The following is a 228,401-nucleotide window of genomic DNA, read 5'->3' on the forward strand; positions in this document are numbered from 1 at the left end:
TCGCGGTACTGCGCATCAAACATCGCCGGGGCACGCAGTTGCAGCAAACGAATACCGCTTTTCAGCGCGGCCTGGATACCGCGCAGCAACTCAGGCCCGCTCAGGCCTTCCGGGGTGATCAGATACCGTTCGGGTAAGCGCGCTGCCGCAACAATCGACCGATTAGCGGCAGGAAATTCATAGTCACCCAACTGCCGAGGGCTGACCCAGGCCAGCGGCTGACCTTCGGCACCATGGGGCTCGCCGGTAAACGCCGAGACTTCCCAGACATCCAGCAGCACCTGCTTGTCCGGGTAATCGTGACGCACCTGAATCAGCGGCCGCGCGGCGCTGGGGCGAATGCCCAGTTCCTCTTCCAGCTCACGGGCCAGGGCCGCCTGTACTGTCTCGCTGACCTCGACCTTGCCACCGGGAAACTCCCAAAGGCCGCCCTGGTGCTTATCCTCGGGCCGTTTGGCGAGCAGAATCTGCCCATCCACACCGCGAATAACCGCAGCGGCTACATGAATACGCTTCACGCCAGATGTTCCTCCTGAGCAGCCTGGTACCAGCGCTGAAACGCCGGCCACTGATAGATCGTCTCGACATAGGCGGCAGCCTCTGCCGGCAGCGCCACCTGATAACTGCGCAGACGCGCCGCAACCGGGGCAAAGAACGCATCGGCCAGGGTTGGCTGGCCAAACAGGAAGGCGCCTTCCTGACCAAAACGCTGTCGGCACTCGGCCCACAAGGCGCAGATACGCTGGATATCGGCCACGGCATCGGCCGGTATCTCAGCCAGTGCCTGGTTACGTTTGAGGTCCATTGGCAGATGGCTGCGCAGCGCGACAAAGCCGCTGTGCATCTCGGCACAGGCACTGCGCGCCAGCGCGCGGGCAGTCCGGGCTTGCGGCCATAGCTGAGCAGCGGGGAAACATTCGGCTAGGTATTCGCCAATCGCCAGAGAATCCCAGATGGCGCCATCGTCGCTAATCAGCAACGGCACCTTACCGGTCGGCGAGTGCTGCAGAATCCGCGCGCGGGTATCGGGGCGGTTCAGGGTAATCAGCTGCTCGACATAGGGCGCGCCGGTCAGCTCCAGGGCCAGTGCCGCACGCAGCGACCAGGACGAATAGGTTTTGTCGCCGATAACCAGAGTAAGTGACATGGGTTGCGCTCGATGCGGGAAGGTCGAAGGACCTTAAAAGGCGACTCCCGCAATAGCAAATTCCCGTTGTTTATGGGGGCATAAACAACGGGAATGCGGGCAGTCAAACAGCAGGTAAGTGACGGATCAGGTGCGGTATTCGGCGTTGATCTTCACGTACTCGTGGGACAGGTCGGTGGTCCAGATGGTCTCGCTACAGCCACCGCGGCCCAGCTCGATGCGGATGGTGATCTCTTCCTTGGCCATTACCGCAGCGCCCTGCTCTTCGGTGTAGCTGGCGGCGCGGCAACCACGGCTGGCGATGCACACCTCACCGAGGAATACGTCGATCAGGCTGACATCCAGTTGCGCCACGCCAGCGCGGCCCACGGCGGCGAGAATGCGCCCCCAGTTCGGGTCGGAGGCAAACAGCGCAGTCTTGATCAGCGGAGAATGGGCTACCGCGTAGCCAACATCCAGGCATTCCTGATGGGTCGCGCCGCCGTTGACCTGGACGGTGACGAACTTGGTGGCGCCCTCACCGTCGCGCACGATGGCCTGGGCCACCTCCATGAAGACACCGAACACGGCCTCCTTGAGCTTGGCGAACAGGTCGCCGCTGGCCTGGGTAATTTCCGGCAGAGCGGCCCTGCCCGTGGCGATCAGCATGCAGCAGTCGTTGGTCGAGGTGTCGCCGTCGATGGTGATGCGGTTAAACGACTTGTTTGCCGCGTCACGCACCAGGTCCTGCAGCACGCTGCGCGCAACCTTGGCGTCAGTGGCGATATAGCCGAGCATGGTCGCCATGTTCGGGCGGATCATCCCGGCGCCCTTGCTGATGCCGGTCACGGTGACGGTGACGCCATCGTGAACAAACTGTCGACTGGCGCCCTTAGGCAGGGTGTCAGTGGTCATGATGCCGGTGGCTGCCTCGGCCCAATGGTTCTCGGACAAGTCGTCGAGAGCAGCCTGCAGCGCGCTTTCGATCTTCTCGACCGGCAGCGGCTCGCCAATCACCCCGGTCGAGAACGGCAGCACAGCGCCCTCATCCACGCCGGTCAACTGAGCCAGGGCGGCACAGGTGCGCATGGCATTCGCTAGGCCCGGCTCACCGGTGCCGGCGTTGGCGTTACCGGTGTTGGTCAGCAGGTAACGCACGCTGCCTTGCACGCGCTTCTTGGCCAGAATAACCGGTGCGGCGCAAAACGCATTGAGGGTGAACACACCCGCTACGCTGGAGCCTTCGGCACATCGCATCACTACCACATCCTTGCGCCCTGGGCGTTTGATGCCCGCCGAAGCGATGCCCAGTTCGAAACCTGGAACCGGGTGCAGGGTAGACAACGGGCCAAGACCAACAGCCATAGGGAACGCTCCTTGAGGTGGTAGGACTGATTGCGATGGTAAAACGCCGCGAGCGGTCAAACCGTTCGCGGCGTTAATCAAGCTGGGCCAAGCATCACCAACGTCACTGTCGGCTCAACCCGCTCTACACGGTGGGGTTAATTAACCTGGCCGTGGCAGTGCTTGTACTTCTTGCCGGAACCACAAGGGCACGGCTCGTTGCGGCCGATCTTCGGCTCGGTGCGCACTGGCGCAACGGCAACCGCCAGATCACCCTCTTCTTCAGTGGCTTGCGGCAGCAGCGCCGAGGCTTCGGCATGCTGGAACTGCATGCGCTCGGCCATGGCTTCGGCTTCACGACGCAGACGCGCTTCTTCCTCAGCCGGATCTTCACGACGCACCTGCACATGCGAGAGCACGCGGATGGTGTCGCGCTTGATCGAATCCAGCAGTTCCTGGAACAGGGTGAAGGACTCGCGCTTGTATTCCTGCTTGGGGTTCTTCTGCGCATAGCCGCGCAGGTGAATACCGTGACGCAGGTGATCCATGGTCGACAGGTGATCTTTCCACAGGTCGTCGAGGACACGCAGGAGAATTTGCTTCTCGAAGGTGCGCAGGGCTTCAGCGCTGGCTTCGGTTTCTTTCTCGTTATAGGCGCTGACCAGCTCTTCAAGAATGCGCGCACGCAGGGTCTCTTCGTACAGCTTGTGGTCATCATCAAGCCACTGCTGAATCGGCAGACGCAGGTTGAAACCGCTGTACAGCGCCTCTTCCAGGCCGGCGATATCCCACTGCTCAGGCAGCGACTGCGGCGCGATATGCTGGTTGATGGTGTGATCCAGCACTTCCTGGCGGAACTCGGCAATGGTTTCGCCGACGTTGTCGGCAGCCAGCAGCGTGTTGCGCATGTGATAGATCACTTTGCGCTGCTCGTTGGCCACGTCGTCGAATTCCAGCAGTTGCTTACGCATGTCGAAGTTACGACCTTCAACCTTGCGCTGGGCCTTTTCGATGGCGTTGCTGACCATGCGGTGCTCGATGGCTTCACCGGACTGCATGCCCAGGGCCTTCATAAAGTTCTTCACCCGATCCGAAGCAAAGATGCGCATCAGGCTGTCTTCCAGCGACAGGTAGAACCGGCTGGAACCCGGGTCACCCTGACGACCGGCACGACCACGCAGCTGGTTATCGATACGACGCGACTCATGACGCTCGGAGGCGATCACATGCAAGCCGCCCGACTCGATGACCTGCTGATGACGCTTCTGCCAATCGGCTTTGATCTGCGCAATCTGCTCAGGTGTGGCGTTCTCCAGGTTGGCAACTTCAACTTCCCAGTTGCCGCCCAGCAGGATGTCGGTACCACGACCGGCCATGTTGGTGGCAATGGTCAGCGCGCCCGGACGACCGGCCTGGGCAATAATTTCCGCTTCTTTCTCGTGGAATTTGGCGTTGAGCACCTTGTGCTCGATGCCTTCCTGATTAAGCAGCCGAGACATGTGCTCGGAAGTTTCGATGGTGGCCGTACCGACCAGCACCGGACGACCCAGCGCCATGCTTTCCTTGATGTCGGTGACGATGGCGGCGTACTTCTCTTCCGCAGTCAGGTAGACCAGGTCGTTAAAGTCCTTACGCGCCAACGCACGGTTGGTCGGGATCACGATCACCGCCAAGCCGTAAATCTGGTGGAACTCGAACGCTTCGGTATCCGCGGTACCGGTCATACCGGACAGCTTGTTGTACAGGCGGAAGTAGTTCTGGAAGGTGGTCGAGGCCAGAGTCTGGCTCTCGGCCTGGATCGGCAGGCCTTCTTTGGCCTCGATCGCCTGGTGCAGGCCTTCGGACAAACGACGACCGGGCATGGTGCGGCCGGTGTGTTCGTCGATCAGCAGCACCTGATTGTTCTGCACGATGTATTCAACGTTGCGGTTGAACAGCTTGTGCGCACGCAGGCCCGAATAGACATGGGTCAGCAGGCCCAGGTTATGCGCCGAATACAGGCTCTCGCCCTCAGCCAGCAGGCCGACTTCGGTAAGCATCTCTTCAACATACTGGTGGCCTGCTTCGTTCAGCTCGACCTGGCGCGCCTTCTCGTCGACCTTGTAATGGCCTTCCTGCGTGACCACACCCTCTTCTTCCTCAACATGCAGCCTGAGGCGCGGAATCAGCTTGTTGATCTCGGTATAGAGGCGCGAACTGTCTTCGGCCTGGCCGGAAATGATCAGTGGGGTGCGCGCTTCGTCGATCAAAATGGAGTCAACTTCGTCGATCACGGCGAAATTCAGCTCGCGCTGGAATTTTTCTTCCAGGCTGAAGGCCATGTTGTCGCGCAGGTAATCGAAACCGAATTCGTTGTTGGTGCCGTAGGTAATATCGGCAGCGTAGGCTTCGCGCTTCTCTTCCGGCGGCATAAAGGGGGTCACGATACCCACGCTCATACCGAGGAATTCATACAGCGGACGCATCCAGTTGGCGTCGCGGCGGGCCAGGTAATCGTTGACCGTGACCACGTGCACACCCTTGCCGGCCAGTGCATTGAGGTACACCGCCAGGGTCGCTACCAGGGTCTTACCCTCACCGGTGCGCATCTCGGCGATCTTGCCTTCGTGCAAGGTCATGCCGCCAATTAACTGCACGTCGAAGTGGCGCATACCCATCACCCGCTTACCGGCTTCGCGGGCGACCGCAAAGGCTTCGGCGAGCAGCTGATCGAGGGTTTCGCCTTTGGCAAGGCGGGCTTTGAACTCCCCCGTCTTGGCTCGCAGTTGCTCATCGGAAAGGGCAAGCATCTGCTCCTCGAAGCCGTTGACGGCTTGTACCGCCTTGAGCATGCGTTTGACTTCACGCTCGTTCTTGCTTCCAAAGAGTTTCTTCAACAAAGGCGCAAACATATCGACAGGATCTTCCAGGCGTATGGATTGAGGGTGGCTGAACAGCGACCCATGCAGCCTTTATGGCTGCGTGCGAAGCGGGCATTCTACCCGGAAACGCAAACGAGGAAAGCGGCGTTATTCGACGTCGTTAACCCGGGCTATGTAGCTGGCCGGATTGACCAGCCAGCCATTCTTAGTAACTTCGAAGTGCACGTGGTAACCACTGGCACGGCCGCTGCGGCCAACCTTGGCAATCGTCTGCCCGCGCTGAACCAGATCACCAATCTGCACCTGATTGCTTTTATTGTGCGCGTACAGGGTTGTGTACCCATCGGCATGGCTGATTTCAACAACATTGCCATAACCCGACCTCTTCCCCGCAAAACTCACCACGCCAGCCGCAACCGCTACCACATCACTACCTGGCTTGGCGGCAAAGTCCACCCCTTTGTGCTGAGTATTGCGCCCGGTGAGCGGGTGCACGCGACGACCGAATGGCGAAGACATATAGCCATGACGCACCGGCATGCCAGATAAGTATTCGGCCTCGTTGAGCTGGCGCTCGCCGATCAGTTGCTCCAGCACTTCAAGCAGCTGTTCGCGACTATCTAGGCGTAAACTCAGGCGATCAAGTTCGTCCATAAAAGGCGGTGGCGCATACGCTGCATCGCCCAAGGCATCCTCCGCACCGCCCTGCCCCACGTTAAGCGAGAAGTCGAATTCATTGGCATCCAGGTCCGCCAGCTCGGTCAAGCGCGCACCCAGGGCATCCAAACGAGTGAGACGCGCCTGCAGCTCGGCCACATGCACAGCGAAGGCATCCAACTGCCGCTGCGCGTCACGGCGCACTTCGCCGACCTCGGCACGCTGCTGATCAATCGCCTGATTGAGCTGGGTGTCGTCATGCACCTCAACCGTCGCAGGTGCCCACCAGGCACCAACAGCTACGCCACTAAGCAGCGCCGCACCGAGCGCCAGCAGCAACGCCAGCAATAACCAGCGCAGATCCAGACTGAGTGAACGTGCAGCACCGTGGTGCCGACTGAGTAATATGATGTGCACGGCCTTCCCCTAGTGGTGAAGCGTCAGTCGGCAGCAGTGATTCTGCTACCATGGAGACCTCACTTTTTCAGGCGTCCTGCCATGACTTTTCGTCCTTTGCCGGCCCGGGCTCCCGCGGCGCTGTTGCGCGAAGCGAAACCCCTAAAGGCACTGTTCAATCAAGCGCAACGCATTGATCGCCTGCAGCACCTCTTGGAAAGCCAGCTGCAACCTGCTGCTCGCGAACACTGCCATGTAGCCTCATGGCGCGAGGGTTGCCTGCTGTTAATCATCACCGATGGCCACTGGGCCACGCGCCTGCGCTATCAACAAAAACGCTTGTTGAAACAACTGCAGGCTCTTGAAGAGTTCGCGACCTTAACGAAGATCCTGTTCAAGGTGCAACCTCCGACTGCCGAAAGGCGTGCGCCGGGTCGCACAATTTGCCTATCCAGCAGCGCTGCCGAAAACATCCAGTCCACCGCTGAAGGCATCAGCGACCCCAAGCTACGCGCAGCCCTAGAGCGCCTCGCCAAGCACGGCAAGCCCACTGAGTAAGCGCATGGATAACCGCTAAAATTCAGGCAAAAAAGAGGCCACCCGAAGGTGGCCTCGAAAACAAAGTAAGGAGAGTGTTGCGTTACACGGCCGCAACCGGGCGCATGTAAGAGATTGGCGCGGTGTTGGGGTCGTCAAACGTGACCACTTCCCAAGCATCAGGCTGCTCAATCAGAGTGCGCAGCAGGCGATTGTTCAGCGCGTGCCCCGATTTGAAGCCTTTGAACTCGCCAATCAGGCTGTTACCCAGCAGGTAGAGGTCGCCAATCGCATCGAGAATCTTGTGCTTAACGAATTCGTCCTCGTAACGCAGGCCGTCTTCGTTCAACACGCGGAATTCGTCTACCACGATGGCGTTATCTACGCTGCCGCCGAGCGCCAGGTTCTGTGAACGCAGGAACTCGATATCACGCATAAAACCAAAGGTACGCGCGCGACTGACTTCTTTCACAAACGAGGTGCTGGAGAAGTCAACGCTGGCTGACTGGGTGCGATTGCGGAACACCGGATGATCGAAATCGATCTCGAAGGTCACCTTGAACCCTTCGAAAGGCACGAAGGTGGCGCGCTTGTCGCCCTCTTCAACAGTGACTTCGCGAAGGATACGGATGAACTGCTTGTGGGCGTCCTGCTCTTGCAAACCAGCAGATTGAATCAGGAATACAAAGGGACCCGCACTGCCATCCATGATCGGTACTTCGGACGCGGAGAGCTCGACGTAGGCGTTATCGATGCCCAGGCCAGCCATGGCCGAAAGCAGGTGCTCTACCGTATCCACCTTGACATCACCATTGACCAATGTGGTCGACATGGTGGTTTCACCAACATTGCCTGCACGCGCAGGAATTTCCACGACAGGGTCCAAGTCGGTACGACGGAACACGATACCGGTGTCCACGGGTGCCGGCTTCAGGGTCAGGTATACCTTTTCCCCGGAATGCAGGCCGACGCCAGTGGCGCGGATAATGTTCTTCAGGGTGCGTTGTCTGATCATGGCTTTGGCCGCTATAGCGCTAGTTGCGAATTGTTTTCAACAATGGCCGGCGATGATAGCAGAACCGGCCTTTGCTGAACACCAATCACCCCAATGCTCCTGATACATTTCATCAATCGGCCTGACGACGCAGGAACGCCGGGATGTCCAGGTAATCCAGGTCATCCTGTGGGTTCAGCTTGGCCGCAGTGGCAGCGCCGCCGTGGCTTTGACGCTGAACGGTAGGACGCTCGTAGTCCTTGTAGTTAACGCTCTGCTCGGCACGCGTCGGGGCTGCGGCGTTGCTGCCAGTGCTGGCAGAAACTTGCACAGTGTTGTCGATAACCTTGACCGGCTTCTCGATACGCGCACCCAGACCCGTGGCAACTACAGTCACGTGCAGCTCGTCGCGCATGTCCGGATCGATCACGGTGCCGACCTTGACGGTGGCGTGCTCAGAAGCGAACTGCTCGATGATGTTACCCACGTCGGAGTACTCACCCAGGGACAGGTCAGGGCCGGCGGTGATGTTCACCAGGATGCCGCGCGCGCCTTGCAGGTTGACGTCTTCCAGCAGCGGGTTGCGGATCGCGGCTTCAGTGGCTTCACGCGCACGGTTCGGACCGCTGGCGCAGCCAGTGCCCATCATCGCCATGCCCATTTCGCTCATCACGGTTTTCACGTCAGCGAAGTCGACGTTGATCATGCCAGGACGTTTGATGATGTCGGAGATACCGCGCACGGCACCGGCCAGTACATCATCAGCCTTGGCGAAAGCCGACAGCAGGCTGGCGTCTTTACCGAGGATGGTCAGCAGTTTTTCGTTCGGGATGGTGATCAGCGAGTCGACGCTTTCCGACAGTGCGCGGATACCTTCTTCGGCGATCAGCATGCGCTTCTTGCCTTCGAACGGGAACGGACGGGTCACCACCGCAACGGTGAGAATGCCCATTTCTTTGGCCACTTGAGCGATGACTGGGGCTGCACCGGTGCCGGTACCGCCGCCCATGCCAGTGGTGATAAAGACCATGTCGGTGCCTTGCAGCACTTCAGCGATACGCTCGCGGTCTTCCATCGCTGCCTGACGACCGACTTCTGGGTTGGCGCCAGCGCCGAGACCCTTGGTCACCGCAGTGCCCAACTGCAGCACGGTACGCGCGCCGATGTTTTTCAGGGCTTGAGCATCCGTGTTGGCGCAGATGAACTCAACGCCTTCAATGTTGTTTTTCGCCATGTGATTGACAGCATTACCGCCGCCGCCGCCCACGCCGATGACCTTGATAACTGCACTAGCTGGAGCGCTGTCTACGAGTTCAAACATTTTCCCTCTCCTTTACTTTCTAGTTATAACGCCTACTGCAAAATCAGAAATTGCCCTGGACCCAGCGTTTCAGCCGTTCCAGCACAGGTTGTTTGGGTTCATCGCTGTAGCTGCCAAGCGCAGACATGGAGATGCCATCGGCCTGCTTTTGCAGCCCGTACAGCAGCAGGCCTACGCCTGTGGAATAGATGGGGTTACGCACTACGTCGGCCAATCCTTTGACACCTTGCGGTACGCCCAGGCGCACCGGCATATGGAAAATCTCTTCGGCCAGCTCGACGGCTCCTTCCATCTTCGCTGTACCGCCGGTCAGCACGATCCCAGCCGGGATCAAGTCTTCATAACCGCTGCGACGTAGTTCAGCCTGAATCAGGGTAAACAGCTCGTCATAACGCGGCTCCACCACTTCAGCCAGGGACTGGCGCGAGAGGTCACGGGGTGGACGATCGCCGACGCTGGGCACCTTGATGGTTTCGCCCGCACCAGCCAGCTTGGCCAGCGCGCAAGCATACCGAATCTTGATCTCCTCGGCATACTGGGTCGGTGTACGCAGGGCCATGGCAATGTCGTTGGTGACTTGGTCGCCAGCAATCGGGATCACCGCGGTGTGGCGAATTGCACCTTCAGTGAAGATGCAGATGTCGGTGGTGCCGCCACCGATGTCGACCAGGCATACGCCCAGCTCTTTCTCATCGTCGGTCAGCACCGCGTACGCCGAGGCCAGTTGCTCAAGAATGATGTCGTCCACTTCCAGACCGCAGCGGCGTACACACTTCTCGATGTTCTGTGCGGCATTCACGGCACAGGTGACCACGTGCACTTTGGCTTCCAGACGCACGCCGGACATGCCCAACGGCTCACGCACGCCTTCCTGGTTATCGATCACGTAGTCCTGCGGCAGGGTGTGCAACACGCGCTGATCCGCCGGGATGGCCACGGCCTGGGCGGCATCGAGTACGCGCTCCAGATCCGCGGGGCTGACTTCGCGATCACGAATGGCAACGATGCCATGGCTGTTGAGACTGCGGATATGGTTGCCGGCCACGCCGACAAAGGCTGAGTGAATGCGGCAGCCAGCCATCAGCTGGGCTTCTTCTACGGCGCGCTGGATCGACTGCACGGTGGATTCTATATTCACCACCACGCCCTTCTTCAAACCGCGTGACGGATGGGTGCCGATGCCGACGATTTCCAGTTGGCCGTCCGCATTCACTTCACCGACCAGCGCCACCACCTTGGAGGTACCGATATCGAGGCCGACGATCATCTTGCCGCTCTGCACGTTTGCCATGGCTTTCATCTTCTCCTGATTCACTGCACGACAGCGGTTTCAGCCGCTGCGGGCGCTACCGGCTCACGCCATGCCACGGCAAGACCGTTGGCATAGCGCAGATCGATCCGCGCAATATTCGCTTGTTGCTCTTTCAAGGCCTTGTCGTAAATGGCCGTGAAGCGCCGCATTTTTTCCACCAGGTGGTCACGCCCCAGCAGCAGTTCAATGCCCTGCCCAGTGGAGAGGAACCAGCTGCCGCGTTCACGCAGCTCTAATCGCGCCACGGAAAAACCCATGGGCCGCAGCATCTGACTGAGTACCTGGTATTGCTGCATCACCTGCTGCTGGGCACGACGCGGGCCATACAACTGCGGCAAGTGCTGGTAATTACTGACTTCCTGCGGGGCAAAGGCTTCGCCTTGGTTGTTCAACAGCGCCTCATCACCCCAGCGGGCGATCGGCAATTGTTCTTCCAGACGCACCACCAACTGATCCGGCCATATGCGGCGCACCTGAGCGCTGGCAATCCACGGCATCAGCTCCAGCTCGCGGCGCAGGCTGAGCAGGTCGACACTGAAAAAGCTCGCACTGGCATAAGGCGCAATGCGCTCCTGCACCGCCTGCTGGTTGACGTAGCTGAGGTCGCCCTCAACGCTGATCCGCGCAATCGGCTGATCGGCATAGGGCAACGCACGCAACGACAACTCATAGGTGCCGTAGCCCAACGCAAGCAGCAACAGCGGCCAGGTCAGGCGCTTCAGCCAGCTGCCCATGCCAGTTAAACGGGCTTTCGGCAGGCTCAAGCGCAGGCTGATCGGCTCCTTGGCCACCAAACGGCTGGCGCCGCGCTGCGCAGGCTTACCGCGCACGGGGGCGCGGTTCGAGCCTGGCTGGTGACGCAAGGTGGCCGTCATGACTTAACCCCGCGCCTCAAGGCTGTCGGCCAGAATCGCCAACACCAGTTGTTGAAAATCCAGACCCGCAGCACGGGCTGCCATTGGCACCAGGCTGTGGTCAGTCATGCCCGGAACGGTGTTGACTTCCAACAGCCAGAATTTGCCGTCGGCGTCTTGCATCACGTCAGCACGTGCCCAGCCCTGCGTACCGACCGCTTCACAGGCACGCGCAGTGAGGTCCTTCAGCTCGGCTTCTTTTTCAGCCGAGAGGCCACACGGGATGCGGTACTGAGTGTCATTGGCCAAGTACTTGGCGTCGTAGTCGTAGAAGCTGTGCGGCGTGCCCAGGGCAATCGGCGGCAACACCTTACCGCGCAGCATGGCGATGGTGAATTCCGGACCGGCGATCATCTGCTCGACCAGCACCTGCGAGTCGTAGCGGCTGGCATCTTTCCAGGCAGCGATCAGCGCATCGACATCATTGACCTTGGCCATGCCAATGCTCGAACCCTCATGGGCCGGCTTGACGAACAGCGGAAAGCCCAGCTCGGCCGCCGCCGCATGGCAGTCGGCTTCGCAGGCCAGCGCCGCGTGTGCCGGCGTCGGCAGGCCAAGGCTCAGCCACACACGCTTGGTGCGCAGCTTGTCCATAGCCAGAGCCGAAGCCAGGATGCCGCTGCCGGTGTAAGGAATTCCGGCACACTCAAGCAAGCCCTGCATCGAACCGTCTTCGCCACCACGTCCATGCAGCACGATAAAGGCCCGGTCGATTTTCTCGGCAGTCAGGCGCTGCAGCAGGTCATCGCCTGCGTCGATGCCGAACGCATCCACACCGGCAGCCAGCAGCGCTTGCAGCACGGCATTACCGGATTTCAGAGAGACTTCACGCTCGGCGCTCTTGCCGCCGAACAGCACGGCCACGCGCCCGAAGGCGCTGACCGGAAATTGTGATTGCAGACTGGCAGCACTCATTTCGACTTACCTTCGGCCGCTGCGAACAGCGGACTTTGCAACAGTTGCGGAGCCAGGCCGCCGATATCGCCGGCACCTTGGCAAAGAAGAATGTCGCCCGCGCGCAGCAGCGGCTTGACGATGGGCGCGAGATCCACACCGCGCTCGATATAGATCGGGTCGAGCTGGCCGCGCTGGCGGATGCTGTGGCACAGGTTGCGGCTATCCGCCCCCGGAATCGGTGCTTCACCGGCCGGGTAGACTTCCATCAGCAACAACACCTGAGCATCACCGAGTACTTGAACGAAATCGTCGTACAGGTCGCGGGTACGGCTGAAACGGTGCGGCTGGTAAACCATCACCAGGCGGCGCTCCGGCCAACCACCGCGTACGGCCTTGATAACCGCCGCGACTTCGCGCGGGTGGTGGCCGTAATCGTCGACCAACATCACGCTGCCGCCGTCCACCGGCAGCTCGCCGTAGACCTGGAAGCGTCGACCTACACCCTGAAACTGCGACAGGCCCTGGACGATGGCTTCATCACTGATGCCTTCGTCGCTGGCGATGGCGATGGTAGCCAGGGCGTTCAGCACGTTGTGGTTGCCCGGCATGTTCACTGACACGTCCAGCGGCTCGCGGTCGCGGCGCAGCACGGTAAAGAAGGTCTGCATGCCCTGCTGACGCACGTTGATCGCACGCACGTCGGCATCTTCATCAAAGCCGTAGGTCACGGTCGGACGAGCTACCTGCGGCAGAATTTCGCGCACGATCGGGTCATCCACGCACATCACCGCCAGACCGTAGAACGGCAGGTTGTGGAGGAACTCGATGAAAGTTTTCTTCAACTTGTTGAAGTCACCGCCATAGGTGCTCATGTGGTCCATGTCGATATTGGTGACCACCGAGACCATCGGCTGCAGGTGAAGGAAGCTGGCGTCACTCTCATCGGCTTCGGCGATCAGGTAACGGCTGCTGCCCAGCTGCGCGTTAGTGCCGGCGGCATTCAGCCGGCCACCAATCACGAACGTCGGGTCCAGGCCGCCTGCGGCGAACACCGAGGCCAGCAGGCTGGTGGTGGTGGTCTTGCCATGAGTGCCGGCAACAGCAATACCGTGGCGATAGCGCATCAGCTCGGCGAGCATCTCAGCGCGTGGCACCACGGGGATGCGACGCTCAAGGGCCGTTGCCACTTCCGGGTTGCTGGTATTGACCGCGCTAGAGACCACCAGCACGTCAGCTTGCTCGGCATTTTCGGCGCGGTGGCCAATAAATATCTGTGCACCGAAGGTTTCCAGACGCTCGGTCACGGCAGACGCCTTGAGATCGGAACCGGACACTTCATAACCCAGGTTGAGCAGCACTTCGGCGATACCGCACATGCCGGCACCACCGATGCCGACGAAGTGGATACGGCGAATGCGGCGCATGCGGCGGATTTCCGAACGTGCAGCGGCGGGAGACTTAGCCACGGGCCACCTCCAGGCAGATATCGACAACGGTGCAGGTTGCATCGGGCTTGGCCAGACGACGAGCCGTCTGCGCCATTTGAGTGAGTTGTTCGGGGTGCATCAAAACCTCGGTCAGCTGCGCGGCCAGCTTGGCGGCGTCAGTGGAACGTTGTGGCAGAAGTACGGCAGCGCCGGCACTGGCCAGATAATCGGCATTACGGGTCTGGTGATCATCGATCGCGTGCGGCAGCGGCAGCAGGAAGGCTGGCAGACCCGCGGCGGCCAGCTCGCTGACGGTCAGCGCGCCGGATCGGCACACCACCAGATCGGCCCAGGCATAGGCCCGCGCCATGTCCTTGATAAACGGCGCGACCTGCGCTTCGACGTCAACCGCGCGATAGCGTTCAGCAGTAATTGCATCATGTTGCTTGCCGGCCTGATGGAACACTTCAGGGCGCAGCTCAGCGGCTACCAGCGCCAGGGCTTCGGGCAGTAATTTATTCAACGGTTCGGCGCCCAGGCTGCCGCCAAGCACCAGCAAACGCGGCTGGCGGTTGCGCAGCGAATCACGCGGGGTTTCCAGAAACAGCTCTTCACGCACCGGATTACCGGTAGTGCGGCGCTTGTCGCTGTTACCAAAGGTATTCGGGAAGGCTTCGCAGACGCGGCTGGCGAACGGCACCAGGCTGCGGTTAGCGGTACCGGCGACAGCATTCTGCTCGTGGATGATCAGCGGCGCGCCGCTCATGCGCGCGGCCAGGCCGCCAGGACCGGTGACATAACCGCCCATGCCCAGCACACAGACCGGCTGCAGTTCACGCATCACCTTGCGTGCCTGGAACAGCGCCTTGATCAGCTGGAACGGTGCTTTCAGCAGCGACAGCTTGCCCTTGCCACGCAAGCCAGTGACGTCGATCAGGTGCAGCGGCAGACCGGCCGCCGGCACCAATTCATTCTCGATACCACGCGGCGTACCCAACCAATGCACGCTGTAACCACGCGCCTTGAACTCGCGGGCGCAGGCCAGCGCTGGGAATACGTGCCCGCCAGTGCCGCCGGCCATGATCAGCACATTACCGCGCATGCTGAACCTCCTCGGCGGACTGGCCTTCGAAGAAATCTGACTCTTTAAAGTCAACGTCTTCATTGCCCAACTGGGTACGACGCTCCCACTCGATACGCAGCAGCAGCGCCAGGCTGACGCAGCAGATCACCAGCGAGCTGCCGCCGTAGCTGAGGAATGGCAGAGTCAGGCCCTTGGTCGGCAGCAGGCCAACGTTCACGCCGATATTGATCAGCACCTGACCGATCCACAGGAACGCCAAACCGTAGGCCACATAGGCCGAGAAAAACTGCTTGGCCTTCTCCGCCCATAGGCCGATATACAGGGCGCGCACGCTGACGAAAACGAACAGGGCGACGGTGATCAGTGCGCCAACCATGCCCAGCTCTTCGGCCAGTACGGCAAACACGAAGTCGGTATGTGCTTCCGGCAGGTAGAACTGTTTCTGCACGCTGTTGCCCAGACCGACGCCGAACCATTCACCACGGCCGAAGGCGATCAGCGCCTGGCTCAGCTGGTAACCGGCACCGTACTGATCAGCCCAGGGGTCGACGAAGTTGGTCAGACGCTCCAGGCGATAGGCCTGGCTGGTCATCACCAGCACGCCAAGGCCAAGAACGCAGGCCGCCAGCGGAATAAAGCGCAGCAGGTTGACCCCACCGAGGAACAGCATGGCGATGGCCGCGCCAACCAGTACCACGGTGGCGCCGAAGTCTGGCTCGGCCAGTAGCAGTGCGGCAATCGGGCCCAGCACCAGCATCGGCTTGATAAAGCCGGTGAGCTTCTCGCGCACTTCTTCCTGGCGACGCACCAGGTAGGCGGCGATAAACATCACGCTAAACAGCTTGGCCAACTCGGACGGCTGCAGGTTGAACACGCCCAGGCCGATCCAGCGCTTAGCACCGTTGACCTCACGACCAATGCCCGGCAGCAGTACCAGAATCAGCAACACCACCGCCGCCAGCAGCAGCATGCCGCTGTAACGCTGCCACAGCGCCATCGGCACCAGCAGGGTCACCAGCGCAGCGCCCAGGCCAATGGCCAGATAAATCAGGTGGCGAATCATGTGATAGAGCGGGTTGCCCGATTGCACTGCCGCCACTTCCGAAGAGGCCGAGGCGATCATCACCAAACCCAAGCCGAGCAGCGCCAGGCAACCGGCCAGCAGCGGGAAGTCGATATCGATACCGCGACGGGTATGCAGCGGCGAAGGCGCGGCGAGCAGGCGGGCCAGCATCATTGCAAAGCCTCCACTGCCTGGGCGAACAGACGCCCGCGCTCTTCAAAATTCTTGAACATGTCCAGGCTGGCGCAGGCCGGCGACAGCAGTACGGCATCGCCCTGTTCAGCCAGTTCGGCGGAGCGCTGTACGGCCTCTTCCAGGGTCTTGACCCGGATCAGCGGTGCGGCGTCGCCCAGCGCCTCAGCCAGCAGCTCGGCATCGCGACCGAGTAGCACCACGGCGCGGCAGAACTTACCGACCGGAGCTTTCAGGGCTGAGAAATCCGCGCCCTTGCCATCGCCACCGGCGATCAGCACCAGCTTACCGCTGATATCCGCGCCCAGGCCTTCGATGGCCGCCAGCGCGGCACCGACGTTGGTAGCCTTGGAATCATCGTAGTAGCTCACGGCATTACCCTCGCCAACCCACTGGCAGCGATGCGGCAGGCCAGCGAACTGCTTGAGGGTTGCCAACATCGGCTCGAACGGCAGGCCCACGGCATGGCCAAGGGCCAAGGCCGCCAGGGCGTTGGATTGGTTATGCGCACCACGGATTTTCAGCTCACGCACCGGCAGCAAGCTGTCGAACTGGTAAGCCAGGGACTTCTCGCCGTTTTCTTCCAGCAGGCCGAAACGCTTGAAGTCCGGCTTGCCCAAGCCGAAGTACCAGCATGGCAGTTGATCGGCCACCAGCGGACGCGACAAGGCGTCATCGCGGTTCACCACCACCTGACGCGCGCCACGGAAGATTCGGTGCTTGGCCAGGTGATAAGCCGGCAGATCGGCGTAGCGATCCATATGGTCTTCGCTGATGTTCAGGCAGGTTGCCACTTCAGCGTTGAGCTGGTCGGTGGTTTCCAGCTGGAAGCTCGACAGCTCCATGACATACAGCTCGATCTCATCATTCAGCAGGTCCAGCGCCGGCGTACCCAGATTACCGCCGACGGCGACCTTCTTGCCGGCCGCTGCGGCCATTTCGCCAACCAGTGTGGTCACGGTGCTTTTCGCGTTGGACCCGGTAATCGCCACGATCGGGGCCTTGGCATAACGAGCGAACAGGTCGATATCACCCGACAGCTTGACCCCGCGCGCAGCAGCCGCCTGCAGCGCCGGGGTGGCGATGGCCAGGCCCGGACTGACCAGCAGCTCGCTGGCGCGGCAGAGGAATTCCACATCCAGTTCGCCACAACGCACTTCCACCTGCGGGAACTGCTCACGCAAGGTGGCGAGCTCCGGCGGATTGGCACGGGTGTCGACCACAGCAAACGGCAGACCCTGGCGTGCGAGGAAACGCACCAGGGACATGCCGCTCTTGCCGAGGCCGACAACGATGCGGAAGTGGTCAGAAGCGATCAGGGTCATGCTGTTATAAGTCCTCAATCCTCAACGCAGTTTCAGGGTGGCAAGGCCGATCAGCACCAGAATCACGGTGATGATCCAGAAGCGCACAATCACGCGCGGCTCAGGCCAGCCTTTCAGTTCAAAGTGGTGATGGATCGGCGCCATGCGGAACACGCGCTTGCCGGTCAGCTTGAAGCTGGCGACCTGGATGATCACCGACAGGGTTTCCACTACGAAGATGCCGCCCATGATGAACAGCACCACTTCCTGACGAACAATCACCGCGATGGTGCCCAGGGCCGCGCCCAGCGCCAGCGCACCGACATCGCCCATAAACACTTGCGCCGGGTAGGTGTTGAACCAGAGGAAACCGAGGCCAGCACCCACCAAGGCGGCGCAGAAGACAATCAGCTCCCCCGCACCCGGCACGTAGGGGATAAACAGATACTCAGCGAACTTCACGTTGCCCGACAGGTAGCAGAAGATTCCCAGGGCGCCGCCGACCATTACGGTCGGCAGAATGGCCAGGCCATCGAGGCCGTCAGTCAGGTTGACCGCATTGCTCGAGCCGACGATCACGAAGTAGGTCAGCACCACGAAGCCCAGGCCCAGCTCCAGGCTGAAGTCCTTGAGCATCGGCAGAATCAGGGTGGTTTCCACCGGGCTCTGCGCGGTCATATAAAGGAAGAACGCAGCACCGAGGCCGAACACCGACTGCCAGAAGTATTTCCAGCGGCTCGGCAGCCCTTTGGAGTTCCTCTCGATCACCTTGCGGTAGTCATCCACCCAGCCGATGGCGCCGAACAGCAGGGTTACGGCCAGCACCACCCAGACGTAGCGGTTGGACAGGTCAGCCCAGAGCAGGGTGCTGACGGCGATGGCCGAGAGAATCAGCGCGCCACCCATGGTTGGAGTGCCTTTCTTCGACAGGTGCGACTGCGGGCCGTCGTTACGTACCGACTGGCCGATCTGACGAATCTGCAGGGTGCGGATCATCCACGGGCCCAGCCACAACGACAGGGCCAGGGCGGTAAGCACGCCGAGGATGCCGCGCAGTGTCAGGTACTGAAACACTGCGAAACCCTTGTGGAACTGTTGCAGGTACTCCGCCAGCAGCAGCAGCATTAGTGAATCTCCCCGGATGTGCCACACAGCGCCGCGACGACGTTTTCCATCGCGGCGCTGCGTGAACCTTTAATTAGAAGGGTGGTGTCGCCCTGCTCGCCTTGCAGCGCAGCAATCAGGCTGGCCTGGTCGGCAAAATGCCGACCCTGTGTGCCGAATTCTTCAATGGCATACGCCATCAGCGGGCCAACGGCATACACAGCATCAACCTTACCGAGCGCATAGCTGCCGACCTGGCGATGGCCCTGCTCGGCCCACGCGCCCAGCTCGCCGATATCGCCCAGCACCAGCACACGGCGGCCAGGAAAACCGGCCAGGATATCGATGGCTGCGCAGACGGATGTCGGATTGGCGTTGTAGCTGTCGTCGATCACCCGCAGGCCGTTCGGCGCAATCTGCGCAACGGCGCGGCCTTTGACCGGTTGCAGACTTTCCAGCCCGGCCTTGATCGCCGCAGGGACCAGGCCCAGCGCCTGGGCAGCCGCAGCAGCAGCCAGGGCATTAGCGACGTTGTGTTCGCCGAGCAAGTTGAGCTGAATACGTGCCTGGCCGCAGGCGCAATGCAGGGTAAAGGCTGAGCAGCCACGGGCGTCGCGGGCCAGTTCGCTGGCATAAACGTCAGCCGCCGGATTAACCAGGGCGAAACTGCTGACGCGGCGACCTTTGGCGCGCTGCTGCCAGATGGCAAAGGCCCGATCATCAAGGTTGAGCACGGCCACACCGCTTTCGCTCAGGCCTTCGAGTATCTCGCCCTTGGCTTCAACAATTTTCTCAGGGCCGCCGAATTCGCCGACATGCGCAGTCCCGGCATTATTCAGCACGGCCACTTGCGGCAGGGTCAGGCCAACGGTGTAGGCAATCTCGCCGACATGGTTGGCGCCCAGCTCGATCACCCCTGCAACATGCTCAGGTGCCAGCTCCAGCAGGGTCAGCGGTGCGCCAAGGTCGTTATTCAGGTTGCCACGGGTGGCAAGCACCGGACCTTGAAGGCCCTCGCGCAGGATGCTGGCGAGCATTTCCTTGACGGTGGTCTTGCCGCTGGAGCCGGTAATCGCCACCACAGGCGCGTTGAACGCCTGACGATTGAGCGCACCCAACTGACCCAGGGCCAGACGGGTATCGGCGACCAGCAGTTGCGGTAGCGGCGCATCCGCCACTTCACGCTCGACCAGTGCCGCCACAGCACCTTTGCTGGCGACTTCAGCCAGGTAGTCATGACCATCAAAGCGCGGACCGGCCAGGGCGACGAATAGCTGGCCCGGCTGAATCGCCCGGCTGTCGCTGCTAACTGCGCTGAATGCCACATCGGGGCCGATCACCCGCGCGCTCAATGGACCAGCCACGTCGCTCAACCGCAGCGCCTTAAGCATGCGCCACCTCCCATGCGGCCAAAGCGTTGGCCGCTTCGACCAGGTCGGAGAATGGCTGACGCACGCCGTTGATTTCCTGATAGTCCTCATGCCCCTTACCGGCCAGCACCAGTACATCATCGGCAGACGCGCTGGCGATTAGCTGAGCAATCGCCTGACCACGGCCATGGACGAACTGCACGGCCTCAGGTGTGACGAAACCTGCTCGAATGTCACTGAAAATCTTTGCCGGCGCTTCGGTGCGGGGATTGTCATCGGTGACCAGCACTGCATCGGCTAGACGCTCAACCACCGCGGCCATCAGCGGGCGCTTACCGTTGTCACGGTCGCCACCACAGCCGAACAGGCAAAGCAGGCGGCCTTTAACATGCGGACGCAGGGCTTCGAGAACTTTTTCCAAAGCATCCGGAGTGTGTGCGTAGTCCACCACCACCAGCGGCTGCTTGCCGCCCCCCAAACGCTGCATACGACCGATAGGGCCTTTCAGCTGCGGCAGCACCTGGAGAATTTCGTCCAGTGGGTAATCCAGCCCCAGCAGCGTGCCGACCACTGCCAGCAGGTTGCTCAGATTGAAGCGCCCGAGCAGCGAGCTGCGCAGGCTACCTTCGCCGCGCGGGGTGACCAGCGTGGCGCGCACGCCCTGCTCGTCAAACTGCGCATCGCGGCAATACAGGTAGGCTTCTGCATCGCTCAGGCTGTAGCTGATCAGGCGCGACTCGTGCTCGGCAGCTGCCAGCTCACGGCCAAAGGCATCGTCCAGATTGAGCACCCGGCAACGCAGGCCCGACCAGGTAAACAACGCGGCTTTCGCCTCGGCGTAGGCTTGCATCGAGCCGTGATAGTCCAGGTGATCACGGGACAGGTTGGTCAGCACCGCCACATCAAATGCCAGCGCGGCAACGCGGCCCTGGTGCAGGCCGTGGGACGACACTTCCATCGCCACCGCGCGCGCGCCGGCGTTTTTCATGTCCGCCAATGTCGCCTGCACGCCGATCGGATCCGGCGTGGTATGACGGCCCTGTTCAAGCGCGCCATAAAAGCCATTGCCGAGCGTGCCGACGATGCCGCAGCGCTCGCCCAGCAGGTCCAGAGCTTGTGCCAACAACTGGCTGACGCTGGTCTTGCCGTTGGTGCCCGTAATACCGATCAAATGCAGGCCACGGCTTGGCTCGCCATAGAAGCGCCCAGCAATCGCCGACAGCTGATTGGCCAGGCCCTTGAGCGCGACCAATTCAGCGCTGTGCGCGGTCATCACCGCGGCACCTTCGGCTTCATAAGCCACGGCGGCGGCGCCACGGGCAACCGCATCAGCGATATGCACGCGCCCATCCTGCTGGGTGCCGGGCACGGCCAGAAACAGGTCACCCGGACGCACCTTGCGGCTGTCCAGGGTCAATTCACGAATCAGTGTCGAGCTGGCGGCTTGCGGCAGTAACTGATTAAGGGGCATGGGCATCAGATACGCCCTCCTTTAACGGGTGCGGCAGCGGCGGTTTCGACCTTCACGGCTTCAGGTGCTGGCAGATTATCCGGGGCGACATTCATCAAGCGCAGTGCGCCAGCCATGACCTTGCCGAACACTGGAGCAGAAACCAGGCCACCGTAGTAGCCCCCTTCGCTCGGCTCGTCGATCATGATCACGGCGGCGATACGCGGGTTATCGATTGGCGCAACGCCGGCGAAGAATGAGCGATACGCCTTATCGACATAGCCCTTGCTGCCGGTTGCGGCTTTACGTGCGGTGCCACTTTTGCCGCCGACGTGGTAGCCCGGCACCTTGGCCCGCGCGCCGCCGCCGCCCGGTTCTTCAACCACGGACTGGAGCATGCCGAGCACGGTCTTGGCGATCTGCTCGTCAATGACTTGGGTAGTAACCGGCTGGCGATCCAGGCGCACCATCGACAGGTTTACGTTCTTGCCGTCGTTGCCCAGCACCGAGTAGGCGTGCGCCAGTTGCACGGCGGTCACCGAGAGGCCATAGCCGTAAGCCAGAGTAGCGGTCTCGGCCTGTTTCCAGACGCGGTAGTTGGGCAGGTTGCCAACGCGCTCGCCGGGGAAGCTCAGACCCGTGTCCTGGCCCAGGCCGACTTGCTGCATCACGGCGTAAATCGGCTCGGCGCCGATATCGAAGGCCACCTTGCTGATGCCGACGTTGCTCGACTTCATCAGAATCTGGGTGAGGTTAAGCACGCCGCCGCGCGACACGTCACGAATGGTGTAACGACCGATACGCAGGCTGCCGGGGGCGGTGTCTACGGTCATTTCCGGGGTCCAGCGACCCGAGCCGAGGGCGGCAGCGATGGAGAACGGCTTAACGGTCGAACCCGGCTCAAACACGTCGATCATCGCGCGGTTGCGCATAGCAGCCGGCTGCAGGTTACGGCGATTGTTCGGGTTGTAGGTCGGCTGATTGACCATGGCCAGCACTTCACCGGTCTGCACATCGAGCAGCACCAGGCTGCCGGCTTTGGCACCGAACTCGGTCACGGCGTTGCGCAGCTCGCGGTGTGCGAGGTATTGCAGGCGCAGGTCAATCGACAATGCCAAGGTCTTACCGGCCTTGGCATTCTGAGCTACCTGGACGTCTTTGATCAGCCGCCCGCGGCGATCCTTGAGCACCTGGCGCTTACCGGGCACGCCAGCCAGCCAATCCTCGAAGGCCAGTTCCATGCCTTCACGGCCACGGTCATCAATGTCGGTAAAGCCCACCACATGGGCAGCCACCTCACCTGCTGGGTAGAAGCGGCGGAACTCTTCAATGCCATACACGCCCGGCACTTTCAGATCGAGAATTCGCTGACCCTGCTCAGGCGTCAGCCCGCGCACCAGGTACATGAACTCGCGCTCGTGTGCAGCCGCCAGGCGTGCGGAAAATGTCTTGGGGTCCTGTCCCAAAGCAGCCGCCAAGGCATCCCACTTGGCCTTACCGCTCTGCAGTTCCTTGCCATTGGCCCACAGGGTGGTCACCGGGGTACTGACAGCCAAGGGCTCGCCATTACGGTCGGTAATCAAACCGCGATGCGCCGGAATCGGGATATGCCGCACGCTGCGCGCGTCACCATGGGCCTGCAGAAAGCTCTGATCGAATACTTGCAGGTCGACAATACGCCAGGCAATCGCGCCCACCATCAGTGCCAGCAGCAGCAGCACCAGACGGAAACGCCAAGGGTAGAGTGCACCTTCAAGGCCCATCATGGCGCCACCATCCGCACTTCGGCGGCATCAGGGATACGCATGCTTAGGCGCTCAGTGGCCAGGGCTTCGATACGGTTGTGCGCGGTCCAGGTGCTTTGCTCGAGGATCAAGCGCCCCCATTCAGCCTGCGCTTTGTCGCGCACACTGAGCTCGGCATACAGTTCATTAAGCAGCTGACGGTTCCAGTGCGCGCTGTAGGAAACGCCCACCGCAGATACCAGCACAGCCACAAACAACAGCAGCATCAGCAGACTGCCGCCGGGCAATGGCTTGGCGAATAGCGCGCTCATCGCACTTTCTCTGCAATGCGCATCACCGCACTGCGCGAACGCGGGTTGGCTGCGAGCTCGGCTTCGGAGGCAAATACCGGTTTACCAATCAGCTTCAAGCGTGGTTCGAAGGCTTTCGGGATGATCGGCAGATCGCGCGGCAGCTTGTCCATCTCACCCTTGGCATGCTTGCGCATAAAGAGTTTGACGATGCGGTCTTCCAGCGAGTGGAAGCTGATCACCACCAGGCGGCCGCCCACTTCGAGGTTCTCCAGAGCGGCTTCAAGGCCGCTTTCCAGATCGCCCAATTCATTGTTGATGTAGATGCGCAGGCCCTGGAAGGCGCGAGTTGCCGGATTCTTGCCCTTTTCCCAGGCCGGATTGGCGACGGTCAGCACCTGAGCCAGGTCGGCGGTGCGGGTAAACGGCTGCTCAGCGCGGCGCAACACCACGGCACGGGCCATACGCTTGGCGAAGCGCTCTTCGCCGTACTCTTTGAAGACCCGCGCGATTTCTTCTTCGGCGGCGCTGGCAATAAAGTCGGCGGCGCTAACGCCCGCATCCGGGTTCATGCGCATATCCAGCGGGCCGTCATTCATAAAGCTGAAGCCGCGCTCGGCGTCATCCAGCTGCGGCGACGACACACCGAGATCAAGCAGAATGCCGCTGACTTTGCCTGCCAGAGCGCGCTGTACCAATTCGTCACCCAGCTCGGCAAAGCTGCGCTGCACAACGACAAAGCGGCCGTCTTCGGCCGCCAGCGCATTCCCTGTCGCGATTGCCAGGGGATCCTTGTCAAACCCCAGCAAGCGACCGTCTGGCCCGAGCTTTTCCAAAATCAGCCGGCTATGCCCGCCACGCCCGAAGGTGCCATCCAGGTAGCAACCGTTCGCGCGCACAGCCAGCCCTTCGACAGCCTCGTCGAGTAGCACGGTGATGTGGCGGAAATTGCTGGTCATGGTCACAGGATCAGGTCACGTAGGTCGTCAGACAAAGCACCCGGTTGCTTGATCGCGGCCAGATCGGCATCGGCCACAGCATTCCAGGCATCTTCATCCCACAGTTGGAATTTATTGAGTTGGCCGACCAGCATCGCGCGCTTGTCCAGCTTGGCGTACTCGCGCAGACGTGGCGGAACCAGGAAACGACCACTGGCATCCAGCTCAAGGTCAACAGCGTTACCGATCAGCAAACGCTGCAGGCGGCGGTTTTCTTCACGGAAGGAGGCGAGCTCGCGGAGCTTGGCTTCAATCAGCTCCCACTCGGACAGTGGATAGACACACAGGCAGGGGTCTATGGCATCGATCGTGACGATAAGCTGGCCGGCGCAACGCGACACAAGCTCGTCCCGATACCGACTTGGCATCGCGAGTCGCCCTTTGGCGTCGAGACTGATGGCGTTTGCTCCGCGAAACACGATCGCGTTTCCCCTTTTTATTAGCTATCCGTGCCTAAGAAACCCACTTTGTGCCACTTCTTACCACTCGCGCACACTATAGGAACGCACGCCCCCACCGTCAAGGCACGCTTGGCGGGAAAAATCCTTATAGAACGGCGATTTAGCGAACTTTGAGAGGGGCAAAACGGAGAAATAACGCGAAGAAATGAATATAAAAATGAGCATATGCAGCGCGTTGAACTACGAAGTTAAAGTAGTTTATTAAGAGTAAGATTTTTTCGGTCTTAGAAAGGGGGCGAAACAGTGAGGCGAATGAATGAGTGAGGTGGAGAGTCGATCTGTAAGCCGGGTTCTGTCGAGGACAGTCATTCCTCTACGACGTACATCACTGCACGCCTTTAGCAACCTACCCGGTTCCAGCGCGGGCCACGCCAATGGAACCCTATTTGGTCTTGCTCCGAGTGGGGTTTGCCTAGCCACGAACTGTTACCAGTCGCGCGGTGCGCTCTTACCGCACCTTTTCACCCTTACCGGCACCGAAGCGCTTAGGCGGTTATTTTCTGTGGCACTTTCCGTAGGCTCACGCCTCCCAGGCGTTACCTGGCACTCCGCCCTATGGAGCCCGGACTTTCCTCCCCCGCATTACGCAGAACGCAACACGGCAGCGACTGTCCGATCGACTCTCCGTAGGCAAGGTTAACGGCCCGCGCCCTATAGAACAAGGTTTAAACGTCTTTCTGCTGTTCCAGCGCCACCTGATAGAGCAGGTTCTTGCGCACTCCGGTAATCTCTGCCGCCAGCGCTGCCGCGCGTTTCAGCGGCATTTCCGCCAACAGCAGATTCAACACACGCATGGCTTCGGCACTGACAGCCTCGTCGCCTTCCGGTGCCTGCCAACCCGCGACCAGCACCACACATTCGCCGCGCTGTTGATTACTGTCGGCAGCCACCCAAGCGGCCAGCTCAGCCAACGGCATGCCCTTGAGCGTCTCGAAAGTCTTGGTCAACTCACGCGCCAGCAACGCCAGGCGCTCATCGCCAAACACCGACTGCATATCCTGCAGGCATTCGAGAATGCGATGCGGCGCCTCATAGAAGATCAGCGTGCGCGGCTCTTCCTTTACCTGCTCCAAGCGCGCGCGTCGCCCTGCCGCCTTGGCGGGCAGAAAACCTTCGAAAATAAAACGATCCGACGGCAAGCCCGCAGCCGACAGCGCGGCAATCAGCGCGCAGGCACCTGGCACTGGAACCACGGCAATGCCAGCAGCGCGCGCCTGGCGCACTAGGTGATACCCAGGATCGGAAATCAGCGGCGTACCGGCATCGGAGATCAGCGCCACATCGTCACCCGCCAACAGCCGCGCGAGAAAACGTCCGCCCTGATCGCGCTCGTTATGCTCATGGCAGGCCACCAGGGGCGTACCGATGCCAAAATGCTGCATCAGGCGTGCGGAATGACGGGTGTCTTCGGCAGCAATCAGAGCCACGCTGCGCAGGATAGTGAGCGCGCGCGTGCTGATGTCATCCAGGTTGCCAATGGGTGTAGCAACCACATAAAGACTGCCTAAAGGCGAATTCGCAGCAGCGGAAGTGGTCACAGCACAGGCCTCATAAATCAGCAAAGCGCGCATTGTAGCCCGTTTCCAACCTTCGACATCGCGTCACCCGGCGGGCTTGGGTACAATTCGACGCTCAATTTGATCAAGTATCAGGAACGCTTACATGATCGCCTGCCTGCGCCCCATCTCTATTCTCTGCCTTGCCGGCCTGCTCGCCGCCTGCGCCAGCCAGCCCTCATCGAACCTGGGCGAGCTGCCGCGCACGCCGCAAGCCAACATTGAACAGCTGCTGCAACAAGCAGCCGAAAGCCCCACCGAGCAAGCCGCGGCACTGCGTTTGTCGGCGGCAGACCTGTCCTATAAGCAGAAGGATTTAGCCCGCGCCAGCAGCATTCTGGAGCAAGTGCAACTGGAAAGCCTGAAGCCCGCCCAGCAGATCTACGCCAGCACCCTGCGCGCAGAACTGGACATGAGCCGCAACAAACCCAAGGCTGCCCTGCGCGCCCTCAGCCACCCGAGCATGGAACGACTCGGCGAGCTACCGGTTGAACAACAGGTACGTAGCCAGCTGGTACGCGCGAACGCCCTGCAGGCCACCGGGCAAACCCTGGCAGCAGCGCGCGAGCGCGCCTATATCGCGCCACTGCTCAGTGGTGCCAGTGCCACAGACAACCAGGAAACCATCTGGGCACTGGTTTCCAGCCTGCCACAAGGCGAACTGCAAGCCAGCGGCGATGCTGACCTCGACGGCTGGCTGGAGCTGGCCCGTGCATCCAAGAGCGCTGGCACCCTGGAGCAGCAGCAAAGCGCTATTGATGCCTGGGTTGCAGCCAATCCGCAGCACCCTGCCGCGCAGCAACTGCCGCAGGCGCTGGTCGAGCTGAAAAAGCTGGCCAGCCAACCGCTGACCGAGATCGCCTTGCTGCTGCCACAAGATGGTCAACTGGCCAGCGTGGCTCGCGCTCTGCGCGACGGCTTCCTGGCAGCCCACTATCAAGCGCAGCAAGCCGGGCAGAACCCACCGAACATTCAAATTTTTGACAGCTCGCGCATCGGCTCCATGGACGCTTTCTACACCCAGGCCCAAGCCAGTGGCGTGCAGCTAGTGATCGGTCCGCTGGAGAAAAACCTGGTCAGCCAGCTAAGCAGCCGTGAACAGTTGCCCATCACAACTCTCGCGTTGAATTACAGCGAAGGCAGCCAGGAAGGCCCTGCACAACTGTTCCAATTCGGCCTAGCAGCCGAGGACGAAGCCCGCGAAGTCGCCCGCCGCGCCTGGGCAGACGGCATGCGCCGCGCAGTAGCGCTGGTACCCAACGGTGAATGGGGTGACCGCGTACTCGCCGCTTTCCGCCAGAGCTGGCAAGCCCAGGGCGGTACATTGATTGCCGCCGAACACGTTGATCAACCGGTTGAACTAGCCCGACAGATCGCCGACCTGTTCCAACTTCGCGAAAGTGAAGCGCGCAGCAAGCGCCTGCAGAGCACACTGGGCACTTCGGTGGCCGCGGCTCCGTCACGCCGCCGTGATGTCGACTTCATCTTCCTCGCTGCCACGCCGCAGCAGGCTCAGCAGATCAAACCTACGCTGGCCTTCCAGTACGCTGGTGATGTGCCGGTGTATGCCACGTCGCACTTGTTTACCGGCACCTACAACCAGGCGCAGTACATCGACCTCAACGGCATCATGTTCTGCGAAACCCCATGGCTACTCAATGTCAACGATCCGCTGCGCCAACAAGCCAGTACACAGTGGCCTCAAGCTGGTGGCAGCCTCGGTCGCCTGTACGCCATGGGCGCCGACGCCTACCTGCTGGCACCACGCCTCAATCAGCTAAAAGCCCTGCCCGATACCCGCCTCCAAGGCCTGTCCGGCAATCTGAGCCTGAATCCGAGCCAGCGCATCGAGCGGCAATTGCCCTGGGCCGAGTTCCGTGACGGCCAGGTTCAACCGCTTCCCGACAGCATCAATTGAGCGAGCGCACCAGCACGAAACAACGCGGAGACGCTGCCGAGGCACAAGCCCGGCAGTATCTTGAACAACATGGTTTGCGCCTGCTTGCACAGAACTGGCGCTGCCGTGTCGGCGAGCTCGATCTGGTCATGCTCGACGCCGATACAGTAGTATTCGTAGAAGTTCGCTATCGGCGCCATAGCGCCTGGGGCGGCGCGGCCGAGAGCGTGGATGCACGTAAACGTGAGAAACTCATCCGCGCCGCTCAGCACTTTCTGCAACAAGAAGCACGCTGGGCCAAGTACCCATGCCGTTTTGATGTGATAGCCATAACCGCCGACAGCCAAGCCCCCGCGCAACTGGACTGGATTCAAAACGCCTTTGATACCTGAACAGAAGCCACACTGAAGGTTAGACCCCTAATGGACATGCAAGCCCGTATTCGCCACCTGTTCCAAGCCAGCATTGAAACCAAGCAGCAGGCCATGGAAGTGCTCATCCCCTTTATCGAGCAGGGCAGCCAGGCCATGGTTCAGGCACTGCTGAGCGAAGGCAAGATCCTTTCCTGCGGTAACGGCGGCTCAGCCGGCGACGCCCAGCACTTCTCCTCGGAACTGCTCAACCGCTTCGAGCGTGAACGTCCGAGCCTGCCGGCCATCGCACTGACCACTGACAGCTCGACCATCACCTCGATCGCCAACGATTACAGCTACAACGAGGTGTTCTCCAAGCAGATTCGTGCCCTCGGTCAGCCTGGCGACGTGCTCCTGGCAATTTCCACCAGCGGCAACTCCGCCAACGTGATCCAGGCCATCCAAGCTGCTCACGACCGCGAGATGACCGTGGTGGCCCTCACTGGTCGCGATGGCGGCGGCATGGCGTCACTGTTGCTGCCGGAAGACGTGGAAATCCGCGTACCTTCAAAAGTCACCGCACGCATTCAGGAAGTCCACTTGCTGGCCATCCACTGCCTGTGCGACCTGATCGACAGCCAACTGTTTGGGAGTGAAGAATGACCCGCTCACCATTAATCCTCGCCGCGTTGGCGCTGACCCTTGCGCTGGCCGGCTGCGGCAACCGCAGTGTCGGCAACAAGATCGACGACCAGTTCATCCCCTCGGAAGTCAGCTCCAGTGTGGCCCGCGCGCACATCGATCTGACCAGCCCGACCTCACACATCATCGTCACCAGCTACAACGGTGTGGTACTCCTGGCTGGCCAGACACCGCGCAACGAGCTCAAAGGCATGGCTGAACAAGCAGCTCGCCGAGTCAGCAATGTGAAAAAGGTGCACAACGAACTGCAAGTCCTGCAGCCCACTTCACTGCTGGTACGTAGCAATGACTCATTACTGACCAGTCGCATCAAAACCCAAATGCTGGCGGACAGCGCCGTGCCAGGCACACGCATCAAGGTGATCACCGAAAATGGCATCGTCTACATGCTCGGTCTGGTCTCGCAGGCGGAAGCCAGTCACGCCACCAATCTGGTACAGAGCGTCTCTGGGGTGCAGAAAGTCGTAAAGCTGTTCGAGTACACCAACTGATCGTTCTACAGCCGAACTGAATAGCAGCAATAAAAAAGGCGATCCTCGGATCGCCTTTTTATGTTTACTTAACCACTTTAAGACTGGGCCTGCCGCTGGGGCGTGGCGGCTCATCATCCGGAGGGCTTTGCTCATCCGGATCGTCGATCTCGCCACCCTCAAGCATCGATGACTCGGCATCAAACACCATGCCCTGACCATTCTCCCGCGCATAAATCGCCAGTACCGCAGCCGCAGGGATATACAGGCTTTGCGGCACGCCGGAAAAACGCCCCTCAAAGCTAACGGCCTCATTGTCCATGTGCAAATTGCGCACGGCGGTCGGCGAGACATTCAGGACTATCTGACCATCGCTGGCAAAGCCAGTAGGCACTTGCACACCGGCAAATTCGGCATTGACCAGCAAATGCGGGGTGCAGTCGTTGTCCACGATCCACTCATAGAGGGCACGAACCAGATAAGGACGACTCGACTTCATCACTACCTCCTCGGGTTAACGCACATCACGTTCGACAGGCGACAGACTGGCCTGGAACGCTTCACGAGCAAACTGACGATCCATGTAGTCCAGCAAAGGCTTGGCCGGCTTTGGCAACTCTATCCCCAGAATCGGCAAACGCCAAAGAATCGGCAGCAGACAGCAGTCCACCAGACTCAATTCATCACTGAGGAAATACGCCTTATCGGCAAACAACGGCGACACCCCTGTCAGGCTCTCACGCAGCTCCTTGCGCGCCAGGGCACGGGCCGGCTCTTTGCTGCGCGAATCGAGGATCAGGTCCACTTGCGCGCACCAGTCACGCTGAATGCGATGGATCAACAGACGGCTATTGGCACGCGCAACCGGGTACACCGGCAACAACGGTGGATGCGGGTAGCGCTCATCCAGGTATTCCATTACCACAGTCGACTCATACAGCGCCAAATCGCGGTCCACCAAGGTCGGCAGGCTGGCATAAGGGTTAACCTCAAGCAGCTTGGCCGGATAACGACCTTTTTCGACACTGATGATCTCGGCGCTTACACCCTTCTCGGCGAGCACAATACGTACGCGGTGGGAATAGTGGTCGGCGGGGTCGGAGTAACAGGCCAACCGATTGGTCACGCCCATGGCGGTCCTCCTCGCTTATAAAGTTATGTGAAGCAGAAAGACCTGCGCGCCCAAAGGGGCGCGCAGGTCAACAGCGGAGATGCAACGGATTAATGTATGTCCTTCCAGTACTCGCGCTTGAGCAAATAGGCGAATACGAAGAAGAAGGCAAGATACAGCAGCACGTAGGTGCCGATGCGCTGGCTTTTCAGTTTGACCGGGTTAGCCGAGTAAGCGAGGAAGGTCACCAAGTTCTGGATCTTCTCGTCGAACTCCTCCGGACTCAACGCACCCGTTTTCGGCTCGATGGTCAGCTGGTCGCAGGCTTCATGAGTAATCGGCGTGCCAGTCAGTGGATCGAACATCTTCTTGCCGTCTTCGACCACTTGAACCTGCTTGCAACCGATGTACTGGCGACCCTGCAGGCCCACCAGCACGTTCGGCATACCGACGTTCGGGAACACCTTGTTGTTAGCACCCAGCGGACGCGCAGGATCTTCATAGAACGTGCGCAGGTAGGTGTACAACCAGTCATTACCACGCACACGCGCAACCAGAGTCAGATCCGGCGGAGCAGCACCAAACCAGGCTTTAGCATCGGCCGGCTTCATCCCGATATTCATGTGCTCGCCAATCTTCGCGCCAGTAAACACCAGGTTACTCAGCATGACTTCATGGGGAATCCCCAAGTCATTGGCCACCCGCTCATAGCGCTGGTATTGCGCGGAGTGGCAACCCATGCAGTAGTTCGCGAAGGTGCGCGCCCCATCTTGCATGGCGGCTTTGTCGGTCAGATCAATCTCTACCTTGTCCAGTGGATACTCAACACCACCAGCACCCAGAGCCAGGGCAGGCATTGCAGCAATTACGAGTGCAGCAAATAGCTTTTTCATCAGCCAGTCACCCTTTCCGGAACCGGTTTGGTCTTCTCGAGTTTGGTATAGAACGGCATCAGGATGAAGTACGCGAAGTACAGGAAGGTACACACCTGCGACAGCAACGTACGGCCTGGTGTCGGCGCCAGTACACCCAGCACACCCAGAATCACGAAAGACACACAGAAGATCAGCAACCAGACTTTGCTCATCCAACCCTTGTAGCGCATCGACTTAACCGGGCTACGATCCAGCCATGGCAGCACAAACAGCACTGCAATAGCCGCACCCATGGCAATTACACCCAGCAGTTTGTCTGGCACCGCACGCAGAATCGCGTAGAACGGAGTGAAATACCAAACAGGAGCAATGTGCGCAGGCGTCTTGAATGGGTTAGCGGCTTCGAAGTTCGGCTTCTCGAGGAAATAACCACCCATTTCCGGGAAGAAGAAGATCACGAAGCAGAAGATAAACAGGAACACCACAACACCGACGATATCTTTCACGGTGTAGTAAGGATGGAAGGCGATGCCGTCGAGCGGAATGCCGTTCTCGTCTTTCTTCTTCTTGATATCAACGCCGTCTGGGTTGTTCGAACCAACTTCGTGCAACGCCAGAATGTGCAGCACCACCAGACCGAGAATCACAATCGGCAGGGCCACCACGTGCAGGGCGAAGAAGCGGTTCAGCGTGATCCCGGAAATCAGGTAGTCACCGCGAATCCACTGAGTCAGGTCCGCACCGATCACTGGGATGGCACCGAACAGCGAGATGATTACCTGGGCACCCCAGTAGGACATCTGGCCCCACGGCAGCAGGTAGCCCATAAAGGCTTCTGCCATCAGCATCAGATAGATCAGCATGCCGAAGATCCACACCAACTCACGCGGTTTCTGATAGGAACCGTAGAGCAGGCCGCGGAACATGTGCAGGTACACCACCACGAAAAACGCTGAAGCACCGGTGGAGTGCAGGTAGCGCAAGATCCAGCCGTACTCCACGTCACGCATGATGTACTCGACCGAGGCAAATGCCTGTTCAGCCGAAGGCGTGTAACTCATGGTCAGCCAGACACCTGTAACGATCTGGTTAACCAGCACCAGCAGTGCCAGGGAGCCGAAAAAGTAGAAGAAGTTGAAGTTCTTTGGCGCGTAATACTTGGAGAGATGGTCTTCCCACATTTTGGTCGCGGGAAAGCGCGCATCGACCCATTCCATGAATTTGCTCATCATGCTTTCTCCTGATCCACACCGATGATGATCACATCATCCGACTCATACGTGTGCGGCGGCACCGGCAGGTTCAGGGGCGCAGGCTGAGCCTTGTACACGCGGCCAGCCAGGTCATAGCGCGAACCGTGGCAGGGGCAGAAGTAACCACCAACCCAGTCAGCACCCAGATCAGCAGGTGCAACTTCCGGACGGAAAGACGGTGCACAACCCAGATGGGTGCACAGACCTACCAGCAACAGCACTTCCGGCTTGATCGAACGGGTTTTGGGGTCGACATAACTTGGCTGCTCAGATGCCTTGGAATCGAAGTCAGCCAGCTGGCCCTCGATTTTCACCAAGTTACTGAGGATTTCCTCGGTACGGCGCACGATAAACACCGGCTGCCCCCGCCATTCAGCAACCATCTGCTGGCCAGGCTCAATTTTGCTGACGTTCACCTTCACGGGTGCTCCGGCAGCTTTAGCCTTGGCGCTTGGGAACCAGGACCCTACGAACGGGACCGCGGCACCCACCGCTCCTGCAGCGCCCACCACAGAGGTGGCCGCTACTAGAAAGCGACGCCGGCCTGCATTCACGCCGTCATTGCTCATTCAGTCGTCTCCCATCAGCTTTATGGCCTGTTGGTCAGGCCTATACTAGGTAAAAATCGAGTCGCGCAAAAAATTTGCCAAATGGTAAAGAAAAGCCCCTCTACTGACAAGGTAATTACCCAGCCAGAGCGGACTCAACCCCTTACAAATCACGGCGTGCACGGATGCGGCATGATGCCGCAGAGCAAATAATCGCCCACAAAAAACGCCCAGCTCCGAAAGGAAACTGGGCGTTTTCGTGAACGCAGGTAGCGAATTAACGCTTGGAGTACTGCGGACGCTTACGCGCTTTACGCAGACCAACCTTCTTACGCTCAACTTCACGGGCGTCGCGAGTCACGAAGCCAGCTTTACGCAGTGCAGGACGCAGAGCTTCGTCGTAGTCCATCAGGGCGCGAGTGATGCCGTGGCGGATCGCGCCAGCCTGACCACTTACACCGCCACCGATTACGGTAACGAAGATATCGAACTTCTCGGTCATCTCAACCAGTTCCAGCGGCTGACGAACTACCATGCGGGCAGTTTCGCGACCGAAGAAACCATCAAGAGTGCGATTGTTGATGGAGATTTTGCCAGTGCCCGCACGCAGGAAAACGCGAGCGGTTGCAGTCTTGCGACGGCCAGTGCCGTAATTTTGAGTCGCCGACATAATGAACTATTCCGTTAAAACTTCAGTTCTTGGGGCTGCTGAGCAGTGTGGGGGTGAGCAGCGCCCGCATACACTTTCAGCTTACGATACATGTCGCGACCCAGCGGGTTCTTCGGCAGCATGCCTTTAACCGCGGTCTCGATCACGCGCTCAGGGGCCTTAGCGATCAGCTTCTCGAAGTTGATCGACTTAATGCCGCCCGGGAAACCGGAGTGGGAGTAGTACATCTTGTCAGTGGTCTTGGCACCGGTAACGCGAATCTGCTCAGCGTTGATGATGACGATGTAGTCACCAGTATCAACGTGCGGAGTGTATTCAGGCTTGTGCTTGCCACGCAGACGGCTTGCAACTTCGGTAGCCAGACGACCCAGGGTCTGACCTGCAGCGTCGACGACAAACCAGTCGCGCTTAACTGTTTCCGGTTTAGCAGTAAAAGTTTTCATTCTTTATAGCCTCAGGGGCCGCCCTGATAAATAAGACGGCGGATCTTACTGAATAGTGCGTACTTTGACAAGTCAAAGGCAGCCGAAAACAGGCGCTATCGGGGGCTCGGGTCAGCGCGTCCGTAATACGGCAAGATTCTTCGGCAGGCGGCGCATCACTTCCACTGCAGAAAGAGGTGCGCAATTATGCAGATTGCGCGGAGAATTTCAACACGATTATGCCGACCCGCTTTTCTCAAGGAGCTAGCAATGGATTACCGTCAACTCGGCCGCACCGATCTCAAGGTCAGCAGCCTGTGCCTGGGCACCATGACCTGGGGCGAACAGAACAGCTCTAGCGAGGGCTTCGCCCAGATCGAACGCGCCAAGGCCTACGGGGTAAATTTCATCGATACCGCCGAGATGTACCCGGTACCGCCACGCGCCGAAACCTACAGCAAGACCGAACAAATCATCGGTGACTACTTCAAACAGCGTGGCGATCGTGCCGACTGGGTGCTGGCCAGCAAGATCGCCGGCCCTGGCAATGGCATCGGCTATATCCGCGACGGTCAGCTCAAACACAACCGCGCGCATATCGCCCAAGCGCTGGATGCCAGCCTAAAACGCCTGCAAACTGACTGGATCGATCTGTACCAACTGCACTGGCCGGAACGCCCGACCAATTTCTTCGGTCAGCTTGGTTATCGCCACCAGGACAGCGAATACACGCCACTGGAGGAAACCCTCGAAGCGCTGGATGAACAGGTCAAGGCCGGCAAGATACGCCATATCGGCCTGTCCAATGAAACACCCTGGGGCACCATGAAGTTCCTGCAGCTGGCCGAACAACGTGGCTGGCCGCGCAGCGTGTCGATCCAGAACCCCTACAACCTGCTCAACCGCAGCTTCGAAGTGGGCCTGGCAGAAATCGCCATCCGCGAACAATGTGGCCTGCTCGCTTACTCGCCCCTGGCCTTCGGCATGCTCTCCGGCAAGTACGCTGACGGCGCGCGTCCGACCAATGCGCGGATCAGCCTGTTTAGCCGCTTTACCCGCTACACCAACCCGGAGTCGGAAAGCGCCTGCGCACGCTATGTCGCTCTGGCGCGCGAGCATGGCCTGGATCCAGCCCAGATGGCTTTGGCCTTTGTCACCGCGCAACCCTTCGTCACCAGCAATATCATTGGTGCGACCAGCCTGGAGCAACTGGACAGCAACCTGACCAGCAGTGAACTGAAGCTCTCTGCCGAGGTGCTAACTGCTATCGAAGCGATTCACAAAGCCCAACCCAACCCAGCCCCCTAATCAGTGCGCGAGACATAAAAAAGCCCGGCAATAGCCGGGCTTTTTTATTCAGCATTCGATCACAGCGAACGGGCGATGATCTCTTTCATGATCTCGTTGGTACCCGCATAGATGCGCTGCACCCGCGCATCGGCCCAGGCGCGCGCCACCGGGTATTCCCACATATAGCCGTAGCCGCCGTGTAGCTGCACGCACTCATCGAGCACCTTGCACTGCAGGTCGGTACCCCAGTACTTGAGCATGGCCGCAGTCGGCACATCCAGCTTGCCCTGCAGATGCAGCTCCAGGCAGCGGTCGACAAACACCCGACCGATCTGAATTTCCGTGGCCATTTCTGCCAGTTTGAAACGAGTGTTCTGAAAATCACCAATCGGCTTGCCGAAGGCCTTGCGCTCGCGGGTGTACTCCAGAGTCCACTGCAGCGCCGCCTCGGCCGAGGACAAGGCGCCGACACCGACGGTCAGACGCTCCTGCGGCAGCTCTTGCATTAAATAGGCGAAGCCCATGCCGGCTTGGCCCAGCAGATTTTCCTTCGGTACGCGTACATCCTGGAAGAACAGCTCGGAGGTGTCCTGGGCCTTCATGCCGACCTTCTCCAGGCGCTTGCCTTTGGAGAAGCCCGGTGTATTAGCCTCGACCAGGAACAGGCTAGTGCCCTTGGCGCCAGCCTTCGGATCGGTCTTGGCCACCACGATTACCAAATCAGCCAGAAAACCGTTTGTGATAAAGGTCTTCGAGCCATTGATCACATACTCATCACCATCCAGCACGGCAGTGGTTTTCACGCCTTGCAGATCGGAGCCCGCACCGGGCTCGGTCATTGCGATGGCGGTAACCATCTCTCCAGACACCAGTTTTGGCAGGTAATGCTGTTTCTGCGCCTCGGTGCCGTAATGCAGGATGTAGGGCGCGACGATGTCCGAATGCAGGGAGAAACCGATGCCGGTCAGACCCAGGCGGCCGACTTCCTCAATCACCACGGTGCTGTAGAGAAAATCCGCGGCCATGCCACCGTACTCTTCCGGGATATGCGAGCAGAGTATTCCCGCCTCCCCCGCCTTGTTCCACAGCGCGCGGTCGATATGCCCATCCTTTTCCCATTGATGGTGGAAAGGCACGGCTTCCTGCTCAAGGAACTTGCGCACGCTGTCGCGAAACTGTTCGTGTTCGGAGCTGAAAATCGTTCTAGGGATCATGGCAACACCTGCTTGATAGAGCGGTTTTAAAGTGGCCTCGACTTTAGCCAAGCAAACGCTTGGTCACACTGGACACAAGCGCCAAAAAATAAGACGATCCAGCCAGCTCATGACCACTTAGCCTTAATAAGAACAATATATATGCCGAATCCGTCACCAGCGCCGCTGCACCGCGTCAGCATTCTTGCAACCGAGGGTGTGTTTGCCTCGACCCTGATGCAGGCCAAAGACTTCTTCCACATGGCCAGCCTGCGCTACGGCAAACAGCAGGGCCGAGGCCTGACGCCGACCTTTGAAATCCATCTAGTCAGCCCGGACGGCAAGCCCGTGCGCAGTTTCAGTGATGTGCTGATCCCGGTCGACGGCGCACTGGCAGATGCCGATGTGATCATCCTGCCAGCCTTCTGGGATGACTTCGACGCCCTGTGCCAGCGCCACCCGCAAGTGCTCAGCTGGCTGAAACAGCGCCATGCCGCCGGCAGCGCAATCTGCGGCGAAGCCACCGGGGTGTTCTGGATGGCCCAGGCCGGCCTACTCGACGGTAAGGAAGCGACCACCTATTGGCGCTTCTTCAACGAGTTTGCCGAACGCTTCCCCAAGGTGCTGCTCAATCAGGAAAAACACCTGTCGGACGCTGACAACCTGTATTGCGCCGGCGGTGTGACCTCCGCCTGTGACCTGTATATCTACTTGATCGAACGCTTCTGCGGCGCCAGCGTGGCCCAGGGTGTGGCCCGCGACATTCTTTATGAAGTGCAACGCAACTACGCCCCCGGCCGCATCGGCTTTGGCGGGCAGAAGCTGCACCACGACATGACCATCCTGCAGATCCAGCAATGGCTGGAGGATCACTTCGCCGACAAGTTTCGCTTCGAAGATGTCGCCCGCGAGCACGGCATGAGCATCCGTAACTTTATGCGCCGGTTCCAGACCGCTACCGGCGATAAGCCGCTGCACTACCTGCAACGCCTGCGTATCGAAACCGCCAAGGGGCTACTCAGCGCCACCCGCAAAAGCATCAAGACCATAAGCTATGAAGTGGGTTACGACGATGCCAGCTTCTTCGCCCGTTTGTTCCGTCAGCACACGGAACTGTCACCCAACCAGTACCGCCGACAGTTCCAGCACAAGGACAGCCATGCTTAAGATCGGCACAGCAGCAGGCCCGACGCACTGAAAACCCGCGCAACTCATCCTTGGATGGGTGGGGCGCGGGCGGCAGCACTCTATGATCGGCGCATACCTACAACAATCAGGTCATCGCCATGCGCCGCACACTTATCGCCTTACTTGCCGCCTGCAGCTTCAGCGCTGTCGCCGCTGACAACTGGAAACCCTTCCCCTACGACCAAAGCGCCTACGACTACTCAGGCGACAAACTGCGCCAGGCCTGGCCGCAACTGACACGCGGCTTTGGCGCCAACTACCCCTTCCCCGACGCTGACTGGGTGGTGACTATGGCCACCACGCACCCTCAGGCGCTGGAAAAAACCGTGCTGGCCAACACCGGCTTCACTGGTAAGCCGGAAGAAGCCGAGGTTTACGCGGCCAAGCTGCAGGATGTCTGGCGGTTGATGTTCCGTGGTGATTTCGCCGAGGCCAAGCAACAGGGCCTGGCCTTGGGTGTTGGCGGGCAGATCCCGGCGATGTTTGCCCAGGTGGTGTATGCCATGTTCCTGGTGCCCGACCAGGCCGAGAAACACAAACTGCTGGAAGAAGTGATCACTTACACAGACCAGGCCGGCGAGCTGGTTCAGGCCGATACAGTGGCGCAATTCGGCCGGGTGTACGCCAAGGCGCGCCTGGGTGAAGAGCTGTCAGTGCCAGTGGTACTCAAGCGCGGCTACACCTCGCAGATTCCTGACGAACTCAAGGCCCTGCTGGCCAAGCACCCGCAACAACCCTTTGCTCTGGCGCTGTATGGCGGCTATGAAGCTGGGGTAATCCGCAAGGTTGGCAAGATGGTCGGACGCATGACCTATGGCGTCAGCGCTGACAACATGGAGAAATACTTCAGCCGCAGCTTCAAGGCCCAGGACAATCTGCCCATCGGCCACTACGAATACGCCAATGCCCTGACCTATGTGTACGGTGACGACGAGCAGGACAAGGCACTGCAACACCTCAAGCGCGCAGTAGCGATCAAGCCGATCAACGCCATGGAAGCCCTGGAAGTGGCTCACTCACAGAAAATGCTCGCCCAATACGAGCAGAAGCTGGCGCAAAACTAAGCCCCACCGAAACGCAAAAAGGCTGCCTCATGGCAGCCTTTTTTGATTTTTGCATCGGCAACTTATTGCTTGGCCCGCTCCAGGGGCTCCAACTGCGCCCACAACGCCTGCGCTTCTTCCGTCAGCATCGAATAGCTGCGGATATCACCATTACGCTGCGCCTGCATCGCCTCTTCCAACTTGGCACTGTATTGCTTGCGTAGTTTCTTGGCGGGATCGCTTTTAAACAAACCGAACATGCTGTGTGCCTCTGTCGACAAAGAGCCCCGGATAGGTGCCTGCCCAGCTTAATTCAGCCACGCGCCATGGTTGAGGCGCAGATGTAACAAGCCGCTAAAAGCACCGTCAGCCAAAGGCGTGGTCACGAACTCTCTGCAACGCCAGCGACATCTTCGCGGCGGGCACCCGCTGCAGGGTGCACAGCAGCTCATGGGAAATCTCGGCAATGCCATGGCGCTCACGCAGCAACGCCGCCATAAAGCAGGTCAGATTGGCCGCCATTTCCGCATCGGCCAGCGCCCGGTGCGCCTTGCCAGTATCGGGTAGACCAATCCACTGGTTGAGATTGCCCAGCTTGTGGCTCGGCGCCATCGGTAATAGACGACGCGACAGCAACAAAGAACAGGCAAACGGCTGCACGCGGCGACGGCGAATCAGTGCCAACTCGGCGTCCCAGAACTTCTGATCGAAGCTGGCGTTATGCGCCAGCAACGGACGATCACCGACAAACTCGGCCACTTCCTGCATCACCTGCGCGGCAGGCGGTGCGGTGCGCAACATGGCGTTGCTGATGCCGGTGAGCTGCTCGATAAACGGCGGCACCCAGGCGCCGCTGTTCATCAGGCTCTGGTAGCGGGCGACGATCTGCCCACCCTCGACGATTACCACACCGATTTCGGTGGCACGCGCATGCTGGGCCGGCGACATGCCAGTGGTTTCAAAGTCGAGTACGGCAATGGAGTCGGCAAGCATTGCTCAGTTTCTCAGCAGCAGTGCGCCGTCGATCGGCACGTAGCGACTGGCCGCACGCACCAGCGATTGCGCGGTCAAACCTGGCACGCCATAGGCCACCGCGTTGACGCCATAACTGCCGCGAATCTTGTCCAGCAGCAGATCGAAGTCGCCATCGCCTGAGGCCAGCACCACTTCATCGACGCGCGGCGCAGCATCCATGATGTCGATGGTGATACCGACATCCCAATCGCCTTTGGCCGAGCCGTCACTGCGCTGGATAAAGGGTTTGAGTTTTACGGTAAAGCCGAGGTTGCGCAGGATCTGCTGAAACTGCTGCTGCTTCTGATCGCCTCGGTCGATAGCGTAGGCATAAGCTTCGACAATCTGCCCATGCTGACTGATATCGGCCCACAGCGCGGCGTAGTTGAAATGGCAACCATAGGCCTGGCGCACGGTGTAATAGAGGTTCTGTACATCGGCGAATACGGCGATCTTCTTCACCGGTAATCCTCATGGCAGGGCAATAAGCGCCAGGCAGTATGCCAGAAGCAAGGCACTAGCAAAGCCGGCATAAATTGGAGCGCCAGGGGCAATCGGCTAGAGTGGCGACTCTCAGACTCAACACGCGCCCACCATGAATATGACCTCCGCTCTGCGCGACTCCTGGTATTTCTTCAGCCTTAACCTGGTGGCGATTGCCCGCCTGTGCCTGCCGTTGATCGTGCTCGAAGGCTTGTTGCTGCAGCAGGTCACCAGCCTGGTGGCCGCCGAATCCGCCACCCTCTGGCGCCTGCTCGCCGGTTTGCTGTTCTACCCGTTATATAGCGCCGCGCTGATTCTATTCCTCGACGCACGCAGCCAAGGCCAGCAGCCCCGCGCCCTCGACCTGCTGGCCGCCAGCCTGCGCTTGTGGCCAAGTTTCGCTCTGCTGGCAGGCATCAATACCTTGGCGATTCTGCTCGGCGCTTCGCTGTTCGTGCTGCCGGGAGTCTGGCTGATGGTCAAACTGGCGTTTGCCGAGTACCTGCTGGTGTTGCGCGGTCTGAGCCCGATGAAGGCACTGCACGAGAGCTTCCAAATGAGCAGCGGTTACTTCTGGCCCATGCTCGGTTGCATCCTGATTGTCATGCTGCCGCTGTGGCTGCTCGACGGCTGGAGTCACTCCAACGAGGTCTTGGCCGACAACGCCCTGGCCAGTCTGCTGCTCGACTGCGCAAGTCGCTTTTTACAACTATTCTCAAGCGTCGTGCTGTTTCGTCTATTTATGCTGCGCAGCGCCCAGCCCGAAGTCGAGTGAACGCCAGCGACACTCAAGGAGGACAGAGCCATGGCTGACGCCAACCCGAGCATCCTTTCGCATATTTCCATCGGCACCAATCAATTCGACAAGGCCACCGCCTTCTACGATCAGGTGCTCGCCACCCTCGGCTGCAAGCGCGTACTTGCCCACCCTGGCGCAGTCGCCTATGGCCGCGAATACCCGGAGTTCTGGGTGCAGACGCCGATCAACGGCAAACCGGCAAGCATCGGCAATGGCAGCCACTTCGGCTTTGTCGCATCGAACAAGGCCGCCGTGCACGATTTCTACCAGGCAGCCCTGGAAGCTGGGGCCAGCGACGAAGGCGCCCCCGGCCCTCGCGCAGAATATGGCGAGCCCTATTACGGCTGCTTTGTCCGCGATCTGGATGGCCACAAGATCGAAGCAGCGTTCTGGGATCTGGAAATGATCTACGAAGTCTATATCGAGCCACACGAGCATTGATGGCTAAGGCTGTTGCAGCTCAAGGCGCGGTGGACTGATAACGCTGCGCCGCCTTGGCGATCCAGCCTTCAGCCTGCATCTGCGCCAGCGCTTCGCTTACCTGCTGATACTGCGCCTGCAAGCCGCGCTGGCGGGAGAAGCCAATGTACAAATCGGTGCGTGCCTCGGGCTGAAACGCCGCTTTGGCTATATGGCCATTCCAGCGCGCATCGCGCAATTCATAGTCGACCTGACAATCGGTGCCGATCACCGTTTGCAAGCGGCCACGCACCAGCATTTCCAGTAACTGCCCTTCAGTATTGACCGCGGTTTTGCGCAGTTGCGGATCTGAATCAAACGGCTCGAAGTACGCCGACTCCAGCACATGACCAATCGTCAGGTTGGCCAGCTGGCTGTAGCTCTGCAGCGCCTTGGCCAGCGCCGGTGCAGCATAGAAACGCGGCGCACAAGCGTAGTAAGGCTGTGCGAGGTAATGGATATAGCCCTCACGCTCCGGGGTTTTCGCCAACCCCGTCATCAAGTCCGCCTTGCCGTTCTGCAGCGCCGCCAAGCCGCGCGCCCAGGGCGCACGCTGGACATCGAAGCGCAACCCGGTGCGTTGAGTGAGTTGCTCGAGCACATCAATGTCCAGCCCCGTTAACGGGCCATCACCTTCCTGCATACGGAACGGTGGCCAGATATCGGTCATGACCCGCAACGCAGGCGGCTCCTCTGCGTACAGCGGCGCGCCGAGCAACAGCAGTAAAACGGGCCATGCGCGGCGCATCAGGACCGTCCTGCACGCTGCGGCTTCAAGCCGGACAGGCGCGGCAGCAGCACCCGTTCGAACAGCCGTGGGAAAAACCGCGCCAGCACCCGCGCGCGCCAGTCGACATTGGACAACACCAGCAGCCGACGACGCTTCAAGGCGCCTTGGTAGATCGCCTCAGCGACATCCTGCGGCGAAGCCACCGAGCCCATGGCCAACGGTGGTTGCGCCGCCACCGAGCCGTCACCGACCAAGGCATTTTTGCGCAAATCAGTGGCGGTAAAGCCAGGGCATACCAGCATCACATTGACCCCGGAGCCCTTCAGCTCATAGCGCAGGGTTTCAAACAGACCATGCAGGGCATGCTTGCTGGAGTTATAGGCACTGCGATAAAGCAGCGGCGCAAAGCCTGAGAGAGAGCTGAGCACGATGATCTGCCCGCCACGGGCGATCAAACTGGGCAAAGCAGCCTTGGTGCAGTGCAGCGCGCCAAAATAGTTGACCGCCATAATCCGCTGAAACACCGCCAGTTCGGTGTCGGCAAAACTGCTGCGGTGGGTAATGCCGGCGTTGTTGACCAGCACATCGATACCGCCAAAGCGTTCGACGGTCAGCGCCAGCGCCCGCTCAACTGCCGCGGCATCGGCCACATCGCAGAGTACGCCCAGAGCCTCGGCGTTGTGGTGATCGGCAAGGTGTTGCACCAGGCTGTCGAGCGCCTGCTGCTGCAGATCAAAGATCACCAGCCGTGCGCCGGCCTGTGCCAAGCGCATGGCCAGCGCGCGGCCAATACCGGCACAGCCGCCCGTAATCACCACAACTTTGCGGTCGAATACCTTGTTGGCGAACACCTTGCGGTACATAACCTGTCTCCAACCCAGTGACTGCAAAAGCGGTTACTACAACCTGTTATGGCTGCCATCGCAACAAGGCGGTATCTGGGTGTGCTTGCAGCCACAGAAGTACAGAGTGGCGTCCTCGTCTGCGTGGAACTTCAACGGGGTAAAACCGCTGCCTTTATGCTTGCCGTCGCAGAACGGCTGTGCGGCGCTGAGCCCGCAGCGGCACCAGAAGTAGTCGTTGCCGGCGGTGACCGCAACCGCATAGGGGCTGCGCTGGGCAATCGTTGGGTGAGTCATGTGACCTCCTGAAGCACCCGAGCGGGGCGCTGCAACATCGGCAGCATCGGCCATCTCCGGTATGCTCCCACAGCATAGTTCACCTGCCGGCGATCCTGTTTATGCCCCTGCCCCGATTCCTGCGCCTTCTCCTGCTCAGCCTGGCCAGCCTGTGCTGCGTGCTGGCGGCACTGATCTACAGCCTGACCTGGCACCCAGCCGCCCGCGAAGCCGCCCCAGTGAGCTGCCAGACCAACGCGCCGCAACTGCAACCCGGCCAGGCTCTGAAAGTGATGACCTGGAATATCCAATACCTGGCCGGCAAGCGCTATGTGTTCTGGTACGACCTGGTCGATGGCAACGGCCCCGACCAGCGCCCTAGTGCGCAAGACTTGGCGTTTACCCTGGATGAAGTCGCCCGCATTCTGCGTGACGAGCAGCCCGATATCGTCCTGCTGCAAGAACTGCACAACGGTACCAAAGCCACGGACTATCAGAACCAGCTCGCACTGTTGCACGAGCGTTTAAGTGACCTGTATCCGTGCAGCAGCCAGGCCTATTACTGGAAAGCCGCCTTTGTGCCGCACCCGCAGATTCTCGGCAGCGTCGGCATGCAGCTGGGCACCCTCAGCCGCTTCCAGATATCCCACGCCGAACGCCTGCAACTGCCGCTGATGCCCGCCAACCTGATAAGCCGCCAATTCAACCTCAAGCGTGCCTTGCTGGTCAGTCACCTACCCGTGCGTGGCGGTGGCGAACTGGTCGCCATCAACACCCATCTGGATGCCTTCGCCCAAGGAAATGAAACCATGCAGCGCCAAGTGGCCATGACCCGCAGCCTGCTCGACCAGCTCCAGGCCGACGTCAAACCCTGGGTAATCGGCGGCGACTTCAACCTGTTGCCTACCGGCCAGTACCAGCGCCTGCCTGAGAACCAGCGCAGCTGGTACAGCCCCACCAGTGAGCTACAGCAACTGGCTGAGCGCTACCCGATGGTGCCGAGCCTGGAGCAGGCCAGCGGCTCAGAACAGACGCGCTGGTACACCCATTACCCCAACGATCCGGCAGTGACTGGCCCGGATCGTACCCTCGACTACCTGTTCCACAGCCCACAGCTGACGCTACTCGACAGCCAGGTACGCCAACACGACAGTTTAGGCATTTCTGACCACCTGCCGGTGCTCGCCCGCCTGCTGCTGCCGACGCTGGACTAAGCTTTTTCAGCAAGTCACTGGACAAAACTGCTGGCAGTTAGCCATGCTCGGGTTGTGTGACATTTTTATAACGAAAAGACGGCAGATAGCCGCAGTACGTACCCATTTGATGCCACGATTTCTCTGCCTCGCGCTGGCTGTAGCCTTGCACTGCAGCGCCAGCCTCGCCGCTTCTGCCGCCGATGATTCGCGACCATTGGTGCACGTGGGGTATTACGAGTTTCCACCTTATTCCTACACGGACAGCCAAGGGCGCGCCAAAGGCGCCATATTGCAGTTGAGCAAACGCCTGCTGGAACATGCGGGCTATCGCACCACACTGCGCTCCTACCCCAGCGCACGGCTGTACAACGCTATTCAGGATGGCAGCGTACAGGTCTGGCCGGGCGCACCGGGCAAACTGGAATTGCGCGAGCACACCCTGGAAACCCAAACCCTGTTGGGGGAGATCGTGCTCAACCTGTATTTCCGCCGTGACACCCTGATGCCGCGCCTGCCTGACGACCTCAAGGGTCGCGGCGTGATCATGATCAGTGGTTACACCTACTGGCAGACGGTCAACGAAATGCTCAACGACCCGCAACTGGCCGTAGAGCAACACCGCACCGGCACTCACACCGCCGCATTGGAAATGCTCCAGCGCCGCCGCGGCGACTTCCTTCTCGATTACCAAACCCCGGTGGAGCAGGCGCGCAAACGCCTGGGCATGTCCGAGCTGCCGTATGTGGAACTGCAGCGCATCCCGCTGAAGCTGATTGTGTCCAATAAAGCCCCCGGCGCCGAAGCCCTGCGCGATGCGCTGGATCGGGCCTATGCCGAGCTTCAGGCGGCCGGCGAAGACCTGCGCCTGCCCTGAAGCCTACTTGCGCGGCTTGGCCCGCGCGGTGGGTTCGGCGATCAGCGGATCATCCGGCCAGTAGTGTTTTGGATAGCGCCCCTTGAGGTCTTTCTTCACCTCGGCATAGGTGCTGCGCCAGAAGTTGGCCAGGTCCTGAGTCACCTGCACTGGCCGCCTCGCCGGCGACAGCAGGTGCAACTTGACCACCTGGCGACCGCCGGCAATGCGTGGCGTATCGGCCAGACCGAACAGCTCCTGTAAACGCACCGCCAACACCGGCGGCTGCTCGCTGTAATCCAGACTGATGCGCGAACCAGACGGCACCTGCACGCTGCGTGGCGCCAACTCATCCAGACGCTGCGGCAGCGGCCAGGGCAGCAGATTCAGCAACAGGCTGGGCAAATCCAGATTGGCGAAGTGACTGAGCCGGGTGACGTTATCCAGATAGGGCTGTAGCCAACTCTCCAGCGTCGCCAGCAAGGCAGCATCACTGACATCGGGCCATTCGCTGGCGTCTTTGCTGGCCAGATCCAGCGTGCGCAGCAACGCCACCCGCGCCTGCCATTGGCGCAGCTCCGGCGTCCAGGGCAACAGCGCCAGGCCCTTGCGCCGCACAAGGCCGAGCATGGCGCGACTGCGCTGTTGCGCATCAAGCCCGGTCAGCGGCTCACGCGACAACACCAGCTCACCGACCTTGCGCTGGCGTTCGGCGCGCAGGGCGCCTTCGCGTTCATCCCAATCCAGCACGTCCAGGTTGCAGACCTGCTCAGCCAGCACCCCCTCGAATAGCTTTGGATCCAGCTCAGCGGCCAGGTAGATGCGCTCTTCACGCTGCCCCTGGCGGCTGCCCAGGTCCGCTACCACCAGCCAGCTGTGTTTCATCAAGCCATCGACCTCGGCAAACAGTGCCGCCCGACCGTTGGCCAAACGGTATTCCGCGCCGCCGTCACGCCGCTGCTGAGCGATGCGATCCGGGTAGGCAAACGCCAGCAACGCGCCCAGCCAGCGCGGATGCTCGGGATCGCTGACTGCCTGCGGGCTGGGCCGGCGCTTGAGGTACCCCTGAAACTGCCGGGCCAGTTGCCGGGCGCGCTGCACCCCGCCCTGACTGCCGCGCGCGCCGCGTGACTCACCCGCCAGCAAGGCCAATCGGCTGTGCAGATCAGCGCCCGCGCCACGCAGAATGTCGCGTTCGCCGAGCAACGCAGCCAGATCGCAGGCCAATGGGCCAAGGCCCAACTCCTGACCGCGCAGCAGCAGATGGGCGATACGTGGATGAGTCGGCAGCTCAGCCATGGCCTGACCGTGAGCGGTCAATTTGCCTTGAGCATCCACCGCGCCCAGCCGCTCCAATAGCTCCAAAGCCTGGGCATAGGCCGCCGCCGGCGGCGGATCAAGCCAGACCAGTTCGGCCGGCTGCACGCCCCAGCGCACCAGCTGCAAGGCCAGGCCGGCGAGGTCGGCCTGGAGCATCTCCGCCGTGCCGTATGCAGCCAATCGCTCATGCTGCGCCTGCGACCACAGCCGATAACAGACGCCCGGTTGCAAGCGCCCAGCCCGCCCGCTGCGCTGAGTGGCCGAGGCGCGGGAAATACGCTGGGTGTCCAGGCGGGTCATGCCGCTGTTCGGGTCAAAACACGGTACCCGCGCCAGGCCGGCATCGATTACCACCCGCACGCCATCGATGGTCAGGCTGGTTTCGGCGATATTGGTCGCCAGCACCACCTTGCGCAGGCCAAGTGGTGAAGGCTCGATGGCAGCGCGCTGGGCGCTAAGATCCAGTTCGCCATGCAGCGGGCAGAGCAGAATGTCGCGACGTCCGGCCAGGGACTCTGCCAGTTGTTCATTGACCCGGCGAATCTCCGCCTGCCCCGGCAGAAACACCAGCAGGCTGCCCGGTTCATCGGCCAGCGCTTGCAGGATGGTCTGCAGCACTTTCGGCTCGACCCACTCGCCCGCCTGCCAGGGCGCGCCCCAGCGTATATCCACAGGGAACATCCGCCCTTCGCTGCGCAGCACCGGCGCATCGCCGAGCAGGCCCGCCAACCGCTCACCTTCAAGGGTTGCCGACATCAGCAGCACCTTCAGCGGCAGTTCGCCGGAGTCCGCACCACGAAACATCGCTCGACCATTCAGGCACAGCGCCAGCGCCAGGTCCGCATCCAGACTGCGCTCATGAAATTCATCGAAGATCACCAGGCCGACGCCTTCCAGCGCCGGGTCGTCCTGCAGCCGCCGCGCCAGAATGCCTTCAGTGACCACTTCGATACGGGTGCGCGGGCCTACCTTGCTGTCCAGGCGGATGCGATAACCGACGGTTTCCCCCACCGCCTCACCCAGCTCACTGGCCAGGCGCTCGGCCGCAGCGCGCGCCGCCAACCGCCGAGGCTCAAGCATGATGATGGTCTGCCCGGCCAGCCAGGGCTGGGTCAGCAGCGCCAGCGGCACGCGGGTGGTCTTGCCGGCACCGGGCGGCGCTTCGAGCACCGCTTCGTCACGCAGGGCAAGGGCCTGACACAGCTCAGGCAGCAGCACATCGATTGGCAGGGAATTCATGCGGGCTCCATTCAAGGCGCGGGATTATAACGGCGAACCTGTAGAGCATTGGCGCTGTCTGAGTGTTAGGTATGGCTGCGCGAAATAGCGCTGGCAGCGCCTGACGCAGCGGCATTGCAATACAGGCATTGGTATAGTTGCGCCACTTTTTCCATGGAGATGTTCAATGCGCACCCAAACCCGCGTTATCGGTGGCCTTATCGTCGCCGCGTTGCTCACCCAACTGACCGCCTGCGGCACCCTGTTCTTCCCGGATCGCCGCGGCCAAATCGAAGGCCGCATCGACCCCATGGTGGCTGGGCTTAACGCTATCGGCATCCTGTTCTATGTGATCCCAGGACTGATCGCCTTTGGTATCGACTTCGCCACCGGCGCGATCTACCTACCGGGCGGCCTGACCTCGCAAGTTGACCCGCAAGACCTGCAGAATGTGGTGGATGCTGACGGCAAGGTCGATCCGATCAAGCTCAAGGCACTGATCGAAGTGCAAACGGGCCACAGCCTGCCGCTCGATGACCCGCGCCTGATTCAGCACAGCGGCAGTGCCGAGCAACTGGCAGCCTATGGTCTGCGCCCAGCAGCCTAAGCCCGGCACCAGCAAGCCCAAACTAAAAGCCCGTTTTCCGACGGGCTTTTGTTATTTAGCGCTAACCTTGGCAGAACTCGCCCCATTCTGGATAGCCCGTGAACATACAGCCGCAACACGCCCGCCTGATGCGCCTGGCGACCTTCGCCGCACTGGCGGCGGCACTTACGCTGGCACTGGCCAAAGCCATTGCCTGGTGGCTCAGCGGCTCGGTCAGCCTGCTGGCGGGGCTGACCGACTCGCTGCTTGATGGCGCCGCCTCGCTGCTCAACCTGATCGCCGTGCACTACGCCCTGCGCCCGGCCGATGAGGATCACCGCTACGGTCACGGCAAAGCCGAGGCTCTGGCTGGACTGGGCCAGGCACTGTTTATCGGCGCCAGCGCGATCTTAGTCGGCAGTCACGCCATCGATCGCCTGCTCAATCCCGAACCGATTGGTGCACCGGCCCTGGGCATCGCGGTGATGCTGCTGTCGCTGGCAATCACCATCGCCCTGCTGATGTTTCAGAACCATGTGGTGAAACTGACCGGCTCCACCGCGATTCGCGCCGATTCGCTGCACTACCGCTCGGACCTGTTACTCAACAGCAGCATCCTCCTGGCATTGCTGCTGGCCAGTTACGGCTGGCCGCAGCTGGACGCCATCTTCGGTATCGGCATTGCGCTGTATATCTTCTGGAGCGCCATCAGCATCGTCCGCGAAGCCGCCACCGTCCTGATGGATCAGGAGCTCGACCCGCAGATCAGCGCACAGATGCACAGCCTGGCCTGCGCCGTGCCCGGCGTGCTGGGCGTGCATGACTTGCGCACGCGGCTCTCCGGCACCCACTGGTTTGTGCAGCTGCATGTGGAGCTGCCGGGCGAGTTGAGCCTGCAGCATGCCCACGGCCTATGCGATCAGGTTGAAGCGGCGATCCGCAGCGAGTTCCCCCGTGCCGAGGTACTGGTACACGCCGACCCGAGCAATGCGGCACCGCCAGCAACGGCCTCTTGAAGGTAGCGAGCAGCTAACAGGAGTCGCCTGACACCAGATTTAGCGTCGCGTAGCCGAAGACAGCGGGCACAAAAAAGGGGAAGGCCTGCAGGCCTTCCCCTTTTTTGCGTGTCCGTCATTGTGGCGATGGTAACGCCTTTTCTTCGCCTACCTGGTTGGGCAGTGCGAACCCGGGTGCCGTGACGATCCGGTTGGATCGGCGGCGACCGCTCACCTGATTGGGCGAGGCGGCTGGACGTGTCGTCCGGGCATTGAAGTTGAGATAAAGCTTACGCCTGCCGACGCAGTGAAAGATTGCGAACATTGCTGAAATACCCAGCACTTGCGCAATTAATCACCACAAGCGCATCATTCTGCACAACAAAATAACGAAAGCAGGATAAAGATGAACAGACTTGATCGTTACGACCTGAATATCCTCGCTGAATTGCAGCGCGACGCCACCCTGTCCAACCAGGACCTGGCCGAACGCATCGGCCTGTCGCCCTCCCCTTGCTCGCGGCGGGTCAAACAGCTCGAAGACGATGGTTATATCCTCGGCCAGGTCGCCCTGCTCGACCGTAAACAGCTCGGCTTGACGCTGACCGCCTACGTGCTGATCGGCATGGACAAGCACACCCCGGAACGCTTTGAGCATTTTCAGGAAGAAATCCGCAAATGCCCGCAAGTGCTGGAATGCTGCCTGGTGACAGGGATGGACGCGGACTACCAACTCAAGGTAGTGGTACCGGATATGGATCATTACCAGAAACTGCTACTGGGTACCCTGACCCGCATCGAGGGTGTTTCCAGCGTACGCTCCAGCTTTGTGCTGCAGCAGATTCTCTCCAGCACTCAGCTGCCGTTACAGCACCTGCGCGGCTGATCGCCGCACCTTGGCAGTGGTCGGCTGGCAGAGCCGCCGATGGTGCGTATAATCGCGGCCTCTGTGCGATGGCCTTCCTTTCATGCGCCTCGCATAGCGCTGGTCGGCACCCAGCCGAGCACCTGCAGGTTCACGAGGCCCGAATGGAAACCGAACAGTTCGAATCCCTGATGATGTACGCCCTAGTCGGCGGGCTGATGGTGTTTATGTTCTTCATCATCTGGGACCTGGCAAAAACCTCCAAAGCCGGCCGTTTGGGCACCGCCATCCTGTTCCTCGGCCTGGGCCTGTGTCTGTTTGCCTTCCTTGCCAAACCGGTCATCACTTACATCATCGAAGCGAGTCGCGGCATCCACGGCTAGAAAGCTGCCCCGCGCCGACCACTGCACACCAAGCCGCAGCAAACTGCTCTAGAATGCACCTTTCCGCCTTCTCTCAGGAGCATTAATGTCCCCTACCGACCGGGTGATGCAGAGCTATGGCCGCTGCTGCGCCAGCCCAGATTTTTTCGACAGCTTTTACCGGCACTTCCTCGCCAGCTCACCCGAGGTGCGCGAGAAGTTCGCCAATACCGAGATGAACGGACAAAAGCTCCTGCTGCGTCAGGGCATTCTCAACCTGGTGATGCATGCGCGCGGCATGCCTGACACCAAGCTGCGCGCCCTAGGCTGCAGCCACTCCCGCGCCGCCATGGACATCCGCCCAGAGCTGTATGTGCTGTGGCAGCAAGCGCTGCTACAAACCATCGGCGAGCATGATCAGCAGTACTGCAACGAAACCCGCAACGCCTGGAATGAGGTGTTGGATAAAGGCATCGCCGTTATCAAAGCCGGCTACTGATCAATCCAGCTGGGCCGGCACTTCGCGCCACTGCCCCGGCTGCAAATCATCCAGGCTGAACGGGCCGATACGCACGCGCACCAGGCGCAGCGTTGGCAGCCCAACAGCGGCGGTCATACGGCGTACCTGACGGTTGCGCCCCTCACGAATCACCAGCTCAAGCCAGGCCGTCGGGATGCTTTTGCGAAAGCGCACCGGCGGGTTGCGCTCCCACAGCTGCGGCTCATCCAGTAACCGTGCTTCGGCCGGCAGGGTTGGGCCGTCATTCAACTGCACGCCGTCACGCAGCTGCTGCAATTGCACGTCGCTTGGTTCGCCCTCCACCTGCACCCAATAGGTTTTCGCCAGCTTGTGCTTGGGATCGGCGATTCGGGCCTGCAGGCCGCCGTCATTGGTCAGCAGCAACAGACCTTCGCTATCACGGTCCAGCCGACCGGCCGGGTAGACGCCGGGCACATCGACAAAATCCTTGAGGGTGGCACGGCCCTGGTCATCATTGAACTGGGTCAGCACGTCAAAGGGTTTGTTCAGCACCAGCAAACGCGGCTCAGCGGGTGGCGCCTTGGCCACGCGGCGCACCGCAGGTTTACCGCTGTGCGGACGAGAGGACGCTGGGCGAGGTGGGCGCGACATAGGTGATCCAGCAACAGGTTACGAGGCGGCCAGTGTAACCGAGGCCACGGTTGGACTATCAGTCTGAGTGATCCGCGCAGCCTGCAACGGCGTAGCGGGCTATGCTGGCAAAGTTGTGTTTCCTGTCCCGAGGCCATTGTTATGAGTTCGTCCGAATCCATCGTCGACACCTTTACCGGTTGGGCTGCCAAAGCACCCGGCGCGCCCCTCGAACTGCACAGTTATGACCCCGGCCCACTGGGCGCTGAAGAAGTGGAGGTGGCGGTGGAATACTGCGGCATTTGCCACTCCGACCAGTCGATGATCGACAACGAGTGGGGCAATGCGCGCTACCCCTTTATCCCTGGCCATGAAGTAGTCGGCACCGTGGTGCGCCTCGGCCCACAGGCCCGCGGCCTCAAGCTCGGCCAGCGCGTCGGTATCGGCTGGTACAAGGGCAGCTGCATGCATTGCAGCTCCTGTATGGAAGGCTCGCACCAGCTGTGCGGCACAGTAAAACCGACGATTGTCGGCAGCAACGGCGGTTTCGCTGACCGCCTGCGCAGCCATTGGGCCTGGGCCGTAGCACTGCCCAACGGCCTTGACCCGGCGCTGGTCGGCCCACTGTTCTGCGCCGGCTCCACGGTGTTCAGCCCACTGCTGGACTTCAACGTGAAGCCCACCGATAAGGTTGGCGTGGTCGGTATCGGCGGCCTCGGTCACCTGGCGCTGGGTTTCCTCAATGCCTGGGGCTGCGAAGTCACCGCCTTCACGTCTTCACTGAGCAAACAGGAAGAAGCCAAACGCCTGGGCGCACACAAGGTGGTGGCCTCGACCGACAGCGCCGCGCTGAAAGCGATTGCCGGCAGCCTGGATTTCCTGCTGGTCACTGCCAGTGCCGACCTGGACTGGAGCGCTATGATCGGCACCCTGCGTGGTAAAGGCCGGTTGCACTTTGTCGGCATCGTACCCAGCGCGATCCCGGTGCATGTGTTCAACCTGATTCCCAAGCAGAAGAGCCTGTCTGGCTCACCGGTTGGCTCACCGGCCAACATGGCGAAAATGCTCGAGTTCTGCGCGCGCCATCAAATCCTGCCGCAGGTCGAGCACTTCCCCATGAGCAAGGTCAACGACGCCATTGACCACCTGCGTGCCGGCAAAGCGCGCTACCGCGTGGTGCTGGACGCCAGCAAGTGACAGCAGGGGCAAATCAGCTGCATGATTTGCCCCTTTTTCACCGCCGCTGAGCCACACATGCCGCACCCGATCGAAACACCCCGCGCCACCGACTTCCCCCGCTTGCTTGAAGTGTGGGAAGCAGCCGTACGCGCTACCCATGACTTCCTCGAAGAGCACGATATTCAGCTGCTCAAACCCTTACTGATCGAGCAGTACTTCCCCCTGGTTCAGCTCAGTTGCATACGTGGCGACGATGGCACGATCGCTGGTTTTCTCGGCTATGCCGAAGGCAAGGTCGAGATGCTGTTCGTTGACCCATTGCACCACGGTATGGGCATCGGCAAGGCTCTGCTCAACGACTCAGTGGTACGCCTCGGCGCTAGCCAGGTCGACGTCAATGAGCAGAACCCCAAGGCGCTGGGTTTCTACCTAAGCCAGGGCTTTGCAGTCGAAGGCCAATCACCGCTGGATGGCGGCGGGCGGCCTTTCCCGATTCTGCACCTGCGCCTCGCTTGATGCGTTAGCGGAACGGCGGCTCATCAAAGCTGCGCAGCTTGCGCGAATGCAGCGAGTTGAGCTGGCTGCGCATCAGTTCCAGCGCAGTGATGCCGATATGCAGGTGCTGGGTGACCGCGCGCTCATAGAAGGCACCAGCCGCACCCGGCAGTTTGATCTCGCTGTGCAGCGGCTTGTCGGACACGCACAGCAGCGTGCCGTAGGGCACGCGCAGGCGATAACCTTGCGCGGCGATGGTGCCGCTTTCCATGTCCACGGCCACCGCGCGGGACAGGTTGATCAACGGCCGCTCCTGGGCCCAGCGCAGTTCCCAGTTGCGGTCGTCGTAGGTAAGCACGGTGCCGGTACGCAGGCGCTTCTTCAGCTCATCTCCCTCTTCACCGGTCACCAGCTTGGCCGCTTCCTGCAACGCCTGCTGCACCTCGGCCAGGGCCGGCAGCGGAATGTTTGGCGGCAGCACGCGGTCGAGAATGCCGTCGCGGCGCATATAGGCGTGGGCCAGCACGTAGTCGCCGATGGTCTGCGACTGACGCAGGCCGCCGCAGTGGCCGATCATCAGCCAGCAGTGCGGACGCAGCACAGCCAGGTGATCGGTGATGTTCTTGGCGTTGGATGGGCCGACACCGATGTTGACCAGGGTAATGCCGTGGCCGTCCTCGGCCTGCAGGTGGTAGGCCGGCATCTGGTAACGGTGCCAAATGACGTTCTCGATAATCGCCTGCATCTCACCTTCGGCCATGCCGCGCTCGATCACCACGTTGCCCGGCAGCACCATGCGGTTGAAGCGCGACTCACCGACCAACATGTCCAGACCATGGCGAATAAATTGGTCGACGTAGCGGTGGTAGTTGGTCAGCAGAATCCACGGCTGCACATGCCGCCAGTCGCTACCGGTGTAATGCACCAGACGGCGCAGGGAGAAATCCACCCGCGCGGCGTCGAACAGCGCCAGCGGCAGCGGGTCGGTGTTTTCCCAATCGTACAGGCCATCGGCTGTACCATCGGTGGCGGCGGACAGATCGGTACTGGGGAACACCCGCGCCAACTCGGCGGCGGTTACCCCCGAGCCTGCCAGCTCATCGCCCTGCTCGACCACGTACGGATAAGGAATGTTCTGCTGGCTGATGCCCACTTCCACGCGCACGGTGAAGTCGTTCATCAGCGGACGCAGCTGCTCCAGCAGGTATTTACGAAACGCTGCCGGGTGGGTGACAGTGATGCTGTAGGTACCCGGCACCTGCACCTTGGCGTAGGCACGCACCGTGGTCGGCACTTCCCCCTGACACAGGTAGACCAGACGCAACTCGGGGTAGCGGAACTGGCACTGCTGAGCGGCATCCGGTTTGACGCGCTCTTTCAGGTAGCGCTTGAGCGCCTGACTCAAGCCCGTGGTCGCCTGCAGGTGCAAGGCGGCCAGACGATCCACTGCTTCTTCAGCGGTGTTGGCGACAATAAAGTCATCGGAACAAGGGTTCACAAGGCACCTTCCTGGCTGATCGGAATGGCTCTATCTTGCCCTGATCCGCCGCGCTTGCGATAGCGCGACGTTGCCCGCGCAGGCTACTTGAGTAGCGCCTGCAGATCCTCAGGCACAGCCTGCGGGGTCAGCGGGCCGACGCGTCGTGTGCCCGGATTTCCCAGGGGAAACAGCCCCAGCAGCGAACCCAGGCTACCAGGTATGCGCAGCAGTTGTGCCAGGCCCTCGGCCCAATCACGCTGGCGCCAGGCCCAAGCGAGCATCCATAAATGGCTGCGAAAGTGTTCGCTGAAATAACGCTGACCGAGAATATGCGCCCGCTCCAGATGGCGCAGCTCGGCAGTGGGATCAGTGCCGCGCTGAGCGCGGGCCAGTTGGTACTCCTGCCAGAAGGCTTGTTCACGGGTCATGGCAACGCTCCTCTATTCAGCTGCGTTACCAGTCTGCAAGTGTGGGGCGGCACCCAGGTCAAGCATCCGTTGCTAATCTTCTGTCAGCCAATTGACTAAGGAATACTCATGCCGCGCGCGCTGCTCACCCTTGTGCTTTGTCTGTTACCCAGTTTTCTGCTGGCCGATAACCTAGACGGCCATTACTTGACGACGCTGGACGGCCAGCCAGCCGAAATGCACCTGCGCAGCCAGGGCCAGCAGGTCACGGGGGAATATGTGGAAGGTGGCAGGCTGCACCTGCAGATCAGCGGCACCTTTGACGGGCAACTGCTCCGGGCTCAGATCAGTGATGCGCAATCTGGCCAGTTGATCGCCAATATGAACGCCACTTACGCCAATGGCATGCTCAACGCCCATATTGCCGCACGCAACCCGACGACCGGGGCCACTCTGGAGCGCAAGGCGCTGTTCCACCGGCAGAACCTTAACGCTGCAGCGGCAGCGCCAAGCAGTAGTCCAAGTAGCAGCGCCACACGCGATCCGGCGCTGATCGGCACCTGGGTACACGAGAAGATCATCAACAGCGGCGGTGCCAATTTCGCTTCAATGACCACCCAGATGATTCTGCAACTGAGTGATGACGGCAGCGTTTCGCAGTGGACGCGCAGTGTGGCAGGTGGCGCTGATTGGAACTACGACAGCCCTGGCGAGCTGCAATACAGCGGCCGCTGGCAGAGCAACAACGGCTTGTTGGAAGTGCAGATGCAGGGTCGCAGTGACTATCAGCCTGCCGCCTACTATCGCTTCAGTGACCAGTACCTGGTCACTGAGAGCAACACCGGCAAGCTGATCTGGCAGCGCCGCCAGTAGTCAATCAGGCCGGCTGATGCAGACGCGTGTTGAACAGCGGCCCACGGCTATAAGCGGACAGTGCCTTGGCAGCGGCCAGCACACCCAGATCAACCAGTGGCTCGATCAGGATCACGCTCATATAGGCCAGACCAAAACTGCCCACGGCCGCCAGGTTCTCACCGGAGAAACCGTTGCCATAGAACGCCCAGAAGCCGACCCAGGCGACGATGCCACCCTGATAGGCGGTCGACAGCGCCAACGCCTGTTTGTAGGAGAGGTCTACATAGGCGGTGCCCGGCGCGATAATGCGCTTGGCCAGCACACTGATCGCCCACAGCGGCACCAGCAGCGTGGTGACGTTCATGCCGTACTGCGGCAGGTCAAACTGAGCAAACAGCAGCCCCTGCAACAGCAGGCCAGCGGCAAGACCTACAGCCGTGGCACCAGCGCCGAACAGCAGCAGCAGGGTCGAACCGAGGATCAGGTGCACCTCGGAAACCCCGACCGCATGGTGCGGAAAGACCTCGAAGAAGCAGAACACCAAGGCGGTGGTCAGCAGGCTACGCAGCGCCAGGGCGGCAGCGCCACCGTTGCTGCGTACGCTGTCGAGGGCAAGTTTGGCCGTAAGGCCAAAGGCACCTGCGGCGGTTGCATAACTGAGGAAGAGTTTGGCGCCAGTAACGACTTCGGGTTCGATGTGCATAGCGATTCCTGTACCGCGCCCACCGCGCGATGATCCGGATTGAGGGGATGGGCATAAGCGCCCGACTTCGATGGCAGGTCTCCTGGCTCACGGCGTGATACTCCACCCGCCTTCCCAACCTTGCGGTCAGTGGCATCTGGGCGTCGCTCGCCGTTTACAGTTGCGGGGGCAGCCATGGCTTCGGCACCGGTTGTGGTGCTTTCCATGTTCCCTTTTCATCCAGTCGCATCACACGGGCTGGAACCATCGGCGGCCACCTTACCCGGCGGCCGCGGGAAATGACAGAGCCGGGCGTTTACCGCGCAGGTAAACCAACGGACTGAGTAGCGCCTGACGCCGTATGGAGCAAGCAGGTGAAGACACCACTGGCGTTGGCGCACAGCAGCCCCTGAGCATCGTGCAGCGTGGCCTGTACCGCGACATTTCGCCCTTCGCGCTGCTGCACGCGGGCTTCGGTTCGCAGCGGCAAGGCCGCAAGACCAATCGGGCGCAGGTAATTCACCTGCAGGCTGGCGGTCACGTAGACCTCTTCGGCACAGGCTTGCGAATACACCGCCAACCCCAACGCCGCATCGAACAGCGTGGCGGTGTAACCACCATGCACACCGCCGAGTGGATTGAAGTGCACGGCCGGCGGCTGACTGCTGAAACTCGCCACCCCGGCTGCGGCCTGCAGCTGAGCGATACCGTAGTCCGCACCGATATCACCGGCCAGCCAGGCCTTTAATTGTTCAAAGAGACTGCTGTGCATGCTCAGGCCTCAGATCAGGTGCGGCGTACTGCGCGCCACCAGCGCCTCGACATTCACCCCACGCGGCAGAGTGCCGTAGACCCGGCCGCCCTGCCCGCCCAAACGGCTGGCTATAAAGGCATCGCTTACCACCGAATTGCCGGCTTCCAGCAGCAGCTTGGCCTGCAGCGCCAGGGCCACGTCTTCGGTCAACTGACGGGCGCGGTACTGGATATCGCCGGTGTCGCGGAAGTCTGCCTGCAGCTTGGCGATATGCGCCTTGAGGCGTGCATCACCATGACCATCGCCGAGCTCATGGAACAGTGCATCGAGCACGCCGGGCTCCTTGGACAGTGCACGCAGCACGTCCAGGCACTGCACGTTACCTGAGCCTTCCCAGGTCGAGTTGACCGGTGCTTCACGGTACAGGCGCGGCAAGATGGTGTCCTCGACATACCCGGCGCCGCCCATGCATTCGGCGGCCTCGTTGATCATGGCGGGCGCACGTTTGCAGATCCAGTACTTGCCCACGGCGGTGACCAGGCGGGCGAACTTATCTTCCTGCTCGTCATGCGGATTATCCAGCGCCTTACCCATGCGCATAGTCAGCGCCAGAGCCGCTTCGCTTTCCAGGGCCAGGTCGGCCAGTACGTTCTGCATCAGCGGCTGTTCGCTGAGTACACGACCACCCACCTGGCGATGAGCGCAGTGGTGTGCGGCCTGGGTCAGGGCCTGACGCATCAGGGCGCTGGAGCCGATCATGCAGTCGAAGCGGGTCAGCGCGACCATCTCGATAATGGTCGGCACGCCACGGCCCTCCTCGCCGACCATCCAGGCCAGGGCGCCGCGAAACTCCACTTCACTGGAGGCGTTCGACCAGTTGCCCAGCTTGTTTTTCAGGCGCTGGATATAGAACTCGTTGCGCGTGCCGTCCGGGCGATGGCGCGGCAGCAGAAAGCAGGTCAAGCCCTTGGTGGTGTACGCCAGGGTCAGGAAGGCATCGCACATCGGCGCCGAGCAGAACCACTTGTGGCCGACCAGTTCATAAGCTTGACCGGGACCACCCAAACCCACCGGGTAGGCACGGGTGGTGTTGGCGCGCACATCGGTGCCGCCCTGCTTCTCAGTCATGGCCATGCCGATGGTCGCGCCGGTTTTCTGCTCGATCGGCAGATTGCGCGGGTCGTACTGGGTGGAGAGGATTTTCGGCAGCCACTTCTCGGCCACATCGGCCTGCAGCTTGAGCGCCGGCACGCTGGCGAAGGTCATGGTCAGTGGGCAACCACTGCCGGCTTCGGCCTGGCTGTGCAGGTAGCTCATGGCGGCGCGCGCCACCTGAGCGCCGGCGCGCGGATCAGTCCAGGGCATGGACGGCAGACCATGCTCGATGGCCGCACTCATCAGCTGGTGATAAGCCGGGTGAAACTCCACCAGATCGGCGCGATGGCCATAGCGGTCGTGGCTTTTGAACACCGGCTTGTTTTCATTGGCGAGAAAGCCTGCGGCCATCAACTCACCGCCGGCCAGGCCGCCATACACATCAAGGCGCTGCTCGGCCCAACCGCCGCCGAAGCGTTTGCTCCACTCCTGCAGCGGCAGGTCAACGCGGTACAGGTTGGCGCCGTCCAACGGAGGCACCTGATTGAACACTTCATGGGTTTCGGCATGTTGGCTGGCATTCATGGCTGAGGCTCCTCTGCGGGCAATGGGGCGCCCACGGCGCGTAGACAAAAGGTGACCAGGGCCTGGCTGACTTCAGCCAGGCTGGGGGCGGGATAACCGGCTTCGCGGGCGGCGCGCGCGGGCGGCGATAACGGGCCGACCAGGGCTTCGGCAATGGCGCCGACCAGGCAGGCAGCAACCAGGTTGATTTGCTGCACGCGGAATACGCCGAGCGCGGCGCCTTCCTGCAGCAATTCGATGAATAGCTCGGCATAAGCTTCGCGGTAGAACAGGCGCTGCTCGTCAACTTCCGGATCAACCGGCTCAGCAATCAGGGCGAAGGCCAAGCGGCGGCTTTCCCAAGCCCTCGCCGCAAAGCGCTCCAACCCCGCGCCCAGGCGTTGCTCCGGACGACCGGTTCCGCGCATGGTGGCGGCCAACGCATCGACTTCACGCTGGCTGGCCACGGCAAACACCTCGGCCGCCAGGCTGCCCTTGCTGCTGAAGTGGCGGTAGAGGCTGCCAGTGGCGATACCGACATCCTCGGCCAGGGCCTGCATGGTCAGCGCGGCAAAGCCGCCTTCGGCCACCCGCGCCAAGGCGGCGCTGATGATGCGCTCACGCAGCGCCTGGTCACGGTCGATACGCAGTGCAGTGGTGCGATAAGCCATGGTCTGAATCCCGATTCACTATTGCTCAAGTGAATCAGGATTCAGAGTTTGGCTAAAGGGCGATTCCGGGCACAACAGCGGGCATATTGGCCAGCTGTTGGCGCTTACAACTCATGCGATCAGGACTCGCGGCAGAGCACCCAGTCGTGCAATAGATTGCGCAGCTGTTCGAACTTAACTGGCTTGGCCAGGTAGTCGCTCATGCCTGCAGCAAGACAGCGCTCACGGTCGCCGCTGTGGCTGTGGGCGGTGATCGCCAACACCGGCAGCAACTGACAACCCGGCAGATTACGCAGCGCCCGGCAGGTGGCAAAACCGTCCATCACCGGCATCTGGCAGTCCAGCAGCACAGCGTCGATGGTCTCGCTACGCAAGAGCTCAAGGGCTTCAGCGCCATTGTCGGCCGTGCGCACCTGATACCCCAGCTTGAGCAGCATGCCGCGGGTTACCAGCTGATTGATCGCGTTGTCTTCGACGATTAATACCGTGCACTGCTCAGGCGCGCGCAGCGCCGGGCCGGTGGCGCGCAGCACGACGGCGGCTGGGGAGGTCATTTGCACCGGCAAGGCCAACGGCAGCTCCAGGCGGAAACAGCTGCCCTGACCGGGCTGTGATTCATGACTGAGATCACCGCCGAGCAGATCGACGAGCTGCCGGCAGATCGCCAGACCAATGCCCAGGCCGCCGTACTCGCGGGTCATCGAACCATCCAGTTGCTGAAAGCGCTGATACAGCTTGCCGTCCGCCGGTACGGCAAAGCCCACACCGGTATCAATCACCTCGATACGCAGCGGCAGAATATCGCTGGCCGAACCGCCACGGCTGACTCGCACCCGCACTTCGCCATGCAGGGTGAACTTGATGGCGTTATCCAGCAGGCAGTTGAGGCTTTGCACCAGCTTGTTAGCGTCGCCTTCGAGGGTGTCCGACAGGCTGTCGTCCAGTTCCAGAATAAAACGCAGGCCTTTTTCCTCGGCGCGCGGCGCGTACTGCGCACGCAAGCCGTCGAACAGGCCGCGCAGGCTGAACGGCTCGCGCCGTGGATACAGGCGGCCCGCTTGCAGTTCGGTGAGGGCGAGAATGTCATTGACCATGCGCATCATGTCGCGGGCCGAACTGGCGGCGGTGCGCTGGTAATGCGCCAGCTCACCGTCGATCTCGAGCATCTGCATCAGTTCCAGCGAACCAATCACCCCATTCATCGGTGTGCGCAGTTCGTGGGTGACGGTGGCGAGGAATTCATCCTTGAGGCGGTTGCTGTTGGCCAGCTCCTGGTTGAAGGCTTCCAGCTTGAGCCCGGCCTCTTGGAGGATGCGCGTGCGTTCTTCCTTCATCGCGTTGATGCGGTCGGCCAGGGCCAGCGAGAGCAGGCCAACTTCCAGCGCCGAGCCAATCTGACTGGCGTACATGGTTAGGAACATATTCGGCAGGTAGCCCAGCACCATCAGCGTGTTGACCATCCCACCGGCGAGAAAGGCCGTCCAGGCGATAATGAAATAGCGCGCCACACGCATGCCGCGCATCCAGGCGAGGATGCCGGCACTGAAGATCACCACGGTAAAGCCCAGCGCCAGGTAGGTGGCCAAACGCAATGACAGGGCATAACTGGCCGTCAGTGCCAGGGTCATCACCAGCACACCAGACCCCATCATCAGCAATAAGGCGCGGTCGACCCAAGGACTGTGCTCGGCGGTATGCAGGAAGCTGCGGGCGAACTGACACCCAAACAACGCAGCCGCACCAATCAGAAACGGCGTGGCAGCGTTCGCCCACCACGGGCTGTTGGGCCAGAAATACTCGATGGCCGCGCCGTTAACCGACAGCTGATAAAAGCCGAACGAGGCGATATAGAGGATGTAATACAGGTAGCTGGTGTCGCGCACGCTGAGGAAGATAAACAGGTTGTAGATCAGCATCACCAGCAGCACGCCGTAGATGATGCCCAACACATAGATGCGCGCCGGTTGCTCTTCCAGGTAGGCGTTGGGCGCCCAGAGGGTCAGTGGCGCCTGGATCGAGCCCTGGCTTTCCAGGCGCAAGTAAACACTTTGCCGTTGCCCCGGTGGCAACCTCAGTTCAAACACATAGTTGTGCTGCTTGATCTCGCGACTGGAGAACGGCAAGGCATCGCCGGTGTGCTGGCTCAGTTGATAGCGTCCCTGTGCATCGGGCAGGTACAGCTGCACATGATCAAGCGGCGGATAGGCCAGCTCCAGCAACCAGGGCTGGTCGCCATTCGCCTGCTGCGGGCGGTATTCCAGGTCCAAGCGCAGCCAGAACACCGAACGCGAATAGCCAGCATTCAGTACACCCTTGTCATGCTGACGGAAGCTGGCCTGCAGGGCTGGAGAGGTGATGTCCTCGATGCTGGCATCGCCGCGTACATCCTCGAAAACCGACATGGCCGTGCCGAGCGGCAGGCTGCGGGTGTTTTCGTCAAAAACCAATGCCCCGGCCAACCCTGGCACCAGCATGAAGAAGCAGAGAAGGATGTAGTGCATGCAGCTCAGCCAGAGTAGGCCAACAGCGCCACGGCGCGCCGTTGGAAGCGGTGTAATTGAATGCTGGCACTCTAACATAGGCCTTTACACCAGAACCCCAGGAAAAACCTGAATGACCTGGAGTTTTTTGACCGTTCATTGGCCCGCGTCACAACTCTTCCCGAGCCTGCGACAGATCGTCCGCAGGACGGGCTTTCCTGCCGCAACAGGGTCTGCAAGCCGCCGTTTGGTGGTAAGCTCGCGCACCATGAAAACGCCTACTTCTCGCCCCGTAGTGCTGTGCCTGTCCGGTCACGACCCCAGTGGTGGTGCTGGCCTGCAAGCCGACATCGAAGCCCTGCTCGCCCAAGGCTGTCACGCCGCTCCTACCGTGACCGCGCTGACCGTGCAGGACACCGTCAATGTTTCTGACTTCCGCGTGCTCGACCGCGACTGGGTCTTGGCCCAGGCCAATGCGGTGATCAATGACCTGCCGGTCGAAGCCGTTAAGCTCGGCATGCTCGGCTCGGTCGAGATGGTCGAGACCGTGCTGCACATCATGCAGCGCTTACCCGGCATTCCGCTGGTCTGCGACCCGGTGCTGCGTGCCGGTGGTGGTGGCGCACTGGGCAAGGACGAAGTCGGTTATGCCATGCGCGAGCGCCTGCTGCCCGTTGCCACCATAGCCACGCCGAACCTACCGGAAGCACGCATCCTGGCCGAGCTGCCCGAGGGTACGGCCGATGAGTGCGCCGAGAAGCTGCTGCCCTTCATCCAACACCTGCTGATCACCGGCGGTCATGGCGATGAGCATGAAGTGCACAACCGCCTGTACAGCCGTGATGGCAGCCGCCACACCTTTACCTGCCAGCGCCTACCCGGCAGCTACCATGGCTCCGGCTGCACCCTGGCCAGCACCCTGGCCGGTCGCCTGGCACTGGGTCAGGAGCTGGTCAGCGCCGTGCAATTTGCCCTCGACTACACCTGGCGCACCCTGCGCGATGCCGAACAACCTGGCCACGGCCAGTTTATTCCGCGCCGCCTGCCACTCGATCTTTCTTGATGAACGGCTGCTGTATGGAGCGCACCCCATGAAACTGCGTGGCCTGTATGCCATCACCGATAGCGAATTACTCAAGGGCAAGCTGCTGCCCTACGTCGAGGCGGCACTCAAGGGTGGCGCGACGCTGCTGCAGTACCGCGACAAATCCAGCGATGAAGCGCGGCGCCTACGCGAAGCCGAAGCCCTGCGCGAGCTGTGCAACCGCTATGGTGCAGCACTGATCATCAATGACGACGCCGAACTGGCGGCGCGCCTCGGCGTGGGCTTACACCTGGGGCAAGGCGATGGCTCGCTGTCCGTCGCCCGCGCCCTGCTCGGGCGCAAAGCAATTATTGGCGGCACCTGCCACGCCCAGCTGGAACTGGCCGAAGCCGCCGCCAAAGAAGGCGCCAGCTACGTCGCCTTCGGCCGCTTCTTCAATTCCAACACCAAGCCTGGCGCACCGGCGGCTGATGCCGAGCTGCTGACGGCGGCGAAAGCCAAGATCAACCTGCCGATTGTCGCCATCGGCGGCGTGACCCTGGACAACGCCCCTGAGCTGATTGCCCACGGCGCCAGCATGGTGGCCGTGGTGCACGGCCTGTTCGGGGCCGACTCGGCTGCTGAAGTCGAGCGTCGCGCACGCGCCTTTGGTGCCCTTTTTTAAGACAGCAAGGACGTACATGGCCAATCATTACGCTTTGATTGACTTGGAAAATATCCAGCCAGCATCTCTACAAAAGCTGAAAAAAGAAGGCTACCGAATAAAGGTTTTTGTTGGTGCAACTCAAAGCAAAATTGCCATTGATCTGGCAGCAGAGTTGCAGTCCTTTGGAAATGATGCGGAATACATACGAATAGAGGGCAGCGGTAACAACGCACTCGACTTCCATATTGCTTTCTATATGGGCCGTATCTCAGCCAACGATCCCGAAAGTCGTTTCGTCGTGCTGTCCAAAGACACTGGCTACGACCCCCTGCTTAAGCACATGCGTGGCTGTGGCATTCCGGCTAATCGCAGTGGTGTGACAGTAGCGATAAAAGCGGCACCCGCCACTAAAGCTCCGACGACAGTGAGCTCGAAAAAATCGCCACAACAGATGTCCTTGGCAGAACGTGTAGAACATGCGCACCAGCATCTAAATCGGGCAGGGAAAGCAAAACCGGCAAAAATCAAAACACTTGGTTCTGCAATGCAGTCTCTTTTTCAGAAGAAGCTGGATGACGCCGCAATTACCAACCTGATTAAAGAGCTGATCAGGCAAGGTGTTGTGATCGAGAATCAAGGATCGGTTTCTTATAAGCTAACCAAATCAAAGTAAGGTCATGACAATGTCCCGTTCCGAAACCCTCTTCGCCAACGCGCAAAAGCACATCCCCGGTGGCGTCAACTCGCCGGTGCGCGCCTTCAAAAGCGTCGGTGGCACGCCGCTGTTCTTCAAGCATGCTGAAGGCGCCTACGTCACTGATGAAGACGATAAGCGCTACGTCGACTACGTCGGCTCCTGGGGCCCGATGATCCTCGGCCACAGCCACCCGGAAGTCCTCGACGCAGTTCGCAACCAGTTGCAACACGGCCTGTCCTACGGCGCACCGACCGCCATGGAAACCGAGATGGCGGACCTGGTGTGCAGCCTGGTGCCGTCGATGGAAATGGTGCGCATGGTCAGCTCCGGCACCGAGGCGACCATGAGCGCCATCCGCCTGGCCCGTGGCTACACCGGCCGCGACAACATCATCAAATTCGAAGGCTGCTATCACGGCCACTCCGACAGCCTGCTGGTGAAAGCCGGCTCCGGCCTACTGACCCAGGGCGTGCCAAGCTCGGCCGGCGTGCCGGCGGACTTCGCCAAACACACCCTGACCCTGCCCTTCAACGACCTGGCAGCGGTCGAGCAGATGCTCAGCGAAGTCGGTTCGAGCGTTGCCTGCATCATCGTCGAGCCGGTAGCCGGCAACATGAACTGCGTGCCGCCTGCACCGGGTTACCTGCAGGGTCTGCGCGAACAGTGCGACAAATACGGCGTGGTGCTGATCTTCGACGAAGTGATGACCGGTTTCCGCGTCGCCCTCGGTGGTGCCCAGGCTTATTACGGCGTCACCCCGGACCTGACCACCTTCGGCAAGATCATCGGCGGCGGTATGCCGGTCGGCTGTTTCGGCGGCAAGCGCGAGATCATGCATTGCATCGCCCCGCTCGGCCCGGTGTACCAGGCCGGTACTCTGTCGGGTAACCCACTGGCCATGGCCGCAGGCCTGACTACTTTGCGCCTGATCAAACGCCCGGGCTTCCACGCCGAGCTGACTGACTACACCAGCCGCATGCTCCAGGGCCTGCAGGACCGCGCCGATGCGGCCGGCATCCCGTTTGTCACCACCCAAGCGGGCGGCATGTTCGGCCTGTATTTCAGCGGCGCTGACGACATCGTCACCTTTGACGATGTAATGGCCAGCGATGCCGAGCGCTTCAAGCGCTTCTTCCACCTGATGCTGGCAGGGGGCGTGTACCTGGCGCCGAGCGCTTTCGAGGCCGGCTTCACCTCCATCGCCCACGGCGATGCCGAGTTGAAGATCACCCTGGACGCCGCCGAGCGCGCCTTTGCCGAGCTGAAGAACGCCTGATGCAGTACAGCACGGCACTCTCCGATGGCGTGCTGGCTCTGGCCTGCCTGGCCTGCGCAATCGCCATCGGCAAAGCACGCAAGCACTATGGTGAAGCCGATCAGCCCGCACTGTTTTGCGCCCTACTAGGGTTTCTCTTGCCGGCCGCTGCAGCGACCGTTGGCGTGGTTCGCTTCGGCATCGACCCCAGCGCGCAGGCCGCGCACCTGTGGTTAAGCCAAGCCAGCAGCTTTCTCGGTCTGCCGCTGCTTGGCGCCGCCGCGCTGGCTTTGGGGCGTGGCTGGGAATGGAGTCGCGCCAACTGGGGGCGCATACTGCTCGGGCTGTGCGCCTTCTTCGAGCTGTTCCGGCAGATGAACCAGCTGGAGGATTATCGCCTGCTGCTCAATCTGGCAACCTTGCTGCTGATTCTCTACGCCGGTGCTGTGCAGTGGCCCAGACGTGCCCCCCTGGCTTCGGCGATTGCGGTGGTCGGGTTGTTTCTGCTGGCCGGCTTGGCCGTCGGCACCGAGGGCTTTATCGGTTCTTTACGCCGTCTCGACCTGTTCCACGCCCTGCTGACGCCGGCCTACCCACTGCTGGCCTGGCTACTGTTGAGCCTGCCTGGCAACGCAAAAAATGGCCGCACGGAAGAAAACCCGGTAAAGACTTTGTAAGAACGCCGCTGCTTATTTCATAATGTGATGGCTGCCGCGTTACGGCGGCCAGGCAGATCGCCTGTTGTGCATCCCGAGGTAAACGGATTTTCATGAAACGCACCGGCCGCACCCTGTCTCTGGGCTGCCTGTTGCTCCTGCTGCCACTGCTTGCCTCGGCGAGCGGCAATTCCTTGCTGATCCCCGCGCTTGGCAGCTGCTCACTCAACACCGCCCCCGAAGAACTACCCGCTGCTGTCGAAGCCTGCGAGCAAGCTGCGCTCAATGGCGATCTGCAGGCGGAGTTTGAACTGGGCGAGTTCTATTACGACGGCAAGCGTGTCGAACGTGATCTCAGCCAGGCGCTGAAATGGTTCGAGCAGGCATCACTGCAAGGCCATGCGCAATCGCAGTACCGCCTGGGCATGATGTTTTTCCGCGGCGAAGGCGTACAAGCTAACGCCGTGCAGGCCTATATCGTGCTGAAAATGGCGGCAGTGAATGGTTCGGACGAAGCCATGGACAGCGCCGACCTGATTGCCGCGCAGATGCCCCGTGATGAGCTGGAGATCGCTAGCCAGGTGCTCGGGCAAATCTTCCGCAACTACCTGCTGGAATTGCAGAACGCCGACACCCTTACCTCACCGTTCGCCCCGCTGCCCTGATTCAACCCATCTAACACGCTTAGACACTGTTTAAGATCTCGCGAGCTAGAGTCATGCAAGGCAAAAACAGACGAGGAAGCGGAGTGTACTTTTGTACATGAGCATTCTGAGGCTGTTTTTAACGCAGCAGGGCCGACGCGCAGCAGATCGTATGTCGACTGCTTACTTGTCCGGCATCGGCATAGGGAACGGCATCACATTGCCGCCGCCCTTGGCTTCGCTGATCTTCGGCGTGCCCAGGCGCTCGACTTCGTCGATGCGGATGATCGCGTGCATGGGGATAAAGCTGCGCACCACGCCATCGAACTGCGCCTTAAGCTTTTCCTCGCTGGGGTCGACGACCACCTGGGTGCGCTCGCCGAAGACGAACTCCTCCACTTCCAGAAAGCCCCACAGATCGCTTTGAAAGATCTGCTTGGCGTACATCTCGTACACCTGACCCTGGTTGAGGAAAATCACCTTGTAGATGGGTTCGCGCTTGCTCATGGCTATGCAGTTCGTACCGATGGATTAATTGAAAGGGCGCGGATCATAGCATAGCCGCCTAGCAGCCAACGCTAGGAACCCTGGCACTAGCTCCCTATAATGCGCGGTTCTTCGAATCACCCTTTTTGAGCGCGCATGACCAAGAAGCTTTATATCGAAACCCACGGTTGCCAGATGAACGAGTACGACAGCTCGCGCATGATTGACCTGTTGGGCGAACATCAAGCCCTGGAAGTCACCGAGAAGGCCGCAGACGCTGACATCATCCTGCTCAACACCTGCTCGATCCGTGAAAAAGCCCAGGACAAGGTGTTCTCGCAACTCGGCCGCTGGCAAAAACTGAAAATTGCCAACCCCGACCTGGTGATCGGCGTCGGCGGCTGTGTGGCCAGCCAGGAAGGCGCGGCGATTCGTGATCGCGCGCCCTACGTCGACGTGGTCTTCGGCCCGCAGACCCTGCACCGACTGCCGGAAATGATCGACGCCGCGCGTACCACCAAGATCGCCCAGGTCGACATCAGCTTCCCCGAGATCGAAAAATTCGACCGCCTGCCCGAACCACGTGTCGACGGCCCCAGCGCCTACGTGTCGGTGATGGAAGGCTGCAGCAAGTACTGCACCTTCTGCGTGGTGCCCTACACCCGTGGCGAAGAAGTCAGCCGCCCCATGGCCGACGTGCTCGGTGAGATCATCCACCTGGCCGAACACGGCGTGCGTGAGATCACCCTGCTCGGGCAGAACGTCAACGGCTACCGTGGCGCAACCCAGAATGGGCAGATTGCTGACTTCGCCGAGCTGCTCTATGCCGTAGCGGCCATCGACGGTATCGACCGCATTCGCTACACCACCAGCCATCCGCTGGAGTTCTCCGACGCGCTGATCCAGGCCCACGCCGAAATTCCCGAACTGGTGAAGTACCTGCACCTGCCGGTGCAATCGGGCTCCGACCGCATTCTCGCGGCGATGAAGCGCAACCACACCGCACTGGAATACAAGTCGCGCATCCGCAAGCTGCGCGCCGCCGTGCCGGACATTCTGATCAGCTCGGACTTCATCGTCGGTTTCCCCGGTGAAACCGAGAAGGACTTCGAGCAGACCATGAAGCTGGTCGAGGATGTCGGTTTCGACTTCTGCTACTCCTTCGTCTACAGCGCGCGTCCTGGCACCCCGGCGGCGGACCTGCCCGATGACACCACGCTGGAGCTGAAAAAACAGCGCCTGGCACTGCTGCAACACCGCATCACCCAGCAAGGCTTCGAAAACAGCCGACGCATGGCGGGCACCGTGCAGCGCATCCTGGTCAACGATTACTCGAAGAAGGATCCTGGCATGCTCCAGGGCCGCACCGAGAGCAATCGGGTGGTCAACTTCCGCAGCGACAACCCGCGCCTGATCGGCCAGTTTGTCGACGTGTATATCGACGAAGCCATGCCCAACTCGCTGCGCGGCACTTTGCTCAGCGAAACCGTCTGCAACTAAAGCCGCAGCGGCCCGAGCTTCCCCCTCGCGGCCGCTAGCGCTATTCTTCGTTTCACTACCCCAGCCGACTGGCGGCCATCACACGACCTTGAACGCACCCATAGAACCACTCCGCTTTATCCTTGAACCCTTTGAGGCTCGCCGCTTCGCTAACCTGTGCGGCCAATTTGATGAGCACTTGCGCCTGATCGAACAGCGCCTGGGTATCGAATTGCGCAACCGCGGCAACCAGTTCGAACTGGTCGGCACCGCTGGCCAGACCCGCGCAGCCGAACAGCTGCTGCGCCGCCTGTACCGCGAAGCCGAAAACACCGAACTGTCGCCCGAGCTGGTGCACCTGTTTCTGCAGGAGTCCGGCATCGAGGAAATGAGCAACCCGACCGTCGAAGCCAGCGTCGCCCTGCGCACCCGCAAGGGCATGATTCGCCCGCGCGGGGCCAATCAGCAGCGCTACGTCAAAGCCATCCTCGACCACGACATTAACTTCGGCATCGGTCCAGCAGGCACGGGTAAAACCTACCTGGCGGTGGCCTGCGCCGTGGACGCCCTGGAGCGCGAGCAAATTCGCCGCATCCTGCTGGTACGCCCGGCGGTAGAAGCTGGCGAGAAGCTCGGTTTCCTCCCCGGCGACCTGTCGCAGAAGATCGACCCCTACCTGCGCCCGCTGTACGACGCGCTTTACGAGATGCTCGGCTTCGAACAGGTGGCCAAGCTGATCGAGAAACAGGTGATCGAAGTCGCGCCACTGGCCTACATGCGCGGCCGCACCCTGAACAACAGCTTTATCATCCTCGACGAAAGCCAGAACACCACGCTGGAACAGATGAAGATGTTCCTTACTCGCATCGGTTTCGGCTCCACCGCAGTGATCACCGGCGACATCACCCAGGTCGACCTGCCGCGCGGTACCAAAAGTGGCCTAACCCACGTCATCGACGTGTTGCGTGACGTTCCGGGCATCAGCTTTACCCACTTCAAGCCTAAGGACGTGGTGCGTCACCCGCTGGTGCAGCGCATCGTCGAAGCCTACGAGCGCTACGACAACCGCATACACGGCAAGATGGATAACGAGCAGGATGAGCGCAATGCTTGAGCTTGACCTGCAGATCGCCAGCGACGCCACCGCCCTGCCGAGCGAGGCGCAGTTTCGCGCCTGGTGCGAGATAGCCCTGCGCCAGCGCAGCGCCGACTCCGAGCTGACCATTCGCCTGGTCGATGAAGCAGAGGGTCGCGAGCTCAATCACACATGGCGTCATAAAGATTACGCCACCAACGTACTATCCTTCCCTGCCGATGTGCCGGACGAGATGCTGGATATACCGCTGCTCGGTGATCTGGTGATCTGCGTGCCGGTGGTTGAGCGCGAAGCCCAGGAACAAGCTAAAACCAGCGAAGCGCATTGGGCGCACCTAGTGATCCACGGTTGCCTGCACCTGCTCGGCTATGACCACATCGACGATGAGGAAGCCGAAGAGATGGAAGCGCTGGAACGAGAATTGCTGGCTGAGTTGGGTCACCCCGACCCTTACGCCGACCACGAATAAATACCCCTCTACGCAAACCCAACTGAAATTACAAAAGGTTCCTGAGTAACCACCATGAGCGAAGACCGATCGAGCAACGAGCAGAAGTCCTGGTTTAACAGACTGACCCAGGCTTTTGCTCATGAGCCGAAAAACCGCAAGGAATTGCTGGAAGTGCTGCGCGAAGCGCATCAGAACAAGCTGCTCGACAGCGAAGCACTGGCCATCGTTGAAGGTGCAATTCAGGTCGCCGACCTGCAGGTTCGCGACATTATGGTGCCGCGCTCACAAATGATGAGCATCAAGGCCAACCAGACGCCCAAGGAATTCCTGCCCTCGATCATCGAAGCCGCGCACTCGCGTTATCCCGTGGTGGGCGAGAGCCTCGACGATGTGGTTGGCATCCTCCTGGCCAAAGACCTGCTGCCGTTGATCCTCTCGGGCGAACAGCCCAACTTCAATATCAAGGACCTGCTGCGCCCGGCCACCTTCGTGCCCGAGTCCAAGCGCCTTAATGTGCTGCTGCGCGAATTCCGCGCCAACCACAACCACATGGCCGTGGTCATCGATGAGTACGGCGGCGTTGCCGGCCTGGTGACCATCGAGGACGTGCTGGAGCAGATCGTCGGCGATATCGAAGACGAGCACGACGTGGAAGAAGACAGCTACGTCAAACCGCTGCCCTCCGGCGACTTCCTGGTCAAGGCGCTGACGCCGATTGAAAGCTTCAACGAAGCCTTCGATACCGAATTCTCCGATGACGAATTCGATACCGTCGGCGGCCTGGTGATGAGCGCATTCGGCCATCTGCCCAAGCGTAACGAAGTCACCCAGATCGGCGAATTCCGCTTCCGCGTACTCAACGCTGACAGCCGCCGCATCCATCTGCTGCGTTTGAGCCCGGTTAGTAATTGACTCATAACCGGCCACCTTCATGGGTGGCCGGTTCGCAACACTTCCCCCGCCTGCCCTCCCGCTTTACCCTTGCGCCACCTCAATCCAAGGACCTGCATGCAATGCACTGGATAACCCGACCTGGCTGGCCCGGCAACCTGATCGCGCTGCTCGCTGGCGCTATCACGCCCCTGGCGCTGGCGCCTTATGACCTGTGGCCGCTGGCCATCCTCTCCATCGCCCTGTTCTACCTGGGCCTGCGTGACCTCACGCCGCGCCAGGCGGTGCTGCGCGGCTGGAGTTATGGCTTTGGCATGTTCGCCGCCGGCACCAGCTGGGTGTACGTAAGCATCCACGATTACGGCGCGGCCTCGCCGCCCCTGGCGGTATTTCTAACTCTGCTGTTTGTCGGCGGCCTCGGTCTGCTGTTCGCCCTTAGCGCCTGGGTCTGGACGCGCTGGCTGCGCCGGGTCGAAGCGCCGCTGGCCGATGCCTTGGCCTTCGCTGCCCTGTGGCTGGCGCAGGAAGCTTTCCGCAGCTGGTTTCTCACTGGCTTCCCCTGGCTGTATGCCGGTTACAGCCAGCTGGATGGCCCACTGACCGGCCTAGCCCCGGTGGGGGGCGTGTGGCTGCTGTCGTTTGCCTTGGCGCTAAGCGCCGCGCTGCTGGTAAATCTGGCGCAACTGCGCACGCGCAAGGCGTTTCTCGCCATCGGCGTTGTGCTGTTAGTCGCCCCGTGGATCGCCGGCCTTGCCCTCAAGGGCCACGCCTGGACACAGCCACTGGGCGAGCCGCTGAGCGTGTCGGCCATGCAGGGCAATATCGAACAGAACATGAAGTGGGACCCCGAGCAGCTCAACGCGCAGCTCGCGCTTTACCGCGACATGACCTTCAGCGCCAAACCGACCGACCTGATCGTCTGGCCGGAAACCGCCATCCCGGTGCTCAAGGACCGCGCTCAGGGCTACCTGGGCATGATCAATCGCTTCGCCAATGAGCGAAATGCCGCGCTGATTACCGGCGTGCCGATTCGCCAGAGCATCGAGCGCGGCGAACAGCGCTACTACAACGGCATCAGCGTGGTCGGCCAGGGCAGCGGCGATTACCTCAAGCAGAAGCTGGTGCCGTTTGGTGAATACGTACCGCTGCAGGAAGTGCTGCGCGGGCTGATCGCCTTCTTCGACCTGCCGATGTCCGACTTCGCCCGTGGCTCCGCCGAGCAGAGCCTGCTGCAGGCCAAGGGCCATGCGATTGCTGCGTTTATCTGCTACGAAGTGGTCTACCCGGAATTTTCCGCCGGCCTTGCCGCGCAGAGCGACCTGCTGCTGACCATCAGCAACGACACCTGGTTTGGTCGCTCCATCGGCCCGCTGCAACATCTGCAGATGGCGCAGATGCGTGCTCTGGAAGCCGGCCGCTGGATGATCCGCGCGACCAACAACGGCGTCACCGCGCTGATCGACCCGCAAGGCCAGATCACCACACAACTGCCGCAGTTCGAACAGGCGGTGCTCTACGGCCAGGTGCAACCGATGCAGGGGCTCACGCCTTATCTGTACTGGCGCGGCTGGCCCATGCTGATCATCTGCCTGCTGTTATTCGCCTGGGCGTTGCTGGCCAGCCGTATGGCCAAGACTCTTTAACGACGAAAAAAGCGGTAGAACTCGCGCAGCTCAGCCTGCGCGTCGCCGATGCTGACCGGGGTGAAGCGCAGTGGATGGTGCGCTGGACATTGCGCCAAGCGGCCCTGATCGAGCGGATGCAACCAACCGAGCAACGGGTAACCGCCCATGCTCTGGTGGTCGGCCTGCAGGATAATCGGCTGGCCATCCGGCGGCACCTGAATCGCCCCCCGGCCAACACCCAATGACCACTGCCGCACAGGCGGCTGCACCGCCTCGCCGAGCAGCCGTGCGCCCATGCGATCGGAGTGCGGGCTGAGTTGCCAGGTCTGGGCGAAAAAGCCCTGCAACTGGTCTTCCTCGAAACTCGCTGCATCGCCACCGGTAATTACCCGCAGTAAAGGTTTGCAGGCGTAATCCGGCAGATAGGGCCAGGGCACGCTGGCGCTGCGGGTGAAATGCGCAGGCCGACAAGCCAGCAGATCCCCGGCCTGCACCGCCTGCCCCAGCCCTTCGCGTAGCTGCACGCTGACGCTGCCCAACACCGCTGCGGCGATAAAGCCGCCGGCCACCGCCAGATAGGCGCGCAGGCCACTGCGGGCAAAGCCCAGACGCAGCAGCTGCCCTTTGCGCAGCGGCAGGCGCGCCCACAAGGGCTGCGGCTGATCATCCAGGCTCAACGGCACCTGGGCGCCGCACACCGCCACCCAGGTGTCGACCTCGGCCTGCAACTCGACGCCGCCTAGGGCGATTTCCAGCAGCGGCGTGCCCCAGGGATTGTTCAGCAGATGATTGGCCCAGGCCGCACCGTGCCAATCCAGAGGCCCGGCGGGCGATACGCCCAGGTGTTGCCAGCCGCGCCGCCCGGCATCCTGCAGCAGGCTCTGCGGCCCTGGCTTGAGCACCCTTAGGCCGCTCATAGCTGACCGCCTTCGCGGATAAAGTCACGCTCATCAATGTTGCGAAAACGCACCCGGTCACCCAACGTCAGCGGGCATGGCGGCGTGCGCGCGGCGTCGAACAACGACCAGGGGCAACGGCCGATCAGGTGCCAGCCGCCGGGCGAGCGGTGTGGATAGATCGCCGTTTGCCGCTCGGCAATCGCCAGGCTACCGGCCGGCACAGCAATGCGCGGGGTGGCGCGGCGCGGCAAGGCCAGGCGCGCGTCCAGCTCACCGAGGTAGGCAAACCCCGGAGCAAAACCAATCGCGCCAACGCGGTACTCGGTCGCCGCATGCAGTTCGATCACCTGGGCGACACTGAGCTGACACAGACGCGCGACCTCGGCGAGGTCTTCACCGTTATACCAAATGGGGATTTCATGCAGCCGCCCGGCCTGCGCGACAAAGGGCTCGGCAAGCCAGCGCTCCAATAGCGGTTTGAGCCGCTCGGCCAGCTCCAGGTGATCGGCGCTCATCAGGTCGTAGTGCAGTAGCAGGCTGGTCCAACCCGGCACCAGATCGATAAGCACTTCACCCAACTCGCCACGGATACGCTCGGCCAACAGGGCGATCCGTTGCGGCAGCTGCGCATCCGGCTGCTCGGCCAGCACCAGCAGCAGGGCTTCGGCACCGGCCGGTTCGAGGCGGATCATAGGGCGTCCAGGCTGGCCCGCAAACGCCGCAATACGGCCAGGGAGTCGGCGTTATCGCCATGCACGCACAGGCTGTCGGCGCGCAGCTGCAGCGGCTTGCCATCGATATCGGCAAACGGCTCACCCTGAGCAATCGCCAGGGCCTGCTGGAAAATCCGCTGCGGATCATGGTGTACCGCGCCGCTCAAACGCCTCGGCGCCAACTGCCCATCAGCCAGGTAAGCACGGTCGGCAAAGGCCTCGAACATCAGCGGCACATCGGCGGCATCAGCCAGGCGCAGCTCACGGCTGTTGTCAGCCAGCGCCAGCACCATCAGCGGCAAGCCCTTGCGGTAACTGGCACAGGCCTCAAGCACCGCATTGAACAGCGCATCGTCACGCACCAGATCGTTGTACAACGCGCCATGCGGTTTGACGTAGGCCAACTGGGTGCCGGCTGCGCGGCAGAAGGCATCCAGAGCGCCGAGCTGATACAGCACCAGCGCGGTGACCTCCTCTGGCGAACAGGCGATATGCCGCCGGCCGAAACCGAGCAGATCAGGATAGGCCGGGTGCGCACCAATGCTCACCCCATGCTGCACCGCCAGGGCGACGGTGCGTTGCATGGTCAGCGGGTCGGACGCATGAAAGCCGCACGCCAGGTTGGCCTGATCAACCAGCGGCATGGCATGCACGTCATCGCCCATGCGCCACACGCCGAAGCTTTCACCCATGTCGCAGTTCAGCAGAATTTTTTTCATGCCGACAAGCTTAGTGGTGCATTACCGCTGCGGGAAGCCTGGCCGCGTTAATACACGTCGCGGCGATAGCGCCCCTCTTCGCGCAGGGCCGTGACAGCGGATTCGCCGAGCAACTCATGCAACACCGCATCCACCCCAGCCGCCATACCGTCGAGGCTGCCGCAGACATAAATCGCCGCACCGTCATCTAGCCACTCGCGCACTGAGTCGGCGGACTCGCGCAGGCGATCCTGCACGTAGACCTTGGCGGCCTGATCACGCGAGAAAGCCAGGTCCAAACGCGCCAACTCACCGGTCGCCAGCCAGCCCTGCAGCTCAGCCTGGCAGTAGAAGTCATGCGCCGCATTACGCTCGCCGAACAGCAGCCAGTTTTGCCGATGCCCGGCGATGACCCGCGCCTTGAGCAGGCTGCGCAGCCCGGCCAGGCCGGTGCCGTTGCCGATCAGGATCAGCGGTCGATCATCTTCGGGGGCATGGAAGGCGCTGTTACGCCGTACCCGCGCCAGCAACTGACCCTGCAGCGCCGCGCCTTCCGTCAACCAACCGGAGCCAAGCCCGAGCGAGCCATCGCGATGCCGCTCCTGGCGGACGATCAGCTCCAGCTCGCCGTCGCTGGGCAAGGAGGCGATCGAGTATTCGCGCGCAGCGAGCGGCACCAGCGCATCCAGCATGGCCTGGGCGTGCAAGCCGACCAAGTGGGTGAACTGCTCGGGGAGCTGCTTGCCGCGCAGCGCCTGCTGCAGCGACTGCGTCAGGCCATCGAGGCTGACTGTCTGGTTGCCGTCCAGCGCATGGGCCTGCAACCAGGCCTGCACGGTGGCATCGCTATGGCGCGGCGGTACGTCGAGAATATCGCCGGCACTCCAGTCGACCGACTGTTCAGCACGCAGTGCCAGCAGGTATGTCGGCGCGCCCTGACTACCCGGATTAAGCAGCTCGCGACGCGTGAGTGTCCACAGGCAGGGCGGCGTTTCAGCTTGAGGCAGCGGCTGGGCGCCTGTCAGCTCACCGAGTTGGCGTTGCCAGTGGGCCAAGGCTGTCGCATCGGCAGCGTCGACCTGCACCGGCTCGAACAAACTGCGCGCCCCCTGCTGAGTCAGCCAGCCGTGGACCCGCTGGGCAAAGCCACAGAAGTGCTGATACTGGCGATCTCCCAGGGCGAGCATGGCATACCGCAGATTAGGCAGATGCAACGCCTGCCCCAGCAGCCTGCGCTCGAAGCCGCGCGCGCTGTCCGGCGCCTCGCCATCGCCAAAGGTGCTGAGCACAAACAGCGCGTTGTGCGCCTGACGCAGCATCTGTTCGTTGAGTTTGGCCAAGGGCTGCACGCTGACGGCAAGGCCAGCGGACTGCAACTGGCCGGCGGTTTGCCAGGCCAGCTGTTCGGCAAAACCGCTCTGACTGGCAAAGCCAATCAGCCAACCCTCGCCCAGCCCCGCGCTCGGTTGCAACGCACCACGCGCCTTGAGCATGGCGCGTTTTTTACGCCGACGATCCAAGTAGAGCAACCAGCCGGTGATGGCGAACAACGGCATCGCCAGGCTGGCAAGCATCATCAGAATGCGTCCAGTCAGGCCGAAATAGCTGCCCACATGCAAGGCATACACACTGGTCAGCAGTTGATCGCCAAAGCTCTGTTGCTCGTAGCGCGTGTGCTTTCCTGCCTCGCCGCTTAAAGGGTCAAGCGCCAGTTGGTTGAAAGCACGTTCATGCGGTGCATCATCACGCAGGTAGAACACAGTCACGGGTTGCCCAGCCACTGGCGGCAAGCGCAGGTTGTAGCTGCTCAACTGACTACCGGCCTCACGCTGCAGGCCTTCCCAGACCGCGCGGTAGTTCACTATCGGCAACTCACCGGCCGGTGGCGGGCCGCGCTTGCCTCCGCGCTGCTGACCACCAGGCTCAGCGCTAAGTAACGTGGTTGCACCTTCGCGGTACCAGTCATATGACCAATACAGCCCTGTCAGCGCCGCCAGCAGGTATAGCGCCAGGCACCAGGTGCCGGCAACCGCGTGCAGATCCCAGTTGAAGCTGCGGCCCTTGCGCGCCCAATCCAGAGTTAGCCAGGCGCGCCAGCTACCCGCCTGACGCGGCCACCGCAGGTAAAGCCCCGAAAGGCAGAAGAACACCAGTATCAACGTGCTGGCTGCGGTGATCTGCTTGCCGTATTCCCCCATGGCGAGGAAGCGGTGCAGCCTCAGCATCAAGTCGAAGAACCCTTGCCCGCGAGGCTCAGCTAGTAATTCACCGCGGTAACCATTGAAGTAACGCGACGGCCCACGACGCTCGCCAGGCGGCGGTGCGAAAAACACCCGCGCAGCCCGGTCACCCTCTACCTCCAACCACAGGCCGACCACCCGCTGCTGGCTGGCCGCTTCGAGTTTAGGCACCAGCTCGGCGGGCGACAGCGTGCCACTGTCACGCACCTCGACCTTCAGCACATCGGGGTTGAGTGCACGCATCAGCTCATCCTGAAACGAGTAGGCCGCACCCGTAACACCCATCAAGGCCAACACCAAGCCGGCTGTGATACCGAACAGCCAATGCAGCTGGAACAGAATTTTCTTTAACACGGGAAACTCGATCACCGGCGTTGAACACAGGCAGTCGCACTACAAACCGGCAACGGCCAAAGGAGAAGCAATTCTATTTAATAATTTGTTTCAATAACCAGCCATGTGCCGACCTTTACCGACTCTTTACCCAAGGTGAACGCTCACACAAACGGCCCTAAAGCCGTGATTCGTTGAACGACACGGACGATTCAAGCCTGCGTGAAGCCGAGCAGCTCACTCGGCACGGCGCCGGCCGCGATCGCCGTTCACTAAGCGCAGCCATCCGACATAGCGGACTGCAACAGTTAGCGGTCAGCGAACGCACAAAAACCCTGCACATACTCGAGCAGGGTTTTCTCAATTGGCTCGCAGGCAGGCTGGCTTACGCAGCCTGCCTACCGCTTGGCGTGGTTAGAAGCGGTATGTGGCCGACAGCACTGCCGAACGCGCAGCACCGTACTCGATGGCCGAAGAGCGTGCGGTGGTGGTGCCGGCACCCACAGTGGTGCCCACTTGCGTTCTCACGCTCTCAACATATTCCTTATCAAACAGGTTGTTGAGATTGAGTTGCAGATCAAGTTCCTTGTTGACCTTGTAACCGACCATGGCGTTGTGCAGCCAATAGGCATCCAGCTTTACGCCATCATTGGAAGCGGTAAGGTTACGCTCGCTGACATAGCGGGCACCGTAACCGACGCGCCAGCCAGCTGGCAGATCATAAGTCGTCCACAGATTGAGCGAACGAGGCGGAGTGTTGGCCAACGCCTGACCTTCGCGGGCAATACCTGCCGCCGTGTTGGCCGCTTCAAGGGTCTCGCTGTCCAGGAAGGTGTAGTTGGCGTAGACATTCCACTGATCAGTGACACGTCCGGTTGCGCCCAGCTCAAAGCCCTGAACGCGCTGCTTGCCTGCCAGCTGGGTACTGCCATCAACCATGGTTTCGCGGGCATTGCTCTTCTCTACCCGGAACAGCGCTGCATCCAGGCCCAGACGACTATCGAGGAACTCCCACTTGGTGCCCAACTCCCAGGTTTTGTTCTTCTCAGGCTCAAGATCCTGAGTCGCCGCAGACAGGCCAGCACCGCTGGTCGCCAGGTTCTCGGCGGATGGGTTGAAGGAGTCGCCATAGGCAACGTAGATACGCCCATTCTCTGCCGGCTTATAGGTCAGCCCCGCACGCTTGCTCAGATGCTCATCGCTTGAGTTGAAAGACGTCCGGGCATTGGTCGCCAGGGTGTGATCATCGGCATCGCCATCCACCCAGTCATAACGCAGGCCGAGACTCAAATCCCAGTAGTCGTTCAGTGCGATGGTGTCGAACGCGTACAGCGCGCGGTCGAGCAGGCGCGTCTCGGTATTCGCGCTATCAGCCTTATTGGTCGGACCATTCCAACGACCAGGCGGGTTACTCAGGTCATAACCGCTGTCCGGAAACGCCAAGTTATAGGCGTAGGTAGTACGGTCATAGGTCTCACGTGATAGCTCGACACCGCTGACCAGCGTGTGGGCCAGGCCAAAGGTCTCGAAGTTGGCAGTCAGGTTGGTCTGATTGATCAGCATTTTGCTGGTGACATCACGACCATAGGCCTGCGGACCTGCGGGCAGATATTTGCCAGCCGCCAGAACTGGACCAACACCAGACGATGAACGACGACGATCAAGGTTGACATGGGACGCCGAGATGACTGTATCGCGGTGGATTTCCGAGTAACGGGTCAGGTTCTGCAAGCGCAGGCTGTCGTTGATGTCATGCTCAAGCTTGACCGTGAATGCATCGCTCTCGATTTCTTCCTTGTCCAGATTGCGCCAGCCAAAGAAGCTTTCACGGTCCACGCCTGCCAGGCGCTTGCCATTGATTGCCGGCACGCCGTAATCAGGCAGGTTGTCGTCCGTTTGGTGGAAGTAACTCAGGGTCAAACGCGTCGAATCGCTCAGACCCAACAGCAGCGACGGTGCGATGCCCCAGCGCTGACGATCGACATAGTCGCGGCCTGGCACATCGTTCTCATGGGCCATCAGGTTAAGGCGCATGGCGCTGCCGGTACCCACGCCATCCAGGGTCTGGTTGGAGTCCAGGGTCAGGCGGTGATAGTTGTCGGTGCCCAGGCTGGCGCCAATTTCAGTGAAGTCACGCTGGAGCGGCTGTTTGCTGACCTGGTTGATGCTGCCGCCAGTGGTACCGGAACCACCGAATACCGAGTTGGGGCCCTTGATGACTTCAACGGCTTCGATATTGAAGGTATCGGTACGGTTGTTCTGCGAGCTGTCACGCAGGCCGTCGATCTGCATGTTGGCGTTGGCACTGAAGCCACGGATGTTGATGCTGTCGCCCGAGCCACCACCGCCCTCACCGGCGTTGAAGGTGATGCCGGAAACGTTGGCCAGCACTTCTTTCATGCTCAGGGCTTTCTGCTCTTTAAGCAGCGCCTGCGGTACCACGGTGATGGTCTGCGGGGTATCGAGTAGCGGTACAGCGTACTTGGCCGACGCCGAGCTTTCGGTCTTGTAGTCTTCGGTTTGCTCACCTTTGACCGTTACGCTGCCCAGCTCAACCGGTGTCTTGGCTTTTTGCGGCGCTTGCTCAGCGGCCAGGCCTGCGCCCGCCCAAGAGGCGATGACCAGACCAATGGCCGAAGCCAGAACACGACGCTGCGGCAGGCTGCCGGCTTTTTTACCCATACCCATGAGAACCACCCCCAGATAAAAACGAGGCGTGATTCTAATTGATAACTATTATCAAGCAATAGGCATTTACACCTTAATTCGCATTTAGTTCCATTCCTGTAGCTTTTTATCCAACAGGCACTCGCGTCCAATACTGGCCAGATCACGACAGCCCGTCAGCGCCATCGCCACTTCCAATTCAGCGCGCAACAGCTGTACCACATGCGCCACACCGCTCGCCCCGGCGGCTGCCAGGCCATACACATAGGGTCGCCCGACCAGCACAGCATCAGCGCCCAAGGCCAACGCCTTGAATACATCCGTACCGCGGCGAATACCGCCATCGAGCAGCAGCGGCACCCGCCCCTGCACCGCAGCAGCGATTTCCGCCAGCACCTCGATGGTGGCGGGCTGGCCGTCCAAAGTCCGTCCGCCATGATTGGAGACAATGATGCCGTCGACGCCTTCGGCCACTGCACGCCGCGCATCCTCGGCAGTCATCACGCCCTTGAGCAGGATCGGCAGACGCGTCAATGAACGCAGCCATTGCACATCCGCCCAGCCAGGCGCTGCCGCAAGCAACGCACCACCGAGCAGCAAACCACCGCTGGGCGGCGCGCACTCATGCAATGGCTGCATACCGCGCAGATTGACGGCTTCAATCCCCCCCGGCAAAGAAAAGCCCGCGCGCTGTTCACGGTTGCGCATACCGTTGACCGGCGCATCCACCGTCAACACCAGCGCCTGATAACCCGCCGCTTCGGCGCGCCTGACTAGCGCTTCGGTAAAGGTTCGATCCGGTTGGATATACAGCTGAAACCACAGCGGGTTATGGGCATGCTCGGCCACGGCTTCGAGGGACACACTGGCCTGGGTGCTCAGCACCATGCCGGCCTGCACAGCAGACGCAGCCAGCACCGTTGCCAGCTCACCCTGGGCATGCGCCAACTGCTGATACGCCACCGGCGCGAGGAAAATCGGGTGAGTAAAGGTCTGACCGAACAACTGCAGATGGGTATTACCACCACTGAGATCAGCCAACACCCGCGTACGCAGACAAATACGCTGAAACGCCGCCTGATTTTCCGCCAGGGTCAGTTCATCAGCCGCGCCGCCCGCGATATAGGCCCAGGCCTGGGCGCTCATGCGCTCGCGGGCCAGGGGTTCATAGTCCGCCACGGCAGCAACACTTGGCGGAATCTGCGTCAGTTTTGGTAACGGCATGCCGGTCATGTATTGGCCCACTGGCGCAGCAGGTTGTGATAAACCCCGGTCAACCGCGCCAGCTCAGCACTCTCTGGCACTTCAAGGGTCAGCGCCTGTACCGCCCGATCCAGCTCCAGCAACAGGCCGCGCTGAGTGTCATCACGTACCAGGCTCTGAATCCAGAAAAACGCCGCATAACGCGTGCCACGGGTTACCGGATTGACGCGGTGCAGGCTGCTGCCGGGATACAGCACCAGATGCCCAGCCGGCAACTTGACGCTGTGGCTGCCGTAGCTGTCCTCGACCACCAGCTCACCCCCCTCGTACTCATCCGGATCACTGAAAAACAGCGTGGCCGACAGATCACTGCGCACTCGATGCGGCGTGCCCGGCACACTGAAAATCGCGTTGTCGATATGATTGCCGTAGGTGCCGCCGCCGGTGTAACGGTTGAAGCGCGGTGGCAACACCTTCAGCGGCAAGGCCGCCGAAACAAACTGCGGATGGTTGCCCAGACGCTGCACGATAAAGTCGCCAATCTGCACCACCAGCGGATCATCCTGCGCCAGTTGCTGATTGGCCTTGGCTTTGGCCGCCTGATAGCCCGCCGTCAGCCGACCATCCTGCCAGCTGGCCTGCTCAAAGGCCTGACGGCACTCACGCACCTGTTCGGGCGTCAGCACATCGGCAATGCTCAACATCATGATTCGCTCTCCTCACCGGCCGCCCTGAGCGACCGCCACCAAACAGTTGCAAATGATTCTAAATAGCTAGCGCGCACTATGACAGCGCCACACACCTAGGCAGTTGATCCAGCCCAATAAAAAGCGCTCAGCCTCCACCTCAATGCGCCAGCCAACCGCTGCAGCGGAAAAATAAAACGCCCCGAATACCATCGGTATTCGGGGCGCTTGTTTGCTGCCTGGTGTGACTTAAAAACGGAAATCAGTGCTCAAGGTTAGGGTGCGTGGATCACCCAACAAAGCACGGCGACCTTGCCAGTTGGCTGAGGCGACATATTCCTCATCCGTCAGGTTATCGATGTTCAGACGCACATCCACATTGGCATTCACTTCATAAGAAGCCATCGCTGCAAAGGTGGTGTAACTCGGCACGCGACCAAAGCGGCCATTGGCGACCATACGCTCGGCATCATCCGGACGCCCCAGGTACGACGAGCCGACATGCTGCGCGCCCAGACCGAAGGTCAGCCCGACCGGCAGGCGGTAGGTCGTCCACAGGTTGCCGGAGACTTTTGGCGTAAAGGCCAGCTCGTCGCCATTGGTACGCAGTTCAGTGCCGTAATCCCCAGCATTCGCGCGACGACGTACGTCATCCAGGTAAGCGCTGTGCTTACGTTCGCTGTCCATAAAGACGATGCCGCCAAACACGCTCCAGTTATCGGTGAGTTTGCCCGAAGCGCTCAACTCCAGCCCTTTGACGGCCTGCTCACCATACCCTTTGAGCGTGGCGCTGCCGGTCTGGCCAACATCAAGCCCGGTGATGGCCACATTTTTCTTCACGGTGTAGAACAACGCCGCCGCGGTCGAGAGGCGCTTGTCGAAGAAATCCCACTTGGTGCCGATTTCATAGTTGTGCGCACGCACCGGGTCGGCCCCCTTGATCAGCGCGGGCAGCCCCTGGTCGGCTCGCGAGATATCGGAGTTCGACAGGTAGGAGCCTGGCGGCTGAGTGGAAACGCCATACGCGGTGTAGAGGCTGCCATTCGGCAGTGGCTTGTACACCAGGCCCAGCTTGCCGCCCAGGCTCAACTCGGTGTCATTGAAACCATCGCCCGGCGTAGCGGCACCGCTGCTCAGGTTACGGCTGCTGATGCTGGCCTCGTATTGCTCCAGGCGCAGGCCACCGGTGAGTTGCCACTGCGGGTTGAACTCCAGCGTGTCGTAAACATAAAGAGCGGCAGTATCCACATCCACCTTGGTGCGATCACGCGGAGCCAGTGCTGCCGGCACACTGCGCGACCAGTCCGGGTGAAACACACTGACCAGGCCGGGCAGGGTCTGTGAAGCGAATGCCAGCGACTCGGACTTCTCGTGAGTCAACTCCAGCCCAGTGGACAGGTTGTGGGCAATACCCCAGGTCGAAAACTGGGTGGACAGGTTGGTGATGTTGCTCAGGGACGTGTTGACCCGGTCGTATTGCTGACGCTGCACATTGACCAGCGCGGCATTGGCATTGTTATCGTCATCCAAGACATGGGTAAACCGCGCCTGACGATCCACCCGAGCAAGGCGTGTCTGGTTGCTCACGGTGCTGACGGCACCAAGATCCTGCTCAATACGAAACAGCAATGCATCGCTGGTGGTGTCGTCGAAATCCGACTTTAGGCCGAAGAACGTGTCACGGTCCGCCGACCAAACGGACGGATCATAGGGCGTACCGGCACCCTTGAGTTTGTCGCGCAGCGCCACCCCGGCCACCCCAAGGTCAGGACGATCATTCATCTGTACATGCTCATAGGCGAAGATCGTGCGCGTATCGGTGCCCAAGCCAAACGCTACCGAAGGTGCGATGCCCCAACTGTTCTTCTCGGCATGCTCACGCCCGGCCACACCGCTGTCTTCCAGCAGCAGGTTGAGGCGCACTGCGGTGCTGTCGTTGATCACCTGATTGGTATCGAGGGTCATGCGCTTGCGCGCCTCGGAATCGTATTGGTCGAAGGCATAGCTGATGCCGCCACCGATAAATTCTTCCAAGGTTGGCGTCTTGGTCACGAGGTTGACGTAGCCCCCTGCACCACCCCGGCCGTTATCGGCCGCCGGGCCCTTGGCCACTTCAACCGACTCGACGTTGAAAACGTCGCGGGTGTAGCTGCCGTTGTCGCGCGCACCGTCGATAAAGATGCTGCCGCTGGTGTCGAAACCACGCAGGCTGAAATTGTTGGTGCCACTGGCAAAGCCGTTCTCGCCGGCATTGAAGCTGATACCAGGCGTGTTGCTCAGCACGTCAGTCAGGTTGCGCGCGCCCTGCTCCTTGAACAGCGCTTCAGGGATAACGCTGAAGGTTTGCGGCGTATCCAACAGCGCCGCAGTCTGCTTTGGCGAGGAGGCCTTATCGACCTTGTAGCCGTCGTCCTGCTGACCTTTAACCGTGACGCTGCCCAGCTCAACCGGGGTTTTATCGGCGTCGGCAGCCAAGCTGTGGCTGGCACAGGATGCGATGGCTAAACCGATGGCGCTGGCCAGCAGGCGGCGTTGCGGGAGACTTCTGCGCTTTTTATCGTAGTTGTTCATGAGAATCGCTCAGGCTTTAAAATCTGGCGCAATTCTAATTAGTAAGCACTCTCAATCAATCTTTACATCTCGTTTACAGCAACTCGTTTGTAACAAAATTGTTACGGCGAAACGCCCAGAGCTGCAGCCCACACGCCTGCAATAACGACAGGCACCTGACGGATCAGAGGCAGAAGATTGCGGGCACAAAAAAGGCACGAGGGTGAGCCCGTGCCTTTTTGCGTAGCGTTTAGCCTGCGTATTACAGGTAGAACGACTTCAGCGGCGGGAAGCCATTGAACTCCACCGCGCTGTAGCTGGTGGTGTAGGCGCCAGTGGACAGCCAGTAGACACGGTCACCGATGGCCAGATTGAGCGGCAGGCCGTACTTGTAGTTCTCGTACATGATGTCAGCGCTGTCGCAGGTCGGCCCCGCGATGACAACCTCTTCCATCTCGCCCTTCTTCTCGGTGTAGAGCGGGAACTTGATCGCCTCGCCCATGGTTTCGATCAGGCCACTGAACATGCCCACATCGACATACACCCAGCGTTCGACCGCGGTACGCGACTTGCGCGCCACCAGCACCACTTCGCTGACCAGAATGCCCGCGTTGGCGATCAGCGAGCGGCCCGGTTCAAGGATGATTTCCGGCAGGTCATCGCCGAAGTCTTCCTTGAGGAAACGGATGATTTCCTCGGCATAGGTTTCCAGGCTGTTGGTACGGGTGATGTAGTTGGCAGGGAAGCCGCCGCCCATGTTGATCAGCTTGAGCTCAATGCCGTCTTCTTCTTTAAGACGCTCGAAGATCACCTTTACCTTGGCAATCGCCGCGTCCCACACCGAGATGTCGCGCTGCTGCGAGCCAACGTGGAACGACAAGCCGTAAGGCACCAGACCGAGGTCACGGGCGAGGATCAGCAGGTCCATGGCCATGTCAGTCTGGCAGCCGAACTTGCGCGACAGCGGCCAATCGGCAGTGGTCGAGCCTTCGGTGAGGATGCGCACATAGACTTTCGCACCCGGCGCAGCCTTGGCGATATTGCGCAGGTCGGCTTCCGAGTCGGTGGCGAACAGGCGCACGCCCTTCTCATAGAAGTAGCGGATGTCCTTGGATTTCTTGATGGTGTTGCCGTAGCTGATGCGATCCGGGCTGACGCCACGTCCCATGACCTTGTCCAGCTCGTAGATCGAGGCGATATCGAAGCTGGAGCCTTTTTCCTTGAGCAAGTCGATGATCTCGACCGCCGGGTTGGCCTTGACTGCGTAATACACCTTGGCGAATTCGAAACCAGCGCGCAGGTCATCGTAAGCCTGGCTGATGATCGCGGTATCGATGACCACGAACGGGGTTTCCTGAGTATCGGCAAACGCCTTCATGCGCTGAAACGTAGCGGGTGCGTAATAGTCTTCGACCTTGATCGGCATGCGGAACTCCAGTTGGCTGAACCCGTTAACACAGTTTTAGTCAGGCAAACGCTGCGTACGCAGTCCGTTGCCCACCATTTAGGGAGACCTGGCGGCTAACCCGCACAGGTAGAACGTCTGATCAGTTTCCCCACTTTGGTTCGCCTACTTCCCAAGGCATGTCGCCGAGAACCCTGTGGGCCTCTCGTCGTCAGTACTTGAGCCGGATGGATCGTTGCCAGCATGGACGTTCGGCGCGAACTTTAGGGCCATGGGGGGCTGAGATCAATCAAAAATGCCGTGCTTTTGCTCCTCTTTGTCGCCTTATTGATTGAACGTTTTATATTCAAAACAAAACGCCATGAAATGCTGCACAACGCGCGAAAAAACCCAGGTTTTGCGCACTGACTACAGGTCGCCGCGCTGACCGACGTTTACCGTTATAATCGCCGCCTTTTTTGACAGACCGACTATTCAGTCGACGGGTTCCCGCACAATGACCATCCAGGCCACCGAAGTCGGCAAACGCCGTACATTCGCCATCATTTCCCACCCAGACGCCGGTAAAACCACCATTACCGAGAAGCTGCTGCTGATGGGCAAGGCAATCGCCGTGGCCGGTACGGTTAAGTCGCGTAAGTCCGACCGCCATGCCACCTCCGACTGGATGGAGATGGAGAAGCAGCGCGGCATCTCCATCACCACCTCGGTGATGCAGTTCCCGTATCGCGAGCACATGATCAACCTGCTCGACACCCCCGGCCACGAAGACTTCTCGGAAGACACCTACCGCACCCTGACCGCCGTGGACAGCGCGCTGATGGTGCTCGACGGCGGTAAAGGCGTTGAGCCACGCACCATCGCCTTGATGGATGTCTGCCGCTTGCGCGACACGCCGATCGTCAGCTTTATCAACAAGCTCGACCGCGACATCCGCGACCCGATCGAACTGCTCGACGAGATCGAAGCCGTCCTGAAAATTAAAGCCGCGCCGATCACCTGGCCGATTGGCTGCTACCGCGACTTCAAGGGTGTGTACCACCTGGCCGACGACTACATCATTGTCTACACCCCGGGCCACGGCCACGAGCGCACCGAAACCAAGATCATCCAGCACCTCGACTCCGATGAGGCCCGCGCCCACCTGGGCGACGAGTACGAGCGTTTTGTCGAGCAGCTGGAACTGGTGCAGGGTGCTTGCCACGAGTTCGACCAGCAGGAGTTCCTCGACGGCCAACTGACCCCGGTGTTCTTCGGCACCGCACTGGGCAACTTCGGCGTCGACCATGTACTCGACGCGGTAGTCGATTGGGCGCCCAAGCCGCTCGCCCGCATCGCCAACGAGCGCACCGTGGAGCCGGTGGAAGAAAAGTTCAGCGGCTTCGTGTTCAAGATCCAGGCGAACATGGACCCCAAGCACCGCGACCGCATCGCCTTTATGCGTATCTGCTCGGGCAAATACAGCCAGGGTATGAAGATGCGTCATGTGCGTACCGGTAAGGATGTGCGCATCGGTGACGCCCTGACCTTCTTCTCCAGCGAGCGCGAGATGCTGGTCGAGGCCTACGCTGGCGACATCATCGGCCTGCACAACCACGGCACCATCCAGATCGGCGACACCTTCACCGAGGGCGAAGCGCTAGGCTTCACCGGTATCCCGCACTTCGCACCGGAACTGTTCCGCCGCGTGCGTCTGAAGGACCCGCTGAAATCCAAACAACTGCGCCAGGGCTTGCAGCAGCTGGCGGAGGAAGGCGCAACGCAGGTGTTCTTCCCCGAGCGCAGCAACGACATCATCCTCGGCGCGGTCGGTGTGCTGCAGTTCGACGTGGTCGCCAGCCGCCTGAAAGAGGAATACAAGGTCGAGTGTGCCTATGAGCCGATCACGGTCTGGTCGGCGCGCTGGATCGACTGCAGCGATAAGAAGAAGCTCGAAGATTTCTCCAACAAGGCGGTGGAAAACCTCGCCCTGGATGGCGGCGGCCACCTCACCTACCTGGCCCCGACGCGGGTCAACCTGAGCCTGATGGAAGAGCGCTGGCCGGACGTGAAATTCCGCGCTACCCGCGAACATCACTAAGCCATCCACCCTCTCCCCAACCCTCTCCCGCCAGCGGGAGAGGGAGCCGAACGCAGCAGGTTGTAGATACGCTAGCGCCGCCTCGATCACTGGCTGAATTACTAATCCAACAAGCTACGCGGTCAACTCCCCTCGCCCGCTTGCGGGAGAGGGGCTGGGGGAGAAGGCCGCTTGTGCTCCACCCATAAGCGCAACCGCTCCAGCACCGCATCTGTTTGCAGCAGCACCTCATGATTCCAGAAACGCAAAACTTCAAAGCCCTGCGTCCTTAGCCAGCCATCACGCTGCTCGTCATAGGCCGTCTGCTCTGCATGCTGACTACCATCCAGCTCAATGACCAGGCCTATCTCCAGGCACACGAAATCCACGATGTAACGGCCCAACGGCTTCTGCCGCTTGAACTTAAGCCCCATGCAATGATGGGCGCGCAGCTGATACCAAAGACACCGTTCTGCCTCGGTCATCTCACGCCGCAGCGTTCTGGCACGCTCCCTCATCTGCCCGTCCATAAGCTACCCTGCTCCCTGCAAAGCCCACTATTTGAACAAACCCTAGCCCATGCACCTGATCGACACCCACACCCACCTGGATTTCCCCGACTTCAATGCGGATCGCAGCGAGCTACTGACGCGCTGCCGCAGCCGTGGCATTGAACGGTTGGTGGTGCTGGGTGTGCATCAGGCCAACTGGCAGCGAGTGTTGGATCTGGTGCAAGCCGAAGACAGCCTGTACGCGGCGTTCGGCCTGCACCCGGTGTACCTGGATGAACACCAGCCAGAACACCTGAGCGAACTGCGTGACTGGCTGACTCGCTGCGCCGGCCACCCGAAGCTTTGCGCCGTGGGCGAGTTCGGTTTGGACTATTTTCTCGAACAGCTGGACCGCGAACGGCAGCAACAGCTGTTCGAAGCGCAGCTCAAACTCGCCAGCGAATTCGAGCTGCCCGCCCTGCTCCACGTACGCCGCGCCCATGCCGCGACGATCGCCACGCTGAAGCGCCTTAAGCCAGCGCGTGGCGGCATCATCCATGCCTTTGCCGGCAGCACTGAAGAAGCAAGGGAATACCTCAAGCTCGGTTTCAAACTCGGCCTCGGCGGCGCCCCCACCTGGCCGCAGGCACTGCGTCTGCGCAAGGTGGTGGCGCAATTGCCGCTGGAGGCCATCGTGCTGGAAACCGACTCACCCGACATGGCGCCGTCCATGCACCCTAACCAGCGCAATAGCCCGGACTACCTGCCGGACATCTGCGCGGCCCTGGCCGAGCTACGCGGCATCAGTGCCGAAGAGCTGGCCAGCGCCAGCAGCCGCAATGCCGCCGCATTGTTTTGCTGGGACTGACCTGGGGCGAAACCCACCGTCGCGGGCTTATGCCGCCGCCTCAACCAGAGGCTGAGTGTCCGCACGTTTCAACAGGGCATAGCTCACCCCAGTCAGCAGACTGCCCGCAACAATGGCTAACAGGTACAACAGCGCATGGTTAATCGCGTTGGGGATCAACAACACAAACAGACCACCATGCGGGGCCATCAACTTACAGCCGAAATACATCGACAGAGCACCGGTCAGTGCCCCTCCAGCAATGCTCGCTGGAATCACCCGTAACGGGTCCTTGGCGGCAAACGGAATCGCCCCTTCGGAGATAAAACACAGCCCCAACACACCAGCGGCCTTGCCTGCCTGGCGCTCGCTTTGCGCGAACTTGTGCCGCGCTAGCACGGTGGCAATCGCCATGCCGATGGGGGGCACCATACCGCCGGCCATGGCCGCTGCCATGGGGGCGTAGCTCTGTGAGGCCAGCAAGCCAACCGAGAAGGCATAAGCAGCCTTGTTGATCGGCCCACCGAGGTCCACGCACATCATGCCGCCAAGCAACAGCCCCAGCAGCACCGCATTGGACGTGCCCATGGTGTCGAGAAACACGGTCAGCGCGGCGAGCATGCCGGCAACCGGTTTGCCGACCACAAAGATCATCACCAACCCCGTAAACAGGCTGGCCAGCAGCGGGATGATCAGAATGGGTTTGAGCGCTTCAATGCTGGTCGGCAACTTGACCCAACGCGCCAACGCCTTGGCCGAATAGCCCGCCAAAAAGCCGGCCACGATGCCACCGAGAAAGCCTGCGCCCAAGGAGCTGGCCAACAGCCCGCCAATCATCCCAGGAGCCAGCCCCGGCCGGTCGGCAATCGAATAGGCAATGTAACCCGCCAGCAACGGCACCATCAGCTTGAATGCTGCATCCCCGCCAATCTGCATCAGCGCGGCGGCCAGCGAACCTTCCTGCTTGAACGCCTCGATGCCAAAGACAAATGACAGGGCGATCAACAAACCACCAGCCACCACCATCGGCAGCATGTAGGACACACCCGTGAGCAGGTGCTTGTAGGGACCATTTTTCTCGCTGGGGGAAGGGCTCGCGCTAGCCTCTGACGGTTCGCCCGTCAGAGGGCGGGCTTCAGCAAAAGCACGCTCCAGCGTTTGTTGTGGCTGTTTGAGCGCCACACCCGTGCCGCAGCGGTACACTTTCTTGCCGGCGAAACGGGCAGTGTCCACCTCGATATCGGTCGCCAGTAGAACGGCGTCAGCGGCAGCAATGGTGGCATCATCCAGCAGGTTGCGTGCACCGACAGAGCCGCGGGTCTCCACCTGCAGCACGATGCCCATGCGCGCAGCCGCCTGTTGCAAGGCTTCGGCTGCCATAAACGTGTGTGCCACACCAGTGGGGCAGGCGGTGACGGCAACCAAGCGTCGCACGCTGCTGGCAACCGCAGCCTCTTCGACATAGGGCTCCGCGCGTTCAGCCGCCTCTCGTAGGAAGCGTTGCGGGTCAGCCAAGGCATCAGCTGGCGTGGACTGCACCAGGCGCTTACCAACAAAACGGCTCAGCGACAGCTCGCCGGTTTTCACCACCAGTACCAGGTCGGCCGCGGTGATATCCGCCGCGCTCAATGGCGAGCCGATAGCCCGCGCATCCTGAACCTCAACCTTGGCCTTCCAACCCAGGCGTTCGGCGGCGGCCTGCAGCAGCCGCGAGCACAACACGCTGGTGACCTGGCCATTGGGGCAGGCGGTAATGATCAGCAGATTCATGGTCAATGCCTCTTATTCTTACAAGGGCTGTAGCCGCACAGCGGCTTCTAAGCGGGCTAATTGTTCGCGGTCATGGATGCCAAAGCCGATCTGCGTCACCGCCTGCGCAGCCACCGCCGTCGCCATACGCAAGGTGCGTTCAGCCGGCCAGCCTTGCAGCAGGCCGTGCAAGCTGGCGGCCAACAGCGAATCGCCAGCACCGACTGTGCTAACGACCTCGACGCGAGGCGGTATGGCGCGCAAGGCAATGCCGGGGCCATGCCAGTCGACACCGGCACTGCCCCGCGACAGCACAACATGCTCGATGCCTTGCCCGCGCAATTTACGCACAGCCGCCGAGAGGTCGCTGCCGCAGACCTCGCTGAGCTCCTCTTCGTTGGGTTTGATCATCCAGGGCGCAATGGGCAACGCGGCCTGCAACGCCGCGCCACTGCTGTCGAGCACCAGCGGCACGCCACTGGCTTTGAGCCGATGCACTAACGCGGCAAACCACGCTGTGCTCACGCCGCGCGGCAGGCTACCGGCCACCACAATCGCATCGTGCCCCGCCACCAGCGGTATCAGGTTATCGAGCAGGCTCTGCAGGTGCTCGTCCTCGACCTGCAAACCAGGACCGTTTAGGTCGGTAATCCGCCCATCGGCCTCAGCCAGTTTGATATTGCTGCGGGTCTCGCCCGGCACGCGGATAAAGGCATCGGCAAAACCACGGGCCTGCATCAAATTTTCAAATGGCTGCGCATTGTCGCTGCCAAGAAAACCGCTGACCGTCAGGTGATGGCCCAGATCAGCAAGTACCTGGGCGACATTCAGCCCCTTGCCAGCGGCGTGACGCGTGAGGCCCAGGCTGCGATTGACCGCACCGGGGATCAGCTTGTCGAGGCTAACCGTGAGATCCAGCGCCGGGTTCAGGGTCAGGGTCAGGATACGGGCCATCAGTGCATCCCCGCGATCAGGGCACGCACAGCCGCAGCGCTATCGAGTGTCAACGCTTGCTCAGCCAGGGTGCGTGCGGCGCTCATCGTCAATTCGCGCACGCGCGCCTTGACCAGGGCAATCGAGCGCGGTGACACACTCAGCTCATCCACCCCCAAGCCAACCAGCAGCGGCACCGCCAAACGATCACTGGCCAGCTCGCCGCACACGCCGACCCACTTACCGTGGGCATGCGCGGCGTCGACCGTCATGCTGATCAGTCGCAACACCGCTGGATGCAAGCCGTCAGCCTGTGCCGAGAGGGTCGGATGGCCACGGTCGATGGCCAGGCAATACTGAGTCAGGTCGTTAGTGCCGATGCTGAAGAAGTCCACTTCCCGCGCCAACACCGGAGCCATCAGCGCAGCCGAGGGCACTTCGATCATGATCCCGAGTTGCAGGTCTGCCACGGGAATTTCTTCGCGTAGACGCTGTGCCATATCGCGCGCCACACGCCACTCTTCAACCGTGCTGACCATGGGAAACATGATCCGTAGTGCACGCCCATCGGCCGAGGCCAGCAAAGCGCGCAGCTGGGTTTCCAGAATGTCCGGGCGTTGCAGGCTAAGGCGAATGCCGCGTACGCCAAGGAAGGGGTTTTCTTCACTCGGCATCGGCCAGTAGGGCAACGGTTTGTCGCCGCCGACATCCAGGGTGCGCACCACCAGCGGTCGTCCGCCCAGGGCATCCAGCACACGCCGGTATTCGCGCTCTTGCGCCGCCTGGCTCGGGGCTTGGGCGTGCTCCATAAACACCAGTTCAGTGCGCAACAGGCCGACCGCCTCGGCACCCAGCGCCACGGCTTCGGCGGTTTCGCCACTGGCACCAATATTTGCGGCCACCTCAATCTGTACACCATCACGGGTGATGGCCGGGTGCAGGCGCTCGGCATGGGCCTGCTGCTGGCGCAGTTGTGCCGCCTCGCGCTCATGCAGGGCCTGCTGCTGGGTATCTTGATCAGGTGCTACGCGCAGCAACCCGCTGTCGCCATCCAGCAACAACAAGGTGTTCTGCGCCAGCGCCAGCACCGCCTCACCGGCACCGACCAGCGCAGGAATACCCAAGGCGCGAGCAATGATCGCACTGTGCGCAGTGGCCCCGCCGCGCGCGGTGAGAATACCGGCTACACGCTGCCGATCGAGACCGGCGACATCCGAGGGCGCCACTTCATCCATCACCAGGATGTAGGGTTCGCGCGGCTCGTCAGGCAAAGTAACGCCGCATAACTGCGCCAGCACACGCCGGCCGATGTCGCGCAAATCCGCCGCGCGCTCGGCCAGCAGCGCGTCGTGCAACGCCTCCTGACGCTGCGCAGCAGCATCGATTTCGTGTTGCCAGGCCGCTTCGGCGCTGGCCCCGGCGAGGAGCCGAGCCTCAACATCATCAATCAGCGCGGGATCATCGAGCATCGCCAGGTGAGCGCTGAATATTTCCCGAATACTGGCCACACCGGCACCGTCGACCAGGCGCTGAACCTGCCCGGCGACCACCGCACGCGCCGCTTGTAGACGCTGCCGCTCGGCATCAACACCCTTGCCGTGCTCGGCATATTCAAAGCGCGGAAAGATCCGCACCAGCGCCGGGCCGATGGCGATGCCGGGCGATGCCGCCACCGCCATCAACTGACTGCCCGCGGGCGGCGCCATTGGCACGTGCGCAGCCGCCGGCAACAGCGCCGCGCCCTGCTCGGCCAGCAACGGTTCCACTGCCTCGCCCAAACCGCTTTCCAGCGCCGCTTGCAGGGCGGGCAAGGCATCGGCGGCAATACTCGGCTCGGCGCTGAAGTGCAGCATCTGCCCACGCCGCGCACCCAGCGACAGCAAACGACTGAGGCTTTTCACCGACACCCCAGCCCCTTCATCGCCGCTCAGCCGGACACGCAACTCGCCACCAAAACGCTGCGCCAGCTCGCTGAGCACCTTGGCCGGGCGCGCATGCAAACCATGGGCATTGAGCAGCGGCAGAGTCAAACTCGGCCAGTCCGGGGCGACTTCGCCGCCCAGCGCCTCGATCACCCGGCGACTGTCATTGGCTTCACTCAGCTCGGCAGCGCGGCCGCCGATCAGCACATCACACAACCTCTCCAGGGCCTGACGGTGCGCCTCGCCCTGGCTGGCCAGGCAAAACAGCCCTTTCAGCACCTCGCCGCGAAACTGCAGGGGCTGCGCCGGGGTGACAAATGCCAAACCGGGGCGCAGTACGCTCTGTTCACTGTGCAGCCACCACAGCCCTTCACCCAGGGGCAGCGGCTCGCTGCGCGCTAAGCCCAGGGCAAAGCCGCTGCTGGCACACTCGGCCTGGCGCAGCAGCCGCGCGCCTTGCCACAGCAGCTCGTCAAAGTCCTCTATTTGTAGCCCCAACCCGACCAACTGACCGTCGAGTGCCAGCGCCTGTGGCGCACCTTGCAGCAGTTCGACGAGCTGCTCGGGCTCGCGCGCTTGACGCAGCGCCTGACTGAGATCGCCCTCCCCCAGCGCGCGAGTGAGTAATTGCAGCAGGTGCAAATGCTCATCGGACTGCGCAGCAATGCCGATAGCCAGGTACACCTGCTGACCATTCCCCCAGTCGACACCCTCGGGAAACTGGATCAACCGCACCCCGGTACGCAGAACGTGATCGCGGGTTTGCGGCGTGCCATGCGGGATCGCCACGCCCTGCCCAAGAAAAGTCGAACCCTGCGCCTCACGAGCCTGCAAACCTTGCAGATACGCGGCAGTGGCCAGCCCACCCTCGACCAGCGCCTCGCTCAGCATGGCCAGTGCCTGCGCCTTATCCGCCGCATGGCAGCCCATTTGGATCTGGCTGGCATCAAGTTCGAGCATGGGTATTCCTCTGGCTATCCGGTTTGACAAGGTGTCGCGGCTGGCTTGAAATCTGCCTGGTGAACAACATTGCTGAAACGATTCATCAAGCAGTGGCACCTTAGCTGATTATGGGTAATCCTTGAAGCCCGACACGGATAACAGCACAGTGGCCAGCGCCCGCAGCCGACACCCCGCGCGGCCCTGTATTCCAGCCCGGATATCCCTCAGTGAAAGAGTGCTACGCCCGTGAAACTCAGTGACATCGCCAGGCTGGCAGCGGTCTCGGTAACCACCGCCAGCTATGTGATCAATGGCCAAGCTGCTCAGCGGCGGATCAGTCCCACAACCGTAGAACGGGTGCAGGCGGTGGTCGAGCAATACGGCTATCGTCCCGACCAGCAGGCCGCGGGGCTGCGCCGTGGCGACAGCCGTTGTTTGGGCTTTATCCTCCCGGACCTGGAAAACCCCAGCTACGCCCGCCTGGCCAAGCTGCTGGAACAGAAGGCCCGCGCCGCCGGGTATCAGTTGCTGATTGCCAGCTCTGATGACAACCCGAACAGCGAGCGGCAGTTGATCAGCTTGTTTCGTTCACGCCGCTGTGCGGCGCTGATCGTCGCCAGTTGCCTGCCACAGGACGACCCGCTCTACCCCAAGCTGGTCAGCGACGGCTTGCCGATCATTGCAGTGGACCGGGCACTTAACCCCGGCCACATTCGTTCGGTGATCAGTGATGATGAAGCGGCTGGCCAGCAGTTGACGCACAGCCTGCTGACGCCCAAGCCCCGGCATATCGCCCTGCTTGGCGCACGCCCGGAACTGGTGATCAGCCAGGCACGCGAACGTGGTTTCCACAAGGCCTTGGCGGATTTCGACGGGCGCGTCAGCGTTTATCACAGCGAGCACTTCAGCCGTGACAGTGGCTACCAGCAGATGCACGATCTGATTGCTGCAGACGGGCCGCCGGATGCACTGATCACCACCGCGTATGTCTTGCTTGAGGGCGTGCTGGACGCGATTCATCAGCAGCCCGATGCCGCCTGGTCGGCACTGCGCCTGGCCACATTCGGCGACACCCGGTTACTCGACTTTCTGCCGATGCGGGTCAACACCACCAGCCAGCAACATGAGCAGATCGCCGAACGGGTGATGGCCTGGGCGCTGCAAGCCGTAGAGCAGGCTGACTATCAACCGGGCATTGAAGCCATCAGCCGCCGCTTCAGAGCGCGCATATAGCGCATACGCAGGGCTGCCGCCGGGCACGCGGCCCGACTACGTGACGCAACTGGTCAATAAACAACCAGCGCCCTGCAGAGCGCAAGCAGCTTGACCAAGCGCCAGGGCCGCACACCTTATCCACAGTGTTTTGCACCATTACTGTGGGCTAAACGATTGATCTTTAATGCATTTATATACAACGCCCCTGCAGCTCACCCGCAAGGGCTTCAGTGGCTGATCATCCACGGCCGGGCGCTGGGTTTGGTCTTTAGCGCATGGGGGTTGGCCTTAGTTGGCGCCAGCGGTTTATTTGGGGTGCAGCAACCACAACCTTTCGGGTGCTTACGGCTCTGCGCATATTCTTCAACCGTTTGTGGCGCATGGGCACTGCGTTCGTTGGCCGCAATGGCACGGCGCTGGCTGCCGGACATGGTGGCCAGGCTCGGCGCGCTGAGAATCACCCGCGCGCTGGCCCCGCCACACCAGGGGCAGCTGCAGGGCTGGTCGCGCTCGGCCATCGGCCGCAGCTGGGTGAAATCACCGCAATCGGTGCAGTCGTATTCGTAAATCGGCATAACGGCGTTCCTCTTCATCATGGCTAAGCAACCGCCCTCTCCCGTATTCGGGAGAGGGGTCGTCGGGTTACTTGTCCGGGGCGATGGGCAGGTCGATGCTGCCATCGAGGAACTTGGTCGGGCCGTTGGCGTTGGGGTTGATATCAAACTCGAAGATCTCCGTCGGCAACCACAGGGTTGCGCAAGCGTTGGGCACATCGACGATACCGCTGATATGCCCCTGCACCGGCGCCGAACCCAACAGCGCATAACCCTGGGCCGGCGAGTAACCGAACTTGGTCAGGTAATTGATGGCATTCAGGCAGGCCTGCTTGTAGGCGATGTTGACGTCCAGGTAATGCTGCTTGCCGGCCTCGTCCACCGAGATACCTTCGAAGATCAGGTAGTTCTTGTAGTTGGGGGTGATCGGGCTCGGTTTGAACACCGGGTTCTTGATGCCGTACTTGGCCATGCCACCCTTGATCAGCTCGACCTTCATGTGCACCCAGCCGGCCATCTCGATGGCGCCGCAGAAGGTGATCTCGCCATCACCCTGGCTGAAGTGCAGGTCACCCACCGACAGCCCGGCGCCATTCACATACACCGGGAAGAAGATCTTCGAGCCGCGGGACAAATCCTTGATGTCGCAGTTACCGCCATGCTCGCGCGGCGGCACGGTGCGTGCGCCGGTTAGTGCTGCCAGGTCGCGGGCCTCGCCCTTCATCTTGCCCATGTGCGCGGTGGGCGCCATCGGCGGGTTGGCCAAGGCCGGCACGCGGTGCGGGTCGGTGTCGATCAGTTCCTGCTCGCGCTTGTTCCAGTCGGCGAGCATCTTGTGGTCCGGCAGGCAGCCAATCAGCCCGGGGTGAATCAACCCGGCGAAGTTAACCCCGGGAATGTGCCGGCTGCTGGTGAACATGCCCTTGAAATCCCAGATGGCCTTCTGCGCCATCGGGAAGTGGTCGGTAAGGAAACCACCGCCGTTCTGCCGCGAGAAGAAGCCGTTGAAGCCCCACTGCGAATCAGCCATGGCGCCGATATCGAGCAGGTCGACCACTAGCAGATCGCCCGGCTCGGCGCCGTGTACGCCGACAGGGCCGGACAGGTAGTGCACAGTAGACAAATCCACGTCGCGCACATCGCTGGCGTCGTCGTTGTTCTTGATCGCACCGGCGGTCCAGTCATAGGTTTCGAGGATGAAATCGTCACCCGGCTTGACCCAGCAGGCCATCGGAATATCCGGATGCCAGCGGTTGTGGATCTGCTCGTTTTCGGTGGCGGGCTGGTTGAGGTCGACCTTGATCAGCGTTTCGGTCATGACAAAGCTCCTGGGACCATTGTTGAGGACTTGGCGCTACGGCGCCGGGGTACGGAGCTAGTCTTCAACGCGCGAAGAAATCGGCAAATACGTCGGATGACGTATGCCCTGCATCAGCATTCATAAGGCCTGCAGGATTTTTTCGCGGACGCGAAAAAGCGGCCAGCGCATGGAGAACACGCCAGCCGCAAAGCTTGAAACTTGACCTACTGCGGGTGAGCCATCAGACCGACAGGTAACGGCTGATCGTCGCCTCGTCGACCTTGTCGCGAGTCTCCTCGACCACAAACTTGCCCTTCTCGATTACCAGGAAGCGGTCGGCGATTTCCATGGTGAACGACAGCACCTGCTCGGAGACCACGATGGTCAGGTCGCGCAGGTTGCGAATCTCCTTCAGGGTGCGAGCGATGTCCTTGATGATCGACGGTTGGATGCCCTCGGTCGGCTCATCCAGCAGCAGCACCTTGGGGTTGGTGGCCAGCGCGCGGGCGATGGCCAGCTGCTGCTGCTGACCGCCAGAAAGGTTGCCTCCTTTGCGATGGCGCATCTCCTGTAGTACCGGGAACAGCGCATACAAATCGTCCGGCACCTTGCCCTTGGCGGAGGCTGGCAAACCCGTCTGGATATTTTCCAGCACGGTCATGCTGGGGAAGATCATCCGGCCCTGAGGCACGTAGGCGATGCCGCTTTCGACTCGCTGGTGTGTCTCCAGCTTGGAAATGTCGCAGCCATCCACACTGATCTGCCCGCCCCATTGCGGCAGCACGCCCATCAGGCTTTTGAACAGGGTGGTCTTGCCCATACCGTTACGGCCCATGACCGCGACAATCTCGCGCTTGGCCACATTCAGATTGAGGTCATGGAGGATCTGGCTCTGGCCGTAGCCGGAAGCGAGGTTGCTGATCTGGAACATGGAAAACTCCTTGTTGAACGTGGCCCGGATGCCATCCGGGCTAGCGCCGATGAATGCGTGAAGCAACTCAATGCCCCAGGTACACCTCAATCACTTTCGGGTTGCTCTGCACCGCCTCCATGCTGCCTTCGGCCAGCACCTTGCCCTGATGCAGCACGGTGACCTTGTGCGCGATGCTTTTCACAAACTCCATGTCGTGCTCAATGACCAGCACCGAACGGCCCTTGCTGATGCGCTTGAGCAGTTCGGCGGTCTGCATGCGTTCGTTAACGCTCATGCCGGCTACCGGCTCATCGAGCATCAGCAGCGCCGGGTCCTGCATCAGCAGCATGCCGATCTCCAGCCACTGCTTCTGGCCGTGGGACAGCAGGTCAGCCTGCAGGTAGAGGTTGTCGGTGAGCATGATTTCCGCCGCGATCTGTTCGACCCGCGCAATCACCTCGGCGGTACGTTTGAAGAACAGCGCGCCGAACACCTTGCGCCCCTTGGGGTAAGACATCTCCAGGTTCTCGAACACCGTGAGGTTTTCGTAGATCGACGGGTTCTGGAACTTGCGCCCGACCCCGGCACGCACGATGTCGAACTCGCGCATCTTGGTCAGCTCGCGGCTCTCGAACTGGATGCTGCCGGCGGTGGCTTTGGTCTTGCCGCAGATCAGGTCGAGCACCGTGGTCTTACCGGCGCCGTTGGGTCCGATCACCACGCGCACCTCGTTGCGGTCGATGTACAGGTTGAGGTCATCAACCGCCTTGAAACCATCGAACGATACGGTCAGGCCCTCGATGGCCAGCACCGGCTTGGGCATCTGAAATGCACTTGGCTGACTCATGGGGTGGTCTCCAGTTCACGGGGTTGACTGCTGGCCACCGGGGCCTCAGCAACAGGTGCTGGCGTGGCCGGCGCTGCAGGTTTGCGAGCCAGCTTGCCCAGCCATTTGCGCCCGTGGCTTTCCCACAGGCCAGCCAGGCCGTTGGGGAAGTACATGACCACGGCGATAAACAGCCCGCCCATCAGGTACAGCCACAGCTCGGGGAAGGTTTCGGAAAAGTAGGTCTTGCCGTAGTTGACCAGCAAGGCGCCATACACCGCGCCGAGCAGCGACATACGCCCGCCAACGGCGGCGAAGATCACCATCTCGATCGACGGCACGATGCCGACAAAGCTCGGCGACATGAAACCCACCTGCAAGGCGAACATCGCCCCGCCGATGGCGGAAAACGCCGCCGCCACGCAGAACACGAAGATCTTGAAGCTGGCCACGTCGTAGCCGGAAAAGCGCACCCGCTCCTCCTTGTCGCGCATCGCCATCAGCAGGCGGCCGAGCTTGGAGGCGAGGATAAAGCGACCGATCAGGATGCAGCCGAACAACAGGAAGGCGTTGATGAAGTAGAGGATCATCTTCGAGCTGTCGTCGCGGATATCCCAGCCCATCAGGGTTTTCAGATCGGTGATGCCATTGACCCCGCCGGTGAGGCCCTGCTGGCCGATGATCAGCACCGTGAGAATCAGCGCAATCGCCTGGGTAACGATGGAGAAGTACACGTCGCCGACGCGGCGCTTGAACATCGCCACACCAATCACCAGCGCCAATATCACCGGCACCGCGATCACCGCCAGCAGGGTGAAACCGAAGCTGTGGAACGGCTGCCAGAGCATCGGCAGTTCGGTGATCTGGTTCCAGTCCATAAAGTCTGGAATGCCGGGGGTGGACTGGATCTTGGTGCTTTCCGGGTCGCTGGCTTCGAGCTTGAGAAACATCGCCATGCAGTAGCCGCCGAGGCCGAAGAACACGCCCTGGCCAAGGCTGAGAATGCCGCCATAGCCCCAGCAGAGCACCAGGCCCACGGCGACAAAGGCGTAGGTCAGGTACTTGCCGACCATGTTCAGGCGAAAGGCATCCAGCGCCAGCGGGAACACCACCAGGATCAATGTGGCCAGCACCGCCAGGCCAATCGCGCCCTGCTTGCCGCCAAGAAACTTATCGAGTGTCGGGTTCATGGGACGGCTCCTTACTTGCGCACTTTGATGGAGAACAGCCCTTGCGGACGCAGCATCAGAATCAGGATCACCGCCGACAGGGTGAACACCTTGGCCATCGAACCGCTCATAAAGAACTCCATCAGCGACTGCGCCTGGGCAATGCTGAAGGCCGAGGCGATGGTGCCGAGCAGGCTCGACGCACCGCCGAACACCACCACCAGGAAGGTGTCGACGATGTACAGCGAACCGGCAGTCGGCCCGGTGGAGCCGATGGTGGTAAAGGCCGCGCCCGCCACACCGGCCACGCCGCAGCCGAGGGCAAAGGTCATGCGGTCAACCTTCTTGGTATTGATCCCCACCGCGCGGCTCATCACCCGGTTCTGCACCGTGGCGCGCACCTGCAAACCCCAGCGCGAGCGATAGAGCATGAGGAAGATCATGCCGGTCATCAGCACGGTGAGGCCCATAACGAACAAGCCGTTACGCGGAATGTCGATGGCTTCGGTGGGGTTCCACGAGCCCATCAGCCATTCCGGCAAGGTGGCGCTGACTTCCCGCGCACCGAAGATCGAGCGGAAGGCCTGTTGCATCACCAGCGACAACCCCCAGGTGGCCAGCAAGGTGTCCAGCGGGCGCTGGTAGAGCTTGCTGATCATCGCCCACTCGGCGAGCCAGCCAATCGCGCCGGCGATAAAAAACGACAGCACGATGGCGAGAAAAAAATAGTACGGGCCGAAAAACGGCGCGTATTGCTCGGTCAGTACCGAGACCACGTAGGTGGTGTAGGCGCCGATGGTGAGGAACTCACCGTGGGCCATGTTGATCACGCCCATCTGGCCGAAGATGATCGCCAGCCCCAGGGCCATCAGCAGCAGGACGCAGAAAACGGACAAGCCGTTGAAGCCCTGCATGGCCGCGATGGCACCAAATTCCGATAGCCATTCCATGATGATGGTCTCCAGCTGGAAGAAAGAAACACGTCAGCCCGTACAGGCGTCAGGCGCACCCTCGCGGGTACGCCCTGCCCTGAGTCCGGCTTACGCCGCTGTTACTGGTAGCCTTTCGGGAATGGGTTCGGCTCGATCAAGCCGGATTCGAACACCACCTTGAACTGGCCATCCTTCTGCACCTGGCCGATGCGGGTCTTGCTCCACAGGTGATGGTTGTCATGCACCTTGACGTAGCCTTCCGGCGCAGTGGTCAGCTCGATGCCTGGGGAGGCAGCGGCCACCTTGTCGACATCGAAGCTGCCGGCTTTCTCGACCGCAGCCTTCCACAGCCATGGGCCAAGATAGGCGGCCTGAGTCACGTCGCCGATCACAGAGTCCTTGCCGAACTTGGCCTTGAAGGCTTCAACGAAGGCTTTGTTGTTCGGGTTGTCGAGGCTCTGGAAGTACTTCATCGAGGCGTAGAAGCCGTCCATGTTTTCGCCGCCGATGCCCAGCAGCTCATCCTCAGTTACCGACAGGGTCAGCAGGTTCTGTTTGGCGCTGGTGACGCCGGCGGCTTTCATCTGCTTGTAGAAGGCCACGTTGGAGCCACCGACCACTGCGGTGAAGACCACGTCAGGCTTCTTCAGTTTGACCTTGTTGATCAGCGAGCCGAACTGGGTGTTGCCCAGCGGGTAGTACTCCTCGCCCACCACCTTGCCGCCGAGCACGTTCTCGATGTGCTTGCGCGCGATCTTCATCGAGGTGCGCGGCCAGATGTAGTCCGAACCGATCAGGTAGAAGGTCTTGGCGCCCTTCTCCTTGGCGATCCAGTCGAGGCCGGCGAGGATCTGCTGGGTGGCTTCCTGACCGGTGTAGATAACATTCTTCGACTGCTCCAGGCCTTCATAGAAGGTCGGGTAGTAGAGCAGGCCGTTTTCCTTCTCGAACACCGGCAGTACGGCTTTGCGTGAGGCCGAGGTCCAGCAACCGAATACCGCAGCGACCTTGTCGCCGACCAGCAGCTTCTTGGCTTTTTCGGCGAAGGTCGGCCAATCGGAGGCGCCGTCTTCCTGAATGATCTTGATCTGCCGGCCGAGGATGCCGCCGCTGGCGTTGATCTGTTCGATGGCCAGGCGCTCGGCCTGGATCGAACCGGTTTCGGAAATGGCCATGGTGCCGGTTGCCGAGTGCAGCTGACCGACCGTCACTTCGGTGTCGGTCACGGCCAGGCCGGTGGTGTTGACGTCGGCCAGAGCCATCTGGCTGAACACACTGGCCGCCAGCAGCGAGAGTGCCGCAGCACCCAACGCTAGCCGACGAGGGAGAAAACGAGTCGGTGAATCCATGGTCATGCTCCTCTGGTGGTTTTCCTCCCTGGCTCGCCTTGCGGGTACCAGTTCGGTTCGCCACCAGCATGCGTTTGCCACCGGCGCTGGCGGTATACGCAGGTTGACGTAACGGCATACGTCATCTGACGTACTGCCGCGCGCCCCAAGCTGGTGCAAGCTCACGCCCGAGCAGCTGGCAGATAGAAGCTCGCGCGCGCAAGGACGGCGGCTGCAGACGCAGGGCATGGATGTTGCAAATTCAAACAAGCGTATTAGCCACGACTCAGGAGCGTCCTTGTGCAGCCGACCGGCACCCAGCGCATCGTCAAGATCCGCCGCGACTACAACAGCTGGGTCGCCGACGAGACCATGGAGGACTACGCCCTGCGTTTCACCCCCAAGTCGTTTCGCAAATGGTCGGAGCTGCGCATCGCCAACACCGCCCTGAGTGCGGTGTCGTTTCTCGCCCTGGAGGCCATCGGCGGCGCCCTGGCGCTGAGCTACGGCTTTACCAACACGCTGTGGGCGATCCTTGCGGTGAGCCTGGTGATCTTTCTCACCGGTCTGCCGATCAGCTACTACGCCGCGCGCTATGGCGTGGACATGGACCTGCTGACCCGTGGCGCCGGTTTCGGCTATATCGGCTCGACCATCACCTCACTGATCTACGCCAGCTTCACCTTCCTGTTCTTCGCCCTTGAGGCGGCGATCATGGCCCTGGCGCTGGAGCTGTACTTCAACATCCCGCTGGCGCTGGCCTATGTGATCTGCTCGGTGATCGTCATCCCGCTGGTGGCCTACGGCATCACCCTGATCAATCGGCTGCAGATGTGGACCCAGCCGCTGTGGCTGTTTCTGCTGTTCCTGCCCTACATCTTCGTTATCGGCAAGAACCCCGAAGCGCTCAGTGACTGGACCAGCTTCGCCGGGCGCGAGGGCGAAGGCGGCGCGTTCAACCTGCTGTACTTTGGCGCCGCCTGCACCGTGGCGCTGGCGTTGGTCACGCAGATTGGTGAACAGGTCGACTACCTGCGCTTTCTGCCGGAAAAGACCCGGCGCAACCGCAAGCGCTGGTGGGCCGCGCTGCTGATGGCCGGGCCCGGCTGGATCATCCCTGGCGCACTGAAGATGCTCGCCGGCGCCTTTCTGGCCTTTCTCGCCCTGCAACATGAAATCCCCATGGAACGCGCCGCCGAACCGACGCAGATGTACCTGGTGGCGTTCAACTATGTATTCAGCTCACCGGAGTGGGCGCTAGCGGCCATGGTGCTGTTCGTTATCGTCAGCCAGGTGAAGATCAACATGACCAACGCCTACGCCGGCTCCCTGGCCTGGTCGAACTTCTTTGCCCGCGTCACCCACAGCCATCCGGGGCGCGTGGTGTGGCTGGTGTTCAACGTCGCCATCGCGCTGATGCTGATGGAGCTGGGCGTATTCCAGGCCATTGAGGAAGTGCTGGGTCTGTACGCCAACATCGCCATCGCCTGGATCGGCGCGGTAGTCGCCGACCTGGTGATCAACAAGCCGCTGGGCCTGTCGCCCAAGCACATCGAGTTCAAGCGCGCGCACCTCTACGACATCAACCCGGTCGGCGTCGGCGCCATGCTGATCGCCTCCTTGCTGTCGATCCTGGCCCACGGCGGCTTGTTCGGCGCCTTTGCCCAGGCAGCCTCGCCGCTCGTTGCACTCAGCTCGGCCATGCTCTTCGCCCCACTGATTGCCTGGCTGACCGGCGGACGCTACTACCTGGCGCGCAGCAGCGACCCACTGCTGCTCTACCCGCTCGGCGTAACCACCACGGTGCAATGCGGCCTGTGCAGCAATGCCTTCGAGAGCGAAGACATGGCCTTCTGCCCGGCCTACAGCACGCCGATCTGCTCACTGTGCTGCTCGCTCGATGCGCGCTGCGGCGATGCCTGCAAGCCGCGGGCGCGGCTGTCCGAGCAGCTCGATGACTTTATTCGCTGGCTGTTCCCACGGGTCTCGATCCCGCGCCTGCACAGCCGCCTGGCGCAGTACCTAGGCTTACTGACGGTATTGGTGGCGCTGCTGTTCGGCGCTCTGGCACTGATCTACAGCCAGGTTTCTCAGGGCCTGGTGGCGCAATCGCTGGAGGCGCAGGAAACCCTCTACCTGGCCTTTCTTAAGGCCTTTCTGACCCTTTCGCTGTTTGCCGCGATTCTCGCGTGGTGGGTGGTGTTGACCCGCGAAAGCCGCCGGGTGGCCCAGGAGGAATCCGACCGCCAGACCCAGCTGCTGATGCAGGAGATCGAGGCCCACCGCAAGACCGACGAGGCCCTGCAGAAAGCCAAGGAAGCCAGCGAAGCCGCCAACGCCGCCAAGAGCCGCTACGTCACCGGGCTGTCTCACGAGCTGCGCACGCCGCTCAACAGCATCCTCGGCTATACGCAGATTCTGCAGCGCGATGCCGGCATGCCGGGGCAGCATCAGGACGCCCTGGCCACCATCTTTCGCAGCGGCTCGCACCTGCTGTCGCTGATCGACGGGCTGCTCGATGTGGCCAAGATAGAGGCCGGCAAGCTCAACCTGGAGCTGACGGAAATCCCCTTCCCCGAATTTATCCACCAGCTCGAACGCATGTTCACCCCGCAGGCCGAGGAAAAAGGCCTGCGCTTTCGCCTGGAAACCAGCGGGCGTATGCCGGCGGTGGTACGCGGCGACGAGAAGCGCGTGCGGCAAATCCTGATCAACCTGCTCGGCAACGCGGTGCGCTTCACCGACAGCGGCGAGGTCTGCCTGCGCGTCAGCTACCTGCGCGAAACCGCCAGCTTCGAGATCGTCGACACCGGTATCGGCATCGACCCCGAGCAGATCGAACGGATCTTCCAACCGTTCGAGCGCGGCGACCTGATGCGCCAGGACAACGGCGTCGGCCTCGGCCTGACCATCACGCGCATGCTCACCTCGCTGATGGGCGGCGAGCTGTCAGTCAAAAGTGTGCAAGACCAGGGCACCAGCTTCCAGGTACGCCTGTTCCTCTCCGAGGTACGCGTGCCCCAGGCGGTGGTGCATGTGGAGCACGACATCATTGGTTATCAGGGCCCGCGCCGGCTGATCCTGGTGGTGGATGACCATATCGAACACCGCCGCGTTCTGGCCGGCATGCTCGAACCGCTGGGTTTCAGCATCGCCCAGGCCGCCAGTGGCCAGGAAGCCATCCGCCAGGTTGCACTGCTGCAGCCTGACCTGATCCTGATGGATCTGTCGATGCCGCAGATGGACGGCTGGGAAACCAGCCGGCTGATCCGCCGCAATGCACAAAGCAAGGCCCCAATCATTGTGATTTCGGCCAATGCCTTTGCCGATGACCGTGAACGCAGCGTCAGCGCCGACTGCAGTGACTACCTGGCCAAACCAGTGCATACCCCTGAGTTACTCGAACGCATCCACAAACACCTCGACCTGCAGTGGCTGCGGCGCACGCTGCAGCTCCCGGACGCCACACCAGATGCGGCTGTTCGCCCTAGCGCCACTGATCTCGAAGCGCTGCGCGAGCTCGGCGCCATGGGCTATATCCGCGGCATTCTGGAGAAACTCGACGCCATTGATCGGCTGACACCCGCCAGCACCAGCTTTACCACGCCCCTGCGCGCCCTGGTGAAAAGCTACCGTCTGGACGAATTCAACCGCCAACTCAAGGAGGCCGAACATGAACGCGCTGACCCATCCATCTGAGCAGCACAGCAGCGCCGCCGAGCGCGGGGTGATCCTGATCGTCGACGACACGCCGGACAACCTGGCCCTGCTCTCCGATGCCCTCGATGAAGTGGGTTACATGGTGCTGGTGGCGCTGGATGGCCTGAGCGCGCTGAGCCGCATCCAGCGCCGGCGTCCCGACCTGATTCTGCTCGATGCCATGATGCCGGGGCTGGACGGCTTCGAAACCTGCCAGCGGATCAAGGCCGATCCGGCCACTGCCGACATTCCAGTGCTGTTTATGACCGCCCTGACCGACAGCGAGCACGTGGTCAAAGGCTTCGAGGCCGGCGGTATCGACTACGTGACCAAGCCGATCAACACCGAGGAAGTGCTCGCCCGCGTGGCCTCGCACCTGCGCACCGCGCGTATCCTGCAAACGGCGCGCGCCGCCAGTCAGGCGCAACCGCTGACGCTCAACGACGAGCCCGCCTATGCCACCCTCTCTGCGCGTTTTCAACTGACCGAACGTGAAGTGGAAGTGTTGCGCTGGGTGGCCTGCGGCAAGACCAACCGCGACATCGGCGACATCCTCGGCCTCAGCCCGCGCACGGTGAACAAGCACCTGGAGCACGTCTACATCAAACTCGGCGTGGAAACCCGCACCGCCGCCACCTCGGTAGCCCTCTCCGCCATGGCTGAGCGCGCCTGAACCACGCTGACAGCCAGGCATAAAAAAACCCGCCAAGGTGGCGGGTTTTACTTGGCAGTGGCGAATCAGACGCGGAATGCACCGATCAGCTGTTTGAGACGCGCCACCAGCCCGGACAGCTCACGGCTGGCCTGTTCAGTTTGGCTGGCACCCTCGGCAGTACGCTCACCGGCCTGGCTGATCTCGACAATGTTCTGGTCTATATCCTGCGCCACGGCGGTCTGCTCTTCAGCGGCGGTGGCGATCTGCTGGTTCTGGTCGACGATCATGCCCACCGCACCGAGGATATTTTCCAGCGCCTGCTGCACTTTGCCCGACTCATTGACGGTGGTATCAGCCATCTTGTGGCTCGCACTCATGGCCTTGACCGCAGCACCGACGCCACTTTGCAGCTTGGCGATCATCGACTCGATTTCTTCGGTGGACTGCTGCGTACGCTTGGCCAGGTTACGCACCTCATCCGCCACCACAGCAAAGCCGCGACCTTGTTCACCCGCTCGCGCTGCCTCGATGGCCGCGTTGAGCGCCAGCAAGTTGGTTTGCTCGGCAATGCCTTTGATCACATCCAACACTTGGCTGATCGACGCACTGTCGCTGGCCAGCTTATTGATCACGCCCACCGATTGATCGATTTCACCCGCCAACCGCTGGATGCTGCCGACTTGCGACTCGACCAGCGCTCGCCCGCTGACCGTTTCATCGTTGACGCTCTGGGCGCTACCCACTGCAGCGGCAGCACTGTGCGCCACTTCCTGGGCAGTGGCCGACATCTCATTCATCGCAGTGGCGATCAGATCAATCTGGCCGCGCTGGCCCGCTACCGCCTGGTTACTTTCGCCTGAGACCTGCTGCACACGGTCTGCCTGACGCTCAACCTCAACCACGGTCTGGCCGACACGCTCGATCAGCTGATGGATCTTGCTGACCGTCTCATTAAACACCTGGCCCAGCTCGCCCAACTCATCCTGGCTCTGAGCCTTGAAGCTGACAGTCATATCGCCAGCGGCCACCTGATTCATCACCTGACCGAGCTTTTTCAGCGTGGTGCGGATCGACACATAAAAACCGCTGTACAGGTAGACGATCAGCAGGAACACCACCACCAGGGCCGCGACCAGCAACACCATGTGCGTACGGTTTTCTTCCAGACGGACTTGCAGCTGTTTATCGAGGAACGCCAGCACCGCATGATTGAGCTGGTAGGTTTGATCCATGGCACCGCTGACATCGGCATAGAACTGCGCCCATGGCGTGTCCAGCGAATCGGCAATCACCACCTTGTCTTCAAACAACACCGCAGTGGTTTTCAGGGTCTCCAGGCTGCTGGCGGCTTGGCTGGCGAGCTCTGTGCGCGCCTGCGCGCTGCTGTTGAGTGAAGCTTGCAGGTTCAAGCCGTACTCGGCATGCAGCTTTTCCAGCTCCAGCAACAGCTCGTCAAATGTGGTGCTGGCAGAGGAATTGAGAAAGCCTTGAGCCAGGGAATAAGCACCAACCGCGCGCCCTTCGCTCAGCACTGCCGTGACCTTGGGCGTGTCCACGGACACCAGCTCAATCATCTGCCGCACAGAACCCTGGCGGTCCTGGCTCAGACCGGCTTGGGCAGCGACCAACTTGATAAATACCTGGGAGCTGCCCAGCAGTTTTTCAGCAAGGGCAATTTTGCCCTGCAGCGATGTCTCGGCCTGCACAGCGCCTAATTCGGCAATCAACTGATCACGCTTGTTGTTGAATTCCTCAATCTGCTCAGGCTCGCGTACCACCGCCGCCATGCCCTGCAACGCCTCACCGATGCTGCCTTGCAGCTTGACCAGCCGTGTTTCTAGATCACCCGCCTGGCCCGACTGACCGATCATTGCGTTGATCTCGGTGAGGTCGACGAAGTCCTCAAGATTACGCCGCAACGTCAGGCTCTCATCGAGCAGATCAATGCTCTCGAGCGCCGCCTGGGTACTGACGAACTGCAGATAGGAGTCGCGCACCAGATAGAAGTTGGTGACCAGCATGGGCAGAAAGAACAGAACACTGATCAGACTGAACTTCATGCCGAAGCTGAGGCGATTCATTAGCGCGATGGCCGGATACAACACGGTCTTCACAGGACGTCTCCAGTTCTAATTATTGTCGTGTAAGGTTACAAAACAGTCGTCCAGCGTCTCAAACGGCGGCTTGTATGTCCCTTGCTGCTCGACCTGTGGCATTTGCATCAACCGGGTAAATACGGGCAGATTAATGTGATATATGTCACAAAATAACGACCGAGCAGGGCGTCATGTATACCTCTTATCGACCCCAACCTCTGTAACTTAAGGTTAATGATGCGCAAACAACTGAAGCTCGGTATTGATCTGGGTGGCAGCAAAGTCGAAATAATCGCCCTGCACAATGGCCAGCAAGTCTTGCGCCGCCGCGCCCCAACACCCCAGGGCGATTACCTTAAAACCCTCGGTCTGATTGCCAGCTTAGTTGAAGATTGCGAACGCGAACTGGGCATCCAAGGCAGCGTCGGCGTTGGTATCCCAGGGACGCGCTCGCCCGACCATGGGCGGATCAAGAATGCCAACTCGCAGTGTCTGATCGGCCAGGATCTGCAAGCCGACCTGGAGCAGCGCCTCCAGCGCCCGGTGCGCCTGGCCAATGACGCCGACTGCTTTGCCCTTTCAGAAGCCTGCGATGGCGCAGGCGAAGGTGCCATAAGTGTTTTCGGGGTAATTCTTGGAACCGGCGTTGGCGGCGGACTGGTCGTGCGCCAACAACTGCTCAGCGGCCCGAATGCCATCGCCGGCGAATGGGGACATAACCCCTTGCCTTGGCGACGTGAGGAGGATGGCCCAAGCCGCCGCTGTTATTGCGGCCAGGATGACTGCATTGAAACCTTTCTCAGCGGTCCAGGCTGGGCAGCGCGCAGCGGCCTTGGTCTGGAAGCAGGTGAGCTGGTTCGTGCGGCAGACGCCGGCCAGGCTGATGCGCAAGAAGCCGTTTCCCGCTACTACGACCAGTTGGCACGCGGCCTGGCAGCGGTGATCAACCTGATGGACCCGCACGTGATTGTGCTGGGCGGTGGGCTGTCCAACAACACGGCGCTCTACTCCCAGGTGACGCCTCTGTTGCCGCGCTATGTGTTTTCCGATCAGGTCAACACGCGCCTGCTTCAGGCCCGCCACGGCGACTCAAGCGGTGTGCGTGGCGCCGCCTGGTTGTGGAACGAATAGCCTGTTTTAAATAAGCAGGGTCCACACAGCGAACACCGCGTACCAGAACACCGCCGCACGCACCAGCAGCTGCCACAGCCCATCAAGACTGCTGACACCAGCCTCGCCAATCACCGGCTCCGGCGTTTCGCCAGCAGCCCGCGCCGTGATGATGACCAATTGTGCGGCGCTGATATCCCAGCTGAGCAGCTCATGCAGCAAGGTGCGGCTGACGCCGGCGAAGTTGCCGACCATAGCAAAGCTGGCAGCCAGTACACGCACCGGCAACCAGTCCAAGCCGTGGCGTACCTGCACTGCTGCCTCACGCAAGGCTGGCAGCGTGGCATGTTCACTGGCCAGGGCGACCAGCCGATATGCCAGCGCCGCCAAAGGCCCAAGCAGCGCATACCAGAAGATCACCGCAAAGAAACTCTGGTAAGCCTGCCACACCAGATGCCCCTGTACGCGCTGCAGCAACTCGCCCTCTTCCTCCGCTTCCAAGGCCAGATCGCGCCGCGCTACCAGGTACGCGGCCTCGGCATCCTCACGGCGCCAGCTGTCGCGAAACGGCCCTAATGCCGCCAACAAATCACCACGCCCCAAGCTGTAAATCACCACCAACAGATGCACCGGTAACGCCAGCCAACCATAAGCCACCGGTTCTAGGATCAGCAGAATCAAGCCCAGCACGAACAACGGCAACAGCACCAGCACGGCCAACACCAGCCAAGGCCGCTCAGCCCACTGCGGCTTACTCTCAGTTGCAGCCAGCAAACGCAACCATGGGCCATCGTGTTGAATGGGCTTACGCCAAGACGAAAACTTCTCGACCCACAGCACTAGCAGTAGCACCAGAAAATTCATGTCAGCTCCTTGTCTTGCTGCAATGCCATGCGCACGCGTTGCCAGTCGAATGCCGGGCCGGGGTCGGTCTTTCGGCCCGGCGCGATATCGCTATGGCCACAAATGCGTTCCAGGGTGATCGCCGGGTAAGCCGCCTGCAGCTGCCGGGTCAGTTCAATCAGCGCAGCATACTGCGCGGCCGTAAACGGCAGATCATCGGTGCCCTCAAGCTCAATGCCTAAGGAAAAATCATTACAGTTTTCCCGCTCGGCAAACAGCGACACCCCGGCATGCCAGGCGCGCTCGTTACAGGAAACGAATTGCGTAACAGCGCCATCACGTTCGATAAAGAAATGCGCGGACACCTGCAGGCTGGCGATGCTGGCGAAGTAGGGATGCTCATCGGCGTCCAGACGATTCTGAAAAAACGCCTGCACCTTGCCCGTACCAAACTGACCAGGCGGCAAGCTGATGTTATGAATCACCAAGAGGGAGACTTCGCCCAGCGGTCGCTGATTGAAGTTCGGCGATGGACAGTGCTGGATGCCATCGCACCAGCCACTGGAAGGATCCAGCTGCATGAAAGACTCCTTGAACGAGCCACCACTCTAGTGCAGCTCCGGCTCAAGGCCAAGGGTGAATGCCCAAGCAGCGCGCAGATACAAAAACGCCGCCTGGGCTAAGCCCTGGCGGCGTTGTCGTAACGCATCAATATGAGTCGATTAAGCGCCTTTGAGCTTACGCAGGTTGCCGATTACCGACTCCAACGCCCGATCAAACAGCAATGCATCATCGAGCAAGCGAATCGCGTTGCGGCGGAACTCCACGGCCAGACCCATACGGGTTTTTTCCAGCACCTTCATACCGGTACGGTTGACGAAGATGTATTTGCCGGTCGGTTTGATCACCGCTGCCAGTTTGCAACGCAGCTTGTGCTCTTCATCTTCCTGAAACTCGACCCAGCTGCCGACCCGCAGGTTATCGACCTGCAGCAGCGACTCATCGTCGTCCGGCAGGCTGGCTTCCGGCTCAGCGGCACGCAGCTCGCCAGGCGCCAGCAGAATGATCTCTTCCACCACCTCGACCATCGCCGGCTCTTCAACCACTTCAGCGGCCGGAAGCTCCAACAATGGCAACTCGATACCGGCCTCGGCCAAAGCAGCACGCTGCTCTTCGTCGATTTCAGCCAGCGCGGGGGCATCATCCTGCGGATGCTCTTCCGGCAGGCTGCGCTTGAAGCGTTGGAAAGCCTGCACATGCAAGGCTTCCAGCTGACTGAAGAATTCACCGGTGGAGAATGGATCAAAGGCCGCGCTGGCCATGCCCTCACGCAGTGCCTTGAGCAGCCCCGGCACCATCTCCAGCAAACGCATACGCGCTTCCGGCTCTTCGTGAAGCTCAACACTCCAGACCAGATCATCCATGGTCGCCAACGCGGCCTGCCATTCTACCGACTCAACGCCATGCTTCAGGCAGGTCAGCATCAACACCTTGCTCCAGGCTTCCTGCAGCAAGCGCACCACCACTTCCGGCAGGGTTTTACCGAGCAGCCGCTCATTCAGTGCTTGTTCGACCTCACGCCGCGCCATTGCAGCCTTCGCGCTACCTTCCTCGGCATCACGGGTACGCTGCTCGAGCAGCTCACTACGGCGGCGCTCGTCTCCGGTAAACGCCAGGAACTCGGCCAATAGCTCGGAGAAGATCACCGGATCATCAACAAAATCATTGAGCAATCGTTGCACCACTTGCTCGATCTTTTGATACAGGCTGTCGCGCTGCGCATCGTCCTGCTCACCCCAACCGAGGGCAGCAGAGGCAATTTCATTGAGTAGGCGACGGGCCGGATGACTACCACGGCTGAAGAAGGTCTTGTCGATCACCGCCACTTTCAGCATCGGAATCTGCAAGCGGCCAATCAATGCCTTGAGTGAGTCCGGCAAGGTACGGTCATCGAGGATAAATTCGAAGAGCATCGACACCAGGTTGATAACATCTTCATCGACCTCACCGACCACGCGCGCCTTGCCTGCCTTGGCGCTAGCACGGGTCAGCAAGCCTTCCAGCTGCTCACGCAGATCAAAGTCGTCACTGACCTGTGCAGGCGCACGCTGCTGCATATGCGAGAGCAGGCGCATCAGGTCATTGCTGGAGATCGGCATCGCATCGGCCGGACGATTGCGCCGCGGAATCACCGAGCCACGCGCTTGGGAAAGCAGCTCCTGCAGCGCGCCAAACACTTCCTGCACGCCTTCATCAGCAAACTCAGCGGAGAGTTCCGTTGAGGTGTCCTGACGAGTACCGCTTGGCGCTGCACTGGCACGCGAGGGGTTGCGCCGTGCAGGTGAGGATTTGAGTTCAGGCAATACGCCGGCCGCGATCAAAGCCTGGTTAGCCTCGGCATACAGCTGATCAAGGTCGCTGAGTACGTACTTCTCGAACAACTTGAGGATGATCAGCTTGACCCGGATCTCGACGCCCAAGCTGCTGCAAGCATCAAGGAAAAATTCGCAGAGGCTGGTCGGACCGACAGGGTTGCTCTTGTCGTCCAGCTTCTTGCTGACCATGGCATTGAAGCGCGTGGTCAGGTGGCTGAGTGCCGCTCCGTCGCGACTGACGACTTTAGCCACCATGGAATCCAGAGCGACCGACTCTTCAAGTGCGTCGTTCTGCACCAAAGACAGGGTATCGAACGACACCGCATCCAAAGGAGCAGGCTTGCCAATTTCATACTGATTCAGGTTGGCGAAGGCTTCGAAGACCTTTTGCAGGAAACCGCGCTCAATATTTTTGCGCTTCAAGCGCAGATCGCGCATCGCCTCAAAGAACGCATTCTGCTCAGCATTGCTGGTGGCGCGATCCGCCATCTCGAACAGCGTATCGTCCGCATTGTCGAACAGCGCCTGCAACGCCGTCTTCAGCTGTTGCGCCGCTTTGTCACGCACATTTGTCAGCGCCACAGGCAGTCTTCCTACCGGCGAAGTGGGCGATTGCTCAGGGCTCACCTTGCTCAGGTGCACCACATTCGCATCAGTCTTCATTGCGAGTCTCCTGCAGACTGCCCCTCTTGGGCGAACCGATCTGCACAGCGATCAACTGAGCGTCATCCGTAACGTCAAAGGCCTGGCGTCAACATTCATAAAAAGTAAAGTCATTATAGGGATGCGCGCTCGCATACCAAGCTGACTTTTCCTCCAGACATGACAGGCGTCACAGATGCAGCATCACAGCCTACCAACGGTTACCTGCATACGACGAACGCAACACAACGCTGTGTAGCGGCTGCATGCAGCCAACGAAGAACCTCTTCAGCATAGCCCCGCCGGGCCCAGAGAACAGCTGCAAAGACTGCGCAAACAGCCATCAGTCCCTATAATCGGCGCATTCTGCTGACTGGAGCCCATCATGCCTAACCTCATCCTCGCCGACCTCGCCCACGAAATCGAGGCCAATGTGCGCCGCGCACTGGCAGAGGATATTGGCAGCGGCGACATCACCGCCCAACTGATACCCGCCGAGCGCCTGGCCCACGCCAAGGTCATTACGCGCGAATCCGCAGTCATCTGCGGCACCGCGTGGGTCGATGCCGTATTCCGCCAACTCGATCCGCGGGTCGCCGTGCACTGGCATATCCAAGACGGCCAACGCGCCGAGGCTAATCAAGTCTTGTTTGAACTCGATGGCCCCGCTCGCGCCCTGCTCAGCGGCGAACGTAGCGCCCTGAACTTTCTGCAAACCCTCTCAGCCGTAGCTACCCACTGCCAGCACTATGCAGATCTGGTGCAAGGCACTGCCGTCAAACTACTCGACACCCGCAAAACCTTACCCGGCCTGCGCCTGGCGCAGAAATATGCCGTAACGCAAGGCGGCTGCCACAACCACCGTATCGGTCTGTATGACGCATTCCTTATAAAGGAGAACCATATCGCCGCCTGCGGCGGCATCGCCCAAGCCGTAACCGCTGCCCACAACATCGCTCCCGGCAAGCCGGTGGAAGTTGAAGTGGAGAGCCTGGTAGAGCTGCGCCAGGCATTGGATGCGGGAGCTGACATCATCATGCTTGATGAGTTAAGCCTGGATGAAATGCGTGAAGCTGTAGCCCTCACCCAAGAACAAGCAAAGTTGGAAGCCTCGGGCGGGGTAAACGAAAGCACTCTGCGGGCGATTGCCGAAACCGGGGTGGACTATGTGTCGATTGGCACGCTGACCAAGGATGTTAAGGCAGTGGACTTATCGATGCGGCTGGCTTTATAAGCCCCGGCTTTACCGCATAAACCATACCTTTGCCGAAGCACGCCTAAAACAGCCAAACAGCCCACACAAAGCAACCTACCGTTTACGCCAGCGACTCAGCGGCACCTCCAGCAGATGCCAACTGAGAACAGCTAAAACCCCAGCTAGAATTACTCCGCCCACCGCAACTGCAGGCCACGAATAGAGGCCCTTGAGGTACTGCATTATCGGGTAATGGAACAGGTAGAGACCGTAAGAAATCTTGCCAACATAAACCAAGGCCGGCGCGCCCAATAACCTGGACAACAAACAGCCTGGTTGCTGCACCACCCAGATAATAGCCAGCGCAGTCAGCAACTCCACAACCGGCAAGCCATACGCCAAACGCCACGGCTGCCCATGCTCCGGCAGCACCAACAATAATAGAACCCCTAACATGAGCGGCAGCATTGAGCGCCCAGCACGCCCCATGTCCGGCAACCAAGCGGGCGCCAACCAGGCCACCATAACCCCCAGCAATAAACCACTGAGTCGCATATCGAAGCGGAAGTACATAGCTACCTCGTAGCTATCCAACTGCACCCAATAAAACCGCCACAAGGTCACCAGTAAGGCCAGCAGCAAAAAAAACAGCCAAAGCCGGTTGTAACTGCTGATACGTAGTAGGAATAAAAGCAGCACTGGAAACAGTAGGTAGAACCGCTCTTCGATACCCAGCGACCAAGCATGCAATAAGTATTGCGGGCCATCACCAAATACCAGCGCAATATCCGCCAGATAGAGCAACAGCTCGATGCCATCGCGCAGATGGAAGTAATAATCCGGCCAGACCAGAGGAGCCAACACCGCATAGAGTGCCAGCAACAATAATAATGGTGGCATCAACCGCCAAAGGCGACGGCGGTAGAAGCGACGCAAGTCGATAGCAGCATGAACCCTGAACTCGGCCAACAAAAGCCGACCAATTAGATAACCGCTTAATACGAAAAAGATGTCTACACCCAGGTTTGCCCCAGGCAGAAACGGCACACCGGCATGAAACAGCATCACCAATGCAATGGCTAACGCACGCAAGCCATCAAGTGCAGGCACGTACTCAAGCCGGGACCCGACAACACGCTGGGACTCAGCATCGGAAGCCAGCACGCTTATTTGAGCACCAAACCTTCGAAGACATTTTCCAAGGTGCTTTGCGGCTGAGCATCAATCAGCACCGCACCGCTATCCTGTAAGCGCTGCAACAACGCGGGCAGATCCGTGCGTGGGCACAAGCCTTTCCATATCTGCTGAGCGTCCGGCCGGAAGCCCTCAAGCGCTGCCTCTCCGTGATAACGCACTACCAGCATGCTCTGACTGGCCAACATCTCCGCCATTGACTGCTGAGCGACAATTTCACCCTTGTGGATCATCACAAAACGATCGGCCAGACGCTCTACGTCATGCAGGATATGCGTGGAAAAAAACAAAGTGCCACCCTGCTGGCGATACTCCTGCATCAAATCCGCGACCTGCCTGCGCCCCACGGGGTCAAGCCCGGACATCGGCTCATCCAGCACCAACAGTTCAGGCTGAATGGCGAACGCGTGAGCCAGTGCAGTGCGCTGAGTCATACCCTTGGACAGATTGCGAATACGCTTGTCGGCCGCATAGGCGATACCCAACTTATCCAGCCAAAGAGCAGTACGGCGCGTATTCTCCACCCCGCGAATGCCATGCAAACGCAAACCTGCCGACAGTACTTCACGCGGCGTCAGTTGCTCGTACAGATAAGGATTTTCTGGCACATAGCCCACACCAGCGCGCGAGCGCGGATCCTCTGCCGAGCGCCCCATCAACAAGGCCTCACCAGCATCGGCACGAATAGCCCCGAACAGAATCTTGATAGTGGTGCTTTTACCTGCACCGTTTTGGCCGATAAAACCCACCGACTCGCCCGCCGCGACCGTAAAGCTGACATCATCAATGGCTTTGACTTCGCGGCCCTTGAGTTTGAATCGTTTGATCAAACCCGCTACTTCAACCAGATTCATTCTTGCTTCCGTATGTCGATATGGTCAGCCACTTGCAACTCACCGCTGGCATCCAGCGTGTAACCCGCCCCCAGCGGATCCTCAGGAAAAACCGTAAGCCCACCATAGCCAATCAGCTGCTCCCAGGCAGTGGGTAATTTGCCTTGGTGTTGCTGTCGGTAATCCGCCAAGGCCGCGCGCAGTGCCAGCAAACCCTCCAGACGCGCAATACGCGCCTGGAGCAGCTGACGAAAGTCTTTATCGGTACTTTGTGCATGCATATTGCGCAATACATCCAGCGCCACCGCCGAGTCATTCTGCCGCTCATACCAGGCAGCAGCCATACTACGCAGCGCAGGGGCGTTCTTTGGATGTCGCTGCGCGGCAATCTCCGCCCACTGTCCCGCTTTGGTCATATCGCGCTCAAAATACATAGCGTTAAACGCGTAATAAAACGCTGGCCACATATCCCAAGTGCGAGCCTGTGCAGCTTTAAGCAAAACCTCCTGCCCCGCCTCGACCTGACCGTTCCACGGCAGTATCGCGGCCGCCAGGTAGTAATTGTCTTCATGAAATGGATTTAAACGCGCAGCATCAACCTGCAACTGCCCCTGAATACGATAAGTTTCTCGCTCGGTCACGCTCGTATCGACCACAACACTGCGAAACACATTAAGACTCGCCGCCAGATAGGGGTCGCCGCCTGAATGGAGCAATTGCACCAACAGCGGCAGGCGCACCCGCAGCACTTCAAGGCGCTGATCCAAGCGTTGATGATCGTGCAAACGCAGGCCGCTATAGGCAAAAGCACCCCAGCACAATGCTGCCACCAGTAACGGCCGCCAAATACTCATGTGAAGTTGCGCCGCTGAAAGACCACTGCAGCCAGCGTTAGCAGCAGCACGATATAAGCCGCCGCATTAAGCACAGCCAGCACCATCGCTGGCATATCCGGCGTCAACCCATACAACGCTAGCGCCCGCCAGTCCAGCCGCGACAAATCAGGCAGCCAAGCGTAAGCGTGCTCTAACACGGGACTAAACAGAGCCTCATGCAGGGGGTCAGACCGCGCGCTACGCAAATGGCTAATGGTCGGGCCCAGCCCACGAGCAGCGAGGGCAAAGGCAAAGCCCAGCAACAACGGTAAATAAGGTGTGGTGGAAATACTGGCCAAAAGAATGGCAAAGGCCACCACCACCAGCAGATCTAACCAGATACCCAGCAGCGACATCATATAGGGCATGCCCAGCGCCGGCGGCTGCAACTGCGGATGGCTAGAACCAAATAGATACAGCACCAGCCATAACGCCAGGCCGACAAAAACCAACGCACCGCCACTTAGAACAGCGACGGCAAGAAAACGGGAAAACAGAAACTGGCTCCGCGTAACCGGGTAAGCCAACAAAAAGTAGATAGTTTTACGCTCAATATCTCGAGCCAGCAGATCCTGCACCCAGAGCAATGCCATCAAGAGCAGAACAAAACGCAGCCCACTCAGCCCGACATCTAAGGCTACGGTCAACGGCTGACGTCCGGAAAAATTGCCGGCCAGCAACGCTACGCCCAGTAGGGCTAGCGTGATCAGCAGCAGGATACGAAAACCCTGACCACGGATACCGGCACGCATCCCCAAGGCTGTCAACTCGAACATGTTTATCATCCCTAAAAAAGAGCCCCCATTACGGGGGCTCACTTTAAGCGTACAACTTCCAATCTAGCGTTTACGGAGTGACGATAGCGCAACCGTTAGCCTTAGTCATATCAAGGGTACTGTCTACAACCAAGCTAGCACCAAGATCGGTTTTATCTTTTGCCACCTGCGGGCCGCACTGTGAAATGCTACCGCCAACTGACGAGCCAGTGAACACGCTGTAGCCTTTATTGGAGCCTGCAACAACGCCGAAACGGCTATTGGCCGGCTGCTCAAGCACACCCGCAATAACGTTGGCCGAAACAGTAAAGTCAAAGGAGTTCTTTACAAAACCGGCACGACCAGGCTGTGCAGTCATCAGGCCTTGACGTGCAATGTTAATCTTATTAGCTACAGTACCAACTGGCTGAAACACGTTGGAGGCCAGCACTACGATAATATCCGCAGCTGGAGCAGCAGCAGCGAAGACACCAGCCGAAGTGAAAAGGCCAGCAAACAGAGTTGCAGTAATAATCTTTTTCATGTTCTCAGTCCCCTGTCAATTAGTTAGAGTTGGCGATGGCGCCAGTCATAATATTGCGCGCGTCAGACTGACCCGACTTGTCATAACCCTTGGCCTGGTAATCTTGGAACTGAGGGATGGCAACAGCAGCGAGAATACCGATGATCGCGATAACGATCATCAGTTCGATCAGGGTAAAACCCTTTTGGCTCTTGTTCGACTTCATGGTGATCTCCTTGAAATGCACAGTTAACGTAGCCTGTTGGCTCGTACCTTAAACACATCAAATAGCGTGCCAACTCCACACCAGCGCAAGCTGCTGCGCCCCGAGCAAAGCGCGCCTGCAAACCACAGAAATTAGCGTTAAAAAGCGACGTTTTTTGTCACCCTAATTGTACGCAGTGGCAGGTCCGTCGCTTCTCGTTTATAAGTTGTGGATACTTTACCGCTCTCGATGTGACCTTTATGACTGACGCCCCCGTTCTGACCGGCCTGGTTCGCCAGCTGGTGCTTGCTGAAATCATCGACGAAGCAACCGCCATCAAGGCTTCCCAGCAAGCCCAGCGCAATAACATCCCTCTAGTCACTTACCTGGTACAAAATAAGCTGGCTAATAGCCGGCAAATCGCCGCACAGGCAGCAGAGCAGTTCGGCGTACCGCATATGGACCTCGCCTCACTCGACCGCGAGGCCCAACCTAAAGAGCTGATAAGCGAAAAACTCGCCCGCAAGCACCGCGTCATTCCCTTATGGAGGCGGGGCAACAAGCTATTTATTGGCATCTCGGACCCCACCCAACAACAGGCAATCACCGATATTCAGTTCAGCACGGGCATGAATACCGAAATGATCATGGTCGAAGACGACCGCCTTGACGCCGCAATCGATCAGTATTTCGACAACGGCAGCAAAGCCATGAGCGGAATGGGCGACATCGACCTCGACGAAGGCCTTGTGTTCGAGACCGAAGCGGAAGGCAAGGATGACAACGCCGCAGGCGGTGATGGCGATGACGCCCCGGTAGTTCGCTTTGTGAATAAGATGCTGCTGGACGCTATTAAAAGCGGCTCATCGGATCTGCACTTTGAGCCGTATGAGAAAACCTACCGTGTGCGCTTTCGCACCGACGGCATCCTGCAGGAAATTGCTCGCCCGCCTATTCAGCTCGCTCCGCGCATCTCAGCTCGCCTCAAGGTAATGGCAGGCCTGGATATTTCCGAGCGGCGGAAGCCGCAGGATGGGCGGATAAAGATGCGCATTTCAAAAACAAAATCCATCGACTTTCGTGTAAGCACGTGCCCAACACTGTGGGGCGAAAAGATCGTGATGCGGATTCTTGACTCCGCTAGTGCGCAGATGGGCATCGACGCCCTTGGGTACGAAGAGTCACAGAAAGAGCTGTACATGGCCGCACTGAAACAACCACAGGGCATGATTCTGGTAACCGGCCCTACTGGCTCCGGCAAAACAGTCTCCCTTTATACGGGCCTGAATATCCTCAACACCGTCGACGTCAATATCTCTACAGCTGAAGACCCGGTTGAGATCAACCTGGAGGGCATCAACCAGGTCAACGTAAACCCCAAACAGGGCATGGACTTTACCGCAGCGCTGAAGTCGTTCCTGCGTCAGGACCCTGACATCATCATGGTCGGCGAGATTCGCGATCTGGACACCGCATCGATTGCCGTCAAGGCCGCCCAGACCGGCCACATGGTGATGTCAACGCTGCACACCAACAGCGCCGCAGAAACACTGACGCGCCTGCGCAACATGGGTGTGCCGTCGTTCAACATTGCCACGTCAGTCAATCTGATCATTGCCCAGCGCCTGGCGCGCAAACTGTGCAGCCACTGCAAGAAAGAAGTTCAGGTCCCACGCGAGACCCTGTTAGAGGAAGGCTTCCCAGAAGACCAGATTGGCAAATTCAAGATTTACAGCCCTGTAGGCTGCGACAGCTGCAACGGTGGTTACAAAGGCCGTGTCGGTATTTATGAAGTAGTTAAAAACACGCCTGCACTGCAACGGATTATCATGGAAGAAGGCAACTCGATAGATATCTCTCTCCAGATGCGTAAAGACGGCTTTAATGACCTTCGTACCTCAGCCCTGCTGAAGGCCATGCAAGGTGTCACCAGCCTTGAAGAAGTGAACCGCGTCACTAAGGACTAACCCATGGCGACCAAGACTATTCAGCCCAGCACTTTTCAGTGGGAAGGCAAAGACAAGAAAGGCAACACGCTCAAAGGGGAAGTGAATAGCACCTCGGCTGCACTGGTGAAATCTCAGCTGCGGGCACAGGGCATTGCAGCCAATAAAGTAAAAAAGAAACCGAAATCACTGTTTGGCGGTGCAGGCAAAAAAATAACCCCATTGGACATCGCGCTATTCACACGTCAAATGGCCACAATGATGGGGGCTGGGGTTCCATTGCTGCAGTCGTTTGACATTATTGGCGAGGGGTTTGAAAACCCCAATATGCGTACGCTAATCGGTAACGTGAAGCAAGAAGTGTCTGGCGGTAACAGCCTTGCCAACTCACTGCGCAAATTTCCCGATCACTTTGATGACCTATATTGCAACCTGGTGGATGCAGGCGAGCAATCCGGTGCCTTGGAAATGCTGCTTGATCGTGTAGCAACCTACAAAGAAAAAACCGAGGCACTCAAAGCTAAAATCAAAAAAGCAATGACTTACCCTGTTGCGGTAATTATTGTCGCTGTGATTGTTACAGCCATTCTTCTCATCAAGGTGGTACCGACCTTTCAGGGCGTGTTTGCTGGCTTTGGAGCAGAACTCCCGGCGTTCACCATGATGGTCATTAACATGTCTGAGTTTCTCCAGGCCTGGTGGTTTCTAATACTTGCCGCATTTTTTGGTGCTGCCTTAGTAATTAAAACCACTCACCGTAAAAGTGAGAAATTCCGTGACGCCACTGACAAGGCAAAGCTCAAGCTACCAATTGTTGGCAGTATCCTTTTCAAAGCCACAGTTGCACGTTTTGGCCGCACTCTAGCTACGACCTTCTCGGCCGGTGTTCCTCTTGTAGAGGCACTTGACTCCGTAGCCGGCGCAACTGGTAACGTGGTGTTCCGCACAGCGGTAAATCGAATTAAACAAGATGTATCAAGCGGCATGCAGCTAAACTTCGCCATGCGCAATACTGGTATTTTCCCCGCGATGGCAGTGCAGATGGCCGCAATTGGCGAAGAGTCCGGCTCCCTTGACGCCATGCTGGATAAGGTTGCCACCTACTATGAGGCTGAGGTCGATAACGCGGTGGATAACCTCACCACACTGCTCGAACCATTAATCATGGCTGTTCTCGGCATTCTGGTGGGTGGTCTGATCATTGCCATGTACCTGCCAATTTTCAGCCTAGGCGGCGTGATAGGTTGATGCTCAACTTATATGTCATTGCTACCAACACCATTCTATTTACCGCAGCCGCGCTGTTGCTTGGACTACTAATTGGTAGCTTCCTTAATGTAGTGGTATATCGACTCCCCGTGATGATGCAACGTGAGTGGCAGGCAGAAGCAAAATCGATTTTGCTTCTGCCTGCCGACACAAGCACATCAGCATTCAATCTTTTGCTGCCCAACTCGCAATGCCCGCACTGCTCTCATGAAATAAGGCCCTGGGAAAATATTCCGGTTATCAGCTACCTGTTTCTGCGCGGTAAGTGCTCTAGCTGTAAAGCACCAATCAGCATGCGCTACCCACTGGTTGAGCTGGCCTGCGGGTTATTGTCGGCCTTTATTGCCTGGCACTTCGGTTTTACCTGGCAGGCGGGAGCGATGTTGCTGTTGACCTGGGGCTTACTGGCGATGAGCCTGATCGATGTTGATCATCAGCTGCTTCCAGACTCGCTGGTGCTGCCGCTGCTGTGGCTTGGCTTGATTACCAATAGCTTTGGGTTGTTTACCAGCCTGGAAGATGCGCTCTGGGGCGCGATTGCTGGCTATCTGAGCCTGTGGTCGGTGTACTGGCTGTTCAAGCTGGTAACGGGCAAGGAAGGCATGGGTTATGGCGACTTCAAGTTGCTGGCGATGCTCGGCGCATGGGGTGGCTGGCAGGTATTGCCGCTGACGATATTGCTGTCATCGCTGGTGGGCGCCGTGCTGGGCTTGATCATGCTGCGCCTGCGAAACGCGGAAGCCAGCACGCCTATCCCCTTTGGTCCTTATCTGGCGATTGCCGGCTGGATTGCCTTGATCTGGGGCGAGCAAATCACTTCCAGCTACCTGCAGATTGCAGGGTTCTAAAAAAGCGTCATAGCCCTGGCTAAACCGGGCTGGCGCGTCACACCCGTGACCGTCGGCGGCTCAAGAACTGAGCCGCCCTCTATGGTTCGCCATCAGCCAAGCCGCTGCACTACAATCGCGCCCTTATATGTCCTGCATGAGCTCGCACCTTGATGACAAAACCCTGGATTCTTGGCCTAACCGGCGGCATTGGCAGTGGCAAGAGTGCTGTGGCACAGCACTTTATCGACCTAGGCGTTCATCTGGTCGATGCCGACCACGCGGCGCGCTGGGTGGTTGAGCCGGGTAAGCCAGCGCTGGCGAAGATAGCTGAACACTTCGGCAGCGATGTGTTGCAGGCCGACGGCCAGCTTGATCGCGCCGCGCTGCGCAACCGAATTTTTGCCGATGCCAATGAGCGACGCTGGCTCGAAGCGCTACTGCACCCGCTTATCGGCCAGGAAATCATCCAGTACCTAGCGCGCGCAGAATCACCCTATGCAATTCTGGTTTCGCCACTGCTGGTTGAGTCAGGCCAGCACAAGCTGACCCAGCGCATACTGGTGGTGGACGCATCTGAAAAGCTGCAAGTGCAGCGCACCATGGCTCGCGACCAGAGCTCCAACGAACAGGTGCAGGCTATTCTCAAAGCCCAGGCCAGCCGTGCAGAACGCCTGCAACATGCCCATGACGTACTGCTTAATGATCAAGACTTGCCCTGGCTGCGAGCCGAAGTGGAACGACTCCACACCTTTTACCTAAGCCTACGCGGAGGCCAAGCATGAGTACGCCAACCCTAGTCGCCTGCCCCACCTGTAGCGCCCCCGTCGAATGGGGCCCGCAAAGCCCGAGCCGGCCATTCTGCAGCGAACGCTGCAAGCTGATCGACCTCGGCGCCTGGGCCTCGGAAGAGCACGCAATTGCCGGCAACCCACTGGAAGATGATCTGTTCTCTGGGGAGTTACCGCCTCGCGAGCACTGATATTCAAGGCCGCATAAAACTGTAGTCGCGCTCGTCATCCAGATTGTCGGCGAGAAACTGCAGTTCTGCGGCCAGATCCGCCGCGCTGCGCCCGACCCGGCTGCGCTCGACCACTGCGCTGAGCATAGCCCGCAGCGCCATGGCCTGATCGAAATCCTGCGCCTCAACATCCTGCAAAATCTGCTCGATTGCCTGCCTCGCCCATTGGTGCACGCCCATGTCACGTCCTCTCTGTTGATAGATGCAAGATCGCGCATAGCCATTCGCGCAACTTGATCTGGATCAACCTGCACAACGCAATCGAAACGCTGAAGGGCGCGCCATCAGCGCGGCAGATCATCACCCTTCCAGGGCGCGGCCAGATAACGCGTGCGGTTGAAGGTCTCCAGCCAGTCTGGATAGAACACCACCAACGCGGTCACCAGCATGCCGTTGATAAAGGCCTCGGGGAAAATCACCAGCCAGAGGTAGCCGATAAAATCCTCCAGCCAGGGCGGCATCGGGAACAACCCGTCCACCCAAAGCAAGGTGAAGGCGGCAGCGATACACAGCAAGGCAGCCAGCGCAGCGGCGAAGAAGCCGCTGAAGAAGATGTAGACGAACAGATTGCGCGGCTGCTTTTTCTCAACCCAAAGCGCGCAGGCTTCGGTCACCCACACGGGTATCACCACCAGCAGCACGCCGTTAACACCCAGGGCTGCAAGATCTTGTCGGCCCAGCACCAGCAGCCCCAGCTGCGCAATCAACCCCACCAGCATGGCCAACGGCCAATCCAGCAGCAAGGTGACCGCCGTCATGCCGATAAAGTGATAGGACAGGCCCGAGTCGAAATCCCGACGCACCAGCCACAGCACAAACAGCGCCAGCGCTGTACCACCCAGCAAATGCTGACGACGCAGATCACTGCACAGCTCAACCCAGGGCGCACGCCAGATCGCCCAGCACAGCAGCGGCAGATAGATCAGCCAACCCAGTATCAGGCTGGTGGAAGACAACAAGTGCGCGGCAATCATGCGGAACACCCCCCAAGCCATCGTGACTGACTTGTGCAGTCTACAACTGCGGGCTCCAGCAACACATGAAAAGCACGCAACAACCGCCGCAGAGGGTACCAACAACCCAAGCGCGCAGGCTAAGCTGAGCCTATGGATGACTCAGATTACCTGCGCCTGCTGACGCATCAGGCTGAACAAGCCAACGCCTTTCTCTCAAACGCACGCAAGTGGGAACGCGAGCGCTGGGTCTGCCAGCGCCTGCTACAAGCGCTGAACGTCAGCCACCGCCTGGATGAATTCAGCGCCGCCAACCATGAACCACCCGACGTATTGTTCCGCGAGGCCAGCTTTGAAGTGTTCTTCGTCCTCGACGAAGGCCGTCGCCTGAATGATGAGTGGCGTGCCGAACTGGAACGGCGACGCAGCGCGTTTTCCCTCAGCCAACTGGTGCGGCGCGAAACCAAACCACGGCGCATTGCCGCAGGCGAGCTGCAGCAGCGACTCACACCCACGCTGCGCAAAAAAGCCCACAACTACAAAGAGCGCGGCCTCGACCTGGGCGAGCTGGACTTGCTCGCCTACGTCAACCTGAAGCGCGCCGTGCCAGACTTCAACAGCCACTTTCCACCACCGACCGAGTTTCTCCGCCAAGGCTGGCGCTCGCTATCACTGGTCGGTCCGACCTTTGCCCGCGTGCTGTTCGCCCATCCGAGCGCACCCGACTTTCTGCGCCACAACCTCGGTCGCAGCATACTTTTCGATGTAGGTATCAGCCTGTGAGTCCTCTGCATGAACTGCTTGCCGCCGTGCCTCAGCAAGGCTGTGTACGCTGGATAGGCGTGCGCCCCGCATCGCGAGCAACGATGATTGAATTGGACGCCGTGGAAGCGCGCCGTGAAGCAGGCCTCACCGGCGACCACAGCCGGCCGGGGCCGCGCAATGCCAGGCAAGTCACCCTAATTCAATGGGAACACCTCGCGGTGATAAGCGCCTTAATGGGTCGCCCTACCGAACAGCCGATCAACCCGATTGAACTGCGGCGCAATATCGCCATAAGTGGCATCAACCTGTTCAGCCTCAAGGGCCGACGCTTCCGCCTCGGCCAGGCGATACTGGAAACCACCGGCTGGTGCCAACCCTGCGCCAAGCTGGAGGAACGCTTAGGGCTTGGTACCTTTCAGGCCATGCGCGGCCACGGCGGAATTACCGCGCGCGTGCTACAAGGGGGCATTATTCGCTTGAATGACGCCCTGCGCGTTGAGCCTTTATAAGTCGCGCGGCTAGAATGCCCAGCACTTCAGCCTGTAATCGATCCCATCAATTGCCAACCGCCCCCATTAATTCGAGGCACGCATGTCCAGTCGCCTGAATCCTGATGATAAAAAACGTGTCGAGCAATACCTTAGCGCTCCGCAACATCAGGTCGAGCGCCAGCCGTTCAAGGTCTGGCGACTGCTGCTGATCATCGTAATGGTCACGATTGGCCTGGGTGTGCTGAGCCGTCTTCTGAGTCGACTGGTGCTATGAGCTGCTTAGCGCTCGCCCACAGCGACTCGCCACTTTTTCTTAAAAGCCTTATGAGCGTGTCTGATGACTCATCAAATCGTAATTGTCGGCGGCGGCGCCGGCGGACTGGAGCTTGCTACCCGCCTGGGTAGAACCCTGGGTAAACGCGGCCAAGCCAAGATCACCCTGGTCGATGCCAACCTGACGCATATCTGGAAACCGTTGCTGCACGAAGTGGCCGCGGGCTCGCTGAACTCCTCAGGTGACGAACTCAACTACGTGGCGCAAGCCAAATGGAATCACTTCGAATTCCAACTGGGGCGGATGTGCGACCTCAATCGCGCAAAAAAACGTATCAGCCTTACTGCCACCCTGGATGATCAGGGGCAGGTGCTCATGCCTGCGCGCGAGCTCAGCTATGACAGCCTGGTTATTGCTGTGGGAAGTACCACCAATGACTTCGGCACGTCGGGCGCCGCCGAGCACTGCCTGTTTCTCGACACCCGCGAGCAGGCCGAACGCTTCCACCACCAGCTGCTCAGCCACTACCTGCGCGCCCATGCCAGCCAAAGCGCAGCTACCGAGCTAATCAACATCGCCATCGTCGGCGCCGGCGCAACAGGCGTTGAACTTGCCGCCGAACTGCACCATGCCGCACGCGAATTGGCTGCCTACGGTTTGGATCGGATCAGCCCGGAAAACATGCGTATCACCCTGATTGAAGCCGGCCCCCGGGTCTTGCCTGCCCTGCCGGAACGGATCAGCCAGCCCGTGCATAAGACCTTGGAGAAACTCGGCGTAACCGTCCTCACCGGCGCAGCCGTCAGCCAAGTCACTCGCGAGGCGCTGCATACCGCACAAGGCCAAGTCATCCCAGCCACCTTGAAAGTCTGGGCGGCGGGGATTCGCGCACCTGACTTCCTTAAAGAGCTGGATGACCTGGAAAGTAATCGCATCAACCAATTGCAGGTGCGCCTGACGCTGCAGACCACCCTGGACGACAATATCTTCGCTTTCGGCGACTGCGCCGCCTGCCCGCAGCCGGGCAGCGAAGGACGCAACGTGCCGCCGCGCGCGCAAGCGGCGCATCAGCAAGCCTCGTTGCTGGCTAAATCGCTGAAGCTGCGCATTGAGGGCAAAGCCCTGCCGGAATACCGCTACCGCGATTACGGCTCACTGATCTCGCTGTCGACCTTCTCTGCGGTCGGCAACCTGATGGGCAACCTGACCGGCAGCGTTATGCTCGAAGGCTGGCTGGCCAGGATGTTCTATGTATCGCTCTACCGCATGCACCAAATCGCCCTATACGGCGCCACCCGCACACTACTGATGATGCTTGGCGACCGCATCGGCCGCAGCACCGAGCCGCGTCTAAAGCTGCATTGATTGGCTCAACCCTATCCGCAGGAACTCGCTACGGCCGCCCAGCACCATGTGCGGCATGGCCAGTTCTTGCATTTAAATCCGCCAAAGAATCGAGGTCGATATAAATCGCAGGCAATAAAAAACCCGCACTAGGCGGGTTTTTTATCATTCAAGCATGCTTGAAATGGTGGGTCGTGTGGGATTCGAACCTACGACCAATTGGTTAAAAGCCAACTGCTCTACCAACTGAGCTAACGACCCAAAAATGGTCGGGGTAGGGGGATTCGAACTCCCGACATCCTGCTCCCAAAGCAGGCGCGCTACCGGACTGCGCTATACCCCGATGAAAGATTGGCTCCGCGACCAGGACTCGAACCTGGGACCCAATGATTAACAGTCATTTGCTCTACCGACTGAGCTATCGCGGAACTACTTGCTTCCGTTCTCAGAAACTGGAGCCGGTTATTAAATCGTTTCCCGTGTCTGAGGCGCGCCATTTTACGTTTCCGCGCGCGCCTGTCAACCCCTTAAATTGCTTTTAGTACAATGATTTGCAGCTGCGTGAGCGGCTGCTATATCTTCACTAGGTCTGTATTCATTGCAGGACGCACAAGCCGTAAGGCTCCAGCCAGGAAAGTCCATGAGTAACCAGGGCACACCGCCAAATCCACCCGGCTCAACGCACACCCTTGCCAGCCGTGGCATCCAGCCACGCTTCGGCGACTTGGTGCAAAGCTGTCGAAAACTAGTGATGAACCGCCTGGCTGAACACCTGACGGGGGTCTTTGCCCAGGTCGACGACACGCTGTTCGAATGCGCCGAAAAAGCCGAGAACAATCAGGTGCAAACCCTGTTCTTCGACAACATGCGCGAGATCCGCCGGCAGCGTCCGCAGATTGAACGCAGCTATCATCAGCAAATTGCACAGAATTTCTCTGATTTCCTCGAAGGCAAACTCAAGCCACCACCCAGCACCAGCAAGCTGGACGCTGAACACATGGCGCTGGTGCAAAACGAGGATTATGAAGAAAGCCTGCAAGTCACCAATATGGTCAGCCGGGTCAAGGCGCGCTGCGCGCAATCACTGTTTGCTCTGGAACAACGCCTGGCACTCCTTAATAACGGCCAGAAGTTGGGTGAGGACATCAATCCCTTTGGCCCACAGATGATTGCCCAGGCGTTTCGTGATGCTCTGACGCCCTGCCCATTTCCACTGCGTATAAAGGTCATCCTTTATACGTTGTTTGATACACATGTTATGCAGAGCCTGGACAGCATCTATACCGCATTGAATCAACGCCTGATCGATGCAGGTGTGCTGCCAAATTTGAAGTACACCGCGCAGCGCAACAATCCACTGCTACGGCCTAAAACCTCGACTGCCGCGCCGACCGAGCAAGCACCTGAAGGCAGCAGCTCCGCCAGCAACAGCCAGACCGGTACGCCTTCGGCACCAGCGCCAGGGCAATCCTACAAGCCTGTCACTACAGACCTCAGCGGCCCACCACCGAGTGACCCCCTGGAATTGCTCGGCAGCCTGGCGACACTACTGGGCGAACACCGCCAGCGCGATATTGACGCGCCACTCCTTGGCGGCACGCGCAGCATTGCCAGCTTCACACCGCGCGAGGCGACCAGCACCTACAGCGCCTCAGCCCTGCTGGACGCGCTGAATCGCATGCAGCAACAATCAGCCAACGACCTGTCGCAGCGGCTGAGTCGCCCGCAGCAGGTAGAAGGCCTCAAGGCAGATTTGCAACAGCAGCTAGAAGCGCACAGCGAGCTACCAGGCCAGCAGAAGGTTTCTGACCAGGAAGCCGACGTGATCGACTTGGTCGGCATGCTGTTCGACTTTATCCTCGACGACGACAACCTGCCGGACACGTGCAAGACCACCCTGTCCCACCTGCATACGCCCTACCTGAAAGTGGCACTTCAGGACAAAGCGCTGTTCACCCAGCACCACCATCCGGCCCGGCGCCTGCTCAATGCCATGGCCCAAGCAGGTGTTTTGTATGGCGGGGAAGGCGACGAACGCGGCCTGCTGGCCAAAATGCAGTGGGTGGTTGAGCGGGTTATCCATGATTTTTTCGGCGACCTGCAACTGTTTAACAACCTACTGGAGGAATTCAACGAATTCGTTGCGACACTCCGCCATAAGGTCGAGCTGCGCGAGCGCCGTGCAGTAGAAGCGGCAAAAGGCCGCGACAAACTGCTTGGCGCTCGTCAGCATGCAGTCGAAGTGATCGGTAACAGCCTGAATAATCGTCAACCGCCAACCATCATCCGCAACTTCCTCGAACTGACCTGGGCGGACGTACTGGTCTTTGTACTGCTGCGCAATGGTGAGCAGAGCCCGGAATGGCAGCGCGCCTGCGAAGCGGCCGAGCAACTGGCCTGGAGTGGCACCCTGCTTGACGACGCCGGCCGTGAGCGCCTGCAGAAATTACGCGTGCCGCTGCTCGAAGACCTGCGCAAAGGCCTGGAGCTGCTGGGCGGCTACCACGAAGACGGCATCCGCCGGCTGCTGCAGGACCTCGTGGCCTGCCAACATGCCGTACAGGCCAAACAGCCACAAGTGGCCGCCCAGCTCAAACCCATCCTGCCCGAGAGCCCACTCGGCGCCATGCTCGGTGAAGACGCCGCGCTGGCCACTCTGGCACCACGCGAATCAACACTCTCGACCCGCGCGCTGGCGCTGGCTAAAGAGCTGGGACATATCGAGTTCGGCACCTGGTTCGAGTTCGTCAATGGCGAGCAGGTGCGCACACTCAAGCTGTCCTGGTTCAGCCCAACAACTCGCAACTACATGTTTGTCGACCAGAGCGGCCAGCGCGTGGCAATCAAGCCACTCACCCAGCTGGCCACTGAAATGGAACAAGGGCTGGCGCGCATCGTCACCCCCGAACGAGGTGCACCACTTGTGGACCGTGCCCTTACCGCCATTTACCGCGTGCTCCAGCGTTTTACCGGGCGCACGGCTGAGCCTCAAGAATAAGGAACTCCTATGGATGACGAACGTCGCCTGCACAGCCGGCATAACGCCGAAGTGCAGCTGGAAGTCTTCGACCTACACACGGGACAACGCCTGGGCCGCGTGGTCGACCTGTCCGCCGACGGCTTTATGTTGTTTAGCGATACGCCGCTGGCCGCCGACGAGCTGGTGGAGTGCCGCCTAGTGAGTGAGCAGCCGGTAGAGGGCGTCTGTGAAATCACCCTCGGCGCTGATTGCCTGTGGAGTCGTCCTGGCGCCGACGGCCAGCACTGTTGGGCCGGCTTTCACATCATTGACCTGGCAGAAGACCAGGCTGCCGCACTGGAAGTCCTGCTCAAGCACCTGTAATCCGCCCCAATAAAAACACCCCGGTCAGCGCGAACTGTACCGGGGTGTTTTTTTATTTTGCAGCCCTATTGTGGCCGACAGCGTTTAACCAAAGACGATTTCATCGCCCTCAACCTTACCTGTCACACTGCTGCCTGGGGCGAACTTGCCGGCCAGAATCAGCTGGGCCAAGGGGTTTTCGATCCAGCGCTGCACTGCACGCTTGAGCGGGCGAGCACCATAGACCGGGTCGTAACCAACGGCGATCAGCTTATCCAAGGCCTCATCGGACAACTCCAGACTCAGCTCACGCTCAGCCAGTCGCTGACGCAAACGGCTCAGCTGGATTTGTGCGATACCCGCAATCTGGTCGCGGGCCAGCGGCTCGAAGATCACCACCTCATCAATCCGGTTGATAAATTCCGGACGGAAGTGTGTGCCCACCGCATCCATCACAGCTGCGCGCTGCGCCTCACGATCACCGACCAGCTCCTGAATCTGCGAGGAGCCAAGGTTGGATGTCATCACGATTACGGTGTTCTTGAAATCCACGGTGCGGCCATGGCTGTCAGTCAGACGACCATCTTCAAGCACCTGCAACAGCACGTTGAACACGTCCGGATGCGCCTTTTCCACTTCATCCAGTAGGATCACCGAATAGGGCTTACGGCGTACCGCCTCGGTTAAATAACCGCCCTCTTCGTAACCGACATAACCCGGTGGTGCTCCGATCAGCCGCGCCACGGAGTGCTTCTCCATAAACTCGGACATGTCGATACGCACCAACGCCTCTTCGGTATCGAACAGAAACTCAGCCAACGCCTTGCACAGTTCGGTTTTACCGACCCCGGTAGGACCAAGAAAGAGGAACGAACCGCTCGGCCGATTCGGGTCGGACAGCCCGGCACGAGAGCGCCGAACCGCGTTAGCCACAGCAACCACGGCTTCGTCCTGACCGATCACCCGCTGATGCAGCAGGCCTTCCATTTTCAGCAGTTTGTCGCGCTCGCCTTCGAGCATCTTGCTTACCGGAATACCGGTCCATTTCGACACCACTTCGGCGATTTCTTCCTCGGTGACCTTGCTACGCAGCAACTGGTTCTCGCTTTTACCGTGCTGATCGACCATCTGCAGGCTGCGCTCCAGATCGGGAATAATCCCGTACTGCAGCTCGGCCATGCGGTTGAGATCACCCTTGCGCCGCGCCGCCTCAAGCTCCTGACGGGCCTGCTCGATCTTCTGCTGGATTTGCGCGGAGCCTTGCACCTCAGCCTTCTCAGACTTCCAGATTTCCTCCAGGTCGGCGTATTCGCGCTCCAGGCGCGCAATGTCTTCGTTAAGCTTGGCCAGGCGCTTGATCGCCGCTTCGTCGTCTTCTTTCTTCAACGCCTGGGCTTCAACCTTGAGCTGAATCAGGCGGCGCTCAAGGCGGTCGAGCACCTCGGGCTTGGAATCGATCTCCATACGAATGCGGCTGGCCGCTTCGTCGATCAGGTCGATGGCCTTATCCGGCAACTGACGATCGGTGATATAGCGGTGCGACAACTTGGCCGCGGCGATGATCGCGCCGTCAGTGATGGCCACCTTGTGGTGCACCTCGTAGCGTTCTTTCAGCCCACGCAGGATGGCGATGGTGTCTTCTTCGCTCGGCTCATCCACCAGCACCTTCTGAAAGCGCCGCTCCAGCGCTGCGTCTTTCTCGATGTACTGGCGGTACTCGTTGAGCGTGGTCGCGCCGACGCAGTGCAGTTCACCGCGAGCAAGGGACGGTTTGAGCATATTGCCAGCGTCCATCGAGCCTTCGCCCTTGCCGGCGCCAACCATGGTGTGCAGCTCGTCGATAAACAGGATGATCCGCCCTTCCTGCTTGCTCAGCTCATTGAGCACCGCTTTCAGACGCTCCTCGAACTCGCCGCGGAACTTGGCGCCAGCAATCAGCGACCCCATATCCAGCGACAGCAGGCGCTTGTCCTTCAAGCCATCCGGCACTTCGCCGTTAACGATGCGCTGGGCCAGGCCTTCGGCAATCGCCGTCTTACCCACGCCCGGCTCGCCGATCAGCACCGGGTTGTTCTTGGTGCGGCGCTGCAATACCTGAATGGTGCGGCGGATTTCGTCATCACGGCCGATCACTGGGTCGAGCTTGCCTTCCTCGGCACGCTTGGTCAGGTCGACGGTGTACTTGTCCAACGCCTGGCGATTTTCCTCGACGTTCGGGTCATTTACCGCGTCGCCGCCGCGCAGGTTGGTCACGGCGTTTTCCAGCGCCTTGCGGCTGACGCCCTGACCCAGCAACAGCTTGCCCAGCTTGGTGTTCTCATCCATCGCGGCGAGCAGCACCAGCTCGCTGGAGATAAACTGGTCGCCTTTCTGCTGCGACAGGCGATCGGCCTGATTGAGCAGACGCGCCAGGTCCTGCGACAGATTGACGTCGCCGGAGGGATTCTGGATTTTGCCCAGCTGATCCAGCTCCTTGCCCAAGGCCAGGCGCAGGCTGTTGACATCAAAACCGACCTGCATCAGCAGCGGCTTGATTGAGCCGCCCTGCTGTTCGAGCAATGCCTGCATCAGGTGCAGCGGCTCAATGGCCGCATGGTCCAGACCAACGGCCAGGGACTGCGCATCGGAGAGCGCGAGTTGCAACTTGCTGGTTAAACGATCAATACGCATAAACAATCAACCCTCGTGGTGGTGGCAGGCCGGCGCACTGAATCGCACCCAAACAGAAAGCCTGCGAGATGAAGAGTAGATGAGGACGATTGTGCGGGTTTCAAGCCGAGCGGCGTTGACCTGGGTCATTTGCCGCAACAGTGCCGCAGCTGCGGCACGCGAGGATCAGTTGCCCAGCCAGATCAGGCTGGCAAAGCGCCCGGTTTGCGCCGAACGGCGGTAGGAGAAGAAACGTGGGTCGTTGAAGGTGCAGAAATCGCCGCCGTACACCGCCTCAACGCCACAAGCAGCCAGACGAATGCGCGCCAGCTGATAGATGTCGGCCATAAATTTGCCCGCATTGACGCTGGGCTGGAATGCTGACGCGGCTTGCGCATGCTGGGCGACAAAGGCCTCACGCACTTCAGCGCCCACTTCGAAGGCCTGCGGACCAATCGCCGGCCCTAGCCAAACCAGCACCTGATCCGCCGGCACTGCCAGTTGCTCCAGCGTGGCTTCCAGCACCCCGGCAGCCAGGCCGCGCCAGCCGGCATGGGCCGCAGCTACACGGGTTCCAGCACGATCACAGAACAGCGCTGGCAAGCAATCGGCGGTCATCACCGTACAGGCAACGCCGGGCTTACTCGCCCAACTGGCGTCGGCTTCAAGCACTAGGGCTGGATCAGCCTCGACCACCGCAACGCCATGCACCTGCTGCAACCAGGCGGGCTTGCAGCCGAGCAGGCTGACCAAGCGTTGACGGTTTTTCAGCACGGCTTGCGGGTCGTCGCCGACATGCTCGCCCAGGTTGCAACTGTCGAACGGCGCAAGGCTCACGCCGCCTGAACGAGTAGTAACGCTAGTTTTTACTCTTGCCGGTGCGGGCCATTGCGGCGCTAGCCAGTCGTGCATCCTGTCACCCAACTCCCTGTTACCCACTCGTATTAGCCAGATATTTGTCAGCCAATAAAGGCTTCACGATCCTGACGCAGCAGCGTCAGCAACCAGACAAAGTCATCCGGCAATGGCGACTGCCATTTCATCCGCTCACCGCTAATCGGATGGTCAAGCTCAAGGAAACGCGCATGCAAGGCCTGGCGCGGGAACTCCTTGAGCGTCTGCACCATGCTCGGGTTGGCAGCTGGCGGAATGCGGAAACGCCCGCCGTAAACCGGATCGCCTACCAGCGGGTAGCCGATATGGCTCATGTGTACGCGAATCTGGTGGGTGCGGCCGGTTTCCAGCTTGACCCGCGCATGGGTATGCGAGCGATAGCGCTCCAGCACCCGGTAATGACTGACCGCAGGCTTGCCGCCATCGCTGACCGCCATACGCTGGCGCTGCGAGGAGCTGCGGCCGATCGGCGCGTTGATCTTGCCACCGGAAGTGATCACACCAATCACGATGCATTCGTAGATACGGCTGACCGAGCGCTTCTGCAGCTGGTCGACCAAACGGGTCTGCGCTTCGATGGTCTTGGCCACCACCATCAGGCCGGTGGTGTCCTTGTCCAGGCGATGAACAATGCCAGCACGCGGCACATTGATAATGTCCGGCACGTGGTGCAGCAAGGCGTTGAGCAAGGTGCCATCGGCATGCCCTGCAGCCGGATGCACAACCAGGCCGGCGGGCTTGTCGATGACCAGAATCTGCTCGTCTTCGTAGACGATGTTTAGCGCGATGTCCTGGGCAATCCATTCGCCTTGGGCTTCCTGCTCGGCGTTCAGCGCCAACAGTGCACCACCGTGGACGATGTCGCGCGGGCGCAACACCTCACCATCGACGGTCAGCAGACCCTCTTTGATCCAGGCAGACAGACGCGAACGCGAGTGCTCGGCGAACAGGAGTGCGGCGACTTGATCGAGGCGTTGACCGCCCATTTCATAGGGCACCTCGGCGTTCAGTTCAATGATCTGCTTATTAATAGAGGACATGCTCGGCAACAGAGGGGGCATAGCTTTTGGTTTCGGCTACACGCTTGTGGTTAAATACGACGTCTTTGCCCCAGGGGTACCGGGGGCGCTCATCATAACAGGACGGCTTTGCTCAAGACAGCCGCCGTCACAGGGACGCAAGCCGCCATGCAAGTGAAACACCTGCTGCTGATCGCAATCCTCGCCCTCACCGCCGCCTGCTCATCAAAAGAGGTGGTCGACGAAAACCTGAGTGAGGCCGAACTCTACCAGCAGGCACAGGCCGATCTGGATAACAATAGCTACACCAGCGCAGTTGCCAAGCTCAAGGCGCTGGAATCGCGCTATCCGTTCGGCCGCTATGCCGAGCAGGCGCAGCTGGAGTTGATCTACGCCTACTACAAGAACGTTGAGCCGGAAGCTGCCAAGTCCGCAGCCGACCGTTTTATCCGTCTGCACCCGCAGCACGCTAACGTTGATTACGCTTACTACCTCAAGGGCCTCGCCTCGTTCGACCAGGACCGCGGCCTGATCGCGCGCTTCGTCCCGCTGGACATGACCAAGCGCGACCCGGGGGCCGCCCGCGACTCGTACAACGAGTTCGCCCAGCTCACCAGCCGCTATCCGACCAGCCGCTACGCGCCAGACGCCAAGCAGCGCATGATCTACCTGCGCAACCTGCTGGCGGCCTATGAGATCCACGTGGCGCATTACTACCTGACCCGCAACGCCTACGTGGCTGCCGCCAACCGTGGCCGTTACGTGGTGGAAAACTTCCAGGAGACCCCTGCAGTCGGCGACGGTCTGGCGGTGATGACCGAAGCCTACCAGCGCCTGACCCTGGATGACCTGGCAGCCACCAGCCTGGAAACCCTCAAGCTCAACTACCCGGACCACCCAAGCCTGGTCGACGGCCAGTTCGTTCCGCGTGAAGAAGAAGCCGACAGCCGCTCCTGGATGGCCAAGGCAACGCTGGGCCTGATCGAAACCGACACGCCGCTGCCACCGGGCGAAACCCGCGCCAGCCAGGACGTGATTCGTCAGTACGAAGATGCCGAAGAACAGATTCCGGACGACCTCAAGGCCGGCACCAGCGCAGAACAACCAAGCCGCTCCTGGTTCAGCTACCTGACCTTTGGCCTGTTCGACTAAGCCAAAATAGGTAATGAAAAATGGGAGGCCCGATGCCTCCCTTTTTTATTGGGGCGACGGCAGGGAGTACGAGGCAGGCCTGCCGTACACAAAACAACACAGCATGCTTCGCCAATCGACGCAAGAAACGGCGCTCAGCGCACAGCTTCAAGACTGGGCGCACGCAAACGGCTTAGCTAAACTGCCCGCCTACCGACAGAAAGAGAGCACCATGGGCCTGTTCCGCTTATTGTTCTGGATTGCCATCATTGCGGCCGCGTTTTGGCTGTGGCGGCGCTTTACTCGCACGCCAACTGCACGCCCCGAAGACCGCAACACTGGTGCAGCCCCAATGGTCCGCTGTGCACACTGCGGCACTCATGTACCCCGCAGTCATGCACTGGCTAAAGATGAACAGTGGTTTTGCAGCCAAACGCACCTCGAACAAGGCCCGCAATCCGGTGAGCGCTGATTTCCCCCTGAGCGGGGAGCAAAGCTGGCGAATCCTGCGGCTCTATCACCTCTACCGCCTGGTAATCGGCATTACCCTGGCGCTGCTGATCTCCAGCGACCTCGACGCTCAACTGCTGGACATGATGCACCCGGCACTCTTCCGTAATGGCAGCTGGGTTTACCTCGCCCTCAACGTCCTGATCATCGCAACCGTTCGACGCCCCAAACGCCTGGCGCAAGTATTCAGCCTCGCACTGGTCGACGTAATTCTGCTTTCCGGGTTGTTCTATGCCGCCGGAGGCACCCCCAGCGGCATCGGCAACCTGCTGATTGTCGCCGTCGCGATCGCCAACATCCTGTTGCGCGGACGTATAGGCCTGCTGATTGCCGCAGTCGCCGCAACAGGCATGATCTACCTGACATTCTACCTCAGCCTCAGCCGACCGGCTGCTGCCGCACAGTACGTGCAGGCTGGCGCACTTGGCGCGCTGTGCTTTGCTGCTGCATTGTTTGTGCAGGGTCTTACACGCCGGCTGCAAGTCAGCGAAAGCCTGGCCGAGCAACGTGCAGCGGATGTTGCAAACTTGGAGGCGCTGAACGCCCTGATCCTGCAACGGATGCGTACTGGCATTCTGGTGCTCGACGAACTGCACCGCGTGCTACTGGCCAACCAAGGCGCCAACCACCTGCTAGGGCACGCGGACCTGAATGGCAAGATTCTCGACCCGCACTGCCCCGAGCTGATCAAACGCATGCAGCAATGGTCGCACAACCCCAGCCTGCGACCCGCCAGCTTACAAGCCGCCCCCGATGGCCGAGTGCTGCAACCTAGCTTTATTGCTCTGCAACGCGGCGAGCATAAACACACGCTGATCTTCCTCGATGATATTTCGCAGATCGCCCAGCAGGCGCAACAGCTCAAACTCGCCTCACTCGGCCGCCTAACTGCCGGTATCGCCCATGAAATTCGCAACCCTCTGGGCGCCATCAGTCACGCCGCACAGCTGTTGCAAGAGTCGGAGGAGCTAGAAGGCCCCGACCTGCGCTTGGCGCAGATCATCCAGGACCACTCTCGCCGGATGAACCTAGTGATCGAGAACGTCCTGCAACTCTCGCGGCGGCGCCAGGCCGAACCCCAGCTGCTCGACCTGAAGTACTGGCTGCATCGCTTCGCCAGCGAGTTTCGCAGCAGCGCCGCACCAGGACAAACCCTGCACCTGGAAACCACCAGCGGCAGCATTCAAACCCGGATGGACCCGCACCAGCTCACACAGGTGCTGAGCAATCTGGTGGAGAATGGTCTGCGCTACAGCGCACAAAAGAACAAGCATGGGCAGGTCTGGCTGAAGCTGTTCCGCGACCCAGAAAGCGAGCTACCGGTACTCGAGGTATTGGACGACGGCCCTGGCGTTGCCGAAGAGCAACTGCACCACTTGTTCGAACCGTTCTACACCACAGAAAACAAGGGCACCGGCCTGGGCCTGTATATTTCCCGAGAACTGTGCGAAAGCAACCAGGCACGCCTCGACTATAAACTGCGTGACGGTGGCGGCAGCTGCCTACGCATCACCTTCGCCCACCCGCGCAAACTGAGCTGACCATGACCCGCCAGAGAGCCTTGATCGTCGATGACGAACCGGATATTCGCGAACTCCTGGAAATCACCCTGGGACGCATGAAGCTCGATACTCGCAGCGCGCGCAACGTCAAGGAAGCCCGCGAATGGCTGGCCAAAGAGCCCTTCGATCTGTGCCTGACCGATATGCGCCTACCTGATGGTACAGGCCTTGAGCTGGTGCAACATATTCTGCTGCGCCACCCGCAAGTGCCCGTGGCGATGATCACCGCTTACGGCAGCCTGGACACCGCGATAAATGCTTTGAAAGCTGGCGCATTCGACTTTCTGACCAAGCCGGTGGATCTCGGTCGCCTGCGCGAACTGGTCGCTGCCGCCTTGCGCCTGCGCAGCGCCGATGGCGAAGAGTTGCCGGTGGACAGCCGCCTGCTCGGCGACTCACCGCCGATGAAGGCCATGCGCAAGCAGATCCTCAAGCTCGCACGTAGCCAAGCACCGGTGTACATCAGCGGCGAGTCTGGCAGCGGCAAGGAGCTGGTCGCCCGCCTGATCCACGAGCAAGGCTCACGTGGTGATCAGCCCTTCATCCCGGTCAACTGCGGCGCCATCCCCACCGAGCTGATGGAAAGCGAGTTTTTCGGTCATAAAAAAGGCAGCTTTACCGGCGCCATCGAAGACAAACAAGGCCTGTTTCAAGCAGCCAACGGCGGCACGCTGTTCCTCGACGAGGTCGCCGACCTGCCACTGCCAATGCAAGTTAAATTGCTACGCGCGATTCAGGAAAAAGCCGTACGCGCCGTGGGCGGCCAGCAGGAGCTAATCGTCGATGTACGCATCCTCTGCGCCACCCACAAGGACCTAGCCGGGGAGGTCGCGGCCGGACGCTTCCGCCAGGACCTGTATTACCGTCTAAACGTGATCGAACTGCGCGTGCCCGCCCTGCGCGAGCGCCGCGAAGACATTGCCCTGCTAGCAGGCATCATGCTCAAGCGCCTGGCCGAGGGCACAGGCCTCAGCCCAGCCAAGCTGGATGACGACGCGCTGGAGAAACTCAAAAGCTACCGCTTTCCGGGCAACGTGCGCGAGCTGGAGAACATGCTCGAACGCGCCTACACCCTGTGCGAAGACGATCGCATCACCACCAGCGACCTGCGCCTAGCCGACAGCGTGCCGATCAGCGAGAACGGCGAAGCCAACCTCGCACAGATAGATAATCTGGAAGACTACTTGGAAGCCATCGAACGCAAACTGATCATGCAAGCCCTAGAAGAAACCCGCTGGAACCGCACCGCCGCCGCGCAGCGCCTAGGCCTGAGTTTTCGCTCGATGCGCTATCGACTAAAAAAGCTCGGCATCGACTAACGCAAGCATTAATAGTGGGAGGGCGCTCTAGCCGCGAGCCCCTTCCCAAGAAATGCTCAACCCGCCAAAGCCAACCGCCCAGCCGGCGCATAGGGGGCAGGGTCAACAATAGGCTCACGCCGCAGCATCAGATCCGCCAGCAATTGGCACGACGCCGGCGCCAGCACCAGTCCATTGCGGTAATGCCCGCAGTTCAACCACAGGCCATCATGACCCGGCACAGGTCCAATAAACGGAATGCCCTCAGGCGAACCAGGCCGCAACCCTGCCCAATGCCCCACCAACTCTGCATCCGCCAGTGCCGGCAACAACTCGACAGCGGAAGCTTTCAAGCTGGCTAGCGCCTCGTCGGTCGGCGTTTTGTCGAAACCCGCATGCTCAAGCGTGCTACCAATCAGAACATGCCCATCACGTCGCGGAATTGCATAACGCCCCTTCGCCAGCACGATGGCTGGTAGAAAGTCTTCGCGGCACTTGTACAGAATCATCTGACCTTTGACCGGCACCACCGGTAACTCAATGCCAAGGGTTTTCATCAGCTCACCGCTCCAAGCGCCCGCAGCGAGCACCACCTGATCTGCATACATATCACCCTGTGCGGTATGCACACCCGTGACACGCCCACCCTCACGAATAAACCCACTCACCGCACAATGCTCATGCATGGTGACATTCGGCATCTGCTGCAACGCTGCCCGCAGCGCTTTGACCAAGCGCGGGTTACGCACATTCGCCACATCCGCCATATGCAAGACCCGCCCGAAACTCTTAGCCAACGCGGGCACCGCACGCTCTACCGCCGCAACATCCACACACTGAAGCGGCCGCTCCTCACGCCGCGCCCAGGCGAGCGCATCTGCCTCGTCATCCAGATCGAGCCAATACAAGCCGGTGACATACACCTCCGGATCAATCTGCGTCTGCGCCAGCAACTGCTCACCTAACCACGGATAAAAATCCTGCGACCAATGCGCCAAAGCCGTTACTGCAGGGCTGTAACGCCAGGGATAGAGAGGCGAGACAATACCGCCACCCGCCCAAGAGGACTCCGCCCCCACAGACTGGGAATCAAACAATGCAACATGGTTGCCGGCTGATGCCAACGCATAAGCCGATAGCAAGCCAAGCACCCCACCACCAACGATGAGCTGACATTCGGACACTTAAAAACCTAAAAAATAAAATAGCGTTATTGGAATCACTCAATGACGAGAGAGTTTATCAAAACTGGACTTGCACCACGCAAAAAAACGACTAGGTTTTAGATGCGAACAAAGGCTACCAAGGAAGCTAGCCTGCACGTCAAAAGGATCAATAAAATGCCAAAGCAGAAAATGAGCGGAACGACACTGACTGAATTAATCATTGCGACATCACTTATATCTATAGCCATATCTATAGCCACACCTCAACTTATTAACTTATTCAAAACCAGCAAAAGCAAAGCGCTTCTCAGCGAAACCAGAAGTTCAATTGAATATGCAAGAACCATCGCCATACTAAACAGGGAAATCATAGAAATATGCGGAATTGGCGACCAGTCAACCTGCAATAGCGACTGGTCAAATGGATGGATTATTAAAGAGTTAAAAACTCAAAAAACACTGCAGATAAGAAAACTAGACGGCTCAACCACAATAAGAAGAAGTGGCTTCACACAAAGCATACGGTTCTATCCAAATGGAACAACACCGATAAGCAACGGCAGGGTTTATCAATGCCAAAATAGTAAAATCACATGGCAATTAGTAATTAACCGTCAGGGGCGATTAAAAACAAGTACTGAAAGCGATAATCTTTCTCAAGACTACCGATGCACGGATGAGCAGGCCTGAAACCTGTGCAATCACAAGGCCTCGACGCCGTCAGCGCACGGGGAATAGCAGCGACAACCGATCATCCCCCCCATAGCGCCAGCTGTCATCGAGCCGATGACAGGACGAAAATCATTCTAGAGGATATGCTCACTGCCCCCTAGGAGAGCACAATGACGCTTCAACCACGCCCGCACGGATTCAGCCTGATAGAGCTAATGGTTGTTCTGGCCCTATTTGCAATTGCTATAGCCATTGCAGTACCCAATCTAGCTAGCCTGATCCGAAACGACCAAATAGAGAGCCAGGCGCAGCAAATAAATAGCTTACTCCAGTACGCTAGAAGCGAGGCAGTTGTACGCAGATCTCGAATCAATCTCAGTAACAACGGTGGCACTTGGGTTGTAAGAGACTTAAGTAGAAATGAAGATTTGCGACAAGAGGTTTTTGACGCAACAAACATTTCAATTGCCACCAACCCATCACCACTTACGGTCACTTATAGCCCTAATGGTACAGCAAGTACTGCTAGTGCAATTGTTTGCAACGATGACAAAGTAGAAACAGCATACCTGATCACGATACAAGCAAGCGGAAGTAGTAGAATACATGCCCGTGGAAAGCAAGCGAACAACACGACAGCCTTAGGGGGGTGTACGCCATGAATCGGCACAGAGGTATGTCCGGCTTTAGTATGATTGAAGTTTTAGTGACCTTAATAATTGTGACAACCGGTGTTTTAGGCATGGTTGCGATGCAGGGCCGGAGCATTCAATTCACTCAAGACTCCGCCCAACGTGGCACCGCCGGCAATATGGCGAACGAGTTACTTGAACTCATGCGTGCCAATCCGGAAGCATTCCTAGACTCACGCGAACGCTACAAGGAAACATCAGATTTCTACAAAGCAAAAGGCAGTGATTTTCCGCCCTGCCCCACGCCTGCACTAACTGCAAAGGATCAACTTGGTTGTTGGGCACAACGAGCTGGAGAGAATTTGCCTGGAGGCAGTGAACTCCTGAATAGCCACTTTAAGATATGTAGAAGCCCATCACCCGGTGTTTGCAACGCGGCCGCGGGCTCGGCAATTGAAATAAGCATGGCGTGGCGAGTTAAGTCTGGCACCTGCATCGACGCAAACGATCAAACTGCGGACAAATCAATATGCACATTCAATCTACGCGCACAGCTGTGAGCAGGAAAATGGATAAAAAACCGCTAACCCAAAATGGCTTGTCCATGATTGAGCTCTTAGTCGCACTGGCGCTTAGCTGCTTCCTCCTTCTCGGCGTTTCACAGCTTTTTATTGACAGCCGTTACAATTATTTCTTCCAACAGGGTCAAGCTAGCAATCAAGAAAACAGCCGATTCACACTATTACTTCTTGAGCAACAACTTGTTAAGGCCGGCTATAGGCGTTTAGCAGACACGCCAATGGAAAGCGCATTCCCTAAAGCGGACCCTGCTGGAGGATGCGGCGCATTCATTGCAGGACAAGTAATTACTCCTGCAACAGGAGACCGCGGCATATGCCTCCGCTACCAAGCAGCAACCGTGGGCGAAAGTGACTGTCTTGGAAATTTAATACCAGGAACACCCGGAAAGTCTTTTGATAAAGTTCCCAGCGATATAACTAAAACCTATCGAATAACGTTCACCCCAGGCACAGGAAAATCCGCAGGCTCACTACAATGCGGAGGCCAGGAGCTTGTAGCGGGTATTGAAGATATAAATATCAGTTACGGTGTTGGCCCTAAGGGAAAACGCAGCGTTGAAAGCTTTACGGAAACTCCAACTGCTGACCAAGTAGTTAGAGGCGTACGCTTTTCTGTACTTGCAAGTAGCGGCGAAGCTGACCTGCGAAAAGGCGTAGGAGAAGGCGTCGACAGCAAAGCCAAAGCAGACTGGATAACCTATTACGGTGGAAACAAAGCTGCGCTCGACGCTAAAGAGCATGGCCAGTTACTACTTATCGGGCAAGGCGCACAAACCCTTCGGAATATGATGCCATGATCAAAACTCCAAGCTCCAAGCAACAGGGCGCGACGCTTATAGTTGCCCTAATAATGCTTTTGATCATTACGATCCTAGCAGTCGGTAGCATGCGCGAAGTTACGCTTGAAAGCCGCATAACTGCTAACACAATTGAACAGAAGCGCCTACTTAACTTGGCAGACTCTGGCTTGCGTGAAGCAGAGCGCAGATTTAACAACACATTTACAGCCCAAGAGCCCGGTGAAGGTTGCGAGCTAACAAACAAAAAGTATCCTTGCTTAGTAAACTTAGCCGCACTCGGCCTTGACATAAACGTGCTACACGCTGACCCCAGAGAGTTCGACAAAATAGACCCATCGGATGCACGAGCCTGGATGCCTTATATAGGCTCAGACATTGACAACCCAACGACTCTAGACCCAACAAGAACTATCACCTGGAACAGTGTACCAATCCCGTCTGGCGAGCAGAACAATGAAGCTCTAAACCCAGAGTACGGCAATTTAATGCGCGGGGAAGGCACATTCTTTTATGCCACTAACAGCAGAGCCCAAGCCACAACAGGCACAGAAGGTTCAGCACTGCTGCAGTCTACTGTAGCCCGCGTCTATACAAGCAACTGACGGAGAGCACAATGAACGCACTTTTAGTAAAAGGCAGTAAGTTACTGACAGCTAGCTCTCTCAGTATTGCAATTATGACCAGCGCACAACAAGCCCACGCAGCTGCAATGGTTCCAAGCCAACAACCTCTATTTCTTACGCAAGGTGTCGCACCAAACATCTTAGTAACTCTCGATGACTCGGGCAGTATGGCATTCGCTTACGCCCCCGATGCGGCACAGAGCCAACGAAACAAAAACTATTTTAAATCCAACTATTTTAACCCCATGTACTACTCGCCAACAACGGAGTACAAACTCCCTAAAAAAGTAACCTTAGTTTCTGGCGAATTAAAGATAACTGAATACGACGCACCTACATTCACCGCCGCATGGAAAAATGGCTTCACCAAGGCCTCAGCTATTAGCCTTGCATCGAACTATGCTGCCACCGTAGAGTATGGGCGCGGCGCAGATGCGAATACGGCAGCAGATGGCCGCGCGCATTACTACGAGTACCGACCAACCAACGCAAATTGCAATAAAACAAAAACTGACGAAGATTGCTATAGCAGAGTAAATATTCCTGCGACCGCAGCTGCAGAGAAAAACTTTGCGATCTGGTATTCATTTTATCGAACTCGTGCGCTGGCCACACAAACAGCTGCCAATCTCGCGTTCTACTCACTACCGGAAAACGTCCGCCTTACATGGCAGGTACTAAACAACAGCAGTTGTAACGTGATGGGTAGCGGCTCGAGCTCTGGCAACTGCAACACTAACTATCTACGGGAGTTTTCAGGCCAGCACCGAGCTAACTTCTTCACTTGGCTTGAGAAACTAAGCGTAACTGGTGGCACACCATTACGCCAAGCTATGCAGCGCGCAGGTAATTTTCTAAGCCAAACAGGCATTAATGGCCCCTATGCATACTCGCTGGGTAAACAAACAAATCCAGAGTATGCGTGCCGCCCCTCCTACCATATTTTAATGACCGACGGTATCTGGAACAGCGACAGTGCCTCGGTGGGTAATGCTGACAACACAAACATCGCAACACTCCCAGACGGTAAATCCTATACGGCTATTGCGCCGTACAAGGATGGTGCAAGCAATACAGTTGCAGACCTTGCCTTCAACTACTGGAGACAGGATGCACGCACAAATATAGATAACAAGATCAAGCCATTTATCTCCGCGGCGAATCCTACTGATTCGACAAAAGAGTATTGGGATCCGCGCAACAATCCGTCCACATGGCAGAACATGACCACGTTCACCCTAGGCCTTGGACTGACCTCAAGCCTCACAAGCCCCGCTTGGGGCGGGTCAACCTTCGAGGGGGATTATGGCAAACTCGCAGACGGCTCTATTGCATGGCCAGCGGCGTCTGCTGATTCTGCAAACAACGTGTATGACCTTTGGCATGCGGCGATTAACTCTCGTGGCGAGTTTTTCAGTGCCGATTCTCCCGAAGATATGGTGTCCGCGTTCCAAACTATCCTTACGCGTATCGGTGATCGCAATAACTCTGCCGCACGACCAGCAATTACAGCAAAACTGCAAGAAAGCCCGTCGGGCGACACCTTGCTGCGTTATGCATACCAGAGCAGCTTCGATAGTTCAAAAAACTGGGCTGGTGACTTGATTCGCTACAAACTCGAAGAAAAGTTTGGTATTACCGAGAAAATCAAGGAATGGAGCGCACAGGAAAAGCTTGAAGCACAAGATCCTGACAGCAGGAAAATAATGATTGCCGGCAACTCCGCAACAAACCTGGTTGATTTCCAGTGGAGCAATCTAAATGCAGCACAACGTGCACTGCTGAATCGTAACCCTGATAGCAACAATACGGTTGACGCATTAGGCGAGGCCAGGCTGCAATTCATCCGCGGTAAAAGTAATGAAAACTTCAGAAACCGAGTAACGCGCCTCGGTGACATTATCAACTCCGCTCCGGCGGTGGTTGCCAACGCACAGTACCTTGCATATCTGGCCAACCCTATAGAGTTTGACAGCATTCCTTACGAGGACTTTAAAAGTAAAGTAGACACAACAAGCACAACACAAGGACGTAAACGGCTTATATATGTTGGCGCAAACGACGGCATGCTCCATGCATTTGATGAAGCCACCGGTACAGAAGAGTTTGCATTTATACCATCAACTATTTTTGAAAAACTCAATCTACTAGCAGGCAATAGCTATAAGGGTAGTGCCCACCAGTTCTACGTTGATGGCAGCCCCGTAGTAGCAGACACGGTAATTGATGGTGAATGGCGCACAGTGCTAATCGGTACATTCAGGGCTGGCGGGAAAGGTATTTTCGCGCTGGATGTTACAGACCCAAGCAAAATCAAACTTCTATGGGAGATTAATCTTACTACTGAAGTGGACATGGGCCACAGCATGCCAAAACCTACTGTTGCGCGCCTGCACAACGGCCAGTGGGCGGTAGTAACTGGTAATGGTTACTCCAGCCAGGATGACAAAGCCGCACTGTTAATTTTCAACGTTAAGGACGGCAGCCTTATTCGGAAGCTTGAAGTTAAAGGCAAAGAAGGTATTCCTAATGGGCTTTCAACACCAAAACTAGCTGACAACAACAGTGATGGTGTAGCGGATTATGCTTATGCTGGCGACCTTCAAGGAAATATGTGGCGTTTTGACTTACTGACCAAAACAACAGCTGACGTGAGCCTAGACTCTGAGCGCCTAGGGCGCACAACTGCAGTTTCTGGCGGCAAACTTGTCTCTGCCGAAAAACCAGAAAACGCCAAAAACTTTAAGGTTTCATTTGGTGGAAAACCGCTATTTTCTGCACAAGCTAGTGATAACTCTAGCCAAGCAATTACGGCGGCTCCCTCCATCGTTCGACATCCCTCAAGCACGGGCTACATTATCGTCTTCGGCACAGGCAAATATTTCCAGTCCAGCGATGCGGGAGCCGATACAAGCCGAGCCCAAACTCTTTACGGCATATGGGATAAACAAACAAAAGGTCAAGCGGCCTTAACCACACCAAGCATCAATAGATCCAAGGTCGGGGCAGAATATACTTATCTTGCTGAGCAGACTTTCACGGAGGAAGTTAATAGTGCAACCTTTACTAACGAAGCAGGGAGCAGTAACAATCGCAATATAAGGATACTTAGCCAGAACCCGCTCGAGTGGCACGATAGCACTACCGGCAAAGGGAAATACGGCTGGCTTCTCGACTTTAAAGTCAACACCACTCTCGAAGGAGAAATGGTAGTTGACGACATGATCGCTATTGGCCAGGTCTTACTCGCACAAACATTGACACCCAATGACGACCCCTGCGCGGACGGTGTATCGAACTGGACCTATGGCATAAACCCAGCAACCGGCGGGCGACTCGACTTTGCTGTTTTTGACCTTGCTCGCCAAGGCTATGTTGACTCCCGCTCAAACTATAAAAAATCTGACGGTACTACTGTTCCAGTTTCAGGCTACCAAAATGACGGTATGGGCGGCTTGATCGTGACAACTACACCAGAAGGTCAAATCCAAGTATGCACATCGAGCAGCTGTGAAACTATTGACCCTGGCTTAGAGTCAAGTGGACGCCAAAGCTGGCGCATTGTTGAGGATTACTAACCATGAAAATGCATAAGACGCTGCTTCTTCTAGGAGTTCTTGTTTCTCCTACTCTACTGGCGGCCACCTTCGAAGAAGTGGGTCATATTCAAGACGTTTCTGTTGAAAAAAACACAATCACTGTAAACGACAACAAATACTCACTGGCAAATTCCGTACTATCAGGTAATTCGCCAGTAATATTCTCGTTAAAACCAGGCGCTTTGATTAATTTTTCCGGCGACATCGGATCGCCAAATAACATCATTAAAAGCGTTTATATCCATGAGCTACCGCCACTAACGGCAGAAGAAATGGACGGACTCAAAAATGCAGAATAAGTACAAAGGCTTTACTTTAGTTGAGCTAATGATGGTTATCGCAATAATTGGGATCATCGCGTCTATTGCGATACCCAACTACAGCGAATATATGACTAGGACAAAGCGAACTGAAGCTATCGGCTTACTTAGTGATATTGCAGCTCGTCAAGAAAGATTCTTAGCACAGAACAATCGCTACATAACAAATAACGACGAGCTGGCCTTGCTGGGGGTACAGAAAACAGATACCGCAGCTAAGAAAATAATATCCGAGAACGGCTACTACGAAGCCCAAGTATCCTCTGTCGCTAACGATGGCGGTTACACACTGACTGCAACACAAAAAATTGGCGACACTGCATGTGGAAACATGACGCTTAATGCCCTAGGTATAAAAGGCCGGTCTGGAACAAAGCCTGCGGAGGAATGCTGGAAATAACAAACACTCGCTATAGCCCTGGATCTACGCGCCCCGCCCTCCCATATATCTAATATGGAAGGGCGGGGCTGGGGCTAGTTTTACCATCCCCAACCGTCAAACACGGCAGATTATTTCTAACACCAGTTAACATTCACGGGTTGCACACGACACTTACTTCCCGCTCTCAATAGAAAACTCTATCTAAGCCTAATCTTCGACGTACGCCCCCACACTCATCACACCGATTGATCGCGACTGCACGTATCAGAAAAAATTGGAATGGCGCGTTGATGCACTGACTATCAGAAGTTCCATAACACTCCCAAATGCAGAATATCAGGGATGCTCAGATGGAACATATGGACTACATTGTGAATATACTAAGGGATTGAAGGTTACTGCCTTGCAATTACCCTTAACTCCTTCGGCATCGAAAACGTCACATTCTCAGGCCGCCCCAGCAACTCTTGTGCGCCAGTTGCGCCCCATTCGCTTAGCTGCTGTATCACTCCTTGCACCAGCACCTCCGGTGCAGATGCACCCGCAGTAATACCAATCCCTGCAACTCCCACAAACCACTCCTGCTTGAGGTCCTCTGCGCCATCAATGAGATAGGCCGGGGTTCCCATGCGCTCCGCCAGTTCGCGCAAGCGGTTGGAGTTGGAGCTGTTGGGGCTGCCTACTACCAGTAGCACGTCGCATTCTGCAGCGAGTTGTTTGACAGCGTCCTGGCGGTTCTGGGTGGCATAGCAGATGTCGTCCTTACGCGGGCCACCGATAGCGGGGAATTTGGCGCGTAGGGCGTCGATGACTTTGCTGGTGTCGTCCATCGACAGGGTGGTCTGAGTGACGAAAGCCAGTGCCTCTGAGTTACGTACCTGCAACTCGGCGACGTCCGTTTCGTCCTCTACCAGGTAGATGGCGCCGCCGTTGCTTGCGTCGTACTGGCCCATGGTGCCTTCGACTTCCGGATGACCTTCGTGGCCGATCAGGATACACTCGCGCCCCTCTCGGCTGTAACGCACCACTTCCATATGCACCTTGGTTACCAGCGGACAGGTGGCGTCGAATATCTTCAGGCCGCGGCGCTCTGCTTCAGCGCGCACGGCCTGGGAGACACCATGAGCACTGAAGATAACGATGACATCGTCAGGAATCTGATCCAGCTCTTCGACGAAGATCGCTCCACGCGAACGCAGGTCTTCGACCACAAATTTGTTGTGCACCACTTCATGGCGCACATAGATCGGCGGACCGAAGACCTCCAGCGCGCGGTTGACGATTTCAATGGCGCGGTCGACGCCGGCACAGAAGCCGCGGGGATTGGCGAGTTTGATATGCATGGCGGGTATCTCGACGGTAGGCCTTGCGGACTAGTGTACGGCGCGGCCGCACGCACTGGGGAAGCAATCTGTATAAGCCGCCGTGATCGCGAGGATCACGCGGGAACACTCAAGGCGAAAGCCGCTCCCACAGGAGCGGGCTACACCCTAGAGCGCTTTGACCTCAATAATCTCAACATCGAAGCTCAGCGCCTTGCCGGCCAGCGGGTGATTGAAGTCGATGGTCACCTGACTGTCGTCAAAAGCTTTGACCACACCCGGCAGCTCGGCATTGGCGGCATCATTGAAGATCACCAGCAGGCCCTCAGACAGCTCCATATCCTGAAACTGGCTGCGCGGCATGACCTGGATATTCTGTGGATTGCCCTGACCAAAGCCCTGCTCCGGACTGATCGACAGGCTGCGTTTATCGCCCGCCTTCAAGCCGTAGATGGCCTGCTCAAAGCCAGGTAACAGGTTGCCATCGCCGACCTTGAAGGTGGCGGGCTTTTTATCGAAGGTGCTGTCGACCACATCGCCATTGTCCAGCTTGAGGGCGAAATGCAAGGTCACTTCCTTGTTCGGACCGATTCGCAGCTCTTGGATGAGAGGGTCAGTCATGAGCGGTTTCTCCGGACTTCTCACTTTTGAACATATCCAGCGCCAGCAGGATGGCACCGCCGGTAATCGCCATATCGGCCACGTTGAAGGCCGGGAAATACCACTGCTGATGCCAGTGCAACAGGATGAAGTCGACCACATGACCAAACACCACGCGGTCGACTAGGTTACCCAGCGCGCCGCCGAGCACCAACGCCAAGGCCACCGCAAGCCAGGTTTCGCCTGGTTTGAGGCGCTTGAGCCAAACCACCAGCACCCCGCTCACCACCACGGCAATCGCAGCGAAGAACCAGCGCTGCCAGCCCGCCGCATCTGCCAGGAAGCTGAACGCCGCGCCAGTGTTGTAGGCCAGGGTCCAGCTGAAGTAATCCGGAATAATCACGATCTGCTGGTACATGCTCAGGTTGTTGTCGAACCAAAACTTGCTCGCCTGATCGACCACAAACACCAGCAGGCTCAGCCACAACCAGGCCAAACGCCCAAAACGACTGGCGTTAGACATGCCGTTATTACGCATAGTGACGAACCTCGCCCGCGCCTTCGATGTTGTCCACGCAGCGACCGCAGATTTCCGGATGTGCCGGCTTCACGCCAACATCCTCACGGTGGTGCCAGCAGCGGGCGCACTTGGCGTGACCGGACTTCAGCACTTTCAGCTTGAGCCCCGCCACTTCGGTTACCACGGCATCGCTCGGCGCGCTGCTGAGCGGAGCCAGGCTGGCGGTGGAGGTAATCAACACGAAGCGCAGCTCATTACCCAACTTGTTCAGATCTCTGATCAGGCTGTCTTCGGCATACAGGGTGACTTCCGCCTGCAGGTTGCCACCGATGGCCTTGGCGGCGCGCAGGTTTTCCATTTCCTTGTTTACCGCGACCTTGACCGCCATCACGCGCTCCCAGAACGCACGGTCCAGCTCGAAGCCTTCAGGCAGCTCGCTCAGGCCCTGATACCAGCCATTGAGCATTACCGATTCGTTGCGCGCGCCCGGCAGGTATTCCCACAGTTCATCGGCGGTGAACGACAGCACCGGGGCGATCCAGCGCACCAGGGCTTCGGCGATATGGAACAACGCGGTCTGGCAGGAGCGACGCGCCACGCTGTCGGCGGCGGTGGTGTACTGACGGTCCTTGATGATGTCGAGGTAGAAGCCGCCCAGCTCCTGCACGCAGAAGTTGTGCACCTTCTGGTACACGTTCCAGAAGCGGTAGCTGTCGTAGGCCTCTTCGATTTCGCGCTGCAGCAGCAAGGCGCGATCTACGGCCCAACGGTCCAGCGCCAGCATGTCTTCAGTTGGCAGCAGGTGTTGCGCCGGATCAAAACCGCTGAGGTTGGAGAGCAGGAAGCGTGCGGTGTTGCGGATACGCCGGTAAGAATCGGCGCTGCGCTGCAGGATGACCTTGGACACGGCCATCTCGCCCGAATAGTCGGTAGACGACACCCACAGGCGCAGGATATCGGCGCCCAGGCTGTCATTCACTTCCTGCGGCGCAACCACGTTGCCCAAGGACTTGGACATCTTGCGGCCGTTCTCATCGACCACAAAACCGTGGGTCAACAGCTCCTTGTACGGTGCATGGCCATCGATGGCAGCGCCGGTGAGCAGGGAGGAATGGAACCAGCCGCGATGCTGGTCGGAACCTTCCAAGTACAGATCGGCGCGTGGGCCAACAGCGTGACCAAGCGGATGGGAGCCGCGCAGCACATGCCAGTGAGTGGTGCCGGAATCGAACCAAACGTCCAGGGTGTCGCTGATCTTGTCGTAGTCGGCCGCTTCGTCGCCGAGCAGCTCAGCAGCGTCGAGTTTGAACCAGGCCTCGATGCCTTGCTGCTCGACGCGCTTGGCCACTTCTTCCATCAACTCGGCGCTGCGCGGGTGCAGCTCGCCCGTAGCCTTGTGCAAGAAGAACGGGATCGGTACACCCCAGTTACGCTGACGCGAGATACACCAGTCCGGGCGGCCGGCAATCATGCTGTGCAGGCGCGCCTGGCCCCAGGCCGGTACAAACTCAGTCTGCTCGACGGCGTCCAGCGCACGGCGACGCAGCGAGCTGCCATCGCTGATGACCTTGTCCATACCGACGAACCACTGCGCAGTGGCGCGGTAGATCAGCGGGGTCTTGTGCCGCCAGCAGTGCATATAGCTGTGTTGGATAGCCTCGTGCTTGAGCAACGCGCCCGCTTCGTCCAGCTTGGCGACGATGGCCGGGTTGGCTTTCCAGATAAACTGACCGCCAAAGAACGGCAGGTCGCTGACATACACGCCGTTGCTCTGCACTGGGCTGAGGATGTCGTCATTGCTCATGCCGTAGCCTTTGCAGGAACGGAAGTCGTCCTCGCCGTAGGCCGGGGCCGAGTGCACGACGCCGGTACCGGCGCCCAGTTCGACGTACTCGGCCAGGTAAACCGGGGCGAAACGCTCATAGAATGGATGGCGGAAGCGGATCAGCTCCAGCGCAGCGCCCGGAGCAGTGGCAATGACTTCGCCTTGCAGGCCATAACGGGCCAGGCAGCCTTGCACCAGTTCTTCGGCCAGCAGCAGCAGGCGCTCGCCGGTGTCGACCAGTGCGTAGGTAAATTCAGGGTGAACGTTCAGCGCCTGGTTGGCCGGGATGGTCCACGGCGTGGTGGTCCAGATCACGATGGAAGCCGGCTTCGGCAGGCTGGCCAGGCCGAAAGCGGCGGCCAGTTTGTCGGCATCTTCAACCACAAAGGCCACGTCGATGGCATCGGACTTCTTGTCCTGATACTCGACTTCCGCTTCGGCCAGCGCCGAGCCGCAATCGAAGCACCAGTTGACCGGCTTCAGGCCCTTGAACACAAAGCCCTGCTTGACCATCTCGGCCAGCACGCGGATTTCGCCGGCTTCGTTGGCAAAATCCATGGTCTTGTACGGATTATCCCAATCGCCCAGCACGCCGAGGCGGACGAAGTCGGCCTTCTGCCCTTCGATCTGCTCGCCGGCATAGGTGCGGCAGCGCTCGCGAGTCAGGTCGGCTGGCTGATTCTTGCCAAAGGTGGTTTCCACCTTGTGCTCGATCGGCAAGCCATGACAGTCCCAGCCCGGTACATAAGGGGCGTCGAAGCCGGCCAGGGTCTTGGAGCGGGTGATGATGTCCTTGAGGATCTTGTTGACCGCATGACCGATGTGAATGCTGCCGTTGGCATAGGGCGGGCCATCGTGCAGAACAAACTTCGGCCGGCCTTCGCCTTGCGCGCGCAGCTTCTGATACAGGCCAATCTCGTTCCAGCGCTGCAGAATCTGCGGCTCGCGCTGCGGCAGGCCGGCCTTCATCGGAAATTGGGTATCAGGCAGATTAAGCGTGGCTTTGTAATCGGTCATTTCAGGCTCTTCGTAAGCGATTGGCACCCAGCAGTTGAAGCCGGGTGCTTAAACGCGCCAATGGGCACGGGCGGCAGCAATATCGGCAGCAATTGCCATCTTCAATGCCTCAAGGGAGGCGAAACGCTGCTCATCGCGCAGCTTGTGGTGGAAAGCCACCGTCAAACGCCGGCCATATAAATCACCGGCAAAGTCCAGCAAATGCACTTCCAGATGGGCGCGGCCGTCGCCTGCAACACTCGGGCGCACGCCGATATTGGCAACGCCCGGCCAAGTTTGGCCGTCGATCTCGGTACTGACCAGATACACGCCCTTAAGCGGCACCCGCTTGCGCTTGAGCTGCACATTGGCGGTCGGCGCATTCAGCTGGCGGCCGAGTTTTTGCCCGTGCAACACCCGCCCGGCGATCTGGAAGGGCCGCCCGAGCAAGTGCTGCGCCAAGGCAAAATCACCGACATCAAGGGCTTCACGCACCCGCGTACTGCTGACGCGAATACCGTCCAGCTCAACCGTACTGGCAGCTTCAACGCTAAAGCCTTCACGCTCACCGGCTTCGGCCAAAAAGGCAAAATCGCCGGCGCGGTCACAACCAAAGCGGAAGTCATCACCCACTTCCAGGTGCTGCACACCCAAGCCTTCCACCAGCACGCGATGCACGAACTCGGCAGCGCTCAGCTCACGCAAGCGGCGGTTGAAACTCAGGCACAGCACCCGATCAACGCCTTCAGCGGCCAGCAATGCCAGCTTGTCGCGCAACCGCGCTAAGCGTGCCGGCGCGGCATCGGGAGCAAAAAACTCACGCGGCTGCGGCTCGAAAATCAACACGCAACTGGGCACACCGAGCTCGGCGGAACGCTCACGCAAACGCGCCAAAATGGCCTGATGACCACGATGGACGCCGTCGAAATTACCGATGGTGGCGACACAGCCCCGATGCTGGGGCCGCAAGTTGTGTAGGCCTCGAACCAGCTGCATAACGCGCTTCTTGCTCATAAAGTGGCCGATTATACGCACACCGAGCAGCGGACAACAGGCAGCAAATCAGCCGCCGTCAGAGCGCGCTGCGGCGAGCAAAATCCTTCAAACGGAACCCCAGCAGCACCAACACGGCCAAATAGGCCAACATACCAACCCCCACCAGCCCACCCAGGCGCAGCAAACGCCAGAGCATAGTACTGTCCGCCCAAGCTGGCAGCTGCTGCATAGCCAGCAGTAACACCGCCACCATCGCCAGCAGCGCCAGCAAAAGCTTGCCGAGGAACAACGCCCAACCCGGCTGTGGCTGAAACATGTCGCGTTTGCGTAGCTGCCAGTACAACAGACCAGCATTCAGACAGGCGGCAAGACCGATGGCCAAAGCCAAACCGGCATGCGCCAAGGGAATTACAAAGATAAACAGCACATTCATCGCCTGGGTCGCCAACAATGTCACCAGACCGATACGCACCGGGGTTTTGATGTTCTGCTGAGCATAAAAGGCCGGCGCGAGAATTTTCACCAGAATGATGCCGACCAGGCCCAGCGAATAAGCAATCAAGGCCCGCTGGGTCATCAAGGTATCGTCAGCGGTGAACTTGCCATACTGGAACAGCGAGGCGATCAACGGCTCGGAGATAATCGCCAACGCCACCGCACTGGGCAACGCCAACACCAGACACAGACGCAAGCCCCAGTCGAGCAGCTTGGAGTAGTCCTCGCGGTTGGCGCCCGAATGGGTTTTCGACAAGGCTGGCAGCAAAATGGTCCCCAGCGCCACACCGAGCACACCAGCAGGCAACTCCATCAAGCGATCGGCGTAATACATCCAGGACACGGAGCCGGCGACCAGAAAGGAGGCAAAAATCGTATTGATGATCAGCGAAATCTGGCTGACCGACACCCCGAAGATCGCCGGCCCCATCTGCTTCATCACGCGCCACACGCCTGTGTCCTTGAGGTTCAGACGCGGCAGCACCAGCATGCCGATCTTGTGCAAATGCGGCAGTTGGAACAGCAACTGCGCCAGCCCCCCCACCAGCACCGCCCAGCCCAGCGCCATGATCGGCGGATCGAAATAGGGGGTCAGAAACAGGGCAAATACGATCATGCTGACGTTGAGCAGAGTCGGCACAAAGGCCGGCACCGAGAACCTGTTCCAGGTATTGAGCACCGCCCCCGCCAACGAGGACAGGGAGATCAGCAAGATATAAGGAAAGGTCACCCGCAGTAGGTCGGTGGTCAGCTCAAAGCGCTCCACCTCATCGGCGAAACCAGGGGCGGAGGCCCAGACAAGCCACGGCGCGGCGAGAATGCCAATAAAGGTTACCAGCGCCAGCACCAGCGTCAGCAGACCTGTCACGTAAGCGAGAAACGTGCGCGCCGCCTCATCGCCCTGCTGGGTTTTATATTCGGCCAGAATCGGCACAAAGGCTTGAGAGAACGCGCCCTCGGCAAAAATCCGCCGCAGTAGATTGGGCAGCTTGAACGCCACCACAAAGGCGTCCGAGGCCACGCCAGCGCCGAAGGTGCGGGCAATGATGGTGTCGCGCACAAAGCCCAATACACGCGAAAGCATGGTCATGGAGCTGACGGCGGCCAACGACTTGAGCAAATTCATGTAGTATCCCGGCTCCGCAAACAAGCACTGGCGCGCAAAGGCGACGAGTGTAGCGGTCTGCCGCTGGTCAGGCCAGCGTAGGGAAAAGCCAACAGGCTTGACAGCACTCCCTCATATCGGCATGATTCGCGGCCTTATTTGTTTGTAACCCCCAGAATTTTTCTTCGAGGAGCTTGACGGTGGCCAATACACCTTCTGCCAAAAAACGCGCAAAACAGGCTGAGAAGCGTCGTAGCCATAACGCCAGCCAGCGCTCGATGGTTCGTACTTACATCAAGAACGTCGTCAAGGCTATCGAAGCCAAAGACGCTGCTCTTGCAGCTACTGCTTACATCCTGGCTGTGCCGGTAATCGACCGTATGGCCGACAAAGGCATCATCCACAAGAACAAAGCCGCTCGCCATAAGAGCCGCCTCAATGGCCACATCAAGGCCCTGAGCGCTGCTGCAGCCGCCTAAGCTGTTGGCGACATGCTACTCGTTCTTGAAAAACCGGCTTAACCGCCGGTTTTTTATTGCTCGCAATAATTGCCGGCGCAGCCTGCAACGCCCAGAGGCAGTCGCCATGAGTGGCAGGCCACAAAAAAGCCCGAATCGCTTCGGGCTTTTTTGACTCAGGGCTTTTGCGGCCAGGGCAGAATCGGAATGGCCGTCACCGCATTCTGCGGACTCCCCTCGATTACCCGATCGCTGTAGACCAGATAAACCAGGGTATTGCGCTTCTGATCGAAGAACCGCACGACCTGCATGGTTTTGAATACCAGCGAAGTACGCTCACGAAAGACCTCTTCACCCTCCTTGAGCTTCTCGATAAAGCTAATCGGCCCAACCTGGCGACAGGCAATCGACGCCTCGGCGCGATCCTCAGCAAGACCCAAACCACCCTTGACTCCACCGGTCTTGGCCCGTGACAGGTAGCAGGTCACGCCCTCCACCTTAGGGTCATCAAACGCCTCGACGACGATCTTGTCGTTCGGCCCCATAAACTTGAAAACCGTCGACACTTCACCGATCTGCTCGGCCGCCACCAACCCAGGCAACAGCACAAGCGCACCCAGCAATCCCTTTACCACTCGCATCAGCTTTCCCTCAAAACCCATTCAAAGTCTCGCGAGCTAGAGCCATGCAAGGCAAAAACAAGCGAGGAAGCGGAGTGTACTTTTGTACATGAGCATTCTGAGCCTGTTTTTAACGCAGCGGGGCCGACGCGCAGCAGGCTTTGTGCAGGTTTTCAAATCAGGATCAAATTATCCCGATGAACCAACTCTGGCTCATCAACATAACCCAGCAGCCTCTCGATGGCATCCGACGACTGACCGATGATCTTTTGCGCTTCAAGCGCACTGTAGTTAGCCAACCCACGGGCAATCTCGCGACCATCCGCCGCCACGCAGACCACCATCTCTCCGCGACGAAAGCTACCCTGCACGGCCTTTACGCCAACTGGCAACAAACTCTTGGTACCGGTCGCCAGCGCCGTGACCGCACCATCATCCAGCACCAGGGTGCCGCGCGTCTGCAGATGCCCGGCGAGCCACTGCTTACGCGCTGCCAGCATGCCGCGCTCAGGCGCCAGCAGCGTACCCAGGCGCTCACCTGCCTTGAGCCGCGCCAGCACCTGCTCGATGGCACCACCAACGATTACCGTATGAGCACCGGAACGCGCCGCCAAACGCGCCGCGCGCAGCTTGGTCTGCATACCGCCACGCCCGAGCGCGCCACCCACGCCACCCGCCACAGCATCCAGCGCTGGATCATCAGCGCGAGCCTCGAAAATCAGCTCGGCATCGGGGTTATGCCGCGGATCGGCGTTATACATGCCGTCGCGATCAGTAAGAATAACCAACAGGTCGGCCTCGACCAGATTGGCTACCAGCGCAGCCAGGGTGTCGTTATCACCAAAGCGGATCTCATCGGTAACCACGGTGTCGTTCTCGTTGATCACCGGCACCACATCCAGATCCACCAGCGTGCGCAGCGTGCTACGCGCATTCAGGTAACGCTTGCGATCAGACAGATCGTCATGAGTCAGCAGAATCTGCGCCGTGCGCCGGCCATGCTCGGCAAAGCTCGACTCCCACGCCTGAATCAGCACCATCTGGCCAATCGCCGCCGTAGCCTGCAACTCATGCATGGCGCTCGGTCGCACCACCCAACCCAGCTTGCTCATGCCCGCCGCCACCGCACCGGAGGACACCAACACCAACTCAACACCCTGCTCACGCAGCGCGACCATCTGCTTGACCCACACCGCCATCGCCGCACGATCCAGACCACGACCATCAGCGGTCAGCAGCGCACTGCCAATCTTCACTACCCAGCGCTGCGCACCGGTTACCTTGTCACGCATGATCTTCCAACCTTAGCCGCGACCTGTGATTACAAAAACGCCGCAATTAAGCGGCGTTTTGTAGTTGCTTAATCCCGGACGTAAATGATTTCCGGGCCATCGTCTTCGTCTTCTTCATCCCAGAAGCTGTCGTCTTCATCGACATCACCGACTGCTTTGACTCCGGAACGACGCAGCGCGCGCTTGTCGTCCAGCGCCTGCAGCTGAGCGCGCGCTTCGTCCTCGATGCGCGTATCCAGCTCGGCCAACTCGGCGGCGTACTCTGGGTTTTCCTGAATGCGCTCAGCGCGCGCTTCAAGGAAGTCCATGATGTCATAACAGAGCTTCTCAGTGCCCTGGCGCGCCAGTGCAGAAATCACATAAACCGGCCCAGTCCACTCGATCCGCGCGACGATTTCAGCAATCCGCGCTTCCTGCTCTTCATCGAGCATCTGGTCAGCCTTGTTCAGCACCAGCCAGCGCTCACGCTCAGCCAGCGACGGACTGAACTTGGTCAGCTCATCAATAATGGTGGCGGCCGACTCGGCCGGATCGGTCAGATCCAACGGTGCCATATCGACGAGATGCAGCAACAGACGGGTACGCGACAAATGCTTGAGGAAGCGGATACCCAAGCCAGCACCGTGGGAAGCACCCTCGATCAGCCCTGGAATATCGGCAACCACGAAGTTTTTGTAGCGATCGACACTGACCACACCCAGGTTTGGCACCAGCGTGGTGAAGGGATAGTCAGCGACTTTCGGCTTGGCGGCCGACACCGAGCGAATGAAGGTACTCTTGCCGGCATTCGGCAAGCCCAGCAGACCGACATCGGCCAATACCTTCAATTCCAGCTTGAGATCGCGCGACTCGCCCGGCTTGCCCGGCGTGGTTTGCCGCGGCGCACGGTTGGTACTGGACTTGAAGCGGGTGTTACCCAGACCATGCCAACCGCCCTGCGCCACCATCAAACGCTGACCAGCGCGAACCAGGTCACCAATCACCTCCTGAGTACCGGCATCGATCACCGTGGTACCAATCGGCACCGGCAGGATCAGATCCTCACCCTTGGCACCGGTACAGTCGGTGCTGCCACCCTTCTCACCATTCTGTGCCTGGAAACGACGGGTATAGCGGTAATCCACTAGGGTATTGAAGTTCTCGACCGCCTCGATATACACCGAGCCACCGTCACCGCCATCACCACCGTTGGGACCGCCCTTCTCGATGAACTTTTCACGACGAAAAGCCATCATGCCGTTACCGCCGTCGCCGGCTTTTACAAAAATCGATACTTCATCGACGAATTTCATTTTTACGCCTCCCGCAATCACGCGGGTCATCTAAACCGAGAAACACCAGGTTCTTGCAAAATTGACCTGCATTCAAATCGAACGCTAACACCCAGGACAGTTTGGCAAGAACCCCAAGAATACAGAAACAAAAAAGCCCCGTCGCAAGGACGGGGCTTTCCCAGCAGTCGCGCTATTAAGCCGCAACGACGCTCACGTAACGGCGGTTGAACGCGCCTTTTACTTCAAACTTGATCACGCCTTCGATTTTCGCGAAGAGAGTGTGATCTTTACCCATGCCAACGCCGTAACCGGCGTGGAACTGGGTGCCGCGCTGACGCACGATGATGTTGCCTGCTTTGATAGCCTGGCCGCCATACATCTTCACGCCAAGGCGTTTGGCTTCTGAGTCGCGACCGTTGCGGGTACTACCGCCAGCTTTTTTGTGTGCCATGAGTTCAATACTCCTATAAAGGGATCAGACCGAAACGAATCAGGCCTGGATACCGGTGATTTTGATCTCGGTGTACCACTGACGGTGGCCCTGGCGCTTCATGTGGTGCTTACGACGACGGAACTTGATGATGGTGACCTTGTCGTGACGACCTTGAGCGATCACTTCAGCAACAACTTTGGCACCTTCAACAACCGGAGCGCCGATTTGAACGTCGTCGCCATTGCCGACCAGCAGAACACGGTCAAAAGTCACAGCTGCGCCAGTGGCCAGCTCGAGTTTTTCGACCTTGAGGAATTCGCCTTCGGTGACTTTGTATTGCTTGCCACCAGTAACAATTACTGCGTACATGGTAAATCTCCGTTAATCCTGCTCACCCAGCGCTTTATAGGAATAAGTGTCGGCTGGCATGGCTGCTTGGGGCCTTCAAGGACACCCTTGCAATTGCGTAAGGCAGGGAAATACCCAGGGGGAAGTTCAGGGTGCGCGATTGTACGCAAGCAGCCAGCGCGACGCAAGGCCCCGACACCCAGAGTACCAGCCTCTTGCCTTGACAGCCCCTACCCTGCCCCCTAGCATGCCGCGCAACCCATGAGTAGCAGGTGCAAGCGATGCAACCCCAGGCTTTCTACCGCGTGGTGGCGGATGACTTTACCGCCGTCGACGGCATCATCCGCGCCCAACTGGTGTCGCGCGTACCGCTCGTAGAGAAGATCGGCGACTATATTATCTCCGCCGGCGGTAAGCGCCTGCGTCCGCTTCTGGTTCTGCTCAGCGGCAAGGCCCTGGGCATTGAAGGCGACAACCTGCGCCTGCTCGCTGCCACCATCGAATTTCTGCACACCGCCACCTTGCTGCACGACGATGTAGTCGACATGTCCGACATGCGCCGCGGCCGCAGCACCGCCAATGCCCAGTGGGGCAACGCGCCAAGCGTGCTGGTCGGCGACTTCCTTTATTCGCGCTCGTTCGAAATGATGGTCGAACTGGGCTCCATGCCGGTGATGAAGATCCTGTCCAAGGCCACCAGGGTGATTGCCGAGGGCGAAGTGCTGCAGCTGTCGAAAATTCGCGACGCCAGCACCACCGAAGAAACCTATATGGAAGTCATCCGCGGCAAGACTGCGATGCTCTTCGAGGCCTCGACCCATAGCGCCGCCGCACTGGCCGGCGCCAACGCCGAACAGACCGAAGCGCTGCGCACCTTTGGCGACCACCTCGGCGTGGCCTTCCAACTGGTCGACGACCTGCTCGACTACCGTGGCGATGCCACCACCCTGGGCAAAAACGTCGGCGACGACCTGGCCGAGGGCAAGCCAACCCTGCCGCTGATCTACACCATGCGCGAAGGGACGCCTGAACAAGCTGCACTGGTACGCCAGGCGATCCAGAAAGGCGGCATCGAAGATCTGGAAAGCATCCGAAATGCCGTAGAAGCGGCTGGTGCATTGGACTACACCGCGCAGCAAGCGCGCGACTTCGCCGAGCGCGCCATCGCTTGCCTGGATGCACTGCCGCCCAGCGAATACCGCGACGCACTGATCGAACTCAGCCGCTTTGCCGTAGCCCGCACGCACTAAAGCTGCCTAGGACAGACAAAAGCCCGCCCATATGGCGGGCTTTTTATTACCTGCGATCCACAGCAATCACACTGCGCGACGAAAGGCAGCGATTAATCCTTGCTATAAATATAATAAGAATTATTCTCATCTAGCCACTTGAAAGGGAGATGTGAGTCATGACCTATCTGATCGATGCCTGGCTGGACCGCCCGCAGCCGTATCTACGCATTCTCAATCGCAACACCGGCGAGGTTTGCGCCCTGCTTAAGGAAGATGCCCTGGATGAGCTGCGTGATCAGGGCGACCTTGATCTGCACGAGCTAAATTCCAGCGAGCCGCTGGTGCTTAAAGAGTTGGTGCGTAATCTGTTTCTCTACTGCTACGCCCGGGCGTTGCGCCCCTGAAACGCATCGCGGGCATGGCCCGCTCCTACATCAAGTAAGAGCGCACCATGCCCCTGAAGGTAAACCGACTGAGCGTTAGAGAACGTCCAGCAGCTCCACATCAAAAACCAGCACGCTGTGCGGCGGGATGCTGCCAACACCTTGCTCGCCGTAAGCCAGCTCGCTCGGCACGTACAGGCGCCATTTGCTGCCGGCATTCATCAGCTGCAGGGCTTCGGTCCAACCGGCGATCACGCCGCCAACCGGAAACTCGGCAGGCTGGCCACGATCGTAAGAGCTGTCGAATACAGTGCCGTCGATCAGGGTGCCGTGGTAGTGGGTGCGCACTGTATCTTCGCGAGAAGGCTTGGCACCTTCGCCGGCGGTCAACACTTCGTACTGCAGGCCAGAAGCCAGAACGGTGATGCCGTCACGCTTGGCGTTTTCAGCGAGGAACGCCAGACCCGCACCGGCCGCCGCTTCGGCCTTGGCAGCCGCTTCGGCTTGCATGATGTCACGGATGACTTTGAAGCTAGCGGTCAGTTCTGCTTCACTGACGCGGCTTGGCTGGCCGGCGAAGGCATCGGTGATACCGGCGATGATGGCATCCAGGCTTGCACCCGGCGGCGGGTTGTCGCGCAGCTGACCACCCAGCTGACGGCCAATGCCGTAGCTGACGCGGGTTTCGTCAGTCGAGAGATTGAGTTCGGACATAGCACGGCTCCGCTAGGGGCTAAAAAAGGTCGGCCAGCCTAGCACAAACCGCCTGACCGCCCTACCCGCCTGCCGTACCCTTGCGATGACGCCGACAGCGCTCGGAGCAGTACTTCACCTCATCCCAGCAACGCGCCCACTTCTTGCGCCAGGTGAAGGGCAGGCCACACACCGCACAGGTTTTGACCGGCAATTCGGCCTTTTTCACAGGGCATCGCCCGCATCCAGCCGCGCCAACAACTGCTCGCCGCGCGCCCACAGCCCCTGCTGCTTGGCATCGCTCATCTTGTCCAAACCGCGATAGATCATGCCCAGCCGATGGTTACCGGACAGCTGCTCGCGGTGACGCATGAGGAAATGCCAGTACAGCGCATTGAACGGGCAAGCCTGCTCACCCACACTTTCCGTGACCTTGTAGGCGCAGTCGCCGCAGTAGTTGGACATCCGTTTGATGTACTGACCACTGGCGCAATAGGGCTTGGAGCCCAGATAACCGCCATCGGCGTGCATGACCATGCCCAGGGTGTTGGGCAGCTCGACCCAATCGAAGGCATCCATGTACACCGCCAGGTACCAGTCGCAAACCTGGCTGGGCTGGATACCGGCCAGCAGGGCGAAGTTGCCGGTGACCATCAGCCGCTGGATGTGATGGGCATAGGCATGCTCCAACGTCTGGCCGATGGCCTGACTCATGCATTTCATGCGGGTTTTACCGGTCCAGTAGAACTCCGGTAGCGGCCGAGTGTTGCCGAAGGCATTGCGCTCGGCGTACTCCGGCATGTGCATCCAGTAGATGCCGCGCACGTATTCGCGCCAACCAATCAACTGCCGGATAAAGCCTTCCGCAGCATTCAGCGGCACCTGACCACGCCAGTAGGCTGCCTCGACATCAGCACACAGCCTTCTTACATCCAGCAGACCAATATTCAGCGCCGCGCTGATCCGCGCATGAAACAGAAACGGCTCACCGACCGCCATGGCGTCCTGATAATCGCCAAAGGCCGGCAGGGCGAAATCGAGAAAGTGCTGCCACAGCGCTTCGGCGTCGGCGTGGGTCACTGGGTAATCAAAGGACGCCAGGCTCCCGTAGTGATGACTGAAGCGCCCGGCCACCAGCACCAGCACGTCCTGGGTAATGGCGTCCGCCGAGAAGCGTGCCGTCATCGGCGCCTTGATCTGCTTGGGCAGTGCCTTACGGTTTTCCGCATCAAAGTTCCAGGCACCGCCCACCGGGGTACCGTCACCATTGAGCAGCAAACCGGTCTTGCGGCGCATCTCGCGGTAGAAAAACTCCATGCGCAGCTGTTTGCGCCCCTCGGCCCACTGTACAAACTCGTCACGACCACAGATAAAGCGGCTGTCGGCATGCCAGGTGATCGGCACGCCGCTGCGCTTCAACTGATCTTCCAGCCGCCACTCACCACACTCGGTGACATGCACTTCAGTCGCCTGCAACTGCGCGACCCAGCGCTGCAACTCTCCCGGCAGCGAGCCGCTGTTGTCCGGGTCGTCCAGTGCTACGTACTGCACGCGCCAACCATGCTCGCGCAATGCCTCGGCAAAGTGACGCATGGCACTGAAGATCAGCGCGATTTTCTGCGGGTGGTGCGGCACATAGTCCGTTTCGGCGGCCACCTCTGCGAGCAACACCGCGTCCTGCTGCGGGTCCAGAGCCTGCAGACTGGGCAGATCGAAAGACAACTGATCACCCAGTATCAGGGCGAGCCGGCGAGTGGTCATAACACAACAACCTCGGTGTTTGGGCAGCGCCGTAAATGGCTCAGCACAATGTGGTAGGCATCCAGACTGAATGCCTGGGATGGCTGCTGACTGACGGAATGAAGCAAGGCCGGGTCATCAACCGTGGCCAGGTAGCGCCACTGATCCAACACATGCCACTGCGAGAGCCCATGTTCAGGATCACGCTCAACCAGCGCGACAGTCCCCGGCCAGGGCCATGCCACCGTACGCAGCTGTTCGCAGGCGGCCAGCAGCCGGGCATCATGCGCCGCACGAGGTTCTTGCCCGCAGCAGGCGCCCTGACAGCCCCCCAGTTGAGTAGCAAAGCACGCGCCCATGCCCGCCTCCAGGCCGATCAGACGTAAACACAACTGATACTTGCGCGCCTGGCTGCGCAGCCAGTCCTGAGCCTGACGCCTTGAGCGGAATAAACCGACACTGCTGTCAATCGGTGCGTGGGCGTCGACAGCCTGCAATGCCAGCTGCCAACCGCCCGGAGACTGGCTAAGGCTCCACGTCAGCAGTTCACGCTGGCGCCGCAGTTGCCGGTTATACAACGGCAAAAGCCGCTTGACCTCCGCAGCCTCCAGCAACAGCGCACCCAGCTCGCCGGCCGTAGGCTGCACGCGCACCTCACGGATCTGCTGAGCCACCTGCAGGCTTCGACGACTGTTGTGATCATTCTGGAAATGCGATTGCACACGCTGACGCACATTACGGCTCTTACCGATGTACAGCAGCGCCTGATTGTCGCCATAAAAGTAGTAAACCCCCGGCCGCGCAGGCAGCGCTTGCAATCGCTCAGCACTGAGGAACCGAGGAACTGCCGCTTTGCGCAGCTGGCGTTGCACCTGAACGTCCAGTAGCTCAGCGGGCACCTGCGCCAACAAACTGGAGAGCAACTGCCAAACGGCATCGGCGTCCGGTAGTGCGCGATGACGGAAGAAACGCCGGATCTGTTGACGCTCACACAGCGCCTCCAGACTGTAATCCGGTAAATCCGGCCAGGCGGCACGCGCGAGCCGCACGGTGCACAACTGCCGGTAACGCACCGACAGGCCTGCGAGGGTGAAGGCCCGCCGCAAAAATGCATGCGCCACACGCAGGTTGTGCCCGACCACCACCCGCCCTTCCAGCAACCGGGACAGCTCGCCAGCAATCTCGGCAAACACAGGCTGCTCGTCCAATTCTGCCGGTAATACACCTGACAGCCGCGAAACAGTGCGGGGCAGCGCACAAGCGGGCCTTAACAACCAGGAGTGGCGCGCCACCACCGAACCCGCATCGACCTGCAACACGGCAACTTCCCAGATGCAGTCCTTGTCAGGATGCATGCCGGTGATTTGCACATCGATAACAGCCAGCGGGCGAGCAAGCAGCGGGGTTGGGGGGTTCAAGGCATTACCAGGACGAATTGAAGGAAATCGGTACGCGCAGGGTGTCCTGGGTGCCGTCCTGCATGCCGCACATCTCGTCATGCACCACCGCGTGCACCAGGTGGAACGGGATACGCGGCAAGTCGTGCAGCAGGTCACGCGCATGCTCAACAGAGCGCAGGTGCAAGGTTTTGCCTTGGCCATCGTTGAGTGGATGGACCCGACCATCCATATGCGCTTCCAACAAGTAGATGCCGCCCTCAATCGAGATCAGGTTGAGGGCGTCGATATTTCCAGAATGGGCATGCTGTGAAAGCTCTTGAAGATTCATGGCTACGTCCTCGGGCAAGCAAAGTTATACAAAAATCTATGCAAATACAATTCTTGTACAACACAGCAAAAGCACAAGGCACAAACCAAACCGCCCGTCCGTTTTGCAACGGCCGGGCGGCAGGTCCAGCGGCAAACGATCAGTGATCGTGCTTGGTGAGCTTGTCCAGGTAGCCCATGGCAAACGCCGAGAGCACAAAGGCCATATGGATGATCACGTACCACATCAGCTTGGTATCGGGGATGTTCTGCGCATTCATGAACACTTTGAGCAGATGAATGGAGGAGATCGCCACAATGGAAGCCGCCACTTTCATCTTCAGCGAGCTGGAATCCATCTTGCCCAGCCAGCTGAGCTTCTCGGTGCCTTCCTTGATATCCAATTGGGAAACGAAGTTCTCGTAACCGGAGATCATCACCATCACCAGCAGACCGCCCACCAGCGCCATATCGATCAGCGACAACAGCACCAGAATCAGGTCTGCTTCAGCCATGGCAAAGACGTTGGGTAGGATGTGAAAAACTTCCTGAAAGAACTTCAGTGCCAGCGCCAACAGGGCCAGCGACAGGCCGAAATAGATGGGCGCCAGCAGCCAACGCGAGGCATACATGGCATTTTCGATAATGCGTTCCATAAGGACTCACTCAGGGTTCAAGACTGCCGGCGAGTATACCCAGCGCCCCCGCCCAGACAACCCTGGCGTGTGGCAATCAAGGCTCGTTGCAGTTATCCCCGACAACTGTGGATAACCTTGTGGGCAGGCTCAGGATGAATGACTGCACGCTTGCACGACAGCGGCTTACAGAAGGCTGATCAGAAACTCGCCAGACGCCTGCTCAGGTGTCTGGATGGCGCTGGCAGTCGCGCAGTGGATGGCCACGATCACCGTTTAGGCGACGCAACTCCGCCTGGATATGCAGGCGCCAGATCGGCACATCAGCGGCTTGCTCATAGCCCATGCCCTGCAGGTTTTCAGCGATATCGACAAGGATGCTTTCAGCAGCAAAAGCCCCGTGGAATGGGCCTTGTGCCTTAATCGTGGAAGGCTGCGCCCCAGCCATGCCTGCCGCACAAATCAGCGTCCAAAGGCCGTTGTTACCGGCCAGCGGCAACACCACGCATTCAATACGGGTGTCCAGGCCCAAGCAGTGACGGGTGAGATTGAGGCTGCGCACCATGGCGACGACCCTCTCAGGAGCAGGTCTTCAGCCTACACCCGAGCGAGCGCCACTGGGAAGCCAACAGTTATCCCCGCTTGCTGTGGATAACTGTGTGGATGAAGTGAGGAAAAGCCGGCCTGAGCTAGGCGCACGGGCCGGCGGCGCAATTCGCTCAGTGACTGACCAGCCACCGGGCGAATTGTCGCAGCCGGGCGGTCATTCAGCCGCCGGCTTTTTCGCCCGTGGCTTCTTCTCCTTGGCCGCAGCAGCCGGTTCTTCCTTCTTCGGCTCCTCTTTGTCGTCCTCTTCCATGCCCATGGCAGCGATATCACGCAGGCGTTCAACCACCCGCGCATTGACGCTGCCCGCCGGGAACTGGCCCTGCTCATTCGGTGAACCGGCATCCGCGCCGACCAGCAGGCTCAGCGCCTCATCGACCTGGCGCACAGCATAGATATGGAACTGCCCAGCACGTACCGCCTGTAGCACCCGCTCATCAAGCATCAGGGTGGTGACGTTGGAGTGTGGGATGATCGCGCCCTGCTCCCCTGTCAGGCCGCGCGCTTCGCAGAGGCGGAAGAAGCCTTCGATCTTCTCGTTGACCCCACCCACCGCCTGCACTTCACCGAACTGGTTGATTGAGCCGGTAATGGCGAAGCACTGCTTGAGCGGCGTTCGCGACAAGGCCGAGATCAGCGTGCAGACCTCACCGAGGGATGCGCTGTCACCGTCGACATAGCCGTAGGACTGCTCCAAGGCGATGCTCGCGGAGATTTCCAAGGGGAATTCCTGGGCGTAACGGCTACCCAGGTAGCCGGTGAGGATCATCACGCCCTTGGAGTGGATCGGCTGGCCGAGATTCACCTCGCGTTCGATGTCGACGATGCCGCTGCCACCCGGATACACCGTGGCGGAAATCCGCGCCGGTACACCGAAGGCCGAATCGCCGACTTCCAGCACGGTCAGGCCGTTGCACTTGCCCACGGCCGCGCCGGCGGTGTCGATCAGGATGATACCGGCCAGCATGTCGTCGATGATACGCGCCGATACGCGACCCGTGCGGGTGGCCTTGGCCTTTAGCGCGCGCTCGATATGCCCGGCGTCGGTCACTTCGTCACCGGCCAGGCTGCGGATAAAGTCAGCTTCGCTAACCAGCTGGAACAGGTCACCAATACGCGCCGACAAACGTCCCTGATGCTCGGCCAGGCGCGCGCTGTAGGTCGCCACCCGCGCCACGGCCGCCGCAGTCAGCGGCGCCATGCCCTCTTCCGAGGTGCGGGTCTTCATCAGCTGGGCGAACTGCTCCAGGCTGTCGTCGGCCAGCGGGATGTCTTCATCGAAATCGACCAGGACGCGGAACATCTCCTGGAAGTCCGGATCGAGGTCCTGCAGCGTGTAATAGAGCTGACGCGAGCCGATGATCACCACCTTGAGGTGCAGCGGAATCATCTGCGGGGTCAGGGTCACGGTGGCAATGCGGCCGAGATCGCCCAATGGCGACTCCATCTTCAGCTGGCGCGATTGCAGGGCGCGCTTGAGCGCATCCCAGACAAACGGCTCGCCGAGCATCTTCTCTGCTTCAAGAATCAGAAAACCGCCGTTGGCACGGTGCAACGCTCCGGGGCGCAGCTGGCGGTAGCTGGTGTAGAGCGCGCCCTGGTCAGTGTTGTATTCGATACGACCAAACAGGTTGTCATAGGTCGGGTGCGGCTCGAACACCACAGGTGCGCCACCCTGGGCGTGGTGGCCGACTACCAGGCTCGGGCAGTACTGCTCTTCGAGCAGCTTGCGGGTTTGTGCATCGGCCTTCTCTACCTCGACCAGTTGATCAACCACGGTTTTCAGCAGATTGACCTGAACCGCCTGCAGGTAGGCGCAGACCCCGGCGTTTTCCGCGTACTTCTGCGACAGCGGCGCGAGCAGCGGCTGCAGGGCAATGGTGATGGTTTCTTCATTGAGCTGACGCAGCAGGTTGCTCGACTCGCGCTTCCACTGCGGCAGGCTGGACAGCTCCTCGTTGAGGCGCTCTTCCAGGGTGGCGATATCGGCATGGAAGCGCTCGCGCTCGGCTTCCGGCAGCTGGGCAAACTCGGCTTCATCCAGCGCCTTGCCATCGAGCATCGGGGTAAAAGCGATATTGCTGCTGTCACGATAGAGGGCGACGCTCTTTTCCAGCGACAGACGCTCGACCACATCCAGCGCCTGGTCGTAGCGCTTGTTGAAGTCGCGGTCGATGGCATTTTTCTTCTGCTGGAACGAGGGGTGCTCGAACACCGCCGGGAAGGTCGCCAGCAGGTTATCAATCAGGCCGTTGATGTCGGCGAGAAACTCGCCAGCAGTGCCGGACGGCAATTCCAGTGCACGCGGCTCGCGCGGCTCGTCAAAATGGTTGACGTACACCCGGTCAGCCGGGGTCTCCAGGCGCTTGGCTTCAGCCTTGAGGTAGCGTTTGACGAAGGAGAAACGCCCGGTACCGGGCTCGCCCATGACAAACACGTTGTAACCGGGGCGCGGCATCGCCACGCCGAACTGCAGTGCTTCGACGGCGCGTTCCTGGCCCAATACGCCACGGAAGGGTTCAAGGTCTTCGGTATTGGTGAAGTTGAACTGCTCAGGGGAAAAGGGACGGGTAAGTGCTTCAGGTGCCAACCGCAAATGGGCTGCGACGGAGTCTGGCATTGGAAATCCTTGGACGGGGGCCTGGTGGAAATCATGGCCGCATCGGCCCGCATCCACAAGCCAAAAGGCGCGTCCTGACTCGGCAAATCTCGCCAAGTGCCACACCACTGCACCCGCGCTTAGCAGAGCGTGGCTGACGGTACGTCATCACGCTGCCGGTCGTGGCGTCGACTAGCCGGCGCAAACGCAACTTCGCGGAGGGATTGCTGCCCGCCGATGTAGACGCGCATTCAACGTTCGCGCGCATCGGCACAGGCCAGACAACACTCTGCCGCGGGCATCACCTGTAACCGCGCCGCACTGATGGCCTCACCGCAGCGCAAGCACAAGCCGTAACGCCCCTCAGCCAGGCGCAGCTTGGCGAGGCCGACTTGGCGCAACCCGGTCTCGGCTTCGGCCAGCAGCGTCTGTAGCACGTCATCGTTTTGCCGCTGCTGCGCCTGCTCGGCAAAACCTGCCGAATGCATACGCGCCAGATCCTGGCGGATCGCATTGGCGCGGGCGCTGTATTCGTTTACCAAGGTGTACAGGGCGATATGGGGGTCGAAAGCAGGCATGAAGGCAGTCCTCGGGAGCGCTGCATTCAGTGTGCTCCCGTGCTGGCGCCAAACACTGTCGCAGATCAGTACTTGCTCACGCGCTGCACGCGGAGCCGGCAAACAAAAACGGAGCCTTTCGGCCCCGTTTTTTTATTGCAACCTGGCTTACTGCGCCAGCTTCTTGTAACGCACGCGGTGCGGCTGCGCAGCTGCGTCGCCCAGGCGTTTTTTACGATCCGCTTCGTACTCGGTGTAGTTGCCCTCGAAGAACTCGATATGCGAGTCGTCTTCGTACGCCAGGATGTGGGTCGCCACGCGATCCAGGAACCAACGATCGTGAGAGATCACAATGGCGGCGCCCGGGAAGTCGAGCAGCGCTTCTTCCAGCGAACGCAGGGTTTCCACGTCGAGGTCGTTGGACGGTTCGTCCAGCAGCAGCACGTTGGCGCCCTCTTTCAGGGTCAACGCCAGGTGCAGACGGCCGCGCTCACCACCGGAGAGGTCCTTGACGAACTTCTGCTGGTCGCCACCCTTGAAGTTGAAGCGCCCAACATAGGTGCGCGACGGTACTTCATAGTTGCCGATCTTGATCATGTCGGAACCACCAGACACGGCTTCCCACACGGTTTTGCTGCCGTCGAGATCGTCGCGGCTCTGGTCCACGCAGGCCAGCTGCACGGTTTCACCGATCTCGATGCTGCCCGAGTCCGGCTGCTCCTTGCCCATCAGCATGCGGAACAGGGTCGACTTACCGGCACCGTTACCGCCGATCACGCCGACTATGGCGCCCTTGGGCATGCTGAACGACAGGTTATCGATCAGCGCGCGGTCGCCGTAACCCTTGCTGACATTAACGAAGTCGATGACCTTGTCGCCCAGACGCGGGCCAACCGGGATGTAAATCTCGTTGGTCTCGCTGCGCTTCTGGAATTCCTGCGACTGCATTTCTTCGAAACGCTGCAGACGCGCCTTGGACTTGGACTGACGGGCTTTGGCGCCTTTGCGCACCCACTCCAGTTCTTCCTTCATGGCCTTTTCATGGGCCGACTGCTGCTTGGATTCCTGAGCCAGACGATCCGATTTGGCTTCCAGCCAACCCGAATAGTTGCCTTCGTAAGGAATACCGGCGCCGCGGTCGAGTTCGAGAATCCAGCCGGCGACGTTATCCAGGAAGTAACGGTCGTGCGTGATCGCGACCACGGTGCCTGGGAAGTCGTGGAGGAAGTGCTCCAGCCAGGCCACCGAGTCGGCGTCCAGATGGTTAGTCGGTTCGTCGAGCAGCAGCATGTCGGGGGCCGACAGCAGCAGACGGCACAGGGCCACGCGGCGCTTCTCACCACCGGACAGGTGTTCAACCTTGGCGTCCCAGGCCGGCAGACGCAGGGCGTCAGCGGCGACTTCCAGCTGACGCTCGAGGTTGTGGCCGTCGCTGGTCTGCAGAATGGCTTCCAGCTTGGCCTGCTCGGCGGCCAGCTTGTCGAAGTCGGCATCCGGCTCGGCATAAGCGGCGTAGACCTGATCCAGACGCGCCTGGGCGTCCTTGATCTGGCTCACGGCCTCTTCAACCACTTCGCGCACAGTTTTGCTCGGGTCGAGCTGCGGTTCCTGCGGCAGGTAGCCGATATTCAGCTCCGGCATCGGACGGGCTTCGCCGTCGAACTCGGTGTCGACGCCCGCCATGATTTTCAGCAGGGTAGATTTACCCGAGCCGTTGAGGCCGAGTACGCCGATCTTCGCGCCTGGGAAGAACGACAGGGAGATGTTCTTGAGGATTTCCCGCTTCGGCGGTACGACTTTGCCGAGCCGATGCATGGTGTATACGTATTGAGCCATGATGACCTTGGTTCTGGGTTGAAACGAAAGAGAAGCCGCCAACTGATGCGTGTAGCCTGAGGCTAAACGGCGGGGACGGAGCCGCCAGGCGCTACCTGCGCAGCATCCTGTTCATATAGCCACGCGCGCGTGCGGCAAAGCTACCGGAATGCGCCGAGCAGGGCAAACGACGCTCGTCGGCGGCGCTGGCACTTTGCCACGGTTATGGCATGCTAGCCGCCCCCTGCCTGCCGGCCATTCTGCGCCCCAGGAACCGTCATCGCCGCCCAGCCGCCAGGATGTAGGTCTTTGCCAACAGTCACGCCCCCAATCACACCGCGAACTCCCGGCGCGCCGCCGGCTGCGACGATGCGTGGGCCGACCCGTGGCGCACTGGTGGTGTTGGTGCTGAGCATGTTGGTGCTGCTGCTCTGGCAACTGCGCCAGGAGTCCCAGCAACTGCTCGACAACCAGCGGCAACTGGGCCTGGCCTACAGTTCGCAATTGGCCAACCACCTCAATTTGAACATGGCGCTGAAAGCCAGTGCCGGCCAGGCGCTGCTGCAGCCCCATGTGCTGCCGCCAAACAACCCGGATGAGCTGGAAGAACTGCTGCACACGCTGCGCGGCGTATTCCCGACGCTGCGCAGCCTGGCCTGGCTGAATGCCGAGGGCCGCATCATCGCTGACAGCCATGCGCCCACCGACGACACGTTGTACCTCGAAGAGTTGCTGCAACGGGGTGGCCGTGACAGTTTCTTTTATACCTTCAGTGCCAACGAGCATGGGCGTATCTACCTGCTGCTGCGGCATAACCCCGACAGCACGGCCAGCGGGTTCTGGATATTGCGCCTGACCAACCAGGCACTGACCGGTTGGCTGAATGAACACCATCAAAGCCAACATCACTGGCTACTGGAAGACCGCAATGCTCAGCGGGTGATTGCCAGCAACGTGGCACAAGGCATTCAAAATGCAGCCGTCGCGCCGCCCGTGACGGCGGAAAACCTCGACCAGAGCATGTTGGAAACCCCACTCAAAGGCAGCGACTGGCAACTGCGGGCGCTGTTCAACGAGCGCAAGTTGCGCGCCCAACAGCTGCCGCAGCAGGCCAGCAAGCTGCTGCTGTTTATTCTCTGCGCCACCCTCACGCTGTTGGCGCTGTACCGCCTGCTAAATGAACAACGCAACCTGCACGCACTGAATACCGCTTCACGACGCTCATTGCAGCAAGCAGCCAGCGTACTCGGCGCCATCGAAGAACGCGTGCTGGTCACCGACAGCAGCGGCCAATTGCAGTACCTCAACCCGCAAGCGGAAGCGATGTTCGGGTTGAGCAACGATGAGGCGCGTGATTGGCACCTACTGAAACTGCTGCCACGCCTCGACCCGCTGCTGCTGCACGACACCGCGCTGCACAACGACCTTGGCCCGGACCTGGTAGAAATTCAGCAGAACGGCGTCACTCATCTGTATGACATCAGCCGCAGCGACTTAAGCGAAGACAACAAGCGCACCGGCTTTGTCTGGGTGCTGCGCGATGTCACCGAAGAACAGCACGCCTCGCACGTGCTGCAGGAAACCCGCAGACGCTATCAGGACATCTTCGATGGCACCGGCACCGCCCTTTGCGTGCTCGACCTGGCTGAGTTACAGCGCTACCTGCAACAACAGCAACTGCGCGACATGGCCAGCCTGCAGCGCTGGCTGGACGTCGACCCGCAACATCACATTGAGCTGTGCCAGCGCCTACGCCTGACGGAAACCAATCAGGTGGCCCTGCAACTCCTCGGTGTCGACTCCAACCAGCAGGCCTGGCAACACTTGTTCAATAGCGGCCCGCTGCGCCCAGAAGGCTTCCGCATGCAGCTGCTCAGTGTTCTGCTCAGCGGTAGCGGTCAGCTAGAAATGGAGCGCCAGATCACCACGCCACAAGGGTATGAGCGCCACTTGTGGTTATTGATGCGCCTGCCGGAGAGTATCGACGACCTGCAGGCCGTGACCCTCAGCATCAGCGATATCACCAACCGCAAACGCATCGAAACGTCACTGATCGAGCGTGAGCGCTTCTGGTCCGATGTGGTCAACGCAGTACCTGACACCATCTATGTGCACGACATCGCCGGCAAGCGGGTGATGTACAGCAACAACCACCTCGGCCCGCAGCTGGGCTACAGCAAGGCGGAAATGCGTGCCCTCGGTGATCGGCTGTGGGAAAAGATCCTGCATCCCGACGATGTCGAGTTGTACCAACGCATGCGCAATATCCAGCAGGTATTGGGCAATGGCCTGTTGATGCAGTTCGAGTTGCGCTGGCGGCACCGCGATGGCAGCTGGCACTGGTTCGATATCCGCGAGCAGGCCTTGGCGCGCGATGCCAAGGGCCGGGTCAGCCGATTGATTGGCGTGGCCAAGGACATCACCGAACAGATCACCCACAGCGAGTCCTTGCGCACCAGCGAGCAACGCTATCGCCTGCTGGCGGAAAGCATCAGCGACGTGATTTTCTCGACCGACGCCCAGCTGCAACTCAACTATGTCAGCCCATCGGTGATGCCGGTGCTCGGCTATGACAGCGAGTGGGCGCTGGCCAACGGCTTCCAGAGTTTGGCCACCAACCCGCGTCAGCTCAGCGGTTTCTACGCCCTGCTCGACCGCGTGCGCAACGCCCTCGGTGACCCGCAGCGCCTGGCCGAACTGCGTGCCGAATTTCTGCCGCAACTGTTCGTCTTTGACGCCTTGCGTGCGGATGGCCAGAAAATCCCCGTGGAACTGCGCCTGGTGCCGATGTGGGATGACAGCGGCCGTTTCGAAGGTTTGTTGGGCGTTGGCCGCGACATCAGCCTGCAGCGCCGCGCCGAAAAAGACCTGCGCATGGCCGCCACGGTATTCGAGCACTCCACAGCGGCCATTCTGGTCACTGACCCGGCGGGCTATATCGTCCAGGTCAACAACGCCTTCAGCCGGGTCAGCGGCTACAGCTCCAAGCAGATTCTTGACCAGCTGCCGAGCGTATTGACCGCCGACACTCAGCAAGCCAGCCATCTGGCCTATGTGATCAAACAGCTCAACCAGCAAGGCAGCTGGGAGGGCGAGGTGTGGCTCAAGCGCAAGAATGGTGAGAAATTCCCGGCCTGGGTCGGCATCACTGCGGTCAAGGACGATGAAGGCGACCTGGTCAGCTACGTGTGCTTCTTCAGCGATATCAGCGAGCGCAAGGCTAGCGAGCAGCGTATCCACCGCCTAGCGTATTACGACGCCCTGACCCAGCTGCCCAACCGCACGCTGTTCCAGGATCGCCTGCACAGTGCCCTGCAGCACGGTGAGCGGCATCAGGAGTGGGTGGTGCTGATGTTCCTCGATCTCGACCGCTTCAAGCCGATCAACGACTCCCTAGGTCATGCCGCCGGCGACCGCATGCTCAAGGAAGTCGCCGTGCGCCTGCGCGCCTGCGTGGACAGCGACGACACCGTGGCGCGCATGGGCGGCGACGAGTTCACCTTACTGCTGCAATCCCAGGCGCAGCGTGAAGGAGCACTGACCCGCGCAATCCACGTTGGCGAGCAGATTCTTGCCAGCCTGGCGCAGCCGTTTATCCTCGAAGGCCGCGAGTTCTTCGTTACCGCCAGTATCGGTATCGCCCTGAGTCCGCAGGATGGCAACGAGCTGAGCCAGTTGATGAAGAACGCCGATACGGCGATGTACCACGCCAAGGAACGCGGCAAAAACAACTTCCAGTTCTACCAGGCCGACATGAACGCCAGCGCCCTACAGCGCCTGGAGCTGGAAAGCGACCTGCGCCACGCCCTCGAACAGGGCGAGTTCAAGCTGTTCTACCAACCGCAATTCTCCGGCGATGGCAAACGCCTGACTGGCGCCGAAGCGCTGTTGCGCTGGCAGCATCCACAGCGCGGCCTGGTGCCGCCCAGTGACTTTATTCCGGTACTCGAAGAACTGGGCCTGGTGGTCCAGGTTGGCGACTGGGTGCTGCGCGAGTCGTGTAGGCAACTGGCCGAATGGCACGAGGCGAAGATTCGTGTGCCGAAGATTTCGGTCAACCTCTCGGCACGCCAGTTTGCCGAAGGCGACCTGCATCAGCGGATTGCACAGATCCTTGAGCAGAGCGGTGTTCCCGCCGCCTGCCTGGAGCTGGAACTGACCGAAAGCATCCTGATGGAAGATGTGGCCAATGCCATGCAAACCCTGAGCAGCTTGAAGCAGCTGGGGGTGTTTATCGCCATCGACGATTTCGGCACCGGCTACAGCTCACTGAACTACCTCAAACAATTCCCGATCGACGTGCTGAAGATCGACCGCAGCTTTGTCGACGGCCTGCCGCATGGCGAACAGGACGGACAAATCGCGCGCGCGATCATCGCCATGGCCCACAGCCTGAACCTCACGGTAATCGCCGAAGGTGTGGAAACCCTGGCCCAGCTGGATTTCCTGCGCGGCCACGACTGCGACGAAGTGCAGGGATTCCTACTGGGCAGACCAATGCCGGCCCACCAGTTCACCGCGCTGTTTACCGGCACCGCCCTGTTTATGCTGAGCTGAATCGCCGGCGTGCATGAGCCCCGCTTGTCCGTCAGATGACCACGCTTCATATGCCTGTTTAGTGCGGATGAGGTAGAATTCGCCCCCTCTTTCTACCGCCCAGCTGATTTTCTCAGGGGAATGCTATGTTCAGCCGTGATTTGACTATCGCCCGTTATGACGCCGAATTGTTTGCCGCGATGGAGCAAGAAGCCCAGCGCCAGGAACATCACATCGAGCTGATCGCCTCGGAGAACTACACCAGCCCAGCGGTGATGGAAGCCCAGGGTTCGGTACTGACCAACAAGTACGCTGAAGGCTATCCAGGCAAGCGTTACTACGGCGGTTGCGAATACGTCGACATCGTTGAGCAGCTGGCCATCGACCGCGCCAAGGAGCTGTTCGGCGCCGATTACGCCAACGTCCAGCCGCACTCCGGCTCGCAAGCCAACAGCGCCGTGTATTTGGCCCTGCTGGAAACCGGTGACACCGTACTGGGCATGAGCCTGGCACACGGCGGCCACCTGACCCACGGCGCCAGCGTCAGCTTCTCCGGCAAAATGTACAACGCCGTGCAGTACGGCATCACCGATGCCGGCCTTATCGACTACGACGAAGTTGAGCGCCTGGCTGTTGAACACAAGCCGAAGATGATCATTGCCGGCTTCAGCGCCTACTCGCAGGTGCTGGACTTCCCACGCTTCCGCGCCATCGCCGATAAAGTGGGCGCTTACCTGTTCGTCGACATGGCACACGTGGCCGGTCTGGTGGCTGCGGGTGTGTACCCGAACCCAGTGCCGTTCGCCGACGTGGTTACCACCACCACTCACAAAACTCTGCGCGGCCCGCGCGGCGGTCTGATCCTGGCTCGCGCCAACGAAGCGCTGGAGAAGAAATTCAACTCCGCGGTATTCCCAGGCGGCCAAGGCGGCCCGCTGGAGCACGTTATCGCCGCCAAGGCCGTGTGCTTCAAGGAAGCCCTGCAGCCTGAGTTCAAGACCTACCAGCAGCAAGTGATCAAGAACGCCCAGGCCATGGCCAGCGTGTTTATCGAGAACGGCTACGACGTGGTCTCCGGCGGTACTGAGAACCACCTGTTCCTGCTCAGCCTGATCAAGCAGGACATCACCGGTAAAGATGCCGACGCCGCTCTGGGTCGCGCCTTTATCACCGTGAACAAGAACAGCGTGCCGAACGACCCACGTTCGCCGTTCGTCACCTCCGGCCTGCGCATCGGCACCCCAGCCGTGACCACCCGCGGTTTCAAGGAAGACGAGTGCCGCGCACTGGCTGGCTGGATCTGCGAGATCCTCGCCAATCTGGGCGACGAATCGGTCGAAGCGCGCGTGCGCGAGCAAGTCAAAGCGGTCTGCGCCAAGTTCCCGGTTTACGGCAACTAAACATCGGCTGCTGCTGAAAAGCCCGCCTCCTGGCGGGCTTTTTTATACCTGCCGAACCACCCTCAGCAGCGATAAAACCAAGCCAGCGGCAGCAGCCTTGGCTATAGTGGATAAAACCTCGCAGGAGTTTCTTTGCATGAGCGAAACAGCCAATGAGCGTCGGCGCTTTCACCGCATCGCTTTCGACGCCCCCACCGAGATCGTGCAAGGGGAACGACGCTGGGCGGTCGAACTGCATGACGTGTCGCTGAAAGGTCTGTTAATCAAGCGTCCAAACGGCTGGAATGGCGACCCTAATCAGCCATTCGAGGCCAACATCCAACTGGCCGATGACACCCGTGTGCGGATGGAAGTGGTGCTGACACGTACTCAGTCTGACCTGCTCGGTTTTGTCTGCCGGCATATCGACCTCGACTCGATCAGCCACCTGCGCCGCCTGGTGGAGCTCAACCTCGGTGATGACAGCCTGCTGGAACGCGAACTCGCCGCCCTCGGCGAAGACGAATAAAAAAGGAGGCCTCGGCCTCCTTTTTTCATCCTGCCTGAGCAGATTTAGAACGTGTTTACGATTTCGCGAGCTAGAGCCAGACAAGGCAAAAACAGCCGAGAAACGCAGCGCAGCGGAGTAACAGCCAACGGCTGACCCGCAGGCTGAGCGAAGCGAATCACGCGCAGTTTACGAGCTGTAAATGAGCATTCCGAGGCTGTTTTTAACACCGGATGGTCGACGCGCAGCAGATCGTAAACAGGTTCTTACTCGAACAACGCATCCAGCGCTTGCTCCAGGCGCGTAACGGCAATCACCTGCAACCCTGGCGGCGGATCTTTTGGCGCATTGCCCTTGGGCACAATGGCGCGCTTGAAGCCGTGTTTGGCCGCCTCCTTCAAGCGCTCCTGACCACTGGGCACTGGACGAATCTCGCCGGACAGGCCGACCTCGCCAAACACCAGTAAGTCATGCGGCAGCGGCTTGTTACGCAGGCTGGAAATGACTGCAGCCATCAGCGCCAGATCGGACGCGGTTTCCAGCACCTTGACCCCGCCCACCACGTTGAGAAACACGTCCTGGTCATAGGTAGGGATGCCGCCATGCCGATGCAATACGGCTAGCAACATGGCCAAGCGGTTCTGATCCAGGCCCAGGGTGACGCGGCGCGGGTTGGCCATATGGCTGGTGTCGACCAGCGCCTGCACCTCCACGAGCATCGGCCGGGTGCCTTCCCAGGTGGCCATCACCACGCTGCCGGGCACTTCTTCCTGGGCCCGGGTGAGGAAGATCGCCGAAGGATTGGTGACCTCTTTCAGGCCCTTGTCGGTCATGCCGAATACGCCCAGCTCGTTGATCGCGCCAAAGCGGTTCTTCACCGCGCGCAGCAGGCGCAGGCGGCCATCGGACTCGCCCTCGAAATACAGCACGGTATCGACCATATGCTCAAGCACACGCGGTCCGGCCAGTGCGCCTTCCTTGGTCACGTGGCCGACCAGGAAAATCGCCGTGCCGCTCTGCTTGGCAAAGCGCACCAGCAACGCCGCACTTTCGCGCACCTGGGCAACGCCGCCAGGTGCCGACTGCAGCTGCTCGGTAAAGATGGTCTGGATCGAGTCGATCACCATCACCTTGGGCTTTTCCACCCGCGCGGTGGCGATGATGCTTTCAATGCAGGTTTCAGTCATCACCTTGAGCTTGTCTTCCGGTAAGCCCAGGCGGCGGGCGCGCATGGCCACCTGCTGCTGGGATTCCTCACCGGTGACATACAGCGCAGGAAAGCGCGTAGCGATATTGCACAGGGTCTGCAGCAGGATGGTCGACTTGCCGATGCCAGGGTCGCCGCCAATCAGCACCACCGACCCGTCTACCAGACCGCCGCCCAACACGCGATCCAGCTCGCCAGAGGCCGTGGAGAAACGCGGCACCTCCTCGACGCTGACCTCGGCCAGGGTCTTGATCTGCACCTGATCACCCGCCCAACCGGCGCGGCCGCTGGGGGTGGCTGCGTTGGCTTCAAGCAGGGTTTCCACCAGGGTATTCCAGGCCCCGCATTCGCCGCACTGGCCGGCCCATTTCGGGAAGGTGGCGCCGCACTCGGTGCAGCCATACATGCGCTTGGCCTTGGCCATGCCGGACTCCTATAAACGCTGAGCCCGGATCATACGAAATAGCTGGATATATTTACAGTCCCGCGCAGCTATCCCTTGCAACCGTTACCACAGCCACAACATTGCCCGGCAGCTCGTTTCAGACGGCGCGCGAGATCATCCTTGAGGCCAACCCGCTCCTGCTTGAGGGCCAGCAGCGCCTCATCAGACAGCAGTTCGCTGCCCGCCTCGATCCGGCAGATGCGTTTATCGAGGGTTTCGTAGGTGTCCGCCAGGCGGGCGAAGTTGGCATCGCCAAGACGCAGCTCATGCAGCGCGCCGCGCAGTTCGGGGAAATCCTTGATCAGCGGATGGTGTTCAACGTGCATGCGGGTAGCCCTCTGAGATAGTCACTGTTTGCAGACTATCCCTCGAACCGAGCCCCGCACTTGACCCGGATCAACGCAATACCGTTATTACGCGCTGCTAAGGAAATCGGCCAATTCATCCTTGAGACTGACGCGCTGCATCTTCAGGCCCAGCAGCAGCATCTCATCCATGGCCACCCGCCCGCTCTCCGCCTCATAGATGCGCTTATCCAGCTCTTCATACTCCTCGACCAAGCGAGCGAAATGCCCATTGCTGGACAGCAAGGTATGCAGCTGCGTCTTGAACTCGGGAAACTCGCGGTGCAGCGGATGATGTTCCAGTGGCATAACGGCATCCTCGTGGCGGATTCCCCTTGAGCCTAGCCCAGTCGCGCGGGCTCTGCCGAAACGGTCCAGCTGCACGGATGGAGAGCGACTTCTGCTATCTTTGCCCAAGCATCAGGAACCACTTACGAGAACAGGTTATGAGTACGACATCAGGATGTTCGGCTTGCCGTGACGGCCAAGGGTTGGGATTTCCCATCAGCATGGCCTTTCAGCCCATTATCAACCTGAGTACAGGCACCATATTCGCCCACGAAGCGCTGGTGCGGGGCAAAAACGGTGAGTCCGCTGGCAGCCTGCTGAGCAAGCTCAACGCGGATAATTTGTATCCGTTCGACCAAGCCTGCCGAATTACGGCCCTGGAATGGGCAGCCAAGCTGCAAGTGCCGGCCATGGTCTCGATCAACTTCATGCCCAACGCGGTGTACAAACCCGAGACCTGCATCCGCGCCACGCTGGAGGCCGCTTCGCGATTCAACTTCCCGCTGGAGCGGATCATCTTCGAGGTCACCGAACAGGAGCAGGTGCTGGATATCGACCACCTCACCGGCATTCTGCGCGCGTACCGCAAACAGGGCTTTATGACGGCGATTGATGACTTCGGCGCGGGTTATGCAGGGCTCAATCTGCTGGCCGACTTTCAGCCTGACCTGATCAAGCTGGACATGCAGCTGATCCGCAATATCGAGCAAGACAGCGTGCGGCAGATCCTGGTCGAAGCGACCCTGCAGATGTGCCGCAAGCTGAATATCCGGGTGATTGCCGAGGGCATCGAAAGCATCGGTGAACTGCACGCATTACGCGACATGGGGGTGGAACTGTTCCAAGGCTACCTGCTGGCTAAACCTGCGTTCGAGTCGCTGCCCGAAGTCCATTACCCGGGCTGATAAGTAGCTGGCAAACGGAGCGTGCTGGATTACACTCAGCGCAACCTCACCTACCAGGGAACGCAGCATGAGCATAATCAGTGAATTCAAAGCCTTTGCGGTCAAGGGCAACGTGGTCGACATGGCCGTGGGCATCATCATCGGCGCGGCCTTTGGCAAGATCGTCTCGTCATTTGTTGGTGACGTGGTGATGCCGCCGCTGGGCGTGCTGATTGGCGGCGTGGACTTCACTGATCTGGCCATCACCCTTAAGGCTGCCGAAGGCGATCTGCCTGCTGTGGTGTTGGCCTACGGCAAATTTATCCAGACCGTGCTCGACTTCCTGATCGTCGCATTCGCCATTTTCATGGGCATCAAGGTGCTCAACAAACTCAAGCGCGAAGAAGAAGCCGCTCCGACAGCACCACCGGCCCCAACCAAGGACCAGGAGCTGCTCAGCGAAATCCGCGACCTGCTCAGGACCCAACAAACGAAGGAATAACACCAGGCAAGCATTGATAAAGGCTCCCGAGGGAGCCTTAAGTTTGCCTGCTAACTGCTACCAGTAATTCTCTACCGCCACCTGCCCCGGCCGTCGGGTCAGGCTGAGCTGCAAGTCGCGCTGTTTTAGCAGCGCGCGGGTGTCGTCAATCATCTGCGGGTTGCCGCAAATCATCAGCCGCGAATGTTCAGGTTCCAGGCTCAGCACCGCCGCCCGCTCCAACTCGCCACGTTCCAGTAAGGTGGTGATGCGCCCATGCAAACAACCGGGCACCTGCTCGCGGGTGACCAGCGGCAGATAGGTGAAACGATCGGCGTATTCCTGCAAATGTTCCTGCTGCATCAGTCCGTGAATCAGAGGCTGATAGGCTAGCTCGCTGGCCGTGCGCGCGCTGTACACCAGCACCACGCGTTGGAAACGCTGCCACACCTCCAAGCCCTGCAGGATCGATAGAAACGGCGCGAGCCCCGTCCCGCTGGCCAGCAGCCAGAGGTCACGGCCATCGGCAAAGCGATCCAGGGTGAGAAAGCCCAGCGCCTGTTTTTCCACCAGCAGGCTGTCGCCGACCTTTAGCCGACTCAGCTCGGAGGTGAACTCGCCGCCTGGCACGACGATGGAGAAAAACTCGAGAAACTCATCATGGGGCGCCGAGGCCATCGAATAGGCGCGCCAGACCACCGAACCGTCGGCCTTTTCTACGCCAAGACGGGCGAACTGCCCGGCCCGAAAGCGAAAGCCCGCATCACGCGTGCAACGCAGGCTGAACAGGCTGGGTGACCAGACCTGAATAGAGCTAAGGGTTTGCCGCGTGTACTTGTCGTCACTGGTCATACGTATACCGGGCCTATGCAGATTGCGCAGGCCCAGTGTGGCGCAACGCTCACCGAACAAACACCGGTAAAACCTGGGGGCTCTTGGCTTTGCCCTAAGCCCGCGCTTAGCGGCGGTTGACGGCCTGAGCGGCACGCAGCACATCTGCGCCGATTTCCGCTTCATAGGTCTTCCACAGCGGGCTCAGTGCGGCGCGCCAGGCGGCACGTTCATCGTCGGTCAAGGTCACCACTTTGGCATGGCCGGCGGCGATGATGCGCTCGCGATCATTGTTGTTCAGCGTCTCGGCATCCTTGTTCACCGAGTAGCTGACCTCTTCGATGATCGCTTCCAGTTCGGTGCGGGTCTTGTAAGGGATGCTGGTCCAGAACTCCTTGCTGCTGATCAGCATATAGCTCAGCGAGCCATGATTAAGCTCGCTGATAAACGGCTGCACCGTGTCGACCTTCTGGCTGGCGATGTTCGACCAGGGGCCTTCGGTGCCCTGGATGGTGCCGGCCTGCAGCGCCTTGAATGCCTCGGCGAACGGCATCTTCACGGTCTTGGCGCCAAGCTGGCCAAACTGCGCTTCCAGCACCGACGAGGGCTGGATACGGAAGGCCAGGTCCTTGGCATCTTCGGGTTTGCGCAGCTCGCGGTTGGAGGTCAGCTGCTTCATGCCGTTATTCCAGTAGGCCAGGCCGTAGATGCCCTGGTTGGACATGGAATGCAGCAGCTCGCGGCTCTTGTCACGCTTCTGGAAGCGCTTGACCGCCTCCAGGTCGTCGAACAGAAACGGCAGGTCAAACACCTGCAATTGCTTGGTGTAAGCCTCGAACTTGGACAGCGAAGGGGCCAGCATCTGCACCTTGCCCTCGCGCAGCGCGGTGATCTCCTCGCCATCGCCGAACAGCGTCGAGTTCGGGTAAACCTCGACCGCCACCTGACCGGCCAAGCGCTCTTCCACCAGCTTCTTGAACAGCAGTGCGCCCTTGCCCTTGGGCGTGTTCTCGGCCACCACATGGGAGAACTTGATAACGATTGGAGCCTTGCCTTCCGCCTGGGCCGGGCTTGCCGCGACCAACAACGCAGTGAAGGTTAAAGACAACATGGACTTGAACATGAACATACCTTTTTGCAAATAGAACGCCGTGAAGCCTGCATGGGCAGGCCTCATTGAGTGGGGGTGTGGGCTATGGATGATTCGCTGGACGCGGCAGAGTGCTGCACGGTCCTGATCATCAGGCGCTACCAGATCGCAGCCGGGCGTAATGCTCGGGGCCTGGTTATTATTTGAATGCCGACCTTGCTGACTCAGCGGTATCAGAAACGACTGAGCAGATCCGCAAGGGGGCGGCATTCTTCGGTAAAGCCGCGTGCGGCACAACTGCGATTTGCTGAACCAGCTCTCAGTTCCGAGACTTTTCCGGCACTTGCACCGACAATAGCGACCAACTGCACTTTCTATCGCGCCCTTGCGGCCTGCCACCCGAGTTTTCCATGCCTGTGTTCAGCACCCCGTTCGCCCAACTCGACCTGCTTCGCCAACCCGACCAGCCCCACGAGCCGCTGCAGGCGTTCGATGCGGCGGACGAGTACCTGCTCAACCATCTGCATGAACAAGGGCTGGCGAGCAGCGCGCGGGTATTGGTGCTGAATGACAGCTTCGGCGCACTGGCGGCCAGCCTCGCTGGGCAGGCGCACGTGACCAGCAGTGGCGACTCACACCTCGGCCACCTGGGTTTGCAGGTCAACCTGCTGCGCAATCAGTTGCCGGCGGATGCCGTAACGTTTGTGCCGGCCAGCGCAGTCGCGCAGGGGCCGTTTGACGTGGTACTGATTCGCGTGCCGAAAACCCTGGCGCTGCTGGAGGAGCAACTGATTCGCCTGCACGGCCAGCTCACCCCTGGCGCCCAAGTGATGACCGCAGCGATGGTCAAACACCTGCCGCGCGCCGCCGGTGATTTGCTGGAGAAATATATCGGTCCAGTGCAGGCCTCGCTGGCGGTGAAAAAAGCCCGCCTGTTGTTTGCCACGCCGGCAGCCAAAGCCGCACCCGTATCGCCCTACCCCACGCGTTATCGCCTGGAAAAACCGGCCATCGAGCTGCTTAACCACGCCAACGTGTTCTGCCGCGAAGACCTGGATATCGGCACCCGTGCCTTCCTGCCACACCTGCCCAAACACCTCAGCCGCGTGCGCGTGGCTGACCTCGGTTGCGGTAACGGTGTACTCGGCATTGCCTATGCCCTGGGCAGCCCGCAGGCCGAGCTGACCCTGGTGGATGAGTCGTATATGGCGGTGCAATCGGCGCAGGAAAACTGGCGCGCGGCGCTGGGCGAACGCCCGGTAGAGATTCGTGCGGGGGATGGTCTGGCCGAGCAGGCAGAGGATTCGTTGGATCTGGTGCTGTGCAACCCGCCATTCCACCAGCAGCAGGTGGTCGGCGACTTTCTCGCCTGGCGCATGTTCCAGCAGGCCCGCGCAGCGCTGGCAACCGGCGGTGAACTGTGGATAGTCGGCAACCGCCACCTGGGCTATCACGCCAAGCTGAAACGCCTGTTCCGTGGCGTAGAACAAATGGCGGCCACACCGAAGTTTGTAGTGCTTAAAGCGATCAAATAAGCACCGCTGTTACGGCGTGCCCATCCCCGCCGCCTGCATAAACAGGCGCAGCAGATAGGACACCGCACCCAGGGCCAGCACGCTGCCGGCCCAGATCGCTACCAGCCAGCCGAGCCGCTGCCACAGCGGCTTTTTCTCTTCTACATCGTTCATCACTTGCACCTTAGTGATAGCCATCTTCTTCAGTGACCTTGCCGCGGAACACGTAATAGCTCCAGGCGGTGTACATCAGAATGAATGGGATGATGAACAGCGCACCGACCAGGATAAAGCCCTGGCTCTGCGGCGGCGCAGCGGCTTCCCAGATGCTGATCGACGGAGGGATGATATTCGGCCACAGGCTGATGCCCAGGCCGCTGTAGCCGAGGAAGATCAGCGTCAATGTCAGCAGAAACGGTGAGTAGTTGGCGTTGCGTGCCACCGCGCGCAGCAGCGCCCAGGTGCACAGCAGCACCAGCAGTGGCACCGGCATAAACCAGAAGATATTCGGCATGCTGAACCAGCGCTCGGCGATGTCGGCATGTGCCAGTGGCGTCCACAGGCTGACGATACCGGTGACGCCGAGCAGTACGAACACCAGCGGCCGTGCCATATCGTGCATCTGCAGCTGCAGGCGGCCTTCGGTCTTCATGATCAGCCAGGTGCAGCCGAGCAAAGCGTAGGCGGCAATCAGCGCCAGGCCGCAGAACAGCGAGAACGGCGTCAGCCAGTCCAGCGCGCCGCCGACATAGACCCGATCGACCACCTTGAAGCCGTCGATATAGGCCCCCAGCGCCACGCCCTGGAAGAAGGTCGCGGTCAGCGAGCCGCCGATAAACGCCTTGTCCCAGATATGCCGTTTGGCCGGCTTGGCCTTGAAGCGGAACTCGAAGGCAACGCCGCGAAAGATCAGCCCCAGCAGCATAAAGATCAGCGGCAGGTACAGCGCGCTGAGCACCACTGCGTAGGCCAACGGAAAGGCGCCGAACAGCGCCGCGCCACCGAGTACCAGCCAGGTTTCGTTACCGTCCCAGACCGGTGCCACGGTGTTCATCATCACATCGCGCTCGCCTTCGCTTTTGACGAAGGGGAAGAGGATGCCGATGCCCAGGTCGAAGCCGTCCATGACCACATACATCATCACCCCGAAGGCGATGATCACAGCCCAGATCAGCGAGAGATCAATGCCCATATTCAATTCCTCTCAGCCAGTGAGTCGCCACGCTCTTCATTCGGCCCTTCTTCCAGGCCCTCTTCGGGCGCGGACAGCGGACGGGACGGCGTGCGTTTCTGGCCCGGGCCGCCCTCGGCGGGTTCCTTGCCTTCATCGGTGATCGGGCCTTTGCGCACCAGGCGCATCATGTAGCTGATACCCGCGCCGAACAGGGCGAAATACACCACCACGAACAGGATCAGGGTCAGGCTCATCTGCGCAAAACTGTGCCCGGACGAGGCATCGGCGGTGCGCATCAGGCCGTGGATAATCCAAGGCTGACGACCGATTTCCGTGGTGTACCAACCGGCGAGGATGGCGATGATCCCCGACGGGCCCATCCACACCGCCAGATGCAGGAACGGCCGGCTCTGGAACAGCTTGCCGCGCGCACGCAGCCACAGTCCCAAAAGTCCGGTGAGGATCATCAGCATGCCCAGGCCGACCATGATCCGAAAGGTCCAGAACACGATGGTTGAGTTAGGCCGATCTTCCTTGGCGAACTCCTTGAGTGCCGGCACCTGCTTGTCCAGGCTGTGGGTCAGGATCAGGCTGCCGAGCGCGGGAATCTCGATCTTGAAGCGGGTTTCTTCTCGCTCCATGTCCGGCCAACCGAACAGGATCAGCGGAGTCGGCTCATCGCCATGGTTTTCCCAGTGGCCTTCGATGGCGGCGATCTTGGCCGGTTGGTACTTGAGGGTATTCAGACCGTGGAAATCGCCAATCACTGCCTGAATCGGCGCCACGAGCAGCGCCATCCACATGGCCATCGACAGCATCTTGCGGATCGCCGGGTTGTCGCGGCCGCGCAGCAGATGCCAGGCCGCCGAGGCGCCAACGAAGAACGCCGTAGCGAGGAATGCCGCCGTGGCCATATGCGCCAGGCGATAAGGGAACGAAGGGTTGAACACTACGGCGAACCAGTCCACCGGGATCACCCGACCGTCGATAATCTCGAAGCCCTGCGGGGTGTGCATCCAGCTGTTGGAGGCAAGAATCCAGAAGGTCGAAATCAGCGTACCGATGGCCACCATCACCGTGGAGAAGAAGTGCAGGCCAGGGCCGACGCGGTGCCAGCCGAACAACATCACGCCGAGGAAACCCGCTTCGAGGAAGAACGCGGTGAGCACTTCATAGGTCAGCAGCGGCCCGGTGACCGCCCCGGCAAAGTCGGAAAACGCGCTCCAGTTGGTGCCGAACTGATAGGCCATAACCAGGCCGGAAACCACACCCATACCGAAGTTGACCGCAAAGATTTTCGCCCAGAAGTGGTACAGGTCGCGGTACACCGCCTCCCCGGTTTTCAACCACAGCCCTTCGAGCACCGCCAGGTAACTGGCCAGGCCAATGGTGATGGCCGGAAAGATGATGTGAAAGGAGATGGTGAAAGCGAACTGGATTCGAGCAAGGTCGAGAGCCTCCAATCCAAACATGGCGTTTCCTCAGTCAGGTGATACGGGGCACGGCCACGGGCGCACATGCCAGTCACAAGCAATCAGTCGGGGGATTATTGTTCTGGGTGAGGCAACTAGCGAGCTGGGCAAAGCCCTCACAACCGCGCGTCGAAGGTGTTGACGCGGGTCATTGCATGTAAAGAGAGTAGCGTTTGCAGGTGCAAGTTCAGCTGTGGTCGATTGTCGCGCGACCGGCTGCCACAAGCATTGCGCGCAGACACAATCTGCCCCTGGCAGCTTGTGCAAGCTCACACCAAGCCCCTAGGCTGCACCTCCCCCAGTTATCGCTCGAGCCTTTTCGGCCATGTCCCAGCTTCTGCTCCGTCAGCACCGTCCATTCCTGGCCTTCTGGTTCGCCCGAGTGTTCACGGCCAGCGGCTTCCAGATGATTACCGTGGCGATTGGCTGGCAGATGTATACGCTGACCGGCAACGTGCTGGACCTCGGCCTGGTCGGGCTGATCGAATTTCTGCCGAAGATCCTGTTTATCCTGCTCACCGGGCATGTCGCGGACCGTTTCGACCGGCGCAAGGTGGCAGCGCTCTGCCAGGGCGCACAGGGGCTGATTGCGCTGGGCCTGCTGCTGGGCAGCAGCGCCGGCGGTATCAGCCGCGAAATGATCTTCGTGATTGCCTTTCTGCTCGGCACCGCCCGCGCCTTTGAGATGCCGACCACCCAAGCTCTGCTACCGAATATCGTGCCGCCCGGGCTGTTTCCCGCCGCCGTGGCAGCCTCCGCATCGGCCATGCAGGCTGCCACCATCATCGCGCCGGCGCTGGGCGGTTTGCTCTATGCGCTCGGCACGCACTGGGTCTACGGCCCGGCCGTGCTGTTATATGGCTGCGCCCTGAGCCTGATGCTCAGCCTGCCGGCGCGCCAGCTGCCGCTGAAACAGAAGGTCTCGCTGGATTCACTGCTGGCCGGCTTTCGCTTTATTCGCAGCCGCCCTGCCGTGTTCGGCGCGGTGTCGATGGACATGCTGGCGGTGCTGCTCAGTGGCGCCACCGCACTGCTGCCGGTGTTTGCCAAGGACATCCTGCTCACCGGCCCCTGGGGCCTCGGCCTGCTGCGTTCGGCACCAGCAGTGGGCGCGCTGCTGATGTCGCTGTGGCTGGCGCGGTTTCCCATTGAGCGGCGGGTCGGCCCGGTGATGTTTACCTCGGTGGCGATCTTCGGCGTGGCGACCATCGGCTTCGGCCTGTCCACCTCACTCTGGTTCAGCCTGGCAGCGCTGGTAGTGCTGGGCGCAGCGGACATGATCAGCATGGTGATTCGCGGCGCCTTCGTGCAGCTGCAAACCCCGGACGAGATGCGCGGCCGCGTCGGCGCGGTCAACGGCCTATTTATCGGTGCGTCCAATCAGCTCGGCGATTTCCGCGCCGGGGTCAGCGCGGCCTGGTTCGGCACCGTACCGGCAGTGCTGATCGGTGGCGTCGGGGCGATCCTGGTCACAGGCCTGTGGATGCGTTTGTTCCCCGAGCTGGCCAAACGTGACCATCTGCACCCGCAAGGGCCCGAGCGAAGTAACGACTAGCTGACCAACATGGCCTCAGCGACCTGCTTGCGCACGGCCTTGCCGCACAGCTGCTCGACCAGGGTCAGAGCAAACGCCAGGGCGGTACCGGGGCCCTGACTGGTGATGCAGTTGCCATCAACCACCACTGGCTGATCGACAAACACGCAACCGCTCAGCCGATCACTGAACGCCGGATAACAGGTCATGCGCCGCTGCCTGAGCACGCCGTACTGCTGCAGGGCAATGGCGGGCGCCGCGCAGATGGCCGCAAACAGCTTGCCGGCCTTGGCCTGCTCGCGTACCCGCTCGGCCAGCGGTTCGTGCTCGGCCAGGTGCTGCGCGCCGGGCATGCCACCGGGCAACACGATCAGGTCGAAGGGCTGGGCCAGAACGTCGACCAGCATGGTATCGGCGGTCAATCGCGTGCCACGGGCACAGGTGATCATCCGTCGGCTTTCGATACTGGCCACCACCACCTCAACCTCGGCCCGCCGCAGTACATCAATCAGGGTTACGCATTCGAGGTCTTCAACACCATCGGCAACGCTGATAAGAGCCCGTGCAGTCATCGTTTCGCTCCTTGTTCTGGCCGTGCATAAACTGTCCGAGCGGTCATAAATTCACCAGCTCCAGACGAGCTGATATGATGCGCGCCTTTTTCCAGATCGCCAGCAAAAACATGCACCCACGCGTGGATGTGCTTTGCTTTCGGTTTGCATAAACACGGCAAAAAAGCCGTTACGGGGAGCGCCACATGCTGGAAAGACTGTTCCAACTCAAAGCCCATAACACCACGGTACGCACCGAGTGCTTGGCGGGCCTGACCACCTTCCTGACCATGGCCTACATCCTCTTCGTCAACCCGAGCATCCTCGGTGAAACCGGCATGGATAAAGGTGCGATCTTCGTCGCCACCTGCCTGGCTGCCGCCATCGGCTCGGCGATCATGGGCCTGATCGCCAACTACCCGATTGCCCTAGCACCGGGCATGGGCCTCAACGCCTTCTTTACCTACACCGTGGTGCTGGGCATGGGCCACACCTGGCAGGTGGCGCTGGGCGCGGTATTCCTCTCAGCCTGCCTGTTCCTGCTGCTGTCGATCTTCAAGATCCGCGAATGGATCATCAACAGCATCCCCCTGGAGCTGCGCTCGGCGATAGCCGCCGGTATCGGCCTGTTCCTCGCACTGATCGCCCTGCAAAGCGCCGGCATCGTGGTCGACCACCCAGCAACGCTGGTGGGCATGGGTGACCTCAGCAAGCCGCAGGCACTGCTGGCGATTCTCGGCTTCTTCGTGATCGTCGGCCTTGAGGCGCGCAAGGTCACCGGCGCGGTGCTGATCGGCATTCTGCTGATTACTCTGATCAGCATGGCCCTGGGCATTTCGCAGTTTGGCGGCGTGGTCTCGATGCCGCCGTCGCTGGCACCGACCTTCCTGCAGCTGGACATCATGGGCGCGCTGGACATTGGTCTGATCAGCGTGATCTTCGCCTTCCTGTTCGTCGATCTGTTCGACAACTCCGGCACCCTGATTGCCGTCGCCAAGAAGGCTGGGCTGATGCGCAAGGACGGCCATATGCCGAAGATGGGCCGCGCGCTGATCGCCGACAGCACTGCCGCCATGGGTGGCTCGCTGCTGGGCACCTCGACCACTACCAGCTACATCGAATCGGCCGCCGGGGTATCCGCTGGCGGGCGTACCGGCCTGACCGCCTGCGTGGTCGCCGTGCTGTTTCTGCTGGCGCTGTTCTTTGCCCCGCTGGCAGGCAGTGTGCCGGCCTTCGCCACTGCACCCGCGCTGATGTTCGTCGCGGTGCTGATGACCGCCGGGATGGCCGAGATCGACTGGGAAGACATCACCGTTGCCGCACCCGTGCTGATCACCGCCCTGGCTATGCCGCTGACCTTCTCCATCGCGTCCGGCATCGCCTTCGGCTTTATCGCCTGGGTGGCCGCCAAGACCCTGGCTGGCCGCTGGCGCGAGCTGAACCTGATGCTGGTGATCCTCGCCGGCTTCTGCGTGGTCAAGCTCGGCCTGTTCTCTTAAGCCCGTTCGCACCGCCCGCCAGCAGCTATGCCGGCGGGCGCCTCCAGCGCTGATTAGCGAGTAATCCATGAGCCGTTCCCAGTTCGATCCCGCCAACTACGCCGCCCAACTTGCGGAGAAGCAGCAGCGCCTGATCGAGCTGTTGGCACCCTTCGATGCGCCCGCCCCCGAGGTATTCGAGTCGCCGCGCGAGCACTATCGCCTGCGCGCCGAATTCCGCTTGTGGCGTGAAGGTGAGGATCGCCACTACGCGATGTTCGAAGCCGGCGATAACCTCAACCCGATTTTCTTTGAAGATTTCCCCATCGCCAGCGCGCAGATCAACGCCCTGATGCCGCGCCTCAAGGCTGCCTGGCAAGCCAGCAGCGCCCTGAGCTTCAAGCTGTTCCAGGTCGAGTTCCTGACCACCCTGGCCGGCGACGGACTGATTACCCTGTGCTACCACCGCCCACTGGATGCCGCCTGGCAGGCCGACGCTGAAAAGCTCGCCGCCGAGCTGCAGGTCAGCATCATTGGCCGCTCCAAGGGCAAGCGCATCGTCATCGGCAAGGACTATGTCGAGGAGAAACTGCAGGTCGCCGGACGCACCTTCAGCTATCGCCAACCGGAGGGGGCGTTTACTCAACCCAACGGTGAAGTGAACCAGAAGATGCTCGCCTGGGCCTATGACGCGCTTGGCGAACGCTCGGACGATTTGCTTGAGCTGTACTGCGGCAACGGCAACTTCACCCTGCCGCTGGCCACCCGCGTGCGCAAGGTGCTGGCCACCGAGATCAGCAAGTCCTCGGTCAACGCCGCACTGGCCAACCTGGCCGACAACGGCGTGGACAACATCACGCTGGTGCGCCTGTCTGCCGAGGAGCTGACCGAAGCGCTGAATGACGTGCGACCGTTCCGCCGCCTAGCCGATATCGATCTGAAAAGTTACGACTTCGGCTGCGTATTCGTCGACCCGCCGCGCGCTGGCATGGACCCGGACACCTGCGAGCTGACCCGACGCTTCGAGCGCATCCTGTACATCTCCTGCAACCCGGAGACCCTGGCCGCTAACATCGCCCAACTCAATGACACCCACAAGGTGACGCGCTGCGCGCTGTTCGACCAGTTCCCCTACACCCACCATATGGAGTCGGGTGTGCTGCTGGAGCGCCGTTAAGCCTACAGGCGCTGCAAGCCGCGCAGCGCCCAATAGCTCAGCCCTGCCGATACCACTTCCAACAGCAGCGCGTAGAGATTGAACGTCTGCTGCGCGCCACCATCCAGCCACAGCCCGCCAATGCGTGCCAACGCCAGCGCGCTGTAGAGCAGCACCAGCAGAGTCAGCGCAGCGCGCGTCAGCTCCAGCCGACTCAGCGACAAGCCGAGAAACGCCGCCAGCCCCAGTTGCAAGCCACCGTAGAACGCCCGCATATCCGTGGCGGCTGCCGGCGACATCAGCAACATACCGCTGAGGTTGGCCATTTCATGGGGACGCACAAAATAGGCCAGCCCCAGCCCCGCCAATGCCAACAGTTGAATCACCAGTACTGCGCGTGCAAACAACATGAACACCCCCTCCCCCTGAAATCGAGCACGCAGCATAAGCTGCGCCCGTCCGATTCGGAAATCGCCGGTGGTTGCCCACGGCCGCCCGGCGCTATGCTCAGCCTTTCACCTGCCAGGAGTTACCCGATGCGCCAGTTGCTTGTTCTCGCCGGGCTGTTTGTCAGCAGCCTGAGTTTCGCCGCCGACCCCCTGACCATCGACGTGCATCGCGATGCCAACTGCGGTTGCTGCAAGGCCTGGATCAGCCACCTGCAGGACAACGGCTTTAAGGTTGTTGATCATGTAGAAACCGATATGAGTGCGGTCAAACAGCGCCTGGGCGTGCCGCCGCGCCTATCGTCCTGTCATACCGGAGTGATCAACGGCCAGTTTGTCGAAGGCCATGTACCGGCCGCCGACATTCTCAAAATGCGCAAACAGCCCGACCTGCTCGGTGCAGCCGTACCCGGCATGCCAGCCGGCTCACCGGGTATGGAATACGGCAATGTACGCGATGCCTATCAAGTCATCGGCCTGGATAAGCAAGGCGCCGAGCGGGTGATCAGCGAATACCCCACCATTGAATAAGTGACGACTGCACTGGCGTAGTTCAAGCCTGCGGACGACACTCACGCTCGACAGACACAGGACGATAGCGATGCGCTGGAAACGCGGTAGACGCAGTGACAACGTGGTGGATGCACGCGGCAGCGGCTCACGCATGAGCGGCGGCAAAGGGCTGACCCTGGGCGGAGTGGCCATCGTGGTGATCGTCGGCCTGCTCAGCGGCCAGGACCCGATGCAGATTCTCGGCCAGCTGGCCGGGCAAGCCATGCAGGGCGGCTCGGTCAGCACGCCGCAACGCTCAACGCCTGCCGCCAATGACGAGCAGTCGGAATTCGTCCGCACCGTGCTCGGCGATACCGAGGACACCTGGCGGGACATCTTCCAGGGCGCCAATCGGCAGTACAAGGACCCGACCCTGGTGCTGTTTCGCGGCGGGGTGAATTCCGCCTGTGGCTTTGCCAACTCGGCAGTCGGGCCGTTCTATTGTCCAGGCGATCAGCGGGTGTACATCGATCTGGCGTTCTTCCGCGAGCTGGAACAACGCTTTGGCGCCGCCGGCGACTTTGCCCAGGCCTATGTGATTGCCCATGAAGTCGGCCACCACGTGCAGACCCTGCTCGGCGTCTCGGCCAAGGTCAACGCTGCCCGCCAACGCGGCGAACGGGTGGAGGGTGCGAACGGGCTACTGGTACGCCAGGAGTTGCAGGCCGACTGCCTGGCCGGGGTGTGGGCCTATCACGGTCAGCAGCGCCATGACTGGCTGGAGCCAGGCGATATTGAAGAAGCGCTGAACGCCGCCAATGCCATCGGCGATGACCGCTTGCAGAAGCAGGCCCGTGGCCAGGTGGTGCCTGACTCCTTCACCCACGGCACCTCAGAGCAGCGCGTGCGCTGGTTCAAGACCGGTTTCGACGGCGGCGATGTCGGCCGCTGCGATACGTTCAAGGCCACGCGACTGTAAACCAGACAAACGCCCAAGATATTCAGCGCAAAAAAATGCCGTTTACCGGATCAGGTAAGCGGCATTTTTTATCAGCTGCACGCTCTGTCTATTGCGCCCAAGGCGGTGGCGGCTCTTCGCCCTTGGGTTCGTCTTCGGCATTCAGCAGCGCCTGACGGCGCGCTTCGTCGGCCAAGGCGGCCTTGATCTCGCGCATCACCGCATCGATATCGGCTTCTTCTTCAGGATCATCGAATTCACCCGTCAGCGGGCTTTCCGGGGTCAGTTCACCGGCCTCATACAGCGCCCACATTTCCTTGGCGTACTTGGTGAATTTCAATTCCGGGGCAAACTGACCGAAATACTCAGCCATGTTGCGCACATCACGCTCAAGCATCTTGAACGCATGGTTGTTGCCGGCCGCATCCACCGCTTGCGGCAAGTCGATAATCACCGGGCCACCCGGATCAAGCAGCACGTTGAATTCCGACAGGTCACCATGCACCAGGCCAGCGCAGAGCATTTTCACCACTTCATGAATCATAAAAGCGTGGAATTCGCGGGCATCGTCCGGGTGCAGGTCGACATCATTGAGGCGTGGAGCCGCGTCGCCCTCACCGTCATCGACCAGCTCCATGAGCAACACGCCTTCAAGGAAGTCATACGGCTTGGGCACCCGCACCCCGGCGTTGGCCAGGCGGAACAAGGCGGCAACCTCGGCATTCTGCCAGGCATCTTCCTGGCCCTTACGGCCGTACTTCGAACCTTTGGCCATGGCCCGGGCATCACGGCTGTTGCGTACCTTGCGGCCTTCCTGGTACTCGGCGGCTTGGCGAAAACTGCGTTTATTGGCTTCCTTGTAGACCTTGGCGACGCGCAGTTCCTCACCGCAGCGCACCACGTAGACCGCGGCTTCTTTACCGCTCATCAGCGGGCGTATCACTTCATCGACCAGCCCGGCTTCGACCAGGGGCTCAATACGTTTTGGCGTCTTCATCAGCTTTAATCAGGGGTCCTGTGTTGCCCAAGTCGACTCTGCCGCCCGTTATACGGCAATCTTTACGCAGCGCCCACCCTCCTGTCAGCACACCCCGCATTACCTGGCGCCACCCAGACCGATCGAAGGCTGAGTAAATCGCTCTATCATGCCGCCTAGCGGTGTGTTAAGCGGCGCACATGCAGCAAACCCGGTGTTACAAACACACGCACCATGCAACCAAAAGGGATTTAACACTGTCCCATTCGCTGTATATTCGCCAGCCGGTCATGCCACGCGCAAGGACCCTTACCGCTACCCCGCGAAGGCGCCTCGCCTGAGCCTGCATGATTGGGGGAAACAACTGTGAAACATGCCCAATCTGGCAGCAGCACCCTGCCCCAGCAGCCACATCTTCAGGCGCGCAACGCAGTGGGCAGTCTGGCCGCCAAACGCCAGGCGCACCCTAAGCGCTGCAACGGCATCGCCGCGCTGCACATCGCCTCCAGCCATGTCGTCACCGATACGCCTGCACGCTACATCAGCCGCCTGTGTGCGCAGTTTGCGCACAAGCTGCCCGTCAGTTTCGGTGACCACCACGGGCGCATCGAATTTGCCTTCGGCCTCTCGCACCTGCATGCGGATCGAACCGGCCTGCATATCACTGTCCTGAGTAATAACCCGCAGGACCTGAACAAGCTCAAGCACCTGATAGCCACACACTTCGAGCGCTTTGCCTGGCAAGGCGAGTTGGACCTCGCGTGGCAGTAGCCCACGACACCCCACCACGCAGGTGAGCACCTCAGGGTGCCAATAACTGCTGCCGCAGCGCCTCGATGGCATAACGCACTTTGGCCGGTTGTGCATCGCGGCGCGGTGTCACCAAATAAATACCAAACGGCGGCATGCGCCAGTGCGGCAGTAGCTCACGCAAGCTGCCATTGGCCAACTCTTCGAGCACTTCCTGCTCCGGTTGCAGCGACACACCCATACCGGCCAAGGTGAAATGGCGCACGGCGAGGATGTTGTTGCACCCCACCCGGCTTTCCACACGCAGCTTCTCGACCTGGGCGTGTGGCCCATGCAGCTCCAGCAAGTTGAACGCACTGTCACTGTGCAAAATCAGCCAGTCCAGGCCGATCAGGTCCTGAGGCTGAGTGATCGGCGGTTTGCGCAGCAGATAGGCCGGCGCAGCGCACAGCAACATGCGTGTATCACCGATATGCCGCGCCACCAGGCTGGAGTCTTCCAGATGGCCGACACGAATGGCCAGGTCGATGCGCTGTTCGACCAGGTCGACCTGCTCATCCTGAAAAAACAGCTTGAGGCTCAGGCCACTATGCGCCTGCAACAGCGGCGCCAGCGCCGCGCTGAGCCGCCGTCCGGAAAACCCCACGGGCGCGGCAATACGCAGCTCGCCGACCGGGGCATCGCGTAACTCGGCCAGGCGCTGTTCGGCCTGCTGCGCCAGTGCCAGCACCTGAGCGCAGCTCTGGTAGAAGGTCGCACCCGCTTCGGTCAGGGTCAGCTTGCGCGTGGTGCGATGCAGCAGGCTGACCTGGGTGCTGTCTTCCAGTTTACGAATCTGCTGACTGACTGCTGAGGCCGTCATCCCCAACACTTCAGCCGCCGCCACCATGGAGCCTCGGTCGACTACGGTGGCGAACACCGCCATGCGCTTTAACTGCTCCATTCGTAAGCTCTGCTTAATAGTTAAAGCCTTTTTAGCCTATTTTTCTGCCCTTTACCCAGCTGCGATTATTGCTCTCACCTAATCGCACCTGGAGAACCCCATGAAACTCGCCCTGATCGGCGCCAGCGGCTTTGTTGGCGCAGCTGTTCTGCAAGAAGCCCTGGGCCGTGGCCATCAGGTCACCGGCATCGTTCGTAATCCCGCGAAACTGCCACAGCACCCTGCGCTTAACGCCGTGGCGGGCGATGCCTACAACGCCGAGGCCCTGGCCGCACACCTCAAGGGTCACGATGCAGTGATCCACACCTTTAATCCCGGCTGGGGCACGGCGGATATTCGCGAACGCTTTATCCAGGGCAGCCAGGCGATCATCGCAGCCAGCAAACAGGCCGATGTGCAGCGACTGCTAGTGGTCGGCGGCGCAGGTAGCCTGTATGTCGCACCGGGCCTGCAATTGATCGACACCCCGGACTTCCCCGCCGAATACAAGGAAGGCGCCGAGGGCGCGCGGCAGGCCCTCAACCTGCTCAAGGCTGAAACTGCACTGGCCTGGAGCTTTATCTCACCACCGGCGCTGCTGCAGCCCGGCGCGCGCAGCGGACAGTTCCGCATCGGCGGCGATCAGTTACTGATGAATGGCGACGCACCGGCGCAGATCTCGGTCGCCGATTTGGCCGTTGCCATCATTGATGAGCTGGAGCGCCCACATCACCTGCGCCAACGCTTTACCGTTGGCTATTAAGCCGTCACTTGACCAGGAGAACCCCATGCCACTGAACGCCAGCGCCTATGTCACCACGGATACACCGGCCCGCTATATCAGCCGGCTATGCAAACACTTCGCGTACAAGATTCCGGTAAGTTTCGATGAACACCACGGCCGTATCGAGTTCGACAGCGGCCTCGCTCTGCTGCAGGCCGAGACCGACGGTTTGCGCCTGAGTGTGCAAAGCGCCAGCAGCGAAGGCTTGGAAAGCCTGAAGCAGGTTGTCAGTCGGCATTTTGAGCGCTTCGCCTGGCAAGCCGAACTCAGCCTCGACTGGCAATAACCACTGCTGAGTAGGGGGCAACGGCCTGAGCTCAGCAAATAGCGGCGGCGCGGCAGCCTGTCGCTCAGGGCAGGTTGTCACCGAAAGCCGTCTCGATGTTCAGGCCCAGGCTGATCACGCCGAGCAGTACATCGGTATCGGGGTCGTAAAGCGGCGCCGATACCTTGCTCTGAAAGCTCTGTGTTGAACCGTCATACTCAATCGCGCCGATATACACCTCGTCACGGGGGAGCGACGCGGCCCGCTGAAAATCTAGCTCATCAGCCTGCCAATAATCACTGGTGCTCTCGCTCAAGGCCACCAATTGACCACTGGCATCACTGATAAACAATTCATTAAACAGCGGGGCATATTGCTGAGCGATACCGGCTAACAGCTTGGATGGCTGCAGGTTGAGCATGCGCCGGATTAGTGGTTTCTCTTCAAGAATACGCTCGCGCCGCCACTGCCGATCCAGCTCCTGGATCCGCTCCGCGCTGTTCTCGCGCTGATTCGCCGCCCGCAAAGCCGCAAGCAGATCAGCATGCAGGCCCCAGCGCGCCACATGCTGTGCGACCAGCTGGCGCAGATAGGCCTGTTCCGCATCACTGAGCGCTATGCTGGCCGGAGCACAGCTTTCCACCTGGCGATTGAAGGCTTTGAGAAAGTCCGGGTGCCCATCAAGAAAGGTCTTGGAAAAATACACGCCCAACGGTGAGTAGCGCACGAAACGCTCGTGCAGCGTCTGCTTATCCTCTATCTGTTCAAGCGTACTGTGCATGGCGCTGCTATCAGCCAGCACCATATTGATACGGCCATGGCGAAGCATTTCCACCAGCTGCTCCAGGCGGGGCACTTTCTGTTCAACTTTAATACCGCGCGATTCGAGCCAGATCGTGCTGTTGCTGCCCAGTACGCTGCCGATCTTCAGCTGCTTGTCCCAGATGGGCAGGTTGAGCAGGCTGGGGTCCAGTGCGTACCAGTACCATTTCTCCATCAGCAGCGGCGCCGAGAGCACGGCATAGCCATCCACCAGACTATTGGGCGCGGAACTGAAGAAGCCGTCGGCAATCTGCCGGCTGACATTGAGGCGAGCCCGCTGCAGCGAGGTCAGCTGAATCTGATAGGGCTGCTGCAGTTGGTTGAAAATGCATTCCAGCACCTTGACCGACAAACCGCCGAGTTGGCCATCGACCACTACTTGGTAGGGCTCTTCGAAACTGGTGTCGAGCCGCACGGGCACCGGCGGTTGCGCAGCGGCGAACACGCTGGCCAGCACCAGCAGCAGCCCCATATGGCGCAGTCTGAACATTGCCGTCTCCTTGCGTGAGCGCCGTGGTGGATGCAAAGAGTCTAGGCGAGGTTGGCTAAGTCGCGGTGCAGCAGCTTGGGTAGCTTTGAAAGTCAGATGTGGATTGGCAGACCGCCAGCCGCAGCCGACAATCCGCCCATGATTATTGAGGATCGCGCCATGCTCGATGCCGACAAATGCTGGCAAGCCTTATGCGACCGCAATGCCACGCAGGATGGACGATTTGTGTTTGCTGTGCGCAGCACCGGTATCTATTGCCGGCCCAGTTGCCCGGCGCGGCGGCCCCGGCGGGAGAACGTCAGCTTCCACCTCGATGCTGACGCCGCTGCTGCGGCAGGCTTTCGCCCATGCAAACGCTGCTCGCCGCAGGGGCAGAGCCCGGCCGAGCAACTGGATTCCCTGGTGGTGGCCGCCTGTGAGCTGCTCAACACTAGCGAGCAGCCACCGACCCTCGCACAGTTGGCCGCGCGAATCGGCCTGTCCGCTTCGCACCTGGCGCGCGCCTTCAAGGTGCGTACCGGGCTGACGCCGAAAGCCTGGAGCGAGGCGCAACGCCGTGCGCGTCTGGAGCAACAGTTGCCTGCAGCAAATAGCGTTCTGGATGCCGCGCTAAACGCCGGCTACTCCGGCACCCGCGCGCTGTATCAGCAGCCGGCGCCCCTGAGCCCGGCGCAACGGCGTAAACAGGCCGCAGGCGAACAGCTGCGCTACAGCATCGCGCCCTGCCCGCTCGGCCACTTGCTGCTGGCCAGCAGCGCCAAGGGCATCTGCGCCCTGTTATTCGGTGACGACCCGGCCGCGCTGCTGAGCGAACTGCAACAACGCTTTGCTGCCGCCGAACTGCATGTGGATAACGCGGGCCTGGGCGATAGCCTGCGCCAGGCATTGGCGCAGATCAGCGAACCGCAGCGCGCCGCCCAGCTGCCGCTGGATATTCGCGGCACGGCGTTTCAGCAGCAGGTGTGGCGAGCCCTGCAGCAGATTCCGCTGGGGCAGACGCGTAACTACGCCGAGCTGGCTGCGCAACTGGGCAGCCATCCACGCGCCGTGGCACGCGCCTGTGCCAGCAACCCACTGGGCCTGCTGGTGCCGTGCCATCGGGTGATCGCCAGCAACGGCAGCCTCAGTGGCTACCGCTGGGGCCTGGCGCGCAAAGCGGCGCTGCTTAAGCAGGAAGCCGAGCCATCGCGTGAGCAATAAACAGCCATAAAAAAGAGCGGCTCCACCTGCGTGGGCCGCTCCAAATCACGGAGTTGCATACATCAGTACCCACACGAGATGCGGATACGGCTGTTTGATTACTTTTCCAGGATTGCAGTCACACCTTGGCCGCCGGCAGCGCAAATCGAGATCAGTCCACGCCCTTCCTGAGCCACAGATAGCAGCTTGGCCAGGTTGGCAACAATTCGCCCACCCGTGGCGGCAAAGGGGTGACCTGCAGCCAGCGAGCTGCCCTTGACGTTCATCTTGCTGCGGTCGATGGAACCCAGTGGCGCATCCAGGCCCAGGCGGGTCTTGCAGTAGTCGGCGTCTTCCCAGGCCTTGAGGGTGCAAAGCACCTGCGCGGCGAAGGCTTCGTGAATTTCGTAGTAGTCGAAGTCCTGCAGGCTCAGCTTGTTGCGCGCTAACAGACGCGGCACCGCGTAGGCCGGGGCCATCAGCAAACCTTCCTTGCCGCCGACGAAATCCACCGCTGCCGCTTCGCCATCCTTCCAGTAGGCCAGAATCGGCAGGCCACGGGCCTTGGCCCAGTCTTCACTGGCTAACAGCACCAGAGACGCACCATCGGTCAGTGGCGTCGAGTTGGCGGCGGTCATGGTGCCGCGCGGGCTGCGCTCAAAGCAGGGCTTGAGCGTGGCGAGTTTTTCCAGGCTGATATCGGCGCGCAGGTTCTGGTCGCGGGTCAGACCACGGAACGGCGTGAGCAAATCGTCGTGCCAGCCTTCGGCGTAGGCAGCGGCGAGTTTCTGGTGGCTGGCCACGGCCAGTTGGTCCTGCTCATCCCGCGGAATCGCCCAGGTCTGCGCCATCAGCTCGCAGTGCTCGCCCATCGACAGGCCGGTGCGCGGTTCGCCGTTACGCGGAATGGCCGGAGCCAGGTGGCGTGGGCGAATCTGCAGCAGGCTCTTGATCTTCTCGCCCGTGCTCTTGCCACGGTTGGCCTGCAGAAGAATCTTGCGCAGCCCTTCGTTGACCCCGATTGGCGCGTCCGAGGTGGTGTCGACGCCGCCGGCGATGCCGCACTCGATCTGCCCAAGCGCAATCTTGTTGGCCACCAGCAGCGCCGCTTCCAGCCCGGTGCCGCAGGCCTGCTGCAGGTCATAGGCCGGGGTTTCCGGGGCCAGGCGCGAGCCAAGCACGCATTCGCGAGTCAGATTGAAGTCGCGCGAATGCTTGAGCACCGCACCGGCCACCACCTCACCCAGACGTTCGCCATGCAGGTTGAAGCGCTCGACCAAGCCATCCAGCGCGCTGGTCAGCATCTCCTGGTTGCTCGCGGTGGCGTAGACAGTATTGGAGCGGGCGAACGGAATACGGTTACCACCAACGATGGCGACGCGGCGCGGCTGGGTCATGGATGACTCCTGAGCTGGGATGGGTCTGAGAGGGATAGCGCACAGGCTAACCTGTCCCTGCAGTGTGGCATTGGCCGCCTTGCCAGTGCAGCAGGCGGCGCGGTCAATTGCGCATTTCTGCGGGCTGCGTAGAGTGGGCGCACTTTTGATCCATGCGCAGGAGCCGTTTCATGTCAGACCGTTATCTCGCCTTTGCCAACTCCACCTCAGGTCGTCGATTGGTCAGTGCGCTCGGTCTGCCCGCGCCGCTGCTGCTGGAGCGTTGGATGGCCGGGCGCAGTCGACCGGTGGACGGTGCCCTGCTGATTGGCGGCGAAGGCAGCCTGGCCAGCGCCATGCTGCCCTTTGCCAACAAGCTGACCGACGCCCTGTTCGCCGCCCGTGAAGGCCAATTTGATTTGCCGCGCTGGACCGCAGAGCACGGTCCAAAGCTCAAGGCGCTGGTATTCGACGCCAGCGGGCTGACCCGCTTCGAACAACTGATCGAGCTGCGCGACTTCTTCCAGCCGGCTTTCAAGGGCCTGGATAAATGTCCGCGCGTGGTAATCCTCGGCCGCGCCCCGGAATCGCTGAAAGACCCGATTGCCGCCAGCGTGCAGCGCTCCCTGGAAGGCTTCAGCCGCTCCCTGGGCAAGGAAATCCGCCGCGGCGGTAATGTGCAGCTGATCTACGTCGGCAAAGGCGGCGAGACGCAACTGGAAGGCGCGCTGCGCTTCTTCCTCTCGCCGAAAAGCGCCTATGTATCCGGCCAAGTATTGCGCCTGAACGCCTGCAGCGAACAGGTCAAAGACTGGACCCGCCCACTGGCCGGCAAAAAGGCCCTGGTAACCGGCGCCTCCCGCGGCATCGGTGCGGCCATCGCCGAAACCCTGGCCCGCGACGGTGCCGAGGTGGTGCTGCTGGACGTGCCGCCAGCCAAGGACGCCCTCGACGCACTGGCGGCCCGCCTCGGCGGTAGCGTGCTGGCTCTGGATATCTGCGCCAGCGACGCCGCCGCGCAGCTGGTCGAGGCGCTGGCGGACGGTATCGATATCGTCGTGCACAACGCCGGCATCACCCGCGACAAGACCTTGGCGAAGATGAGCGACGACTTCTGGAACTCGGTGATCAACGTCAACCTGAATGCCCCACAGGTGCTGACCCAAGCCCTGCTGGACGCCGGCAAGCTGCACGACAATGGCCGCGTGGTGCTGATTGCCTCGATCAGTGGCATAGCCGGCAATATGGGCCAGACCAACTACGCGGTGAGCAAGGCCGGGGTAATCGGCCTGGCCCAGGCCTGGGCACCGGCTCTGGCCAAGCGCGGTATCAGCATCAACGCCGTGGCACCCGGTTTTATCGAAACCCAGATGACCGCCGCCATCCCGCTGACCATCCGCGAAGCCGGCCGTCGGATGAACTCCATGGGCCAGGGCGGCCTACCGCAGGACGTCGCCGAAGCCGTGGCCTGGTTCGCCCAGCCCGGTTCCGGCGCGGCCACCGCGCAGGTGCTACGCGTATGTGGGCAGAGCCTGCTCGGGGCTTAATCGCCGTCAGCAGATAGCAAAAGGCCCCGCAGTGCGGGGCCTTTTGCATTCAGTGCGAGCTTACACCTGCTCAAGATCTCGCGAGCTAGAGCACTACAAGGCAAAAACAGGCGAGGAAGCGGAGTGTACTTTTGTACATGAGCATTCCGAGCCTGTTTTTAACGCAGTAGGGCCGACGCGCAGCAGATCGATTGTTCCCTAGGACGACAGGTAAGAGGAACGAGTCAACCCCAGACGCAGCGCGTCAAGGAACTGGGTGCGTTCGCGCGGGCTGATCTTGGCGCTGGCAACCTTGTCGCGGTAGTGGTTCATCAACTCCTCCGGCGACAGGTGCACGTAGCGCAGCATGTCCTCGATGGTGTCGTGGGTCTCGATACCGGCGTGGTACACGCTGCCATCGGCGTTCTGGTAGATGTTCACCGAGTCGGTGTCGCCGAACAGGTTGTGCATATCGCCGAGAATTTCCTGGTAGGCACCGACCAGGAAAATCCCCAGCAGGTAGTCCTCACCCTCGCGCACTTCGTGCACCGGCAGGCTGGTCTCGATGCTCTGCTCGTCGACGTACTGACGGATCTTGCCGTCGGAGTCGCAGGTCAGGTCCTGCAGCACGGCGCGGCGCAGCGGCTCTTCGTCGAGACGATTGAGCGGCAGAATCGGCAGCACCTGGCCGATAGCCCAGGTGTCCGGCAGACTCTGGAATACCGAGAAGTTACAGATGTACTTGTCGGCCAGCTTGTCGTTGAGCTCATCCAGCACCTGACGGTGCGAGCGCTGACGCGCCTTCAGGGAGTTATGCAGGCGACGGCACACAGCAAAGTAGCACTGCTCGGCCAGGGCTTTCTCAGTCAGGCTGAGTTTGCCATCGGCGTACTGAGTGGCTACGTCACTCATATAGTGGGTAGCGCGCCAGTAGGTCTCGGTGACCATCTCGATATCGGTCGGGCCGAGCAGCTCAACCAGGTAACGCACGGTTTCCGGCAGGCTGGTGACGTCTTCGATCTTGGGGATCTCGTCGTTGTGTTTTTCCACGTCGGTGACCTGCACCACCAGCATGGCGTGGTGCGCGGTCAGCGAGCGGCCGCTTTCCGAGAAGATGTGCGGATGCGGCAACTCCTGGGCATCGCAGAACTCTTTAAGCATGCCGACCACCACGCCGGCGTAGTCGTCCATGTCGTAGTTGATCGAGCTGGCATTACGCGAGTGGGTGCCGTCGTAATCCACACCCAGGCCGCCGCCGACATCGATATGGTCAACCGGCAGGCCCAGGCCGCGCAGCTCGCCGTAATAGCGAATGGCTTCCTTGAAGCCGTGCTGGTAGTCGGACAGGTTGGCGATCTGCGAACCCATATGGAAGTGCAGCAGGCGGATGCCCTGATCCAGCTTGGCCGCGCGGAAGCGCTCTACCACCGACAGCAGCTGCGCTGCGGAAAGGCCGAACTTGGACTTCTCGCCACCGGTGTCAGCCCACTTGCTTGATGCCAGCGACGACAGACGCACGCGCAGGCCGATCTGCGGCGCGACCTTGAGCTCGGCCGCTTCGTCGATCACCAGCTGCACTTCGGACTCTTTCTCGATCACGATAAACACGTTGTGGCCGAGCTTCTGCCCCATCAGCGCCAGCTTGATAAATTCGCGGTCCTTGTAACCGTTGCAGACGATGGTGCCGCCTTTCGGCGCCAGCGCCAGCACCGCCATCAGCTCCGGCTTGGAGCCCGCTTCCAGGCCAATGGAAACGTTCTGCGTGGCGATGATGTTTTCCACCACCGCTTCCTGCTGGTTGACCTTGATCGGGTACAGCGCGGTGTACGGGCTCTGGTATTCCAGACGCGCGATATTGGCATCAAATGCCCCAGTCAGCTGGCGCACGCGGTCTTGCAGAATGTCCGGAAAACGCACCAGCAGCGGCAGCGACAAACCGCTGGAGCGCAGCTCATCAACCTGCTCGTAGAGGTCAATCGGCGTGCTTTGCGGGCCATTCGGGCGCACCTCGACACGGCCCTTGTCATTGATCGCGAAGTAACCCGCGCCCCAATGGCGAATACCATAGACGCTGCGGCTGTCCGCTACGGTCCACTGGCTGCCGTCATCTTTACGTGTGCGTCGTGCAGACATCGATGTCTCCCTTGCTGGCGATAGTGGCCTTGGCACAGCCAAGACGCGTACAGATTAAAGTCTGGAAATGACGATTACTCAGCTGTGACCCAAGGTCCGCCGAGGAAGTTTAGAAAAGACGGGATCAGCCGCCGGACTTCTTGGCTTTAAAACCGTGCTTGATCAGCTCGGTCATCAGCAGCTCGACGTGGTCACCCTGAATCTCGATCACCCCATCCTTGAGCGAACCGCCGCAACCGCAGCGTTTCTTCAGGGCACTGGCAAGGTCCTTGAGCGGCTCCTCGGCCAGCGGGACACCACTGATGGTGGTCACCGTTTTGCCGCCACGACCTTTGGTTTCGCGGCGCACGCGGGCGATGCCATCACCGTCGGGGATCAGGGTCTGTTTGCAGGTACAGGCATCCACCGGCTGACTGCAGTCCGGGCAATGCCGGCCGCTGTCGGTGGAATACACCAGGCCGCTGAGTGCGGCGAATGACGAAGCTTTCTTGACCACCGGTTTGTCCTCGAAGGGGTCAGGATAGCGACTGGTCGACTGAGTGCTCGGGGTCGACCGCGAAGCCCCACTCTGGCAGGGGCAGCGCACCCTGGCGATACACGGCCAGGGCTTGAAGGCGGCGCAGTGTAACGGCAAAAGCCGCGACTGCTAAGTGTAAAAATGCGCCATTAATCGGCGGATTGGCGACCTTGTTCAAGATGCCGAACAAAACGTCCGGATATCCTGCACAAAGCCAGGGCTGACGCGGGGTTCGGCCGGTATCGAGGACCTAGCGAGTGGCGGCCAGATAGCGCTGCAAGGCGGCCAGCGAATCGGGGCAATAGGGCAGGTGCTGGGTTTCGGCCAGCACCTCGTCGATGGAGATAAAACGCGCCTCCAGCACTTCCTCCGGCTGCAAACGCAACGGCGCATCGGACACCGCCGAGTAGGCCATGCACCACAGGCGGCTTTCCGGCGCGTCGTAGAGAAAATGCGCATGCTCGACCAACTGCGCGTCTTCGATACCCAGCTCTTCAGCCAGCTCGCGCGCGGCCGATTCGGCGTAGCTCTCGCCTTCGAGCACCATGCCGCCGGCTGCCACATCCCAGTAACCGGGGTACAGCGCCTTGCTAAGGGTACGCCGGTGCACGCACAGCAAGCCGGCACTGTTGAATAACAGGATGTAGGTGCCGCGCCCGAGCAAGTGCCGCTCGCGCAGCTCACTGCGCAGTACACCGCCGAGCGGACGGTCCTGCTCGTCAACCCAGGCGATGCGCTCAGCATCAGAGGCGGCGCGGTGCGCCACCTCGGCTTCGGACCAGGCCACCGCTTAACCCTGCGACAGCAGTTGGCGCAGGTCAATCAGCCCGGCATTGGCCCGCGAGATGTAGTTGGCCATCACCAGCGAGTGGTTGGCCAGCAGGCCATAACCGCTGCCATTGAGGATCATCGGACTCCACAGGGTTTCCTGGGCCGCTTCCAACTCGCGAATGATCTGGCGCACGCTGACAGTGGCGTTCTTCTTCGCCAGCACATCGGCGAAATCCACTTCAATCGCACGCAGCAAATGCGCCAGCGCCCAGGCCTGACCACGGGCTTCGTAGAACACGTTGTCGATCTGCAGCCATGGCGTTTCGTAATTCACGCCTTCGATAAAATCAGCCTGGTCTGCGCTATCGGCCAGTGCCGGATCAACCACTGCGGTATTCAGACGCACCTGGCCGACACTCGCCGACAGGCGCTGCGACAGCGAACCCAGACGCGTGGCGGCGTCGCCCAGCCAGTTATTCAGGTTGTCAGCACGGGTGTAGAACTGGGCATTGCCCTTGCTCGGGTCGCCCAAGCGTTCAAGGTAACCATCCAGTGACTTGATGCCTTCGGCGTATTCCGCCTCAGAGGCCGGCAACGCCCAGCTTTTGTGGTCGAAGTGGAAGCGCGGTTCGGCCTTGGCCAGGTCGGCGTCTTCGGTCGACTGCGATTGCGAGCGGGTGAAGTCTTTGCGCAGCGCACGGGACATGTCTCGCACCTGCACCAGCACTCCAAACTCCCAGCTCGGCATGTTGTCGAGCCACAGGCCCGGTGGAGCGAGGTCGTTCGCCAGGTAACCGCCCGGCTTGTTGAGCAAAGTGCCAGCGACCTGCTTCAGGGTCTCCACCGTGGTGTAGCCATTCACCAGCTTGCGCCCGCTAGCCTGAGCCGCGGCTTCGGCGCGTTGCTGCACGGAAAACTGCGCGGGCTCCTGGCTCCAGTACCAGCCCACCACCAGCGCCACGACCAGGTAAAGCCCGAGCAGGCCCGCGACCAAGCGCGTAGCCGTGCGTCCTGTCGATTGATTCGGTGAGGTGGTGGCGGTGTCTGCGGCGCCAGTGCGCGTTTCGGCCGTTCGGTTTTTCCAATCCAGCATGGCAATGTCCTTTTGTTACCCAAGTAGCAAACTCGCGACCGGCTGCATGACCCGGCGGCTGTTAGTTTGACCACAACCCTCAAGCAGGGTTGCGCAACTGCCTTGCACTATAAGGGAAGCGCAGCCGACTGAGCAGCGGCGAACGGCAAACTTAGCGCCGGTTATGCCAATGGTGTATCTGTGATGCTATAGACAGAAGGCCGACGCCAATAGATCGACGGCGCTCGCAATAATTCAAACGAGTGTTAGCATTGCTAGCACTAAGCCATCACCCGTAGCCCTGCGCTGCCCTTACTGAAAACGGGCCATGATCGAGCAAGAAGACCCTAGCCGCGACCGCCTCAAGCAGCACTTTGCCCAGCGTGTGATCAATCAGGCGCGTCAGGTATTGGAAGTCTGGCAGCGCCTGCAGCGCAGCGAGTGGAATGACGCCGGCATGGGTGAGCTGCGCGAGGCAACGCAATTGTTGCAGCGTTATGCCGAGCGCTTCGATCAAGCCGAACACAGCCAACTGGCTCTGGAAATCGACAGCTGCCTGCAACTGGTGACCGACAACCGCGGGCGCCTCAACAGCGAGCTGATCAGCCAGCTCAACCAGCTGCTGCAACGCCTGTCACGCACGGGCCTGCGGCATGGCGATCGCTTTGAGCAAACCGTGCTGCCACCCTTGCGCAAGCCGGTGTACTTGGCCTTGCAACACCTGGAGCGGGCCGAACAGCTGGTGCAACGCCTGGAATTCTTCGGCATGAATGCGATAGCCCTAGACAGCGCCAACGCGTTTCGCAATGCCATGCTTGAGCGTCATCCGGCAGCGATCCTGATGGAAGTGGACTTCTCCGGCCCCGGTTGCGGCCTGCAATTAGCCAAAAGCGTGCAGGAAGGCCTGGAACACACGATCCCACTGCTGTTCTTCAGCCCTGAAGACACCGACACCATGACTCGCCTGTCTGCTGTGCGCGCAGGTGGCCAGGAGTTCTTCACCGGCAGCCTGGATGCCTCGAACCTGTTCGAGCGCATTGAAGTGCTGACTAACGTGTCGCAATACGAGCCCTACAAGGTACTGATCGTCGACGATTCGCGGGCGCAGGCCACACACACCGAGCGGGTCCTCAACAGCGCCGGGATCGTCACCCGTACCTTGATCGAACCCATCCAGGCCATGAGCCATCTGGCGGATTTCCAGCCGGACCTGATCATCCTCGACATGTACATGCCCGAGTGCAACGGCCCGGAACTGGCACAGGTGATCCGCCACAACGACCGCTATGTCAGCGTACCGATCATCTACCTGTCCGCCGAAGACGACCTCGACAAGCAGCTCGACGCGATGAGCGAAGGCGGCGACGACTTCCTCACCAAGCCGATCAAGCCGCGCCACCTGATCGCCACCGTACGCAACCGTGCAGCGCGCGCGCGCAGCCTCAAGGCGCGCATGGTGCGTGACAGCCTGACCGGCCTGTACAACCACACCCACACCCTGCAACTGCTCGAAGATGCGCGCTTCCGCGCCGAACGTGATGGCCTGCCGCTGAGCTTTGCGATGATCGATATCGACTTCTTCAAGAAGGTCAACGACACCTACGGCCACCCCATGGGCGACCGGGTGATCAAAAGCCTGGCGCTGTTTCTCAAGCAGCGCCTGCGCAAGAGCGACCACATCGGTCGCTACGGCGGCGAAGAGTTCGCCGTGGTGATGCCCGACACCGACGCCGAATCGGCCCGCCGGGTCCTTGATGAGATCCGCCAGCGCTTCGCCGAAATCCAGTATTCCGCGCAGCCGCATGACCTGTCCTGCACCTTCAGCTGCGGCATCGCCCAACTGGCGCCGCAACTGGACGGCAAACTGCTGTCGCAACAAGCCGACCTAGCGCTGTACGTGGCCAAACACGGCGGCCGCAATCAGGTGGCGATTTACCAGGGCGACTGACCCCACCCGTCACGGCCGATCATCGGCCACTCAGCAGAAAACTGTGACGCAGTCGGCGCAGTCATATTACGGTCACGAAAAAGCAATAAATTCTGAGGCTTAGCAGCCGCCTTGACGTCCACGTCGGCGGCCGAACCGTTCGTCATCGGTCGAGCCTTATGCGCCTGAAATCCCTTACCAACCTCAATACCCTGCTGCTGGTTACCGTCTGCGTGGCCCTGGCAGCCACGCTCTGGTGGTCGCAACGTGCCCTGGAGCGCCCTTACCTGCTGATGGCACGCTACCTGAGCCTGTCCCAGCAGTTCCAGGGCGAAGCCGCGCAGAACATCAGCGCCTACCTGGACAGCGGCGACGCCCTGCGCCACAGCGCGGCCCTGCAATCGCTGGACAGCCTCGAACAGTCCATGACTGAATTGCCCACGCAATTGGCGGATAACCTGCGTCCCAGCCTCGCTGAACTCAAAGCCTTCAGTGCCAACGAACTGCTGGCCGCAGGCAAGCTCTCCGCCGACCCGCAAGGCCTGCTGTTACAAGCCGAGCGCGAGATGGACGCCGCACTGGAGCAGCTCGCGCAATACGCCGACAGCGGCGAAGCCAATGCCGCGGTTGCTTACCGCAAGCCGCTGTTTAGCGCTGCACGGCACCTCACCCGCCTGGCCCACGCACGCGACAAGCTGGTGCGCAGCGGCCGTAGCGAGCTGGCCAGCGAAGTAGAACGTGAACTGACAGCCTTGGGTAAGCAGGCGCAAACCCTCACTGATCTGCCGCTGCTCGGCGTGGCCGACGCCAGCCAGTCGTCCAGCGATTCGTTTGCTGACATGCTGGGCTTGGACGCCAGCAGTGAGAGCAGCGAGGCCGAAGACCGTGGTATTGCCCTCAAACGTGACCTGGCCAACCTGATCAGCCGCTACCCGGCCGAACTGCAACGCACCCGTAATCTGATCGAACAACGCGGCGCTCTGGCCACGAGCACGCGCATGCAGATCGATCAGGTACAGCAGGCGCTGGCCGCGCTGGAACCGCAAGTGCGCGCCGAACATGGTCGCATCCAGGGTGAAGTACAGCTGATACTCGGCTTGATGATCGGCCTGATTCTGTTGATTGCCCTGATCATCGACACCCTCCAGCGACGCCTAACACGGGTACTCACGCACCTGGTCCCCGCACTGTCCGCCTGGGCGCAAGGCGATTTTGCCGCCGACATCCGCCTGGACTCACGCACTCAAGAACTGCGCGATATCGAAGAGTCGCTAAACCGTCTTCGTGCCTATCTGGTCGACTTGGTCGGCACCATTCGCCGGCATGCCGAACAAGTAGTCGGTTCTAGTCGCACCCTGGCTGATCTCAGTGGCGGCCTGCACAGCGGCGCCGAACGCCAGGCCGGCGACACCGCGCAGATCCGCGATGCACTCGGAGAGCTGCAGGCCACCATCCAGCAGGTTGCCGGCGATGCCAGCCAGGCCGCCGACGCCAGCCGCGACGCTAATCGCGCTCTGGAACAGGGCCAGCAGGTGATCGGCCACAGCCTTACCGGTCTGCACGAACTAGTCGATGAGGTGCAGGGCAACGCCCAGGCCATCGAACGCCTGGCCGAGGAAACCGCGACCATCGGCAATGTGCTCACGGTGATTCGCGGCATCGCCGAGCAGACCAACCTACTCGCGCTGAATGCTGCCATCGAAGCGGCACGGGCCGGCGAGCTGGGCCGCGGCTTTGCCGTGGTCGCCGATGAAGTGCGCTCGCTGTCGCAACGCACCAGCGGCGCCACCGCGCAGATTCAGGAGCTGATCGGCCGCCTGCAACAGGCCGCGCTGCAATCGGTGCAAGCCATGCGCACGCAGGTCGAACACGCCGAAGCCACCGCCAGCCAGGCGGAAGCCGCCGATGGTGCGCTGGATGAAATCGTCGTGGCGATCCGTACCATCGCCAGCATGGCCGAGCGCATTGCCGACGCCACCGCGCAGCAGAGCGGCGCGGTCAGCGAAATTCGCGGGCACAGCGAGCGCATCCACCAACTTGGCGGCGACAACCTGCAGCGCATCGGCGAGGGCCGTAATCAGGGCGACCAACTGCTGCAACTCGGCGGACAACTGCATACCGCCGTGCAGGCGTTCAGGGTCTAACAGACGGTTAACGGCCGCTGGCGCGGCAATCTGTCGCGCACCATACAGCCTGTAGACAAGACCGCTTACAGCCTGGGTCGTGCCCTCAGCCGCCCGCCTCCGCTATGATGCGGCGATTCCCGCATCACGAGCCTGCCATGCACCGTCTACTCAGCCTGCTTCTGCTTCTGGTCGTACTGCCGGCCAGCGCCGGCCTGTTCGATAAGCCGCCCGCTCCTGCGCAGCTCGGCGCGCCCCTGAACAACAGCGCGGACTTCCTGCCGGTACGCGAGGCGTTCAAGCTGAGCCTGATCAGCAGCTCCAGCGAGTCGGTCAAACTGCGCTTTGTCGCGGCCGAAGGTTATTACCTGTATCGGCACCGCTTCAGCTTCAGCAGCGAACCTACCGATATAAGCCTGGGTCAGGCCGTGCTACCGGCCGGCCAAGCCAAGCATGATGAGTACTTCGGCGATGTCGAGGTCTATTACGAGGTGCTGGATGTCGAGGTGCCGGTCGACAACCCGGACAATCGCCCCTTCAACCTCAGCGTCAACTACCAGGGCTGCGCCGACAAAGGCCTGTGCTACCCGCCGGAAACCGAAGTACTGGCGATTGGCGGCGGTGCAGCGACCCGCAGCGCCACGCCGGATGCCGCAACACCCTGGAGCTGGACCGATCTGGCGCTGTTCTTCCTCGGTGGCCTGGCGCTGACCTTTACCCCGTGCGTGCTACCGATGCTGCCAATCCTCACCGGCGTGGTGCTGCGCGGCCAACCCGGCGGCATGCGCAGCCTAGTGCTGTCGCTGGCCTACGTGCTGCCGATGGCCCTGAGCTTTGCCATCCTCGGCGCGCTGATGGGCCTGTTCGGCGCGGAACTCAACCTGCAGGCACGCCTGCAATCGCCCTGGGTGCTGGTGCCGTTTGCGATCTTCTTCGCCCTGTTCGGCGCAGCCAGCCTGGGCTTTCTCGAACTGCGCCTGCCAGCCGCAATTGATGGCCCGTTACAGCGCCTGAGCCAGAAACTGCAGGGCGGCACAGTTTTCAGCGCCGCAGCGCTCGGCGTACTGTCCAGCGTGCTGGTTTCACCCTGCGTCTCCGCGCCACTGGCCGGCGCGCTGCTGTACATCAGCGCCAGCGGCGATGCCCTTGGCGGCGGCCTGAAACTGCTGGCTCTAGGCCTGGGCATGGGCGCCCCCCTGGTGCTATTCGCCGTCGGTGGCGGCGCCTTGCTACCGAAATCCGGGCCGTGGATGCTCACCGTGCGCAACCTGTTCGGCGCACTGCTGATGGCGGTGGCGATCTGGCTGCTCGAGCGCGTCGTACCCGGCCCAGTCAGCCTGGCGTTGTGGGGCTTGCTCGCCGCCGGCATCGCACTGTGGCTCGGGGTGCTGGAACTGACGCCGAAAACCCATCACCAGAAACTCGCGCAACTGCTCGGTCTGCCCCTCCTGGTCTACGCCCTGGTAGCCTGGGTCGGCGCACTGCAAGGCCAGGATGACCCGCTACGTCCGCTTGGCCGCATGGTCAGCACCGCCGAAGCCACTCAGGTTCAATCCGGTCAGTGGCAAACCATCAGCACCCCCGCCGAGCTAGATGCGGCGTTGCTCACCGCACAGAACAACGGCAAGCCGCTGCTGCTCGACTGGTACGCCGACTGGTGCATCAGCTGCAAGGTGATCGAGCGCGAAGTGCTCAACGCCCCGGAAGTCGGCCGCCAGCTCGGCGACTATCAACTGGTGCGTTTCGACATCACCGAAAGCAACCCCGCCCAGCGCGCCCTGCTCGACCGCTACCAGCTGTTCGGCCCGCCGGCGATTCTGCTGTTCGACGCCAAGGGTGACGAATGGCTGGATCTGCGTGTCGTAGGTGAGGTGGATGCGGCGACCTTTGCTGCCCGCCTGAGCACGGCACGGGAACGTTTTTAACGCCCCGAGTCATATATTTGCCGCAATCTGCGGTCATCGTGTCGACTATTGCTGAGAACTGGACAGTCCCGCGCTGTCGCGGCATAGTCCTGCGCAGTAGAAAAACAAGGATTAAGGATCATGGCGACCTTATTGGTATTGCACGGCCCCAACCTCAACATGCTCGGCACCCGCGAGCCAGGGGTTTACGGCGCCGTCACCCTGGAGCAGATCAACCTCGACCTGGAGCGCCGTGCGCGTGAGGCAGGCCACCATCTGCTGTACCTGCAGAGCAATGCCGAGTACGAGCTGATTGACCGTATTCACGCCGCAAAAGGCGAAGGTGTCGACTTTATCCTGATCAATCCTGCCGCTTTTACTCACACCAGCGTCGCATTACGTGACGCATTGCTGGCAGTGAGCATCCCATTCATCGAAGTGCATTTGTCCAACGTGCACAAACGCGAAGCTTTCCGCCATCACTCCTACTTTTCAGATGTCGCGGTGGGAGTGATCTGCGGCCTTGGCGCCAGCGGTTATCGACTGGCCCTGGAGGCTGCACTCGAACAACTTGAACTTAAGCGCCCCTGACCTCACCGGGAGTTGAACCACTATGGATATTCGTAAAGTCAAAAAACTGATCGAGCTGCTGGAAGAGTCCGGTATCGACGAGCTGGAGATTCGCGAAGGCGAAGAGTCCGTGCGGATCAGCCGTCACAGCAAGCAGCCGGCCTTTATGCAACAGCCGATGTACGCCCAGGCGCCTGCGCCTGCAGCTGCTCCGGTTGCTGCAGCAACGGTCGCCACTGAAGCAGCAGCCCCGGCTGCCGCCAAGCTGAATGGCACCGTGGTGCGCTCGCCGATGGTCGGCACCTTCTACCGCGCATCCGGCCCAACGTCAGCCAACTTCGTAGAAGTCGGCCAGAGCGTGAAGAAAGGCGACATTCTCTGCATCGTTGAAGCGATGAAGATGATGAACCACATCGAGGCCGAAACCAGCGGCGTGATCGAATCCATCCTGGGCGAGAACGGTCAGCCGGTGGAATACGACCAGCCTCTGTTCACCATCGTTTGATCCACGGAGAGCCAGCGATGTTGGAAAAAGTTCTGATCGCCAACCGCGGCGAGATCGCCCTGCGCGTCTTGCGCGCCTGTAAAGAGCTGGGCATCAAGACCGTTGCGGTGCATTCCACCGCTGACCGCGAACTGATGCACTTGGGCCTGGCCGACGAGTCGGTGTGCATCGGCCCAGCCTCTGGCGCGCTGTCCTATTTGAATATTCCGGCGATCATCAGCGCAGCTGAAGTAACCGGCGCCACGGCGATCCACCCTGGCTACGGCTTCCTGGCGGAAAACGCTGATTTCGCCGAACAGGTGGAAAACTCCGGCTTCGCCTTTATCGGCCCGAAAGCCGAGACCATTCGCCTGATGGGCGACAAGGTGTCGGCCAAGGACGCCATGAAGCGCGCCGGCGTACCGGTGGTTCCTGGCTCTGACGGCCCACTGCCGGAAGACGAGGAAACTGCCCTGCAGATTGCTCGCGAAGTCGGTTACCCGGTGATCATCAAGGCCGCTGGCGGCGGCGGTGGTCGCGGCATGCGCGTGGTGTACAAGGAAGAAGACCTGATCAAATCGGCCAAGCTGACCCGCAGCGAAGCCGGTTCGGTGTTCGGCAATCCGATGGTCTATCTGGAGAAGTTCCTCGGCAATCCACGTCACGTGGAAGTCCAGGTGATCTCCGACGGCCAGGGCAACGCCATCCACCTGGGTGACCGCGACTGCTCGCTGCAGCGCCGCCACCAGAAGGTACTGGAAGAAGCGCCGGCACCGGGCATCGATGAAAAAGCCCGCGCCGAAGTGCTGCAACGCTGCGTCGATGCCTGCATCGAGATCGGCTACCGCGGTGCTGGTACCTTCGAGTTTCTCTATGAAGATGGGCATTTCTACTTTATCGAGATGAACACCCGCGTACAGGTTGAGCATCCGGTCTCGGAAATGGTCACCGGCATCGACATCGTCAAGGAGATGCTCAGCATCGCCGCTGGCAACAAGCTGTCGTTCAAGCAGAGTGACGTGGTGATTCGCGGTCATTCGCTGGAATGCCGAATCAACGCCGAAGACCCGGACAACTTCATGCCCTGCCCTGGCAAGGTCAAGCACTTCCACGCCCCAGGCGGTAATGGCGTGCGGGTCGATTCGCACCTGTACAGCGGCTACACCGTACCGCCGCACTATGACTCACTGATCGGCAAGCTGATCACCTACGGCGCCACCCGCGAAGAGGCCATGGCCCGCATGCGCAACGCCCTGGACGAGATCGTCGTCGACGGCATCAAGACCAACGTGCCGCTGCACCGCATGCTGGTCCGCGACAAAGGCTTCTGCAAAGGCGGCGTGAATATCCACTACCTGGAAAAGAAACTGGGTATGGATAAGCACTAAGCTTCGGCTAAGCGCACAGACAAGGGCTGCCATTCGGCGGCCTTTGTCGTTTCTGCCTACCGCAAGCGGTGGCAGCTGCCCCACCGCTTCAAGTAAGCTGCGCGCCAATTTGCGCCATCCCGCCACAACGTTCACGAGGTTTCCCATGCCCTGGTTACAAGTCCGTCTCGCCATAACCCCTGAGCAGGCGGAAACCTACGAAGATGCGTTGCTGGAAGTCGGTGCGGTATCGGTGACATTTATGGACGCCGAAGACCAGCCGATTTTTGAGCCGGACCTGGGCACCACGCCGCTGTGGTCGCACACCCACCTGCTCGCCCTGTTTGAAGCCGATACCGACGCCAACGCTGTGTTTGCTCACCTGCAACTGCTGACCGGCGCCGAATTGCCGGAACGCCACGCAGAAGTGATCGCCGACCAGGACTGGGAGCGCAGCTGGATGGACGGCTTCCAGCCGATGCGTTTCGGTCAGCGCCTGTGGATCGTGCCGAGCTGGCACGCCGCGCCGGAGCCGGACGCGGTCAACCTGCTGCTCGATCCGGGCCTGGCCTTCGGCACCGGCACCCATCCGACCACCGCACTGTGCCTGGAATGGCTGGACGGCCAGAACCTGCAGGATTGCAGCGTGATCGACTTCGGTTGCGGCTCGGGCATCCTGGCAATTGCCGCCCTGCTGCTCGGCGCGCCGCAGGCGGTGGGCACCGATATCGATATCCAGGCCATCGAGGCCTCGCGCGATAACGCTGGGCGCAACAACATCGATCCGGCACGCTTCCCTCTCTACCTGCCGGACGACATGCCGCAACAGCCAGCCGACGTGGTGGTCGCCAATATCCTCGCAGGCCCACTGGTGGCGCTGGCGCCGCAGATCACCAGCCTGGTCAAGCCGGGCGGCCGCCTGGCGCTGTCGGGCATCCTTGCCGAGCAGGCCGAAGAAGTGCGCGCCGCCTATAACGACGCCTTTATCCTCGACCCGACCGCCGACAAAGATGGCTGGGTGCGTATCAGTGGTGTACGCCGCTAACCGCCCCAGCGCGCACAGCTGCTGCATTGCCAAGCACTTGCGTTAGACTAGCCGCCTCGTTTAGCCGGATCGCCGCATGACCCAGAGCTTTGTCACCCAGTGCCCCCATTGCCGCACCAGCTTTCGCGTGAACCTCACGCAGCTGGGCGCCGCCCATGGTGCCGTGCGCTGCGGGGCCTGCCTGCATGTGTTTAATGCTGCGCAACAGCTTCGTGAACAGGGCCAGCAACTGCCACCACCCGCAGTGCCTGCCGCCGCGCCAGCGACGGCACCACAGCCCAGCAAACCGCTTGCGCCACCAGCACCGCAGCCGGCCGCACCCAGCACACCCTCTGCAACACATGCCGCGCCTGCCAGCAGCAAAACAACCGATACGCTGTGGATTCATGACGACCTGGACCTTGACGGCCTCGATCTGGACGAAGAGCTGGCCAAGCTCGAAGCCCAGGAGCAGCAGCTGTCCAAGCAGTTCCTGGCGATCGATAGTGCACCGAAATACGCCGAGAATTTTCTGGCGCCCGAACCGATTGAGCGCGACCCGCATGACGAGCGCTGGGCCGAAGCCCTGTTGCAGGACGAGCTGAGCAAGCCAGCGGCCAGCCTGAGCGTCAAACCTCACCCGCTGACGCCACCTGTGCGGCCGACTCCGCCGTCTACACCTGTAGCGCCCGAGCCAGTCAACGAGCCCGATGACGAGCCGCCGCTCGACCTCAACGCCCTTGACCGCCGCCACCCAGAGCCGGAAATCGAGCACATCGAACTGCATGCCGAGCGCGAGCCATTTAGCTCGCGGGCAGACGAACCAGTTGATGAAGAACCCACTGTTGCGGCACCGAAAAAGACCGCGCGCAGCGAGCCCGAACTGAGGGACGAGCACCTGTTCGAGCTGGATGACGAGCCGCTGCAGCTGGACTGGCAACAACCGAAAAAGCCCTGGGGACGCTGGATCGGCTGGGGGCTTCTGAACCTGATTGGGGCCAGCGCCTTGGCCGGGCAGTACGTGATGTATCACTTCGATGAACTGGCGCGCCAGGATCAGTACCGCCCTTGGTTCGAGCAACTCTGCCCGACAGTCGGCTGTCAGCTGCCCTCCAAGGTCGACATCACCCAGGTCAAGAGCAGCAACCTGGTGGTACGCAGCCACCCGGAATTCAGCGGTGCTCTGGTGGTAGATGCCATCCTCTACAACCGCGCAGCGTTCTCGCAGCCTTTCCCGCTGCTGGAAATGCGCTTTGCCGACATCAACGGCCAACTGCTTGCCAGCCGCCGTTTCAAGCCCAGCGAATACCTCGCGGGCGAGCTGGCCGGCAACGCGGAAATGCCGCCGCAGACGCCTATTCACATCTCCCTGGACATCCTCGACCCAGGCACCCAGGCAGTGAACTACAGCCTGAGCTTCCACTCGCCGGAATAGCCTGCATACCGCGGATTGCTTGAAAATCCGCGCGAACCAAACCCTTCGCGATAAGCCAAGAGCTGTTCAGAATTTGTTCAAAACAGCCTTTCTCCGGTCATCCAGAGCGGGTATCATGCCCACCCTTTTTCGCACTCTCCTATTTGTTCAACAGCTGGTCTCTTGAGCAGGGAAGCCCTATGTCGGCGCTACGCATCGGCCCCTATACATTGCCAAATTCGCTGATTCTCGCCCCGATGGCGGGGGTCACTGATCAGCCGTTTCGACAGCTGTGCAAGCGTATGGGTGCGGGTCTGGTGGTGTCGGAAATGGTCACCAGCGATGTGCGCCTGTGGAACACCCGTAAGTCGAGCCTGCGCATGATGCACAGCGGTGATCCCGAGCCACGCTCGGTACAGATCGCCGGTGGTGATCCCGAAATGCTCGCCGAAGCGGCGCGGCGCAACGTGGAAATGGGCGCGCAGATCATCGACATCAATATGGGCTGCCCGGCCAAGAAGGTCTGCAACAAGGCCGCCGGTTCCGCCCTATTGAAAGACGAAGTGTTAGTCCGCGAGATTCTTCAGGCTGTGGTCGCCGCCGTAGATGTGCCGGTGACCCTGAAAATCCGCACCGGCTGGGACCGTGAGAACAAGAACGGCATTGCCGTGGCGAAGATCGCCGAAGACGCCGGCATTGTCGCGCTGGCTGTGCATGGCCGCACCCGCGCCGACCTGTATATGGGCGAGGCCGAGTACGACACCATCGCCGCGATCAAGCAGGCCGTGTCGATTCCGGTGCTGGCCAATGGCGATATCGATTCGCCGCAGAAGGCCAAGATGGTGCTCGCCGCCACTGGCGCTGATGGCCTGCTGATCGGTCGCGCGGCTCAAGGCCGGCCGTGGATATTCCGTGAGATCGAGCACTACCTGCGTACCGGTGAACAGCTCCCGGCACCCAGCCTGCTCGAAGTGGAACGTATTCTGCTTGAACATCTGACTGCACTGCACGCCTTCTACGGCGATGTAATGGGCGTTCGCATTGCCCGCAAGCATGTCAGTTGGTATCTCGCAACCTTGCCGGGCGCCAGGGAGTTCCGCGCCCAATTCAATCGTCTGGACAGTACGGACGCGCAGTGCACCAACGTTCGCGAGTTCTTCAGCGAGCGTAATAACAATGGAGAAGGGGTGGCCGCATGACGATGTTGACTGAGACTTTAGGAAGTGGAATGGCTCCCGTGAGTGACAACAGCAGCTTGAAGCAGCATCTCAATACGCCAAGCGAAGAGGGGCAAACCCTGCGCGGCAGCGTTGAGAAGGCTCTGCACAATTATTTTGCCCATCTTGAGGGCGCAGACGTCAGTGACGTGTACAACCTGGTGCTCACCGAAGTTGAAGCGCCGCTGCTGGAAACCGTGATGAACTACGTCAAGGGCAACCAGACCAAGGCCTCCGAGCTGCTCGGCCTGAATCGCGGCACCCTGCGCAAGAAGCTCAAGCAATACGACCTGCTGTAACCCCGAACTCCCGAAAAGGGCGGCCCACATGAGCCGCCTTTTTTGCTGATATCCCTGCTCTGATGGATTCTGAAATGACCGACCAGACCACCCGCCTCCCCGTTCGCCGCGCCTTGATCAGTGTTTCCGACAAGACCGGCATCCTCGAGTTTGCCCGCGAGCTCGTCGCCCTGAATGTGGAAATCCTCTCCACCGGCGGCACTTACAAGCTGCTCAAGGACAACGGCATCGCTGCTGTGGAAGTCGCCGACTACACCGGCTTCCCGGAAATGATGGACGGTCGCGTCAAGACCCTGCACCCGAAGATCCACGGCGGCATCCTCGGCCGTCGCGCCATCGACGGCGCGGTAATGGACGAGCACGGCATCAAGCCAATCGACCTGGTCGCGGTCAACCTCTACCCCTTCGCCGCCACCGTAGCCAAGCCGGGTTGTGACCTGGCCGACGCCATCGAGAACATCGACATCGGCGGACCGACCATGGTTCGTTCTGCCGCGAAGAACCACAAAGATGTGGCCATCGTGGTCAATGCCGGCGACTACGCCGGCATCGTTGAGTCGCTGAAAGCCGGTGGCCTGAGCTACGCCCAGCGCTTCGACCTGGCCCTGAAAGCCTTCGAGCACACCGCCGCCTACGACGGCATGATCGCCAACTACCTGGGCACCATCGACCAGAGCCGCGACACCCTGAGTACCGAAGAACGCGGCGCGTTCCCGCGCACCTTCAACAGCCAGTTCATCAAGGCTCAGGAAATGCGCTACGGCGAGAATCCGCACCAGAGCGCGGCGTTCTACGTGGAAGCGCAGAAGGGTGAAGCCAGCGTGGCCAGCGCCATTCAGCTGCAAGGCAAGGAGCTGTCGTTCAACAACGTGGCCGACACCGACGCCGCGCTGGAATGCGTGAAGAGTTTCGTCAAGCCGGCCTGCGTCATCGTCAAGCACGCCAACCCGTGCGGCGTGGCCGTGGCCACCGACGAGGAAGGCGGCATCCGCAAGGCCTATGACCTGGCCTACGCCACGGACACCGAGTCGGCCTTCGGCGGGATCATCGCCTTCAACCGTGAGCTGGACGGTACCACCGCCCAGGCCATCGTCGAGCGCCAGTTCGTCGAAGTGATCATCGCCCCGAAAATCAGCGCCGAAGCCCGTGCTGTAGTCGCCGCCAAAGCCAACGTGCGCCTGCTGGAATGCGGCGAGTGGCCGGCCGAGCGTGCCGCTGGCTGGGACTTCAAGCGGGTCAACGGCGGTCTGCTGGTACAGAGCCGCGACATCGGCATGATCAAGGCCGAAGACCTGAAGATCGTCACTAAACGTGCGCCGAGCGAGCAGGAAATCCACGACCTGATCTTCGCCTGGAAAGTGGCCAAGTTCGTCAAATCCAACGCCATCGTCTACGCCAAGGGCCGCCAGACCATCGGTGTCGGCGCCGGCCAGATGAGCCGCGTCAACTCCGCGCGCATCGCTGCGATCAAGGCCGAGCACGCTGGCCTACAGGTCGCCGGTTCGGTAATGGCCTCCGACGCCTTCTTCCCGTTCCGCGACGGCCTGGACAACGCGGCTGCCAACGGCATCACCGCAGTGATCCAGCCAGGCGGTTCGATGCGCGATAACGAAGTAATTGCGGCTGCCGACGAAGCGGGCATCGCCATGGTGTTCACCGGCATGCGTCATTTCCGTCACTGATTGATGGAACGGTGGATGGCTGCGGCCACCACCCCCTACGCAGCACCCATTTCGTAGGGTGGATAACGCTTTGCTTATCCACCAAACGGGCTCAACGCCCGCCTCCACTAGGAGAGCAACATGAACGTATTGATCATCGGCAGCGGCGGTCGTGAACACGCCCTGGCCTGGAAAGTGGCACAGGACAAGCGCGTCACTAAAGTCTTCGTCGCCCCCGGCAACGCCGGCACCGCTGTTGAGCCCAAGTGCGAGAACGTCGCCATCGACGTGCTGGCCATTGAGCAGCTGGCTGACTTCGCGGAAAAGAACGTGCAACTGACCATCGTTGGCCCGGAAGCGCCGCTGGTTAAAGGCGTGGTTGATCTGTTCCGTTCGCGCAAGCTGGATATCTTCGGCCCAACCGCCGCCGCTGCTCAGCTGGAAGGCTCCAAGGCCTTTACCAAAGATTTCCTGGCACGCCAGAACATCCCGACGGCCGACTACCAGAACTTCACCGAAGTCGAGCCGGCCCTGGCCTACCTGCAAAAAGTCGGCGCACCGATCGTGATCAAGGCCGATGGTCTGGCCGCCGGTAAAGGCGTGATCGTCGCCATGACCCTGACCGAAGCCGAAGACGCCGTACGCGACATGCTCGCTGGCAACGCTTTCGGTGACGCGGGTTCGCGCGTGGTCATTGAAGAGTTTCTGGACGGTGAAGAGGCTTCGTTCATTGTCATGGTCGACGGCGAGAACGTGCTGCCGATGGCCACCAGCCAGGACCACAAGCGCGTCGGCGACGCCGACACCGGCCCGAACACCGGCGGCATGGGCGCCTACTCGCCAGCCCCTGTGGTCACCGCCGATGTGCACAAGCGGGTGATGGACGAAGTGATCTACCCGACCGTGCGCGGTATGGCGGCAGAAGGCAACGTCTACACCGGTTTCCTCTACGCCGGACTGATGATCGACAAGGCCGGCCAGCCCAAGGTAATTGAGTTCAACTGCCGCTTCGGCGACCCGGAAACCCAGCCGATCATGTGCCGCCTGGAAAGCTCTCTGGTTCTGCTGGTCGAAGCCGCACTGGCCAAGGCGCTGGACAAGGTCGAAGCCACCTGGGACCCACGTCCGACCGTCGGCGTGGTAATCGCTGCGGGCGGCTACCCGGCCGATTACGCCAAGGGCGATGTGATTGAAGGCCTGGATGCTGCCGCGCAATTGGAAGGCAAAGTGTTCCATGCGGGCACCGCTCTGAAGGACGGCCAGATCGTCACCGCAGGTGGCCGCGTACTCTGCGCCACCGCCATCGGTCGTACGGTTGAAGAAGCTCAGCAGCAGGCCTATCGCCTGGCTGAGAAAATCCGCTGGAACGGCAGTTTCTACCGCAACGACATCGGTTACCGCGCCATCGCCCGCGAACGCGGGGAAAAATGAAGGTAAATAAAGGGTAAAACACGACAAAGGTGGCCAATTGGCCACCTTTGTCATATTTCCCTCGCGAACAGCTTGGCTATAATCCGAGCACTTATTTTTGAAGGGACTTCACTGTGCGCCGGCTGAGGATTGCCACCTACCTGCTACTCAGCACACTGCTGATGGCGCTTACTGTAGCGTCAGCTCAGGCAGATGCGCAGGCATCCTGGTCAAGCCTCACCGACCCGAGCGCTGAGCTGCAATTCAATGATGTACGCAGCCCCGAGCGCCAGGCGCAGTTCCGCTCAACCGACCTCACCCAGCTTTACACCCCTGGCGGCAACAGTGCGCTGTGGCTGCATCACCGCATGCCAGCCAACACTGATGCGCAGATGCTGCGGGTGTTCGCACCCTATCTGGCCTATCTCGACCTGTACGTGCTGCAGGGCGATACGCTGATCGAGCAGGCGCACACCGGTAGTAACCTGCCATTTTCCAGCCGCCCCCTGGCCAGCCGCGACTTCCTCTTGCCGCTGCCAAGTGCTGAGCAGCCACTGGATATCTACCTGCGCCTGGCCTCGGAACATTCGCTGCGCCCTAGCATTACCCTGCAAAG

General features: G+C 60.2%; 213 protein-coding genes, 3 tRNA genes, 1 other RNA gene, 2 pseudogenes and 1 riboswitch (2 of these 220 only partly in view). Of the genes and pseudogenes, 93 read left to right on the forward strand and 126 right to left on the reverse strand.

What is annotated here, in order from left to right:
* From BLO50_RS04470 to BLO50_RS04490, 5 genes are all read right to left on the reverse strand, one after another.
* Window positions 1–518 carry the 5' portion of a Nudix family hydrolase gene (locus tag BLO50_RS04470; protein ID WP_090249088.1) on the reverse strand. 424 nt of this gene lie to the left of the window's left edge, so the window shows 518 of its 942 coding nt (coding positions 1–518); it begins with the start codon at window positions 516–518; its stop codon lies off the left edge, out of view.
* Window positions 515–1,147 carry a glutathione S-transferase family protein gene (locus tag BLO50_RS04475; RefSeq protein ID WP_090249090.1) on the reverse strand — a complete coding sequence of 211 codons (633 nt, stop codon included), beginning with the start codon at window positions 1,145–1,147 and terminating at the stop codon, window positions 515–517. Before BLO50_RS04475 ends, BLO50_RS04470 begins: the two co-directional genes overlap by 4 nt.
* A 126-nt stretch (window positions 1,148–1,273) precedes the next feature.
* On the reverse strand, window positions 1,274–2,491 hold the full coding sequence (gene argJ / locus BLO50_RS04480; protein WP_090249091.1) for a bifunctional glutamate N-acetyltransferase/amino-acid acetyltransferase ArgJ: 1,218 nt from the start codon (window positions 2,489–2,491) through the stop codon (window positions 1,274–1,276).
* Window positions 2,492–2,628: 137 nt separating this feature from the next.
* Entirely contained in the window at window positions 2,629–5,361 is a 2,733-nt protein-coding gene (gene secA, locus BLO50_RS04485; protein ID WP_090249094.1) for a preprotein translocase subunit SecA, read from the reverse strand.
* Between the two features lie 117 nt (window positions 5,362–5,478).
* Entirely contained in the window at window positions 5,479–6,405 is a 927-nt protein-coding gene (locus BLO50_RS04490; RefSeq protein ID WP_090249096.1) for a M23 family metallopeptidase, read from the reverse strand.
* A gap of 81 nt (window positions 6,406–6,486) precedes the next feature.
* On the opposite strand from BLO50_RS04490, the gene BLO50_RS04495 reads away from it, so the two are divergent.
* Complete coding sequence (locus BLO50_RS04495; protein ID WP_090249098.1) at window positions 6,487–6,942, forward strand: DUF721 domain-containing protein; 456 nt, start codon at window positions 6,487–6,489, stop codon at window positions 6,940–6,942.
* Window positions 6,943–7,024: 82 nt separating this feature from the next.
* On the opposite strand, the gene lpxC is transcribed toward BLO50_RS04495, so the two are convergent.
* From lpxC to rsmI, 18 genes are all read right to left on the reverse strand, one after another.
* Entirely contained in the window at window positions 7,025–7,936 is a 912-nt protein-coding gene (lpxC, locus tag BLO50_RS04500) for a UDP-3-O-acyl-N-acetylglucosamine deacetylase (RefSeq protein WP_090249100.1), read from the reverse strand.
* A 112-nt stretch (window positions 7,937–8,048) separates the two neighbouring features.
* Window positions 8,049–9,236, reverse strand: a complete 1,188-nt coding sequence (ftsZ, locus tag BLO50_RS04505; protein WP_090249102.1) for a cell division protein FtsZ — start codon at window positions 9,234–9,236, stop codon at window positions 8,049–8,051.
* A 43-nt stretch (window positions 9,237–9,279) separates the two neighbouring features.
* Entirely contained in the window at window positions 9,280–10,527 is a 1,248-nt protein-coding gene (gene ftsA, locus BLO50_RS04510) for a cell division protein FtsA (RefSeq protein WP_090251236.1), read from the reverse strand.
* A 20-nt stretch (window positions 10,528–10,547) separates the two neighbouring features.
* On the reverse strand, window positions 10,548–11,423 hold the full coding sequence (locus BLO50_RS04515; RefSeq protein ID WP_090249104.1) for a cell division protein FtsQ/DivIB: 876 nt from the start codon (window positions 11,421–11,423) through the stop codon (window positions 10,548–10,550).
* 3 nt (window positions 11,424–11,426) lie between these two features.
* Entirely contained in the window at window positions 11,427–12,377 is a 951-nt protein-coding gene (locus tag BLO50_RS04520; RefSeq protein WP_090249106.1) for a D-alanine--D-alanine ligase, read from the reverse strand.
* The gene (gene murC / locus BLO50_RS04525; protein ID WP_222931702.1) at window positions 12,374–13,783 is read right to left on the reverse strand and encodes a UDP-N-acetylmuramate--L-alanine ligase; all 1,410 of its coding nucleotides are present in this window, start codon (window positions 13,781–13,783) and stop codon (window positions 12,374–12,376) included. The genes BLO50_RS04520 and murC overlap by 4 nt, the downstream gene beginning before the upstream one ends.
* Before the next feature lie 34 nt (window positions 13,784–13,817).
* Window positions 13,818–14,888 (reverse strand): undecaprenyldiphospho-muramoylpentapeptide beta-N-acetylglucosaminyltransferase, encoded by a 1,071-nt coding sequence (murG, locus tag BLO50_RS04530; RefSeq protein ID WP_090249110.1) that lies wholly within the window; start codon window positions 14,886–14,888, stop codon window positions 13,818–13,820.
* Complete coding sequence (gene ftsW / locus BLO50_RS04535) at window positions 14,878–16,104, reverse strand: putative lipid II flippase FtsW (RefSeq protein WP_090251240.1); 1,227 nt, start codon at window positions 16,102–16,104, stop codon at window positions 14,878–14,880. Before ftsW ends, murG begins: the two co-directional genes overlap by 11 nt.
* Window positions 16,104–17,450, reverse strand: a complete 1,347-nt coding sequence (gene murD / locus BLO50_RS04540; RefSeq protein WP_090249113.1) for a UDP-N-acetylmuramoyl-L-alanine--D-glutamate ligase — start codon at window positions 17,448–17,450, stop codon at window positions 16,104–16,106. Before murD ends, ftsW begins: the two co-directional genes overlap by 1 nt.
* Window positions 17,451–17,471: 21 nt before the next feature.
* A complete protein-coding gene (mraY, locus tag BLO50_RS04545) occupies window positions 17,472–18,554 on the reverse strand; it encodes a phospho-N-acetylmuramoyl-pentapeptide-transferase (protein ID WP_090249115.1) in 1,083 nt (360 codons plus the stop codon).
* Complete coding sequence (locus BLO50_RS04550) at window positions 18,554–19,924, reverse strand: UDP-N-acetylmuramoyl-tripeptide--D-alanyl-D-alanine ligase (RefSeq protein ID WP_090249118.1); 1,371 nt, start codon at window positions 19,922–19,924, stop codon at window positions 18,554–18,556. Before BLO50_RS04550 ends, mraY begins: the two co-directional genes overlap by 1 nt.
* Window positions 19,917–21,380: a UDP-N-acetylmuramoyl-L-alanyl-D-glutamate--2,6-diaminopimelate ligase gene (locus BLO50_RS04555; RefSeq protein ID WP_090249120.1), complete on the reverse strand. Its 1,464-nt coding sequence runs from the start codon at window positions 21,378–21,380 to the stop codon at window positions 19,917–19,919. The genes BLO50_RS04550 and BLO50_RS04555 overlap by 8 nt, the downstream gene beginning before the upstream one ends.
* A complete protein-coding gene (locus BLO50_RS04560) occupies window positions 21,380–23,119 on the reverse strand; it encodes a peptidoglycan D,D-transpeptidase FtsI family protein (RefSeq protein WP_374725298.1) in 1,740 nt (579 codons plus the stop codon). Before BLO50_RS04560 ends, BLO50_RS04555 begins: the two co-directional genes overlap by 1 nt.
* Window positions 23,116–23,409, reverse strand: coding sequence for a cell division protein FtsL (gene ftsL / locus BLO50_RS04565; RefSeq protein ID WP_090249124.1), 294 nt, complete (start codon window positions 23,407–23,409; stop codon window positions 23,116–23,118). Before ftsL ends, BLO50_RS04560 begins: the two co-directional genes overlap by 4 nt.
* The gene (gene rsmH / locus BLO50_RS04570) at window positions 23,406–24,347 is read right to left on the reverse strand and encodes a 16S rRNA (cytosine(1402)-N(4))-methyltransferase RsmH (protein WP_169852817.1); all 942 of its coding nucleotides are present in this window, start codon (window positions 24,345–24,347) and stop codon (window positions 23,406–23,408) included. The genes ftsL and rsmH overlap by 4 nt, the downstream gene beginning before the upstream one ends.
* 2 nt (window positions 24,348–24,349) lie before the next feature.
* Window positions 24,350–24,805 carry a division/cell wall cluster transcriptional repressor MraZ gene (mraZ, locus tag BLO50_RS04575; protein WP_090249128.1) on the reverse strand — a complete coding sequence of 152 codons (456 nt, stop codon included), beginning with the start codon at window positions 24,803–24,805 and terminating at the stop codon, window positions 24,350–24,352.
* Between the two features lie 307 nt (window positions 24,806–25,112).
* Window positions 25,113–25,471, reverse strand: an RNA gene (gene rnpB / locus BLO50_RS04580) — RNase P RNA component class A.
* 41 nt (window positions 25,472–25,512) lie between these two features.
* Window positions 25,513–26,418, reverse strand: coding sequence for a 16S rRNA (cytidine(1402)-2'-O)-methyltransferase (rsmI, locus tag BLO50_RS04585; RefSeq protein ID WP_090249130.1), 906 nt, complete (start codon window positions 26,416–26,418; stop codon window positions 25,513–25,515).
* Window positions 26,419–26,509: 91 nt separating this feature from the next.
* On the opposite strand from rsmI, the gene BLO50_RS04590 reads away from it, so the two are divergent.
* The 4 genes from BLO50_RS04590 to BLO50_RS04605 are packed head-to-tail and all read left to right on the forward strand — an operon-like array spanning window position 26,510 to window position 29,846.
* Window positions 26,510–28,321 carry a penicillin-binding protein activator gene (locus BLO50_RS04590; RefSeq protein WP_090249132.1) on the forward strand — a complete coding sequence of 604 codons (1,812 nt, stop codon included), beginning with the start codon at window positions 26,510–26,512 and terminating at the stop codon, window positions 28,319–28,321.
* Window positions 28,318–28,692, forward strand: coding sequence for a YraN family protein (locus tag BLO50_RS04595; protein WP_090249134.1), 375 nt, complete (start codon window positions 28,318–28,320; stop codon window positions 28,690–28,692). Before BLO50_RS04590 ends, BLO50_RS04595 begins: the two co-directional genes overlap by 4 nt.
* A gap of 30 nt (window positions 28,693–28,722) precedes the next feature.
* A complete protein-coding gene (locus tag BLO50_RS04600; protein WP_090249136.1) occupies window positions 28,723–29,316 on the forward strand; it encodes a phosphoheptose isomerase in 594 nt (197 codons plus the stop codon).
* Entirely contained in the window at window positions 29,313–29,846 is a 534-nt protein-coding gene (locus BLO50_RS04605; protein ID WP_090249137.1) for a BON domain-containing protein, read from the forward strand. Before BLO50_RS04600 ends, BLO50_RS04605 begins: the two co-directional genes overlap by 4 nt.
* Before the next feature lie 64 nt (window positions 29,847–29,910).
* Here BLO50_RS04605 and BLO50_RS04610 read toward each other — a convergent pair whose 3' ends face one another.
* From BLO50_RS04610 to rplM, 7 genes are all read right to left on the reverse strand, one after another.
* Window positions 29,911–30,324, reverse strand: a complete 414-nt coding sequence (locus BLO50_RS04610; RefSeq protein WP_090249139.1) for a ClpXP protease specificity-enhancing factor — start codon at window positions 30,322–30,324, stop codon at window positions 29,911–29,913.
* A 15-nt stretch (window positions 30,325–30,339) separates the two neighbouring features.
* On the reverse strand, window positions 30,340–30,957 hold the full coding sequence (locus BLO50_RS04615) for a glutathione S-transferase N-terminal domain-containing protein (protein ID WP_090249142.1): 618 nt from the start codon (window positions 30,955–30,957) through the stop codon (window positions 30,340–30,342).
* 89 nt (window positions 30,958–31,046) lie between these two features.
* A complete protein-coding gene (locus tag BLO50_RS04620) occupies window positions 31,047–31,829 on the reverse strand; it encodes a cytochrome c1 (protein ID WP_090249144.1) in 783 nt (260 codons plus the stop codon).
* Window positions 31,829–33,040, reverse strand: a complete 1,212-nt coding sequence (locus BLO50_RS04625; RefSeq protein WP_090249146.1) for a cytochrome b — start codon at window positions 33,038–33,040, stop codon at window positions 31,829–31,831. Before BLO50_RS04625 ends, BLO50_RS04620 begins: the two co-directional genes overlap by 1 nt.
* Complete coding sequence (petA, locus tag BLO50_RS04630) at window positions 33,040–33,633, reverse strand: ubiquinol-cytochrome c reductase iron-sulfur subunit (RefSeq protein ID WP_090249148.1); 594 nt, start codon at window positions 33,631–33,633, stop codon at window positions 33,040–33,042. The genes BLO50_RS04625 and petA overlap by 1 nt, the downstream gene beginning before the upstream one ends.
* A gap of 256 nt (window positions 33,634–33,889) precedes the next feature.
* Window positions 33,890–34,282, reverse strand: coding sequence for a 30S ribosomal protein S9 (gene rpsI / locus BLO50_RS04635; RefSeq protein ID WP_090249150.1), 393 nt, complete (start codon window positions 34,280–34,282; stop codon window positions 33,890–33,892).
* A 14-nt stretch (window positions 34,283–34,296) separates the two neighbouring features.
* The gene (gene rplM, locus BLO50_RS04640) at window positions 34,297–34,725 is read right to left on the reverse strand and encodes a 50S ribosomal protein L13 (protein ID WP_090249152.1); all 429 of its coding nucleotides are present in this window, start codon (window positions 34,723–34,725) and stop codon (window positions 34,297–34,299) included.
* 249 nt (window positions 34,726–34,974) lie between these two features.
* Here rplM and BLO50_RS04645 point away from each other — a divergent pair, with 249 nt between their 5' ends.
* Window positions 34,975–36,012, forward strand: a complete 1,038-nt coding sequence (locus BLO50_RS04645; protein WP_090249154.1) for an NADP(H)-dependent aldo-keto reductase — start codon at window positions 34,975–34,977, stop codon at window positions 36,010–36,012.
* A gap of 59 nt (window positions 36,013–36,071) precedes the next feature.
* Here the strand turns inward: BLO50_RS04645 and BLO50_RS04650 are convergent, their stop codons facing one another.
* A complete protein-coding gene (locus tag BLO50_RS04650) occupies window positions 36,072–37,208 on the reverse strand; it encodes an acyl-CoA dehydrogenase family protein (protein ID WP_090249156.1) in 1,137 nt (378 codons plus the stop codon).
* A gap of 240 nt (window positions 37,209–37,448) precedes the next feature.
* Here BLO50_RS04650 and BLO50_RS04655 point away from each other — a divergent pair, with 240 nt between their 5' ends.
* Both BLO50_RS04655 and BLO50_RS04660 read left to right on the forward strand, forming a co-directional pair.
* A complete protein-coding gene (locus tag BLO50_RS04655; RefSeq protein ID WP_167144274.1) occupies window positions 37,449–38,354 on the forward strand; it encodes a GlxA family transcriptional regulator in 906 nt (301 codons plus the stop codon).
* Between the two features lie 119 nt (window positions 38,355–38,473).
* Window positions 38,474–39,439, forward strand: a complete 966-nt coding sequence (locus tag BLO50_RS04660; protein ID WP_090249162.1) for a hypothetical protein — start codon at window positions 38,474–38,476, stop codon at window positions 39,437–39,439.
* A 62-nt stretch (window positions 39,440–39,501) separates the two neighbouring features.
* On the opposite strand, the gene BLO50_RS21640 is transcribed toward BLO50_RS04660, so the two are convergent.
* The 3 genes from BLO50_RS21640 to BLO50_RS04670 all read right to left on the reverse strand — a co-directional run bounded on the left by BLO50_RS21640 (window position 39,502) and on the right by BLO50_RS04670 (window position 40,894).
* Window positions 39,502–39,678, reverse strand: a complete 177-nt coding sequence (locus BLO50_RS21640) for a DUF6435 family protein (protein WP_143003799.1) — start codon at window positions 39,676–39,678, stop codon at window positions 39,502–39,504.
* Between the two features lie 106 nt (window positions 39,679–39,784).
* On the reverse strand, window positions 39,785–40,411 hold the full coding sequence (locus tag BLO50_RS04665; RefSeq protein ID WP_090249164.1) for a 3'-5' exonuclease: 627 nt from the start codon (window positions 40,409–40,411) through the stop codon (window positions 39,785–39,787).
* A gap of 3 nt (window positions 40,412–40,414) precedes the next feature.
* A complete protein-coding gene (locus BLO50_RS04670; protein ID WP_090249166.1) occupies window positions 40,415–40,894 on the reverse strand; it encodes an NYN domain-containing protein in 480 nt (159 codons plus the stop codon).
* 133 nt (window positions 40,895–41,027) lie between these two features.
* Here BLO50_RS04670 and BLO50_RS04675 point away from each other — a divergent pair, with 133 nt between their 5' ends.
* Both BLO50_RS04675 and BLO50_RS04680 read left to right on the forward strand, forming a co-directional pair.
* Complete coding sequence (locus BLO50_RS04675; RefSeq protein ID WP_090249169.1) at window positions 41,028–41,690, forward strand: YciC family protein; 663 nt, start codon at window positions 41,028–41,030, stop codon at window positions 41,688–41,690.
* 30 nt (window positions 41,691–41,720) lie between these two features.
* Window positions 41,721–42,155, forward strand: a complete 435-nt coding sequence (locus BLO50_RS04680; RefSeq protein ID WP_090249171.1) for a VOC family protein — start codon at window positions 41,721–41,723, stop codon at window positions 42,153–42,155.
* 19 nt (window positions 42,156–42,174) lie between these two features.
* On the opposite strand, the gene BLO50_RS04685 is transcribed toward BLO50_RS04680, so the two are convergent.
* The 3 genes from BLO50_RS04685 to BLO50_RS04695 are packed head-to-tail and all read right to left on the reverse strand — an operon-like array spanning window position 42,175 to window position 44,042.
* Entirely contained in the window at window positions 42,175–42,921 is a 747-nt protein-coding gene (locus BLO50_RS04685) for a substrate-binding periplasmic protein (RefSeq protein WP_090249173.1), read from the reverse strand.
* Window positions 42,921–43,766 (reverse strand): SDR family oxidoreductase, encoded by an 846-nt coding sequence (locus BLO50_RS04690; protein ID WP_090249175.1) that lies wholly within the window; start codon window positions 43,764–43,766, stop codon window positions 42,921–42,923. The genes BLO50_RS04685 and BLO50_RS04690 overlap by 1 nt, the downstream gene beginning before the upstream one ends.
* Window positions 43,767–43,802: 36 nt before the next feature.
* A complete protein-coding gene (locus tag BLO50_RS04695; RefSeq protein ID WP_090249176.1) occupies window positions 43,803–44,042 on the reverse strand; it encodes a CDGSH iron-sulfur domain-containing protein in 240 nt (79 codons plus the stop codon).
* 101 nt (window positions 44,043–44,143) lie between these two features.
* Here BLO50_RS04695 and BLO50_RS04700 point away from each other — a divergent pair, with 101 nt between their 5' ends.
* The gene (locus tag BLO50_RS04700; RefSeq protein WP_090249178.1) at window positions 44,144–45,235 is read left to right on the forward strand and encodes an endonuclease/exonuclease/phosphatase family protein; all 1,092 of its coding nucleotides are present in this window, start codon (window positions 44,144–44,146) and stop codon (window positions 45,233–45,235) included.
* A gap of 109 nt (window positions 45,236–45,344) precedes the next feature.
* Window positions 45,345–46,091 (forward strand): substrate-binding periplasmic protein, encoded by a 747-nt coding sequence (locus tag BLO50_RS04705; RefSeq protein WP_090249180.1) that lies wholly within the window; start codon window positions 45,345–45,347, stop codon window positions 46,089–46,091.
* 3 nt (window positions 46,092–46,094) lie between these two features.
* Here the strand turns inward: BLO50_RS04705 and hrpB are convergent, their stop codons facing one another.
* The gene (hrpB, locus tag BLO50_RS04710; RefSeq protein ID WP_090249182.1) at window positions 46,095–48,629 is read right to left on the reverse strand and encodes an ATP-dependent helicase HrpB; all 2,535 of its coding nucleotides are present in this window, start codon (window positions 48,627–48,629) and stop codon (window positions 46,095–46,097) included.
* A 166-nt stretch (window positions 48,630–48,795) separates the two neighbouring features.
* On the opposite strand from hrpB, the gene BLO50_RS04715 reads away from it, so the two are divergent.
* The 5 genes from BLO50_RS04715 (at window position 48,796) to BLO50_RS04735 (ending at window position 51,915) form a co-directional block, all read left to right on the forward strand.
* Window positions 48,796–49,215 carry a polyribonucleotide nucleotidyltransferase gene (locus BLO50_RS04715; RefSeq protein WP_090249184.1) on the forward strand — a complete coding sequence of 140 codons (420 nt, stop codon included), beginning with the start codon at window positions 48,796–48,798 and terminating at the stop codon, window positions 49,213–49,215.
* Between the two features lie 128 nt (window positions 49,216–49,343).
* A complete protein-coding gene (locus BLO50_RS04720) occupies window positions 49,344–50,210 on the forward strand; it encodes a cation diffusion facilitator family transporter (protein WP_143003812.1) in 867 nt (288 codons plus the stop codon).
* A gap of 385 nt (window positions 50,211–50,595) precedes the next feature.
* On the forward strand, window positions 50,596–51,075 hold the full coding sequence (locus tag BLO50_RS04725; protein WP_090249188.1) for an Lrp/AsnC family transcriptional regulator: 480 nt from the start codon (window positions 50,596–50,598) through the stop codon (window positions 51,073–51,075).
* 143 nt (window positions 51,076–51,218) lie between these two features.
* Window positions 51,219–51,437 carry a DUF2788 domain-containing protein gene (locus tag BLO50_RS04730; RefSeq protein ID WP_090249191.1) on the forward strand — a complete coding sequence of 73 codons (219 nt, stop codon included), beginning with the start codon at window positions 51,219–51,221 and terminating at the stop codon, window positions 51,435–51,437.
* An 85-nt stretch (window positions 51,438–51,522) separates the two neighbouring features.
* Window positions 51,523–51,915: a globin gene (locus tag BLO50_RS04735; RefSeq protein WP_090249193.1), complete on the forward strand. Its 393-nt coding sequence runs from the start codon at window positions 51,523–51,525 to the stop codon at window positions 51,913–51,915.
* Here the strand turns inward: BLO50_RS04735 and BLO50_RS04740 are convergent, their stop codons facing one another.
* Window positions 51,916–52,485, reverse strand: a complete 570-nt coding sequence (locus BLO50_RS04740) for a pseudouridine synthase (RefSeq protein ID WP_167354447.1) — start codon at window positions 52,483–52,485, stop codon at window positions 51,916–51,918.
* Window positions 52,486–52,689: 204 nt separating this feature from the next.
* Here BLO50_RS04740 and ahr point away from each other — a divergent pair, with 204 nt between their 5' ends.
* Entirely contained in the window at window positions 52,690–53,724 is a 1,035-nt protein-coding gene (gene ahr / locus BLO50_RS04745) for an NADPH-dependent aldehyde reductase Ahr (RefSeq protein WP_090249197.1), read from the forward strand.
* A 57-nt stretch (window positions 53,725–53,781) separates the two neighbouring features.
* Complete coding sequence (locus tag BLO50_RS04750) at window positions 53,782–54,222, forward strand: GNAT family N-acetyltransferase (RefSeq protein ID WP_090249199.1); 441 nt, start codon at window positions 53,782–53,784, stop codon at window positions 54,220–54,222.
* 4 nt (window positions 54,223–54,226) lie between these two features.
* Here BLO50_RS04750 and amn read toward each other — a convergent pair whose 3' ends face one another.
* Together amn and BLO50_RS04760 are read right to left on the reverse strand one after the other, a co-directional pair.
* Window positions 54,227–55,699, reverse strand: a complete 1,473-nt coding sequence (gene amn / locus BLO50_RS04755) for an AMP nucleosidase (protein WP_090249201.1) — start codon at window positions 55,697–55,699, stop codon at window positions 54,227–54,229.
* An 83-nt stretch (window positions 55,700–55,782) separates the two neighbouring features.
* Window positions 55,783–56,109: a DUF3703 domain-containing protein gene (locus tag BLO50_RS04760; RefSeq protein ID WP_090249204.1), complete on the reverse strand. Its 327-nt coding sequence runs from the start codon at window positions 56,107–56,109 to the stop codon at window positions 55,783–55,785.
* 108 nt (window positions 56,110–56,217) lie between these two features.
* On the opposite strand from BLO50_RS04760, the gene BLO50_RS04765 reads away from it, so the two are divergent.
* The gene (locus tag BLO50_RS04765; protein WP_090249206.1) at window positions 56,218–56,961 is read left to right on the forward strand and encodes a hypothetical protein; all 744 of its coding nucleotides are present in this window, start codon (window positions 56,218–56,220) and stop codon (window positions 56,959–56,961) included.
* A 4-nt stretch (window positions 56,962–56,965) separates the two neighbouring features.
* Here the strand turns inward: BLO50_RS04765 and BLO50_RS04770 are convergent, their stop codons facing one another.
* The 5 genes from BLO50_RS04770 to BLO50_RS04790 form a co-directional block, all read right to left on the reverse strand.
* Window positions 56,966–57,646, reverse strand: coding sequence for an energy-coupling factor ABC transporter permease (locus BLO50_RS04770; protein ID WP_090249208.1), 681 nt, complete (start codon window positions 57,644–57,646; stop codon window positions 56,966–56,968).
* 55 nt (window positions 57,647–57,701) lie between these two features.
* Window positions 57,702–57,909, reverse strand: a riboswitch (cobalamin riboswitch).
* A 32-nt stretch (window positions 57,910–57,941) separates the two neighbouring features.
* Window positions 57,942–58,397, reverse strand: coding sequence for a PaaI family thioesterase (locus BLO50_RS04775; protein WP_090249209.1), 456 nt, complete (start codon window positions 58,395–58,397; stop codon window positions 57,942–57,944).
* A 9-nt stretch (window positions 58,398–58,406) separates the two neighbouring features.
* Window positions 58,407–60,059: an acyl-CoA dehydrogenase family protein gene (locus BLO50_RS04780; RefSeq protein WP_090249211.1), complete on the reverse strand. Its 1,653-nt coding sequence runs from the start codon at window positions 60,057–60,059 to the stop codon at window positions 58,407–58,409.
* Entirely contained in the window at window positions 60,056–60,709 is a 654-nt protein-coding gene (locus tag BLO50_RS04785; RefSeq protein ID WP_090249213.1) for a TetR/AcrR family transcriptional regulator, read from the reverse strand. Before BLO50_RS04785 ends, BLO50_RS04780 begins: the two co-directional genes overlap by 4 nt.
* A 119-nt stretch (window positions 60,710–60,828) precedes the next feature.
* A complete protein-coding gene (locus BLO50_RS04790) occupies window positions 60,829–63,210 on the reverse strand; it encodes a hybrid sensor histidine kinase/response regulator (protein WP_090249214.1) in 2,382 nt (793 codons plus the stop codon).
* Window positions 63,211–63,457: 247 nt separating this feature from the next.
* Between BLO50_RS04790 and BLO50_RS04795 the strand changes: the two genes are divergently transcribed.
* The 6 genes from BLO50_RS04795 (at window position 63,458) to BLO50_RS04820 (ending at window position 68,153) form a co-directional block, all read left to right on the forward strand.
* Window positions 63,458–64,252, forward strand: a complete 795-nt coding sequence (locus BLO50_RS04795; RefSeq protein ID WP_090251242.1) for a hydroxymethylpyrimidine/phosphomethylpyrimidine kinase — start codon at window positions 63,458–63,460, stop codon at window positions 64,250–64,252.
* A 28-nt stretch (window positions 64,253–64,280) separates the two neighbouring features.
* Entirely contained in the window at window positions 64,281–64,898 is a 618-nt protein-coding gene (thiE, locus tag BLO50_RS04800) for a thiamine phosphate synthase (protein WP_090249216.1), read from the forward strand.
* A 16-nt stretch (window positions 64,899–64,914) separates the two neighbouring features.
* Complete coding sequence (locus tag BLO50_RS04805; protein ID WP_090249218.1) at window positions 64,915–65,553, forward strand: PIN domain-containing protein; 639 nt, start codon at window positions 64,915–64,917, stop codon at window positions 65,551–65,553.
* 10 nt (window positions 65,554–65,563) lie between these two features.
* The gene (gene hemL / locus BLO50_RS04810) at window positions 65,564–66,853 is read left to right on the forward strand and encodes a glutamate-1-semialdehyde 2,1-aminomutase (RefSeq protein ID WP_090251245.1); all 1,290 of its coding nucleotides are present in this window, start codon (window positions 65,564–65,566) and stop codon (window positions 66,851–66,853) included.
* A complete protein-coding gene (locus tag BLO50_RS04815; protein ID WP_090249220.1) occupies window positions 66,853–67,509 on the forward strand; it encodes a DUF6962 family protein in 657 nt (218 codons plus the stop codon). The genes hemL and BLO50_RS04815 overlap by 1 nt, the downstream gene beginning before the upstream one ends.
* Window positions 67,510–67,601: 92 nt before the next feature.
* Complete coding sequence (locus BLO50_RS04820; protein WP_090249223.1) at window positions 67,602–68,153, forward strand: tetratricopeptide repeat protein; 552 nt, start codon at window positions 67,602–67,604, stop codon at window positions 68,151–68,153.
* Between the two features lie 162 nt (window positions 68,154–68,315).
* Here the strand turns inward: BLO50_RS04820 and BLO50_RS04825 are convergent, their stop codons facing one another.
* Window positions 68,316–68,639 (reverse strand): DUF1820 family protein, encoded by a 324-nt coding sequence (locus tag BLO50_RS04825; RefSeq protein ID WP_090249225.1) that lies wholly within the window; start codon window positions 68,637–68,639, stop codon window positions 68,316–68,318.
* A gap of 135 nt (window positions 68,640–68,774) precedes the next feature.
* Here BLO50_RS04825 and miaB point away from each other — a divergent pair, with 135 nt between their 5' ends.
* The 5 genes from miaB (at window position 68,775) to lnt (ending at window position 74,178) form a co-directional block, all read left to right on the forward strand.
* Entirely contained in the window at window positions 68,775–70,118 is a 1,344-nt protein-coding gene (gene miaB / locus BLO50_RS04830) for a tRNA (N6-isopentenyl adenosine(37)-C2)-methylthiotransferase MiaB (RefSeq protein WP_090249226.1), read from the forward strand.
* An 88-nt stretch (window positions 70,119–70,206) separates the two neighbouring features.
* Entirely contained in the window at window positions 70,207–71,211 is a 1,005-nt protein-coding gene (locus BLO50_RS04835; protein ID WP_090249228.1) for a PhoH family protein, read from the forward strand.
* Complete coding sequence (gene ybeY / locus BLO50_RS04840; RefSeq protein WP_090249230.1) at window positions 71,204–71,662, forward strand: rRNA maturation RNase YbeY; 459 nt, start codon at window positions 71,204–71,206, stop codon at window positions 71,660–71,662. The genes BLO50_RS04835 and ybeY overlap by 8 nt, the downstream gene beginning before the upstream one ends.
* Before the next feature lie 54 nt (window positions 71,663–71,716).
* On the forward strand, window positions 71,717–72,556 hold the full coding sequence (locus tag BLO50_RS04845; RefSeq protein WP_090249233.1) for an HlyC/CorC family transporter: 840 nt from the start codon (window positions 71,717–71,719) through the stop codon (window positions 72,554–72,556).
* Window positions 72,557–72,657: 101 nt separating this feature from the next.
* The gene (lnt, locus tag BLO50_RS04850) at window positions 72,658–74,178 is read left to right on the forward strand and encodes an apolipoprotein N-acyltransferase (RefSeq protein WP_090249235.1); all 1,521 of its coding nucleotides are present in this window, start codon (window positions 72,658–72,660) and stop codon (window positions 74,176–74,178) included.
* On the opposite strand, the gene BLO50_RS04855 is transcribed toward lnt, so the two are convergent.
* The 9 genes from BLO50_RS04855 to BLO50_RS04895 all read right to left on the reverse strand — a co-directional run bounded on the left by BLO50_RS04855 (window position 74,175) and on the right by BLO50_RS04895 (window position 87,575).
* Window positions 74,175–75,077 (reverse strand): 5-oxoprolinase subunit C family protein, encoded by a 903-nt coding sequence (locus BLO50_RS04855; RefSeq protein ID WP_090249237.1) that lies wholly within the window; start codon window positions 75,075–75,077, stop codon window positions 74,175–74,177. The genes lnt and BLO50_RS04855 overlap by 4 nt on opposite strands.
* The gene (gene pxpB / locus BLO50_RS04860) at window positions 75,074–75,751 is read right to left on the reverse strand and encodes a 5-oxoprolinase subunit PxpB (protein WP_090249239.1); all 678 of its coding nucleotides are present in this window, start codon (window positions 75,749–75,751) and stop codon (window positions 75,074–75,076) included. The genes BLO50_RS04855 and pxpB overlap by 4 nt, the downstream gene beginning before the upstream one ends.
* Window positions 75,748–76,491, reverse strand: a complete 744-nt coding sequence (locus BLO50_RS04865) for a 5-oxoprolinase subunit PxpA (RefSeq protein WP_090249240.1) — start codon at window positions 76,489–76,491, stop codon at window positions 75,748–75,750. Before BLO50_RS04865 ends, pxpB begins: the two co-directional genes overlap by 4 nt.
* Window positions 76,492–76,538: 47 nt before the next feature.
* Window positions 76,539–79,064, reverse strand: coding sequence for a PepSY domain-containing protein (locus tag BLO50_RS04870; protein ID WP_090249242.1), 2,526 nt, complete (start codon window positions 79,062–79,064; stop codon window positions 76,539–76,541).
* 393 nt (window positions 79,065–79,457) lie between these two features.
* The gene (locus BLO50_RS04875) at window positions 79,458–81,725 is read right to left on the reverse strand and encodes a TonB-dependent receptor (protein ID WP_090251247.1); all 2,268 of its coding nucleotides are present in this window, start codon (window positions 81,723–81,725) and stop codon (window positions 79,458–79,460) included.
* 90 nt (window positions 81,726–81,815) lie between these two features.
* Complete coding sequence (locus BLO50_RS04880) at window positions 81,816–82,934, reverse strand: alpha-hydroxy acid oxidase (RefSeq protein ID WP_090251250.1); 1,119 nt, start codon at window positions 82,932–82,934, stop codon at window positions 81,816–81,818.
* Between the two features lie 5 nt (window positions 82,935–82,939).
* The gene (locus BLO50_RS04885; protein WP_090249244.1) at window positions 82,940–83,620 is read right to left on the reverse strand and encodes a Fe2+-dependent dioxygenase; all 681 of its coding nucleotides are present in this window, start codon (window positions 83,618–83,620) and stop codon (window positions 82,940–82,942) included.
* Window positions 83,621–83,848: 228 nt separating this feature from the next.
* Window positions 83,849–86,170: a TonB-dependent receptor gene (locus BLO50_RS04890; RefSeq protein ID WP_090249247.1), complete on the reverse strand. Its 2,322-nt coding sequence runs from the start codon at window positions 86,168–86,170 to the stop codon at window positions 83,849–83,851.
* Window positions 86,171–86,411: 241 nt separating this feature from the next.
* Window positions 86,412–87,575 (reverse strand): type III PLP-dependent enzyme, encoded by a 1,164-nt coding sequence (locus tag BLO50_RS04895; RefSeq protein ID WP_090249249.1) that lies wholly within the window; start codon window positions 87,573–87,575, stop codon window positions 86,412–86,414.
* A 475-nt stretch (window positions 87,576–88,050) separates the two neighbouring features.
* On the opposite strand from BLO50_RS04895, the gene BLO50_RS04900 reads away from it, so the two are divergent.
* Window positions 88,051–89,634, forward strand: coding sequence for a peptide chain release factor 3 (locus BLO50_RS04900; RefSeq protein ID WP_090249251.1), 1,584 nt, complete (start codon window positions 88,051–88,053; stop codon window positions 89,632–89,634).
* A gap of 122 nt (window positions 89,635–89,756) precedes the next feature.
* On the opposite strand, the gene BLO50_RS04905 is transcribed toward BLO50_RS04900, so the two are convergent.
* A complete protein-coding gene (locus tag BLO50_RS04905; protein ID WP_244152837.1) occupies window positions 89,757–90,143 on the reverse strand; it encodes an endonuclease domain-containing protein in 387 nt (128 codons plus the stop codon).
* Between the two features lie 49 nt (window positions 90,144–90,192).
* On the opposite strand from BLO50_RS04905, the gene BLO50_RS04910 reads away from it, so the two are divergent.
* Window positions 90,193–90,972: a TatD family hydrolase gene (locus tag BLO50_RS04910; RefSeq protein WP_090249253.1), complete on the forward strand. Its 780-nt coding sequence runs from the start codon at window positions 90,193–90,195 to the stop codon at window positions 90,970–90,972.
* Window positions 90,973–90,999: 27 nt separating this feature from the next.
* Here BLO50_RS04910 and BLO50_RS04915 read toward each other — a convergent pair whose 3' ends face one another.
* From BLO50_RS04915 to ptsP, 3 genes are read right to left on the reverse strand one after another with little or no spacing between them, the layout of a single operon-like run.
* On the reverse strand, window positions 91,000–92,721 hold the full coding sequence (locus tag BLO50_RS04915; RefSeq protein WP_090249254.1) for a fructose-specific PTS transporter subunit EIIC: 1,722 nt from the start codon (window positions 92,719–92,721) through the stop codon (window positions 91,000–91,002).
* Between the two features lie 18 nt (window positions 92,722–92,739).
* On the reverse strand, window positions 92,740–93,654 hold the full coding sequence (pfkB, locus tag BLO50_RS04920) for a 1-phosphofructokinase (protein ID WP_090249256.1): 915 nt from the start codon (window positions 93,652–93,654) through the stop codon (window positions 92,740–92,742).
* On the reverse strand, window positions 93,654–96,515 hold the full coding sequence (ptsP, locus tag BLO50_RS04925) for a phosphoenolpyruvate--protein phosphotransferase (protein ID WP_090249258.1): 2,862 nt from the start codon (window positions 96,513–96,515) through the stop codon (window positions 93,654–93,656). Before ptsP ends, pfkB begins: the two co-directional genes overlap by 1 nt.
* Before the next feature lie 228 nt (window positions 96,516–96,743).
* Between ptsP and cra the strand changes: the two genes are divergently transcribed.
* Window positions 96,744–97,730 carry a catabolite repressor/activator gene (gene cra / locus BLO50_RS04930; RefSeq protein ID WP_090249261.1) on the forward strand — a complete coding sequence of 329 codons (987 nt, stop codon included), beginning with the start codon at window positions 96,744–96,746 and terminating at the stop codon, window positions 97,728–97,730.
* A gap of 209 nt (window positions 97,731–97,939) precedes the next feature.
* On the opposite strand, the gene BLO50_RS04935 is transcribed toward cra, so the two are convergent.
* From BLO50_RS04935 to urtA, 7 genes are all read right to left on the reverse strand, one after another.
* Window positions 97,940–98,287, reverse strand: a complete 348-nt coding sequence (locus tag BLO50_RS04935) for an FmdB family zinc ribbon protein (protein WP_090249263.1) — start codon at window positions 98,285–98,287, stop codon at window positions 97,940–97,942.
* Window positions 98,288–98,354: 67 nt separating this feature from the next.
* Window positions 98,355–99,584 (reverse strand): formamidase, encoded by a 1,230-nt coding sequence (gene fmdA / locus BLO50_RS04940; protein ID WP_090249265.1) that lies wholly within the window; start codon window positions 99,582–99,584, stop codon window positions 98,355–98,357.
* 223 nt (window positions 99,585–99,807) lie between these two features.
* Window positions 99,808–100,497 carry an urea ABC transporter ATP-binding subunit UrtE gene (urtE, locus tag BLO50_RS04945; protein ID WP_090249267.1) on the reverse strand — a complete coding sequence of 230 codons (690 nt, stop codon included), beginning with the start codon at window positions 100,495–100,497 and terminating at the stop codon, window positions 99,808–99,810.
* 67 nt (window positions 100,498–100,564) lie between these two features.
* Window positions 100,565–101,326, reverse strand: a complete 762-nt coding sequence (urtD, locus tag BLO50_RS04950) for an urea ABC transporter ATP-binding protein UrtD (protein WP_090249269.1) — start codon at window positions 101,324–101,326, stop codon at window positions 100,565–100,567.
* Complete coding sequence (gene urtC, locus BLO50_RS04955) at window positions 101,323–102,495, reverse strand: urea ABC transporter permease subunit UrtC (protein WP_090249271.1); 1,173 nt, start codon at window positions 102,493–102,495, stop codon at window positions 101,323–101,325. The genes urtD and urtC overlap by 4 nt, the downstream gene beginning before the upstream one ends.
* An 11-nt stretch (window positions 102,496–102,506) precedes the next feature.
* The gene (gene urtB, locus BLO50_RS04960) at window positions 102,507–103,424 is read right to left on the reverse strand and encodes an urea ABC transporter permease subunit UrtB (protein ID WP_167354428.1); all 918 of its coding nucleotides are present in this window, start codon (window positions 103,422–103,424) and stop codon (window positions 102,507–102,509) included.
* Window positions 103,425–103,525: 101 nt separating this feature from the next.
* Window positions 103,526–104,755 (reverse strand): urea ABC transporter substrate-binding protein, encoded by a 1,230-nt coding sequence (gene urtA, locus BLO50_RS04965; RefSeq protein ID WP_167354429.1) that lies wholly within the window; start codon window positions 104,753–104,755, stop codon window positions 103,526–103,528.
* A 279-nt stretch (window positions 104,756–105,034) separates the two neighbouring features.
* On the opposite strand from urtA, the gene BLO50_RS04970 reads away from it, so the two are divergent.
* Window positions 105,035–108,433: a response regulator gene (locus BLO50_RS04970; RefSeq protein ID WP_090249275.1), complete on the forward strand. Its 3,399-nt coding sequence runs from the start codon at window positions 105,035–105,037 to the stop codon at window positions 108,431–108,433.
* Entirely contained in the window at window positions 108,408–109,106 is a 699-nt protein-coding gene (locus BLO50_RS04975) for a response regulator (protein WP_090249277.1), read from the forward strand. The genes BLO50_RS04970 and BLO50_RS04975 overlap by 26 nt, the downstream gene beginning before the upstream one ends.
* 65 nt (window positions 109,107–109,171) lie before the next feature.
* Here the strand turns inward: BLO50_RS04975 and BLO50_RS22230 are convergent, their stop codons facing one another.
* The gene (locus BLO50_RS22230; RefSeq protein WP_372239942.1) at window positions 109,172–109,885 is read right to left on the reverse strand and encodes a methyl-accepting chemotaxis protein; all 714 of its coding nucleotides are present in this window, start codon (window positions 109,883–109,885) and stop codon (window positions 109,172–109,174) included.
* Between the two features lie 144 nt (window positions 109,886–110,029).
* Window positions 110,030–111,169, reverse strand: a pseudogene (locus BLO50_RS22235) (HAMP domain-containing protein); the annotation flags it as partial.
* Window positions 111,170–111,421: 252 nt separating this feature from the next.
* Between BLO50_RS22235 and BLO50_RS04985 the strand changes: the two are divergent.
* A complete protein-coding gene (locus BLO50_RS04985) occupies window positions 111,422–112,315 on the forward strand; it encodes an ROK family protein (protein ID WP_090249281.1) in 894 nt (297 codons plus the stop codon).
* A gap of 6 nt (window positions 112,316–112,321) precedes the next feature.
* On the opposite strand, the gene ampE is transcribed toward BLO50_RS04985, so the two are convergent.
* From ampE to BLO50_RS05000, 3 genes are all read right to left on the reverse strand, one after another.
* The gene (gene ampE / locus BLO50_RS04990) at window positions 112,322–113,158 is read right to left on the reverse strand and encodes a regulatory signaling modulator protein AmpE (RefSeq protein ID WP_090249283.1); all 837 of its coding nucleotides are present in this window, start codon (window positions 113,156–113,158) and stop codon (window positions 112,322–112,324) included.
* Window positions 113,155–113,718: a 1,6-anhydro-N-acetylmuramyl-L-alanine amidase AmpD gene (ampD, locus tag BLO50_RS04995; protein ID WP_090249285.1), complete on the reverse strand. Its 564-nt coding sequence runs from the start codon at window positions 113,716–113,718 to the stop codon at window positions 113,155–113,157. The genes ampE and ampD overlap by 4 nt, the downstream gene beginning before the upstream one ends.
* 141 nt (window positions 113,719–113,859) lie before the next feature.
* Window positions 113,860–116,175: a DUF1631 domain-containing protein gene (locus BLO50_RS05000; protein WP_090249287.1), complete on the reverse strand. Its 2,316-nt coding sequence runs from the start codon at window positions 116,173–116,175 to the stop codon at window positions 113,860–113,862.
* A 364-nt stretch (window positions 116,176–116,539) separates the two neighbouring features.
* On the opposite strand from BLO50_RS05000, the gene nadC reads away from it, so the two are divergent.
* A complete protein-coding gene (gene nadC, locus BLO50_RS05005; protein ID WP_090249290.1) occupies window positions 116,540–117,388 on the forward strand; it encodes a carboxylating nicotinate-nucleotide diphosphorylase in 849 nt (282 codons plus the stop codon).
* A gap of 75 nt (window positions 117,389–117,463) precedes the next feature.
* Here the strand turns inward: nadC and BLO50_RS05010 are convergent, their stop codons facing one another.
* The 6 genes from BLO50_RS05010 to BLO50_RS22145 form a co-directional block, all read right to left on the reverse strand.
* Window positions 117,464–118,459 carry an acyltransferase family protein gene (locus tag BLO50_RS05010; RefSeq protein WP_143003800.1) on the reverse strand — a complete coding sequence of 332 codons (996 nt, stop codon included), beginning with the start codon at window positions 118,457–118,459 and terminating at the stop codon, window positions 117,464–117,466.
* Window positions 118,460–118,515: 56 nt separating this feature from the next.
* A complete protein-coding gene (locus BLO50_RS05015; RefSeq protein ID WP_090249297.1) occupies window positions 118,516–119,397 on the reverse strand; it encodes an ABC transporter ATP-binding protein in 882 nt (293 codons plus the stop codon).
* A complete protein-coding gene (locus BLO50_RS05020; protein ID WP_143003801.1) occupies window positions 119,394–120,143 on the reverse strand; it encodes a tetratricopeptide repeat protein in 750 nt (249 codons plus the stop codon). Before BLO50_RS05020 ends, BLO50_RS05015 begins: the two co-directional genes overlap by 4 nt.
* Before the next feature lie 83 nt (window positions 120,144–120,226).
* Window positions 120,227–121,027: an ABC transporter permease gene (locus tag BLO50_RS05025; protein WP_167354430.1), complete on the reverse strand. Its 801-nt coding sequence runs from the start codon at window positions 121,025–121,027 to the stop codon at window positions 120,227–120,229.
* Window positions 121,028–121,097: 70 nt separating this feature from the next.
* The gene (locus BLO50_RS05030; protein WP_090249306.1) at window positions 121,098–121,550 is read right to left on the reverse strand and encodes a hypothetical protein; all 453 of its coding nucleotides are present in this window, start codon (window positions 121,548–121,550) and stop codon (window positions 121,098–121,100) included.
* Between the two features lie 19 nt (window positions 121,551–121,569).
* On the reverse strand, window positions 121,570–121,755 hold the full coding sequence (locus BLO50_RS22145; protein WP_090249309.1) for a type IV pilin protein: 186 nt from the start codon (window positions 121,753–121,755) through the stop codon (window positions 121,570–121,572).
* A gap of 239 nt (window positions 121,756–121,994) precedes the next feature.
* On the opposite strand from BLO50_RS22145, the gene pilB reads away from it, so the two are divergent.
* From pilB to yacG, 5 genes are all read left to right on the forward strand, one after another.
* Window positions 121,995–123,701 carry a type IV-A pilus assembly ATPase PilB gene (gene pilB, locus BLO50_RS05040; protein WP_090249311.1) on the forward strand — a complete coding sequence of 569 codons (1,707 nt, stop codon included), beginning with the start codon at window positions 121,995–121,997 and terminating at the stop codon, window positions 123,699–123,701.
* 3 nt (window positions 123,702–123,704) lie between these two features.
* Window positions 123,705–124,928 (forward strand): type II secretion system F family protein, encoded by a 1,224-nt coding sequence (locus BLO50_RS05045; protein WP_090249313.1) that lies wholly within the window; start codon window positions 123,705–123,707, stop codon window positions 124,926–124,928.
* A complete protein-coding gene (locus BLO50_RS05050; protein ID WP_090249315.1) occupies window positions 124,928–125,797 on the forward strand; it encodes a prepilin peptidase in 870 nt (289 codons plus the stop codon). The genes BLO50_RS05045 and BLO50_RS05050 overlap by 1 nt, the downstream gene beginning before the upstream one ends.
* A gap of 152 nt (window positions 125,798–125,949) precedes the next feature.
* Complete coding sequence (gene coaE, locus BLO50_RS05055) at window positions 125,950–126,561, forward strand: dephospho-CoA kinase (protein WP_090249317.1); 612 nt, start codon at window positions 125,950–125,952, stop codon at window positions 126,559–126,561.
* A complete protein-coding gene (gene yacG, locus BLO50_RS05060) occupies window positions 126,558–126,758 on the forward strand; it encodes a DNA gyrase inhibitor YacG (protein WP_090249319.1) in 201 nt (66 codons plus the stop codon). The genes coaE and yacG overlap by 4 nt, the downstream gene beginning before the upstream one ends.
* A gap of 3 nt (window positions 126,759–126,761) precedes the next feature.
* Here yacG and BLO50_RS05065 read toward each other — a convergent pair whose 3' ends face one another.
* Both BLO50_RS05065 and BLO50_RS05070 read right to left on the reverse strand, forming a co-directional pair.
* Complete coding sequence (locus tag BLO50_RS05065; protein WP_090249322.1) at window positions 126,762–126,977, reverse strand: hypothetical protein; 216 nt, start codon at window positions 126,975–126,977, stop codon at window positions 126,762–126,764.
* A 104-nt stretch (window positions 126,978–127,081) separates the two neighbouring features.
* Window positions 127,082–127,771 carry an energy-coupling factor ABC transporter permease gene (locus tag BLO50_RS05070; RefSeq protein ID WP_090251258.1) on the reverse strand — a complete coding sequence of 230 codons (690 nt, stop codon included), beginning with the start codon at window positions 127,769–127,771 and terminating at the stop codon, window positions 127,082–127,084.
* 132 nt (window positions 127,772–127,903) lie between these two features.
* Here BLO50_RS05070 and BLO50_RS05075 point away from each other — a divergent pair, with 132 nt between their 5' ends.
* From BLO50_RS05075 to BLO50_RS05090, 4 genes are all read left to right on the forward strand, one after another.
* On the forward strand, window positions 127,904–128,533 hold the full coding sequence (locus BLO50_RS05075) for a DUF1780 domain-containing protein (protein ID WP_090249325.1): 630 nt from the start codon (window positions 127,904–127,906) through the stop codon (window positions 128,531–128,533).
* Complete coding sequence (locus BLO50_RS05080; protein WP_090249328.1) at window positions 128,530–129,024, forward strand: MOSC domain-containing protein; 495 nt, start codon at window positions 128,530–128,532, stop codon at window positions 129,022–129,024. Before BLO50_RS05075 ends, BLO50_RS05080 begins: the two co-directional genes overlap by 4 nt.
* Before the next feature lie 82 nt (window positions 129,025–129,106).
* The gene (locus BLO50_RS05085) at window positions 129,107–129,280 is read left to right on the forward strand and encodes a DUF3094 family protein (protein WP_090249331.1); all 174 of its coding nucleotides are present in this window, start codon (window positions 129,107–129,109) and stop codon (window positions 129,278–129,280) included.
* 63 nt (window positions 129,281–129,343) lie between these two features.
* On the forward strand, window positions 129,344–130,645 hold the full coding sequence (locus tag BLO50_RS05090; protein WP_090249334.1) for an NAD(P)/FAD-dependent oxidoreductase: 1,302 nt from the start codon (window positions 129,344–129,346) through the stop codon (window positions 130,643–130,645).
* A 164-nt stretch (window positions 130,646–130,809) separates the two neighbouring features.
* On the opposite strand, the gene BLO50_RS05095 is transcribed toward BLO50_RS05090, so the two are convergent.
* From BLO50_RS05095 to BLO50_RS05105, 3 genes are all read right to left on the reverse strand, one after another.
* Window positions 130,810–130,885, reverse strand: a tRNA-Lys gene (locus BLO50_RS05095).
* A 5-nt stretch (window positions 130,886–130,890) separates the two neighbouring features.
* A tRNA-Pro gene (locus BLO50_RS05100) sits at window positions 130,891–130,967 on the reverse strand.
* 9 nt (window positions 130,968–130,976) lie between these two features.
* A tRNA-Asn gene (locus tag BLO50_RS05105) sits at window positions 130,977–131,052 on the reverse strand.
* A gap of 212 nt (window positions 131,053–131,264) precedes the next feature.
* Here BLO50_RS05105 and BLO50_RS05110 point away from each other — a divergent pair.
* Both BLO50_RS05110 and BLO50_RS05115 read left to right on the forward strand, forming a co-directional pair.
* The gene (locus BLO50_RS05110) at window positions 131,265–133,622 is read left to right on the forward strand and encodes a DUF1631 domain-containing protein (RefSeq protein WP_090249337.1); all 2,358 of its coding nucleotides are present in this window, start codon (window positions 131,265–131,267) and stop codon (window positions 133,620–133,622) included.
* Window positions 133,623–133,631: 9 nt separating this feature from the next.
* The gene (locus BLO50_RS05115; protein WP_090249340.1) at window positions 133,632–133,967 is read left to right on the forward strand and encodes a PilZ domain-containing protein; all 336 of its coding nucleotides are present in this window, start codon (window positions 133,632–133,634) and stop codon (window positions 133,965–133,967) included.
* Window positions 133,968–134,051: 84 nt separating this feature from the next.
* Here BLO50_RS05115 and clpB read toward each other — a convergent pair whose 3' ends face one another.
* The 3 genes from clpB to rluD form a co-directional block, all read right to left on the reverse strand.
* Complete coding sequence (gene clpB, locus BLO50_RS05120) at window positions 134,052–136,616, reverse strand: ATP-dependent chaperone ClpB (protein WP_090249343.1); 2,565 nt, start codon at window positions 136,614–136,616, stop codon at window positions 134,052–134,054.
* A gap of 165 nt (window positions 136,617–136,781) precedes the next feature.
* The gene (gene pgeF / locus BLO50_RS05125) at window positions 136,782–137,507 is read right to left on the reverse strand and encodes a peptidoglycan editing factor PgeF (protein ID WP_090249346.1); all 726 of its coding nucleotides are present in this window, start codon (window positions 137,505–137,507) and stop codon (window positions 136,782–136,784) included.
* Window positions 137,508–137,554: 47 nt separating this feature from the next.
* Window positions 137,555–138,529: a 23S rRNA pseudouridine(1911/1915/1917) synthase RluD gene (gene rluD / locus BLO50_RS05130; RefSeq protein ID WP_090251260.1), complete on the reverse strand. Its 975-nt coding sequence runs from the start codon at window positions 138,527–138,529 to the stop codon at window positions 137,555–137,557.
* Between the two features lie 147 nt (window positions 138,530–138,676).
* Here rluD and BLO50_RS05135 point away from each other — a divergent pair, with 147 nt between their 5' ends.
* The 4 genes from BLO50_RS05135 (at window position 138,677) to BLO50_RS05150 (ending at window position 143,030) form a co-directional block, all read left to right on the forward strand.
* On the forward strand, window positions 138,677–139,660 hold the full coding sequence (locus tag BLO50_RS05135) for an outer membrane protein assembly factor BamD (protein WP_090249350.1): 984 nt from the start codon (window positions 138,677–138,679) through the stop codon (window positions 139,658–139,660).
* A gap of 211 nt (window positions 139,661–139,871) precedes the next feature.
* On the forward strand, window positions 139,872–140,111 hold the full coding sequence (locus BLO50_RS21980; protein WP_090249352.1) for a PP0621 family protein: 240 nt from the start codon (window positions 139,872–139,874) through the stop codon (window positions 140,109–140,111).
* Window positions 140,101–141,690, forward strand: coding sequence for a sensor histidine kinase (locus BLO50_RS05145; protein WP_244152864.1), 1,590 nt, complete (start codon window positions 140,101–140,103; stop codon window positions 141,688–141,690). The genes BLO50_RS21980 and BLO50_RS05145 overlap by 11 nt, the downstream gene beginning before the upstream one ends.
* Before the next feature lie 2 nt (window positions 141,691–141,692).
* Window positions 141,693–143,030: a sigma-54-dependent transcriptional regulator gene (locus tag BLO50_RS05150; protein WP_090249359.1), complete on the forward strand. Its 1,338-nt coding sequence runs from the start codon at window positions 141,693–141,695 to the stop codon at window positions 143,028–143,030.
* A 56-nt stretch (window positions 143,031–143,086) separates the two neighbouring features.
* On the opposite strand, the gene thiO is transcribed toward BLO50_RS05150, so the two are convergent.
* Window positions 143,087–144,193, reverse strand: a complete 1,107-nt coding sequence (thiO, locus tag BLO50_RS05155; protein WP_090249361.1) for a glycine oxidase ThiO — start codon at window positions 144,191–144,193, stop codon at window positions 143,087–143,089.
* A gap of 156 nt (window positions 144,194–144,349) precedes the next feature.
* Here thiO and BLO50_RS05160 point away from each other — a divergent pair, with 156 nt between their 5' ends.
* The 8 genes from BLO50_RS05160 to BLO50_RS05195 all read left to right on the forward strand — a co-directional run bounded on the left by BLO50_RS05160 (window position 144,350) and on the right by BLO50_RS05195 (window position 151,802).
* Entirely contained in the window at window positions 144,350–144,865 is a 516-nt protein-coding gene (locus tag BLO50_RS05160) for a GspH/FimT family pseudopilin (protein WP_167354431.1), read from the forward strand.
* Window positions 144,866–145,017: 152 nt separating this feature from the next.
* A complete protein-coding gene (locus BLO50_RS05165; protein WP_090249367.1) occupies window positions 145,018–145,509 on the forward strand; it encodes a GspH/FimT family pseudopilin in 492 nt (163 codons plus the stop codon).
* Between the two features lie 29 nt (window positions 145,510–145,538).
* Window positions 145,539–146,039, forward strand: a complete 501-nt coding sequence (gene pilV, locus BLO50_RS05170; RefSeq protein ID WP_262371826.1) for a type IV pilus modification protein PilV — start codon at window positions 145,539–145,541, stop codon at window positions 146,037–146,039.
* Between the two features lie 8 nt (window positions 146,040–146,047).
* Window positions 146,048–146,857 carry a prepilin-type N-terminal cleavage/methylation domain-containing protein gene (locus BLO50_RS05175; RefSeq protein ID WP_090249373.1) on the forward strand — a complete coding sequence of 270 codons (810 nt, stop codon included), beginning with the start codon at window positions 146,048–146,050 and terminating at the stop codon, window positions 146,855–146,857.
* The gene (locus BLO50_RS05180; RefSeq protein WP_090249376.1) at window positions 146,854–147,462 is read left to right on the forward strand and encodes a pilus assembly PilX family protein; all 609 of its coding nucleotides are present in this window, start codon (window positions 146,854–146,856) and stop codon (window positions 147,460–147,462) included. The genes BLO50_RS05175 and BLO50_RS05180 overlap by 4 nt, the downstream gene beginning before the upstream one ends.
* A gap of 11 nt (window positions 147,463–147,473) precedes the next feature.
* A complete protein-coding gene (locus tag BLO50_RS05185) occupies window positions 147,474–151,061 on the forward strand; it encodes a pilus assembly protein (protein ID WP_090249379.1) in 3,588 nt (1,195 codons plus the stop codon).
* A gap of 2 nt (window positions 151,062–151,063) precedes the next feature.
* Complete coding sequence (locus BLO50_RS05190) at window positions 151,064–151,381, forward strand: PilY2 family type 4a fimbrial biogenesis protein (RefSeq protein WP_090249382.1); 318 nt, start codon at window positions 151,064–151,066, stop codon at window positions 151,379–151,381.
* Entirely contained in the window at window positions 151,371–151,802 is a 432-nt protein-coding gene (locus BLO50_RS05195; protein WP_090249385.1) for a type IV pilin protein, read from the forward strand. Before BLO50_RS05190 ends, BLO50_RS05195 begins: the two co-directional genes overlap by 11 nt.
* A 377-nt stretch (window positions 151,803–152,179) precedes the next feature.
* Here the strand turns inward: BLO50_RS05195 and ispH are convergent, their stop codons facing one another.
* The 6 genes from ispH to murJ all read right to left on the reverse strand — a co-directional run bounded on the left by ispH (window position 152,180) and on the right by murJ (window position 159,664).
* The gene (ispH, locus tag BLO50_RS05200) at window positions 152,180–153,127 is read right to left on the reverse strand and encodes a 4-hydroxy-3-methylbut-2-enyl diphosphate reductase (protein ID WP_090249388.1); all 948 of its coding nucleotides are present in this window, start codon (window positions 153,125–153,127) and stop codon (window positions 152,180–152,182) included.
* 147 nt (window positions 153,128–153,274) lie between these two features.
* Window positions 153,275–153,727 carry an FKBP-type peptidyl-prolyl cis-trans isomerase gene (fkpB, locus tag BLO50_RS05205; protein WP_090249391.1) on the reverse strand — a complete coding sequence of 151 codons (453 nt, stop codon included), beginning with the start codon at window positions 153,725–153,727 and terminating at the stop codon, window positions 153,275–153,277.
* Complete coding sequence (gene lspA, locus BLO50_RS05210) at window positions 153,720–154,229, reverse strand: signal peptidase II (RefSeq protein ID WP_090251262.1); 510 nt, start codon at window positions 154,227–154,229, stop codon at window positions 153,720–153,722. Before lspA ends, fkpB begins: the two co-directional genes overlap by 8 nt.
* A gap of 7 nt (window positions 154,230–154,236) precedes the next feature.
* The gene (gene ileS / locus BLO50_RS05215) at window positions 154,237–157,068 is read right to left on the reverse strand and encodes an isoleucine--tRNA ligase (protein ID WP_090249394.1); all 2,832 of its coding nucleotides are present in this window, start codon (window positions 157,066–157,068) and stop codon (window positions 154,237–154,239) included.
* A 48-nt stretch (window positions 157,069–157,116) separates the two neighbouring features.
* Window positions 157,117–158,043 carry a bifunctional riboflavin kinase/FAD synthetase gene (ribF, locus tag BLO50_RS05220; protein ID WP_167354432.1) on the reverse strand — a complete coding sequence of 309 codons (927 nt, stop codon included), beginning with the start codon at window positions 158,041–158,043 and terminating at the stop codon, window positions 157,117–157,119.
* Between the two features lie 76 nt (window positions 158,044–158,119).
* A complete protein-coding gene (gene murJ / locus BLO50_RS05225) occupies window positions 158,120–159,664 on the reverse strand; it encodes a murein biosynthesis integral membrane protein MurJ (RefSeq protein WP_090249400.1) in 1,545 nt (514 codons plus the stop codon).
* Between the two features lie 179 nt (window positions 159,665–159,843).
* On the opposite strand from murJ, the gene rpsT reads away from it, so the two are divergent.
* Window positions 159,844–160,122: a 30S ribosomal protein S20 gene (gene rpsT, locus BLO50_RS05230; protein WP_090249403.1), complete on the forward strand. Its 279-nt coding sequence runs from the start codon at window positions 159,844–159,846 to the stop codon at window positions 160,120–160,122.
* A gap of 155 nt (window positions 160,123–160,277) precedes the next feature.
* Here rpsT and BLO50_RS05235 read toward each other — a convergent pair whose 3' ends face one another.
* The 5 genes from BLO50_RS05235 to rplU form a co-directional block, all read right to left on the reverse strand.
* Entirely contained in the window at window positions 160,278–160,742 is a 465-nt protein-coding gene (locus tag BLO50_RS05235) for a CreA family protein (RefSeq protein ID WP_090249406.1), read from the reverse strand.
* A gap of 152 nt (window positions 160,743–160,894) precedes the next feature.
* Window positions 160,895–162,013, reverse strand: a complete 1,119-nt coding sequence (gene proB, locus BLO50_RS05240) for a glutamate 5-kinase (RefSeq protein ID WP_090249409.1) — start codon at window positions 162,011–162,013, stop codon at window positions 160,895–160,897.
* 68 nt (window positions 162,014–162,081) lie between these two features.
* Window positions 162,082–163,305 (reverse strand): Obg family GTPase CgtA, encoded by a 1,224-nt coding sequence (cgtA, locus tag BLO50_RS05245; RefSeq protein ID WP_090249412.1) that lies wholly within the window; start codon window positions 163,303–163,305, stop codon window positions 162,082–162,084.
* 175 nt (window positions 163,306–163,480) lie between these two features.
* Complete coding sequence (gene rpmA / locus BLO50_RS05250) at window positions 163,481–163,738, reverse strand: 50S ribosomal protein L27 (RefSeq protein ID WP_085584170.1); 258 nt, start codon at window positions 163,736–163,738, stop codon at window positions 163,481–163,483.
* Between the two features lie 39 nt (window positions 163,739–163,777).
* On the reverse strand, window positions 163,778–164,089 hold the full coding sequence (gene rplU / locus BLO50_RS05255) for a 50S ribosomal protein L21 (protein WP_090249415.1): 312 nt from the start codon (window positions 164,087–164,089) through the stop codon (window positions 163,778–163,780).
* A gap of 260 nt (window positions 164,090–164,349) precedes the next feature.
* Between rplU and BLO50_RS05260 the strand changes: the two genes are divergently transcribed.
* Together BLO50_RS05260 and BLO50_RS05265 are read left to right on the forward strand one after the other, a co-directional pair.
* Entirely contained in the window at window positions 164,350–165,318 is a 969-nt protein-coding gene (locus tag BLO50_RS05260; RefSeq protein WP_090251265.1) for a polyprenyl synthetase family protein, read from the forward strand.
* A gap of 158 nt (window positions 165,319–165,476) precedes the next feature.
* Window positions 165,477–165,704: a PA4570 family protein gene (locus tag BLO50_RS05265; RefSeq protein WP_090249418.1), complete on the forward strand. Its 228-nt coding sequence runs from the start codon at window positions 165,477–165,479 to the stop codon at window positions 165,702–165,704.
* Between the two features lie 75 nt (window positions 165,705–165,779).
* Here BLO50_RS05265 and bamJ read toward each other — a convergent pair whose 3' ends face one another.
* The 10 genes from bamJ to ettA all read right to left on the reverse strand — a co-directional run bounded on the left by bamJ (window position 165,780) and on the right by ettA (window position 176,055).
* Entirely contained in the window at window positions 165,780–166,397 is a 618-nt protein-coding gene (gene bamJ, locus BLO50_RS05270) for a BamJ family beta-barrel-assembly machinery protein (protein ID WP_090249420.1), read from the reverse strand.
* Window positions 166,398–166,458: 61 nt separating this feature from the next.
* Complete coding sequence (locus BLO50_RS05275; protein WP_090249423.1) at window positions 166,459–166,605, reverse strand: DUF2256 domain-containing protein; 147 nt, start codon at window positions 166,603–166,605, stop codon at window positions 166,459–166,461.
* Window positions 166,602–168,137, reverse strand: a complete 1,536-nt coding sequence (locus BLO50_RS05280) for a cryptochrome/photolyase family protein (RefSeq protein ID WP_090249426.1) — start codon at window positions 168,135–168,137, stop codon at window positions 166,602–166,604. Before BLO50_RS05280 ends, BLO50_RS05275 begins: the two co-directional genes overlap by 4 nt.
* Window positions 168,134–169,534 carry a 3'-5' exonuclease family protein gene (locus BLO50_RS05285; protein ID WP_244152838.1) on the reverse strand — a complete coding sequence of 467 codons (1,401 nt, stop codon included), beginning with the start codon at window positions 169,532–169,534 and terminating at the stop codon, window positions 168,134–168,136. Before BLO50_RS05285 ends, BLO50_RS05280 begins: the two co-directional genes overlap by 4 nt.
* Window positions 169,535–169,538: 4 nt before the next feature.
* A complete protein-coding gene (locus tag BLO50_RS05290) occupies window positions 169,539–169,844 on the reverse strand; it encodes a DUF6482 family protein (RefSeq protein ID WP_090249432.1) in 306 nt (101 codons plus the stop codon).
* 139 nt (window positions 169,845–169,983) lie between these two features.
* Complete coding sequence (locus BLO50_RS05295; RefSeq protein ID WP_090249435.1) at window positions 169,984–170,478, reverse strand: TIGR00645 family protein; 495 nt, start codon at window positions 170,476–170,478, stop codon at window positions 169,984–169,986.
* Window positions 170,479–170,680: 202 nt separating this feature from the next.
* Window positions 170,681–171,022 carry a PA4575 family protein gene (locus BLO50_RS05300; RefSeq protein WP_090249438.1) on the reverse strand — a complete coding sequence of 114 codons (342 nt, stop codon included), beginning with the start codon at window positions 171,020–171,022 and terminating at the stop codon, window positions 170,681–170,683.
* 198 nt (window positions 171,023–171,220) lie between these two features.
* Entirely contained in the window at window positions 171,221–173,683 is a 2,463-nt protein-coding gene (locus tag BLO50_RS05305; RefSeq protein WP_090249440.1) for a Lon protease family protein, read from the reverse strand.
* Window positions 173,684–173,913: 230 nt separating this feature from the next.
* The gene (locus BLO50_RS05310; protein WP_090249442.1) at window positions 173,914–174,240 is read right to left on the reverse strand and encodes a TraR/DksA family transcriptional regulator; all 327 of its coding nucleotides are present in this window, start codon (window positions 174,238–174,240) and stop codon (window positions 173,914–173,916) included.
* Window positions 174,241–174,387: 147 nt separating this feature from the next.
* Complete coding sequence (gene ettA, locus BLO50_RS05315) at window positions 174,388–176,055, reverse strand: energy-dependent translational throttle protein EttA (RefSeq protein ID WP_090249445.1); 1,668 nt, start codon at window positions 176,053–176,055, stop codon at window positions 174,388–174,390.
* Between the two features lie 348 nt (window positions 176,056–176,403).
* Between ettA and BLO50_RS05320 the strand changes: the two genes are divergently transcribed.
* The 3 genes from BLO50_RS05320 to BLO50_RS05330 all read left to right on the forward strand — a co-directional run bounded on the left by BLO50_RS05320 (window position 176,404) and on the right by BLO50_RS05330 (window position 182,478).
* The gene (locus tag BLO50_RS05320; RefSeq protein WP_090249448.1) at window positions 176,404–180,591 is read left to right on the forward strand and encodes a bifunctional diguanylate cyclase/phosphodiesterase; all 4,188 of its coding nucleotides are present in this window, start codon (window positions 176,404–176,406) and stop codon (window positions 180,589–180,591) included.
* A gap of 125 nt (window positions 180,592–180,716) precedes the next feature.
* A complete protein-coding gene (gene glyA, locus BLO50_RS05325; RefSeq protein ID WP_090249451.1) occupies window positions 180,717–181,970 on the forward strand; it encodes a serine hydroxymethyltransferase in 1,254 nt (417 codons plus the stop codon).
* A gap of 136 nt (window positions 181,971–182,106) precedes the next feature.
* Complete coding sequence (locus BLO50_RS05330) at window positions 182,107–182,478, forward strand: PilZ domain-containing protein (RefSeq protein WP_090249454.1); 372 nt, start codon at window positions 182,107–182,109, stop codon at window positions 182,476–182,478.
* 245 nt (window positions 182,479–182,723) lie between these two features.
* On the opposite strand, the gene radA is transcribed toward BLO50_RS05330, so the two are convergent.
* The 3 genes from radA to BLO50_RS05345 form a co-directional block, all read right to left on the reverse strand.
* A complete protein-coding gene (gene radA, locus BLO50_RS05335; protein WP_090249458.1) occupies window positions 182,724–184,088 on the reverse strand; it encodes a DNA repair protein RadA in 1,365 nt (454 codons plus the stop codon).
* A 68-nt stretch (window positions 184,089–184,156) separates the two neighbouring features.
* Window positions 184,157–184,435 carry an HP1242/YdcH family protein gene (locus BLO50_RS05340; protein ID WP_090249462.1) on the reverse strand — a complete coding sequence of 93 codons (279 nt, stop codon included), beginning with the start codon at window positions 184,433–184,435 and terminating at the stop codon, window positions 184,157–184,159.
* 87 nt (window positions 184,436–184,522) lie between these two features.
* The gene (locus BLO50_RS05345; protein ID WP_090249465.1) at window positions 184,523–184,762 is read right to left on the reverse strand and encodes an HP1242/YdcH family protein; all 240 of its coding nucleotides are present in this window, start codon (window positions 184,760–184,762) and stop codon (window positions 184,523–184,525) included.
* A 137-nt stretch (window positions 184,763–184,899) separates the two neighbouring features.
* Here BLO50_RS05345 and BLO50_RS05350 point away from each other — a divergent pair, with 137 nt between their 5' ends.
* On the forward strand, window positions 184,900–185,646 hold the full coding sequence (locus BLO50_RS05350) for an EAL domain-containing protein (protein ID WP_090249468.1): 747 nt from the start codon (window positions 184,900–184,902) through the stop codon (window positions 185,644–185,646).
* A 67-nt stretch (window positions 185,647–185,713) separates the two neighbouring features.
* Entirely contained in the window at window positions 185,714–186,127 is a 414-nt protein-coding gene (gene mscL / locus BLO50_RS05355; protein WP_090249471.1) for a large-conductance mechanosensitive channel protein MscL, read from the forward strand.
* Between the two features lie 57 nt (window positions 186,128–186,184).
* Here the strand turns inward: mscL and BLO50_RS05360 are convergent, their stop codons facing one another.
* Both BLO50_RS05360 and BLO50_RS05365 read right to left on the reverse strand, forming a co-directional pair.
* Window positions 186,185–186,958 (reverse strand): ferredoxin--NADP reductase, encoded by a 774-nt coding sequence (locus BLO50_RS05360; RefSeq protein ID WP_090249474.1) that lies wholly within the window; start codon window positions 186,956–186,958, stop codon window positions 186,185–186,187.
* A gap of 106 nt (window positions 186,959–187,064) precedes the next feature.
* On the reverse strand, window positions 187,065–188,060 hold the full coding sequence (locus tag BLO50_RS05365) for a DctP family TRAP transporter solute-binding subunit (RefSeq protein WP_090251268.1): 996 nt from the start codon (window positions 188,058–188,060) through the stop codon (window positions 187,065–187,067).
* Between the two features lie 377 nt (window positions 188,061–188,437).
* Here BLO50_RS05365 and BLO50_RS05370 point away from each other — a divergent pair, with 377 nt between their 5' ends.
* Window positions 188,438–189,562, forward strand: a complete 1,125-nt coding sequence (locus BLO50_RS05370; RefSeq protein ID WP_090249477.1) for a methyltransferase — start codon at window positions 188,438–188,440, stop codon at window positions 189,560–189,562.
* Between the two features lie 9 nt (window positions 189,563–189,571).
* On the opposite strand, the gene BLO50_RS05375 is transcribed toward BLO50_RS05370, so the two are convergent.
* The 3 genes from BLO50_RS05375 to BLO50_RS05385 are packed head-to-tail and all read right to left on the reverse strand — an operon-like array spanning window position 189,572 to window position 192,187.
* Window positions 189,572–189,715 carry a DUF2474 domain-containing protein gene (locus BLO50_RS05375; RefSeq protein WP_090249480.1) on the reverse strand — a complete coding sequence of 48 codons (144 nt, stop codon included), beginning with the start codon at window positions 189,713–189,715 and terminating at the stop codon, window positions 189,572–189,574.
* 10 nt (window positions 189,716–189,725) lie between these two features.
* A complete protein-coding gene (gene cydB, locus BLO50_RS05380) occupies window positions 189,726–190,733 on the reverse strand; it encodes a cytochrome d ubiquinol oxidase subunit II (RefSeq protein WP_090249484.1) in 1,008 nt (335 codons plus the stop codon).
* Between the two features lie 2 nt (window positions 190,734–190,735).
* A complete protein-coding gene (locus BLO50_RS05385) occupies window positions 190,736–192,187 on the reverse strand; it encodes a cytochrome ubiquinol oxidase subunit I (protein ID WP_090249486.1) in 1,452 nt (483 codons plus the stop codon).
* Window positions 192,188–192,512: 325 nt separating this feature from the next.
* Here BLO50_RS05385 and BLO50_RS05390 point away from each other — a divergent pair, with 325 nt between their 5' ends.
* Window positions 192,513–193,742: an MFS transporter gene (locus BLO50_RS05390; protein WP_090249488.1), complete on the forward strand. Its 1,230-nt coding sequence runs from the start codon at window positions 192,513–192,515 to the stop codon at window positions 193,740–193,742.
* On the opposite strand, the gene BLO50_RS05395 is transcribed toward BLO50_RS05390, so the two are convergent.
* A complete protein-coding gene (locus BLO50_RS05395) occupies window positions 193,739–194,293 on the reverse strand; it encodes a DJ-1 family glyoxalase III (RefSeq protein ID WP_090249491.1) in 555 nt (184 codons plus the stop codon). The two genes, BLO50_RS05390 and BLO50_RS05395, sit on opposite strands and share 4 nt — an antisense overlap.
* A 185-nt stretch (window positions 194,294–194,478) precedes the next feature.
* On the opposite strand from BLO50_RS05395, the gene BLO50_RS05400 reads away from it, so the two are divergent.
* A complete protein-coding gene (locus tag BLO50_RS05400) occupies window positions 194,479–195,771 on the forward strand; it encodes an NCS2 family permease (protein WP_090249495.1) in 1,293 nt (430 codons plus the stop codon).
* 67 nt (window positions 195,772–195,838) lie between these two features.
* The gene (trmA, locus tag BLO50_RS05405) at window positions 195,839–196,927 is read left to right on the forward strand and encodes a tRNA (uridine(54)-C5)-methyltransferase TrmA (RefSeq protein WP_090249498.1); all 1,089 of its coding nucleotides are present in this window, start codon (window positions 195,839–195,841) and stop codon (window positions 196,925–196,927) included.
* Window positions 196,928–196,929: 2 nt separating this feature from the next.
* On the opposite strand, the gene BLO50_RS05410 is transcribed toward trmA, so the two are convergent.
* Complete coding sequence (locus BLO50_RS05410; protein ID WP_090249500.1) at window positions 196,930–197,316, reverse strand: DUF4345 domain-containing protein; 387 nt, start codon at window positions 197,314–197,316, stop codon at window positions 196,930–196,932.
* Window positions 197,317–197,442: 126 nt separating this feature from the next.
* Between BLO50_RS05410 and BLO50_RS05415 the strand changes: the two genes are divergently transcribed.
* Window positions 197,443–197,883: a DUF411 domain-containing protein gene (locus BLO50_RS05415; RefSeq protein WP_090249503.1), complete on the forward strand. Its 441-nt coding sequence runs from the start codon at window positions 197,443–197,445 to the stop codon at window positions 197,881–197,883.
* Between the two features lie 70 nt (window positions 197,884–197,953).
* Window positions 197,954–198,823, forward strand: coding sequence for a KPN_02809 family neutral zinc metallopeptidase (ypfJ, locus tag BLO50_RS05420; protein ID WP_090249507.1), 870 nt, complete (start codon window positions 197,954–197,956; stop codon window positions 198,821–198,823).
* Window positions 198,824–198,911: 88 nt separating this feature from the next.
* On the opposite strand, the gene BLO50_RS05425 is transcribed toward ypfJ, so the two are convergent.
* On the reverse strand, window positions 198,912–199,799 hold the full coding sequence (locus tag BLO50_RS05425; protein ID WP_090249509.1) for a PA4780 family RIO1-like protein kinase: 888 nt from the start codon (window positions 199,797–199,799) through the stop codon (window positions 198,912–198,914).
* Window positions 199,800–200,144: 345 nt separating this feature from the next.
* Between BLO50_RS05425 and BLO50_RS05430 the strand changes: the two genes are divergently transcribed.
* The gene (locus tag BLO50_RS05430; RefSeq protein ID WP_338110944.1) at window positions 200,145–200,549 is read left to right on the forward strand and encodes a DUF2218 domain-containing protein; all 405 of its coding nucleotides are present in this window, start codon (window positions 200,145–200,147) and stop codon (window positions 200,547–200,549) included.
* Between the two features lie 31 nt (window positions 200,550–200,580).
* Here BLO50_RS05430 and BLO50_RS05435 read toward each other — a convergent pair whose 3' ends face one another.
* Window positions 200,581–201,471 carry a LysR family transcriptional regulator gene (locus tag BLO50_RS05435; protein ID WP_090249512.1) on the reverse strand — a complete coding sequence of 297 codons (891 nt, stop codon included), beginning with the start codon at window positions 201,469–201,471 and terminating at the stop codon, window positions 200,581–200,583.
* Between the two features lie 100 nt (window positions 201,472–201,571).
* Here BLO50_RS05435 and BLO50_RS05440 point away from each other — a divergent pair, with 100 nt between their 5' ends.
* Window positions 201,572–202,213: an NAD(P)-dependent oxidoreductase gene (locus tag BLO50_RS05440; protein WP_090249515.1), complete on the forward strand. Its 642-nt coding sequence runs from the start codon at window positions 201,572–201,574 to the stop codon at window positions 202,211–202,213.
* A 25-nt stretch (window positions 202,214–202,238) separates the two neighbouring features.
* Window positions 202,239–202,520, forward strand: a complete 282-nt coding sequence (locus BLO50_RS05445) for a DUF2218 domain-containing protein (protein WP_090249519.1) — start codon at window positions 202,239–202,241, stop codon at window positions 202,518–202,520.
* Between the two features lie 64 nt (window positions 202,521–202,584).
* Here the strand turns inward: BLO50_RS05445 and BLO50_RS05450 are convergent, their stop codons facing one another.
* Window positions 202,585–203,811 (reverse strand): transporter substrate-binding domain-containing protein, encoded by a 1,227-nt coding sequence (locus BLO50_RS05450; RefSeq protein ID WP_090249521.1) that lies wholly within the window; start codon window positions 203,809–203,811, stop codon window positions 202,585–202,587.
* Between the two features lie 159 nt (window positions 203,812–203,970).
* Here BLO50_RS05450 and ada point away from each other — a divergent pair, with 159 nt between their 5' ends.
* Entirely contained in the window at window positions 203,971–205,011 is a 1,041-nt protein-coding gene (gene ada, locus BLO50_RS05455) for a bifunctional DNA-binding transcriptional regulator/O6-methylguanine-DNA methyltransferase Ada (RefSeq protein ID WP_090251273.1), read from the forward strand.
* Window positions 205,012–205,109: 98 nt separating this feature from the next.
* Here the strand turns inward: ada and BLO50_RS05460 are convergent, their stop codons facing one another.
* Complete coding sequence (locus BLO50_RS05460; RefSeq protein ID WP_090249524.1) at window positions 205,110–206,387, reverse strand: acetyl-CoA C-acetyltransferase; 1,278 nt, start codon at window positions 206,385–206,387, stop codon at window positions 205,110–205,112.
* 170 nt (window positions 206,388–206,557) lie between these two features.
* On the opposite strand from BLO50_RS05460, the gene BLO50_RS05465 reads away from it, so the two are divergent.
* Window positions 206,558–207,913: a 3-oxoacyl-ACP reductase gene (locus BLO50_RS05465; protein ID WP_090249527.1), complete on the forward strand. Its 1,356-nt coding sequence runs from the start codon at window positions 206,558–206,560 to the stop codon at window positions 207,911–207,913.
* Window positions 207,914–208,111: 198 nt separating this feature from the next.
* Here BLO50_RS05465 and speA read toward each other — a convergent pair whose 3' ends face one another.
* The 4 genes from speA to BLO50_RS05490 all read right to left on the reverse strand — a co-directional run bounded on the left by speA (window position 208,112) and on the right by BLO50_RS05490 (window position 212,406).
* Window positions 208,112–210,025 carry an arginine decarboxylase gene (gene speA / locus BLO50_RS05470; protein WP_090249529.1) on the reverse strand — a complete coding sequence of 638 codons (1,914 nt, stop codon included), beginning with the start codon at window positions 210,023–210,025 and terminating at the stop codon, window positions 208,112–208,114.
* Window positions 210,026–210,149: 124 nt separating this feature from the next.
* A complete protein-coding gene (locus BLO50_RS05475) occupies window positions 210,150–210,521 on the reverse strand; it encodes a translation initiation factor Sui1 (RefSeq protein ID WP_090249532.1) in 372 nt (123 codons plus the stop codon).
* A 271-nt stretch (window positions 210,522–210,792) separates the two neighbouring features.
* Window positions 210,793–211,329, reverse strand: a complete 537-nt coding sequence (locus tag BLO50_RS05485) for an NUDIX hydrolase (RefSeq protein ID WP_090249539.1) — start codon at window positions 211,327–211,329, stop codon at window positions 210,793–210,795.
* 3 nt (window positions 211,330–211,332) lie between these two features.
* Entirely contained in the window at window positions 211,333–212,406 is a 1,074-nt protein-coding gene (locus tag BLO50_RS05490; RefSeq protein ID WP_090249542.1) for a DUF2333 family protein, read from the reverse strand.
* 307 nt (window positions 212,407–212,713) lie between these two features.
* Here BLO50_RS05490 and BLO50_RS05495 point away from each other — a divergent pair, with 307 nt between their 5' ends.
* The 13 genes and pseudogenes from BLO50_RS05495 to BLO50_RS05555 all read left to right on the forward strand — a co-directional run.
* Window positions 212,714–214,333 carry a diguanylate cyclase gene (locus BLO50_RS05495; protein WP_090249544.1) on the forward strand — a complete coding sequence of 540 codons (1,620 nt, stop codon included), beginning with the start codon at window positions 212,714–212,716 and terminating at the stop codon, window positions 214,331–214,333.
* A 1,607-nt stretch (window positions 214,334–215,940) separates the two neighbouring features.
* Window positions 215,941–216,456: pseudogene (locus BLO50_RS22240) on the forward strand (methyl-accepting chemotaxis protein); the annotation flags it as partial.
* Between the two features lie 137 nt (window positions 216,457–216,593).
* Window positions 216,594–218,360 carry a protein-disulfide reductase DsbD gene (locus tag BLO50_RS05505; RefSeq protein ID WP_090249549.1) on the forward strand — a complete coding sequence of 589 codons (1,767 nt, stop codon included), beginning with the start codon at window positions 216,594–216,596 and terminating at the stop codon, window positions 218,358–218,360.
* Window positions 218,361–218,480: 120 nt separating this feature from the next.
* Complete coding sequence (aroQ, locus tag BLO50_RS05510; RefSeq protein WP_090249552.1) at window positions 218,481–218,930, forward strand: type II 3-dehydroquinate dehydratase; 450 nt, start codon at window positions 218,481–218,483, stop codon at window positions 218,928–218,930.
* Between the two features lie 22 nt (window positions 218,931–218,952).
* Window positions 218,953–219,414, forward strand: a complete 462-nt coding sequence (accB, locus tag BLO50_RS05515) for an acetyl-CoA carboxylase biotin carboxyl carrier protein (RefSeq protein WP_090249554.1) — start codon at window positions 218,953–218,955, stop codon at window positions 219,412–219,414.
* Window positions 219,415–219,431: 17 nt separating this feature from the next.
* The gene (accC, locus tag BLO50_RS05520; protein ID WP_090249556.1) at window positions 219,432–220,781 is read left to right on the forward strand and encodes an acetyl-CoA carboxylase biotin carboxylase subunit; all 1,350 of its coding nucleotides are present in this window, start codon (window positions 219,432–219,434) and stop codon (window positions 220,779–220,781) included.
* Window positions 220,782–220,926: 145 nt separating this feature from the next.
* Window positions 220,927–221,805, forward strand: a complete 879-nt coding sequence (gene prmA / locus BLO50_RS05525) for a 50S ribosomal protein L11 methyltransferase (protein WP_090249560.1) — start codon at window positions 220,927–220,929, stop codon at window positions 221,803–221,805.
* Window positions 221,806–221,881: 76 nt separating this feature from the next.
* Window positions 221,882–223,219, forward strand: a complete 1,338-nt coding sequence (locus tag BLO50_RS05530; RefSeq protein ID WP_090249562.1) for a DUF3426 domain-containing protein — start codon at window positions 221,882–221,884, stop codon at window positions 223,217–223,219.
* 179 nt (window positions 223,220–223,398) lie between these two features.
* Entirely contained in the window at window positions 223,399–224,397 is a 999-nt protein-coding gene (gene dusB / locus BLO50_RS05535) for a tRNA dihydrouridine synthase DusB (protein WP_090249565.1), read from the forward strand.
* Entirely contained in the window at window positions 224,394–224,714 is a 321-nt protein-coding gene (fis, locus tag BLO50_RS05540; RefSeq protein WP_090249568.1) for a DNA-binding transcriptional regulator Fis, read from the forward strand. Before dusB ends, fis begins: the two co-directional genes overlap by 4 nt.
* A 74-nt stretch (window positions 224,715–224,788) precedes the next feature.
* The gene (purH, locus tag BLO50_RS05545) at window positions 224,789–226,396 is read left to right on the forward strand and encodes a bifunctional phosphoribosylaminoimidazolecarboxamide formyltransferase/IMP cyclohydrolase (RefSeq protein WP_090249571.1); all 1,608 of its coding nucleotides are present in this window, start codon (window positions 224,789–224,791) and stop codon (window positions 226,394–226,396) included.
* Between the two features lie 120 nt (window positions 226,397–226,516).
* On the forward strand, window positions 226,517–227,806 hold the full coding sequence (purD, locus tag BLO50_RS05550; RefSeq protein ID WP_090249573.1) for a phosphoribosylamine--glycine ligase: 1,290 nt from the start codon (window positions 226,517–226,519) through the stop codon (window positions 227,804–227,806).
* A gap of 113 nt (window positions 227,807–227,919) precedes the next feature.
* On the forward strand, window positions 227,920–228,401 hold the 5' portion of the coding sequence (locus tag BLO50_RS05555) for a hybrid sensor histidine kinase/response regulator (protein ID WP_208597422.1). 2,299 nt of this gene lie beyond the right edge of the window; 482 of the gene's 2,781 nt are visible here — the first part of the coding sequence; its start codon is at window positions 227,920–227,922; its stop codon lies beyond the right edge, outside the window.

This window comes from Pseudomonas peli (genome assembly GCF_900099645.1).
Taxonomy (GTDB): domain Bacteria; phylum Pseudomonadota; class Gammaproteobacteria; order Pseudomonadales; family Pseudomonadaceae; genus Aquipseudomonas; species Aquipseudomonas peli.

Excerpts from the sequence above, each read along its gene's own strand:
- BLO50_RS04475 (WP_090249090.1), bottom strand. The coding sequence starts at position 1,147 with ATGTCACTTACTCTGGTTATCGGCGACAAAACCTATTCGTCCTGGTCG.
- argJ (WP_090249091.1), bottom strand. The coding sequence starts at position 2,491 with ATGGCTGTTGGTCTTGGCCCGTTGTCTACCCTGCACCCGGTTCCAGGT.
- secA (WP_090249094.1), bottom strand. The coding sequence starts at position 5,361 with ATGTTTGCGCCTTTGTTGAAGAAACTCTTTGGAAGCAAGAACGAGCGT.
- BLO50_RS04495 (WP_090249098.1), top strand. The coding sequence starts at position 6,487 with ATGACTTTTCGTCCTTTGCCGGCCCGGGCTCCCGCGGCGCTGTTGCGC.
- lpxC (WP_090249100.1), bottom strand. The coding sequence starts at position 7,936 with ATGATCAGACAACGCACCCTGAAGAACATTATCCGCGCCACTGGCGTC.
- ftsZ (WP_090249102.1), bottom strand. The coding sequence starts at position 9,236 with ATGTTTGAACTCGTAGACAGCGCTCCAGCTAGTGCAGTTATCAAGGTC.
- ftsA (WP_090251236.1), bottom strand. The coding sequence starts at position 10,527 with ATGGCAAACGTGCAGAGCGGCAAGATGATCGTCGGCCTCGATATCGGT.
- BLO50_RS04515 (WP_090249104.1), bottom strand. The coding sequence starts at position 11,423 with ATGACGGCCACCTTGCGTCACCAGCCAGGCTCGAACCGCGCCCCCGTG.
- BLO50_RS04520 (WP_090249106.1), bottom strand. The coding sequence starts at position 12,377 with ATGAGTGCTGCCAGTCTGCAATCACAATTTCCGGTCAGCGCCTTCGGG.
- murC (WP_222931702.1), bottom strand. The coding sequence starts at position 13,783 with ATGCGCCGCATTCGCCGTATCCACTTCGTCGGCATCGGTGGTGCCGGC.
- murG (WP_090249110.1), bottom strand. The coding sequence starts at position 14,888 with ATGCGCGGTAATGTGCTGATCATGGCCGGCGGCACTGGCGGGCACGTA.
- ftsW (WP_090251240.1), bottom strand. The coding sequence starts at position 16,104 with ATGCTGGCCCGCCTGCTCGCCGCGCCTTCGCCGCTGCATACCCGTCGC.
- murD (WP_090249113.1), bottom strand. The coding sequence starts at position 17,450 with ATGACCCTGATCGCTTCTGACCACTTCCGCATCGTTGTCGGCCTCGGC.
- mraY (WP_090249115.1), bottom strand. The coding sequence starts at position 18,554 with ATGCTGCTGCTGCTGGCGGAGTACCTGCAACAGTTCCACAAGGGTTTC.
- BLO50_RS04550 (WP_090249118.1), bottom strand. The coding sequence starts at position 19,924 with ATGCTTAAGGCGCTGCGGTTGAGCGACGTGGCTGGTCCATTGAGCGCG.
- BLO50_RS04555 (WP_090249120.1), bottom strand. The coding sequence starts at position 21,380 with ATGCCCATGCCCCTTAATCAGTTACTGCCGCAAGCCGCCAGCTCGACA.
- BLO50_RS04560 (WP_374725298.1), bottom strand. The coding sequence starts at position 23,119 with ATGATGGGCCTTGAAGGTGCACTCTACCCTTGGCGTTTCCGTCTGGTG.
- ftsL (WP_090249124.1), bottom strand. The coding sequence starts at position 23,409 with ATGAGCGCGCTATTCGCCAAGCCATTGCCCGGCGGCAGTCTGCTGATG.
- rsmH (WP_169852817.1), bottom strand. The coding sequence starts at position 24,347 with ATGACCAGCAATTTCCGCCACATCACCGTGCTACTCGACGAGGCTGTC.
- rsmI (WP_090249130.1), bottom strand. The coding sequence starts at position 26,418 with ATGCGCGCTTTGCTGATTTATGAGGCCTGTGCTGTGACCACTTCCGCT.
- BLO50_RS04590 (WP_090249132.1), top strand. The coding sequence starts at position 26,510 with ATGATCGCCTGCCTGCGCCCCATCTCTATTCTCTGCCTTGCCGGCCTG.
- BLO50_RS04600 (WP_090249136.1), top strand. The coding sequence starts at position 28,723 with ATGGACATGCAAGCCCGTATTCGCCACCTGTTCCAAGCCAGCATTGAA.
- BLO50_RS04605 (WP_090249137.1), top strand. The coding sequence starts at position 29,313 with ATGACCCGCTCACCATTAATCCTCGCCGCGTTGGCGCTGACCCTTGCG.
- BLO50_RS04610 (WP_090249139.1), bottom strand. The coding sequence starts at position 30,324 with ATGAAGTCGAGTCGTCCTTATCTGGTTCGTGCCCTCTATGAGTGGATC.
- BLO50_RS04615 (WP_090249142.1), bottom strand. The coding sequence starts at position 30,957 with ATGGGCGTGACCAATCGGTTGGCCTGTTACTCCGACCCCGCCGACCAC.
- BLO50_RS04620 (WP_090249144.1), bottom strand. The coding sequence starts at position 31,829 with ATGAAAAAGCTATTTGCTGCACTCGTAATTGCTGCAATGCCTGCCCTG.
- BLO50_RS04625 (WP_090249146.1), bottom strand. The coding sequence starts at position 33,040 with ATGAGCAAATTCATGGAATGGGTCGATGCGCGCTTTCCCGCGACCAAA.
- petA (WP_090249148.1), bottom strand. The coding sequence starts at position 33,633 with ATGAGCAATGACGGCGTGAATGCAGGCCGGCGTCGCTTTCTAGTAGCG.
- rpsI (WP_090249150.1), bottom strand. The coding sequence starts at position 34,282 with ATGTCGGCGACTCAAAATTACGGCACTGGCCGTCGCAAGACTGCAACC.
- rplM (WP_090249152.1), bottom strand. The coding sequence starts at position 34,725 with ATGAAAACTTTTACTGCTAAACCGGAAACAGTTAAGCGCGACTGGTTT.
- BLO50_RS04645 (WP_090249154.1), top strand. The coding sequence starts at position 34,975 with ATGGATTACCGTCAACTCGGCCGCACCGATCTCAAGGTCAGCAGCCTG.
- BLO50_RS04650 (WP_090249156.1), bottom strand. The coding sequence starts at position 37,208 with ATGATCCCTAGAACGATTTTCAGCTCCGAACACGAACAGTTTCGCGAC.
- BLO50_RS04655 (WP_167144274.1), top strand. The coding sequence starts at position 37,449 with ATGGCCAGCCTGCGCTACGGCAAACAGCAGGGCCGAGGCCTGACGCCG.
- BLO50_RS04660 (WP_090249162.1), top strand. The coding sequence starts at position 38,474 with ATGCGCCGCACACTTATCGCCTTACTTGCCGCCTGCAGCTTCAGCGCT.
- BLO50_RS21640 (WP_143003799.1), bottom strand. The coding sequence starts at position 39,678 with ATGTTCGGTTTGTTTAAAAGCGATCCCGCCAAGAAACTACGCAAGCAA.
- BLO50_RS04665 (WP_090249164.1), bottom strand. The coding sequence starts at position 40,411 with ATGCTTGCCGACTCCATTGCCGTACTCGACTTTGAAACCACTGGCATG.
- BLO50_RS04675 (WP_090249169.1), top strand. The coding sequence starts at position 41,028 with ATGAATATGACCTCCGCTCTGCGCGACTCCTGGTATTTCTTCAGCCTT.
- BLO50_RS04680 (WP_090249171.1), top strand. The coding sequence starts at position 41,721 with ATGGCTGACGCCAACCCGAGCATCCTTTCGCATATTTCCATCGGCACC.
- BLO50_RS04685 (WP_090249173.1), bottom strand. The coding sequence starts at position 42,921 with ATGCGCCGCGCATGGCCCGTTTTACTGCTGTTGCTCGGCGCGCCGCTG.
- BLO50_RS04690 (WP_090249175.1), bottom strand. The coding sequence starts at position 43,766 with ATGTACCGCAAGGTGTTCGCCAACAAGGTATTCGACCGCAAAGTTGTG.
- BLO50_RS04695 (WP_090249176.1), bottom strand. The coding sequence starts at position 44,042 with ATGACTCACCCAACGATTGCCCAGCGCAGCCCCTATGCGGTTGCGGTC.
- BLO50_RS04700 (WP_090249178.1), top strand. The coding sequence starts at position 44,144 with ATGCCCCTGCCCCGATTCCTGCGCCTTCTCCTGCTCAGCCTGGCCAGC.
- BLO50_RS04705 (WP_090249180.1), top strand. The coding sequence starts at position 45,345 with ATGCCACGATTTCTCTGCCTCGCGCTGGCTGTAGCCTTGCACTGCAGC.
- hrpB (WP_090249182.1), bottom strand. The coding sequence starts at position 48,629 with ATGAATTCCCTGCCAATCGATGTGCTGCTGCCTGAGCTGTGTCAGGCC.
- BLO50_RS04715 (WP_090249184.1), top strand. The coding sequence starts at position 48,796 with ATGCGCACCCAAACCCGCGTTATCGGTGGCCTTATCGTCGCCGCGTTG.
- BLO50_RS04720 (WP_143003812.1), top strand. The coding sequence starts at position 49,344 with ATGCGCCTGGCGACCTTCGCCGCACTGGCGGCGGCACTTACGCTGGCA.
- BLO50_RS04725 (WP_090249188.1), top strand. The coding sequence starts at position 50,596 with ATGAACAGACTTGATCGTTACGACCTGAATATCCTCGCTGAATTGCAG.
- BLO50_RS04730 (WP_090249191.1), top strand. The coding sequence starts at position 51,219 with ATGGAAACCGAACAGTTCGAATCCCTGATGATGTACGCCCTAGTCGGC.
- BLO50_RS04735 (WP_090249193.1), top strand. The coding sequence starts at position 51,523 with ATGTCCCCTACCGACCGGGTGATGCAGAGCTATGGCCGCTGCTGCGCC.
- ahr (WP_090249197.1), top strand. The coding sequence starts at position 52,690 with ATGAGTTCGTCCGAATCCATCGTCGACACCTTTACCGGTTGGGCTGCC.
- BLO50_RS04750 (WP_090249199.1), top strand. The coding sequence starts at position 53,782 with ATGCCGCACCCGATCGAAACACCCCGCGCCACCGACTTCCCCCGCTTG.
- BLO50_RS04760 (WP_090249204.1), bottom strand. The coding sequence starts at position 56,109 with ATGACCCGTGAACAAGCCTTCTGGCAGGAGTACCAACTGGCCCGCGCT.
- BLO50_RS04765 (WP_090249206.1), top strand. The coding sequence starts at position 56,218 with ATGCCGCGCGCGCTGCTCACCCTTGTGCTTTGTCTGTTACCCAGTTTT.
- BLO50_RS04770 (WP_090249208.1), bottom strand. The coding sequence starts at position 57,646 with ATGCACATCGAACCCGAAGTCGTTACTGGCGCCAAACTCTTCCTCAGT.
- BLO50_RS04775 (WP_090249209.1), bottom strand. The coding sequence starts at position 58,397 with ATGCACAGCAGTCTCTTTGAACAATTAAAGGCCTGGCTGGCCGGTGAT.
- BLO50_RS04780 (WP_090249211.1), bottom strand. The coding sequence starts at position 60,059 with ATGAATGCCAGCCAACATGCCGAAACCCATGAAGTGTTCAATCAGGTG.
- BLO50_RS04785 (WP_090249213.1), bottom strand. The coding sequence starts at position 60,709 with ATGGCTTATCGCACCACTGCACTGCGTATCGACCGTGACCAGGCGCTG.
- BLO50_RS04790 (WP_090249214.1), bottom strand. The coding sequence starts at position 63,210 with ATGCACTACATCCTTCTCTGCTTCTTCATGCTGGTGCCAGGGTTGGCC.
- BLO50_RS04795 (WP_090251242.1), top strand. The coding sequence starts at position 63,458 with ATGAAAACGCCTACTTCTCGCCCCGTAGTGCTGTGCCTGTCCGGTCAC.
- thiE (WP_090249216.1), top strand. The coding sequence starts at position 64,281 with ATGAAACTGCGTGGCCTGTATGCCATCACCGATAGCGAATTACTCAAG.
- BLO50_RS04805 (WP_090249218.1), top strand. The coding sequence starts at position 64,915 with ATGGCCAATCATTACGCTTTGATTGACTTGGAAAATATCCAGCCAGCA.
- hemL (WP_090251245.1), top strand. The coding sequence starts at position 65,564 with ATGTCCCGTTCCGAAACCCTCTTCGCCAACGCGCAAAAGCACATCCCC.
- BLO50_RS04815 (WP_090249220.1), top strand. The coding sequence starts at position 66,853 with ATGCAGTACAGCACGGCACTCTCCGATGGCGTGCTGGCTCTGGCCTGC.
- BLO50_RS04820 (WP_090249223.1), top strand. The coding sequence starts at position 67,602 with ATGAAACGCACCGGCCGCACCCTGTCTCTGGGCTGCCTGTTGCTCCTG.
- BLO50_RS04825 (WP_090249225.1), bottom strand. The coding sequence starts at position 68,639 with ATGAGCAAGCGCGAACCCATCTACAAGGTGATTTTCCTCAACCAGGGT.
- miaB (WP_090249226.1), top strand. The coding sequence starts at position 68,775 with ATGACCAAGAAGCTTTATATCGAAACCCACGGTTGCCAGATGAACGAG.
- ybeY (WP_090249230.1), top strand. The coding sequence starts at position 71,204 with ATGCTTGAGCTTGACCTGCAGATCGCCAGCGACGCCACCGCCCTGCCG.
- BLO50_RS04845 (WP_090249233.1), top strand. The coding sequence starts at position 71,717 with ATGAGCGAAGACCGATCGAGCAACGAGCAGAAGTCCTGGTTTAACAGA.
- lnt (WP_090249235.1), top strand. The coding sequence starts at position 72,658 with ATGCACTGGATAACCCGACCTGGCTGGCCCGGCAACCTGATCGCGCTG.
- BLO50_RS04855 (WP_090249237.1), bottom strand. The coding sequence starts at position 75,077 with ATGAGCGGCCTAAGGGTGCTCAAGCCAGGGCCGCAGAGCCTGCTGCAG.
- pxpB (WP_090249239.1), bottom strand. The coding sequence starts at position 75,751 with ATGATCCGCCTCGAACCGGCCGGTGCCGAAGCCCTGCTGCTGGTGCTG.
- BLO50_RS04865 (WP_090249240.1), bottom strand. The coding sequence starts at position 76,491 with ATGAAAAAAATTCTGCTGAACTGCGACATGGGTGAAAGCTTCGGCGTG.
- BLO50_RS04875 (WP_090251247.1), bottom strand. The coding sequence starts at position 81,725 with ATGGGTAAAAAAGCCGGCAGCCTGCCGCAGCGTCGTGTTCTGGCTTCG.
- BLO50_RS04880 (WP_090251250.1), bottom strand. The coding sequence starts at position 82,934 with ATGCCGTTACCAAAACTGACGCAGATTCCGCCAAGTGTTGCTGCCGTG.
- BLO50_RS04885 (WP_090249244.1), bottom strand. The coding sequence starts at position 83,620 with ATGATGTTGAGCATTGCCGATGTGCTGACGCCCGAACAGGTGCGTGAG.
- BLO50_RS04890 (WP_090249247.1), bottom strand. The coding sequence starts at position 86,170 with ATGAACAACTACGATAAAAAGCGCAGAAGTCTCCCGCAACGCCGCCTG.
- BLO50_RS04895 (WP_090249249.1), bottom strand. The coding sequence starts at position 87,575 with ATGCCGATCAAGGTCGAAGACTATTACGCACCCGCTACGTTTCAGCGC.
- BLO50_RS04900 (WP_090249251.1), top strand. The coding sequence starts at position 88,051 with ATGACCATCCAGGCCACCGAAGTCGGCAAACGCCGTACATTCGCCATC.
- BLO50_RS04905 (WP_244152837.1), bottom strand. The coding sequence starts at position 90,143 with ATGGACGGGCAGATGAGGGAGCGTGCCAGAACGCTGCGGCGTGAGATG.
- BLO50_RS04910 (WP_090249253.1), top strand. The coding sequence starts at position 90,193 with ATGCACCTGATCGACACCCACACCCACCTGGATTTCCCCGACTTCAAT.
- BLO50_RS04915 (WP_090249254.1), bottom strand. The coding sequence starts at position 92,721 with ATGAATCTGCTGATCATTACCGCCTGCCCCAATGGCCAGGTCACCAGC.
- pfkB (WP_090249256.1), bottom strand. The coding sequence starts at position 93,654 with ATGGCCCGTATCCTGACCCTGACCCTGAACCCGGCGCTGGATCTCACG.
- ptsP (WP_090249258.1), bottom strand. The coding sequence starts at position 96,515 with ATGCTCGAACTTGATGCCAGCCAGATCCAAATGGGCTGCCATGCGGCG.
- BLO50_RS04935 (WP_090249263.1), bottom strand. The coding sequence starts at position 98,287 with ATGCCGATTTACGAATACGACTGCACCGATTGCGGTGATTTCACCCAG.
- fmdA (WP_090249265.1), bottom strand. The coding sequence starts at position 99,584 with ATGACCGAAACGCTGATCAAGGTCGACCTCAACCAGCCCGCCACCGAA.
- urtE (WP_090249267.1), bottom strand. The coding sequence starts at position 100,497 with ATGTTCCAGATCAGCAACCTCGCTTCCGGCTACGGCCAGAGCCAGATC.
- urtD (WP_090249269.1), bottom strand. The coding sequence starts at position 101,326 with ATGAGTCAGCCAAGTGCATTTCAGATGCCCAAGCCGGTGCTGGCCATC.
- urtC (WP_090249271.1), bottom strand. The coding sequence starts at position 102,495 with ATGAACCCGACACTCGATAAGTTTCTTGGCGGCAAGCAGGGCGCGATT.
- urtB (WP_167354428.1), bottom strand. The coding sequence starts at position 103,424 with ATGGAATGGCTATCGGAATTTGGTGCCATCGCGGCCATGCAGGGCTTC.
- urtA (WP_167354429.1), bottom strand. The coding sequence starts at position 104,755 with ATGGATTCACCGACTCGTTTTCTCCCTCGTCGGCTAGCGTTGGGTGCT.
- BLO50_RS04975 (WP_090249277.1), top strand. The coding sequence starts at position 108,408 with ATGAACGCGCTGACCCATCCATCTGAGCAGCACAGCAGCGCCGCCGAG.
- BLO50_RS22230 (WP_372239942.1), bottom strand. The coding sequence starts at position 109,885 with ATGAATGAGATGTCGGCCACTGCCCAGGAAGTGGCGCACAGTGCTGCC.
- BLO50_RS04985 (WP_090249281.1), top strand. The coding sequence starts at position 111,422 with ATGCGCAAACAACTGAAGCTCGGTATTGATCTGGGTGGCAGCAAAGTC.
- ampE (WP_090249283.1), bottom strand. The coding sequence starts at position 113,158 with ATGAATTTTCTGGTGCTACTGCTAGTGCTGTGGGTCGAGAAGTTTTCG.
- ampD (WP_090249285.1), bottom strand. The coding sequence starts at position 113,718 with ATGCAGCTGGATCCTTCCAGTGGCTGGTGCGATGGCATCCAGCACTGT.
- BLO50_RS05000 (WP_090249287.1), bottom strand. The coding sequence starts at position 116,175 with ATGAAGACTGATGCGAATGTGGTGCACCTGAGCAAGGTGAGCCCTGAG.
- nadC (WP_090249290.1), top strand. The coding sequence starts at position 116,540 with ATGCCTAACCTCATCCTCGCCGACCTCGCCCACGAAATCGAGGCCAAT.
- BLO50_RS05015 (WP_090249297.1), bottom strand. The coding sequence starts at position 119,397 with ATGAATCTGGTTGAAGTAGCGGGTTTGATCAAACGATTCAAACTCAAG.
- BLO50_RS05025 (WP_167354430.1), bottom strand. The coding sequence starts at position 121,027 with ATGTTCGAGTTGACAGCCTTGGGGATGCGTGCCGGTATCCGTGGTCAG.
- BLO50_RS05030 (WP_090249306.1), bottom strand. The coding sequence starts at position 121,550 with ATGAAAAAGATTATTACTGCAACTCTGTTTGCTGGCCTTTTCACTTCG.
- BLO50_RS22145 (WP_090249309.1), bottom strand. The coding sequence starts at position 121,755 with ATGAAGTCGAACAAGAGCCAAAAGGGTTTTACCCTGATCGAACTGATG.
- pilB (WP_090249311.1), top strand. The coding sequence starts at position 121,995 with ATGACTGACGCCCCCGTTCTGACCGGCCTGGTTCGCCAGCTGGTGCTT.
- BLO50_RS05045 (WP_090249313.1), top strand. The coding sequence starts at position 123,705 with ATGGCGACCAAGACTATTCAGCCCAGCACTTTTCAGTGGGAAGGCAAA.
- BLO50_RS05050 (WP_090249315.1), top strand. The coding sequence starts at position 124,928 with ATGCTCAACTTATATGTCATTGCTACCAACACCATTCTATTTACCGCA.
- coaE (WP_090249317.1), top strand. The coding sequence starts at position 125,950 with ATGACAAAACCCTGGATTCTTGGCCTAACCGGCGGCATTGGCAGTGGC.
- yacG (WP_090249319.1), top strand. The coding sequence starts at position 126,558 with ATGAGTACGCCAACCCTAGTCGCCTGCCCCACCTGTAGCGCCCCCGTC.
- BLO50_RS05065 (WP_090249322.1), bottom strand. The coding sequence starts at position 126,977 with ATGGGCGTGCACCAATGGGCGAGGCAGGCAATCGAGCAGATTTTGCAG.
- BLO50_RS05070 (WP_090251258.1), bottom strand. The coding sequence starts at position 127,771 with ATGATTGCCGCGCACTTGTTGTCTTCCACCAGCCTGATACTGGGTTGG.
- BLO50_RS05075 (WP_090249325.1), top strand. The coding sequence starts at position 127,904 with ATGGATGACTCAGATTACCTGCGCCTGCTGACGCATCAGGCTGAACAA.
- BLO50_RS05085 (WP_090249331.1), top strand. The coding sequence starts at position 129,107 with ATGTCCAGTCGCCTGAATCCTGATGATAAAAAACGTGTCGAGCAATAC.
- BLO50_RS05090 (WP_090249334.1), top strand. The coding sequence starts at position 129,344 with ATGACTCATCAAATCGTAATTGTCGGCGGCGGCGCCGGCGGACTGGAG.
- BLO50_RS05110 (WP_090249337.1), top strand. The coding sequence starts at position 131,265 with ATGAGTAACCAGGGCACACCGCCAAATCCACCCGGCTCAACGCACACC.
- BLO50_RS05115 (WP_090249340.1), top strand. The coding sequence starts at position 133,632 with ATGGATGACGAACGTCGCCTGCACAGCCGGCATAACGCCGAAGTGCAG.
- clpB (WP_090249343.1), bottom strand. The coding sequence starts at position 136,616 with ATGCGTATTGATCGTTTAACCAGCAAGTTGCAACTCGCGCTCTCCGAT.
- pgeF (WP_090249346.1), bottom strand. The coding sequence starts at position 137,507 with ATGCACGACTGGCTAGCGCCGCAATGGCCCGCACCGGCAAGAGTAAAA.
- rluD (WP_090251260.1), bottom strand. The coding sequence starts at position 138,529 with ATGTCCTCTATTAATAAGCAGATCATTGAACTGAACGCCGAGGTGCCC.
- BLO50_RS05135 (WP_090249350.1), top strand. The coding sequence starts at position 138,677 with ATGCAAGTGAAACACCTGCTGCTGATCGCAATCCTCGCCCTCACCGCC.
- BLO50_RS21980 (WP_090249352.1), top strand. The coding sequence starts at position 139,872 with ATGGGCCTGTTCCGCTTATTGTTCTGGATTGCCATCATTGCGGCCGCG.
- BLO50_RS05150 (WP_090249359.1), top strand. The coding sequence starts at position 141,693 with ATGACCCGCCAGAGAGCCTTGATCGTCGATGACGAACCGGATATTCGC.
- BLO50_RS05160 (WP_167354431.1), top strand. The coding sequence starts at position 144,350 with ATGCCAAAGCAGAAAATGAGCGGAACGACACTGACTGAATTAATCATT.
- BLO50_RS05165 (WP_090249367.1), top strand. The coding sequence starts at position 145,018 with ATGACGCTTCAACCACGCCCGCACGGATTCAGCCTGATAGAGCTAATG.
- pilV (WP_262371826.1), top strand. The coding sequence starts at position 145,539 with ATGATTGAAGTTTTAGTGACCTTAATAATTGTGACAACCGGTGTTTTA.
- BLO50_RS05175 (WP_090249373.1), top strand. The coding sequence starts at position 146,048 with ATGGATAAAAAACCGCTAACCCAAAATGGCTTGTCCATGATTGAGCTC.
- BLO50_RS05180 (WP_090249376.1), top strand. The coding sequence starts at position 146,854 with ATGATCAAAACTCCAAGCTCCAAGCAACAGGGCGCGACGCTTATAGTT.
- BLO50_RS05185 (WP_090249379.1), top strand. The coding sequence starts at position 147,474 with ATGAACGCACTTTTAGTAAAAGGCAGTAAGTTACTGACAGCTAGCTCT.
- BLO50_RS05190 (WP_090249382.1), top strand. The coding sequence starts at position 151,064 with ATGAAAATGCATAAGACGCTGCTTCTTCTAGGAGTTCTTGTTTCTCCT.
- BLO50_RS05195 (WP_090249385.1), top strand. The coding sequence starts at position 151,371 with ATGCAGAATAAGTACAAAGGCTTTACTTTAGTTGAGCTAATGATGGTT.
- ispH (WP_090249388.1), bottom strand. The coding sequence starts at position 153,127 with ATGCATATCAAACTCGCCAATCCCCGCGGCTTCTGTGCCGGCGTCGAC.
- fkpB (WP_090249391.1), bottom strand. The coding sequence starts at position 153,727 with ATGACTGACCCTCTCATCCAAGAGCTGCGAATCGGTCCGAACAAGGAA.
- lspA (WP_090251262.1), bottom strand. The coding sequence starts at position 154,229 with ATGTCTAACGCCAGTCGTTTTGGGCGTTTGGCCTGGTTGTGGCTGAGC.
- ileS (WP_090249394.1), bottom strand. The coding sequence starts at position 157,068 with ATGACCGATTACAAAGCCACGCTTAATCTGCCTGATACCCAATTTCCG.
- ribF (WP_167354432.1), bottom strand. The coding sequence starts at position 158,043 with ATGCAGCTGGTTCGAGGCCTACACAACTTGCGGCCCCAGCATCGGGGC.
- murJ (WP_090249400.1), bottom strand. The coding sequence starts at position 159,664 with ATGAATTTGCTCAAGTCGTTGGCCGCCGTCAGCTCCATGACCATGCTT.
- BLO50_RS05235 (WP_090249406.1), bottom strand. The coding sequence starts at position 160,742 with ATGCGAGTGGTAAAGGGATTGCTGGGTGCGCTTGTGCTGTTGCCTGGG.
- proB (WP_090249409.1), bottom strand. The coding sequence starts at position 162,013 with ATGCGTGACAAGGTAACCGGTGCGCAGCGCTGGGTAGTGAAGATTGGC.
- cgtA (WP_090249412.1), bottom strand. The coding sequence starts at position 163,305 with ATGAAATTCGTCGATGAAGTATCGATTTTTGTAAAAGCCGGCGACGGC.
- rpmA (WP_085584170.1), bottom strand. The coding sequence starts at position 163,738 with ATGGCACACAAAAAAGCTGGCGGTAGTACCCGCAACGGTCGCGACTCA.
- rplU (WP_090249415.1), bottom strand. The coding sequence starts at position 164,089 with ATGTACGCAGTAATTGTTACTGGTGGCAAGCAATACAAAGTCACCGAA.
- BLO50_RS05260 (WP_090251265.1), top strand. The coding sequence starts at position 164,350 with ATGCAACCCCAGGCTTTCTACCGCGTGGTGGCGGATGACTTTACCGCC.
- BLO50_RS05265 (WP_090249418.1), top strand. The coding sequence starts at position 165,477 with ATGACCTATCTGATCGATGCCTGGCTGGACCGCCCGCAGCCGTATCTA.
- bamJ (WP_090249420.1), bottom strand. The coding sequence starts at position 166,397 with ATGTCCGAACTCAATCTCTCGACTGACGAAACCCGCGTCAGCTACGGC.
- BLO50_RS05280 (WP_090249426.1), bottom strand. The coding sequence starts at position 168,137 with ATGACCACTCGCCGGCTCGCCCTGATACTGGGTGATCAGTTGTCTTTC.
- BLO50_RS05290 (WP_090249432.1), bottom strand. The coding sequence starts at position 169,844 with ATGAATCTTCAAGAGCTTTCACAGCATGCCCATTCTGGAAATATCGAC.
- BLO50_RS05295 (WP_090249435.1), bottom strand. The coding sequence starts at position 170,478 with ATGGAACGCATTATCGAAAATGCCATGTATGCCTCGCGTTGGCTGCTG.
- BLO50_RS05300 (WP_090249438.1), bottom strand. The coding sequence starts at position 171,022 with ATGGTGCGCAGCCTCAATCTCACCCGTCACTGCTTGGGCCTGGACACC.
- BLO50_RS05305 (WP_090249440.1), bottom strand. The coding sequence starts at position 173,683 with ATGCCAGACTCCGTCGCAGCCCATTTGCGGTTGGCACCTGAAGCACTT.
- BLO50_RS05310 (WP_090249442.1), bottom strand. The coding sequence starts at position 174,240 with ATGCCTGCTTTCGACCCCCATATCGCCCTGTACACCTTGGTAAACGAA.
- ettA (WP_090249445.1), bottom strand. The coding sequence starts at position 176,055 with ATGGCTCAATACGTATACACCATGCATCGGCTCGGCAAAGTCGTACCG.
- BLO50_RS05320 (WP_090249448.1), top strand. The coding sequence starts at position 176,404 with ATGCGTGGGCCGACCCGTGGCGCACTGGTGGTGTTGGTGCTGAGCATG.
- glyA (WP_090249451.1), top strand. The coding sequence starts at position 180,717 with ATGTTCAGCCGTGATTTGACTATCGCCCGTTATGACGCCGAATTGTTT.
- BLO50_RS05330 (WP_090249454.1), top strand. The coding sequence starts at position 182,107 with ATGAGCGAAACAGCCAATGAGCGTCGGCGCTTTCACCGCATCGCTTTC.
- radA (WP_090249458.1), bottom strand. The coding sequence starts at position 184,088 with ATGGCCAAGGCCAAGCGCATGTATGGCTGCACCGAGTGCGGCGCCACC.
- BLO50_RS05340 (WP_090249462.1), bottom strand. The coding sequence starts at position 184,435 with ATGCACGTTGAACACCATCCGCTGATCAAGGATTTCCCCGAACTGCGC.
- BLO50_RS05345 (WP_090249465.1), bottom strand. The coding sequence starts at position 184,762 with ATGCCACTGGAACATCATCCGCTGCACCGCGAGTTTCCCGAGTTCAAG.
- BLO50_RS05350 (WP_090249468.1), top strand. The coding sequence starts at position 184,900 with ATGAGTACGACATCAGGATGTTCGGCTTGCCGTGACGGCCAAGGGTTG.
- mscL (WP_090249471.1), top strand. The coding sequence starts at position 185,714 with ATGAGCATAATCAGTGAATTCAAAGCCTTTGCGGTCAAGGGCAACGTG.
- BLO50_RS05360 (WP_090249474.1), bottom strand. The coding sequence starts at position 186,958 with ATGACCAGTGACGACAAGTACACGCGGCAAACCCTTAGCTCTATTCAG.
- BLO50_RS05365 (WP_090251268.1), bottom strand. The coding sequence starts at position 188,060 with ATGTTCAAGTCCATGTTGTCTTTAACCTTCACTGCGTTGTTGGTCGCG.
- BLO50_RS05370 (WP_090249477.1), top strand. The coding sequence starts at position 188,438 with ATGCCTGTGTTCAGCACCCCGTTCGCCCAACTCGACCTGCTTCGCCAA.
- BLO50_RS05375 (WP_090249480.1), bottom strand. The coding sequence starts at position 189,715 with ATGAACGATGTAGAAGAGAAAAAGCCGCTGTGGCAGCGGCTCGGCTGG.
- cydB (WP_090249484.1), bottom strand. The coding sequence starts at position 190,733 with ATGGGCATTGATCTCTCGCTGATCTGGGCTGTGATCATCGCCTTCGGG.
- BLO50_RS05385 (WP_090249486.1), bottom strand. The coding sequence starts at position 192,187 with ATGTTTGGATTGGAGGCTCTCGACCTTGCTCGAATCCAGTTCGCTTTC.
- BLO50_RS05390 (WP_090249488.1), top strand. The coding sequence starts at position 192,513 with ATGTCCCAGCTTCTGCTCCGTCAGCACCGTCCATTCCTGGCCTTCTGG.
- BLO50_RS05395 (WP_090249491.1), bottom strand. The coding sequence starts at position 194,293 with ATGACTGCACGGGCTCTTATCAGCGTTGCCGATGGTGTTGAAGACCTC.
- BLO50_RS05400 (WP_090249495.1), top strand. The coding sequence starts at position 194,479 with ATGCTGGAAAGACTGTTCCAACTCAAAGCCCATAACACCACGGTACGC.
- trmA (WP_090249498.1), top strand. The coding sequence starts at position 195,839 with ATGAGCCGTTCCCAGTTCGATCCCGCCAACTACGCCGCCCAACTTGCG.
- BLO50_RS05410 (WP_090249500.1), bottom strand. The coding sequence starts at position 197,316 with ATGTTGTTTGCACGCGCAGTACTGGTGATTCAACTGTTGGCATTGGCG.
- BLO50_RS05415 (WP_090249503.1), top strand. The coding sequence starts at position 197,443 with ATGCGCCAGTTGCTTGTTCTCGCCGGGCTGTTTGTCAGCAGCCTGAGT.
- ypfJ (WP_090249507.1), top strand. The coding sequence starts at position 197,954 with ATGCGCTGGAAACGCGGTAGACGCAGTGACAACGTGGTGGATGCACGC.
- BLO50_RS05425 (WP_090249509.1), bottom strand. The coding sequence starts at position 199,799 with ATGAAGACGCCAAAACGTATTGAGCCCCTGGTCGAAGCCGGGCTGGTC.
- BLO50_RS05435 (WP_090249512.1), bottom strand. The coding sequence starts at position 201,471 with ATGGAGCAGTTAAAGCGCATGGCGGTGTTCGCCACCGTAGTCGACCGA.
- BLO50_RS05440 (WP_090249515.1), top strand. The coding sequence starts at position 201,572 with ATGAAACTCGCCCTGATCGGCGCCAGCGGCTTTGTTGGCGCAGCTGTT.
- BLO50_RS05445 (WP_090249519.1), top strand. The coding sequence starts at position 202,239 with ATGCCACTGAACGCCAGCGCCTATGTCACCACGGATACACCGGCCCGC.
- BLO50_RS05450 (WP_090249521.1), bottom strand. The coding sequence starts at position 203,811 with ATGTTCAGACTGCGCCATATGGGGCTGCTGCTGGTGCTGGCCAGCGTG.
- ada (WP_090251273.1), top strand. The coding sequence starts at position 203,971 with ATGCTCGATGCCGACAAATGCTGGCAAGCCTTATGCGACCGCAATGCC.
- BLO50_RS05460 (WP_090249524.1), bottom strand. The coding sequence starts at position 206,387 with ATGACCCAGCCGCGCCGCGTCGCCATCGTTGGTGGTAACCGTATTCCG.
- BLO50_RS05465 (WP_090249527.1), top strand. The coding sequence starts at position 206,558 with ATGTCAGACCGTTATCTCGCCTTTGCCAACTCCACCTCAGGTCGTCGA.
- speA (WP_090249529.1), bottom strand. The coding sequence starts at position 210,025 with ATGTCTGCACGACGCACACGTAAAGATGACGGCAGCCAGTGGACCGTA.
- BLO50_RS05490 (WP_090249542.1), bottom strand. The coding sequence starts at position 212,406 with ATGCTGGATTGGAAAAACCGAACGGCCGAAACGCGCACTGGCGCCGCA.
- BLO50_RS05495 (WP_090249544.1), top strand. The coding sequence starts at position 212,714 with ATGATCGAGCAAGAAGACCCTAGCCGCGACCGCCTCAAGCAGCACTTT.
- BLO50_RS05505 (WP_090249549.1), top strand. The coding sequence starts at position 216,594 with ATGCACCGTCTACTCAGCCTGCTTCTGCTTCTGGTCGTACTGCCGGCC.
- aroQ (WP_090249552.1), top strand. The coding sequence starts at position 218,481 with ATGGCGACCTTATTGGTATTGCACGGCCCCAACCTCAACATGCTCGGC.
- accB (WP_090249554.1), top strand. The coding sequence starts at position 218,953 with ATGGATATTCGTAAAGTCAAAAAACTGATCGAGCTGCTGGAAGAGTCC.
- accC (WP_090249556.1), top strand. The coding sequence starts at position 219,432 with ATGTTGGAAAAAGTTCTGATCGCCAACCGCGGCGAGATCGCCCTGCGC.
- prmA (WP_090249560.1), top strand. The coding sequence starts at position 220,927 with ATGCCCTGGTTACAAGTCCGTCTCGCCATAACCCCTGAGCAGGCGGAA.
- BLO50_RS05530 (WP_090249562.1), top strand. The coding sequence starts at position 221,882 with ATGACCCAGAGCTTTGTCACCCAGTGCCCCCATTGCCGCACCAGCTTT.
- dusB (WP_090249565.1), top strand. The coding sequence starts at position 223,399 with ATGTCGGCGCTACGCATCGGCCCCTATACATTGCCAAATTCGCTGATT.
- fis (WP_090249568.1), top strand. The coding sequence starts at position 224,394 with ATGACGATGTTGACTGAGACTTTAGGAAGTGGAATGGCTCCCGTGAGT.
- purH (WP_090249571.1), top strand. The coding sequence starts at position 224,789 with ATGACCGACCAGACCACCCGCCTCCCCGTTCGCCGCGCCTTGATCAGT.
- purD (WP_090249573.1), top strand. The coding sequence starts at position 226,517 with ATGAACGTATTGATCATCGGCAGCGGCGGTCGTGAACACGCCCTGGCC.